Source organism: Shimia sp. MMG029, assembly GCF_027947445.1.
Taxonomy (GTDB): Bacteria; Pseudomonadota; Alphaproteobacteria; order Rhodobacterales; family Rhodobacteraceae; genus Shimia.
This window is the reverse complement of sequence record NZ_JAQJIM010000004.1, coordinates 1-227,622: the sequence shown is the minus strand read 5'-3', so window position 1 is coordinate 227,622 and position 227,622 is coordinate 1. Positions and strand designations below refer to the sequence as shown.

At 55.4% G+C, this 227,622-nt stretch carries 221 protein-coding genes, 2 tRNA genes and 1 pseudogene (1 of these 224 only partly in view); 95 read left to right on the top strand and 129 right to left on the bottom strand.

Features of this window, described 5'->3' with window-relative positions:
• Positions 1-36, bottom strand: partial view of a 3-isopropylmalate dehydratase large subunit gene (gene leuC / locus PJL69_RS12320; protein WP_271309908.1) — the 5' portion only. 1,371 nt of this gene lie to the left of the window's left edge; the window shows 36 of its 1,407 coding nt (coding positions 1-36); its start codon is at positions 34-36; its stop codon lies beyond the left edge, outside the window.
• Between the two features lie 268 nt (positions 37-304).
• Between leuC and PJL69_RS12315 the strand changes: the two genes are divergently transcribed.
• From PJL69_RS12315 to rlmH, 3 genes are all read left to right on the top strand, one after another.
• Positions 305-1,741: a mechanosensitive ion channel family protein gene (locus PJL69_RS12315; protein WP_271309907.1), complete on the top strand. Its 1,437-nt coding sequence runs from the start codon at positions 305-307 to the stop codon at positions 1,739-1,741.
• A 151-nt stretch (positions 1,742-1,892) separates the two neighbouring features.
• Positions 1,893-2,309, top strand: a complete 417-nt coding sequence (gene rsfS, locus PJL69_RS12310) for a ribosome silencing factor (RefSeq protein ID WP_271309906.1) — start codon at positions 1,893-1,895, stop codon at positions 2,307-2,309.
• A gap of 51 nt (positions 2,310-2,360) precedes the next feature.
• On the top strand, positions 2,361-2,837 hold the full coding sequence (rlmH, locus tag PJL69_RS12305; protein ID WP_209097944.1) for a 23S rRNA (pseudouridine(1915)-N(3))-methyltransferase RlmH: 477 nt from the start codon (positions 2,361-2,363) through the stop codon (positions 2,835-2,837).
• Positions 2,838-2,920: 83 nt separating this feature from the next.
• On the opposite strand, the gene PJL69_RS12300 is transcribed toward rlmH, so the two are convergent.
• Positions 2,921-3,619 (bottom strand): DUF599 domain-containing protein, encoded by a 699-nt coding sequence (locus PJL69_RS12300; protein ID WP_441347490.1) that lies wholly within the window; start codon positions 3,617-3,619, stop codon positions 2,921-2,923.
• An 84-nt stretch (positions 3,620-3,703) separates the two neighbouring features.
• Here PJL69_RS12300 and PJL69_RS12295 point away from each other — a divergent pair, with 84 nt between their 5' ends.
• From PJL69_RS12295 to PJL69_RS12270, 7 genes are all read left to right on the top strand, one after another.
• Positions 3,704-5,143 (top strand): FAD-linked oxidase C-terminal domain-containing protein, encoded by a 1,440-nt coding sequence (locus PJL69_RS12295; RefSeq protein WP_271309904.1) that lies wholly within the window; start codon positions 3,704-3,706, stop codon positions 5,141-5,143.
• Positions 5,144-5,234: 91 nt separating this feature from the next.
• The gene (locus PJL69_RS12290) at positions 5,235-6,371 is read left to right on the top strand and encodes an FAD-binding protein (RefSeq protein WP_271310001.1); all 1,137 of its coding nucleotides are present in this window, start codon (positions 5,235-5,237) and stop codon (positions 6,369-6,371) included.
• Complete coding sequence (locus PJL69_RS20365; protein WP_441347489.1) at positions 6,368-6,724, top strand: CPCC family cysteine-rich protein; 357 nt, start codon at positions 6,368-6,370, stop codon at positions 6,722-6,724. Before PJL69_RS12290 ends, PJL69_RS20365 begins: the two co-directional genes overlap by 4 nt.
• Positions 6,725-6,728: 4 nt before the next feature.
• Positions 6,729-8,051: a glycolate oxidase subunit GlcF gene (gene glcF / locus PJL69_RS12285; RefSeq protein ID WP_271309903.1), complete on the top strand. Its 1,323-nt coding sequence runs from the start codon at positions 6,729-6,731 to the stop codon at positions 8,049-8,051.
• A gap of 98 nt (positions 8,052-8,149) precedes the next feature.
• Positions 8,150-8,944 (top strand): trypsin-like serine peptidase, encoded by a 795-nt coding sequence (locus PJL69_RS12280; protein WP_441347488.1) that lies wholly within the window; start codon positions 8,150-8,152, stop codon positions 8,942-8,944.
• Between the two features lie 81 nt (positions 8,945-9,025).
• Positions 9,026-9,772: a sulfite exporter TauE/SafE family protein gene (locus PJL69_RS12275; protein ID WP_271309902.1), complete on the top strand. Its 747-nt coding sequence runs from the start codon at positions 9,026-9,028 to the stop codon at positions 9,770-9,772.
• 155 nt (positions 9,773-9,927) lie between these two features.
• Positions 9,928-11,583: a U32 family peptidase gene (locus tag PJL69_RS12270; RefSeq protein WP_271309901.1), complete on the top strand. Its 1,656-nt coding sequence runs from the start codon at positions 9,928-9,930 to the stop codon at positions 11,581-11,583.
• A 33-nt stretch (positions 11,584-11,616) separates the two neighbouring features.
• On the opposite strand, the gene PJL69_RS12265 is transcribed toward PJL69_RS12270, so the two are convergent.
• From PJL69_RS12265 to PJL69_RS12230, 8 genes are read right to left on the bottom strand one after another with little or no spacing between them, the layout of a single operon-like run.
• Positions 11,617-12,093 carry a class I SAM-dependent methyltransferase gene (locus tag PJL69_RS12265; protein ID WP_271309900.1) on the bottom strand — a complete coding sequence of 159 codons (477 nt, stop codon included), beginning with the start codon at positions 12,091-12,093 and terminating at the stop codon, positions 11,617-11,619.
• Entirely contained in the window at positions 12,090-12,845 is a 756-nt protein-coding gene (locus tag PJL69_RS12260; protein ID WP_271309899.1) for a polysaccharide deacetylase family protein, read from the bottom strand. The genes PJL69_RS12265 and PJL69_RS12260 overlap by 4 nt, the downstream gene beginning before the upstream one ends.
• Positions 12,842-13,984: a glycosyltransferase family protein gene (locus PJL69_RS12255; protein WP_271309898.1), complete on the bottom strand. Its 1,143-nt coding sequence runs from the start codon at positions 13,982-13,984 to the stop codon at positions 12,842-12,844. The genes PJL69_RS12260 and PJL69_RS12255 overlap by 4 nt, the downstream gene beginning before the upstream one ends.
• Positions 13,981-14,568 (bottom strand): histidine phosphatase family protein, encoded by a 588-nt coding sequence (locus tag PJL69_RS12250; protein WP_271309897.1) that lies wholly within the window; start codon positions 14,566-14,568, stop codon positions 13,981-13,983. Before PJL69_RS12250 ends, PJL69_RS12255 begins: the two co-directional genes overlap by 4 nt.
• Complete coding sequence (locus PJL69_RS12245) at positions 14,565-15,647, bottom strand: glycosyltransferase family 4 protein (RefSeq protein ID WP_333781879.1); 1,083 nt, start codon at positions 15,645-15,647, stop codon at positions 14,565-14,567. The genes PJL69_RS12250 and PJL69_RS12245 overlap by 4 nt, the downstream gene beginning before the upstream one ends.
• 1 nt (position 15,648) lies before the next feature.
• Entirely contained in the window at positions 15,649-16,896 is a 1,248-nt protein-coding gene (locus PJL69_RS12240; RefSeq protein ID WP_271309896.1) for a glycosyltransferase family 4 protein, read from the bottom strand.
• The gene (locus PJL69_RS12235; protein WP_271309895.1) at positions 16,893-18,116 is read right to left on the bottom strand and encodes a glycosyltransferase family protein; all 1,224 of its coding nucleotides are present in this window, start codon (positions 18,114-18,116) and stop codon (positions 16,893-16,895) included. Before PJL69_RS12235 ends, PJL69_RS12240 begins: the two co-directional genes overlap by 4 nt.
• 35 nt (positions 18,117-18,151) lie before the next feature.
• The gene (locus PJL69_RS12230) at positions 18,152-19,429 is read right to left on the bottom strand and encodes a nucleotide sugar dehydrogenase (protein ID WP_271309894.1); all 1,278 of its coding nucleotides are present in this window, start codon (positions 19,427-19,429) and stop codon (positions 18,152-18,154) included.
• Positions 19,430-19,657: 228 nt separating this feature from the next.
• On the opposite strand from PJL69_RS12230, the gene PJL69_RS12225 reads away from it, so the two are divergent.
• Positions 19,658-22,102: a mechanosensitive ion channel family protein gene (locus tag PJL69_RS12225; protein WP_271309893.1), complete on the top strand. Its 2,445-nt coding sequence runs from the start codon at positions 19,658-19,660 to the stop codon at positions 22,100-22,102.
• A gap of 234 nt (positions 22,103-22,336) precedes the next feature.
• Positions 22,337-22,801, top strand: coding sequence for a DnaJ domain-containing protein (locus PJL69_RS12220; RefSeq protein WP_271309892.1), 465 nt, complete (start codon positions 22,337-22,339; stop codon positions 22,799-22,801).
• Between the two features lie 58 nt (positions 22,802-22,859).
• On the opposite strand, the gene PJL69_RS12215 is transcribed toward PJL69_RS12220, so the two are convergent.
• The 4 genes from PJL69_RS12215 to PJL69_RS12200 are packed head-to-tail and all read right to left on the bottom strand — an operon-like array spanning position 22,860 to position 28,721.
• Complete coding sequence (locus tag PJL69_RS12215) at positions 22,860-24,011, bottom strand: ABC transporter permease (RefSeq protein WP_271309891.1); 1,152 nt, start codon at positions 24,009-24,011, stop codon at positions 22,860-22,862.
• Positions 24,008-25,036, bottom strand: a complete 1,029-nt coding sequence (locus PJL69_RS12210; RefSeq protein ID WP_271309890.1) for an ABC transporter permease — start codon at positions 25,034-25,036, stop codon at positions 24,008-24,010. The genes PJL69_RS12215 and PJL69_RS12210 overlap by 4 nt, the downstream gene beginning before the upstream one ends.
• A gap of 9 nt (positions 25,037-25,045) precedes the next feature.
• On the bottom strand, positions 25,046-26,950 hold the full coding sequence (locus PJL69_RS12205; RefSeq protein WP_271309889.1) for an ABC transporter substrate-binding protein: 1,905 nt from the start codon (positions 26,948-26,950) through the stop codon (positions 25,046-25,048).
• Positions 26,943-28,721 (bottom strand): ABC transporter ATP-binding protein, encoded by a 1,779-nt coding sequence (locus PJL69_RS12200; RefSeq protein WP_271309888.1) that lies wholly within the window; start codon positions 28,719-28,721, stop codon positions 26,943-26,945. Before PJL69_RS12200 ends, PJL69_RS12205 begins: the two co-directional genes overlap by 8 nt.
• 312 nt (positions 28,722-29,033) lie before the next feature.
• On the opposite strand from PJL69_RS12200, the gene PJL69_RS12195 reads away from it, so the two are divergent.
• The 10 genes from PJL69_RS12195 to PJL69_RS12150 all read left to right on the top strand — a co-directional run bounded on the left by PJL69_RS12195 (position 29,034) and on the right by PJL69_RS12150 (position 39,397).
• The gene (locus tag PJL69_RS12195) at positions 29,034-30,260 is read left to right on the top strand and encodes an aminotransferase class I/II-fold pyridoxal phosphate-dependent enzyme (protein WP_271309887.1); all 1,227 of its coding nucleotides are present in this window, start codon (positions 29,034-29,036) and stop codon (positions 30,258-30,260) included.
• A gap of 163 nt (positions 30,261-30,423) precedes the next feature.
• The gene (locus PJL69_RS12190; RefSeq protein WP_271309886.1) at positions 30,424-30,933 is read left to right on the top strand and encodes a DUF4833 domain-containing protein; all 510 of its coding nucleotides are present in this window, start codon (positions 30,424-30,426) and stop codon (positions 30,931-30,933) included.
• A complete protein-coding gene (locus PJL69_RS12185; RefSeq protein ID WP_271309885.1) occupies positions 30,930-32,039 on the top strand; it encodes an inositol-3-phosphate synthase in 1,110 nt (369 codons plus the stop codon). The genes PJL69_RS12190 and PJL69_RS12185 overlap by 4 nt, the downstream gene beginning before the upstream one ends.
• The gene (locus PJL69_RS12180; protein ID WP_271309884.1) at positions 32,039-32,836 is read left to right on the top strand and encodes an SDR family oxidoreductase; all 798 of its coding nucleotides are present in this window, start codon (positions 32,039-32,041) and stop codon (positions 32,834-32,836) included. The genes PJL69_RS12185 and PJL69_RS12180 overlap by 1 nt, the downstream gene beginning before the upstream one ends.
• A complete protein-coding gene (locus PJL69_RS12175; protein WP_271309883.1) occupies positions 32,833-33,708 on the top strand; it encodes a phosphatidate cytidylyltransferase in 876 nt (291 codons plus the stop codon). Before PJL69_RS12180 ends, PJL69_RS12175 begins: the two co-directional genes overlap by 4 nt.
• 40 nt (positions 33,709-33,748) lie before the next feature.
• The gene (locus tag PJL69_RS12170; RefSeq protein ID WP_271309882.1) at positions 33,749-34,876 is read left to right on the top strand and encodes an LptF/LptG family permease; all 1,128 of its coding nucleotides are present in this window, start codon (positions 33,749-33,751) and stop codon (positions 34,874-34,876) included.
• Positions 34,873-36,021, top strand: a complete 1,149-nt coding sequence (locus PJL69_RS12165) for an LptF/LptG family permease (RefSeq protein WP_271309881.1) — start codon at positions 34,873-34,875, stop codon at positions 36,019-36,021. The genes PJL69_RS12170 and PJL69_RS12165 overlap by 4 nt, the downstream gene beginning before the upstream one ends.
• Complete coding sequence (locus PJL69_RS12160; RefSeq protein ID WP_271309880.1) at positions 36,018-37,142, top strand: glycosyltransferase family 4 protein; 1,125 nt, start codon at positions 36,018-36,020, stop codon at positions 37,140-37,142. The genes PJL69_RS12165 and PJL69_RS12160 overlap by 4 nt, the downstream gene beginning before the upstream one ends.
• A gap of 106 nt (positions 37,143-37,248) precedes the next feature.
• Entirely contained in the window at positions 37,249-38,769 is a 1,521-nt protein-coding gene (locus PJL69_RS12155; RefSeq protein WP_271309879.1) for a xylulokinase, read from the top strand.
• A gap of 10 nt (positions 38,770-38,779) precedes the next feature.
• A complete protein-coding gene (locus PJL69_RS12150) occupies positions 38,780-39,397 on the top strand; it encodes a CDP-alcohol phosphatidyltransferase family protein (RefSeq protein WP_271309878.1) in 618 nt (205 codons plus the stop codon).
• Here the strand turns inward: PJL69_RS12150 and PJL69_RS12145 are convergent.
• Complete coding sequence (locus PJL69_RS12145) at positions 39,394-40,155, bottom strand: hypothetical protein (RefSeq protein WP_271309877.1); 762 nt, start codon at positions 40,153-40,155, stop codon at positions 39,394-39,396. The two genes, PJL69_RS12150 and PJL69_RS12145, sit on opposite strands and share 4 nt — an antisense overlap.
• Before the next feature lie 5 nt (positions 40,156-40,160).
• On the bottom strand, positions 40,161-41,870 hold the full coding sequence (locus tag PJL69_RS12140) for a cyclic peptide export ABC transporter (RefSeq protein ID WP_271309876.1): 1,710 nt from the start codon (positions 41,868-41,870) through the stop codon (positions 40,161-40,163).
• 190 nt (positions 41,871-42,060) lie between these two features.
• Here PJL69_RS12140 and PJL69_RS12135 point away from each other — a divergent pair, with 190 nt between their 5' ends.
• Positions 42,061-43,731 carry a sulfatase-like hydrolase/transferase gene (locus PJL69_RS12135; protein ID WP_271309875.1) on the top strand — a complete coding sequence of 557 codons (1,671 nt, stop codon included), beginning with the start codon at positions 42,061-42,063 and terminating at the stop codon, positions 43,729-43,731.
• A gap of 6 nt (positions 43,732-43,737) precedes the next feature.
• Here the strand turns inward: PJL69_RS12135 and PJL69_RS12130 are convergent, their stop codons facing one another.
• From PJL69_RS12130 to PJL69_RS12080, 11 genes are all read right to left on the bottom strand, one after another.
• On the bottom strand, positions 43,738-45,774 hold the full coding sequence (locus PJL69_RS12130) for a sensor histidine kinase (protein WP_271309874.1): 2,037 nt from the start codon (positions 45,772-45,774) through the stop codon (positions 43,738-43,740).
• Complete coding sequence (locus PJL69_RS12125) at positions 45,767-47,149, bottom strand: sigma-54-dependent transcriptional regulator (RefSeq protein WP_271309873.1); 1,383 nt, start codon at positions 47,147-47,149, stop codon at positions 45,767-45,769. The genes PJL69_RS12130 and PJL69_RS12125 overlap by 8 nt, the downstream gene beginning before the upstream one ends.
• Positions 47,150-47,153: 4 nt before the next feature.
• Complete coding sequence (locus PJL69_RS12120) at positions 47,154-47,279, bottom strand: hypothetical protein (RefSeq protein WP_271309872.1); 126 nt, start codon at positions 47,277-47,279, stop codon at positions 47,154-47,156.
• Positions 47,280-47,283: 4 nt separating this feature from the next.
• Positions 47,284-48,579, bottom strand: coding sequence for a c-type cytochrome (locus tag PJL69_RS12115; RefSeq protein WP_271309871.1), 1,296 nt, complete (start codon positions 48,577-48,579; stop codon positions 47,284-47,286).
• Positions 48,580-48,581: 2 nt separating this feature from the next.
• Positions 48,582-49,778 carry a formate dehydrogenase subunit gamma gene (locus PJL69_RS12110; protein ID WP_271309870.1) on the bottom strand — a complete coding sequence of 399 codons (1,197 nt, stop codon included), beginning with the start codon at positions 49,776-49,778 and terminating at the stop codon, positions 48,582-48,584.
• Between the two features lie 119 nt (positions 49,779-49,897).
• The gene (gene fdh3B / locus PJL69_RS12105; RefSeq protein ID WP_209058542.1) at positions 49,898-50,491 is read right to left on the bottom strand and encodes a formate dehydrogenase FDH3 subunit beta; all 594 of its coding nucleotides are present in this window, start codon (positions 50,489-50,491) and stop codon (positions 49,898-49,900) included.
• A 12-nt stretch (positions 50,492-50,503) separates the two neighbouring features.
• Entirely contained in the window at positions 50,504-53,398 is a 2,895-nt protein-coding gene (locus PJL69_RS12100) for a formate dehydrogenase subunit alpha (RefSeq protein WP_271309869.1), read from the bottom strand.
• Between the two features lie 105 nt (positions 53,399-53,503).
• Positions 53,504-53,695 carry a ubiquinol-cytochrome c reductase iron-sulfur subunit N-terminal domain-containing protein gene (locus tag PJL69_RS12095; RefSeq protein WP_209058538.1) on the bottom strand — a complete coding sequence of 64 codons (192 nt, stop codon included), beginning with the start codon at positions 53,693-53,695 and terminating at the stop codon, positions 53,504-53,506.
• A gap of 49 nt (positions 53,696-53,744) precedes the next feature.
• Positions 53,745-54,353 carry a TorD/DmsD family molecular chaperone gene (locus PJL69_RS12090; RefSeq protein ID WP_271309868.1) on the bottom strand — a complete coding sequence of 203 codons (609 nt, stop codon included), beginning with the start codon at positions 54,351-54,353 and terminating at the stop codon, positions 53,745-53,747.
• On the bottom strand, positions 54,350-55,033 hold the full coding sequence (locus PJL69_RS12085) for a DUF3306 domain-containing protein (protein ID WP_271309867.1): 684 nt from the start codon (positions 55,031-55,033) through the stop codon (positions 54,350-54,352). Before PJL69_RS12085 ends, PJL69_RS12090 begins: the two co-directional genes overlap by 4 nt.
• The gene (locus PJL69_RS12080; RefSeq protein ID WP_271309866.1) at positions 55,030-55,587 is read right to left on the bottom strand and encodes a DUF3305 domain-containing protein; all 558 of its coding nucleotides are present in this window, start codon (positions 55,585-55,587) and stop codon (positions 55,030-55,032) included. The genes PJL69_RS12085 and PJL69_RS12080 overlap by 4 nt, the downstream gene beginning before the upstream one ends.
• Before the next feature lie 321 nt (positions 55,588-55,908).
• Here PJL69_RS12080 and PJL69_RS12075 point away from each other — a divergent pair, with 321 nt between their 5' ends.
• Entirely contained in the window at positions 55,909-57,882 is a 1,974-nt protein-coding gene (locus PJL69_RS12075; protein WP_271309865.1) for a 4Fe-4S binding protein, read from the top strand.
• Here PJL69_RS12075 and PJL69_RS12070 read toward each other — a convergent pair.
• Positions 57,876-58,625: a hypothetical protein gene (locus PJL69_RS12070; protein WP_271309864.1), complete on the bottom strand. Its 750-nt coding sequence runs from the start codon at positions 58,623-58,625 to the stop codon at positions 57,876-57,878. The two genes, PJL69_RS12075 and PJL69_RS12070, sit on opposite strands and share 7 nt — an antisense overlap.
• Positions 58,626-58,717: 92 nt before the next feature.
• On the opposite strand from PJL69_RS12070, the gene PJL69_RS12065 reads away from it, so the two are divergent.
• The 4 genes from PJL69_RS12065 to PJL69_RS12050 are packed head-to-tail and all read left to right on the top strand — an operon-like array spanning position 58,718 to position 61,184.
• Positions 58,718-58,918 (top strand): DUF6494 family protein, encoded by a 201-nt coding sequence (locus PJL69_RS12065; protein ID WP_209097901.1) that lies wholly within the window; start codon positions 58,718-58,720, stop codon positions 58,916-58,918.
• Positions 58,919-59,983, top strand: coding sequence for an iron-sulfur cluster carrier protein ApbC (apbC, locus tag PJL69_RS12060; protein ID WP_271309863.1), 1,065 nt, complete (start codon positions 58,919-58,921; stop codon positions 59,981-59,983).
• Positions 59,980-60,705, top strand: coding sequence for a biotin/lipoate--protein ligase family protein (locus PJL69_RS12055; RefSeq protein ID WP_271309862.1), 726 nt, complete (start codon positions 59,980-59,982; stop codon positions 60,703-60,705). Before apbC ends, PJL69_RS12055 begins: the two co-directional genes overlap by 4 nt.
• Positions 60,705-61,184 carry a DUF6505 family protein gene (locus PJL69_RS12050; protein WP_271309861.1) on the top strand — a complete coding sequence of 160 codons (480 nt, stop codon included), beginning with the start codon at positions 60,705-60,707 and terminating at the stop codon, positions 61,182-61,184. The genes PJL69_RS12055 and PJL69_RS12050 overlap by 1 nt, the downstream gene beginning before the upstream one ends.
• Positions 61,185-61,196: 12 nt before the next feature.
• Here the strand turns inward: PJL69_RS12050 and PJL69_RS12045 are convergent, their stop codons facing one another.
• Genes PJL69_RS12045 through PJL69_RS12035 form a run of 3 tightly spaced genes read right to left on the bottom strand, consistent with a single transcriptional unit; the run spans position 61,197 to position 63,420 of the window.
• Entirely contained in the window at positions 61,197-62,006 is an 810-nt protein-coding gene (locus PJL69_RS12045) for a substrate-binding domain-containing protein (protein ID WP_271309860.1), read from the bottom strand.
• Positions 62,003-62,722, bottom strand: coding sequence for an ATP-binding cassette domain-containing protein (locus PJL69_RS12040; protein WP_271309859.1), 720 nt, complete (start codon positions 62,720-62,722; stop codon positions 62,003-62,005). Before PJL69_RS12040 ends, PJL69_RS12045 begins: the two co-directional genes overlap by 4 nt.
• Positions 62,716-63,420 (bottom strand): ABC transporter permease, encoded by a 705-nt coding sequence (locus PJL69_RS12035; RefSeq protein WP_209097895.1) that lies wholly within the window; start codon positions 63,418-63,420, stop codon positions 62,716-62,718. The genes PJL69_RS12040 and PJL69_RS12035 overlap by 7 nt, the downstream gene beginning before the upstream one ends.
• Positions 63,421-63,828: 408 nt before the next feature.
• Here PJL69_RS12035 and PJL69_RS12030 point away from each other — a divergent pair, with 408 nt between their 5' ends.
• Positions 63,829-64,893 carry a PLP-dependent cysteine synthase family protein gene (locus PJL69_RS12030; protein ID WP_271309858.1) on the top strand — a complete coding sequence of 355 codons (1,065 nt, stop codon included), beginning with the start codon at positions 63,829-63,831 and terminating at the stop codon, positions 64,891-64,893.
• Between the two features lie 72 nt (positions 64,894-64,965).
• Here the strand turns inward: PJL69_RS12030 and PJL69_RS12025 are convergent, their stop codons facing one another.
• From PJL69_RS12025 to ade, 3 genes are all read right to left on the bottom strand, one after another.
• Positions 64,966-65,253 carry an HU family DNA-binding protein gene (locus PJL69_RS12025; RefSeq protein WP_209058508.1) on the bottom strand — a complete coding sequence of 96 codons (288 nt, stop codon included), beginning with the start codon at positions 65,251-65,253 and terminating at the stop codon, positions 64,966-64,968.
• Positions 65,254-65,385: 132 nt separating this feature from the next.
• Positions 65,386-66,864, bottom strand: coding sequence for an AMP nucleosidase (locus tag PJL69_RS12020; protein ID WP_271309857.1), 1,479 nt, complete (start codon positions 66,862-66,864; stop codon positions 65,386-65,388).
• Entirely contained in the window at positions 66,861-68,669 is a 1,809-nt protein-coding gene (ade, locus tag PJL69_RS12015; protein WP_271309856.1) for an adenine deaminase, read from the bottom strand. The genes PJL69_RS12020 and ade overlap by 4 nt, the downstream gene beginning before the upstream one ends.
• 191 nt (positions 68,670-68,860) lie before the next feature.
• Between ade and PJL69_RS12010 the strand changes: the two genes are divergently transcribed.
• Both PJL69_RS12010 and PJL69_RS12005 read left to right on the top strand, forming a co-directional pair.
• Positions 68,861-69,616 (top strand): class II aldolase and adducin N-terminal domain-containing protein, encoded by a 756-nt coding sequence (locus PJL69_RS12010; RefSeq protein ID WP_209097891.1) that lies wholly within the window; start codon positions 68,861-68,863, stop codon positions 69,614-69,616.
• A 30-nt stretch (positions 69,617-69,646) separates the two neighbouring features.
• On the top strand, positions 69,647-70,642 hold the full coding sequence (locus PJL69_RS12005) for a sterol desaturase family protein (RefSeq protein WP_271309855.1): 996 nt from the start codon (positions 69,647-69,649) through the stop codon (positions 70,640-70,642).
• Here PJL69_RS12005 and PJL69_RS12000 read toward each other — a convergent pair whose 3' ends face one another.
• Positions 70,643-71,608: a GlxA family transcriptional regulator gene (locus PJL69_RS12000; RefSeq protein ID WP_271309854.1), complete on the bottom strand. Its 966-nt coding sequence runs from the start codon at positions 71,606-71,608 to the stop codon at positions 70,643-70,645.
• A gap of 57 nt (positions 71,609-71,665) precedes the next feature.
• Here PJL69_RS12000 and PJL69_RS11995 point away from each other — a divergent pair, with 57 nt between their 5' ends.
• The 5 genes from PJL69_RS11995 to PJL69_RS11975 all read left to right on the top strand — a co-directional run bounded on the left by PJL69_RS11995 (position 71,666) and on the right by PJL69_RS11975 (position 77,021).
• Positions 71,666-72,826 carry an acyl-CoA dehydrogenase family protein gene (locus PJL69_RS11995; protein WP_271309853.1) on the top strand — a complete coding sequence of 387 codons (1,161 nt, stop codon included), beginning with the start codon at positions 71,666-71,668 and terminating at the stop codon, positions 72,824-72,826.
• 66 nt (positions 72,827-72,892) lie between these two features.
• Positions 72,893-73,168: a SelT/SelW/SelH family protein gene (locus PJL69_RS11990; protein ID WP_271309852.1), complete on the top strand. Its 276-nt coding sequence runs from the start codon at positions 72,893-72,895 to the stop codon at positions 73,166-73,168.
• Between the two features lie 49 nt (positions 73,169-73,217).
• The gene (locus tag PJL69_RS11985) at positions 73,218-75,239 is read left to right on the top strand and encodes an acetate--CoA ligase family protein (RefSeq protein WP_271309851.1); all 2,022 of its coding nucleotides are present in this window, start codon (positions 73,218-73,220) and stop codon (positions 75,237-75,239) included.
• Entirely contained in the window at positions 75,236-76,021 is a 786-nt protein-coding gene (locus PJL69_RS11980) for a carnitinyl-CoA dehydratase (RefSeq protein ID WP_271309850.1), read from the top strand. The genes PJL69_RS11985 and PJL69_RS11980 overlap by 4 nt, the downstream gene beginning before the upstream one ends.
• 145 nt (positions 76,022-76,166) lie before the next feature.
• Complete coding sequence (locus PJL69_RS11975; protein WP_271309849.1) at positions 76,167-77,021, top strand: SDR family oxidoreductase; 855 nt, start codon at positions 76,167-76,169, stop codon at positions 77,019-77,021.
• An 82-nt stretch (positions 77,022-77,103) separates the two neighbouring features.
• Here the strand turns inward: PJL69_RS11975 and dxs are convergent, their stop codons facing one another.
• The 6 genes from dxs to PJL69_RS11945 form a co-directional block, all read right to left on the bottom strand.
• Complete coding sequence (gene dxs, locus PJL69_RS11970; protein ID WP_271309848.1) at positions 77,104-79,011, bottom strand: 1-deoxy-D-xylulose-5-phosphate synthase; 1,908 nt, start codon at positions 79,009-79,011, stop codon at positions 77,104-77,106.
• A gap of 14 nt (positions 79,012-79,025) precedes the next feature.
• The gene (locus PJL69_RS11965; RefSeq protein ID WP_441347495.1) at positions 79,026-79,898 is read right to left on the bottom strand and encodes a polyprenyl synthetase family protein; all 873 of its coding nucleotides are present in this window, start codon (positions 79,896-79,898) and stop codon (positions 79,026-79,028) included.
• A 32-nt stretch (positions 79,899-79,930) separates the two neighbouring features.
• The gene (locus PJL69_RS11960) at positions 79,931-80,173 is read right to left on the bottom strand and encodes an exodeoxyribonuclease VII small subunit (protein WP_209097883.1); all 243 of its coding nucleotides are present in this window, start codon (positions 80,171-80,173) and stop codon (positions 79,931-79,933) included.
• Entirely contained in the window at positions 80,170-81,105 is a 936-nt protein-coding gene (locus PJL69_RS11955; protein WP_271309847.1) for a histone deacetylase family protein, read from the bottom strand. The genes PJL69_RS11960 and PJL69_RS11955 overlap by 4 nt, the downstream gene beginning before the upstream one ends.
• Before the next feature lie 64 nt (positions 81,106-81,169).
• Positions 81,170-81,871: a response regulator gene (locus PJL69_RS11950; RefSeq protein ID WP_271309846.1), complete on the bottom strand. Its 702-nt coding sequence runs from the start codon at positions 81,869-81,871 to the stop codon at positions 81,170-81,172.
• Between the two features lie 12 nt (positions 81,872-81,883).
• Positions 81,884-82,381, bottom strand: coding sequence for a MarR family winged helix-turn-helix transcriptional regulator (locus tag PJL69_RS11945; protein ID WP_209097880.1), 498 nt, complete (start codon positions 82,379-82,381; stop codon positions 81,884-81,886).
• Between the two features lie 178 nt (positions 82,382-82,559).
• On the opposite strand from PJL69_RS11945, the gene PJL69_RS11940 reads away from it, so the two are divergent.
• Positions 82,560-83,429 (top strand): branched-chain amino acid aminotransferase, encoded by an 870-nt coding sequence (locus PJL69_RS11940; RefSeq protein WP_209097879.1) that lies wholly within the window; start codon positions 82,560-82,562, stop codon positions 83,427-83,429.
• Positions 83,430-83,553: 124 nt separating this feature from the next.
• The gene (locus PJL69_RS11935; protein ID WP_271309845.1) at positions 83,554-84,477 is read left to right on the top strand and encodes a DMT family transporter; all 924 of its coding nucleotides are present in this window, start codon (positions 83,554-83,556) and stop codon (positions 84,475-84,477) included.
• 3 nt (positions 84,478-84,480) lie between these two features.
• On the opposite strand, the gene PJL69_RS11930 is transcribed toward PJL69_RS11935, so the two are convergent.
• From PJL69_RS11930 to PJL69_RS11910, 5 genes are all read right to left on the bottom strand, one after another.
• A complete protein-coding gene (locus PJL69_RS11930) occupies positions 84,481-85,152 on the bottom strand; it encodes an HD domain-containing protein (RefSeq protein ID WP_271309844.1) in 672 nt (223 codons plus the stop codon).
• Positions 85,152-86,258 (bottom strand): chorismate synthase, encoded by a 1,107-nt coding sequence (gene aroC / locus PJL69_RS11925; RefSeq protein ID WP_271309843.1) that lies wholly within the window; start codon positions 86,256-86,258, stop codon positions 85,152-85,154. Before aroC ends, PJL69_RS11930 begins: the two co-directional genes overlap by 1 nt.
• A 93-nt stretch (positions 86,259-86,351) precedes the next feature.
• Entirely contained in the window at positions 86,352-88,391 is a 2,040-nt protein-coding gene (locus tag PJL69_RS11920) for a hypothetical protein (protein WP_271309842.1), read from the bottom strand.
• A gap of 99 nt (positions 88,392-88,490) precedes the next feature.
• Complete coding sequence (locus PJL69_RS11915) at positions 88,491-88,859, bottom strand: VOC family protein (RefSeq protein WP_271309841.1); 369 nt, start codon at positions 88,857-88,859, stop codon at positions 88,491-88,493.
• A complete protein-coding gene (locus tag PJL69_RS11910) occupies positions 88,856-89,515 on the bottom strand; it encodes a potassium channel family protein (protein WP_271309840.1) in 660 nt (219 codons plus the stop codon). The genes PJL69_RS11915 and PJL69_RS11910 overlap by 4 nt, the downstream gene beginning before the upstream one ends.
• Positions 89,516-89,706: 191 nt before the next feature.
• On the opposite strand from PJL69_RS11910, the gene PJL69_RS11905 reads away from it, so the two are divergent.
• The 5 genes from PJL69_RS11905 to msrA (PJL69_RS11885) all read left to right on the top strand — a co-directional run bounded on the left by PJL69_RS11905 (position 89,707) and on the right by msrA (PJL69_RS11885) (position 92,871).
• Positions 89,707-90,591 (top strand): DMT family transporter, encoded by an 885-nt coding sequence (locus PJL69_RS11905; protein ID WP_271309839.1) that lies wholly within the window; start codon positions 89,707-89,709, stop codon positions 90,589-90,591.
• 57 nt (positions 90,592-90,648) lie between these two features.
• Positions 90,649-91,362, top strand: a complete 714-nt coding sequence (locus tag PJL69_RS11900; protein ID WP_271309838.1) for a cytochrome c biogenesis CcdA family protein — start codon at positions 90,649-90,651, stop codon at positions 91,360-91,362.
• A gap of 15 nt (positions 91,363-91,377) precedes the next feature.
• Positions 91,378-91,785 (top strand): thioredoxin family protein, encoded by a 408-nt coding sequence (locus tag PJL69_RS11895; protein ID WP_209097870.1) that lies wholly within the window; start codon positions 91,378-91,380, stop codon positions 91,783-91,785.
• 136 nt (positions 91,786-91,921) lie between these two features.
• Positions 91,922-92,374, top strand: coding sequence for a peptide-methionine (R)-S-oxide reductase MsrB (gene msrB, locus PJL69_RS11890; RefSeq protein WP_271309837.1), 453 nt, complete (start codon positions 91,922-91,924; stop codon positions 92,372-92,374).
• On the top strand, positions 92,371-92,871 hold the full coding sequence (msrA, locus tag PJL69_RS11885; protein WP_271309836.1) for a peptide-methionine (S)-S-oxide reductase MsrA: 501 nt from the start codon (positions 92,371-92,373) through the stop codon (positions 92,869-92,871). The genes msrB and msrA (PJL69_RS11885) overlap by 4 nt, the downstream gene beginning before the upstream one ends.
• 207 nt (positions 92,872-93,078) lie before the next feature.
• Here the strand turns inward: msrA (PJL69_RS11885) and PJL69_RS11880 are convergent, their stop codons facing one another.
• The 3 genes from PJL69_RS11880 to queG all read right to left on the bottom strand — a co-directional run bounded on the left by PJL69_RS11880 (position 93,079) and on the right by queG (position 96,424).
• The gene (locus PJL69_RS11880; RefSeq protein ID WP_271309835.1) at positions 93,079-94,410 is read right to left on the bottom strand and encodes a DUF2793 domain-containing protein; all 1,332 of its coding nucleotides are present in this window, start codon (positions 94,408-94,410) and stop codon (positions 93,079-93,081) included.
• A 148-nt stretch (positions 94,411-94,558) separates the two neighbouring features.
• Entirely contained in the window at positions 94,559-95,266 is a 708-nt protein-coding gene (locus PJL69_RS11875) for a substrate-binding periplasmic protein (protein WP_271309834.1), read from the bottom strand.
• An 87-nt stretch (positions 95,267-95,353) separates the two neighbouring features.
• Positions 95,354-96,424, bottom strand: a complete 1,071-nt coding sequence (queG, locus tag PJL69_RS11870) for a tRNA epoxyqueuosine(34) reductase QueG (RefSeq protein ID WP_271309997.1) — start codon at positions 96,422-96,424, stop codon at positions 95,354-95,356.
• Between the two features lie 197 nt (positions 96,425-96,621).
• Between queG and PJL69_RS11865 the strand changes: the two genes are divergently transcribed.
• A complete protein-coding gene (locus PJL69_RS11865; RefSeq protein ID WP_271309833.1) occupies positions 96,622-97,920 on the top strand; it encodes an FAD-dependent oxidoreductase in 1,299 nt (432 codons plus the stop codon).
• A gap of 46 nt (positions 97,921-97,966) precedes the next feature.
• Here the strand turns inward: PJL69_RS11865 and fzlA are convergent, their stop codons facing one another.
• The 6 genes from fzlA to PJL69_RS11835 form a co-directional block, all read right to left on the bottom strand.
• A complete protein-coding gene (fzlA, locus tag PJL69_RS11860) occupies positions 97,967-98,632 on the bottom strand; it encodes an FtsZ-binding protein FzlA (protein WP_271309832.1) in 666 nt (221 codons plus the stop codon).
• A gap of 69 nt (positions 98,633-98,701) precedes the next feature.
• Positions 98,702-99,418, bottom strand: a complete 717-nt coding sequence (mtgA, locus tag PJL69_RS11855) for a monofunctional biosynthetic peptidoglycan transglycosylase (protein ID WP_271309831.1) — start codon at positions 99,416-99,418, stop codon at positions 98,702-98,704.
• A 76-nt stretch (positions 99,419-99,494) separates the two neighbouring features.
• Entirely contained in the window at positions 99,495-99,860 is a 366-nt protein-coding gene (locus PJL69_RS11850; protein WP_271309830.1) for a DUF4189 domain-containing protein, read from the bottom strand.
• Positions 99,861-99,998: 138 nt separating this feature from the next.
• Positions 99,999-101,747, bottom strand: coding sequence for a GAF domain-containing hybrid sensor histidine kinase/response regulator (locus tag PJL69_RS11845; protein WP_271309829.1), 1,749 nt, complete (start codon positions 101,745-101,747; stop codon positions 99,999-100,001).
• A 245-nt stretch (positions 101,748-101,992) separates the two neighbouring features.
• Positions 101,993-106,531, bottom strand: a complete 4,539-nt coding sequence (gene gltB / locus PJL69_RS11840; protein ID WP_271309828.1) for a glutamate synthase large subunit — start codon at positions 106,529-106,531, stop codon at positions 101,993-101,995.
• A 212-nt stretch (positions 106,532-106,743) separates the two neighbouring features.
• Positions 106,744-108,180: an NAD(P)-dependent oxidoreductase gene (locus PJL69_RS11835; RefSeq protein ID WP_271309827.1), complete on the bottom strand. Its 1,437-nt coding sequence runs from the start codon at positions 108,178-108,180 to the stop codon at positions 106,744-106,746.
• A 218-nt stretch (positions 108,181-108,398) separates the two neighbouring features.
• Between PJL69_RS11835 and PJL69_RS11830 the strand changes: the two genes are divergently transcribed.
• The gene (locus PJL69_RS11830; protein WP_271309826.1) at positions 108,399-109,202 is read left to right on the top strand and encodes an undecaprenyl-diphosphate phosphatase; all 804 of its coding nucleotides are present in this window, start codon (positions 108,399-108,401) and stop codon (positions 109,200-109,202) included.
• A gap of 62 nt (positions 109,203-109,264) precedes the next feature.
• Here the strand turns inward: PJL69_RS11830 and rpsT are convergent, their stop codons facing one another.
• The 7 genes from rpsT to fliF all read right to left on the bottom strand — a co-directional run bounded on the left by rpsT (position 109,265) and on the right by fliF (position 114,184).
• Entirely contained in the window at positions 109,265-109,528 is a 264-nt protein-coding gene (gene rpsT / locus PJL69_RS11825; RefSeq protein WP_271309825.1) for a 30S ribosomal protein S20, read from the bottom strand.
• Positions 109,529-109,751: 223 nt separating this feature from the next.
• Positions 109,752-109,828: transfer RNA gene (locus tag PJL69_RS11820), tRNA-Pro, on the bottom strand.
• 56 nt (positions 109,829-109,884) lie between these two features.
• A complete protein-coding gene (locus PJL69_RS11815) occupies positions 109,885-110,835 on the bottom strand; it encodes a DMT family transporter (RefSeq protein WP_271309824.1) in 951 nt (316 codons plus the stop codon).
• Positions 110,836-110,924: 89 nt separating this feature from the next.
• Complete coding sequence (fliP, locus tag PJL69_RS11810) at positions 110,925-111,614, bottom strand: flagellar type III secretion system pore protein FliP (RefSeq protein ID WP_271309996.1); 690 nt, start codon at positions 111,612-111,614, stop codon at positions 110,925-110,927.
• Positions 111,615-111,661: 47 nt separating this feature from the next.
• Entirely contained in the window at positions 111,662-111,943 is a 282-nt protein-coding gene (locus PJL69_RS11805) for a FliM/FliN family flagellar motor switch protein (protein WP_209097854.1), read from the bottom strand.
• Positions 111,936-112,532: a hypothetical protein gene (locus PJL69_RS11800; RefSeq protein ID WP_209097853.1), complete on the bottom strand. Its 597-nt coding sequence runs from the start codon at positions 112,530-112,532 to the stop codon at positions 111,936-111,938. The genes PJL69_RS11805 and PJL69_RS11800 overlap by 8 nt, the downstream gene beginning before the upstream one ends.
• Positions 112,532-114,184, bottom strand: a complete 1,653-nt coding sequence (fliF, locus tag PJL69_RS11795) for a flagellar basal-body MS-ring/collar protein FliF (RefSeq protein ID WP_271309823.1) — start codon at positions 114,182-114,184, stop codon at positions 112,532-112,534. Before fliF ends, PJL69_RS11800 begins: the two co-directional genes overlap by 1 nt.
• Positions 114,185-114,307: 123 nt before the next feature.
• Between fliF and PJL69_RS11790 the strand changes: the two genes are divergently transcribed.
• From PJL69_RS11790 to PJL69_RS11745, 10 genes are all read left to right on the top strand, one after another.
• Positions 114,308-114,802, top strand: coding sequence for a flagellar basal body-associated FliL family protein (locus PJL69_RS11790; protein WP_271309822.1), 495 nt, complete (start codon positions 114,308-114,310; stop codon positions 114,800-114,802).
• 161 nt (positions 114,803-114,963) lie between these two features.
• Positions 114,964-115,482: a hypothetical protein gene (locus PJL69_RS20360; RefSeq protein ID WP_441347487.1), complete on the top strand. Its 519-nt coding sequence runs from the start codon at positions 114,964-114,966 to the stop codon at positions 115,480-115,482.
• A 14-nt stretch (positions 115,483-115,496) separates the two neighbouring features.
• Positions 115,497-116,150, top strand: coding sequence for a MotE family protein (locus tag PJL69_RS11780; RefSeq protein ID WP_271309821.1), 654 nt, complete (start codon positions 115,497-115,499; stop codon positions 116,148-116,150).
• A 60-nt stretch (positions 116,151-116,210) separates the two neighbouring features.
• The gene (motA, locus tag PJL69_RS11775; RefSeq protein WP_271309820.1) at positions 116,211-117,080 is read left to right on the top strand and encodes a flagellar motor stator protein MotA; all 870 of its coding nucleotides are present in this window, start codon (positions 116,211-116,213) and stop codon (positions 117,078-117,080) included.
• Positions 117,077-119,401: a hypothetical protein gene (locus tag PJL69_RS11770; protein ID WP_271309819.1), complete on the top strand. Its 2,325-nt coding sequence runs from the start codon at positions 117,077-117,079 to the stop codon at positions 119,399-119,401. Before motA ends, PJL69_RS11770 begins: the two co-directional genes overlap by 4 nt.
• 67 nt (positions 119,402-119,468) lie before the next feature.
• Positions 119,469-120,239 (top strand): transglycosylase SLT domain-containing protein, encoded by a 771-nt coding sequence (locus tag PJL69_RS11765; protein ID WP_271309818.1) that lies wholly within the window; start codon positions 119,469-119,471, stop codon positions 120,237-120,239.
• 63 nt (positions 120,240-120,302) lie between these two features.
• Positions 120,303-122,327 carry a flagellar biosynthesis protein FlhA gene (gene flhA, locus PJL69_RS11760; RefSeq protein WP_441347486.1) on the top strand — a complete coding sequence of 675 codons (2,025 nt, stop codon included), beginning with the start codon at positions 120,303-120,305 and terminating at the stop codon, positions 122,325-122,327.
• The gene (locus PJL69_RS11755) at positions 122,324-123,100 is read left to right on the top strand and encodes a flagellar biosynthetic protein FliR (RefSeq protein ID WP_441347485.1); all 777 of its coding nucleotides are present in this window, start codon (positions 122,324-122,326) and stop codon (positions 123,098-123,100) included. Before flhA ends, PJL69_RS11755 begins: the two co-directional genes overlap by 4 nt.
• Positions 123,097-124,188, top strand: a complete 1,092-nt coding sequence (locus PJL69_RS11750) for an EscU/YscU/HrcU family type III secretion system export apparatus switch protein (RefSeq protein ID WP_271309816.1) — start codon at positions 123,097-123,099, stop codon at positions 124,186-124,188. The genes PJL69_RS11755 and PJL69_RS11750 overlap by 4 nt, the downstream gene beginning before the upstream one ends.
• The gene (locus PJL69_RS11745; RefSeq protein WP_271309815.1) at positions 124,185-124,595 is read left to right on the top strand and encodes a hypothetical protein; all 411 of its coding nucleotides are present in this window, start codon (positions 124,185-124,187) and stop codon (positions 124,593-124,595) included. Before PJL69_RS11750 ends, PJL69_RS11745 begins: the two co-directional genes overlap by 4 nt.
• Before the next feature lie 119 nt (positions 124,596-124,714).
• Here PJL69_RS11745 and PJL69_RS11740 read toward each other — a convergent pair whose 3' ends face one another.
• From PJL69_RS11740 to PJL69_RS11700, 9 genes are read right to left on the bottom strand one after another with little or no spacing between them, the layout of a single operon-like run.
• Positions 124,715-125,233, bottom strand: a complete 519-nt coding sequence (locus tag PJL69_RS11740; RefSeq protein ID WP_271309814.1) for a flagellar basal body-associated protein FliL — start codon at positions 125,231-125,233, stop codon at positions 124,715-124,717.
• A 12-nt stretch (positions 125,234-125,245) separates the two neighbouring features.
• Positions 125,246-125,953: a flagellar basal body L-ring protein FlgH gene (gene flgH / locus PJL69_RS11735; protein WP_271309994.1), complete on the bottom strand. Its 708-nt coding sequence runs from the start codon at positions 125,951-125,953 to the stop codon at positions 125,246-125,248.
• 40 nt (positions 125,954-125,993) lie between these two features.
• Positions 125,994-126,413, bottom strand: coding sequence for a flagellar basal body P-ring formation chaperone FlgA (gene flgA, locus PJL69_RS11730; RefSeq protein ID WP_209097843.1), 420 nt, complete (start codon positions 126,411-126,413; stop codon positions 125,994-125,996).
• 1 nt (position 126,414) lies between these two features.
• Positions 126,415-127,200 (bottom strand): flagellar basal-body rod protein FlgG, encoded by a 786-nt coding sequence (flgG, locus tag PJL69_RS11725; protein ID WP_271309813.1) that lies wholly within the window; start codon positions 127,198-127,200, stop codon positions 126,415-126,417.
• Positions 127,201-127,215: 15 nt separating this feature from the next.
• The gene (locus PJL69_RS11720) at positions 127,216-127,929 is read right to left on the bottom strand and encodes a flagellar hook-basal body complex protein (protein ID WP_209097841.1); all 714 of its coding nucleotides are present in this window, start codon (positions 127,927-127,929) and stop codon (positions 127,216-127,218) included.
• A gap of 2 nt (positions 127,930-127,931) precedes the next feature.
• Positions 127,932-128,201, bottom strand: a complete 270-nt coding sequence (locus PJL69_RS11715) for a flagellar biosynthetic protein FliQ (protein ID WP_209097840.1) — start codon at positions 128,199-128,201, stop codon at positions 127,932-127,934.
• Positions 128,201-128,488, bottom strand: coding sequence for a flagellar hook-basal body complex protein FliE (gene fliE / locus PJL69_RS11710; protein ID WP_271309812.1), 288 nt, complete (start codon positions 128,486-128,488; stop codon positions 128,201-128,203). Before fliE ends, PJL69_RS11715 begins: the two co-directional genes overlap by 1 nt.
• Before the next feature lie 22 nt (positions 128,489-128,510).
• Positions 128,511-128,897, bottom strand: a complete 387-nt coding sequence (flgC, locus tag PJL69_RS11705; protein WP_271309811.1) for a flagellar basal body rod protein FlgC — start codon at positions 128,895-128,897, stop codon at positions 128,511-128,513.
• Positions 128,898-128,915: 18 nt separating this feature from the next.
• Entirely contained in the window at positions 128,916-129,299 is a 384-nt protein-coding gene (locus tag PJL69_RS11700; RefSeq protein WP_271309810.1) for a FlgB family protein, read from the bottom strand.
• Between the two features lie 84 nt (positions 129,300-129,383).
• On the opposite strand from PJL69_RS11700, the gene PJL69_RS11695 reads away from it, so the two are divergent.
• The gene (locus PJL69_RS11695; RefSeq protein ID WP_271309809.1) at positions 129,384-130,718 is read left to right on the top strand and encodes a FliI/YscN family ATPase; all 1,335 of its coding nucleotides are present in this window, start codon (positions 129,384-129,386) and stop codon (positions 130,716-130,718) included.
• Between the two features lie 120 nt (positions 130,719-130,838).
• On the opposite strand, the gene PJL69_RS11690 is transcribed toward PJL69_RS11695, so the two are convergent.
• From PJL69_RS11690 to PJL69_RS11665, 6 genes are all read right to left on the bottom strand, one after another.
• Entirely contained in the window at positions 130,839-131,576 is a 738-nt protein-coding gene (locus PJL69_RS11690; protein WP_271309808.1) for a DUF1217 domain-containing protein, read from the bottom strand.
• 47 nt (positions 131,577-131,623) lie between these two features.
• Positions 131,624-132,028: a flagellar biosynthesis repressor FlbT gene (gene flbT / locus PJL69_RS11685; protein WP_271309807.1), complete on the bottom strand. Its 405-nt coding sequence runs from the start codon at positions 132,026-132,028 to the stop codon at positions 131,624-131,626.
• Positions 132,025-132,405 (bottom strand): flagellar biosynthesis regulator FlaF, encoded by a 381-nt coding sequence (gene flaF / locus PJL69_RS11680; RefSeq protein ID WP_271309806.1) that lies wholly within the window; start codon positions 132,403-132,405, stop codon positions 132,025-132,027. The genes flbT and flaF overlap by 4 nt, the downstream gene beginning before the upstream one ends.
• A gap of 82 nt (positions 132,406-132,487) precedes the next feature.
• On the bottom strand, positions 132,488-133,714 hold the full coding sequence (locus PJL69_RS11675) for a flagellin (protein ID WP_271309805.1): 1,227 nt from the start codon (positions 133,712-133,714) through the stop codon (positions 132,488-132,490).
• A gap of 225 nt (positions 133,715-133,939) precedes the next feature.
• Positions 133,940-134,308 (bottom strand): flagellar biosynthesis protein FlgN, encoded by a 369-nt coding sequence (locus tag PJL69_RS11670; protein WP_271309804.1) that lies wholly within the window; start codon positions 134,306-134,308, stop codon positions 133,940-133,942.
• Entirely contained in the window at positions 134,301-134,606 is a 306-nt protein-coding gene (locus tag PJL69_RS11665; RefSeq protein ID WP_271309803.1) for a rod-binding protein, read from the bottom strand. Before PJL69_RS11665 ends, PJL69_RS11670 begins: the two co-directional genes overlap by 8 nt.
• Before the next feature lie 113 nt (positions 134,607-134,719).
• Here PJL69_RS11665 and PJL69_RS11660 point away from each other — a divergent pair, with 113 nt between their 5' ends.
• The 3 genes from PJL69_RS11660 to PJL69_RS11650 are packed head-to-tail and all read left to right on the top strand — an operon-like array spanning position 134,720 to position 137,745.
• Positions 134,720-136,117 carry a flagellar hook-length control protein FliK gene (locus tag PJL69_RS11660; RefSeq protein WP_271309802.1) on the top strand — a complete coding sequence of 466 codons (1,398 nt, stop codon included), beginning with the start codon at positions 134,720-134,722 and terminating at the stop codon, positions 136,115-136,117.
• A 9-nt stretch (positions 136,118-136,126) separates the two neighbouring features.
• A complete protein-coding gene (locus tag PJL69_RS11655) occupies positions 136,127-136,807 on the top strand; it encodes a flagellar hook capping FlgD N-terminal domain-containing protein (protein ID WP_271309801.1) in 681 nt (226 codons plus the stop codon).
• Between the two features lie 56 nt (positions 136,808-136,863).
• Entirely contained in the window at positions 136,864-137,745 is an 882-nt protein-coding gene (locus PJL69_RS11650) for a phosphotransferase (RefSeq protein ID WP_333781877.1), read from the top strand.
• Here the strand turns inward: PJL69_RS11650 and PJL69_RS11645 are convergent.
• The 5 genes from PJL69_RS11645 to PJL69_RS11625 all read right to left on the bottom strand — a co-directional run bounded on the left by PJL69_RS11645 (position 137,724) and on the right by PJL69_RS11625 (position 143,048).
• Complete coding sequence (locus PJL69_RS11645; protein WP_271309799.1) at positions 137,724-139,049, bottom strand: NAD(P)/FAD-dependent oxidoreductase; 1,326 nt, start codon at positions 139,047-139,049, stop codon at positions 137,724-137,726. The genes PJL69_RS11650 and PJL69_RS11645 overlap by 22 nt on opposite strands.
• Positions 139,046-139,864, bottom strand: coding sequence for an ABC transporter permease (locus PJL69_RS11640; protein ID WP_271309798.1), 819 nt, complete (start codon positions 139,862-139,864; stop codon positions 139,046-139,048). Before PJL69_RS11640 ends, PJL69_RS11645 begins: the two co-directional genes overlap by 4 nt.
• Positions 139,861-140,748 carry an ABC transporter permease subunit gene (locus PJL69_RS11635; protein ID WP_271309797.1) on the bottom strand — a complete coding sequence of 296 codons (888 nt, stop codon included), beginning with the start codon at positions 140,746-140,748 and terminating at the stop codon, positions 139,861-139,863. Before PJL69_RS11635 ends, PJL69_RS11640 begins: the two co-directional genes overlap by 4 nt.
• A gap of 3 nt (positions 140,749-140,751) precedes the next feature.
• The gene (locus PJL69_RS11630; protein ID WP_271309796.1) at positions 140,752-141,876 is read right to left on the bottom strand and encodes an ABC transporter ATP-binding protein; all 1,125 of its coding nucleotides are present in this window, start codon (positions 141,874-141,876) and stop codon (positions 140,752-140,754) included.
• A gap of 89 nt (positions 141,877-141,965) precedes the next feature.
• Positions 141,966-143,048 (bottom strand): polyamine ABC transporter substrate-binding protein, encoded by a 1,083-nt coding sequence (locus PJL69_RS11625; RefSeq protein ID WP_271309795.1) that lies wholly within the window; start codon positions 143,046-143,048, stop codon positions 141,966-141,968.
• 165 nt (positions 143,049-143,213) lie between these two features.
• Between PJL69_RS11625 and PJL69_RS11620 the strand changes: the two genes are divergently transcribed.
• The 6 genes and pseudogenes from PJL69_RS11620 to PJL69_RS11595 form a co-directional block, all read left to right on the top strand.
• Positions 143,214-143,912, top strand: coding sequence for a GntR family transcriptional regulator (locus PJL69_RS11620; RefSeq protein WP_271309794.1), 699 nt, complete (start codon positions 143,214-143,216; stop codon positions 143,910-143,912).
• Between the two features lie 87 nt (positions 143,913-143,999).
• A complete protein-coding gene (locus PJL69_RS11615) occupies positions 144,000-145,388 on the top strand; it encodes an aspartate aminotransferase family protein (protein ID WP_271309793.1) in 1,389 nt (462 codons plus the stop codon).
• A 262-nt stretch (positions 145,389-145,650) separates the two neighbouring features.
• On the top strand, positions 145,651-146,799 hold the full coding sequence (locus PJL69_RS11610; RefSeq protein WP_441347484.1) for an ABC transporter ATP-binding protein: 1,149 nt from the start codon (positions 145,651-145,653) through the stop codon (positions 146,797-146,799).
• 85 nt (positions 146,800-146,884) lie between these two features.
• Positions 146,885-147,991, top strand: a complete 1,107-nt coding sequence (locus PJL69_RS11605) for an extracellular solute-binding protein (RefSeq protein WP_209097818.1) — start codon at positions 146,885-146,887, stop codon at positions 147,989-147,991.
• Between the two features lie 139 nt (positions 147,992-148,130).
• Positions 148,131-149,405: an ABC transporter permease gene (locus tag PJL69_RS11600; protein ID WP_271309792.1), complete on the top strand. Its 1,275-nt coding sequence runs from the start codon at positions 148,131-148,133 to the stop codon at positions 149,403-149,405.
• 14 nt (positions 149,406-149,419) lie between these two features.
• Positions 149,420-150,265 (top strand): annotated as a pseudogene (locus tag PJL69_RS11595) (ABC transporter permease); the annotation flags it as partial.
• Positions 150,266-150,338: 73 nt separating this feature from the next.
• Here PJL69_RS11595 and PJL69_RS11590 read toward each other — a convergent pair.
• Together PJL69_RS11590 and PJL69_RS11585 are read right to left on the bottom strand one after the other, a co-directional pair.
• Positions 150,339-151,580, bottom strand: a complete 1,242-nt coding sequence (locus tag PJL69_RS11590) for a lytic murein transglycosylase (protein ID WP_441347494.1) — start codon at positions 151,578-151,580, stop codon at positions 150,339-150,341.
• A 115-nt stretch (positions 151,581-151,695) separates the two neighbouring features.
• Positions 151,696-152,388, bottom strand: coding sequence for a helix-turn-helix transcriptional regulator (locus PJL69_RS11585; protein WP_271309790.1), 693 nt, complete (start codon positions 152,386-152,388; stop codon positions 151,696-151,698).
• Between the two features lie 83 nt (positions 152,389-152,471).
• Between PJL69_RS11585 and PJL69_RS11580 the strand changes: the two genes are divergently transcribed.
• Positions 152,472-153,206: a glutathione S-transferase family protein gene (locus PJL69_RS11580; protein WP_271309789.1), complete on the top strand. Its 735-nt coding sequence runs from the start codon at positions 152,472-152,474 to the stop codon at positions 153,204-153,206.
• Here the strand turns inward: PJL69_RS11580 and rnr are convergent.
• From rnr to dapE, 3 genes are all read right to left on the bottom strand, one after another.
• Complete coding sequence (gene rnr / locus PJL69_RS11575) at positions 153,187-155,448, bottom strand: ribonuclease R (protein WP_271309788.1); 2,262 nt, start codon at positions 155,446-155,448, stop codon at positions 153,187-153,189. The genes PJL69_RS11580 and rnr overlap by 20 nt on opposite strands.
• 112 nt (positions 155,449-155,560) lie before the next feature.
• Positions 155,561-156,118, bottom strand: a complete 558-nt coding sequence (locus tag PJL69_RS11570) for a TIGR04282 family arsenosugar biosynthesis glycosyltransferase (protein WP_271309993.1) — start codon at positions 156,116-156,118, stop codon at positions 155,561-155,563.
• A gap of 34 nt (positions 156,119-156,152) precedes the next feature.
• The gene (dapE, locus tag PJL69_RS11565; RefSeq protein WP_271309787.1) at positions 156,153-157,298 is read right to left on the bottom strand and encodes a succinyl-diaminopimelate desuccinylase; all 1,146 of its coding nucleotides are present in this window, start codon (positions 157,296-157,298) and stop codon (positions 156,153-156,155) included.
• A 289-nt stretch (positions 157,299-157,587) separates the two neighbouring features.
• On the opposite strand from dapE, the gene PJL69_RS11560 reads away from it, so the two are divergent.
• Together PJL69_RS11560 and PJL69_RS11555 are read left to right on the top strand one after the other, a co-directional pair.
• Positions 157,588-159,153 carry a Hint domain-containing protein gene (locus PJL69_RS11560; RefSeq protein ID WP_271309786.1) on the top strand — a complete coding sequence of 522 codons (1,566 nt, stop codon included), beginning with the start codon at positions 157,588-157,590 and terminating at the stop codon, positions 159,151-159,153.
• A gap of 62 nt (positions 159,154-159,215) precedes the next feature.
• Positions 159,216-160,322: a Hint domain-containing protein gene (locus PJL69_RS11555; RefSeq protein ID WP_271309785.1), complete on the top strand. Its 1,107-nt coding sequence runs from the start codon at positions 159,216-159,218 to the stop codon at positions 160,320-160,322.
• Positions 160,323-160,339: 17 nt separating this feature from the next.
• On the opposite strand, the gene PJL69_RS11550 is transcribed toward PJL69_RS11555, so the two are convergent.
• The 3 genes from PJL69_RS11550 to PJL69_RS11540 all read right to left on the bottom strand — a co-directional run bounded on the left by PJL69_RS11550 (position 160,340) and on the right by PJL69_RS11540 (position 162,817).
• Positions 160,340-160,705 carry a hypothetical protein gene (locus tag PJL69_RS11550; RefSeq protein WP_209097810.1) on the bottom strand — a complete coding sequence of 122 codons (366 nt, stop codon included), beginning with the start codon at positions 160,703-160,705 and terminating at the stop codon, positions 160,340-160,342.
• 282 nt (positions 160,706-160,987) lie between these two features.
• Positions 160,988-161,815, bottom strand: a complete 828-nt coding sequence (gene dapD / locus PJL69_RS11545) for a 2,3,4,5-tetrahydropyridine-2,6-dicarboxylate N-succinyltransferase (RefSeq protein WP_271309784.1) — start codon at positions 161,813-161,815, stop codon at positions 160,988-160,990.
• 78 nt (positions 161,816-161,893) lie between these two features.
• Positions 161,894-162,817, bottom strand: a complete 924-nt coding sequence (locus PJL69_RS11540; protein ID WP_271309783.1) for a threonine/serine dehydratase — start codon at positions 162,815-162,817, stop codon at positions 161,894-161,896.
• Between the two features lie 76 nt (positions 162,818-162,893).
• On the opposite strand from PJL69_RS11540, the gene PJL69_RS11535 reads away from it, so the two are divergent.
• A complete protein-coding gene (locus tag PJL69_RS11535) occupies positions 162,894-163,727 on the top strand; it encodes a TIGR00730 family Rossman fold protein (protein WP_271309782.1) in 834 nt (277 codons plus the stop codon).
• A 68-nt stretch (positions 163,728-163,795) separates the two neighbouring features.
• On the opposite strand, the gene PJL69_RS11530 is transcribed toward PJL69_RS11535, so the two are convergent.
• From PJL69_RS11530 to mutS, 3 genes are all read right to left on the bottom strand, one after another.
• Positions 163,796-164,185 carry a phage holin family protein gene (locus PJL69_RS11530; protein ID WP_271309781.1) on the bottom strand — a complete coding sequence of 130 codons (390 nt, stop codon included), beginning with the start codon at positions 164,183-164,185 and terminating at the stop codon, positions 163,796-163,798.
• A 71-nt stretch (positions 164,186-164,256) separates the two neighbouring features.
• Positions 164,257-165,450 carry a 23S rRNA (adenine(2503)-C(2))-methyltransferase RlmN gene (gene rlmN, locus PJL69_RS11525; protein ID WP_209097805.1) on the bottom strand — a complete coding sequence of 398 codons (1,194 nt, stop codon included), beginning with the start codon at positions 165,448-165,450 and terminating at the stop codon, positions 164,257-164,259.
• A 107-nt stretch (positions 165,451-165,557) separates the two neighbouring features.
• The gene (mutS, locus tag PJL69_RS11520; RefSeq protein ID WP_271309992.1) at positions 165,558-168,173 is read right to left on the bottom strand and encodes a DNA mismatch repair protein MutS; all 2,616 of its coding nucleotides are present in this window, start codon (positions 168,171-168,173) and stop codon (positions 165,558-165,560) included.
• A gap of 180 nt (positions 168,174-168,353) precedes the next feature.
• Between mutS and PJL69_RS11515 the strand changes: the two genes are divergently transcribed.
• Positions 168,354-169,223 (top strand): ribokinase, encoded by an 870-nt coding sequence (locus PJL69_RS11515; RefSeq protein WP_271309780.1) that lies wholly within the window; start codon positions 168,354-168,356, stop codon positions 169,221-169,223.
• Between the two features lie 21 nt (positions 169,224-169,244).
• Here PJL69_RS11515 and msrA (PJL69_RS11510) read toward each other — a convergent pair whose 3' ends face one another.
• The 5 genes from msrA (PJL69_RS11510) to PJL69_RS11490 form a co-directional block, all read right to left on the bottom strand.
• On the bottom strand, positions 169,245-169,907 hold the full coding sequence (gene msrA / locus PJL69_RS11510; protein ID WP_271309991.1) for a peptide-methionine (S)-S-oxide reductase MsrA: 663 nt from the start codon (positions 169,905-169,907) through the stop codon (positions 169,245-169,247).
• Between the two features lie 108 nt (positions 169,908-170,015).
• Positions 170,016-170,693, bottom strand: coding sequence for a sugar transferase (locus PJL69_RS11505; protein ID WP_271309779.1), 678 nt, complete (start codon positions 170,691-170,693; stop codon positions 170,016-170,018).
• Positions 170,663-171,415, bottom strand: a complete 753-nt coding sequence (locus PJL69_RS11500; RefSeq protein ID WP_271309778.1) for an NAD-dependent epimerase/dehydratase family protein — start codon at positions 171,413-171,415, stop codon at positions 170,663-170,665. Before PJL69_RS11500 ends, PJL69_RS11505 begins: the two co-directional genes overlap by 31 nt.
• A 355-nt stretch (positions 171,416-171,770) precedes the next feature.
• On the bottom strand, positions 171,771-172,052 hold the full coding sequence (locus PJL69_RS11495) for an SCP2 sterol-binding domain-containing protein (RefSeq protein ID WP_271309777.1): 282 nt from the start codon (positions 172,050-172,052) through the stop codon (positions 171,771-171,773).
• 516 nt (positions 172,053-172,568) lie between these two features.
• Positions 172,569-173,792: an argininosuccinate synthase gene (locus PJL69_RS11490; RefSeq protein WP_209097800.1), complete on the bottom strand. Its 1,224-nt coding sequence runs from the start codon at positions 173,790-173,792 to the stop codon at positions 172,569-172,571.
• A gap of 216 nt (positions 173,793-174,008) precedes the next feature.
• Here PJL69_RS11490 and PJL69_RS11485 point away from each other — a divergent pair.
• Positions 174,009-174,084, top strand: a tRNA-Thr gene (locus PJL69_RS11485).
• A gap of 12 nt (positions 174,085-174,096) precedes the next feature.
• On the opposite strand, the gene PJL69_RS11480 is transcribed toward PJL69_RS11485, so the two are convergent.
• From PJL69_RS11480 to PJL69_RS11470, 3 genes are all read right to left on the bottom strand, one after another.
• Positions 174,097-174,894 carry a metallophosphoesterase family protein gene (locus PJL69_RS11480; protein ID WP_333781876.1) on the bottom strand — a complete coding sequence of 266 codons (798 nt, stop codon included), beginning with the start codon at positions 174,892-174,894 and terminating at the stop codon, positions 174,097-174,099.
• A gap of 165 nt (positions 174,895-175,059) precedes the next feature.
• On the bottom strand, positions 175,060-176,655 hold the full coding sequence (serA, locus tag PJL69_RS11475) for a phosphoglycerate dehydrogenase (protein WP_209097798.1): 1,596 nt from the start codon (positions 176,653-176,655) through the stop codon (positions 175,060-175,062).
• Between the two features lie 86 nt (positions 176,656-176,741).
• Complete coding sequence (locus PJL69_RS11470) at positions 176,742-177,890, bottom strand: phosphoserine transaminase (RefSeq protein ID WP_271309776.1); 1,149 nt, start codon at positions 177,888-177,890, stop codon at positions 176,742-176,744.
• A gap of 294 nt (positions 177,891-178,184) precedes the next feature.
• Between PJL69_RS11470 and serB the strand changes: the two genes are divergently transcribed.
• Together serB and PJL69_RS11460 are read left to right on the top strand one after the other, a co-directional pair.
• Positions 178,185-179,063: a phosphoserine phosphatase SerB gene (gene serB, locus PJL69_RS11465; RefSeq protein WP_271309775.1), complete on the top strand. Its 879-nt coding sequence runs from the start codon at positions 178,185-178,187 to the stop codon at positions 179,061-179,063.
• A gap of 3 nt (positions 179,064-179,066) precedes the next feature.
• Complete coding sequence (locus tag PJL69_RS11460) at positions 179,067-179,825, top strand: TSUP family transporter (protein ID WP_271309774.1); 759 nt, start codon at positions 179,067-179,069, stop codon at positions 179,823-179,825.
• A 64-nt stretch (positions 179,826-179,889) separates the two neighbouring features.
• Here PJL69_RS11460 and PJL69_RS11455 read toward each other — a convergent pair whose 3' ends face one another.
• On the bottom strand, positions 179,890-180,885 hold the full coding sequence (locus PJL69_RS11455) for an asparaginase (protein WP_271309773.1): 996 nt from the start codon (positions 180,883-180,885) through the stop codon (positions 179,890-179,892).
• 169 nt (positions 180,886-181,054) lie between these two features.
• Between PJL69_RS11455 and PJL69_RS11450 the strand changes: the two genes are divergently transcribed.
• Positions 181,055-181,585, top strand: a complete 531-nt coding sequence (locus tag PJL69_RS11450; protein WP_271309772.1) for an invasion associated locus B family protein — start codon at positions 181,055-181,057, stop codon at positions 181,583-181,585.
• 51 nt (positions 181,586-181,636) lie between these two features.
• Positions 181,637-182,326, top strand: coding sequence for a Hint domain-containing protein (locus PJL69_RS11445; RefSeq protein WP_271309771.1), 690 nt, complete (start codon positions 181,637-181,639; stop codon positions 182,324-182,326).
• A gap of 94 nt (positions 182,327-182,420) precedes the next feature.
• On the opposite strand, the gene PJL69_RS11440 is transcribed toward PJL69_RS11445, so the two are convergent.
• Positions 182,421-182,981 carry a nucleotide exchange factor GrpE gene (locus PJL69_RS11440; RefSeq protein ID WP_209058282.1) on the bottom strand — a complete coding sequence of 187 codons (561 nt, stop codon included), beginning with the start codon at positions 182,979-182,981 and terminating at the stop codon, positions 182,421-182,423.
• 9 nt (positions 182,982-182,990) lie between these two features.
• On the bottom strand, positions 182,991-184,055 hold the full coding sequence (gene hrcA, locus PJL69_RS11435; protein ID WP_271309770.1) for a heat-inducible transcriptional repressor HrcA: 1,065 nt from the start codon (positions 184,053-184,055) through the stop codon (positions 182,991-182,993).
• A 115-nt stretch (positions 184,056-184,170) separates the two neighbouring features.
• On the opposite strand from hrcA, the gene rph reads away from it, so the two are divergent.
• Genes rph through PJL69_RS11415 form a run of 4 tightly spaced genes read left to right on the top strand, consistent with a single transcriptional unit; the run spans position 184,171 to position 186,995 of the window.
• Complete coding sequence (gene rph, locus PJL69_RS11430; protein WP_271309769.1) at positions 184,171-184,884, top strand: ribonuclease PH; 714 nt, start codon at positions 184,171-184,173, stop codon at positions 184,882-184,884.
• The gene (rdgB, locus tag PJL69_RS11425) at positions 184,881-185,492 is read left to right on the top strand and encodes an RdgB/HAM1 family non-canonical purine NTP pyrophosphatase (RefSeq protein ID WP_271309768.1); all 612 of its coding nucleotides are present in this window, start codon (positions 184,881-184,883) and stop codon (positions 185,490-185,492) included. The genes rph and rdgB overlap by 4 nt, the downstream gene beginning before the upstream one ends.
• Entirely contained in the window at positions 185,485-186,642 is a 1,158-nt protein-coding gene (hemW, locus tag PJL69_RS11420; RefSeq protein ID WP_271309767.1) for a radical SAM family heme chaperone HemW, read from the top strand. Before rdgB ends, hemW begins: the two co-directional genes overlap by 8 nt.
• Positions 186,642-186,995: a YbaN family protein gene (locus tag PJL69_RS11415; protein WP_271309766.1), complete on the top strand. Its 354-nt coding sequence runs from the start codon at positions 186,642-186,644 to the stop codon at positions 186,993-186,995. The genes hemW and PJL69_RS11415 overlap by 1 nt, the downstream gene beginning before the upstream one ends.
• On the opposite strand, the gene PJL69_RS11410 is transcribed toward PJL69_RS11415, so the two are convergent.
• The 7 genes from PJL69_RS11410 to PJL69_RS11380 all read right to left on the bottom strand — a co-directional run bounded on the left by PJL69_RS11410 (position 186,985) and on the right by PJL69_RS11380 (position 194,348).
• Positions 186,985-187,875, bottom strand: coding sequence for a ParB/RepB/Spo0J family partition protein (locus PJL69_RS11410; protein WP_271309765.1), 891 nt, complete (start codon positions 187,873-187,875; stop codon positions 186,985-186,987). The two genes, PJL69_RS11415 and PJL69_RS11410, sit on opposite strands and share 11 nt — an antisense overlap.
• Before the next feature lie 11 nt (positions 187,876-187,886).
• Entirely contained in the window at positions 187,887-188,696 is an 810-nt protein-coding gene (locus PJL69_RS11405) for a ParA family protein (protein WP_271309764.1), read from the bottom strand.
• Positions 188,674-189,315, bottom strand: coding sequence for a 16S rRNA (guanine(527)-N(7))-methyltransferase RsmG (rsmG, locus tag PJL69_RS11400; RefSeq protein WP_271309763.1), 642 nt, complete (start codon positions 189,313-189,315; stop codon positions 188,674-188,676). The genes PJL69_RS11405 and rsmG overlap by 23 nt, the downstream gene beginning before the upstream one ends.
• Positions 189,312-191,174, bottom strand: a complete 1,863-nt coding sequence (gene mnmG / locus PJL69_RS11395) for a tRNA uridine-5-carboxymethylaminomethyl(34) synthesis enzyme MnmG (RefSeq protein WP_271309762.1) — start codon at positions 191,172-191,174, stop codon at positions 189,312-189,314. Before mnmG ends, rsmG begins: the two co-directional genes overlap by 4 nt.
• A 23-nt stretch (positions 191,175-191,197) precedes the next feature.
• Positions 191,198-192,496 (bottom strand): tRNA uridine-5-carboxymethylaminomethyl(34) synthesis GTPase MnmE, encoded by a 1,299-nt coding sequence (gene mnmE / locus PJL69_RS11390; RefSeq protein ID WP_271309761.1) that lies wholly within the window; start codon positions 192,494-192,496, stop codon positions 191,198-191,200.
• A gap of 10 nt (positions 192,497-192,506) precedes the next feature.
• A complete protein-coding gene (rho, locus tag PJL69_RS11385) occupies positions 192,507-193,778 on the bottom strand; it encodes a transcription termination factor Rho (protein ID WP_209097782.1) in 1,272 nt (423 codons plus the stop codon).
• Positions 193,779-193,898: 120 nt separating this feature from the next.
• Complete coding sequence (locus PJL69_RS11380; RefSeq protein WP_271309760.1) at positions 193,899-194,348, bottom strand: CopD family protein; 450 nt, start codon at positions 194,346-194,348, stop codon at positions 193,899-193,901.
• A 413-nt stretch (positions 194,349-194,761) separates the two neighbouring features.
• Between PJL69_RS11380 and PJL69_RS11375 the strand changes: the two genes are divergently transcribed.
• The 4 genes from PJL69_RS11375 to dnaQ are packed head-to-tail and all read left to right on the top strand — an operon-like array spanning position 194,762 to position 197,520.
• Positions 194,762-195,361, top strand: a complete 600-nt coding sequence (locus tag PJL69_RS11375; RefSeq protein ID WP_271309759.1) for a Maf family protein — start codon at positions 194,762-194,764, stop codon at positions 195,359-195,361.
• Positions 195,358-196,191 carry a shikimate dehydrogenase gene (locus PJL69_RS11370; protein ID WP_271309758.1) on the top strand — a complete coding sequence of 278 codons (834 nt, stop codon included), beginning with the start codon at positions 195,358-195,360 and terminating at the stop codon, positions 196,189-196,191. The genes PJL69_RS11375 and PJL69_RS11370 overlap by 4 nt, the downstream gene beginning before the upstream one ends.
• Positions 196,188-196,790 carry a dephospho-CoA kinase gene (gene coaE, locus PJL69_RS11365; RefSeq protein WP_271309757.1) on the top strand — a complete coding sequence of 201 codons (603 nt, stop codon included), beginning with the start codon at positions 196,188-196,190 and terminating at the stop codon, positions 196,788-196,790. Before PJL69_RS11370 ends, coaE begins: the two co-directional genes overlap by 4 nt.
• A complete protein-coding gene (dnaQ, locus tag PJL69_RS11360) occupies positions 196,783-197,520 on the top strand; it encodes a DNA polymerase III subunit epsilon (protein WP_271309756.1) in 738 nt (245 codons plus the stop codon). The genes coaE and dnaQ overlap by 8 nt, the downstream gene beginning before the upstream one ends.
• Before the next feature lie 39 nt (positions 197,521-197,559).
• Here the strand turns inward: dnaQ and secB are convergent, their stop codons facing one another.
• Both secB and PJL69_RS11350 read right to left on the bottom strand, forming a co-directional pair.
• The gene (gene secB / locus PJL69_RS11355; protein ID WP_209097776.1) at positions 197,560-198,054 is read right to left on the bottom strand and encodes a protein-export chaperone SecB; all 495 of its coding nucleotides are present in this window, start codon (positions 198,052-198,054) and stop codon (positions 197,560-197,562) included.
• Between the two features lie 56 nt (positions 198,055-198,110).
• Positions 198,111-198,653, bottom strand: coding sequence for an FxsA family protein (locus tag PJL69_RS11350; protein WP_271309755.1), 543 nt, complete (start codon positions 198,651-198,653; stop codon positions 198,111-198,113).
• 105 nt (positions 198,654-198,758) lie between these two features.
• Here PJL69_RS11350 and PJL69_RS11345 point away from each other — a divergent pair, with 105 nt between their 5' ends.
• The 3 genes from PJL69_RS11345 to PJL69_RS11335 are packed head-to-tail and all read left to right on the top strand — an operon-like array spanning position 198,759 to position 201,057.
• Positions 198,759-199,418 (top strand): Tim44/TimA family putative adaptor protein, encoded by a 660-nt coding sequence (locus PJL69_RS11345; RefSeq protein ID WP_271309754.1) that lies wholly within the window; start codon positions 198,759-198,761, stop codon positions 199,416-199,418.
• Positions 199,415-200,467: a murein transglycosylase A gene (gene mltA / locus PJL69_RS11340; protein ID WP_441347483.1), complete on the top strand. Its 1,053-nt coding sequence runs from the start codon at positions 199,415-199,417 to the stop codon at positions 200,465-200,467. The genes PJL69_RS11345 and mltA overlap by 4 nt, the downstream gene beginning before the upstream one ends.
• Positions 200,464-201,057 (top strand): Smr/MutS family protein, encoded by a 594-nt coding sequence (locus PJL69_RS11335; protein WP_271309753.1) that lies wholly within the window; start codon positions 200,464-200,466, stop codon positions 201,055-201,057. The genes mltA and PJL69_RS11335 overlap by 4 nt, the downstream gene beginning before the upstream one ends.
• Here the strand turns inward: PJL69_RS11335 and PJL69_RS11330 are convergent.
• The 13 genes from PJL69_RS11330 to regB form a co-directional block, all read right to left on the bottom strand.
• On the bottom strand, positions 201,043-202,266 hold the full coding sequence (locus PJL69_RS11330; RefSeq protein ID WP_271309752.1) for an MFS transporter: 1,224 nt from the start codon (positions 202,264-202,266) through the stop codon (positions 201,043-201,045). The two genes, PJL69_RS11335 and PJL69_RS11330, sit on opposite strands and share 15 nt — an antisense overlap.
• A 108-nt stretch (positions 202,267-202,374) precedes the next feature.
• Positions 202,375-203,685: an ATP-dependent protease ATPase subunit HslU gene (gene hslU, locus PJL69_RS11325; protein WP_271309751.1), complete on the bottom strand. Its 1,311-nt coding sequence runs from the start codon at positions 203,683-203,685 to the stop codon at positions 202,375-202,377.
• Positions 203,686-203,696: 11 nt separating this feature from the next.
• Positions 203,697-204,761 carry a hypothetical protein gene (locus PJL69_RS11320; RefSeq protein WP_271309750.1) on the bottom strand — a complete coding sequence of 355 codons (1,065 nt, stop codon included), beginning with the start codon at positions 204,759-204,761 and terminating at the stop codon, positions 203,697-203,699.
• A 19-nt stretch (positions 204,762-204,780) separates the two neighbouring features.
• Positions 204,781-205,815 carry an aldo/keto reductase gene (locus PJL69_RS11315; RefSeq protein WP_271309749.1) on the bottom strand — a complete coding sequence of 345 codons (1,035 nt, stop codon included), beginning with the start codon at positions 205,813-205,815 and terminating at the stop codon, positions 204,781-204,783.
• Positions 205,812-206,369: an ATP-dependent protease subunit HslV gene (gene hslV / locus PJL69_RS11310; RefSeq protein ID WP_271309748.1), complete on the bottom strand. Its 558-nt coding sequence runs from the start codon at positions 206,367-206,369 to the stop codon at positions 205,812-205,814. Before hslV ends, PJL69_RS11315 begins: the two co-directional genes overlap by 4 nt.
• 149 nt (positions 206,370-206,518) lie before the next feature.
• Positions 206,519-206,839, bottom strand: a complete 321-nt coding sequence (gene trxA, locus PJL69_RS11305) for a thioredoxin (protein WP_271309747.1) — start codon at positions 206,837-206,839, stop codon at positions 206,519-206,521.
• 46 nt (positions 206,840-206,885) lie between these two features.
• Positions 206,886-210,293 (bottom strand): double-strand break repair helicase AddA, encoded by a 3,408-nt coding sequence (gene addA / locus PJL69_RS11300; protein WP_271309746.1) that lies wholly within the window; start codon positions 210,291-210,293, stop codon positions 206,886-206,888.
• Positions 210,290-213,226 (bottom strand): double-strand break repair protein AddB, encoded by a 2,937-nt coding sequence (addB, locus tag PJL69_RS11295; protein WP_271309745.1) that lies wholly within the window; start codon positions 213,224-213,226, stop codon positions 210,290-210,292. Before addB ends, addA begins: the two co-directional genes overlap by 4 nt.
• Positions 213,219-213,911, bottom strand: a complete 693-nt coding sequence (locus tag PJL69_RS11290) for a nucleotidyltransferase family protein (RefSeq protein WP_271309744.1) — start codon at positions 213,909-213,911, stop codon at positions 213,219-213,221. Before PJL69_RS11290 ends, addB begins: the two co-directional genes overlap by 8 nt.
• On the bottom strand, positions 213,887-214,909 hold the full coding sequence (locus tag PJL69_RS11285) for an aminoglycoside phosphotransferase family protein (RefSeq protein WP_271309743.1): 1,023 nt from the start codon (positions 214,907-214,909) through the stop codon (positions 213,887-213,889). The genes PJL69_RS11290 and PJL69_RS11285 overlap by 25 nt, the downstream gene beginning before the upstream one ends.
• Positions 214,906-215,379, bottom strand: coding sequence for a tRNA (adenosine(37)-N6)-threonylcarbamoyltransferase complex ATPase subunit type 1 TsaE (gene tsaE, locus PJL69_RS11280; protein WP_271309742.1), 474 nt, complete (start codon positions 215,377-215,379; stop codon positions 214,906-214,908). Before tsaE ends, PJL69_RS11285 begins: the two co-directional genes overlap by 4 nt.
• 53 nt (positions 215,380-215,432) lie before the next feature.
• Entirely contained in the window at positions 215,433-217,010 is a 1,578-nt protein-coding gene (locus tag PJL69_RS11275) for a PAS-domain containing protein (protein ID WP_271309741.1), read from the bottom strand.
• Positions 217,011-217,041: 31 nt separating this feature from the next.
• The gene (regB, locus tag PJL69_RS11270; protein ID WP_271309740.1) at positions 217,042-218,433 is read right to left on the bottom strand and encodes a sensor histidine kinase RegB; all 1,392 of its coding nucleotides are present in this window, start codon (positions 218,431-218,433) and stop codon (positions 217,042-217,044) included.
• An 84-nt stretch (positions 218,434-218,517) separates the two neighbouring features.
• On the opposite strand from regB, the gene PJL69_RS11265 reads away from it, so the two are divergent.
• Positions 218,518-219,147: an SCO family protein gene (locus PJL69_RS11265; protein WP_441347482.1), complete on the top strand. Its 630-nt coding sequence runs from the start codon at positions 218,518-218,520 to the stop codon at positions 219,145-219,147.
• Positions 219,148-219,216: 69 nt separating this feature from the next.
• On the top strand, positions 219,217-219,771 hold the full coding sequence (locus tag PJL69_RS11260; RefSeq protein WP_209097757.1) for an ActR/PrrA/RegA family redox response regulator transcription factor: 555 nt from the start codon (positions 219,217-219,219) through the stop codon (positions 219,769-219,771).
• 140 nt (positions 219,772-219,911) lie between these two features.
• Here the strand turns inward: PJL69_RS11260 and PJL69_RS11255 are convergent, their stop codons facing one another.
• Positions 219,912-220,799 (bottom strand): LysR family transcriptional regulator, encoded by an 888-nt coding sequence (locus tag PJL69_RS11255; RefSeq protein WP_271309739.1) that lies wholly within the window; start codon positions 220,797-220,799, stop codon positions 219,912-219,914.
• A 136-nt stretch (positions 220,800-220,935) separates the two neighbouring features.
• Here PJL69_RS11255 and PJL69_RS11250 point away from each other — a divergent pair, with 136 nt between their 5' ends.
• Positions 220,936-221,619, top strand: coding sequence for a type 1 glutamine amidotransferase domain-containing protein (locus PJL69_RS11250; protein ID WP_271309738.1), 684 nt, complete (start codon positions 220,936-220,938; stop codon positions 221,617-221,619).
• A gap of 63 nt (positions 221,620-221,682) precedes the next feature.
• On the opposite strand, the gene PJL69_RS11245 is transcribed toward PJL69_RS11250, so the two are convergent.
• Together PJL69_RS11245 and PJL69_RS11240 are read right to left on the bottom strand one after the other, a co-directional pair.
• Entirely contained in the window at positions 221,683-222,177 is a 495-nt protein-coding gene (locus tag PJL69_RS11245; protein ID WP_271309737.1) for a GNAT family N-acetyltransferase, read from the bottom strand.
• Between the two features lie 42 nt (positions 222,178-222,219).
• The gene (locus tag PJL69_RS11240; RefSeq protein WP_209097753.1) at positions 222,220-222,804 is read right to left on the bottom strand and encodes an HD family hydrolase; all 585 of its coding nucleotides are present in this window, start codon (positions 222,802-222,804) and stop codon (positions 222,220-222,222) included.
• Between the two features lie 531 nt (positions 222,805-223,335).
• Here PJL69_RS11240 and PJL69_RS11235 point away from each other — a divergent pair.
• The 6 genes from PJL69_RS11235 to PJL69_RS20345 all read left to right on the top strand — a co-directional run bounded on the left by PJL69_RS11235 (position 223,336) and on the right by PJL69_RS20345 (position 227,184).
• Positions 223,336-223,659, top strand: a complete 324-nt coding sequence (locus PJL69_RS11235; protein ID WP_271309736.1) for a hypothetical protein — start codon at positions 223,336-223,338, stop codon at positions 223,657-223,659.
• Positions 223,660-223,728: 69 nt separating this feature from the next.
• Positions 223,729-225,114, top strand: coding sequence for an adenosylhomocysteinase (gene ahcY / locus PJL69_RS11230; protein ID WP_271309735.1), 1,386 nt, complete (start codon positions 223,729-223,731; stop codon positions 225,112-225,114).
• 803 nt (positions 225,115-225,917) lie between these two features.
• On the top strand, positions 225,918-226,043 hold the full coding sequence (gene tnpB / locus PJL69_RS11225) for an IS66 family insertion sequence element accessory protein TnpB (RefSeq protein ID WP_271309734.1): 126 nt from the start codon (positions 225,918-225,920) through the stop codon (positions 226,041-226,043).
• Positions 226,044-226,341: 298 nt separating this feature from the next.
• A complete protein-coding gene (locus PJL69_RS20355) occupies positions 226,342-226,866 on the top strand; it encodes an IS66 family transposase zinc-finger binding domain-containing protein (protein WP_441347493.1) in 525 nt (174 codons plus the stop codon).
• A gap of 19 nt (positions 226,867-226,885) precedes the next feature.
• Positions 226,886-227,017, top strand: a complete 132-nt coding sequence (locus PJL69_RS20350) for a hypothetical protein (RefSeq protein ID WP_441347481.1) — start codon at positions 226,886-226,888, stop codon at positions 227,015-227,017.
• Positions 227,014-227,184 (top strand): IS66 family transposase, encoded by a 171-nt coding sequence (locus PJL69_RS20345; RefSeq protein ID WP_441347480.1) that lies wholly within the window; start codon positions 227,014-227,016, stop codon positions 227,182-227,184. The genes PJL69_RS20350 and PJL69_RS20345 overlap by 4 nt, the downstream gene beginning before the upstream one ends.
• Positions 227,185-227,622: the final 438 nt, after the last annotated feature.

Here is a 227,622-nt window from a genome sequence, read left to right as displayed (position 1 = left end):
ATCCCAGATTTTATCATAGAGGGTTTTGGGGGACATGGGTCCTCTCCATTCTGATTGTGTAGCTGAAGTTTTGGCTGTCAAACAGGCGCGCAGGCGCACGCCGTACCTTTATAGGCCGGCGATGACGGATTTCGATTGACCAAAAAAGCGCCATGGCAAAAAGGCGCGGTCAGATATCTCATAAATACGAGTCATGCCCCCCACTTATACGCGCAAAGAGATTCCTTCAAGTATTTGACGCGCAACCTGTTGCCGGAAGTCAGCGCGCATTGCTGTAGACGATCTGGCGTGCAAAACTCATCACATGGAAGAAGACATCACGCCAACAGACCCAACTGCAGACGAGCTCTCAGAGCTGGATCGAGTCGCGGGGGTTGACCGTGCCGTGCCGCATCCCGAAGCCACGGCGCAGGATCAAGATGCGCCAGAAACCACAGACATTGCGCTTGGTATCTGGGATCAGGTGGTCACTTTTGCAGAAACCTTATTGCGCCCTTGGGCGGCCTATCAGGTTCTGATTGCTCTGATCTTGATGGTCATCGCCACCGCGCTCGCGTTGATCTTTCAACCCAAGCTGTATGACTGGCTGAAGTCCCGCGAAGGCTGGCCCAAATGGCGGTATCGCTATGCCATGATGGTGCACCGGCGTATGGCGCTCATCTTTTTTACCCTTCTGATCTGGTTCACAGTATGGGTGATGCGCGCCGTCACATGGCCAAGTCGATCTTATCTGCTGGTTGAACTGGGCAACCTTGCCCTTGCCTGGCTGTTCGTTGTGGTCGTTCTGCGGGTTGTGCAAAACACCACCCTGCGCGCAATCCTGCGCTATGGGGCGTGGATCTGGGTCACCCTTGTGCTCACCGGTCTGCGCGATGATGCCGTGCAATTGATGGACAGCATGTCGCTCACCTTTGGCGAAACCCGCATCTCCCTCTGGATGATGGCACAGGCCATCCTGATGCTGGGCGCCACGTTTGTCATTGCCCGCCTTGCCGCGCGACAGGCCGACAGCCGCCTCAGCCGCAGCGAGGACATATCGCCTTCGATGCGCGTGCTCTTTGGAAAGCTGCTGCAGGTGTTCCTTTACACGGCGGCCTTCTTTGTCGGCCTCAGGATTATTGGTTTTGACCTGCGCGGCTTGGCCTTTCTCACCGGTTTTGTTGGCGTTGGCCTTGGCTTTGGCCTGCAAAAAGTGGTCTCAAACCTCGTCTCCGGCCTGATCATCCTGATGGATAAGTCGATCAAACCCGGGGACGTGATTTCGCTGGGCGAAACCTTTGGCTGGATCAATTCCTTGGGCGCACGCTACGTCAGCGTGGTCACCCGCGATGGCCGCGAATTCCTGATCCCCAACGAAGATTTGATCACCAACCAGGTGGTCAACTGGTCCCATTCTGACACCTTCGTGCGGCTCGATATCTACTTTGGCACCGCCTATGATGATGACCCGCATCTGGTGCGCGACGTGGCCGTCACCGCCGCAAAGTCGGTTGGCCGGGTTCTGACTTACCCCAACACACCCGTATGCCATATCGTGGGGTTTGGCGACAGCAGCGTGGACTACATCCTGCGCTTCTGGATCAAAGATCCCACAGGCGGGCTGACCAACATTCGCGGCAATGTCTATCTGGCTCTTTGGGATGCGTTCAAAGAGCACAATATCTCCCTGCCTTTCCCACAACGGGAGGTGCGCATGCTAGAAGACAGCACCCCCAAAGAACCCCCGAACCAAAACGTGTAGGAGACGCACAGAGGCTCATTTCCCTCAAAACGCTGCCTTTCTGCGCCAAATTTTCCAGTCAGAGTGATTCTCGCTTGCCTTTCGTTGAGAATGAGTCCAACCGGTGCTATCTTGAATTCAGGCCCGGCACCGGGGCTTTGCGGTGCGTTGCATGGAGGGCAGACTTCTGTCTTTGAACACTGACGTGGCAAATGCTGCTGATACCGGTCCGATCCTGACATCGGGCGCCTCGGATGCGACAAGCGAGGACTTGCTTGCCCGCATTCTCACCTCTCTCGACGAAGATAAAGCCGAAGACGTTGTGCAGATCGATCTGCGCGGCAAAACGTCGATTGGCGATTATATGGTGATCTGCTCCGGGCGCTCCTCGCGTCAGGTGGTGGCCCTCGCCGAGAAGCTTGTGGAACGGCTCAAACATGAGTTTGGCCGCAGCGCCAAGGTTGAAGGCAAAGAGTCCGGAGACTGGGTGCTTGTGGATACCGGCGATGTGATCGTGCATATCTTCCGTCCGGAAGTGCGCGAGTTCTACCAGCTGGAAAAAATGTGGGTGCCCGGCGGCTCTGCATAACTCTGCGCGGCGCGCGCCTCGCGTAGCGTCGCCACAGCACAAGGCAGCGACATGGCACTCAAAGTGCACATCTGCGCCGTAGGTCGGCTGCGGTCTGGCCCGGAGCGCGACCTTCTTGATGACTATCTGACGCGTTTTGACCGCACCGGGCGGGCCCTGGGCCTTGGCCCGATTGCGGTGCATGAGGTCGAAGACCGCAAAGGCGGCGGCATGTCGGCAGAGGCTGGCCTGCTGGAAGGTGTCATCCCCAAAGGCGCTGTGATCTGCGCATTGGATGAACGCGGCAAACTGATGAGCAGCCCTGATTTCGCGCAGATGCTTGGCGGCTGGCGCGACGACGGGCGCGGAGATCTGGCGTTTGTGATTGGTGGGGCCGACGGGATTGATCCGAGCCTTCGGGCCCGTGCGGATGCCAAACTCAGTTTTGGTAAAATGGTTTGGCCACATATGCTGGCCCGCGTGATGCTCAGCGAACAGCTTTATCGCGCCGCCAGCATTCTGGCAGGCGCACCCTATCATCGGGTGTAAGCCGCGCGGACTCACGATCCGGCGCAGCAACAGTCCACACGCACTGCTGCAATGCACCACAATCTCTGACCCAAAGCTGCGCTTTAGCGCGGCTCTCGCAGCAATGCGGCGCGAGACTGTGATGCAAATTCGCGTCGTCCCAACACAATCACAGTGACTGATATTCCCACCAACAGCATCACTGGACCGAGCAGCCAAGCAGCAGACGCCAAGCCAAAGTAAATCGCCCGTATGCCACGATTAAAACTGCGCGCTGCGGTGATATTCACATCCGCCGCCTTGTCCGCCCGTGACAATGCCGCTGGGTGATCTTTCTCATTGGGAACAGCCCCCATCAGCACGGAGCAATAGCCAAACAGTCTGTGAGACCAGACAAATTTTAGAAACGCATTGCCAATAAAAAACAGGATCAGCATCAGCTTGATTTCAAGCACCGTTGTGGAATCGGCAGTCTGCGTCAGGTCCTGAGTGATGCCCGCGATTTGGTCAGTATTCCCAATCAACGCAACCAAACCCCCCAATGCAATCATCGACGAAGACGCAAAAAAGGCGGTACTTTGACGGAGATTACCCATAATCTGCGCATCAAAAATACGGGCACTTCTCTCCACGTAATGCACCATCCACTCTCGCCGATAAAACGCCATCAAATGCGACACAGAGGGTCTGTTTTTGGGCGGGTTTTCAATGAGATGGGTGGTTACAATCCACGCAATCAAACTCACCGCGACTGCGACGAAATCAAGCGGTGAAAACTGCAGAAAAAGCTGTGTCATGGTCATGGCCCCACACTAACGGTTTCACCTCACGCTTGCCAGCCCGCAATATTGGTTATATAAAATTACCAATTACTTCGGAGGCCAGCCATGGACATGCCAACCCCAAACTCGGAAGTGCTTGCCAAAAAGGGGCGCATTGTCAGCCGCCTTAGACAAGTTTTGCCCGCAGACGCGGTGATTTCCGACGAGGCCGAAACACGCGCTTACGAATGTGACGCGCTGACCGCCTATCGCTGCCCACCCTTGGCGGCAGTGCTGCCTGCATCCACAGAAGAAGTCGCGGCAGTTCTTAAAATCTGCCACGATGAGAATGTTCCTGTTGTGCCGCGCGGCGCGGGCACCTCATTGGCGGGCGGCTCAATGCCAACGGCGGATTCGATCATACTGGGTGTCGCCCGCATGACCGAAGTTCTGGAGACGGACTATGAAAACCGTTTTATCCGCGTTCAGACAGGCCGCACCAATCTGAGTGTGTCCGGCGCAGTAGAAGAAGATGGCTTCTTTTACGCGCCAGACCCCTCAAGCCAGCTTGCCTGTGCGATTGCCGGTAACATCGCCATGAACTCCGGCGGCGCGCATTGCCTGAAATACGGTGTGACCACCAACAACTTGATGGGCGTCACCATGGTCACCATGGACGGCGAAATTATGGAAATCGGCGGCGCGCACCTGGATGCGGGTGGCCTCGATCTGCTCGGCGTGATCTGCGGCAGCGAAGGTCAGCTAGGTGTGGTCACCGAAGCCACTCTGCGCATTTTGCACAAGCCAGAAGGTGCGCGACCCGTGCTGATGGGCTTTGACAGCAACGAAGTGGCCGGGCAATGCGTCAGCGACATCATCAAAGCGGGCATCCTGCCTGTGGCGATTGAGTTCATGGACCGCCCCTGCATCCGCGCAACAGAGGATTTTGCGAAAGCCGGGTATCCAGACTGCGAAGCGCTACTGATCATTGAGGTTGAAGGCTCTGATCAGGAAATCGATGCGCAACTGGAACGCATCCTTGCAATTGCACGCACCCACAATCCCGTGGAACTGCGTGAAAGCTCCAGCACGGAAGAAAGCGCACGGATCTGGCTCGGACGCAAATCAGCCTTCGGTGCAATGGGTCAGATCAACGACTATATGTGCCTCGACGGCACAATCCCCGTCAGCCAGCTGCCCTACGTTTTGCGCCGCATCGGCGAGTTGAGCAAAGACTATGGCTTGGACGTGGGCAACGTGTTCCATGCCGGTGACGGCAACATGCACCCCCTTATCCTGTTTGATGCCAACAAGCCCGGTGATCTGGAGAAATGTGAAGCCTTTGGCGCGGATATATTGCGGCTTTGTGTGGAGGTGGGCGGATGCCTGACCGGTGAGCACGGCGTAGGCATCGAAAAGCGTGACTTGATGGTTGATCAATACGCCGCGGCGGATCTGGATATTCAGATGGCGGTCAAAGATGTGTTTGATCCCAAATGGCTTTTGAACCCGGCAAAAGTGTTTCCCTTGCAATCCAGTGAACCACGGCGAATGGCGGCTGAATAAGCGCGGCCCCAGAAACGCCCAGAAACGCTCTGCGCAGCTTCTGCACGTTCAGACGCAAACCCACCCCAGATTTTGGACACGTAAGACAATGATGACACCTGCAAGCGAAGCCGAAACGGCAGAAATGGTGGCCTCCGCAAAGAGCGCGCTCCGCATACAAGGCGGTGGAACACGTAACATTGGTGCGCAAAACAGCGGCACGCCTTTCTCCACCGCAGCCCTTTCCGGTGTGCGTCTTTATGAACCAGGCGCACTGACCATTGTTGCGGGCGCAGGCACCCCCATGGCCGAGATCGAAGCGACGCTTGCTTCCGAAAATCAGCGATTGGCCTTTGAGCCCGTCGATCATCGCGGCGTTCTTGGCACCAACGGAACGCCGACAATCGGCGGCGCAGTGGCCGCAAATGTAAGTGGCCCAAGACGCATTCAGGCTGGCGCCTGCCGAGACAGCTTGTTGGGCGTGCTCTTTGTAGATGGCGCGGGGCGCATTCTCAAAAACGGTGGCCGGGTTATGAAAAACGTGACCGGCTATGATCTGGTCAAACTGATGGCGGGAAGCTGGGGCACATTGGGCGTACTGACAGAGGTCAGCCTGAAAGTGCAGGCCATACCAGAAGCCGCAGGCACGGTGACTTTGCACGGCTTAGACGCAATCGCTGCCACAAAAGCAATGAGCGCAGCGCTTGGCTCGCCTTATGATGTGAGCGGCGCGGCGCACCTGCCTGTGGGCAAGGATGGCACCGCTGTCACGATGATCCGCGTCGAGGGGCTGGAAACATCGGTGGCCTATCGCACCGAAAAGCTCAAGGCGCTGTTGGCCAGCACAGGTGCCGACATAGCGATCACACATAACGCCGCAACAGCAGCGCAGGAGTGGGCTTGGGTGCGCGACGTGACCCCATTTCACAATGGCGCGGGCGACGTCTGGCGCATTTCCGTGAAACCAACCGATGGCCCACAGGTGGTGGCCGCAATCGAAGCGCGCGCCCCCGGGGCGCAAGTGATTTATGATTGGGGCGGCGGCCTGATTTGGGTGGAAGTCGCGCCAGACACAGATGTGCGTGCGGTTGTATCGCAAGGTCACGCCACACTGCTGCGCGCCTCAGACGCGACCAAAGATCGGCTCCGTGTTTTTCAGCCTGAACCTGCCCCGCTCACGGCACTCAGCGCAGGCCTCAGAACCAAATTCGACCCACGTAGCATTCTGAATCCAGGCTTGATGGAATGAGCACAAACGGCAAACGCAGGCAGGTTCGGCGTTGGAGGGCACGGCAAGCGGCACGTCCTGAGCCACATCTGCCCTGCCACTGCTGTGGCTGTCTCACCATACGGGAACGCGGCGGATACGAAATTTGTGGTGTGTGTTTTTGGGAGGACGATCCCGGTCAAACACCAGAATTTGACGATGGTGGCGCCAATAATCTGAGCTTGGAGGACGGGCGCAGGAACTACCACAAAATCGGTGCCTGCGAGCCGCGCTTACTGCCCCATGTGCGCCCACCCCGCCCAGAGGAGCTTCCAGCAGAGCTCGAAAGCCATCCCACCAACACAACGTGGCACACGCCAGAACGACCGGAATAGGCAAATGCAAACGACATTCACCGAAGACCAGCTGAAAAACCCCGGAACGCAGCGCGCCAATGAAATCCTGCGTGCCTGTGTGCATTGCGGGTTCTGCACCGCCACCTGTCCAACCTATCAAGTGCTGGGCGATGAGCTCGACAGCCCACGCGGCCGGATCTACCAGATCAAAGATATGCTCGAAAACGAGCGCATTCCCGATGCCAAGACCGTAAAGCACATTGATCGCTGCCTCAGCTGTCTGGCCTGCATGACCACCTGCCCAAGTGGCGTCCACTATATGCATCTGGTGGATCACGCCCGCGAATACATCGAAAACACCTACAAGCGCCCCTTCAGTGACCGCGCATTGCGGTGGATCCTGGCACAGATCCTGCCCTATCCGATGCGCTTTCGCCTCGCGCTGTTTGGCGCAAAACTCGGGCGCCCCTTCCGCTTTCTGATGCCTGACGCGCGCCTGCGCGCCATGCTGGACATGGCACCCAGATCCGTTCCACCGGTCAGCCGCAACGATGATCCTCAAAGCTTTGCACCCAAACAAGAGAAGAAGATGCGCGTCGCTCTGATGACCGGATGCGCACAGAAAGCCTTGAACACCGACATCAACGACGCCACCATCCGCCTGTTGACCCGGCTTGGATGTGAAGTTGTGGTCGCAGAGGGCGCAGGCTGTTGCGGCGCACTGACCCATCACATGGGCAAAACCAAAGACAGCCATGTCGCAGCGGCCAAAAACATCAAGGCCTGGTGTGCTGAAATGGATGCAAAGGGGCTAGATGCGATCGTGATCAACACCTCCGGATGTGGCACAACGATCAAGGACTACGGCCATATGTTCCGCAACGATCCACTCGCGGAGGATGCCGCCCGCGTTAGTGCACTTGCGATGGACGTCTCTGAGGTTCTGATGAAGCTGGACCCTCCCGAGGCCCAGCAAACCGATACTGTGGTGGCGTATCATGCGGCCTGCTCTTTGCAGCATGGTCAACAAATCAAAACCTATCCCAAACAACTGCTTAAACAAGCCGGATACACGGTGGTAGAGCCCGCCGACAGTCATCTGTGTTGTGGATCTGCTGGCACGTACAATCTGATGCAGCCAGAAATTTCGGGGCAGCTTAAGGCTCGCAAAGTGCGCACGCTGGAGGTTAAAAACCCAGACATCATTGCAGCAGGCAACATTGGTTGCATGATGCAAATTGGCTCTGCCACAGACATTCCAATCGTGCACACCGTTGAACTTTTGGATTGGGCGACAGGCGGTCCCCAGCCGCGTGCACTGACAGAGCCAGGCAAACGGGTGCCGGAAATTCCCATTTTGCGTTGATGTCGCCATAATGCCGCACCCAGCGTCTTTGTCGGTGCGACACTCTAGTCCCGACGCAGGCTTGCGCTAAAGCTTTGGGTTCAAGCACGGGAGGCATCATGATCATGCGGGTCTTTGTGAGCCTCTTGGCTCTTTGTCTGGCAGGCAGTGCCCTTGCACAAGACGCTGGATTGCGACGCCTGGACACCGGCGAAGACAGCCGACACTGGGGCGCAGTCGGGCGTCTTGAGCTTGATGGGCGGGGGTTTTGCACCGGCGCATTGATTGCACCTGATCTTGTCCTGACCGCAGCCCACTGTCTTTATTCAAAACAGACTGGCGCACGTCACAGGCTCAGCCAGATCGAATTTCGCGCCGGTTGGCGCAATGGGCGCGCCGAGGCTTATCGCAGCGTCAAACGCGCCACCATGCACCCAAAGTACAAATTCGGGGCACAGAGCAACATCACAGACGTACAAAACGATCTTGCCCTGCTGAAGCTGCATCACCCGATCCGCAATACAACAATCGTTCCATTTGCCACCACCGACCGCCTGCGCAAGGGCTCACATATTGGTGTTGTCTCCTACGCGATCGGGCGTGAAGAGGCTCCTTCACTGCAAGAAACCTGCCGGGTGATGGGCCGGCAGAAAGGCGTCTATGTCTTATCCTGTGACATAGATTTCGGCAGCAGTGGCGCACCGGTCTTTGTGTTCGAGGATGACACCGTGCGCATTGCTTCGGTGGTCGCAGCGAAAGCCGAACTGCGGGGACGCAAGGTGGCTCTTGGGGCTGCGCTGGATCGCAGCCTGAAAGAGCTGTTTGCCGCGCGTGCAGACAATACCGTGCAGATCGAAACTCTGACGCCTCTTCAGGACAGAAACAACACCGGGGCAAAATTTGTCCGCCCCTGATCCATCGGCAAAGGCATCGCTTACTGCGCACAGCCGTACCAAGCCACTTGCACCCCCATCAAATCCCGCCAAAGTGGCCACATGATCGAATTACTGCCTCCAGAGCTGGCGCAATCCGCAGCTATCATTTTGCTCGCCACAAGCTTCTTAGGCTCTTTTATCACGGCAGCCTTTGGCATCGGCGGCGGCGTCGCATTTCTGGCCGCCTGTGCGCTGCTGCTTCCGCCCGCGGCGATCATTCCAGTTCATGGGGTCGTGCAGCTTGGCTCAAATGCCATCCGTGCCATCATGTTTCTGCGCCACCTGATATGGACAGCCATTCCGGCTTTTGTCGTCGGCTCCCTCATTGGGGTTGCAATCGGCGGCAGCGTCGTGGTCAGCCTTCCGGGTTGGCTCGTGCAATCGGTTGTCGGCGTGTTCATTTTGTGGGTGGTGTTTGCCAAGCCGCCCAAATGGCTCTCCCGCTGGCCTTTGGTGACCGGCCTGCTGTCCAGCTTCCTAACCATGTTCTTTGGCGCAACAGGCCCATTCGTTGCGGGCTATGTCAAAACTCTTCAGCTGGACCGCCACACCCACGTGGCCACTCAAGCTGCATTGATGACCGTGCAACATGGATTGAAGGTCGCAATGTTTGGTTTGCTTGGATTTGCATTCGCAGATTGGGCAGTCCTGATGGCTGGTCTGATTGCCTGCGGCGCATTGGGCACATGGATCGGCAAACAGGTTCTGGGCCGGATGAGTGACCATGGCTTCCATCGCATCCTGAACATCATTCTCGTTCTGCTCGCCTTGCGACTGATTTGGGGGGGCGTCAGCGCATTTCTGTAGCGCCGGATACCGACAATCGCACCGCCGCAATACCGACACGATACCACCGGGATACAGACGCAATACATATACACATATAAAATACAGCTTTCCTCTGATTTGCTCCGGGCTCCCGAAAGGTGTAGGAGGCCCTCCTGATCAGGAAAGCGCATGCGATGACCCAACACAGATCCGAACTTCTGATGCCAGCTGGCAACCTCCGCAAACTCAAAATGGCCATTCTATATGGGGCAGATGCCGTCTATCTCGGCACGCCTGATATGAGCCTGCGCACCAAATCTGAGTTCTCGCTAGAAGACGTGATCGAAGGCGTGAAATTCTGTCACGCGCACGGAAAGCGCGCCTATCTCACGCTGAATTTGTTCAGCCATAACAAAGACATTCCAAAACTCGACGAATATATCGACACCGTTCGCAAGGTGAACCCGGATGGGCTGATCATCTCTGATCCTGGCGTCTTCCAATACGTCCGTGAACGTGCCCCAGAGATCCCTCTGCATGTCTCGACACAAGCCAATATCGCCAGTTGGCTAACCACCCAGTTCTGGCAGGCGCAGGGCGCTGACCTTGTCGTTCTGGCCCGCGAGGTGAGCTTCCCGGAGCTCGAAGAGATTCGCGAAAAGTGCCCGGACATCAAGCTTGAGGCCTTTGTGCATGGCGCCATGTGCATGACCTACTCCGGCCGCTGCCTGCTGTCCAATTTCATGGCTGAACGCGGCGCCAATCAGGGCAATTGTGCCAACTCCTGCCGCTGGAACTACAAGTTCCACATGCGCTTGAAAGACGGCACCGTGCAGGAACTGATTGTGGACGAAGACAATCTGCACATGTTCGAGTTCCTGCTTGAGGAAGGTGTACGCCCCGGTGAATTCCTCCCGATTCAGGAGGATGAACGGGGCAGTTATATCCTCAATTCCAAAGACTTATGCCTACTGCCCAAACTGGATGACTATCTGCGCATCGGTGTGGACAGTCTGAAGGTCGAGGGGCGTGGAAAATCCGAATACTACGCGGCAATTGTGGCCCGTGCTTACCGCATGGCGATTGATGACTATTATGCTGATCCGGAAAATTGGGACGCATCCAACTACATGGGTGAACTGGAAACCGTCGGCAATCGTGGCTACACGCTCGCCTTCCACAAAGGCCGCCTGACCAACCTCGCGCATGGCTATGAACAGACACAAGCCATTGCACATTGGGAGTATGCGGGTTTTGTGACCGATGTGGTCGACGACGCATTTCATGTGGAGGTGAAAAACAAGCTAGAACCCGGCGATGTGCTTGAAATCGTGTCACCAATTGCCCGCAACACCATCCTGCTGCGCGCCTATGACTATGAACTCGCCGAAACGGGTGAGAAAAAGGACGTGATCCACGGCTCCACCAAAACCGTGATCCGCCTGCCCTTCTCTCTCTTTCCGCACGAAGACCTGACGGATCTTCGCGAGAACTTTCCGGCCATGACGGTGATCCGCAAAGAGCGCGCGCTGACAGATGAGCAATGGAAACGTCTGCAACTCGACAAAACGGCGCTCGCCATGGAGGTCAAAGACACCACCAACGAAACCGCCTACAAGCGTCGCCGCGATGCTTTGGTTGAGGCAATTGAGGCTGACACCAACACCAAGCGCTTCAAAACCAACCGCAAAGGCACAGAAGGGTGCTGCGGCAAGGGGTGCAATGGCTGCCTGATTTTCTGGGAAGACCCGATGTACGCCAAAGCCCGCGCCGTTCTTCAGGAGCGCAAAATGGGCTCTATGCTCAGCCGCGCAGAAGCCACCGAACTGAAGTTGCCCGCCGCAGAGTGAAGTGAAACGCCCGGTTTCAAACCGGTCGTAAGCTTATGTTCTGTAAAAGTAATAGCGTTCTGGTGCCACACTGGTTGGCCCGCGCACCTGCTCAAACCCAACTAGCGGCTGGCCAGACACCAACACGCCACCAGGCAGCATGATCTCCTTGATGAGTGCAGAGAGACGCGCGGCCTCTGCAACATCTTTATCTTTGTCGCCAAAGCCAAAATCATAGTGCGCCAAGGCGATTTTGGTGCCGTCGGAAGCCATTTTTCGCAGCATTTCCTCGGCTTCGCCCTGCAGAAAATCCTCTTCTGGCGGCACACAGGACGCGTGGCAATTCAGGGCACGGTCTATCACCCAGATCCGTCGATCTGGCGCAATCTCACGGATGTGGTCGTAGGTGCGGCCATTGCCGAGCCCCATGTCCAGAAAGTCCCCTGCGAGACTGTCCACCATGGTATTGCCCCACTCAAGCCCATTTGCTTGGGCGGCCAGACGGCGCATCATGCTGTTCAAACGGCTCATAATTCGCCCCTTTGGTCATGGCGATAGAGCTGAACCGGCCCATCGCAAATCTCTTTCAAAAACTCGCGGGAAAACTCCCAGATATCTGCATCGTGCACAAGGTGGTGAGTCAAATATCCCAAAGGTTCGTGATTGTCCGTGACACCCGCACGCCGGTCTTTCAACAAGGCGACCATTTGCGTGATCAAAACCTCCGGCTCAACCAACCCTCTGGTCCCACGCCAGAAAATCGGATCCAGATGTGTGTTGATTTGAGCAACGCTCGCAGCAGCAAACGCCTGCTTACGTGGATTGTACGCAGACACCGCATCATATCCCAGCTCAGCAAGGGTTGGCATAAACGCCGTATCCATACGGTTCCATGGCGGCACAAACATTGGTGCCAAACGCGATCCAAAAAGCCTCTGCATCCGCCCACACGCGTTTCTCAAGTCATCCTCTACAGCTTCAAGCTGTCGGCCAGCGCCAAACTCGGCGTTCTTAGCCCCAGGCAGACTATGGCTGACATGATCCCAACCATGCACGATCGGCACAAAGCGCGCGTCCAGCACATCCGCCAATGCCTGCGTTGCCTGTTTCGGAATAATCGCAAGGTGAACAGGTACTTCGGTCGCCGCGCTGAGCGCCGAAAGTTGGTCAAGTTTAGGCGTCGGCACCACGGCATCGTCATCCCGCCACCAAAACGGCAGCGTCAACCCCTCTGACCGCCAAGTGCGGAACTCTGCTCTCAGCGGTTGCCAGTCAGCCTTCATGCGCGGGCACTCGCCAGCATGTCCTCTGCGATCCGCACTGTCTCTGCCGCGCCGTTCATGCGCAGACCGGACGCACTGCGGCGGCCATGAGCAACGGCACGTTTCACCTCTGCCATCAACGTCTCAGGCGATAAATCGGCTGCGCTCAAAATCTCAATTCCGGGCTGTGCTGACAGTGCGCGCGCACGCAAGGTCTGCTCCACCTCGCCGCCGTCGTCAAAGGGCACAAACACCGCAGGCACACCGGTTTGCAACACGTCTAGCGCGGTGTTGTAGCCACACATACTGACCGATGCGGTCACATTGTTAAGAAGCTGCCGAAAATCTGGCCGCACCGGCTCAATCGTAATCATAGGATCGTTGGCTTGCGCGCGCAGTGCCGCGATACGCTCTTCTTTGTCTGCTCCGCCAACCAAAAGCCGCCAGCGCAACGGGCTGCGCTTGGCCGCCAAAATCGCACATTCGAACAACGCCTGCCCAACTGAGCCACCGCCGGCACTTACCAAAACCTCGCCTGCACCAGGCCCGGCGGTTGTCGGCTCTGGGGCGGCAGGCGCGACATATCCAGTATACCGCAGCTTCTTGCTAACATCGGTTGTGACCGGCCAGCTGACCTCAAGCCGTGTCAAATCGGGATCAGAATGCACCAGAACAGCGTCATAGAATTCTCTCAGCATATCTCGCGCGAGTGCTGCTTTGCGCGCTTTGGAGGGCGGTGCCAGAATATCGCGTACAGACGCCAGAACCACCGGACGCGGGGCCAGATCACGCGCAGCTTCCAACAACGCCCTGAATTCATCCGCCAGACTGCGGCGACCAAATGGAAACAGCTCAGTGATCACCACATCTGGCTGCATCTCTGCCACAGCGTGCACCATTGCGTTGCGACGAGAGGCCAAATAGGCAGCATCTGCTTCAACGCCGAGGTCTGTCATCAGTTTGGAGAAATCCACACCGTCTGACGCCAGTGAGGGTAGCTGCACCACAGGAACATCGTCCCCTGTCAAATGTGGCGCTGGCCGCCCGCCGGATAGCACAACAACCTCATGGCCACCTTTCACAAAAGCCCGCGCCAAAGTCATGGCCCGCGCCAAATGCCCTGTGCCCAACAGATGGGTAACAGCGATCAAAACCTTCATGCGCTGCGCCTCTCCAATCGAATTATCTCCGGGTGCGCCACCTTTAGCATATCATTCTGAAGTTCCACCACAAAAAGCCGGTTTCGCTTCACGGCAAACGGCGCAGGTCCGTCAAAATTCCAGCCGTGCGCTTTGGCCAATATCACCCGCATAATCCCAATATGGCAGATCGCAAGCGTGTCGCGTTCACGCCCAAACAGCCAAGGGGAAATACGGTCCCAGACCTCGCGCGGGCTTTCCCCTTCGGGTGGGCGGTAGTCCCAACCCCAATCTTCAATATCGCGAAAACCGCTGGCGGGATCTGCCTTCAAATCCACACCTTTTTGGCCTTCCCATACCCCCCAATCCATCTCTGTTAATGCGACCGCAGTTTTGGGTGCCCGGCCAGCCACAATCTCTGCTGTTTCACGCGCGCGCATGAGCGGGCTGGCAAAAAGATCCGCCTCCTGCCAGGGAGCGGGCAATGCAAACGCAGACAAATCTGCACGGGCCTGATCATCCAATGGAATGTCGGTGCGCCCCTGAATCTGGTGAGCGCGGTTCCAGGCCGTATGACCATGACGCATCATCGCAAATTTGATCATGTTTTCTCTTTCAATAGTGGTCGTAGCGCACTCCAAAGGGTGTCACGCGCGGCTGGCAGCAGGTGGTGCGCCGCAATCAATGCACGTGCCTTTTCAGATCGTTGCAGATGGTATGACGCATCAAAAAGCGCGCTTATCAAAGCATCAGAGAGACTCTTTGGGGAGCCCTGTGCAACCAGCCCCGATGGGTCAACAACCTCCCGCACACCTGGGCGATCTTCCGCAATGACGGGCACTCCACGCGCCTGGGCTTCCAAATAAACCATGCCAAACGCCTCGTTCACCCCGGGCCAGAAAAACGCCTTCGCTCGGGCATAGGCGGCAGCCATGCCAGCGGCATCCAGCTGTCCAAGAAAACGGACGCGTGCGCCAAATGGCGCCAACAGTGCTGCAACGTCAGCCTGTTTTGGCCCATCGCCAGCAACCTCAAGCTGCCAATCTTGGTCAGGCATCTGCGCAAGGGTGTCGGCAATAATCTGATAGGAGGCAAATTTGTCCCCCGCGCGCATCATACCTGCCACCAATACGATAGGCGCTTCTGGTTTAGCAATTTCCGGCAACCGTTCCAGCGCCACAAAGGGGGGGAATGAGACAAGCTTCTCAGCCCCCAGTTCAGCGCGCAAAGCCATCGCATCTCGTTCGGTAAAGGAAAAGATCACATCTGCCGCTTGGCACGCAGTTTTGGCGCGGCGTTCAAAAGCGTCCCATGGTCCATCCAAACGTTTATTGGCCAACGTGGCTTCAACAAGGAGATACGGAATACCCAGCGCCTGCGTCACCAAGGGCCCAAGAAGATCTGGGGCCTTGTAGTAATTGTGATAAGTCAACCAAGCCTGCCAGCCCTCTGCCTTGCCGCGCGCGATCAGCTTGTCAGCTTCTTGCGTGGCTTGCGCGATGAGCACTTGTTGCTGCGCAGCGTCTCCCTGTTTCTCAAAACTGCGAAACTCAGATGCCAGAACAGGAACGACGTCATCGACCGCCAAAGCCTGCATCAGGTTGCGGGCAATCTCCCGCTCTCCAGACGGAACCGTATGGTTCGGCGATTTCAAGGGCGCATAAAACGCGATCCGCCCCATCATCTTATCCCTTCTGATCCACCGTCACCGCAGCTTGCAACCGCTTATCCAGTTGCGCAATACCCGGCTGCATCAAGAAGGATGTGATCAGGCGCAGATAGGCCGCCTCCGCATATTTCATCCTAAGCGCCGGATCACGCGCCAAGCGCTCCATAGCATCAGCCAGCGCATCAGGAGCATCACTGCTCAGCACACCATGCTCCCCATCTGTGATAAATTCCGGAATGGCCGAAACAGGCGTAGACAAGATACATAGCTTTTGACTGGCTGCCTCCATCAAGACATTGGGCAAGCCATCGCGGTCTCCATCCCCTGCGATGCGACTGGGCAATACAAAAACGTCTGATACACGCAAAGCCTCAATCACCTCTGGCTGATCACATGCACCGCGCCAGACGATCCGATCTACGATGCCCAACCGTTCGGCATCTGCCTTCAACGAAGCGCCAAGATCCCCCCCGCCGATGTGCTCCCAGCGCCACTCCAAATCCTTTGGCAAAAGTGAAAGGGCCGTGATCAGACGATCAAAGCCTTTCTTTTCAACCAGCCGCCCAACTGACAGAAACCGCACCCCCCCATCCGGGGCACGCGGTTTTGGCGGCTCAGGGAAGCGGGACAGATCCAAACCGTGGTACACCAATTCGACGCGGCTTTCTTGATCGGCGAGCCCAGCCAAGTGCCGAGCACCCACCCCAGTGCATGTGGCCAGAAATGCCGCCCCATGTGTGGAGGCCTGCAGCTTCTCCCGTTTCTCCCAATCCGGAGAGGTCCAAATGTCTTTGGCATGTGCTGACACAGACCAAGGCAAACCACGTATGATTGCCGCATATCGCGTCACAGAGGCCGGCGTGTGCATGAAATGCGCATACAGCAGATCAATATCTTTCGGCAATTCATGTGCCAGAACGCAGGCTTGACCAAAACGGCGCACACGATTGCGCGTCCCATCGCGCCGCAGATCTTTCAGCCATAACTTAGCCGCACGCCAAAACCTCGGCTTTAGCACGCCCGCCAAAACCCCACGCAAAACGCGCATGGGTTCTTGGTGCAAATATTCTGGCAGATAGTGCACCGGAGCATTCAGCCGGTCATGCAGAGGGTGGCGCTTTTTATCGGTCGGAAACCGCAGCGACCAGAGCTCCATATCGTAGCCCATCTCCTCCAGAGCCACCAATTCCTGTGCGATAAACGTCTCTGAAAGGCGCGGCCATCCTTTGACAACCACTGCCAGCTTCGGTCTTTCTGGCTTCATGCGACGCCTTGTGCCTTCGACTTCGTTTTAAGCGCAGAAATACCCAGCATCGCCAGTGTGCGTTCTGAAACCACATCCAGACCATCCAACAGCCCAGGTACAAACGCGTTGCTGGGTTTCGGTTGATCTGGCAATCCGCGAATGGCGGCGATCATCGCCTCTGGCGTAAAGCCATCGCGGCGCTCATCCAACATGCGAACCAAACCCAGCGCCTCGGCGCGGCTTGCGCGGATATGCTGTTCCATACGAGGGCGCGTGCGCGGCACAATAACCACCGGTTTATCGAACGAGAGCACCTCACAAAACGTGTTGTAGCCTCCCATTGATACGATGCCTTGCGCCCCGTCCATCAAAGTCTCCATGCGGCTGTCAAAACCAACCGCATGCACTCGCCCATTCAGCTTCGCCACACGCGCTTCAAAATCTGCGCGTACTTCCCCCGATAGGAAAGGCCCATAGACAAGCACCGCACGCGGAGAGAGGTCTGGATCTTGCTCATAGGCACAAAGCACAAGATCGACCATACCTGCACCATCTCCGCCGCCACCGGGCGTGACGAGGATATATGGCTCCTCAGGTGCAGTATCATCGCTGAATGCTTCGCGCTGCAAATAGCCCGTAAAGGTCATGCGTTCGCGAAAACTGTCGGAAAGCTCAAGCCCGGCGGTTGGATCATAAATTGAGCGCAACCCGTAAACCCAAGTTTCGTCATAGTACCGCTCTGCCGCCTCAACAGCCCCTTTACGTGCCCACTCAGCGGCAAGCACTTTGGGCTCGTCCAACACGTCGCGCAGGCCCAAGATCAGATGCGCCTTACGTTTCAGCTTCAACCATTCAAGGGCAGGCAACAATTCGCCACGAAAGCCTGTGGGCTCTTTGTCCACAATCAGGATGTCAGGATCAAAGTGCTCAACGGTCGCCTTGATCAGGCCAGCCCGCAGCGCCGTGGTTTCGTCGATATGTAAACCGAGGCGTTCGCTTTCATAGTTGCCATCCAAAGTCTTTGTGACACCAGGCAAACGGATGTGGTCTACATTGTCTGGGAACGGGAACCGCCCCGCAACCGGCGACCCTGTCAAAATCAGCGCAGAGATGCGGCTGTCCGCCTGAGTTATGGCAGTGGCAAGCGCACGAGAGCGGCGCAAATGGCCAAGGCCATATGTGTCGTGGCTGTAAAGCAGCACTCGCGGGGAAGCATTGACCGCCAGATCACCTGTCATCGAATGCACCTCAGACAAATTTCGCCCCACCTTCATTACAACCGCAGGTCCGACTCGGACTTGGGCAGCACACCTTTGATATCGTAAAGCAATGCCTCGGATTTTCCGAGGTTTCTGATTGCTTTACTTCCCATATCTGTAAACTGGCGATGCGCAACGGCAACGACAACACCGTCATATGCCCTGTTTTCAGGCTTTTGAATAGGTGTGATGCCATATTCAGCATGCACAGCATCTGGATCGACCCACGGATCCCAGACATCCACCGCCACACTGTAGCTCTGTAATTCGTCCACAATGTCTGCGACGCGGGTGTTGCGCGTATCTGCACAGTTTTCTTTAAACGCCAATCCCATCACCAGAACACGCGCGCCCGCAGGATTGGTGCCCTTAGACAACATGCCTTTGATCATTTCCTGCGCCACATGACGGCCCATGTGATCATTGATCCGTCGCCCTGCCAGAATGACCTCAGGATGATAGCCAAGCTGTTCTGCGCGGAATGTCAAGTAATAGGGATCCACCCCGATACAATGCCCGCCGACCAGACCAGGCTTAAATGGCAAAAAGTTCCATTTGGTGCCAGCGGCCTCAAGCACTTCTAACGTATCCAGCCCAATACGCGAAAAGATCAACGAAAACTCATTTACGAGAGCGATATTCAAATCCCGCTGCGTGTTTTCGATCACCTTTGCGGCCTCTGCGGTTTTGATCGAACTGGCTTTATGCAGCCCAGCTTTGATCACTGGTGCGTAGATCGCCTCAACACGCGAGAGCGTCTCCGCATCCTGTGCGGCTACGACCTTGACCACATTTTCCAGCGTATGTTCCGCATCCCCCGGGTTCACGCGCTCCGGTGAGTAAGCCAGCTTTATGTCTGCACCAACGACAAGTCCGCTTGCACGCGCCAACGCGGGGCCGCAAACCTCTTCGGTGACACCCGGGTAAACCGTGCTTTCCAGCACCACCAGCGCACCGGAAGTGAGGTACGGCGCAATGGTGTCACATGCCCCAAGAACCGGCCCAAGATCAGGGGCTTTCGCGTCTGTGATCGGGGTCGGCACGGAAAGGATAAACGCCGTGCAGCCTTTGAGCGTATCGGGCGCATTGCTGAACACCGCAGACGTCTTGGCAAGCGAGTCTGCTGCGACTTCCCCGTTGGGATCACGTCCAGCCGACAACCCTTCAATCAGCTTGGGGTTGGTGTCAAAACCAACAACATTAAATCCCGCACGCGCAAGCCCAAGGGCCAGTGGCAACCCCACATAGCCAAGGCCTAAAACAGCGATTTTCTCTGTTCTTGTATGGGTCACCTGTGCCCAGTCCTTCCGCTCGCTTGCGCTGCTCTCCGTTTGTTTCAGGCGCTACCCTGTTTACCAAAGCTTGTCACGCCCTAACACCTCACATGCGCGGTTTCGACCGCTCGCTTGCGCACACGCACGATGCCATTTGCGCGAAACGCCACTAAAGGCTAGACCAAAATAGAGACTGATTTGAGGGGCAAGTCCGAAATGTTGCGTCACCTGCTTGCAAGCATTTGCATGATCCTACTGTTGCCGATTGTGGCCTCGGCACAAACGGCGGCGCTTTTGCCAAGCACTGGCAGCACTCCGCCTTCGGAAAGCAGTGGCGACGACGCACTCAACAAGCTTATGCAAGAAGCCGCAAACACCGGGGTGCAAGTGATCATCTTGCAACCGGATGGCACCAGCACGCTGGGTGAAACAAACACAGCGAACGACTCTGTCGGCGTCGCCACAGCCACGCAGGAAACAGACGCATTTCTAATGCGCGCTCAATCAGAAATGGATCAAGTCCGCAGTATCTTTCTGAAACGCCTGGACGCCCTTCCAGCAGCCATCAACGAAGTGCAGTTCATTTTGCGCGCCTCAAGCCCGGATGGCACCATAATGGCGTTTGTCAGAACACTGTTGTGGTGCTTGGCTTTCTTCTTGGTCGGTGCCCTTGCAGAGCGCAGGATCTATGGTCCGAAAATTGCGGCGCGCTTTGTCATGCCAATGATCAAAAAGAACCCGCAGGGATATTCAGAAAAACTCCCTTTCTTGGTGGTCCGCTTCGTAGGTGGGCTCATCGGCGTCGCGTTTTCCATGGTTGTAGCCGCCATTATGGGCGTCGTCGTGTCCTCGATAATCGGCGGCGAAGAAGACAGCGCCATCCGCTTCACGTTGATTTCTATTTTTGTCGCTTACGGACTTAGCCGTTTAGTCGCCCTTGTCTGGCGCATGATCCTTTCGCCTTACCTCGACCAGTATCGCATTCCCAGTTTCTCGTCTCGCGATGCAAAACGCTTACATCGCTGGATGTTCACTTTGGGCGCACTTAACATCTGCACCGCCTTTTTTGGGGAATGGCTGAAACAGCTGGGCCTGAACTATGACGTTTTTGCGGTCATGACCCTTGTGCTGTTGACCGTATTTGCCATCGGAAACTTGGCAATGGTTTTGGTGAACCGCAACGCCATCTCCAATGCCATTCGCAATGGCAAAACAATCGCAGAAGCCAGCCTCCCCGTCCGGCTGATCAGCATACTCTGGGCCCCGGTGTTCATGCTCTACGTGGTCTACGGTTTTACAGAGCAAGCCTTCGACATTGTCCTAGGGAACGAACTTTCTATTCCGCCGATTGCCGGCGCATATATGATTTTTGCAGCCACAATTGTGGTCTATGCGACCTTCAACTTTGCAATCGAACGCTATTTCGAGCGCGCGCGCAAAGTGCGCGCCGCCAACGAAGCCGCAGAACGCGCAGAAGCGGAACAAGAAGCCGCAAAACTGCAAGCAGAAGAGGCGCATCCCCCGATAGAAGGCACCGCCCATGAAGTCGCCGCACAACCAGCAGAAGCAGATGATATCATTGAGAGTGAAGGTACAGACGAAGAACTGCGCGCGTTCAAGCAACACATGCAATCCAGCAGCATACATACCTTTGAGGATCTTGCGCGCCGCGTGGCGGGCATCCTAGCACTGGTCTCTGGTCTCTATGCAGCACTAACTATTTTCGGTGCAGAAGAGATGATGGCCCAGACCAGCGTCTTCGACAAAGCTCTGGATGTGGCCATAATTTGCTTCATTGGCTACATCTTGTTTCACGCCTTTCGCATTTGGGTGGACACCAAAATCCAAGACGAAGCAGGTGAAACCGAAAGTGTTGAACCCGGCGACGAAGGTGGCGCCACTGGTGCAAGTCGTCTGGCAACATTGCTCCCGCTGTTTCGCAGTTTTATCCTCGTCATTATCGTCGTCTCGATCCTCCTGATCGCTCTCCTGGAAATGGGCGTGAACGTCAGCCCGCTTTTCGCTGGTGCTGGTGTGATTGGCCTCGCAGTCGGTTTTGGCGCGCAATCCTTGGTGAGGGATATTTTTTCTGGCGCCTTTTTCCTGTTTGACGATGCATTCCGCAAAGGGGAGTACATCGACATTGGCTCTGTAAAAGGGACGGTCGAGAAGATTTCCGTGCGGTCCTTCCAACTGCGCCACCATTTGGGCCCTTTGCACACGATCCCATTTGGAGAGATTCAATATTTGACCAACTATTCTCGCGACTGGGTGATTATGAAGCTAAAGCTGCGCGTCACCTACGACACGGATGTTGAGCGTGTGCGCAAACTGGTAAAAAAGCTTGGTATTGAGCTGCTGGATGATCCGGTCATTGGTCACAACTTTATCCAACCGTTGAAATCACAGGGCGTGATTGAAATGCAGGACAGCGCGATGATCATCCGAGTGAAGTTCATGACAAAACCGGGCGATCAATGGCTTGTGCGTAAGAAAGTCTATCAGGAAATTCGCGAACTCTTTGCGCGTGAAGGGGTCAAATTTGCACACCGCGAAGTGACGGTGCGCATTGCTGATGAAGAGAAAGGCGAAGAGCTAACCCCGAAACAACGCGAAGCGGTGGTGGGCGCAGTCGAAGCCGCCATTGATGAGGATGCGCTGGAAGAGGCCTCTGGCGGCGATGATCGCTGATTAAGCAACCCAAGGATGACGGGAACAAAAAGACCTTAGGTGCAGCGCGAGGTTTGGCTTTTTCCAAATGGGATCACGTCCACAAATAGAGGTCCAAACACGTAAAATTTCGCGATTGGCCTCGCGCCACCGTTAACCATTCGCGCCGTCTCTACTTTTAAACAAAGGGTAAACGCGCTAGCAAAAAGGTGGGATTTGTTGCGGACCATGGGATCGGTCTGCGGAGGGGGTGAAATGTCGCCTGAGATTGAGCGCGCCTATGAACTGCTTGAAGTGACACCAGATGTCTCTGACAAAGAGATGCGTTCCGCGTGGCGCAAACTGGTAAGACGGTATCATCCGGATCTTGCGAAAAACGACCCTGAAGAAGCCAGCCTGCGCATGGCTGACATCAATGCAGCATTTGACGCCTTGGCCTATCACCGCTCCAAGATAGAGGCGGAAGAAGAAGCAAAAGACAGCAGCGCACCTTCAAAAAAGCCGCACCGCTCAAGCAAAACCAAACCCAAAAGCCAGACATACACAAAGCGCGAAACGCCAGAAGAGCCACAGGCGGAGCCAGAGGCGCCACCCAAACCCGAAACAAAATGGGATGCAGAAGAGCAGACTTTGGTAAATGCAGCGTCTTCCCTCTTTGAGGAAACCCGCCGCAAACTGAGCGCGGCCGCTCGGCGACCACTCTTTTCTGTCTGCCATTAAAGCTTTCGAGACTTAGCTCTAAGCACTGAGGCTGGTCCGGTACCACCCTCTTTCAGTTTTAGCTTCGGTTCGGATCCATCGCGTCCCGCAGGCCATCACCAAAGAAATTGAACGCCAAAACCACGACTACAATTGGCAACATCGGGATCGCGGTCCAGGGATAGATTTCAATCGACGCAAGATTTTGCGCGTCATTAAGCATCACCCCCCAGCTCACCGCTGGTGCGCGCAAGCCAAGCCCCAGAAAGCTCAGCGCCGTTTCCCCCAAGATCATTGCAGGAATAGACAATGTCGCGCTTGCGATCAGGTGGCTGAGAAAGTTGGGTAAAAGGTGCTTTTTGATCACCCGACTGGGCTTTGCGCCCATCATCTCCGCCGCTTTGACAAACTCTTCTTCCCGTAAACTCAGGAATTTGGAGCGCACCGCACGGGCCAAGCCCGGCCAGTCGAGAATACCAAGGATGATCGAGATAATGAAAAACACCGCCACGGGTCCCCAGTGGGAGGGAACTGCTGCGGACAAAGCGAGCCACAAGGGCAACTCCGGCAAACTGCGCAGGATTTCAATCACACGGTTGATGATCCAATCCAGAAAGCCACCAAAATACCCTGCGATAGAGCCCAAAATGATGCCAATCACAAAGGAAACCGTGATGCCCACAAGACCCACCGTCAGCGAAAGCTGAGCGCCATAGAGGATCCGAGAGAACACATCCCGTCCCAGACGATCAGCCCCAAACAAAAATAGTGTGGCCCCATCAGGTGCGCAAAATAGGTGCGTGTTGGACGGAATGAAGCCTGCGAGCTTGTAGTCAGCCCCTTCACAGAAAAAATCGAGCATCATTGGTGTGTCGGTATCCGGCACATATTTCCAACTGAAGCTTTCCAGATCCATTTCCGCCGTGGTCGGATAAACATGCGGGCCGATGAAACGCCCGTCATGAATGAAATGCATCCGCTGCGGCGGAGCATAGATGTAGTCCTCCAACCGCTCATTGGGCCCGTAAGGTGCGATAAACCCGGCAAAAGGCAGCGAAAAATACGCCAGTAGTAAAAAGATCCCGGAAACCAGCCCCAGCTTGTGTTGCTTAAACCGGAGCCAAAGCAAGCGCGCATTGGACATATCCAATTCCGCACTGCGCGCTTCCGCGGCGGCTTCCGGATTATACGGCGCCTGATCGACAAACCGCCCGTCTGGCTGAATGCTCATCGCTCCCGCCCTCCAAATCGAATGCGCGGATCAAGCAGCGCGAGCAACAGATCAGACACCAGAGTGCCGATCAGTGTGAGAAGCGCCACAAACATCAACACAAAGGCTGACAGGAACAGATCCTGAGACTTAAGTGCGGACAGCAAGAGCGGTCCAATGGTCTGCAAGCCCAAAACCACCGACACCAGAACTGACCCTGACACCAGAGACGGCAACAGCGTGCCGATATCGGCCACAAAGGGGTTAAACGCCACACGTAGGGGGTATTTGCTGAGCATACGTGGTTCACTCATTCCCTTAGCGCGCGCCGTTTCCACATAGGGTTTTCCAAGCTCATCAAGCAGGTTTGCCCGCAGTCGCTGCATCATGGCCGCCGCGCCAGAGGTGCCGATGACGAATGTTGGAATGATCAGGTGAATGAGCACTGACTTCATCTTCTCAAAACTCATCGGCTCACCTTCAAACTGCGGATCCATCAAGCCGCCAATGGGCAGGTTGAGATAGCGGTTGCCATAGTAAAACAGGATCAATGCCAGCAAAAAGTTCGGTGTGGCGAGGCCAAGATAACCGATGAATGCAGATGTATAGTCAATCCAAGTTTTGGATTTGGCGGCCGCCAAAACCCCGAGCGGCAACGCCACAGCATAGATGAAAAGCACCGCAGCAAGATTGACAAGCACTGTCATCCAAAGCGCGCCGCCCACAAGATCGGCCACCGGCTTGTCAAATTCAAAAGACCAGCCAAATTCGCCTTGAAGTAGCCCGGCAAACCCATGCGGCCCCGGCATGAAACCCGCCCAGATCAGGTATTGCTTCAACAACGGCTGATCGAGGGAATACTCCTGCCGAAGGAACTCTGCCTTGGCGATCCCATTGGATTGCCCGGTCGCACGTAACTCATTGATCTGATTAGACAGGTAGTCTCCCGGCGGCAGATTGATGATCACAAACACCAACACCGACACCACCACGAGCGTGGCGAGCATAGTCAGAAACCGGAAAACCGCGAACCGCAGCAGGGCCATTCCGTGCTCCTATTCCACAAAAAAGAATTCATCAGGGCGATGCACCCCGAAATGCGCGCCTGGGGACCAGGCCCAGATGGCCTTGTCGGGCACATTGCGCAAGCGATTGGACACCACGACGGGTTGGGGTGCACCATTCAAAAGACCAATGCCAAAGACATTCTCGGCATGGATATCCACCATCCGTTGCCAGATCACGGCCCGATCCACGCTGGTGTAGGCTTTGGTCCACTGATGCGCCAAATCATTTAGCTCAATGGCCGCCGGCAAATCGGGTGGCTCACCCACTTCTCCATGAGTCTGGTGATACTGCCCCCACTTCGGCCAAGCCTGAAACGCCTGATCCCACGGTGCAAGATAACCGGGAGAGGTGTAGGTTTGCGGCAATCCATTGTCCCAGCCAAACCAGGTCGAGACCATGGTCTCACCAGCGTAGACACGGTTGCGCAGAATGTCGCGCTCAAGGGGGCGCATGATAAGCTTCACGCCAATTTCGGCCCAATTGTCAGTGATGATCTGCAAGGCATTTTCCACCTCTTGGCGTTCACCTGCCGTTTCAATCACCACCCAAACAGGCCGCCCGTCTGGCAAGGTGCGGTAGCCGTTTTTGTCACGCTTATCGAGACCCATTTCATCCAAGAGTGCATTGGCCTGGTCTACATCCCGGATAGCCCAGGCATCGCGGTTTTTTTCCTTAAAGAACGGGCTCACCGGCAGCACCGTCATGCCGCCTTGTTTGGCCAAACCGAAATAAAGGCCGCGATTGATGATTTTGCGATTTATGGCCAAAGACAACGCACGGCGGAACCGCACGTCGCGCAATGTTTCGCGCCATCCCTCATCATTGTAGTTGAGATTTGGATAAATCGCGATCTGGCTTGCGGTGCCATTGCCCCACAGCTTGGTTGTATATCCGCCCTGTGCCTCACCCTTTTTCAAGATCGCTGTGTCTTTGAAATCCAAGCCACGCGCTTGCAGATCCACTTCACCAGCGTTTGCTTTGGCGGCAACGAGCCCCGGCGCGACCACTTGCATCTCGACAACATCAACATAGGGCAGCTGCACACCGTTGCTGTCGACCCGATGGTAATAGGGGTTGCGCACAAACAGAAAGCGGCTCTTCCCATCTTTTGTCGCCAAAATCCACGGCTGCAACGTTGGCAGATCAGGGTTGTCGAATTTGTACATGTTGTCTTGGCGATTGTGCAGGGCTGCCCAACTGCGCACCCGCGCCTCATACAAACGTTCACTTAGCTCATCTTCATTCGTGTATTTGGCATGAAATGGCTTCATGAAATGCGCAGGCCGGTAAATGAAAGGTGGCCGCGCCTCAGCGAGCATCTGTAAAAACTGCGGATTGGGCTTGGACCACTCATAGATGACAGTGTGCGCATCCGGGAACGTCACTTTAGGCAGTTCGCCCTCAACGCGCAGAAAGTCGACAGGTCCAGAAGGAGACAACAATTCGTTGTTGGCCACATCTTCCCACCAGTATCGGAAATCTTCTGATGTAAACGGATGCCCATCTGACCACTTGTGTCCGGGTCGAAGACGCATCGTAAATTTTTTGTCGCTCTCGTTGTCTATTCCCGCAAGTAGATCCGGCACAAGTTCGTAGCGCTCATTGTAGCCCACGAGCCGCGCATAGCCATACACCACCATCTGGCGCACATCTTTGGAGCGCGTGACCATGGTGCGCAGTGTCCCGCCCTGTTCGCCAAATTCACGGCTTCGCAGCGACATATCGACAATTTCCGGCACCTCTGGAATCCGCTCTGCAACGGGCGGCAACGTCCCAGAGGCAACATCGGATTGCCAGAACATGCTTTCCTGAATCTCCAGAGCATGCGCTTGGCCCACTCCAAACGCGGAACAGACCGCAAAAACGAGAGCTGTCAGAGGTCTTTTAAGCATGGTAACGCACCTTGTGTCCGGGCTCAGTCTCTCTCAATGGCGGTGCATTTACACCGTCAAATCTGAAGTCATCAGGCCAACTCGAGGGCGCCCCCGCCCCCTGTGCCACGATCTTGAGGTTGATGGGGCGTGCAATATCGGGCTCAGGCTGAGCTGCAATCAACGCCTTCGTATAGGGATGCTGCGGATTATAGAATAACTGCTCTGGTGGCCCTTGTTCGACCACCAAGCCAGCGCGCATCACAGCGACCTCATCAGCAATCCGCGCAACAACCGCGAGGTCATGACTGATGAACAAATAGCTCAGATTGAGCCGATCTCGAATGTCTTCTAGCAGGCCCAGAACCTGCTCTTGAACGGATACATCCAACGCTGAGGTGGGCTCATCACAAACGAGGAATGTCGGATCAAGCATCAAGGCCCGCGCAATCGAAAGCCTCTGTCGCTGCCCGCCCGAAAACGCGTGTGGATAGCGGGTCAGCATGTTTTCATTCAGCCCGACCCATCGCAGAATTTCAACGGCACGGTCAATACGCTCAGACGCGCTACCGATGCCATGAATTTCAAGCGGCTCACATAGTGCGTCTTTCACTCTCATGCGAGGATTGAGCGTGCTGTAAGGGTCTTGAAACACCATCTGCGCCTTACGCTGAAAAGCCAGCCGTTCCGCTCGATTCAGGTCCTGCAAATTGACGGGCTCAGCGCCCGGCTCAGCGCGAAATAGGATGGACGCTCCAGAATCAGCACGCTCCGCCCCAAGCGCCATACGCGCACAGGTGGTTTTTCCAGATCCAGACTCCCCTACTACGGCCAGCGTTTTGCCGCGCTCAACGCCAAAATCGACACCGCGCACCGCATTCACAACAGATTTAGCACCCCATGGAGAAGACGCCTTAAGCTCGTAAGTCTTGTTCACATCCCGCATCTCAAGGATGTAATCACGTTCATCCTCTTTGGGCCGATCCGCTGGAGTGGCAGGAATTTCAGGCGCAGCTGCCATCAAGTCTTTGGTGTAGGGATGATGCGGGTCGCGCAAAATCAACGGCGCAGGCCCAGATTCCATCACACGCCCACGGTTCATCACAACCACGTCGTCAGCCATATTTGCTACAACACCCAGATCATGGGTCACCAAAATCACACCCATTCCGGTTTCAGCTTGCAGATCTTTGATCAACCCCAAAACCTGCGCCTGTGTTGTCACATCCAGTGCGGTTGTGGGCTCATCTGCAATCAACAGATCGGGACGCCCCACCATCGCCATCGCAATCATAGCGCGCTGGCGCATCCCCCCGGAAAGTTCAAAGGGATAAGAGTCATACACGCGTTCTGGATTGGGGAACCCAACACGTTCAAATTGCTCCAGAACCAATTTCTTGCGCTGCGCTGCGTCGAAATTATGGTGCAACTTCAAGGCTTCTGAGACCTGATTGCCTATGCGATGCAACGGCGACAGAGAGCGCATCGGCTCCTGAAAAATCATCGAAATGCGATTGCCGCGAATGCTACGCATCTTCCGCTCGCTCAGCGAGGTTATATCGATCGGTGTCGCACTATCGCGCCCCAAAAACTCGATCTGCCCCCCGCGAAGTTGCGCCGCTGGCGGCAAAATCCGCAGCGCAGCGCGACAACTCAGCGTCTTGCCAGATCCACTCTCCCCAACCAGCGCAAGTGTTTTCCCGGGAGCCACCGAAAAGCTGACATCATCCACCACTGGCTTGGCCTTTTCAAAGCCAATAGCCAGATTTTTCACAGTCAATAGTGCCGTCACAGCAGAAGTCCCCAACCACGCTTTTTTGGATCCACCTTGCGGCGGTGCGTTTGTGTCATCTGAACATGATTATTTTGGTTGGAGCAAGCTCCTAGGGACATGAATGGCGCAGGTTCTGCACAAAAGACGTTCACCAAGTCACACAGGCGCAAAAGCCACACCCTGAAAGAAATAGGAGCTTGCATTGTGCTGGACCGAATGCCACGAAGCAGTCATATTGCAATTCCGCAACTGATGCATCGCACACAGCGCGCCCTTGGATCGCTGAAAAATCGAATAAATGACAACGCAGCACAGGCTGCGGAGACTTGTATGAAAACTGAAGACTCTAGCTTCCTGTCCTTTGCAGAACGCCGTTTTCGACTAAGCGGCCGCGCACTGATCGAAAACGGGCATCCATACTTTGTTGCAACCGATGGGCTGGAAGCAAAGTCTGACCAATGGCCAAATGGCTACCTATCGCTGTCTCACTACGATTATCTCGGCCTGATGCATCACCCCGAAACCACGGCCGCCGCAAAAGCTGCAATCGATGCACAGGGCACAGGCGTGGGGGCCTCGAGACTTGTAGGCGGTGAACGGCTTGCCCACCGGGCCCTCGAACGGGACATGGCGGAGTTTTTGGGCGTCGGCGGGGTGCTGTCGATCATTTCCGGCTACCTCACCAATGTATCTGTGATTGGTCTGCTGTTGGGGCCGCGCGATCTGGTAATTGTTGATGAACTCGCCCACAACTCGATTGTGATGGGCGCGCGCGGGGCAAAAGCACGATACGAAACCTACGCGCACAATGATCTAGACGATCTGGAGCGTATTTTGCGCGAACATCGCGCAGACCACGGTCGCGTGCTGATCTGCACCGACGGACTGTTCTCCATGGATGGTGACATCACAGACCTGCCGCGATTGCTGGATTTGAAAGACTCCTACGACGCATGGCTTCTGCTGGACGAAGCGCATTCCTACGGTGTGCTTGGCGAAACAGGCCGCGGTCTTTGCGAACACTTCGGCGAAGATCCGAACCGCGTCGAAATTGCCATCGGTACACTTTCAAAAAGTTTTGCGTCTTCCGGCGGGTTCATCGCCGCTAACGCCGATGTTATTGAATGGATGCGCTTTTGTTTGCCTGGCTTCGTGTATTCCGTTGGATTGCCGCCCGCTACAGTTGCAAGCGCACACACCGCGTTGGATATCCTAAAAAAGGAACCCAGCCGCGTTGCCAAACTGCGCGCCAATTCGCGCCACTTCCTGACCAAAGCTGCAGAAATGGGATTGGACACTGGCACCGCCATTGGCGAAGCGGTTGTCCCCATCCTGTTTGAAACACCAGAAGAATGCGTTTTTGTTGCAGAGGCTCTCATGCAGCAAGGCATATACGCACCGCCAGTCGTGCATGTGGGTGTGCCCAAAGACATGCCGCGTATCCGCTTCTTTATTTCTGCGGCCCACAGCGAAGCTGATCTGGACCGGGTGATTGACGCAGTCGCCAAGGCATCTGAAGCGGCTGCGGCCCTTCGGCAGCGTATGAGCGCGGAATAAGCCAATGCTCCTGACTGCTCAAAAGGGCTTTCAGGGCAATTCCCTGAGTGATCGCAGCAGGTCTCTGTTTGTGGTTTTCTGGTGTTTGGTTCTCGCCTTTAACTTCGGACTTACAGCAACGAACGCAGACGCCAAACCGCACCTAGAGCTTGTTTCTTCTGAGGTGAGCGAAGACTTACCTTTGGCGCATCCAGATTTTCCGCACCCAACCGAACCGGGGCAGCTGTTTTTTTTGCAGCGCAGTATGAATGCCAACACAATCGTCTACACGGCAACTTACGATGATGACGGGAATCTGACGCAGAGCGCACCCGTGTCCGTGTTCTGGCGACGCTACGCGGACGCAGGGCAAATCATGCAACTGCGTTGGTACGAGCGCATCTTTGGATTTGGTGTGCGTACACATACACACGACACTCCGACGTCAAAATCTCTAGCGTTTAACGCACTGAAATCGCACAAGATCGAACTGCGCCAGCTTGCCCCGTTTGAAGCTGCGCTGTTTACCGAACAGGACGGACGCGAATATCAGTTGATCTACGGATACCTCGACGTCGACGAAAGCGGACTTTTGCCGAAAGTCACGCAGCTGCATCTTTATTCAACCGACCCCCAAACAGGGCGTTATGTGACCCATACTATTGCCGTTTCCGGTGGAGCTTTCAAAGAATGACACAAGCAACTTCCTCTCCGATCCGCACCGTGATTGTTGGTGTTGGCAACTGCGCCAGCTCGCTGATTCAAGGTGTTTCCTATTGCCGCGCTCTGGGAGACGACGCCGTGGGCGTAAGCTTCCCAGATTTGGCAGGCTATACGCCTGCAGATGTCGAACTCGTCGCAGGTTTTGATGTGGACAGCCGCAAAGTTGGCAAAACCCTCGCCGAAGCCGCCTTTGCCGCCCCAAACTGCACCGAACAGTTCCACACGGATCTCGCAGACCAGACCGCGCCAGTCCTGCGCGGCCCTGATCTCGATGGTGTGGCCGCCCATATGCTGGCCAACCCAGAAGACCGCAGCTTCCGCCTGTCCTCTGATGAGGCAATGACCAAAGAAGAGATCGTGGCCAAGCTGAAAGAGCTTGAAGCAGAGATCATGATCATCTTCCTGCCGGTTGGCTCGCAAAAAGCGGTCGAATTCTACGTCGAATGCGCGCTCGAAGCGGGTGTGGCCGTGGTAAATGGCATCCCTGTTTTCATCGCGTCCCACCCTGTATGGGCCGACAAATTTCGCACAGCAGGCATTCCGATTCTGGGCGACGATTTCAAAGCACAGATGGGCGCAACCGTCCTGCACCGCACGCTGGCAAATCTCGCTGAAATGCGTGGCGTTGAGATCGACCGCACCTATCAGCTCAACGTGGGCGGTAACACAGACTTCCTGAACATGAGTGAAAACGCCCGTCTTGCCAACAAGCGAGAAAGCAAAACCGAAGCGGTGCAATCCGCGATGGAAGAGCGCCTGCATGAAAATGACATTCGCATCGGCCCATCAGATTATGTGCCATGGCTGAACGACCGCAAGGTTGCTTACGTCCGCCTTGAAGGCCGCCTCTTTGGTGGTGCGCGCACCAACATCGAGGTCCGCCTTGATGTGGAAGACAGCCCAAATGCAGCGGCTGAAGCGCTGGTGGCGATCCGTCTGGCACGTATCGCGCGGGATCGCGGCCTTGCGGGCCCCATCACCGAGGCCAGCGCCTTCCTCTTTAAGCATCCCCCAGAGCAGATCGAAGACACCGACGCACATGATGTTGTGCTGAAGTTTGTCAACGAGGGCAGCTGATGCGCGCCGCCTTTATCACAGGCGGCTCCAGCGGCATTGGGTTTGCCGCTGCGATGCAACTTGCGATAAAGGGGCATGATCTGGCTCTGTTCGCGCGTGATGCCAGCCGTTTGCTGGCCGCGCGCGAGGCAATCTTACAAGAAGCGCCAGCGGTCAAAATCGAGACGTATGCGGTCGATGTGGCCAATGAGCCTGCGCTGACCGACGCGCTGGAAGATGCGCTCGCCAAACTCGGCGCACCGGAAATGGCCATAGCCAGCGCCGGCATTGCCCAACCGGGCCTGTTTCGTGCACAAAGCCCGGATCTGCACCGCCGCCATATGGCGGTGAATTATTTTGGCACCCTCACCTTTGTCCAGATACTCAGCAAACCCATGGCGCAGGCAGGCGGAGGCCATATTGGCCTGATCTCTTCTGGTGCGGCGTTCTTTGGCATCTATGGCTATGGCGCTTATGCACCCTCGAAATTCGCTTTACGGGGCTTGGGCGAGATCTTGCACTTGGAATTGGCGGACGCCAATATCACCACTACGGTGATATATCCCCCCGACACAGACACCCCCCAATTGCTGGAAGAAAAGCGCACCAAACCCGCTGCCACTCAAAAGATCACAGAGGGCGGTGGCCTTTGGCAGCCAGAAGATATTGCCGCACGCCTTATCGCGGGCATGAGGGCAGGTCGCCCCTCAGTGGCGCCTGGCTTTCAGATGGCAGCGCTCAACCGGCTTGGCAGTCTGCTGTCACCGCTTCTGCGCTGGCACCAAAAACGCATTATTTCGCAACACAACACGCAATGACCACGCCCACCGTACAAGACATTTCTATGGTTGCTGCGGTCCTGATCGGGACCGGGTTCCTGCTTCTCCTGCTGCTGACGCTGATCCCCAATATTCGCCGCAAGAGCCTCGATTTGTTGGCCACGTTGTTCAGCGCCACATTGATCCTGCTCTGCCTTCTGGCGCTTTTTCTTTTGGGGCCAAAAGCCCTGATTGCAAGTCTCGCACTCGCCGCTGCCCGCATTGGTTACGAAGTCGCAACCTTGCGCTTGTCAGAGCAGACCCATGTGATCCTCGCCGCAATCTCCGCCGCTGGCCTCACCGTGCTCAGTGCACTCTTTGCCCCGGTGGCCATTGCCTGTGCAGGGCTCTGGTTTCTGCTCTTTGCGCGCCAGATCATGGCACGGTCTGTCAAAGGTGCTGCCACTGACGTGCTTCTCTTTCCAATACTGCCTTTGGCCCTTCTCGCTTATGGGGCAGCACATCCGGCTCTGACGGCACTCATGCTCACAGCATATGTGCTGGTCGAAATCTTTGACAGCTTTGCGCTACTGACCGGCAGTTTGATCGGACGCAACAAAGCCTTCCCTGTCCTCAGCCCCAACAAGACCTATGAAGGCCTCGCAGGGGGCGCACTCGCTCTTGTCATCGCCTTGGTGGCTGCGTCCACCGTCTGGGACTTTTCGCCGCTCATTGCGACCGCAACGGCGCTCTTTGTAGGCGCGCTTGCGGTGGCGGGAGATCTCGCAGCCTCCCGCCACAAACGCATCGCTGGGGTGAAAGATTACCCCCGCGTTCTCGCACGGCAGGGTGGTCTTTTGGACAGTCTCGACAGCTGGATTTCTGCCAGTGCCGGGCTCGTGGTTGTCCATTTCCTGATCCAATTGTGGTGAGCATCTTGCCTACGGCTCCTCAGATGTCAAAACTCCGCGTATGAGCCGATTGGTAACCTTCCTGCGTCTGCCAGTGCTGCGTGTGCTGGGCAAACCGCTTTTCTTGCGGTTGCTTTTGCTGTTGCTGGTGATTGAGGCAATTTTCCTCGCCGAAAGTTTCACCACGCTGCTCGAACATGCTCTGCGCTTGGGCGGTGGCCCTCTGGATGTGGCACATCTTTTGAGCTTCAAAGTGCCGGAAATTTTGGATCTTGTCCTCGCAATGGGCCTCCTGATCGCCACATATTTTGCCACGCAGGACGCCCGCAATCGTGGCGAGCTGATGATCCTCGCCACAGCAGGCGTGCATTGGGGGCGCGTCGTCAGCTTTGTACTGACCTTTGGCCTCATCGGTGGTGCGCTGAGCTTTGCCAATGCCGGCCTGATTTTGCCCAGCGCCAAATTTGGAGAGCGCCTTGCGCTGATCGCTCTGCAAAAAGAGTATGTTCTCACCCGCATTCAAGAAGGCGGCAGTGAGACCACCTTGCAAACCCTGCGCGACACCACCTTCATTGCCACGCCCTCTGAAGCGCACAGTGATCAACGTGGTCACCTCTTTGTGTTTCAACCCGACATCAAAGGAGGCTGGCGCACCGCCAATTCTGAAAACTGGCATGTCGCCAATACGCCTCCCTCCGACACGCATACGATCGAGCTGCAAGCGCTCAATGTCCTTGAAGGCCCTTATCCGACTACAGACACCGCGATCAGACCGCTGAACAGCTTCGCCACAAAATCTGCCGACTTCGCCTTTTCCATGACCGACGCTCTGCCTCAAACCGACACCACACGCGGTGCCGCAGAAAAGCTCCTCAGCCTCTCTGAGGCCGAAGCTGGGCAGATCACCCGGCTTCTGTCCCGCGCATTGATGGTGCCTATGGCTGGCCTTTTGGCATTGGCAGCACTCGTCGCAGGCGGTGGCGGGCCGTTACGCTTTGTGGCGTTGCCACTGGCCGTGCTCATCATGATGAGCAACGATGTCGCCAGTGGGGCGATCCTCTCCGGATTCGCATCAAGCCTGCCCACAGCTCTGATCTGCGCCGCAGCCGCCGGGCTCTACCTTGGCCCGCCGCTCGCCTATCTGATCTGGCGCGGAGAGGCGCTCATGAAGCCAGAGGTGCGCCGATGATTGCGCAGCGCCATACAGGCCTTGCGGTACGTGCCATGGTGCGCGGGGATCTCGCCGCCATTGGGTTTATGATGTTCACGCTGCTTGTTGTGGCGCTTGCCATCGATCTCGCCAAATGGCTGGGCTCCGTTCAAGCGCAGGCACAGGCTACCGATGCTTCGCTGATCTCCGTTCTGCTGCCCTACATTGGCTATCGCAGCGTGGACATTGTCACCCGTCTGCTCACCATGGCCTGCCTCGCAGGGGGATTTGTCGTCACTCTGCTGCGTCACCAGAGGCAAGACGATGTGATCCTCGCCGCCGCGGGCGCTGGCCCCAGCTTCCGTATTGCCGCCCTGTTGATTTCCGGCCTTTTACTGGGTGGCATACAAATGGCGGGCGAAAACTGGCTGCGCCCCGAAGCTGTTGCAAGGCAGGTCGCAGCCAATCTGGGCGACTACGGCAAGCGGTACAACGAAACGGACATGGGCACGCAATGGGTGATCGATGACACCCGCGCCCTGCGCGCAACACTCACGAGAGGCGAAAACCCAAAACTGAATGACGTGATGCTGTTTGACGGGCTGACGGAACCGAAACTCACACACGTGCTACATGCACGCGCCGCGCATCCTAGCTTTCATAACGGTGTCTGGACCTTCGAAGACGTCACAGTCTGGGACGTTGCAAACACCAGCGCCCCAAGCGCAGAGCCGCGCCTCGATATGCCATTCAACTTAGATCCCGAAATCGTGCGCTGGTTCGGCGTGGATGCCTATTACCTTCCGAACGCGGCGCTCCGCACCATCGCCGCAGCACCAGATGCAGCTGTCGCCGCGGACGCGGCAACCGCGCTTGCCGTGCGCAAAGTGGCGATTTTCCTGCCGGCCATCTTCGCCTTCCTCGGCGTGAGTCTGGCAAGCCAAGGCGCGGTTGGTCGCCGCCTCTCGCCCTTCCTGCTACTGGCCCTCGCAGCCATTGGCTATCTCTCCGTGGTCTCCGTCAAAGTGTTCTGGGCGCTTGGCATCCATGGTGTCCTGCCACCTCTGTTGGCCGCCACGCTTCCCGCAGTGTTTGCATTTGGCCTCGCCAGCCTTCTACAGTTGCGGCTTTCGGGGTATCTGCCGCGCCTGCCTCGCAAACACCTGCCAAAGGCCACACCATGAAAATCGTTCAGCTCACCCCCTATGCGATGGACCGCCCCGGCGGCGTGCAATCCCACGTGCGCGACCTATCGGCATGGCTGCGTGATCAGGGTCATGACGTCCGCATCGTCGCTCCTCCCGGCAATCCAGATCACCGCGAAGAGAGCCTCATGACAGTTGGCACCGCGCGGCCCTTCGCGATCCACGGCACCGCCTTTGAGGTCAGCCGCGCCACCCGTGCCCAGCGCGCTAAGGCGGTAGTTGCTTTGAAAAACTGGGGCGCAGACGTCGTACATATGCACACTCCATGGACCCCGCTCTTGCCGTGGCAAATGTGGCGCGCCTTGAAGCTGCCTGCGATCGCCACCTTCCATGCAACCCTACCGGAAAGCGAAAGCTTTGATCCAATGTCTTGGGCGCTGCGCCGCGTTGGACATTACTTTAATCGGCGTATCAGTCGCGTCGTTGTCCCATCTGACGCTCCTTACACGCAGTGGAAGGCTGAAAATGCAAACCCGTTACCGTTGATCCTGCCCCCGGCAATCGACCTTTCTTCCTGGCGCGTAGCAGCAGAGGCAACTCATTCTTCTGACAGCTTCCGTGTCACCTACATGGGTCGCCTAGAGACGCGCAAAGGGGTGGCCGTTCTGCTGGAGGCGTGGCGCAACCTGCAAAACAAACTGCCCAATGCCGAGCTCATCATCGCGGGAAGCGGCGAGGAAGAGGATGCACTGCGCGCCTACGCCAAGCAGCATGCACTGACCAACATTCAATTCCAGCCTCCGCCCAACAACGCGGAAGCACGCGTCTTGATCGCCAGCTCCGATATTTTCGCGGCCCCTGCTGTACATGGAGAGAGCTTCGGACTTGTCCTGATCGAAGCCATGGCCGCTGGTGCACTTCCGGTGGCGGCAAACAATGAGGGGTTTCGCACGGTCATGACAGGCAGTGGCGCAGATCTGCTTGTCCCGCCCGGTGACGCGCAAGCACTTGCTCAAAAGATACACCAGCTGGCATCAGACACTGCGCACCGTACGGACTTGCGCAGTTGGGCGAGCGCGCATGCGCACAGCTTTGACGTGGCGACGGTTGGGCAAGAGTACCTCACGCTTTTTGAAGAGGCCCTGCGCAAGCACCATTGAACCACCACGACCTTGCCAAGCGCCTCATGGCGTGAGAGACCCATACAGGCCCCAACGGCCTACGGTATTACCGAAAACAAAGACTCTGAGGCATTTGAAAACACCCATGGGCGATCTGGTCATTTCAGCGGATTTTGGCACCTCCGGCGTAAAGGTTGGTGTTGTCGACAGCTCCCTCACCATTTTGGCACGTGTGACCGAGACCTATCCGCTCTCTTTGGCGCCTGGCGGTGTGGCCGAACAGACCCCTGAAGACTGGTGGAGCGCTCTGGCACATGCACTGGCGGCACTCCGCCGTGACGTCCCCGACCTCTCCAAACGCGCCTCCGCACTGGTATTTTCCTCACAACTCCTCGGGCTGATTTGCTGTGACGAGGCGGGCACTCCCTTGCGCCCCTGCCTGACATGGCTCGACAAACGCGCAGCACCCCTGGGGCAAAAGCTGATCGGCGGCTTCCCTGAGGTGCTCGGCTACAACATTCCGCGTCTGGCCAAATGGTTGCGCATCGCCAATGGCGCTCCGGCAAAAAACGGCATGGATCCAACCGCCAAAATGCTCTGGATCATGCAGCAAGAGCCAGACATCTACGCCCGCACCCGCTGGATGATGGATGTGAAAGACTGGCTCATTCACCGCGCCACTGGCGAGATCACCACCAGCCCAGAAAGCGCCAACCTAAGCTGGGTGATGGACACGCGACAAGGCCGTGAAGGCTGGTCCGATGCGCTGTGCACGCTCACCGGTATTGACCGCAGCAAACTCGCCCCGATCACACAGGCTGACGCCGTTGTCGGCACCCTCACCCCACAAGCCGCCGCAGAGCTGGGTCTGCCACCAGAGGTGCAAGTGCTGGGCGGCACATCCGATGTGATGGCTTCTGCATTGGGATCTGGTGAAGTGGCAGATGGCGCGCTGCACATCTCTATTGCCACGTCGGCATGGATCGCAGGGTTCTTCCCCAACCGTCGCCTGAGCGTCCCCCATTCCTATGCCACCGTCACCACAGGTCTGAACTTTCGCCCGCTCCTGATCGCCAGTCAGGAAAACGCAGGCTCCGCCCTCGATTGGGTTTGCAACGTCACCGGCGGTGGCGCTGTCGAGACCGGATTTGACGACCTTGGCACACCTCAGGCGGATGATCCATTCTTCCTGCCGTGGCTCGCAGGCGAGCGCGTCCCCGTGGACAATGACAGCCTCCGCGGTACGTTCCATGGCCTCAGCCTACATCACGACAGCGCAGCCATGCGCCGCGCCGCCGTCGAAGGCGTCGCCCTGAACCTGCGGTGGGCCATGTCCAAAGTGGAGCGCGAAAAAGGGGTACAGACTTCCGGCGCATTGTCTATCGTCGGCGGTGCAGCTGCCAATCCGGTCTTTGCGCAAACCCTCGCAGACGCGCTCAATCGGGACATTCGCGTTTGCAGCGCCCGCCATGCTGGCATGCTGGGCACCGCGACATTAGCGGCACCGCTGATGGGATGGGCACCGTCTGTCACAGATGCTGCTGCCACTCTGAAGTTACGGAGCTCTGCCTTCTATTCGCCGAACAAAGATCGTGCCGATGCACTGGCCGCTCGAGCTGAGAAACTCAATAAAATCCGCCGCCGCCTGATCCGCAGCTACACTTAAAGGACACACCATGATCGACGGGCTCATGAAATCGACAATTGACCCTCTGTGGGAGGCCATGGCCACCCCTCTGGTGAAAGCCAAGCTGACCCCAAATCAGGTGACGTTTATCGGCCTTTTGCTCGTGATTGCAGTGTCGCTTGCCTACCTCTGGCATGGTTCGCCCGTGGCTTATGGCCTGACGCTGATCCTAGCCTTTGTCTTTGACGCACTGGATGGCGCAGTGGCGCGGCGGCGCGGCATGTCCACCAAAGCAGGCGGCTATTTTGATGCCATGGTCGACCGCTACCAAGAGTTGGTGGTGCTTGCCACTCTCGCTCATATGCATGAAGCATGGCCGCTGGCGCTTGCCTGTTTCTCAGGCTCCGTCATCACGTCTTACGCCAAAGCGCGCACCGCCATCGAAATGCCCGTGTCCAACACCGATTGGCCCGACTTTTTTGAGCGCATGGAGCGGGTAATCTACCTCTGCGCCATGCTGCTGATCGCTGGCGCTCTCGGTAGCTGGGTTGTCACATGGGGTTTGGCCGGCTTTGCGCTTCTGTCGCATTTCACCGCCCTACAGCGCGCCCAACGCGCCACTCAAATGCTGCGCGCCAAAGACGCCGATAAGTCTTCGGAGAATTAATGCGCAGCGCGGCTCACCCGCCACGTACGCCACATGTCCGGCGCAAAGGTCATGACGTAGAACAAAAACGAAGACAGCAGCAGCAGCTCAAGGCCTGTGTAGATGAAATACACCTCATAGCGCAGGCCTTCCGGCGCATGCCCTTTGCCAAGGAAGAACACCAGATAGCTTACCCCCAGCGCAATCGGCACCCAAACATAAGTCCGACGCCAAAGCGCATAACGGGGTGTCAGAACACGCCCCTCTGCACCAAGCCGCGCATAGCCGCGTGATAGAAATTCACCAGCCACCACAACAAGTGCTTGGCTGAAGAAAAACAAATAGCTGCCGAGCATATGCTCATCGCGAAAATGTGGAAAGCGATATTGGCTCAGGATTACCAATCCGACACAGGCCATCGCCTGCAGCAACAACAGCCCCCAAGTCAGCAAAGTAATCCGGCGCACCGCTTTGTCGTCAGCCCCACTTGTTTGCAAAGCGCGCAACGCCGGCAGACACAGCAACACAACACCAACAAACAAGATCGGCGCACACAAAAGCATCCAGTCGGCAAAGGGTTCACCAATGCGTGGATCACCGATCGACTCACTGATGGTGTAGGGTCTTTCTGACGTTTTATCAGGATAGAACGCCGCGAACTGCCAGCGTGCAGGATAGATTTGCGCATTCACCACAAGGGTCACAAACCCCGTACAAATCAACGAAATCAACATCGCCAACCCCGTGCCGCGGGACGGTGTCCATTGCGTATTCTTCATATGCCTCAAGCCTCTTTGCGCGCACGCATGCGTTCGTCTGAAACGATGCGCCCCGCTTCCATTTTGATCAAGCGATCACATTTCCCAAATTGGTGATCATCATGTGTCACCGCCAGAACCAGCCGGCCAGAAGCCGACAATTCCGGCATCAGAACATCATAAAAGAACGCGCGATTTGCCGGGTCCTGATCCGCCGCAAACTCATCAAGCACAATAATCGGTTTCTGCTCCGCCAGCGCCACAGCCAGAGCAAGACGGCGGCTTTGTCCCGCAGACAGCGATGTGGTGGAGAATTTGTCACCAAGCAGCGAGACCCGTTCTGCCAGCCCAAGCTGGGAAATGCGCGCCTCCAGCTCTCTTAGCTCAGCCTCTGGCATCCCATAAGCGTGATCAAACAAATGAAACTGCGCAAAAACCGCCGAAAACAACTCGCGATACGTGGCGGTCGTCTCATCCGTCAATGGCATGTCATTCAAAAGGATCTCGCCCACTTCGGGGTGGCGCATACCTGTGATCAGAGAGAGCAATGTGGTCTTGCCAGAGCCATTCCCACCGCAGATAAAAACCGTCTCGCCCGGCTGAAAAGTCAGATCAATAGGCCCAAGGTGAAACGGCGCGACATCTGCCCGACCTGTATCACCCACACGCGCCTCGACCCCACGCAAAGCGATGCCTGTAAAGCGTTCCAACGGCTGTGACGCAACGCTCAGCGCATGGCTCTGTGCGGCAGCCAGCTCCGTCTCAACGCCTTTGATTTTGAAATAGCTGGCTTCCGCACGGCTCAACACCGGCAGTGTGTTGAACACCAGCTCGGTAGGCCCATTCACAAGGAAGATGATGGTCAGCACCTGAAACATCACAATCGCATTGCCACCACTCAAAGCAGGCAACACGATCACGACAAAACACATCAGCAGCGCAACCGCCAACTGCCCGCCGCCAGTGCTTGCTGCAAACAACCGCTCTGACCGCATCTTGTTGGCAACTTGTGCTGTAATCACTGCCTTTGTTTCAGCCTCAAGCGCATCACGCCGACTTGCGCGCAGACGCAACTCTTTCCAACCGCTCAACATGTCTGTGACACGGTCACAATAGGCCGCAAAAGCGTCAGAGGCTTTGGTTGCCCAGCGTCGCGCAGGGCCATCCATCATGGCAAAGCCGATGCCACCAAATGCGATGGCAGCCACTGCCGCCACACCTGCGATCCAGCTCACATAGAACAGATAAGGAATAGCGCACATCAGCACGAGCGCGGCGCCAATGGCCTCGACCAAATGGATCACCGCCTGCGCCAGCTGGTTCACCTCAGCGGTCATCGCACCATACACTTTGCCATGCCGCCGGGAGATCAGGAAATCGATGTTTGCCCGAAGCAACAGCTCAGACAACCGATTGCGCATCTGCGCTTCGATACGCGTGATCAAAGTAAAGGCGCGCACCTTTTGAAAGTAGCCGGACACCACCATCGCTGCGGCGCAAAGCAGGAGCAGAGCGACGGGCCATCCCATCCCTTCATCATAGCGCTGCGCCGTCTCATTGATGGCAAATATCATGCCTGCACGGCTGAGCCCGGAGACGAGCGTGAGAAATACAATAGGGTCGCGCATACCCGCGCCCGCATCCAGCAGAAAACGCACAACCTCAACGCGGCGTGCGAAAGCGCCCTCTGGTTGCTTTGTTGGGGCCGCGCAGTTGGTCTTGGTAGCGGTGGTCAATGGGCTCACTTGCACCGGTCAGTCCGGTTTCCTTGACCGCTTTTGACCTAGAAAACGACACCGACGCAATACCGATGCGATACAGCCGCGATACAGAGTGGCATTTTGGGGTCAATTCTTGCCCTTCAGGCAGTTGACCCACTCTCGCAGTCAACCAAGATAGCGCTCAAGAATACTTGGGAGCAGAACCGTGGCCAAAGCCAAAAACATCCTATTCATCATGTTTGACCAACTCCGCTGGGACTATCTGAGCTGCTACGGCCACCCTCATCTGCACACACCGCACATCGACCGCTTGGCCTCTATGGGGATGCGTTTCAGCCGCGCCTATATCCAGTCTCCCATCTGCGGCAGCTCCCGCATGTCGACCTATACCGGCCGCTATGTTCACAGCCACGGCGCCAGTTGGAACGGTATCCCCTTGAAAGTGGGTGAAATCACAATGGGTGATCACCTGCGAAAAGCAGGCATGGGATGCTGGTTGGTTGGAAAAACCCACATGCGTGCAGATGCCGAAGGTATGGCGCGACTGGGACTGGAACCCGACAGCCTGATCGGCGCACGTGTCGCAGAATGCGGTTTTGATGTGTTTGAGCGCGACGATGGCATGAAACCAGAAGGGCCTGAAGGCAGCTATGACCCGGACGGCGCCAAATCCTACAATGCTTATCTACAGGACAAGGGATACGTCAGCGATAACCCCTGGCACGATTTCGCAAACTCTGGTTTGGATTCAGAGGGCAATGTGCTGTCCGGCTGGTTTCTCAAACACTCCAACCAGGCTGCCAACATCGCTGAAGAAGACAGTGAAACCCCTTATCTCACCACCCGTGGCATGGACTTCATCGCACAGGCAACTGACCCATGGTGTTGCCACCTGAGCTACATCAAACCGCATTGGCCCTACATCGTGCCCGAACCCTACGCCTCAATGTATGGTCCACAGCACGTATTGCCCGTTGTGCGTTCCGAAGATGAACGTGACAACGCACATCCCATCCTGAAGGCGTTCATGGAAACCAAGATTGGCGAAACCTTTTCACGCCAAGAAGTCCGAGAGGCCGTGATCCCCGCCTATATGGGCCTGATAAAGCAAGCCGACGACCAGATGGGGCGACTCTTTCAGTGGTTGGAAGAAACCGGACGAATGGACGATACAATGATTGTACTCACCTCCGACCACGGTGATTTTCTCGGCGACCACTGGATGGGCGAGAAAACCTTTTTTCAGGACGCAGCCACCAAAGTTCCGCTGATCATCTACGACCCCAGTCCAGAGGCAGACATAACACGCGGCACAGTCTGTGACGCTTTGGTAGAATCCATTGATCTTGCACCAACTTTTGTGGATGTGACGGGAGAAACACCTGCCTACCATATCCTCGAAGGCGAAAGCCTGCTGCCCATTCTACATGGCAAGAAAACCGAAACAGCGCGCGCGTTTGCAATCTGCGAGTATGACTATTCCGCAAGTCCCATCGCCACACGTCTTAACGCATCCGTACGAGACGCCGTGATTTTCATGGTAGCTACCAAAGAGTGGAAGTTGATCCATTGCGAAGGTGGATACCCTCCAATCCTGTTCGATTTGGCAAATGATCCAGACGAACTCACCGATATTGGCCAAAGCGATCAGCACGCAGATGTCATTGCCATGATGTATGATCACCTCTTCACCTGGACACGTCGTCAATCACAACGCACGACCCGTTCCGAGGAGCAACTCAACGAGATGCGCACAAAATCAGGCGGCAAGGGAGTCATGATCGGGATTTATGATGAAAACGATGCTCCACTTGAACTGACGGTCAAGTACCGCGGGCTTAAAGCAAGACCCTACAAGGACTACCTTGAGAAATAGCCCTCCTTAGCCGGCCGTTGCGGAGGGAAACCAAAGTCGAAAAACCGTGCCTTTGCCCACTGCGCTCTCTGCCTCAATCGTACCATCATATAGCTCCACCAGCTTGCGTGAGATCGACAATCCCAAGCCTGTGCCCTCACCCTGTTTGGTGGTGAAAAACGGATCAAAAATCCGGCTAAGATGGGCCTCCGTCATTCCGATTCCAGTGTCCGCCACCTCAATGCGCACCCCTGCATGCCCCTCGTGCGCGCTGTCTGATGTTTCGACACGCAGGATCCCTCCGGTCGGCATGGCATGAATGGCGTTGACGATCAGATTGATCAGCACTTGCTGCAACTCTGTACGATTGATCGCAATCGCACCTTCGCTCTGAAGCTCCAACTGTAGATCAATGTTTCCGCTGCTCAACAAATGCTGCACCAAGGGCACCGTATCCATCATAACGCCTGACGGGCGATGCATCTCGCTGCCTTGGGCATATTCATCGGGCCGTGTGAATTGCAAAAGCTTGTTCACAATCAGAAAAATGGAATGTGTTTGCTCATCTATCAGCTTCAGCTCAGTACGAATGTCCTCAATCTGATCGCCAAGCTGCACCCGAATGACATCCAAATTACCCTGAATCACTTGGATCGGATTGTTGATTTCATGCGCGATACCCGCCGCAATCTCACCAACCGCTGCAAGCTTTTCAGAAACCACCAACTGCCGCGTCGTGGCTTCCAGTCGGCGGTTCGCCTCCGCCAAATCCTGCGTGCGTGAGGCCACCCGACGATTTAGCTCACGGTCTCTCTCCTGAATTTGGTCAAGTAGCGCATCCATCTGCGCGGCAACGCGTGCGATTTCCTCGTCGCTGTTTTCTACACCCGTGCGAGCACCCAGATCGCCCCCCTCAACCTTTGTGATGGTCCGGAGCATCCTCTCCAAAGGCGCGAAGATCTGACGCGCCCACCGCAGGAAGATAGGCACAGAAATCAGCACGATAACCGCGAAAGCCACCGCGAATGTGAGAATGGTTGAAAACTTCGCATCCCGAAACGGTTGATCGAGAAAGCCGACATACAGCATCCCAACACGATTGCCGAAACTGTCCGTGATCGGCTCATAAGCAGAAATGTACCAATCATTCACCACAAATGCGCGATCCAGCCATGTCTCGCCGCGATCCAGAACCGCCTCACGCACAACTGCAGAGACCCGCGTGCCCAAGGCCCGTTCATCCTGAAACAAACGCACATTGGTGGAAATGCGCACATCATCCAAAAACAGGGTCGCCGTGCCCTGACTGCCTTCGGTCAGGCTTGCTGTTGGATAGACCAAGTCATTGATTGTATCGATGAATGTGAGATTTCGGTTGAGAAGCACCCCTCCTACCAAAGCACCATGACGCCCGCCTTCGGACACCGGTGTCGCTGCATGCACAACCATACCACGCGTCTCTTCCACCCGCTCAGTGGGCACAGCCGCTTCGGTTGGCACCAGCTTGATGCGCCCAAGCTCTGCAAGATCAGAAGAGACTTTGGCCAGATCTTCACCTGAAAAAACATCTATCTGTGCTGACCCAATGCCTGCCAAGGCCTGAGACACCACAGGCCATTGCGCCAAACCATTGTCGTTTGAAAACCGTGGAGAGGATATCACGCCACCGTCTGAGGCAAGGTAGTATAGAAAATCCAGTCCAAGCTGTGTCCGCTGTATCTGCAAAAGCTGCGCAATACCGTCATGATCATCTGCGCGCACATGCGATACAAAATCAGCAGAGGCTGCGAGCGCCTGCATCCGCAAGTCGCTGTTTTCAAGAAGCTGAGAAAGATACTGATCCGCGATGGTCAGCTCTCCATTCACTTTTGCGATCAGCAAATTGTCGAATCTGGAGGACCAATTGACGGCGGTGACAATGAAAAACAGCGGCATGATCACCACTGTCGGCAAAAGGGCAATGGCCAATAGGCGCATGCGCACGGAGGCTGATCGACGCCGTGGAAGCCAGCGCAACATGCGCTTTTCAGACTGGACAGCGCTTTTGAGGTTGGTGTCAGTCATTCCACATCGCGCATTTGCGATCGATGGTCTTTCGGGAAATCCCCAATCGCCGCGCAGCCTCCGCCCGATTGCCATCGCATGCGGCAAGCACGGTCAAAATATGGCGACGCTCCACCGCTGCCAGGCTGTCCACCGCCGCAACTTCTTCTTCAGCACCGTTGGCGGCGAATTCAGCTGGCCATTCCCCCACAATCAACGAGCGCTCAATCAAATTGCGCAACTCACGCACATTCCCAGGCCAGTCATAGCGCGCCATGTTCAGCAACACGCCCTCCGACAAGGTGAGTGGCGGCACGCCGAGGGATTTTGAGATTTGCTGCAAGAACATCAAAGCGAGTTCTTTCAGGTCGCCATCTCTGTTTTGCAGCGGCGGCATCTGAATGTTTAAAACATTGATGCGATGATACAAATCTTCCCGCAACCGGCCATCTTTGACCGCTTCTTCTGGATCGGCATTGGTGGCGAACAAAAAACGCAAATCCAGAGGAACTTCACGGGATGATCCCACAGGGCGAATTTTCTGATGCTCCACCACCCGCAACAATGCCGCTTGAACCGGCAATGGCAGCTCTACAATTTCATCCAAATAAAGCGTGCCACCATTGGCATTCATAAACACCCCATCATGGCGCACTGTCCGCCCCGCCGCATCCTGTCGGATATAGCCAAACAACTCATGTTCGATCATATCGCCCGCAATCGTGGCACAGTTGATGGGCACAAACGGTTTATCAGCTCTCGGCGACATCATGTGCAGCGCACGTGCAGCAACCTCTTTGCCGGTGCCAGTATCCCCAGTCAGCAACACCGGCGTCGGCAATGGAGCGGCACGCGCCATCGTGGTCCGAATGCTCTCGATTTGGGATGAACTGCCCAAAAGGCGCGCGCGCACCTGCTCATTTCCTGCGGCCAGCTCATACTTCAAGAGATAGTTCTCACGGCGCAGGTTCACCCGATCAACGCAACGCGCCACCGCATTCAAAATCTGATTGGATCGGAACGGCTTCAACACAAAGTCCACGGCGCCAGCTCGCATCGCTTCGATCGCGGTGTCCATGTCTGCAAAAGCCGTGATCAGAATGGTGTCGGCAAAAAAACCAAGCTTGCGTTGCTCGCTCAACCACTCAAGCCCGGTTGTGCCCGGCATCACATTGTCCAATATGACAATGTCAAAGTGGTTCTGATCCAGCAGGCGGCTCGCCACATCTGTGTTTGCAGCCTGCTCAATGCGCCCCACAACCGGATCCAAAATCTTCACAATGAAGTTTCGGATTCCCGGCTCATCATCCACCACCAAAACGGACGCAGTCGACAGGCCAATGCCGAATTCCGATGGCCGTTTTGAAGAGGTCGGTGCGCGGTCTATTTGGTTCATCGGATCAATCCAACCTTACCGCTGTTCCACTGGCAACATCGCTGGCAGAAAAACCGATGGCATGCAGACCAAAATAGGCCGCCACGGAAATGGCTGCCACTGCGGCACAAGCCAAGAAAAACACTTTCATATCCTCAGTCCTCAATATCACTGTATAGGCGCAGATAAGCGATCAAATCTGCGCGGTCTTCGGCGCGGGTGATGCGTTGAACCGGCATTTTGGTCCCCGCAATATACACGTCCGGCCCCAAATCAAAAAGCGCATCAATGGTTTGGTCTGTCCAAACCACATCAGACGTCAGCAAAGTCTCTGAATAGCTATAGTCAGAAACTGTCCCCGCTTGCCGCCCAAAAACATCCTTGAGCGTCGGGCCCGCCCGTCTGGCGCTGTCTCCTGTCAACGTATGGCATATAGAACATTTGCGCTGAAACTGGCGCTCGCCATTTGAGGCGCTGTCATTCCCATTCAAGAAGTCTCGTCCTTCGGCGACCATACGTGGCGCATCTTCAGGATCCGAAAGCGGCCAACTGAACATCGCCTCATCCAGCCCCCCTGCATGGATGTTTTCCCCATCAGCCGAGAAGGCAAGCGCCCAAATCGGGCCACGGTGCGTCGCCTTGATGTCATTGGCAATGGTCCAATCTGCGGTATTCAGCATCAAAATATAGCCCTCGCCATCTCCAACCGCGAGATGATCGCCCTCCGGGCTCGCTGCCATCGCAAGGATTGGACGCCGTTCCAATGTAATGTCTTTGATCAGCTCCGCGGTCTTCAAGGAAATCACTTTGGTCACACCATCCACGGCCCCAAAAGCAAGCCAGCCAAGCTCTTCTCTCAAAACCAAAGTGTTCACGCCAAAACCATTGGAGAGAAACAACTGGCGTAGGTCACCGCTTTGAGTGTCATAAAGACGTATCTTGCCATCAGAAGACGCCGTGAAAAGCGCAGTGCCTCCTTCTGCGAAGGCCACATCATTGACGTTGCTGCCAATTTCAAAAAAACGCGGCGCTGCGCCTTGCAACGACCAGAGGCCAACGGTTCCATCCCAGCTCGCACTCGCAAACGCCTTGCCATCCGGGGCAACACGCAACGACATGACCTTGCCTTTGTGATGGCCCAATATCTTAGACCGTCCTGTCTCTAAATTCCAAAGCCGAACAGCAAAGTCATCTCCAGCGGAAACCGCTGTGGTGTTTGTGAGAAAGGCAACCGAATTGACTGCAGCCTCGTGCCCCTCAAGCCATTGCGGCGCTCGCCCCTGCCACAAACCGACAGAGTTGTCAAAGCTCGCGGTCAGGATCGTACCTCCATCCGGAGAAACCGCGATCCCTTTGATCGGACCACCGTGTCCGGTGAGCTGAAAGAACTCCCCAGCCACCGCGCTTACCGCCCAACAAAGCATCCCAAGACACAGCGCAACGCCCCGCATATTCACTCCGCTGGGGTTGCCTGATCAGCTGCGGTTTTTGCCTGCGCTTTGGCAAGCTCTTCCTCATACCAGATGGAGTGGTGCTCTTTGGCCCATTGCTCATCCACTTCGCCTGTCGCCATTGTATCAATGGCACCTTCCATCCCGACAGACCCCAAATAGATGTGGGCAATGATGATGGCGATGAACACAAAGGCAATGACGCCATGCCAGATCTGGCTAAGTTGCATTTCCTCATAGGGAGACAAAACCTCTGGCAAGGGCGCTCCTGTGATCAGCTGGGGCAGGCCGAGTATGTTCAAAACGTTGAACGTCTTGGCAAACATCGGCAGCTCAAACGGGAAGAGCAGTGCAAGACCCGAAGCTGAAATCGAAACTCCCAACACGATCACAGACCAGAAAATGATCTTTTGTCCGGCATTAAATTTCTTAGCAGGTGGGTGCACACCTTTGGCAAAAAGACCGCCCCCTTTGGCAAGCCATTTGAGATCCGTACGGTCCGGGATATTGTGGTGTACCCACATGACAAACACCATGAGCAGGCCAAGCATAAACGCCCATGCAATGTTGTTGTGCACCCACTTCCCGGCCAGAGCGATCGAGGCATAGGCCTCGTGTCCCATCCATGGGATGATAAACTTGCGCCCAATCAGCAATACCAGGCCGGTAATCCCAAGAATGATGAAAGATATCCCCATCAACCAATGCGCAAAGCGTTCGATTGCCAAAAATCGAATGATATTACGGCCTGTCTTTGCGCCTTCGATCAGGATCTTGCCACGGACCAGCCAAAACAAAGCAATCACTGCTGTCATGCCGCCCAGCAGGTAAAACCCATATTGGATCAAAGGCCCTTCCCGGAACGTGAGCCAGGTCATACCGCTGTCTTGAATAAGCAAAGTACTGGTTGGGCCACTGGCTTGTGTCGTTGTGTTTGCACTGCCGTAGCGCAACGCACGAAACACTTCGGAATCTGAGGCAACCCCGCGCGTACCCAGCTGCCCAATCAACGCTTCGACATTGCCTTGGCCAGTCGCATCGCGCCGGAAACTGTCATCAAGCTTTTCACCACGCTGCCGTGCCATAATATCTTCGAGCGTCTGAGCGCCGCCCGTTAAGCTGCGATCAGGTGTCGTGTCTTGAGCCAAAGCTGGCAATGCCAACATGAACGAAAGAGCCATCCAGAGAAGCGCGCGCATCACATCCTCATTTTATCTGAAACCATGGGGTCAGAGCTGTGCCCACAACCGCGCATGAAGAAGTCTTCAAAATATCAATCCGGCGGCAAGAAAACCCGCCGCCGGTGATTTTGGCGGTATCAGCCGCCTTTTTGCTCGTAGGCGGTGCCCCAGCCCCAGGCGCCGGTGCCAAAACCGCGCGCCACAACGCGTTCACGGTAGATCGCGGAGACTACATCCCCGTCACCAGCCAAAAGGGCTTTGGTAGAACACATCTCCGCACAGATAGGCAGCTTGCCCTCTGCGATGCGGTTGCGGCCATATTTGGCGAATTCCGCAGTGGAATGATTCTCTTCCGGACCACCTGCACAGAAGGTGCATTTGTCCATCTTGCCACGGCTGCCAAAGTTGCCTGCCTGCGGATATTGCGGCGCGCCAAACGGACACGCATAAAAGCAATAGCCACAGCCAATGCACAGGTCTTTGGAGTGCAGCACCACACCTTCTTCGTTCTGATAGAAGCAATCCACCGGACAGACCGCCATACAAGGCGCGTCTGAACAGTGCATGCATGCCACAGAAATCGAACGCTCACCCGGTGTGCCGTCGTTGATTGTCACAACGCGACGCCGGTTGATGCCCCAAGGCACCTCGTGCTCGTTCTTACAGGCCGTCACGCAGGCGTTGCATTCGATGCAGCGTTCCGCGTCGCAGAGAAATTTCGCTCGTGCCATTTCTCTTCCTCCTTATGCTGCCCAGATTTTGCAGAGAGTCGCTTTGGTCTCCTGCATCTGAGTCACGCTGTCATAGCCATAGGTCTGCGCCGTGTTGGTGGCTTCGCCCAACACATAAGGGTCGGCCCCTGCCGGATACTTGCTCCGCAGGTCCTCCCCTTCGAAGTGACCCGCAAAGTGGAACGGCATGAAGACCACACCTTCGCCGACGCGTTCGGTCACCATGGCCATCACTTTGACCTTGGCCCCTTCGGCACCTTCAACCCACACCTGCGCCTGATCACGCACACCGAGATTGTTCGCATCACGCGGGTTGATCTCGACAAACATGTCCTGCTGCAGCTCGGCCAGCCATGGGTTGGAACGGGTTTCATCCCCGCCACCTTCGTATTCCACCAGACGCCCGGACGTCAGGATCAGCGGATAGTCCTTGCTGAAGTCCTGTTTCTGGATCGAGGCGTACATGGTTGGCAGACGATAGAATTTCCGATCCTCATAGGTCGGATAATCCGCCACCAGGTCACGACGATTGGTGTAGAGCGGCTCGCGGTGCAGCGGGATAGGATCCGGGAAGGTCCAAACCACGGCACGCGCTTTCGCGTTCCCAAATGGCGCACATTCGTGCTTGATCGCCACCCGCTGGATGCCGCCTGACAGGTCGGTTTTCCAGTTGGTTTTGGGTCCGGCCACCGCATCAATCGCAGCACGCTCTTCATCCGTCAGATCGCCATCCCAACCCAGATCCATCAGCATCTGCAGTGTGAATTCTGGATAACCATCCTGAATCTCGGAATCGAGGCTTGCCACACCTTCGGCCAGAAGGTTGTCACCGTCACGTTCCACACCAAAGCGGGCGCGGAAGGTCAAACCACCCTCAGAGACACGTTTGGACATGTCATAGAGGTTTGGCGTGCCCGGGTGCTTCATCTCTGGCGTGCCCCAGCATGGCCACGGCATACCGTAGTAATCACCATCAGCCGGACCACCGTTCGCTTTCAGCGTCGTGCGGTCAAAGGTGTGCTGGTTTGCCATATGCAGCTTGATGCGCTCAGGCGACTGACCGGTGTATCCAATCGTCCACAGACCTGCGTTGAACTCCCGGGTGATGCTTTCCACATTCGGGGTGTTCTCATCTTCCATCTCGATGTTGCGGAAGAAACGGTCTGCCCAGCCAAACTTGTTAGCAAACAGGCCCATGATCTCATGATCCGGCTTGCTCTCAAACAGCGGATCAATGATCTGGTCACGCCACTGCAAAGAGCGGTTGGACGCGGTCGCGGACCCGCGGGTCTCAAACTGCGTACAGGCCGGCAGAAGATAGACGCCATCGGTGCGGTCTTGCATAACAGCAGAAGCGGTTGGGAACGGGTCGACAACGACCAGCATGTCCAGCTTCTCCATCGCTGTTTTCATTTCTTTACCGCGCGTCTGCGAGTTCGGCGCGTGGCCCCAAAGCACCATGGCCCGCACTTTGTCGGGGTTGTCCATGTTCTCTGGATCTTCCAGCACACCGTCGATCCAGCGCGACACCGGAATACCGGTGAGGTTCTGAAGCGACTTCTCTTTGCCGTCAGCACCTGTGGTGGTCGCAAACTGACCTTTCAGCCAATCGCCATCTTCACCCCAGACACGGCCCCAGTGCGCCCATGCGCCTGCGGACAGGCCATAGTAGCCGGGCAGCGTGTGGGACAGAACGCCAAGGTCCGTTGCGCCTTGCACGTTGTCGTGGCCGCGGAAGATGTTGGTGCCGCCACCCTCGGTGCCCATATTGCCCAGCGCCAACTGCAGCACACAATACGCACGCGTATTGTTATTGCCGTTGGTGTGCTGCGTGCCACCCATGCACCAGATCACCGTGCCAGGACGGTTGTTCACCATCTGACGTGCGACGCGGCGCAGCTGTTCACCCGGCGCGCCTGTGACGCGTTCAACTTCTTCCGGGTTCCACTTGGCCACTTCTTCTTTGATCTGGTCCATCCCCCAAACACGAGTGCGGATGAACTCTTTGTCCTCCCAACCGTTTTCGAAGATGTGCCACAGAATGCCCCAAACCAGCGCCACGTCGGTGCCAGGACGGAACCGCACATATTCATCCGCATGCGCCGCCGTGCGTGTGAAGCGCGGGTCACATACGATCAGCGGTGCGTTGTTGCGCTCTTTCGCGCGCAGCACATGGAGCAGCGAAACCGGGTGGGCTTCGGCTGGGTTGCCGCCAATGATGAAGATGGCTTTAGAGTTGTGGATGTCATTGTAGGAGTTGGTCATGGCGCCGTAGCCCCATGTGTTCGCAACACCTGCAACCGTGGTGGAGTGACAGATACGCGCCTGGTGATCCACGTTGTTTGTGCCCCAATAGGCGGCAAACTTACGGAACAGATAGGCCTGTTCGTTGTTGTGCTTGGCAGAGCCGAGCCAATAAACGCTGTCCGGGCCGCTTTCTTCGCGGATCTTCATCATGCCGTCGCCGATCTCGTTGATCGCCTGTTCCCAGCTGATGCGTTTCCACTCACCACCCTCTTTTTTCATCGGATACTTCAGACGGCGCTCGCCATGGGCGTGCTCGCGTACCGAAGCGCCCTTCGCGCAATGGGCGCCAAGGTTGAACGGGCTGTCCCAACCTGGTTCCTGACCGACCCAAACGCCGCTTTGCACTTCGGCGACAACCGTACAGCCCACAGAGCAGTGGGTGCAGACGGATTTGACTGTTTGAACGGCTGTGTTGGCGGCGTCTTGAGCTTGCGCCTGAGTGACGGTGCCTCCAGTGGCACCTATCGCTGCCAACCCGCCGATGGCGAGGCCGGATCCGCGCAAGAATGTGCGGCGGTCCACAGCTTTCTCAGCTGCGACAGACAGGATACTTGTCCGCTGGGGGCGTCGCGCAACCCCGTTGGTCTTTTTCCTAAGCATAGTTTCCTCCCTTGCTGTCCCTTGTCGGGAACTTGCTAGGTACTTCCTTGATCCCGACCGGTGGGCGTCACGCAACCGGTGGTCGGGGGCGGGGATACCGTCCGATCAGAACCGGGCGCTATCGAGGTATGCGCGGGTGTGCGCGGTGTCCTGCATCTTGTTGCTGGACAGATCAGCCGGTTGGGCTTCCGCCGTATCAGGCGAAAGCGCCACCACTGCGGCTGCAGCTGGGGCTGCCGTCGTGGCGAGCTTCAGAAAATCACGCCGGCTGGCGCCTTTTTCCTCTGGCTGGCTCATGGTCTGCTCCTTCTTCATGTCGGTTGGGGCCCGACGTTTCGGTTTACGCTCACTCCGCCCCCATGCGGAACGCTTGTGTCTCAATCTCAAGGAACGCTTTGGCCACAGTGCCCACAGGGGCATAGAACACAGAGTTCTGTGCCGCTTCCAAATCGCTGAAGAAATGCTCGGCCCAGGGCGCGATGTGGGTGAAGTAGAAATCCTTCTGACGTCCCAACGGCACAGGTGCGCCAAAACGGCCCCGGATCATCCCGGCCATCATTTCCAGCAAGCTCGCAATATTGTCTTCGGGTTCGTACACGTTCGGCGCGCGCGTGATCCGCAAACCGGCCATATCCGAACGCAGCGTGGCCAGCGGTTTTTCGTTAAGGAACCCCGTAAGGTAATAAGAGGCAAAGGGCATCAACTCGCCACGCCCCAAACCGATGAACAGAGCATTGAACTCACGCTCGACAGCCGTCTCTTTCATTGCTTTGGCAATACGCGCAAGCGTACTGATGGCGCGCCCCAGTTCGCTATCATCGCCGCTAAGTCCCGCGGCACGCTGCAGCAAAGCTTTGTCAGGCGGGCTTGCCAGCAACGCAGCAAGAAAATCATAAAGATCCGCGCGCAGCAGATCTTCTTCAGCGATCACAGTATCCTTGACGGCTTCGCTCATTCCTGTGTCATCCCCTCAGTCTGTTCAATTCCTGCAAATTCAAACCGCAGGCGGCGGCGCACGGGGGCTACAGGCTCCGGCTCCGCGGCTTCGGCGACACCGCTTGCAATTTCTGCATCTTCGCCCTCAAACGCCATCGCTACCGGGGCTCCCTCTAAGCCGCCATCCCGCATTTCTTCCATCTCTGCAGGCGACACCTCAGTCACATCTTCGACCGCGTCATCGGCGGCCTCAGCTTCGACGAGAGAACCCGCCTCAGCAGCCTCTTTCTCCGCCGCCTGACGGGCCAATTCTTCGACATGTTTCAACATGCCTTTGCCCACTTGATAGGCGGTCTGCATGCCCTCGATCACCATCGCGCTGTCAGTAAAGTCTTCGCCGTAGTCGACCAGCTCATCCAGGTTGGCCAAAACCGGGTTGGTGAGCCAAAGCTTGCGCAGCGCACGGCGGCGAATGCGTTCTGGCACCGCTTTTGCAAGAAACACGGTAAAATCATCGCCTTGCTTCAGCGCATCAGGGTCCGGCAACTCCAATTCCGCCAAAATCTCAGCGTCTGCCTTTTCCTCAAGAACCGCATGCTCTTGCGCGAGCACCTGCTGTTCCGCAACCAAAGCTGCTTCGGCAGCTTCTTCCGCCACAGCAGCCTTGCGGCGCGCCCAGAAATCTCCACCCCGGCTCAATGTGGCCTCCCAGTGCGTGGCGCCCGAAAAACGTCACTCAACTGCGAAATCCGCGCATCGCCGCGCCCATCTTCCATCAAATCGGTGCGTTTCTTGTCACGACGCCGCTTCACAAAAATCTCTTCTTCATGATGCGCCTGAATAAAGTCGCGCAGGAACGCAACCAACCCCTCTGGCATCGGCACCAGTTCCAATACTTCCTCACCGCTGTCCGCGTAGTCTTGGAATTCGTAAGCCGAAGCCGTCGCAAGCAAGATTTCGTATGGGTGCTCTGCGTCAGGGTCTTCGGTCTCCCGCATCACGACGCCGATCGAGGGCACTCGTGCGGACAACGTGGCAAGATACGCCTCCGTATCTGTGTGCCACAATTCCAGAGGCACGGTGGCGGCATGAAATTCCACTGCCTCACCTTCCTCTCGCAACACCTGCCAATCGGCCTGCGCCGCGCCGGGAAGCACAGCAACAGCCTGCCACGCAAAAGGCACCCAGCGGTTTACCGAGGGTGTCCTGCGAATAACGATGCCCAGTGGCAATGAAACCGGCGCTTTACGCATGCGGCTTTAGTTCTCCTCCCGCGCCCAGAATTTTTTTCGGCGCATCCCTATGATCCCCTGCCGATGTGAAATCACAAAAGGAAAACGTAAATTCCGGCTCATTGTCGGTCGAAACTGGACATTTTGATCCCGCGCGCGCTGCCCCAGGGTAAAGCGTGGTCAGATTGTCCATACGCCCTCAAAGACCTATAGAATCACTTGGTCTTGCAAGCCTCTACCCGACGATTTTTGTCATGTTTGTAAGGCTTTACGGCACCAGAGATTCATGCATTTCTTTGAAGCGTTCGGCGAGACACCCAGCGTCGAATACGGGAGGAAGACATGTCCAAGACTTTGATATTGTGTAATTGTTCGAACAGCTTTGCACTGGAAGGCGCGCCTTTGTCTGCCTCAACCGGAGTGACATGTTCAAAAGTTCACAGCGGCCTTTGCACCACGCAAGCCCCCCAGGCCGCAGAGTTGTTACAAGCAACCGGCGGAGGCGAAAACGCCATCGTCGCTTGCCAGCAAGAGCAAGACTTCTTCGTCGAACTTGCCGACGACCTTGGCCTCGAGCCGCCCCTGTGTGTGGACCTCCGCGACCGGGCAGGATGGTCAGATCAGACCGATCAAACGATGCCCAAAATGGCTGCCTTGCTCGCAGATGCGCTGCGCCCATCCCCGGAGACAAAAACCTACGACATCACATCGGAAGGCCAGTGCCTGATCTTGGGCGCGCCAGATGTCGCCATGGCAGCGGCCCGCCAACTCACAGAGTTTCTCAGCGTCACCGTGCTGGTCCCCAGCGGCAGCGACACGCCTTTGGATCGCAGTTGCGACGTGATCGCAGGCCGCATCAAGCGTGTTTCCGGCGCCCTCGGTCAGTTCGAGGTTCGCATCGACGCACTACAACAACTCGAACCCGGCGGACGCGGCGCATTGAAATTCGGCGAAGCGCGTGACGGCGCACAAACCACCTGCGACATCATCCTTGATCTGCGCGGAGAACCGGCATTGGTGCCTGCCCCGGAAAAACGCGAAGGCTACCTGAGCGCCGATCCAAACAGCCTGCCCGCCGTGCACGCCGCCATCCTCGAAGCCTCCCATCTGGTCGGAACCTTCGAGAAACCGCTCTATCTGGCACTTGAGCCGAACCTGTGTGCGCACTCACGTGCGGAACAAACGGCTTGCACCAAATGTCTGGACGCGTGCCCGACCTCTGCGATCCACCCTGCGGGCGATCATGTGGATATCGATCCGAACATCTGCGCCGGATGCGGTGCCTGCGCGGCGCTCTGCCCCTCTGGCGCGATCACCTATGATGATCCGCCGACCAGCGCGCTCTTTGCCCGCATCAACGCCCTGGCGGAGGCCTACCGCAGTGCGGGCGGCTCCGCGCCGCGCCTTCTGGTACATGACCGCAGCTTTGGCGCAGAGATGATCGCGCTTGCCGCACGATTTGATCGCGGCCTGCCTGCGGATGTTATCCCGATGGACCTTGAACGCGTCAGCGGCTTTGGCCATGCCGAAATGCTCGCCAGCCTCGCCTCTGGCTTTGCAAGCGTGGACATTCTGGCGTCTCCAACAACAGACCGCAGCGCACTCGGTACGGAACTTTCTCTGGCGCAGGCTCTCTGCGGCAAATCTGGTGTCCTCCGCCTGCTGGAGCCACAGGAGCCAACCGCGCTCTGCGATATGCTCTATAGCGCCTCACCAGCTATGGAGGTGGAAACTCCGATACTGCCTCTTGGCAATCGCCGGCAAGTCACTCGATTGGCTGCAAAGGCGCTACAGCCAGCGCTCGACGCCCCGATCACGCTGCCGGAACACGCACCATACGGTGCCGTACTTGTAGACAAGGGCGCCTGTACTTTGTGCCTGTCCTGCGCGTCGCTCTGCCCGGCGGGCGCACTGGGGGACAACCCCGACAAGCCGCAGCTGCGCTTTCAGGAAGACGCCTGCCTGCAATGCGGTCTCTGCGCCAACGTCTGCCCGGAAAACGCGATCTTTCTGGTGCCCCAGTTCGACACCTCAGATGCCGCGCTCACCCAACAAGTTGTGCATGAAGAAGAGCCCTTTGAATGCGTGGAATGCGGCACACCATTTGGGGTGAAATCCACCATCGAACGCATCATGGACAAACTCGCGGGCAAACACGCAATGTTCGCCACCTCAGATGCAGCGCGGATGATCCAGATGTGTGATGATTGCCGTGTGAACGCGCAGTTCCACCAACCCAGCAATCCTTTTGCCGCCTCAGATCGTCCACGCGTGCGCACATCTGAGGATTACTTCAGCAAGCGCCGGGATCACTGATGAGCAATCGGCTTGCCCAGATCTGCCGGAACCACCGTCGCGGCATAAGCCAGGATGTTCTCCAGCTCCTCAAGGCTGAGAGTGACCGGGCTGATGGGCGACGGTCGGGTTTCGTCAAACGGCTCGGTCAAATCCGGGATCACCGTGAATGCCGGATGTGGGTTCAACGCATAGAACGCCGCAAAGCGCTCCTCCCAATCCGCCAGGCTGCGCAGTACAGCGAAACTGGGGGTGGAGCCAATGCCCGACATCCGGTTGGCGTCACCTACGACATGGCAACGACCACAGGCCGTGAGCGCCAGATCCGCCCCGCGCGTGGCGTCTCCGTCAAACACCGTTGCCTCAACCGCAGCTTCTGTGACAACCGGGGGCGCAAAAATCTCTGCGCCATCGCGTTTGTACGTCAGCACCGTGCGCTGACCGACCTTTCCGGTCAGCCATTTGGCAAAGGTGGCCATATGCACGTCATCTGCGTTGGAAACGGTCAACCCATAGGTCACGCCATCTTTGGAAAAAACCGCGCGTTGCCCATCTGCGACCAGCGCCGCAGCGCCCGCGCTGGCCTCCTCCACCAGTGTGACCCGCACCCCATGCTTAAGCATGAACCGTGGCATCATAAATTTGATCACACCAGTTTCGATGAGGTCGGGCGCAACATAAAGCGTGGTGGTTTTCCCCTGCGCCAAAGCGGCACCAGCCATGGCGGCGATGCTGATCGCCATTGCCAAAACCCATCGTGCCATCCGAGATATCACCATGTAGCAAACCTAGGCGCGGCCCACAGCCCACGTCAACACGCGCACCCAAGACGCGCGTTTTAGCAAAGGACACCGCAATGAGCGACGATTTCAACATGAGTATGCGCAAGTTCCTCAAGCAGGTTGGCGTGACAAGCCAGCAGGCCATCGAGGAAGCCATGCGCGCGGCGGGGGCAGAGGCCACCGCAGGAAAGACCTTCAATGCCAAGATGGTGCTCACCATCGATGGTGTGGAGATGGAGCATGTGGTCACCGGCGAAATCAAAGGACGTGAATGAATGCCTAACCGCGACGACATTCTAAATATTCTCAAAGACTTCACTGACCCTGCTTCTGGCAGCGATCTGGTGGCCTCGGGCATGGTGCGCGCGCTTTCTGTGGACAATGGCGAGGTGCGGTTTGTGATGGAAATCGATCCAGCCCGCGCACAGGCGATGCAGCCAATCAAGGCCGATATCGAGAGCCGCCTGAACGCGCTTGAAGGGGTCACCAAAGTGGCCATTGTCATGACCGCGCATGAGGCGAAATCGCCGCCACCCGATCTCAAACCCTCCCGTCCCAGCCAGCCCCAAGGCCCGCAAAAAATTCCTGGCATCGACCGCATTCTGGCCGTCGCCTCAGGCAAAGGTGGCGTTGGCAAATCCACGGTTTCAGCGAATCTCGCCACCGCTTTGGCCGCCGAGGGGCGGCGTGTTGGCCTACTGGATGCCGATGTCTACGGCCCCTCACAGCCCCGCATGCTTGGCGTCTCTGGTCGCCCAGCAAGCCCAGATGGCAAAACCATTCTCCCCATGCGCAACCACGGCGTGACCATGATGTCGATCGGCCTCATGACCCGCGAAGAAGAAGCTGTGGTCTGGCGTGGCCCCATGCTGATGGGCGCCCTGCAACAGATGCTCAATCAGGTGCAATGGGGTGCGCTCGATGTGCTGATCGTCGATCTGCCACCCGGCACCGGCGATGTGCAGATGACACTGGCGCAAAAAGCAGAGCTCACAGGCGCGCTCGTGGTCTCCACCCCGCAGGACATCGCGCTTTTAGATGCCCGCAAAGGCATCAACATGTTTGAAAAACTCGGCACGCCCATCGTGGGCATGATCGAAAACATGAGTACCCATATCTGCTCCAATTGCGGGCACGAGGAACACGTCTTTGGCCATGGTGGCGTCGCGGCGGAGGCTGAAAAGCTGAACGTGCCGCTGCTGGCAGAAATTCCTCTGGCGATGGATATCCGTCTGGCCGCGGATGGCGGGGCACCGATTGTTGTCTCCAAGCCGGACTCAACGCAAGCACAGGTCTTCCGCAAACTGGCGCGTCAACTGATTGCGGATGGCACCGCATGAGGGCAGCACCGCAATTCCCGCCGCTCTTTGAAGGCCTCGCGCTTTCGGGTGCGGCGGATCCCTTTGCCAAGGCGCAGACACAGGCCATCCTGGGCTGTGACGCAGGGTTGGTGGTCTATAATCTCGCCGCCGACCAGCTGCGCGCAGCAATTGTCTTTGCCCCTGAAGTCACCTTGAGCGAAGCCATGCCCGTGCTGATCAGCTGTGCGATAGGCTTTCAAAATGCGCTTGGTGCCCTGGCCCCGCCCGAGGTCGCTGTACATTTGGAATGGCCGGGTGGCATTTTGGTCAATGGTGCACGTTGCGGTCAACTGCGTGTGGCGGCCTCAACAGAAGATACCAATGCCATACCCGACTGGATTGTGGTCGGCCTCGAACTGCCGCTGATCCCGGCCAACGCAGACACGCCGGGGGACACACCTGATCAAACAGCCCTCTACGAGGAAGGCTGTGTCGACATCCCTCCCGAAGATCTGCTCAGCGCCTGGGTCCGTCATTCTCTTGTCTGGATCAACCGTATGGAAGACGATGGCCTCGCAGTCCTCAATGGCGAATGGCGCGGCCTGGCCCACAATCTCGGCGAAGAAGTGCACTGGACGATCGGCGACACCCTGGAAACAGGCACTTTCGTCGGCACCGACGAGCGCTTCGGCGCCATGCTGCGCAGCGATCAAGACACCCGCCTGCTCCCCCTCACAACCCTTTTAGAAGGAAACACTTGATGCTGCTCGCACGTGCCATCCACTTTGATGAAAGCGACCAGAGGGTCTATCACAGCCCAGCGCGCACGGGAGAATGGGCCATCAGCGGTGGCTTTGAGTTCTCTAATTGGTCGGACGCAGATCTCACCGGCAAGGCGCGGCAATCATTCACCAATGGCTGGCTGGGCGTGGAAACCTTCGGGCGCGTGACCTTTGTGGCCGTGACAGCGATCGAACCCGCCGAACTCGAAGCCCTGACAGACGCCCTTGCACAGCATTTTGTCGAAATCTATGGCGCCCCGTCTCTGGAAGCTGCCCGGCCTGTGGCCGCTGAGGAGCTGGCGCACATGGCTGACCTGTGCGCCGATCATGCCCCCAACACGCTGCTCACAGTGGTGCGCGAATTAACAGACGCGGGCGTGCGGGAGCAATTTCGCTCGATTGCCCCAGCCGATGCCGAGCTGGAGCAATTTGCGATTCATTCGGTGCCAGAAGAATAAGCTGCGGCTGTCTCAACGTTTTGCGTTGAACACAAACAGCCGTCCTCCTTCCAGCACATAGCCGTCAATCAAGTCACGGGCGCGATCACTGACCAGCCAGTCTTCCAACTTCATCGCTGTTTTGGCCTTCACATGCGGATGTTTTTCAGGGTTCACTGGAAGATACGCATATTGATTGAACAGCGCAGGATCGCCCGCAAAAAGCATCTCCAGATCGCCCTTGTTGCCAAACTTTAGCCAGCTCGCCCGATCCGACATGATGTAAGCATTCAGGCCCGACGCCGTGTTGAGTGACGCCCCCATGCCCGCGCCGGCTTCTTTATACCAGTCAACAGCGCGCTCTTCGCCAGTGATGCCCGCTTCTGTCCACAAAGACAGCTCTTTCTTGTGGGTGCCACTGTCGTCGCCACGGCTTACAAATGGGAACGCGCCCTCGGCAATGCGGGCAAGCGCGTCAGCCGCAGATCCCGCCTCTGCGATGGCCGCTGGATCTTGAGAAGGCCCGACAAGAACAAAATCATTAAACATGATTTCGCGTCGGTGAACCCCATAGCCATCAAGCACAAATTTCTCTTCAGCGGCTTTGGAATGTACCAAAATGGCATCCACATCCCCCGCTTCGCCAAGCCGCAAAGCCTGACCTGTGCCAACCACCAAGAGCTGCACTTCGATCCCTGTGTCCTTTTTTATTTCCGGCAACAACACCTCAGAGAGGCCGGAATTGTGGAACGATGTCGTGACAGCCACTTTCAGGCTCTCTGCCTGTGCAGCAACGCTGCCCGCGGCCCATAGGGCGATCGCAAAGATTGATCTGAGTTTCATTCGATAATGTCTCCTTGGAGGAATGCGCGCGCTTCCATGGATTCAGGATGTTCAAAAAAGGTTTCTGCAGGGGTCTTTTCCAGGATCTGGCCATGATGAATAAACCAGACATCCTGCGCCAGCCGGCGCGCTTGACCGATGTCATGGGTCGACATCACAATCCGCGTGCCCTCTTGATGGATTTCCAGCAACAACGCCTCAAATTCACGCGTTGCACGCCCATCTAAGTTCGCACAGGGTTCATCCAGAAACAGGATTTGGGGTTGCCGGATCAAGGCTCGGGCAAGGGCAAGTTTCTGGCGCTCGCCTCCGGACAAGACCGTCGCTCGTTTCTCTGCGCTGTCCTGCAATCCAACTCGGGCAAGCCACGCTTTCGCTCGGTCGCGCGCCACAGAGCGCGCCATGCCATGTATGATCAAGGGATACGCCACATTCTCCAGAGCGCTCCGTCGCATCATGATCGGCGCCTGAAAAACAAATCCCTGCTGACCACGGGCTTTGGGTTCCGGCACCTGCCAGTTCAATTCCCCCCCCGGAGCAATGCGCTCCATACCGTGAAGCAGACGCAGCAATGTGGTTTTCCCCGCCCCATTTGGGCCCATCACAATGCTCAACCCTGTCTCAGACACAGTTGTCGTAATCGGCCCGACAAGAACCTTTCCGCGCCGCCGGACCTGTGCATTTTCAACACTCAGCGGCAAAATCGCATCTACCATCGCCCGCTCACCTCCGTTCGAGAGAGGCTATGAATGATCAAATTCACGGCGACCGCCAATCCGATCAGAACAAACCCCAGTGCCAATGCGAGAGAAAAGTTCCCTTTGCCGGTTTCCAGAGAGATCGCGGTGGTCAGGACACGGGTCGCATGATCAATGTTGCCACCCACGATCATGATCGCCCCGACTTCGCCGATCCCACGGCCAAATCCAGCAAGCGATGCCGTCAGCAGGGCGCGCCGCCCATCCCATAGCAGAGTCAGTATGCGCTGCCTGCGTGTGGTGTTCAGGGAAATAAGCAGGTCGTGGTACTCAGCCCACAGATCTCTGATCGCCTGATGAGAAATGGACGCAATCAAAGGTGTCAGAATTACGACCTGCGCAATGATCATCGCGGTCGGTGTAAACAGCAGCCCGAACACGCCAAACGGCCCTGAACGGGACAGCAACAGATAGACAATCAATCCCACCACAACGGGCGGCAACCCCATCAATGCGTTCAGGGTTGCGATCACCAAACGGCGAAACCGAAAACGCTGAACCGCGAGCCAGCATCCCAACGGCAAACCGATGAGAGACGACACCACAACGGCGCTCAGGGTGACACGCAACGACCGAACAGAAATCTCGATCAGATCCGCGTCCAAAGTAAAAATGAGATGGGCTGCATGGATCAACCCCGCCAGAATGTCGTTCATTCGAAGTTTCTGAAACCGCCTCCTTCACACAACACGGCCCTCAGCCTATCCAACTGAAGTCAAAGTGTTGTTTGAAGTACTTTTAGGGATTGGCAAGCAGATACGAAAGCAAAATGCGCCCAGCTCTGCTCGTAGCGGGCAATCCCCCCAAAATGTCGCGACACTACAAAGTGCTTTCGACATTTTGTCCCCCCTCAAACAACAGCGCAGCCAAATCCAATCATTCTCGAAATATCATAAATTCAAAGCGCTGATCCGCTTCAACTGGCCCAGCACAGAACCAGATCTCATGGCCCCGGCACTCTCTCAATCCTCCGTTCTTAATTTCGAAAGACGGCCAGTTGCCGCTACCATACCAATTGGCCAGCACTTACCTTTTTGGCACCACTCAAATTTGAGGAGAGTCTCATGACAAGACAGACAGAAGGCCGCAAACAACGCTACGACAGCATTCTGGACACTGTTGGCGACACCCCCATTGTGCGCCTGAATCGCATCGCACCCAAACACGTGAACATGTTTGTAAAGTTCGAAGCGGCAAACCCTGGTGGCTCTGTAAAAGATCGCCTGGCGCTCAACATCATTGAAGCCGCTGAAAAAGATGGACGCCTGGCGCCGGGACAAACCGTTGTCGAAGCCACATCAGGCAACACCGGCATTGGTTTGGCCATGGTCTGCGCCGCCAAAGGCTACCCGCTTGTGATCACCATGTCCGAAGCTTTCTCTGTCGAGCGCCGTCGTTTGATGCGGTTTCTGGGCGCCAAGGTCGTGCTGACACCCAAGGCGCAAAAGGGCTTTGGCATGTACACCAAAGCCAAAGAGCTGGCAGAGGCAAACAACTGGTTCCTGGCCAGTCAGTTTGAAACGGCAGACAATGCCGACATGCATGAAAACACCACGGCACGCGAAATCCTCAATGATTTTGCAGGTGAGCAGCTCGACTATTGGGTCACGGGCTATGGCACCGGTGGCACAGTTGCAGGTGTTTCACGTGTGCTGCGCCGCGAAAGCCCTAAGACCCAGATCATCTTATCTGAGCCAACCAACGCTGCACTGGTGGACTCAGGCTATGTAAACACCCGCAATGATGCGCATCAGGCCACCGAAAGCCACCCGTCCTTTGAGCCCCATCCCATTCAGGGCTGGACCCCGGACTTCATTCCCTGGGTGCTTCAGGAAGCGTTGGACAACAACGGCTATGACAAGCTGATCAAAGTGGCCGGCCCAGACGGGATCGCATGGTCCAAACGCCTCGCTGCCGAGGAAGGCATCTTCACGGGGATCTCCGGTGGCGCAACACTTGCAACAGCCATCGAAGCCGCCAAGGAGGCCCCCGAAGGCGCAAACATTCTCGTCATGCTGCCAGACACCGGCGAGCGCTATCTCTCAACGCCGCTCTTTGAAGGCATCGGTGAAGAGATGAGCGACGCAGAGATTGCCATCTCTCAATCTACGCCCAGCGCGCAACTTTGACGGCATAGCGCTGCACAAACAAAAAGGGCCGCTCTCAAGAGCGACCCTTTCCGTATTCAATGATCAAAGCGATCAGCCGTTCACGCTGTCTTTCAGCGCTTTGGCGATGGTCATTTTCACAACCTTGTCTGCTTCTTTTTTGATCTGCTCGCCAGTTGCAGGGTTGCGAACCATGCGCTCTGGGCGCTCGCGGCAGTAGATTTTGCCAACACCCGGCAGGGTCACTGCGCCACCGGCGGACACTTCGCGGGTGATCAGCGCGCAAACAGCTTCCAGAGCTGCGCCTGCAGATTTCTTGTCAGAACCCATGTCTTCGGCCAGAGCAGCAACAAGTTGGGTCTTGGTCATCGGTTTTGCCATTTCAGGTCTCCATTAGTCTGCCCGAATGTTGGGCCTCATGGCGGGCATTTAACGGGATATGGTGGGTGAACACAACAAATTGTGATGCCAAAAACCGTGTTTTTTATGGGTTTTCCACAAGTTTCCGTTGGGTCAAAGAAAGGCCGTCTCATCAAAAGACCGCAATTTTCGCGAATGCAGACGCTCAAGCGGCATTTCACGCAATCGCTCCATCGCACGAATTCCGATCAGCAAATGGCGTGCCACTTGCGTCTTATAGAAGTCGCTGGCCATTCCTGGAAGCTTAAGTTCACCGTGCAGCGGTTTGTCGCTGACACAGAGCAATGTCCCATATGGCACGCGGAAACGATACCCGTTCGCAGCAATTGTTGCGCTTTCCATGTCCAGCGCGATCGCACGGCTTTGGCTCAGCCTTTGCACAGGCCCTGTATGTTCTCGCAACTCCCAGTTGCGGTTGTCGATGGTGGCCACCGTTCCAGTCCGCATCACGCGTTTTAGCTCATATCCGGAGAGCTTCGTGACATTTACTACGGCCTCTTCCAACGACGTCTGAACTTCTGCCAGCGCCGGAATGGGCACCCATACCGGCAGGTCGTCATCCAGCACGTGATCTTCGCGCAGATAGGCATGCGCCAGCACAAAATCCCCAAGGCTCTGGGAATTGCGCAGACCCGCACAATGACCCACCATGATCCAGGCATGCGGGCGCAAGACGGCGATGTGGTCGGTGGCGGTCTTCGCATTTGATGGCCCTACCCCAATGTTCACAAGCGTGATGCCAGATCCATCCGCACGCTTCAGGTGGTAGGTTGGCATCTGCGGCTGCTTGTCGACCGGCGCAATTGGGGTCTCCGCATCTGAAATCTCTACATTTCCGGTGCTGACAAAGCTGGTGTAGCCGCTCTTTTCATCTGCGAGCATGCTGCGCGCATAGGCTTCGAACTCGGTCACATAGAACTGGTAGTTGGTGAATAGCACGTGGTTCTGAAAATGCTCAGGGTCCGTTGCCGTATAGTGGCTCAATCGCGCAAGCGAGTAGTCCACGCGCTGCGCCGTAAACGGAGCCAGCGGCCCCACACCGTTTTCGTCAGGCGTTGCCGTGCCATTCACAATGTCATCATTGGTGGTCGACAGATCAGGCACGTCGAAAATATCCCGCAGCGTGAAATCCGCAGCGCCTTCCTGTGGCACGGTCATATCTGTGCGCGCCGCCACCGCGAAATGCACCGGAATGGGAGTGCTCGACACTCCCACCATCACACCCACTTTATGATTGGCCACAAGCAGAGCAATCTGCTGCTCCAGATAATGCCGAAACAGATCCGGTCGAGTGATGGTTGCCGCATGCACGCCGGGCTCCGCCACGTGGCCAAAACTCAAACGGCTGTCTACCTGCGCAAAACTCGTCGTGATAATACGAATTTCCGGATAAAACGCGCGAATGCGATGCCCGTCCGGCCCTTTGCGCAGTGCGCGCCGGAACTGATCACACAGATAGGTGGTCGCAATCGTGTAAAGCTCCTCCAGACGATCTACAGCCGCTTTTGCATCCGTGAACATTTCAGGTGCGGGAACAGCGGGGGAATGTACAGGAATACTCTGTGGGGTCATTGCGCAGCCTTAATCACGTCGGTCATTTCAAATTTGGTCACATCCACCAGCCCGAGATCGGAGATCCTGAGTTCCGGGATCACCACCAGAGCCAACAGCGAATGCTGCATATAAGCGTTGTTGAGCGTGCAGCCGCAAGCCTCCATCGCCTCAACCATGTTCTGCGCCTTGGCAGCCACGTCGATCGCCGGTGCATCTGACATCAGGCCCGCGATGGGCAACTCGACCAAGGCGATCTCTTCACCATCTTTGAAGACGGTCACACCACCGCCAACTTCGCCCAGGCGATTGGCCGCTTTCGCCATCATCTCCCGGTCAGTCCCGACCACGATCATATGATGACTGTCATGCGCCACAGTCGAGGCCATCGCCATTTTGCCCTGATATCCAAAGCCAGACACAAACCCGTTGGTCACGCCCCCGGTGCCACGGTGGCGCTCCACCAAAGCGATCTGGCAAACATCCTGCGCCACATCACCTTCCACCACGCCGTCAACCACGGAAAGCTCCGCAGTCAACGCCTTGGTTGGGGCTTGGTTCTCTATCACGCCAATCACATTGGCCGTGACTTGGGTCGCGCCATCCGGAGCGCCAACTTCAAAGTCCTTCGCCACCCGCGCACGGCCAAGGTTGACCGTCTGGCGCGCATGCACTGGCCAATCATAATGCGGGCAATCCACAAGCACTTCACCTGCCTTGGCCACGGTCACGCCACGCGCGATCACATGTTCAATCGGCAGCGTCTTCAGATCACTTGTAAGGATCACATCCGCCCGTCTTCCGGGCGTAATAGAGCCTAAATCGCGCTCCAAACCAAAGTGCGTGGCAGTGTTGATTGTGGCCATCTGCAAGGCCACAATCGGATCGCATCCACAGTCAACCGCATGGCGCACCACGCGGTTCATGTGCCCATCATTCACCAACGTGCCGGAATGGCAATCATCGGTGCACAGGATGAAGCTGCGTGGATCCAACCCTTTCTCGGTCACCGCAGTGATCTGCGTTTCCACATCATACCATGCACTGCCAAGACGCATCATCATACGCATGCCCTGACGCACCCGCGCAATCGCGTCGGCCTCACATGTGCCCTCGTGATCATCAGCTGGCCCACCCGCTGCATAGGCATGAAAATCTTTTCCCAAATCGGGAGAGGCGTAGTGCCCACCGACGGTCTTGCCCGCTTTTTGCGTCGCTGCTATCTCCGCCAACATTTGCTGACTGCCGTTGATCACACCGGGGAAGTTCATCATCTCCCCAAGCCCAATGATCCCCGGCCAGCTCATTGCCGCCGCCACATCATCGGGGCCAATCTCATAGCCCGTGGTCTCGAGGCCGGGAGCTGAGGGCGCACAGCTTGGCATCTGCGTGAAGATGTTGATGGGCTGCATCAGCGCCTCATCATGCATCATTTTCACACCTTCAAGGCCCAGCACATTGGCAATCTCATGGGGGTCCGTGAACATCGTTGTGGTGCCATGCCCAATCACCGCTCGGGCAAACTCCGCCGGGGTCAGCATGCCGCTTTCAATGTGCATATGCCCGTCACACAGACCCGGGATCATAAAACGCCCTTCCGCTTCAATGATCTCTGTATCTGCACCGATACAATGGCTGGCATCCGGCCCAACATAGGCAATGCGCCCGACAATGACCGCAATGTCATGATCCGGCAGCACTTCACGGGTGTGTACGTTCACCCACTGGCCTTTGCGAATAACGAGATCTGCAGGGGAACGCCCTGCGGCGACGGCGACAAGCTGTGGGGCCACATCAGCCCAGCTTTGAAATTGCATATGTTCCATGGCCCAAGGTGCCACGCGTTTTCGGGAGGTTCAAGCGGCTGTGTTTTGAAGCTTTTGTAAAAGATGTTTTTCGCACATTTTGAAACCCTCACGCGCAATTTACCTGCGCCCAAGGTGCATTTGCGACGTCGCAAATGTCTTAGACCTGCAAATTTGTGCCATGCTCAGGTGATCTTAGGGAGAGAAACATCATGGCCATCACCAACATTCGCCCCAACATGGAACACTGGCAGGCGCGCGTAGATCTCGCCGCCGCCTTCCGCTGGACCGCCCGCCTCAACATGCACGAAGGCGTCGCCAATCATTTCAGCCTCGCCATCAATGAGGACGGCACACGGTTTTTGATGAACCCAAACCAGCGCCACTTTGCACGGATCAACGCCAGTGATCTGATCGAAGTCGACGCCAATAACCCTGACGCATTGACCGGCCCTGATGCGCCAGACCCCACTGCTTGGGGCCTGCACGGCGGCATCCACCGCGCCTGCCCGCACGCGCGCTGCGTGATGCATGTGCATTCAATTTTTGCCACCGTCTTGGCAAGCTTGGCCGACTCCCGCCTCCCCCCGATCGACCAGAACTGCGCCACCTTCTTCAATCGCTATGTGATCGATGACGGCTATGGGGGTTTGGCCTTTGAGGATGAAGGCGCTCGTTGCGCCGCTTTGCTCACTGATCCCAAACAGAAGGTCATGATCATGGGCAACCACGGCGTCTTGGTCATCGGCGACACGGTCGCAGACACCTTTAACAGGCTCTATTATTTTGAACGCGCCGCCGAAACCTACATCCGCGCGCTGCAAACCGGCCAGCCCTTGCGGGTGCTGTCAGACGATATCGCCGAGAAAACCGCACAGGAACTGGAAGCCTACCCGGAGCAGGATGTGCGCCATCTGCAGGAACTCAAAGCCATTCTGGATGCCGAGGGCGATCCCTACGCCACCTGAACCTCGCCAAGATCAAAGGGAGCCAGCGCCATGCCACATGACTACGCCAATGATGATGAAGCCCAGCGCTGGCACTACCGCCCGCCACAACCGGTGCGCCTGAACCCGCTGTTTGAATGGCCCCCCAAGCCGCGCGCCATCCTGCAATGGTATCGCGGCGCATGGCTCATGCTCACCGCGCTGACGGTGCCCTTCCTGATCGCAGTGCTCATCTATGTGTTGGTTCTGCCCCCGCTCGCAGACATGGCACAGTTCCATTGGTCTTGGGTGCTCACCGTCTGGCTCATGAATGTCGTCCCGCAAACCTTGGTCGCGGGCGGGCTGCATTGGTGGCTCTACATGCGCAAAGGCCAGGGCATGCGCAAAAAATTCGACAAGCGCGACCTCACCCACAAAAACGGCACTTTCACCTTCAACAATCAGGTACTCGACAACATCTGGTGGACATTGGGCAGCGCCATGACCGTCGCCACTCTGTATCAGTGTCTGATTTTCTGGGTCATAGCCAATGGATGGGTCCCAACCCTCAGCTTCGCCCAGTCACCCGTGCTCTTTGTGCTCTGGCTCGCGCTCATCCCCATGTGGTCGGGCCTGCACTTTTATTGGGTCCACAGATTGGAGCATCACCCAAAGCTCTACAAACACGTGCATGCGGTGCACCACCGCAATGTCAACGTTGGCCCATGGTCCGGCATTTCCAATCACTGGTATGAAAACAGTCTCTATTTCACCACATATTTCATCCACCTGATCATCCCATCAGGCCCGCTGCACCTGTTGTTTCACAGCTACTTCCAGCAAATCAGCCCGGTGTTTTCCCATTGCGGCTTTGAAAAACTGATTGCCAAAGACGCCGAGGTCGCCAAATCCGGAGACTTCTTCCATCAGCTGCATCACCGCTATTTTGAATGCAACTACGGCACGTCTGAGATCCCGTTTGATAAGTGGTTCGGCACCTTTCATGACGGCTCCGCCGAAGGCACCCGCCGCACGCGTGCCCACAAGAAGCAGATGTACACGCGCTAATCAGCCGCTCTGACGCAACGCACGCGGGGTGGTCCCAAAGGTCTCTTTGAACACCCGCGTCATCGCCGCTGGGCTCTGATAGCCAGACCGAAGCGCGATTTCTGCCACGCTCAAGTCTGTCTCAACCACCAGCTTTCGAGCCAAATTCAGCCGAAAACGCCGATAGACAACCACCGGCGGCGCGCCCAACTCTGCACGCATCCGGCTCTCAAGTGTCTTCTGTGTGGCTCCAGCCCGCGCTGCCACCTGTCCAATGCTGAGCGGCATTTCAAGGTTTTCCTGCATCACCCCCAACGCCCTACTCACCAAACGCCCAGCCGGGCTTGCGCCCCCGCTATGAGAGCGCGCACTATCCCGCGTCATGAAAAGCTGCGCCACCTCCAGTGCCAAGGCTTGCCCATGCGCTTGCCCAATCAAATCCAACACCAGATCAAACGCCGCCATCGCCCCCGAACAGGTGATGCGATTGCCGTCAATCACAAACCGCTCGCGCACCACAACCACATCTGGAAACCGCTCCGCAAAGGGCGTCAGCTCCTCCCAATGGATCGTGGCACGTCGCCCCTCCAGAAGCCCCGCCTCCGCCAACAGCCAACTGCCCGTGTCCATGGCCGTGATGACCGGAAAGCGTTTGGCCGCCGCCCTCAAGGCTGCCTGCGTGGCCCATCCACCAAGATCGCGAAACCCGTAAGAGGGCATCACAATCAACATATCCCCTGCAGCCTCGGCCAAGCGCCCATGCGGCGCAACGGACAAGCCAGAAGAGCTCTCAACCGCCCCCCCTTCCAACGAAAGAAATTGCCACCGAAACAACGCCTTGCCGGAAAGCATATTGGCCGCCCGCATAGGCTCAATCGCATTGGCAAGACAGTGATTTGAAAACCCGTCAAACAGCAGAACCCCAACCTTCTGCGCTGCAGCGTGATGATTTTCCCAATTTCGCATGATCAAGGGATAATTCTGCATATTGTTGCCCGTCAAGCCAAAGGACGATTTCTGCGAAACAGGATTGGAGCGTTGCACATGCAATTTGGCCTGACCGAGGAACAGGAGATGATTGTCTCCACCGTCCGCAGCTTTGTGGAAAACGAGATCTACCCCCATGAGGCAGAGGTCGAACGCACAGGCCAGGTGCCACATGAGCTCGGCGAGGCGATCAAACAGAAGTGCATCGACCTTGGCTTTTACGCCTGCAACTTCCCCGAAGAGGTCGGAGGCGCCGGACTGTCTCATCTGGATTTCACCTTGGTCGAACGCGAATTGGGGCGTGGTTCCATGGCACTCACCCATTTCTTTGGCCGTCCCCAGAATATCCTGATGGCCTGCAACGAAGAGCAGCGCGAACGCTATCTGCTGCCTGCGGTGCGTGGCGAAAAAATGGACGCTTTGGCCATGACAGAGCCTGATGCAGGCTCTGATGTGCGCGGCATGAAATGTCAGGCCCAGCGTGACGGCGGGGATTGGGTCATCAACGGCTCCAAACATTTCATATCCGGTGCGGAACACGCGGATTTCTTCATCGTCTTCATCGCCACCGGTGTCGATGACACGCCCAAAGGCCCAAAAAAGCGCATCACCACCTTCCTTGTGGACCGCGGCACTCCCGGCTTTGATGTGCGCGATGGCTACAACTCCGTTAGCCACAAGGGCTACAAAAACTACATCCTCAGCTTCGATGACTGCCGCTTACCCGATGCGCAGGTGCTTGGCGAGGTCGATGGCGGTTTTGCTGTGATGAACGAATGGCTCTACGCCACCCGCCTCACCGTTGCCGCTTTCTCCGTGGGCCGCGCGCGCCGCTGTTTTGACTACGCCTTAAACTACGCCGCAGAGCGCAAACAATTCGGCCAGCCCATCGGTAAATTCCAAGGCGTCGGCTTTCAAATCGCCGATATGATCACCGAAATTGATGCTGCCGACTGGCTCACCCTCGCGGCCGCCTGGCGCCTGGACAACAACCTGCCCTCCAACCGCGAAATCGCCTCCGCCAAACTCTACGCCTCAGAGGCGCTTGCCCGTGTCACCGACACCACTCTTCAGATCTTTGGCGGCATGGGTCTGATGGACGACTTCCCGATTGAGCGTTTCTGGCGCGACGCACGTGTGGAACGCATCTGGGATGGCACCAGCGAAATCCAGCGCCACATCATCAGCCGGGATCTTCTGCGGCCACTGGGGGCATGATGGAAAGCGTTGTGTTGCGTGCCCAGCTGCGGCACAACCTCGGAAAAGATCCGAGGGGAAAGCCAGATGAAACCGGTTGTAACAATCACCTATTGCGTTGGGTGCAAATGGCTTCTGCGCGCCGGATGGATGGCGCAGGAACTCCTGCAAACCTTTGGCGACACCCTCGGCGGAGTGACAATCGCACCAGCCGAAGTGCCCGGCACCTTCAAGATCACTGTGGACGGCACACTCCTGTGGGATCGCAAACGCGATGGCGGATTTCCCGAAGCCAAAGAGCTGAAACAGCGCCTGCGCGACATAATCGAACCGGACCGCGATCTTGGCCACTCGGATCGTTAGACACAAAGTTTCCTGAAGGCGCCAAATGTCAGTGCGAGAGGGCGGTCTCATGACTCGCGATCTCTCAAGGCTGATCCACCCGAAATCCATTGCCGTGATCGGCGGCGGCACATGGTGTGCTGAAGTCATTCGCCAGTGCGAGAAAATTGGCTTCTCCGGAGACATCTGGCCGATCCACCCCAAAGCCGAGACTGTGTTGGGCCTACCCGCCTACACAGACATAACCGCTCTCCCGGCACCACCTGACGCAACCTTCATTGGCATCAATCGCCACGCCACCATCCAAGCGGTTGCCGCGCTCTCAAAGCTGGGTGCAGGCGGCGCGGTCTGCTTTGCCTCTGGCTTTTCCGAAGCCGCGTCTGAGGACGCCACGGGAGCCAACCTTCAGGATGCGCTGATCACGGCCGCAGGCGATATGCCCATTCTCGGCCCCAACTGCTACGGGCTCATCAATGCATTGGATGGTGCCGCGCTTTGGCCCGACCAACACGGTTGCCGCCCTGTCGACAAGGGCGTGGCAATCCTCACACAAAGCTCAAATATCGCCATCAATCTCACCAACCAGCGCCGTGGGTTGCCAATCGCCTATGTCGCCACCTGCGGAAACATGGCGCAACTCAATCAGGCGGAAATCGCGTCCGCGCTTTTAGATGACCCGCGTGTTACCGCCATTGGCCTTCATATTGAAGGCTTCACAGATCTGCGTGCGTGGGAACGGTTTGCCCACAAAGCCTATGCAAAGGGTGTGCCAGTTGTGGCCCTCAAAGTTGGCGCCAGCGGTGAGGCTCAGGCCGCAACAGTCTCTCATACGGCCTCATTGGCTGGCAGCGACGCAGGCGCAAGCGCATTGATCTCGCGGCTTGGTTTTGCCCGCGTCGCCGAATTACCGTTGTTGCTGGAGACCCTCAAACTGCTTCACATGGTTGGCGTGCCTGAAGGCTGCAACATTGCATCGATCAGTTGCTCAGGCGGCGAGGCCAGCCTTATGGCCGACACTGCGCTTCAGACAGATCTGAAGTTTCCCACTTTAACAGAGCCTCAAACCGCAGAGTTGCGGGAGGTCCTTGGCCCCATGGTCGCACTTGCCAATCCCTTGGATTACCACACCTATATCTGGCGCGACGAAGCGGCGATGGCCCGAGCTTGGTCCGCCATGACGGCCCCCGACATCGCCATGACCTTCACTGTGGTCGACTACCCGCATGAAAACCGCACAGATTGGGACTGCGCGACCGCCGCTGCCATTGGTGCACGCAAATCCACCGGTCGCCCCATAGCCGTGGTGGCGACCCTGCCAGAACTGATGCCTCCTGATGTGGCTGAAGACCTGATTTCAGGTGAAGTTGTCCCTTTCTATGGTCTGCGCGAGGCCTTGTGCGCCAAAGATGCCGCCGCCAGTATCTCCGCCCCGAACGCCACACCGCTGGTTCTGCCAGGCGCACCTCAGAACGCAACAGTCTTAAGTGAAGTCGCCGCGAAACACGCACTAACACAGCATGGAATGGACATTCCAGTAAGCAAGACCGCGTCGCGCAACGACGCACTTGCGCAATGTGCCGCCACACTCACCGCGCCTCTGGTGCTCAAGGGCCAGGGCATCGCACACAAAACAGAGGCGGGAGCAGTGAAGTTGCGCCTGACTTCAGAAGAGTTGGACACAGCTGCCGCAGAGATGCCTACAGATACCTTTCTGATAGAGGAGATGGTTGAAGGCGGCATTGCTGAGCTTCTGCTGGGCATCACCCGAGATCCTGCCCATGGCTTTGTGCTGACACTGGCCGCAGGTGGGGTGTTGACCGAGCTGATGGAAGACAGCATTTCGCTTCTCGTGCCGGCAAACCGCGGCCACCTGTATCAGTCTCTAATGCGTCTGAAAGTGGCCAAATTGCTCACCGGCTATCGTGGCGGTGACGCTGCCAACATAGACGCCATTCTCGATGCTGCAGAGGCTCTTCAAGCCTATGTGCTTGCCAACTCAACCACCTTGGAAGAGGTTGAAATCAATCCATTGATCTGCACGCCAACCCGCGCTGTCGCGGCGGATGCGTTGATTCGAAAGGAGATGTCATGACCGACAGCCCTGTAAAAACCCGGCGCGACGGTGCCATTCTTGAAGTCACCTTGGACCGGCCTAAAGCCAACGCCATTGATCTCGCCACCAGCCGGATCATGGGGGAGGTGTTTCGCGACTTCCGCGATGATCCAGAGCTACGTGTCGCCATCCTCACCGGGGGCGGCGAGAAATTCTTCTGCCCCGGATGGGATCTGAAAGCCGCCGCAGAGGGCGATGCGGTGGATGGCGATTACGGCGAGGGCGGCTTTGGCGGCCTTCAGGAGTTGCGCGATATGAACAAGCCCGTGATCGCCGCCGTCAACGGCATTGCCTGCGGCGGCGGACTGGAACTCGCGCTCTCAGCCGACATCATCATCTCCGCCGATCATGCCTCTTTTGCGCTGCCGGAAATCAGGTCTGGCACAGTGGCTGATGCAGCCTCTGTCAAGCTGCCCAAACGCATCCCGTATCACATCGCCATGGAACTCTTGCTGACCGGTCGCTGGTTTGATGCCGAAGAGGCCCACCGGTGGGGCCTCGTGAATGAAATCGTCCCTGCCGCAACCCTCATGTCACGCGCCTGGGAGCAGGCCCGCTTGCTCGCCTCTGGCCCTCCGCTGGTCTACGCCGCGATCAAAGAGATTGTGCGCGACGCAGAAGATGCCAAGTTTCAGGATGCCATGAACCGCATCACGCAACGCCAGCTGCGCAGCGTCGATGTGCTTTATGACAGCGAAGACCAAATGGAGGGGGCACGCGCATTTGCCGAAAAGCGGGATCCGGTTTGGAAAGGTAAGTGACAGTCAGAGAACGGCGCAGTGCCCGCAGCCATAAAACCACGATAACGTCTCGATTTTGCACAGTTGCGTGAGCTGATCTCCCTCTCTTGTGCAAAATCACCGCCGCCCTCTTGTCCCTCCTCACCGAGAGAGGCAGTGTGTCCACATGAGCAAAACACTCCTCTCCCTAGGTCACGGATATTCCGCCCAGGCACTGGCAAAGCGTTTGCTGCCTCAAGGCTGGACCATCATCGGCACCCATCGCGATCCGGATCAGGCCGAAACCCTGCGCGCGCAAGGGGTCACGCCACTGCAATGGCCCATCAATTTTGACGAAGCGCTTCAGGGCGTCACCCATGTCCTCAGCTCCATCCGCCCGGATGATGCGGGCGATCCGGTGCTGCGCGCCGGCCGCGATACTCTTGTGGCTGCGGCGCCCAATCTTAAATGGGTGGGCTACCTGTCCACCACAGGCGTCTATGGCGATATGGACGGGGGCTGGGTGGATGAGGAAACCCCGCTCGATCCCGGCGGCATGCGCGGCAAAATGAGGGTCAAGGCAGAAGCCGAATGGTCCGCTCTTGCCGACGTGCCCCTGCATATATTCCGTCTTGCTGGGATTTATGGCCCCGGCCGTGGCCCCTTTGCCAAATTGCGCCGCGGCACGGCCCGCCGCATCATCAAGAAAAATCAGGTGTTTTCCCGCGCTCATGTGGATGACATCGCGCGCGTCTTGGAGGCTTCGATGCTGGCGCCGAAACCGGGCGGCATCTACAATGTTTGTGATGACAGCCCAGCGCCTCCGCAAGACATTCTCGCCTATGCCGCTGAACTGCTTGGTATGGAACCGCCTCCGGAAATTCCTTTCGAAGACGCAGATATGAGCCCAATGGCGCGCAGTTTCTATTCTGACAGCAAACGCGTCCGCAACACACGCATCAAAGAAGAGCTGGGCGTCACTCTCAAATATCCCAATTACCGCGATGCGCTCAAAGCCATGTTAGAAGAAGAAACCGCTTAAGCGCTTAAGCGGTTTCTCTTGCACAAAATATCCCGGGGGTGTGGGGGCTGGCCCCCACGTTTTGCTGTCTCCAAAACGCGCCTCAGGCGTGACCCAAAACATCCAGCACTTTCGCCTCTATGTGCTCCGCATTCATTGCGGCCACATCATACATCGCCTTCGGACTTGCCTGATCAATAAACACATCCGGCAACACCATAGAGCGATACTTCAGTCCCGCATCAAACACACCCTCTTCCGCCAGAAGCTGCGCCACATGGCTGCCAAAGCCACCCACAGCTCCCTCTTCGATGGTGATAAGCGCTTCGTGTTTGGCAGCGAGATCTAAGATCAGCGACTTGTCCAACGGTTTGGCAAAACGCGCATCGGCAATTGTCGGTGTGATCCCCTGTACCGCAAGCGCCTCCGCCGCTTTCTTGGTTTCTTCTAGCCGGGTGCCGAAAGACAGCAGCGCCACGCGTGCGCCCGCCTGAACCATGCGGCCTTTGCCGATTTCAAGGATTTCGCCGCGCTCAGGCAGCTCAACCCCCACCGCTTCACCACGTGGATAGCGAAAGGCAATCGGCCCGGCATCATAGGCCGCTGCTGTGGCCACCATATGTTTCAACTCAGCTTCGTCCGCTGCGGCCATCACCACCATGCCCGGCAGGTTGGCGAGATAAGCGATGTCAAAGCTGCCCGCATGGGTCGCACCATCCGCCCCCACAAGCCCAGCACGATCAATGGCAAAGCGCACAGGCAACCGCTGAATGGCCACATCATGCACCACCTGATCATAGCCGCGCTGCAAAAACGTGGAATAGATCGCACAGAAAGGCTTCATGCCGCCTGCGGCCAACGCGGCAGAGAATGTCACACCGTGCTGTTCAGCAATCGCCACATCAAAACAACGGCTTGGATAGCGCTCCGCAAACCGCTTCAAGCCAGTGCCATCCGGCATCGCTGCTGTGACTGCACAAATCCGACTGTCCTCTGCCGCAACCTCCAGCAAAGCATCAGAAAACACCGAGGTGTAGCTCGGCGCGTTGGATTTCGCCTTCTTCTGCTTGCCCGTCGTGACATCAAATTTTGCCGTGGCATGCCCTTTGTCGTAGGCCGCTTCCGCCGGGGCGTAGCCTTTGCCTTTCTTGGTATTCACATGCAACAAAACCGGCCCGGTTGCCCGCTCTCGCAAACTGCGCAACAGCGGCAGAAGCTGGTCCATGTCATGGCCATCAATCGGGCCTACATAGGAAAACCCAAGCTGCTCAAACAACGTGCCACCCATCGCCAGCCCCTTCAGCGCCTCACGGGTGCGCTTGGCACCTGCACGAAACGGCTGCGGCAGAAGGCTGGTGGCCGCTTTCGCAGCTGTCTTAAGCTCCTGAAACGGGGCCCCGGCATACAATCGAGACAGATAGACGCTCAAGGCCCCAACAGGTGGTGCAATCGACATGTCGTTGTCATTGAGGATCACAAACATCCGTTTGCCCAGATGGCCGGCATTGTTCATCGCCTCATAGGCCATGCCTGCCGTGATCGCACCATCGCCGATCACCGCAACCACATCGCCCAGACCACCTTCGCACTCCCCCCCCAGATCGCGCGCCACAGCAAAGCCCAGCGCTGCTGATATCGAGGTCGAAGAATGCGCCGCGCCAAACGGGTCAAACACGCTTTCACTGCGCTTGGTAAATCCAGAGATGCCGCCCTGCTGTCGCAGCGTCCGAATACGGTCGCGCCGCCCAGTCAAGATCTTATGGGGATAGCTCTGGTGCCCCACATCCCAAATCAGCTTGTCCTGCGGCAAATCAAACACCGCATGCAGCGCCACGGTCAGCTCCACAACGCCAAGCCCGGCCCCCAGATGCCCGCCAGTTTCACTCACAACTGAGATTGTTTCGGCACGCAGCTCATCCGCCAACTGGGCCAGCTCACGGTCTGAAAATCGCTTCAGATCCTCAGGCAGCGTTACCTGATCCAACAAGGGGGTCTCGGGTCTGGCAGACATGGTCACGCCTCCGATCAGTTGTCCCGCGAGACAACAAACTGTGCGGCCTGCCGCAGTGTCTCTGCCTCCGCCCCGTATGGAGCGAGCGCCTCACAGGCCGCTTGGATCAGCTGCTCCGCCCGCGCCTTGGCACCCTCAAGTCCCAAAAGGGACACAAAGGTCGCCTTGCCCGCATCCGCGTCTTTGCCAACCGCCTTGCCCACTTTGACCGCATCGCCCTCGACATCCAGAATGTCATCTACGATCTGAAACGCCAGTCCCAGATCCGTGGCATAGCGCTGCAAGGCAGCCGTGTCCGCTTGCGCCATCACCGCGCCTGCTGTGGCCGACCACACGATCAAAGCCCCGGTTTTGCCTGCCTGCAAGCGGGTGATCTCCTCAAGCGTCAAAGACGTGCTGGCGGTCTCTGCGGCAATATCCAGCGCCTGCCCCAAAACCATGCCCTGCGCGCCTGCCGCGCGGGCCAGCGTCACGGTCAACTCTGCGCGCACCAAAGGTGCGGGATGGCACTCAACCCGGCTGACACATTCAAACCCAAGCGTTTGCAGAGCGTCACCGGCCAGAACTGCAGTGCATTCATCCCACTTTACATGCGTCGTCGGCAGCCCCCGTCGCATGTCATCATCATCCATACACGGCAGATCATCATGTACCAATGAATAGGCATGCACCGCCTCAATCGCTGTCGCGGGCCAGATCGCATGCTCTGGCGCAACACCATGCAGACGCGCGCTTTCCAGCACCAGAAACGCCCGCAGGCGCTTGCCTCCCGCACTGGCATAGCGCATCGCATCCACAACAGGCAACACCCCCATGGGCGCCATCACATGCTGCAAATGGGCCTCCACCTGCTGGGCGGCCTCTTTCAATCTGGTGTCAAACACGATCCGGCGAGTCCTTAATCACAGGCGCAATCGCCTCACATGCCCTCAACCGGGGTCAAACCAGCAGGGTTGCCGTTGCCATCCAAGGTGATCGCCGCGACTTTTTCTTCAGCTTCTTTCAGCTTGGCCTCACACCGCGCTTTCAGGGCCGCACCACGCTCATACAGCGCAATGGATTTCTCCAGCTCGACGTCACCGCGCTCCAACTGGCCCACAACCTGCTCCAGCTCCCGCATGGCCGCTTCAAAGCTCATCTCTTGCACAGGGGTGTCACTCATCCGGCTCTCTCCATCAAAACGCTGACATGCGCAGCCACCGAGGCCGCAAGCGCGTTCAGATCATATCCCCCTTCCAAAGTCGAGACCACCCGACCACCTGCAGAGGCATCCGCCGCATCACAAAGCCGCTCGGTCAGCCAAACGAAATCATCCACGCGCCAGTTGAGCTGCGCCAGCGGATCATCCGCATGCGCATCAAACCCTGCGGAGATGATCACCAGCTCCGGCTCAAACCGCTCCAGCGCCGGAAACACCTCAGCCTCATACGTGGCCCGCATCAGGCGCCCATCGCTGTGCGGCGGCAAAGGCAGGTTAATCACGTTGTTATGCCCACCGGTCTCTTCTGGCAGCCCCGTTCCGGGCCACAAAGGGTTCTGGTGACTGCCGATAAACAGGCTACGGGACTCGTTCCACAACAGATCCTGCGTACCATTGCCATGGTGGACATCAAAATCCACCACCGCCACACGGCTGAGCCCATGACGTTCCAGCGCATGTTTCGCCGCGATGGCGGCAGTGCCAAACAGGCAAAACCCCATAGGTGTGGCTTTCTCCGCATGATGCCCCGGCGGACGGCAGGCCACAAAGGCATTGCCCACCTCGCCCGCAAGCACCGCATCCACCGCAGCAATACAGCCCCCGACCGCATGGCGCGCGGCCATAGTGGATCCTGGCGACATATGTGTATCGCCGTCTAGCGCCATCGTGCCACTCTGAGGCTCAGCTGCGGTGATTGCATCCAAATGGGCTTGTGGGTGACAGAGCAAAATATCCGCATCAGAACACTCTGGCGCATCACGCCGATCCAACCCGGCAAATTGCGGTGCCGTGAGCGCCGCCATGATGCGTTCCACACGCGCGACCTGCTCCGGATGCCCGTTCGGTGTCACATGGCGCAACGAACTCTCATGACCAAACAATGCTGTTGTCATCGCTGCCCGCTTCCTCTTGCTCTAAATATCCCCGCCGGAGGCAAAAATCTAATGTGGGAACGCCTCAATCTGGCGCCAGCATATACCCTGCGCCACGCACCGTCTGCAAATAGCGCGGCTGCTTTGGGTCTTCTTCAATCTTACGCCGCAAACGGGTGATCTGCACATCGACCGCGCGCTCCTGCGCCTGTCCTTTGTCGCGCCCCAGCTCTTCGACCAAAGTGCCCCGGCTGATTGGCTCACCCGGCGTTTTGGAAAAGATCCGCATCAGGTGACTTTCGGTCGCGGTCAGGCGCACAAGCTCTTCGCCCTGCCACATTTCCCCGCGATCAATGTCATAACGAATGCCCCCAAGATGCAGCACCTTGGGCACCGTCGCCGCCTCGTCAACCTCAGGCATGCGCCGCAAAATAGCATTGATGCGCAGCAACAGTTCCTTGGGCTCAAACGGTTTGGCCAGATAATCATCTGCCCCCGCTTCCAACCCAGCGATCCGATCCTCTGTTTCTCCCTTCGCCGTCAACAACAGCACCGGGGTCTCAGAGGTTTCGCGAATGCCTTTGGTCAGGCTTACGCCATCTTCGCCCGGCATCATCACGTCAAGCACCAGCAAGTCGAAATCAAGCCCCGACAGGATCCGCCGTGCATGATCTGCATCCCGTGCCGCCGTCACCAGAAACCCATGTCGCATCAGAAACTTACGCAGCAGCGTCCGGATGCGCTCATCGTCATCCACAATCAGCAAGTGCGGGGCAATCTCATTCATGATCTGGTTTCCTTACTGGCCCGTCTCTCGCAAAGACAAATACTGCCGACGCAACTCGCCGTCCATCATTGACTCAAGCACGCGACGAAAGCCCGCAACGGCCTCCGGTCCGGCATCACGAAACGCGCTGCGCATCCGGTTGCGTTGCGAATCTGACAACCGATTTTCCAGCGCGACTCCTGTCTCCGTTAAGTAGAGGTTGCGCTCACGCCGATCTGAAGTGCCCACACGGCTTTCCACCAGCCCATCTTCGATGAGCGTACGCAGAACACGGTTCAGCGATTGCTTCGTCACCCCAAGAATGGCCAGCAGATTGGTCACCGTGGTGCCCGGCGCGCGATTGATAAAATGAATCGCCCGATGATGCGCACGCCCATACGCCATACTTTCGAGGATCCGATCAGGATCCGCAGTAAATCCACGATAGGCGAAGTACATCGCTTCGATACCCTGACGCAGCTGTTCGTCCGTAAGATACAGCAAATTTTCGCTGCGGATGCCCTCGCCCATGATACCTCCTGAGATCACAATTGACCGCTTTCCACGTCACAATACGTCAGCTTTGTTGACACTCCAAGAGCTAACTGGTAGCGAATCTCAGGATTTGCGCAACTTTATGACCATATCGGCCATTTCCTGCGCAACATTTGGAAATTTGAACGTACTTTGAAAGGCGAAAGGAACAACCATGGCAGGTGCATATGACGATCGCGACGGCGTCATCTGGATGGATGGCGAATTTGTGGACTGGCGCGAGGCCAAGGTCCACGTCCTGAGCCACGCCCTCCATTACGCGAGCTCCGTTTTTGAAGGCGAGCGTGCATATAACGGCAAAATCTTCAAAAGCGTTGAGCACAACGAGCGCCTCTTCAAGAGCGCAGAGGCATTGGACATGCCAATGCCGATCTCTCTGGAGGAACTGGAAGCGGCCAAACAGGAAACGCTCAAGAAATCCGGCCTGCAAGACGCCTATGTGCGTGTTGTTGTGTGGCGTGGCTCCGGCGATGACATGGGCGTCGCGTCTGCGGCGAACCCGGTGCGTGTGGCCATCGCCGTTTGGCCATGGGGCGCCTACTATGGCGACGCAAAGATGCAGGGTGCCAAGCTTGATATTGCCGAGTGGAAACGTCCGAGCCCGGAAACCATCCCAGTGCATGCCAAGGCGGCAGGTCTCTACATGATCTGCACCATCTCCAAGCACAAAGCCGAAGCCAAAGGCTGCTCAGACGCGCTGTTCATGGACTATCGCGGGTACGTGGCCGAAGCGACCGGCGCAAACATCTTCTTTGTGAAAGACGGCGAAGTGCACACACCGACACCGGATTGCTTCCTCAACGGCATCACCCGTCAGACCGTGATCGGCATGCTGAAAGACAAAGGCATCAACGTGATTGAGCGTCACATCATGCCTGAAGAGCTGGCCGACTTTGAGCAATGCTGGCTGACCGGCACCGCCGCCGAAGTGACCCCAGTGGGCCAGATTGGCGACTACACTTTTGAGGTGGGCGACATCACCCGCGACATCGCGGAGTCTTACGAAAAGCTTGTGCGCTCTTGAACACACGCACCCATGATTGAGACAGAGGCCCTCGGGCCTCTGTTTTGTTTTCAGGCCACACCTTGCCATCTCTGGCCCTCCAGTCCAGTGTTGCCGCACCCAAAGTCAGCGCAGGACCGCTTGCATGAACCCCCTCAAAGGCATCGCACTGAAAGTCAGCGCCATCGCACTGTTTTCTGTGATGGCAGCGCTGATCAAAGCCACCGCATCTGATGTCCCAGCCGGGCAGGCCGTTTTCTTTCGCTCGTTCTTTGCGCTGTTTGTGATCTTTGGTTGGCTGATTTATCGCCGCGAGTTGCCTCGGGGCCTGCGTGTTCAAAACGGCATGGGGCATGTTTGGCGCGGGGTGATCGGCACCACCGCCATGGCCATGAACTTTGCCGCACTTGGCCTGCTGCCCCTGCCCGAAGTCACCGCCATCGGCTTTGCTGCGCCGCTGCTCACGGTGATCTTTGCCGCAATGTTTCTTGGCGAGGAGGTGCGCGCCTTCCGCCTCTCTGCTGTGGGTCTGGGCCTGATTGGTGTCACCATCGTGCTTTGGCCGCGCATCACCTTCTTTGATGCGGATCAGGCTTCAGCCCTGGCCAGCCTCGGTGTTATGCTTGTGCTTGGCTCCGCTGTCTTTCGGGCGTTGGCGCAAATCCACATCCGCAAACTCGTGCAAACCGATCAGACCTCCGCGATCGTGTTCTATTTCTCGCTTACGGCAACCGGTCTTTCGCTTCTGACACTGCCATTTGGCTGGGTGGTCCCCACATGGGAACAGGCTGCCATGCTCACCATTGCCGGGCTGATTGGGGGTTTCGCACAGATCCTGCTGACGTCTTGCTACAGGTTTGCACCTGCCTCAGTGGTGGCGCCTTTTGATTATGTGGCGATGCTGTTTGCCTTGCTGATTGGCTACGTCTGGTTTGCTGAGATCCCAACCAAGCAAATGCTCATTGGCGCAACAGTTGTGATCCTTGCCGGGGTACTGATTATCTGGCGCGAACGCCAATTGGGCATCAAACGCGGCAGAGCCCGCCCCGGGATCACCCCACAGGGCTAAAACTCACGCCCAACTGTCCGGCAGATCCACGCCCAACTCACCAGCCAGAACCTCGGCAAATCGACGCATGTTCGCCACCCGCTCCCGCGCGATCGCCTTGCCTGCTTCGGTCAACATATCTGCCTGCAGCCGGAACAATTTGACCGGCCAATGATCCAGCGCAAAGGCCGCATCATCCAGATCCCGCGCGGTGGCAAACGGATCATTGGGATCATACAAATCTGTCCCCAACGCACCGCTGACGGCAAAAGTGCGGGCAATCCCAATCATCCCCAGCGCATCCAGCCTGTCCGCATCCCGCAAAATCCGTGCTTCTTTGGATTTGGGCGCAATCCCAGCCGAAAAGCTATGCGCCGCAATCGCATGCTGCGCCGCGGCCACTTGCCGCCTGTCAAACCCCAGCTCACTCAAAACAGGCGCCGCAGCCGCGGCCGCCAAAGTACTCGCCTTGGAGCGGTTCGGCGCATTCTTGGGCAGGTTCACCAAATCATGCAAATACGCCGCGCCAAGCAGAATCTTCAGATCGACCTCCCCCTCAGCCAGCGCGATACGTTGCACAAGGGCCCAGACACGATCCAGATGCGCCAGATCATGCGCACTGTCTTTGGCCATCCGCACAGCGGCAACATCGCGCAATGATCCGCGCAGCGCTTCCAGTTCCGCCAAGTCCAGCATCAGCCAATCTTGCCCTGATTTTCCCCGACCTGGCCCCGATGAAGCAGCAGGTGATCCAGAATGACACAAGCCATCATCGCCTCTCCCACAGGCACCGCGCGAATGCCCACACAAGGGTCATGCCGCCCCTTGGTGATCACCTCGGTTGGGCTCCCATCCAGCCGGATCGACTTGCGCGGCGTAAGGATAGAGCTGGTCGGCTTGACCGCAAAACGCACCACCACATCCTGCCCTGTGGAAATCCCACCCAGAATGCCGCCTGCATGATTGGAGGAGAACACCGGCTGACCATCATTGCCCATGAAGATTTCATCCGCGTTTTCTGAGCCTTTCAGCCCAGCCGCAGCCATGCCTTCGCCAATCTCCACACCTTTCACAGCGTTGATGGACATCATCGCAGCCGCCAGATCCGTATCAAGCTTGCTGTAAATCGGTGCGCCGATCCCGGCGGGCACATTGCGCGCCACAACTTCGATCACACCACCCACGCTGTCATGCTCTTTGCGCAGCGCTTGCAGATAGTCTTCCCACTCCTGCGCAGCCTCTTTGCCCTGCGGGATCCAGAAATCATTGCCGTCAATCGCATCCCAGTCAAAGGCATCACGATCAATTTCCATCGCACCCATCTTGGTCATATAGCCTTTGATCTCAAGGCCCGGCACCAACGCCTTGATGGCTTCGCGCGCTATGCCCCCTGCGGCGACACGCGCCGCCGTTTCGCGCGCAGAGCTGCGCCCGCCACCGCGATAGTCGCGATTGCCGTACTTCAGGTGATAGGTGATATCGGCATGCCCAGGCCGGAAAGTCTGGCTGATCTCACCATAGTCGCGGCTGCGCTGATCGGTGTTTTCGATCATCAACTGGATCGACGTGCCTGTGGTTTTGCCTTCAAACACACCCGAAAGGATTTTCACCGCATCAGGCTCATTGCGCTGTGTGGTGTTTTTGTTCTGGCCGGGACGGCGCTTGTCCAGCCAATGCTGCAACATGGCCTCATCCACCGGAACGCCGGGGGGGCATCCATCCACTGTTGCGCCCAGTGCAGGCCCGTGGCTCTCGCCCCAAGTGGTGACGCGAAAAAGGTGTCCAAAGCTATTCATCGACATGCGCAGGCTCCTGTTTGTGGCACCTTTAAACAGAATGCGCGCCGTGGGGAAGCCAGACAGGAAAGAATGCGGGATCTGTGGCGCAATTCACCGCTATGAAAATGGAGCAGATGCCTCAGAGTTGGCGTTTGCTGCTGCGTCCTCTTTCCAATCTCCAAACAAGGCAAATCGTATCTTAGGACCCGACAACGCTTTCCAGACCTCATAGTCGGTGAAATACCCGGAATGCCCGCCCGGAGAAACAGGGATATTGCAATCCTCAGCAATCAGTCCGCCGTCAATCTTGGTGCCCACAAAATCATCGTGACGGAAGATATTGAACCAACGTGCATTCAATGCCGCCGGGTCCACTGTGAACAACTCAGGGAAATACGTCTGATAGATATGCGTCACCGGCGACCCCATTGTCACCAGCGTAACTGGCTTCCCAGCAATACGTTTCTGCACCCGAGGGTCGGCCAACATGCGGGTGGCCACCACCGTACCCTGAGAATGCGAAATCACCGTGATCTTATCAGGCGTAAACACTTGCGTCGCATAATAGAGGGTGCGAAAAAACCGCTCCTCAATCGCATCACGCGGCGGATAGTTCTTCTTGCGCGCAGCCAAATCCCAATCCAAAGCACAGCGATCGCGAATGGCATAGGTCACGATATCACGCGCCACGCCAAGCCCCGCCGCCACAAAGCCTGAAAACCGATATAGCAGCGCAATCGCACCCACAACAAACAGGCCGATTTGGCCTTCGTGCCGCGCCAGCCATTCCATTCGCCTACCCAGCCAATTGCAACTTGTTGCTTCAGTGACCAAATCCACGCTGCACAAAGGGTCAACCTTCAAAACAACTGTCAGGATCGCCCGCGCGGCCATCGCGGCCAATACAATCGCACTCAACCAGAACACCCGCTGTGCCCATCGATTCAATATGGCACGGCGCAGACCATCGCCCTGTTTGTACAACTCATACGCATGCACCTTGCGCAGAATAAACAGCGCCACGCCGACAACACACAGCAGAACCACAGCAACAAAAACCACGCTCACCGAATTGATGGCTTCAATCAGATGCACATCCAAAAGTGATCTCATCTCAGAGTTTTGAAGTGCGGGTACACTGGAAACGATCTTTTCATAGCTCAGCCATAGCCCTGAAATAAAGAACATCCAAAGCACCATCATACCTGCACAAATCGCAGGATAAAGCCGCCGATGCCCTGCTATCTTGTCCCCAATATCAGGCGCGGTGGTGGACGTGACCAGCATCAAAACGCTCAGCAGGCACTGGACTGCCCAAAACACTCCCAAAACGGCGATCTGTACGCCCACAAACTGCGCCATCGGGTCTTTTTCTGCCTCAGACATGGCCGAAAGCGCTTCTTGGGGCACAAACAAGCCAATGTGCCACAAACCCATGAATTGTGGGCCCGTTACCAAAAGGAACAATAGGGCCCCGCCAACGATAGAAATCCCACGCCAGAAAACACGACGCAGATAGGTTGGCGCCTTATGCCAACGCGCCAGCCCCATCCAAACAAAGCCACCATAAAGCGCGAAAAGCCCCAAGAACTGATACAGCTCTTTGGTGGTACCCCACTTTTCTGCTGGAAACAGCTGGTCCAAAAACGCAAAGGCAGACCCCAAGAGCAGGTAAACGTTCAACGTCGCCAGCCCGCCAAAGAAAAACCACGTAAACAAATGCACAATCCGCGCAGGCACCGTGTCGCGTTCCCCAGCGGCACCTGCCGCAACCCCTTTGCGCCGGTGGGTCTGCTCCACATTGTCCATCGCCAGATAGCCCAGCGCCAGAACAACCCAGATCAAATCGAAAATCGTGTTGATCACCCCTTTGGGCGCAGGTGAGCGATCCGCCCAGAACACCTCTGCAAACAGCGCCACGTCCTCGTCATTGCCCGGCTCTGTCACATGCCGCAGATGCACAGGGAACAACTGTGCATTTCTGCTGCTGCCATTAAAGTGATTTTCCGCCAGCTCAATCATGCTGCGCTTCACAACAACCGCTGGCTTTCTTTTGCCATCCACCCAGGTTGTTGCCGCGCCCACCACCTGATCCACGGTTTCACTGGGCTTCTGTTCGCCCACACCATGCACCGTCAGGACAAGATGCTTCCCCATCGTCCCGCTCCCAATCTCTCAAACCAATGTTGGCAGTTTATCACAAATTCGGAAGAACCTGAAACGCCATGGCGCAACACAACAGGCGCGCGCGCAGTGCTACAAAAAACACTGCACCTCGATCTGGTAGCCATTTGGATCGCTACAGAAAAAACCATAGATGCCGAAACGCGCGATCTCTTCTGGTGGTCCACGCAGATCAGCCTGCGCTGCCATCAGCCGCGCATAAGCCTGATCCACGCCCTCAGGATCCGCGACAACAAGGGTGATCATACTGCCTTCAGGCTGCACCACCCGCCCCTCAAAGGTCTCGCAAACGCCTATCTGCGCACCGGGCCCCGTTTCAAACATCATCGCGCTGCCCGCATCCCGCACGACTTTCAGCCCGAGCGTATCACGATAAAAGCGCACACATGGCGCGAGCGCGTCGGTATACACCCAACTGATCTGAGCCTGCACAGCGCTCATTTCAGCCGCCCGACGATACGACCGATGAAAATCGCTACAAACATCGTGCCCACAATCGCCTGCAACCCCGTCAGCACCCGCGGCAGGCTCGCCGCAGGAGTCATTTCGCCGTACCCAACGGTCGTCATGGTGATCATCGAGAAATACACAAAGGGGGCACGCTCCCCCTGCACATCCGGTGGCAGGTTGAATGCACCAGGATGCGCCGCCTCGATCCGCCAGTAGATCACCCCCCAAAGCATCGCCATCAACAGATAGCCAAACACACCGCTGGACAGCCGCTCATATTCCGAATGCACAGGCCCGATCAGCTGCCAGAAACTGGTGATCATCGCGCCAAACAGCAATATCCCGGCCAAAGCGGCAAGTAAGCCATCCGCTTTCACCCCCCAGAACTCATGCAGCACGATCAGCAGGATCCACGCCACCACAGGCACGCCCATGGCAAAGCGCAACACCGTGTTATGCCCGGTCGCGCCGACGATCCCCACAAACAAAGCGCTCAACCCCCAAAGGCCCGCAGAATCCGCCCAATGGACACGGTCTTCAAACCCATCAAGCAGGATCAACGCCACCAACAGCGCCAGCAATATCGACCACCTGTGGGTCTGAAAAAACGCCCTGGCCTGCGCAGGCAATGGCTTCAAATCACTCACTCTCTCATCCTTAAGCGTCATTCCAATGCCCCTTGTCCAAGGCCCGCCACTCTACCCTACTCACGCGACAGCCTGCACGCAAAGCCGCATCCGCTTTTGATCCATGTGAGCAAAGGTTGATTGCGATCAAACCAAAGTTGCGGTTACATCGGAAAAACCAAAACGAATTACAATAGGTTGAGACGAGCAGGATGGATTATCGCGCAATAGGCATGGGGCTTTTGTTCGCTCTGATCTGGTCATCTGCTTTCACATCTGCGCGTATCATTGTGGCGGATGCCCCTCCTTTGGCGATCTCCTCCCTGCGGTTTGCGCTTGCCGGCGCAATCGGGGTGCTGATCGCCCGCGCGCTTGGTCAGAGCTGGCATCTGAGCGCGGCCCAATGGCGTGCCATCCTGATTTTCGGCCTGTGCCAAAACGCGCTCTATCTGGGCCTGAACTTCACCGCCATGACCACAGTCGAAGCCTCGCTCGCCTCCATCATTGCCTCCACCATGCCGCTGATCGTGGCGCTTCTTGGCTGGTCAGTGATGGGAGAGCGCCTGCCCCCAATGGCCGCGCTTGGTCTCGTGGTTGGATTTGGGGGGGTGATCCTCATCATGGCAGGGCGGCTGCAACAAGGCGTGGATCTCTTTGGCGTGCTGCTTTGTGTCATCGCCGCGCTGGCCCTCGCCATCGCCACGCTCACTGTGCGCAATGCCTCTGGCGGGGGCAACGTGCTGATGATCGTGGGACTACAGATGTTTGTCGGCTCCATCACACTTTTCTTTGCCTCACTCCTGTTTGAAACTTGGGTGTTCAACTGGAACCCTGTCATGATCGCTGCCTTTGCCTATACCGTTTTGGTGCCCGGGCTTCTGGCGACATGGATCTGGTTTTCGCTTGTCGGCCGCATCGGCGCGGTCAAAGCCTCCACCTTTCACTTCCTCAACCCCTTCTTTGGCGTCGCAATCGCCGCTGTTGTGCTTGGAGAAACCCTGCAACTCACCGATCTGATCGGCGTGGCGGTGATCTGCGCAGGCATCTTGGCCGTGCAGATTTCCAAGCAAACGAAACAAATCAACACGACCACGTGATCACCCGTTAGCAGGGTTTGACATGACAGCACGCCAGCACCTTGGCAAAACAACGCCATGGAGTTTGTGTTTGCATATGCCGCTGGTCTGCTGACCTTAATCAACCCCTGCGTGATCCCGGTGCTGCCGATTGTGCTGGCCACCGCACTGCAGGCCTCAAAACATGGCCCTGCGGCCCTGGCCTTGGGCATGAGCATCAGCTTTGTTGTGCTCGGCATGGCTGTCACCACCTTTGGCTACGCCATAGGTCTCACGCCCGAAACCCTTTCGCAAGCAGGCGCGGTACTGATGATTGTATTTGGCGCAATCCTGCTGATCCCGCGCTTTTCCATGGCGTTTTCCACCGCAACAGCTGGCGTCGCTGCCAAGGCCGATAGCGGTATGAACAGCGTGGATCACACCACTCTGCGCGGTCAGTTCCTTGGGGGCTTGCTGCTAGGGGCCGTCTGGTCACCCTGTATCGGTCCCACTTTGGGCGGCGCTATCTCTTTGGCCAGTCAGGGCGAAAATCTCGGCTTTGCTGCGCTGATCATGGTGGCCTTCGCTGCCGGTGTCTCCACCCTGATCCTTGGGCTTGGCTATGGCGCCCGCTCAACCATAGGCCGCCATCAGGCCACCATGCGCGCCATCGCCGCCAAATCACGCCCTATAATGGGGATCATCTTTCTCGCAACAGGTCTCGCTCTCTTCTTCAACCTGCATCACGTGATCGAAGGCTGGCTGCTCAGTGTCATGCCCGCGTGGCTCGTAGACTTGTCTGTATCTGTTTAACCAAAGGAGTATTTCATGCACCGCCGTACATTTCTCACCGCCTCCGCCGCTGCGCTACTGGCCCCTTTTGCCGCCCGCGCCGCCACCGACTACACCCCCGGCCTCGTGAAACAACACCTCGCCAAAGGGGACATCGTGTTCCTTGATTTCTCCGCCACATGGTGCGCCACCTGCGCCACGCAAGAGCGTGTGGTCAACGAACTGATCGACGAAAACCCGGCCTATGGCGAAACCATCACCTTCATCAAGGTCGACTGGGACACCTACCGCAAGGCAGAGCTGACCAAGAGCCTCAAAATCCCGCGCCGCTCTACACTTGTGGTGCTGAAAGGCGATCAAGAGCTTGGCCGCATCGTCGCTGGCACGTCAAAATCTCAGATCAAAGGCTTGCTTGACACAGCGCTCAGCGCCGCCAACGCCTAGCCCCCAAAACGCCACGCCAGCGACCTGTGTAATGACGCTGGCGTGATCCCCCTTTTCATCCCCCCCGTATCTCCCATATTCCAAAGGGACAGAACATGCGCCGTGCCCTGACGCGCAGCAAGGGAAGGAGTGGCCAATGACCACCTATAAACGGGATATGGACGCCATCGCGGCCCTGACAGACGAACAACACTGGGTCACCCAGGAAAACGGCACAGAGCGCCCCGGCTCTGGCAAACTGCTCTACAACAAAGAGCCCGGCCTCTATGTCGATGTGGTCTCTGGCGAGCCACTGTTTGTCAGCTCTGACAAATATGAAAGCGGCTGCGGCTGGCCCAGCTTCACCAAACCGGTGGAAGCGGCTTTTGTCACCGAACACCACGACGCCACCCACGGCATGATCCGCACCGAGGTGCGCTCCAAACACGGCGACAGCCATCTGGGCCATGTCTTCCCTGACGGTCCCAGCGACCGTGGCGGTCTGCGCTACTGCATCAACTCCGCCTCTTTGCGTTTCGTGCATCGCGACGATATGGAGGCAGAAGGCTATGGCGCCTATCTCGACCAAGTAAAGGAGATCGACCAATGAGCGAACGCGCAGTACTGGCAGGCGGCTGCTTCTGGGGTATGGAAGACCTGATCCGCAAGATGGACGGGGTTCTGGCGACCCGCGTGGGCTATACCGGTGGCGATGTCCCCAATGCGACCTACAAAGATCACGGCACCCATGCCGAGGCCATCGAAATCACATTCGATCCGGCCAAGACTTCTTTCCGCAAGCTTCTGGAATTCTTCTTCCAGATCCATGACCCGACCACGGTGAACCGTCAGGGCAATGACATTGGCACCTCCTACCGCTCCGCCATCTTCTATGTGGATGACACGCAAAAAGAGATGGCGATTGACACCATCAAAGACGTCGAAGCCTCCGGCCTCTGGCCCGGCAAAGTCGTCACCGAAGTCACGCCGGTCAGCGATTTCTGGGAAGCCGAAGAGTATCATCAGGATTATCTGGAGAAAAACAAAGGCGGCTACACCTGCCACTTCGCCCGCCCCGATTGGGTCCTGCCCAAACGCGCAGGGTGAAGTTCAGCGTAACATTCCAAGCCCCGGCCATGCGCCGGGGCTTTTTGTTGAGAGCATAGTCGTAAAATTCCAAGTTATACGGGCGGCGAAGCCGACCAGCCCCCGACCCTCCCCACGGGAGGGGGCTTCACCCCCACCCAGGGCCGGGGGCTGGCCTATCTGACCGGATGCACGCCTTGCTGATGTCTGAGCGTATGGACCAAAGCGCTAATACCACCGCCCATGCGCACTCAGATAGACCCGCGCACTGTCTGAAGCCGCGAAATCCGTCAGCCCACTGATCCTGTGCAACGTTGCCCGCGCAGAACTTGCGCTCATCGCTTCCATCCCCACGGCACCGACCTCACTTGCAACCGGTGTCGCATTGCTTGCCAGATCCTCCCCATCCAGCGTCGCAGTCACCACCGGTGCAGTGGCAAAAACCGCAGGATAGCTCCAGTCAGCAGCCAGCCGATGCACCGCATCAAAGCTCAGGTCCAGCGTATGCGAACAGATCATCGTCCCATCCGCCCATTTGGTGAAAGCCCCATTGGCACCGCTGCCCTGCTCGATCACTGCACCGGTTGGCACTCCGCTGCTCTCTGACACCGTGCCCACCAGAGACCCACTGCCCCAAAGCCGCTGCCACGCCCCCCAGACGCCACCATCCAGCCGCCTTAGGTAAAGCGCCCCATCGCTCTTCTGGTCACACAGCATCTGAAACCCGCCATCGGATTCTGATTTCGCCACCCAAACAGCGTGCCGCCCGCTCAACCCTGTCGGCACATTGGCTGCCGCGTCAGCATTAACAGAGACTATTCCGCCTGAATTTGCTGCATCCAGATCCGTTACCTCCGGTGCTGCACCGCTTCCAAGCCCAAAGCCACCCACCGTCAAAAGCCGCCCCGCGGTGGCGTCCAGCGCATCCCCCTGCACCGCGCTCCCGCTCAAATGCCCCGTGGCCGCCTCCACCTTAAGCGCTGTCGTCCAACTGCTCCCATCAGGCGAGACTTTGATCGACCAGTCGTTTTCACCGGCCAGCCCCATCTCCGCATGGCCCGTCCAATTGGATTGGAACAACAGCGAAGCTGTGTCGCCAGCGGATGCCTTATTCAGCTTGAGCTGATGCCCTGCCCCGTCATGCGACAACAGCGTGGCCTCCGCCGCCACCGACAATCGATTCACCGCATCCGGCGTGGCCCCCAGCCCCAGCTGGTCAAACGACAGCCCCGCCCACTGTCCTCCGCGATAAATCCGCAACGCCTGCTCCGCCTCACCAAAGGCGCGCCATCCTTCTTGCGGGGCGAGATACAGCCAGCCGCCATTGGCCCAGACCGCCAGCATCCCGTCCTGCCCGGCCCAATCCCCGCTTGCGCCAACCCCCAGCGCGTAGCGCTCTCCCTCAGCCGCGCCAACAGGCGGATCCACCGCATCAAAGGCTTTCACCGACAAACCCACCAAGGCATCCAGATATTCCAGTGCCTCATTGTGAGTCACATGCTTCTGGGCCTGCGACGGCTGAATAAAGGGCATGTCCAAATTCGGTGATCTCTCAAACATCGCGCGATCCTTTCGGGCAGGTGTGGCCAAAGCTGCCCAAACCCTGCGCAAGAGAGATCAACACTTCCTGACACCACCGCACGCAGGCAAAGAAAAACCCCGCACACCTTCAGATGTACGGGGCTCTTCAGATCAGCTGCAGCGCGCCTTACAGCGCCCCGTTGAACCGATCCCGCGCCGCGCGTCCAGCATCGCTGTTTTCAAAACACACATGCAGGTCGTGCTCCGCCAGAGGCACCGCATGGAACGTCAAAGCGCCGGCGTGGTCCGCCAGGCTGGCCTCTGTCGCCATCAGATGCTCAAACACGTTGCGATCAATCACCACCGCATCAATCCGCCCTGCAGCCACTTTGCTCAAATTGCTCGCATCGGTCGGCCCTGCGTCCACTTTCAGACGGCCATCGGCCACCATCGCGTCAAAGGTTTCTTCATTCAGGTATCCCTGAACCACACCAATTTTGTAAGCGCTCAGATCGCCATGACCGCTCCAGTCAAATGCATTGTCCGAACGGTGGACAAAACCCACAGGACTTTTGCCATACGAAGCGGAATACAGGCAGCGATCCCCAGACGCTTCCGCATCCGCCGTGCTGTCGTAATACTCAGGATAAACGCCAATCCAGGCAGGATCTTTGGCCGCCAGATTCACCGCGCGGTTCCAGGGGAACACTTGCACCGTTGCCGTGTCACCCGCCGCGGCAAACGTGCTGATCACAGCCTCAGAGCTGGCACCACTGCCATCCGCCATGACATAAGGCGGCCACTCCAGAGTGGTCAGCTTAACAGCTTCCGCATAAGCAGCCGGGGCAACAACAGCCGCCACAGCCAACGAAAGTAGACATTTCGAAACGCGCATCCGCGATCCTTCCTCTATGAACGAAACATTGCGCGGAAAGGACCATGATTCCGCTAAAAGAAGGTTACGCAGCAAAGGCCGCGACCATCACAATTTTCCGAAATCTGTCTGGATCTCATCTTTGCGCAAACGCCCCATGGCCCAGCGTGCCGCATCCGCCACGGTTTCATCCGCATCCTGCAACAACGGCGCCACGACGGCACATAAATCCGCATCTTCTGAATTGCCGATTGCATAAAGCACATTGCGCACAAATCGGTTGCGCCCAATCCGTTTGATCGGAGAGCCGGAAAAAAACGCCCGGAATCCCGCATCATCAAATTGCACGAGCTCTGCAAGCTTCGGCGCCTTCAGCTCTTCTCGCGCGTGATACTTCATTTCCCGCGCATCTTGGGCAAACTTGTTCCACGGACAGGCGGCCAGACAATCGTCGCAGCCATAAATCCGATTGCCAAGCAGCGGACGCAACGCCTCATCCACCGGCCCATGCGATTCAATGGTCAGATAGGAAATGCACCGCCGAGCGTCGATCTTATGAGGCGCAGGAAAGGCATTGGTCGGGCACGCATCCAGACACGCCCGGCAAGAGCCACAGTGATCCACTTCCGCTTTGTCGATATCCAACACCGCAGTGGTGAACACCGAGCCAATAAAAAACCAAGAGCCCAGATCCCGGCTCACCAGATTGGTGTGTTTGCCCTGCCAGCCCAGCCCCGCCGCCTGCCCCAAAGGTTTCTCCGGCACGGGCGCGGTGTCCACAAACACCTTCACCTGCACCTCTGGATCTGTCTCCGCAATCAGCCAGCGCGCCAGCCGCTTCAGCCGTTTTTTGACGGTATCGTGATAGTCCTTGTTCTGCGCATAAACCGAAATGGCGGCACGGTCAGGGTGGGCATGCACTTCTGTGGGATCATGTGTGGGCGTATAGCTTTCCCCCAGCATGATCACAGATCGCGCCTCCGGCCACAAAACGCTGGGATCCCCCCGCCAATGGGTGCGCTCTCCCAGCCATTTCATCTGCCCGTGATAGCCTTTGGCCAAAAAACCGGCCAGATCCGCACCCACATGGCGCACCGCATCAGGCCGGCACACCCGTGCCAGATCAAAGCCCATTTCCAAAGCTTCGGCTTTCATGCGTTGAGTCAGATCTGCTGACATGCGCGGCCCTGTGTCCTTTGCCAAAGTAGCTCCCCTCTACCTGCGCTCAGCGCGCAAGCCAATAGAAACAAGGCCGATGCCAGCAAAGGCAAAAACAGATGCAGGCTACTCCTTCTGGGCTTTGCTCTTGACTGCCGACCACCTGAGGGGTCTCTTGCCCCTCTAAGGCAGCCCAGGAAGACCACGGAGCAGACTGAATGGATCAACAAACGGATCACACCGACGTCCTTGTTATCGGCGGGGGCACCGCTGGTTTTGGTGCCGCAATCGCTGCGGCGCGGGCTGGTTTGCAGGTGACCCTTCTGGAAGCGAGTTCCAAAGTGGGCGGTGTGATGGCATTCTGCCCGGGAATGCCTTGGGGCGGAGCCTACCCGATGGATCGCATCGTAGGGGGCCTGATTGAAGAGCTGACAGATCGGCTGGCGTCCATGGAACCACCTGCTGCCGAAAAACGCCCCTGCGCTTTGGAAAATTTCGGTCCTGAAATCATTTACGATCATGACATTGCCACCGTCACCATGTTTGAGATGCTCGAAGAGGCAGGCGTGCGTGTGAGGCTGGGCGCAATCGCCATCACGCCGGAAATGGACGGCGACAGGATTGCCACGGTTGCCTGCTGTGACAGAAACGGGCCTTTCGGGGTCCATCCGAACATTGTGATCGATTGCTCGGGTGACGGTGATATCTCAGCGAAGGCCGGTGTGCCCTACACTTTGGGGGACGCGTCTGGAAACATGATGGCTGTGACGATCTCTTTCTTCATGATGAATGTGGATGCAGCCCGCGCCTTTGCAGACCCCGATCCCTATTTTCAAAAATATGCTGAGAAAGGCATCGCGGAGGGTCGCCTACATGCGGATCTGGCGAAACTCTACCTGATGCCGGGCTTTCATGACGGCACGGTTTTCTGCAACTCCGTCCATGTGCGTGGCGTAGATGGCACCGCCCCCACCGCCGTTGCTGCGGCCACGCAAGAAGGGCGCAGGCGCTGCCACCAGCTGGCGCAGTTTTTGCAAAGCGACGTACCCGGATTTGAAAAGGCACATATGGCAATGTTGTCGCCCACCGTTGGGGTGCGTGAAACGCGCAAACTGCAAGGGGTCTACCGCTTAACGGGCGAAGACCTCGCACGCGCAACCAAATTTGCCGATGGCGTTGTGGCCTGTGACAACCCCGTCGACGATGTGATGCGCGCAGAGGGTGACATGACCCACCACGCAGCAATCGAGGCGGGCCAGTTCTACACGATCCCTTTCCGGTCGCTGCTGCCTGAAAAAATCACCAACCTAATGTTTGCTGGGCGCATTCTCTCCGCAGACCCAGTGGCATTTGCGTCCGTGCGGGGCATGCCCCAATGCATGGTCATGGGACAGGCAACCGGCACCGCCGCCGCACTTGCATTGCACGCCAAGATCGCCGTGCAAGAGGTTTCAACAGACCAGCTTGTTCAGTCGTTGTCACGGCAGGGCGTCAACAGATTGCACGCTGCGGGGTGACTTTGCCTGCGCGCTTATGCGCTGGTTTGCAAACCGATCTTAAGGATCAGAAATCCAAATCAGCGTAATGCGCGGGTGGCGGGAACCCCGGCACCTGATCGGCCAGAATGGCGCGGAAAGCCGGGCGCGACTTGATCGTCGCATACCAGTCTTTCACCACGGCCGAACGGTTCCAATCCACATCCGAAATATAGTCCAGCGCACTCAGATGCGCGGCAGCGGCAAAATCCGCCATCGTCATCATATCGCCCGCCAGCCAGCGGCGATGATCCAGCAGCCAGTGCATATAGTCGAGGTGATATTTGATCGCCTTCGCCCCGGCCTTCACATTGGAACTGTCGGGATAGCCCGTGCCCATCAGCTTGCGGTTGACCCGCTCATACAGCAGCTTTGAGGTGACCTCGTGGTGAAACTTGTCATCAAACCACGCCACCAGACGGCGCACTTCATAGCGCCCATCTGCATCCTTGGGCATCAGCGCGGGCTCTGGGTATTTCTCTTCGAGATACTCACAGATCGCCCCACTGTCGGCCATCATCTTGCCGTCCATCTTCAGCACCGGCACTTTCGCGGCTGGATTGCGGCGCAGAAAATCCGGATCCTGCTCCCAATAGCGCTCTTCCACCAGCTCCACCTCAAGCCGCTTTTCGCCCATGCACAGGCGCACCTTGCGGCAGAAAGGAGAGAGCGGAACATGGAACAGACGATTCATCGGCAAAATCACAGTTTTCTTGAATGCAGTGTGGGGTTTGATCCTCAATGCCCTGAGAGGTCAGATTTTTCAATCCGCAAAACACGCATCGCGCCCATCCGCGCGTATCGTTGCCGCCCCATCCAAGATCGCCGCTGACCGCTTGCGCAGCCTTGCTGTTGGCTTGCTGGCAGACCGCGCCTTGGGATTGGGCAACACCGCCGCCAATCGCGCTGCCTGCACCGCCGTCAACTCCTCAGGCCCCACACCAAAATAGTGTCGCGCCGCCGCCTCAACGCCAAACACCCCCTCATCGAACTCCACCACATTCAGATAGACCTCGAGAATGCGCCGTTTCGACCAGACCATCTCCACCAAAGGCGTCATCAGCGCCTCCAGAGATTTGCGCAACCAATTGCGCCCCTGCCAGAAATAGACATTTTTGACGGTCTGCTGGCTCAGCGTGCTCGCCCCGCGCCCAGCGCCTTCGGCGATCGCACTACGGATCGCGCGCATGTCAAACCCCCAGTGCAGACAGAAATTCGCATCCTCCGCCGCCACCACAGAGCGCTGCATCACAGGCGCCACCTGCCCAATCGGCACCCATTGCCGATCAATCGAGCCAAGCCGCCGCTTTTCTCCCACCATGGTCCAGGTGATCGGCGGGTTCACCACCGCATAAAGCAGCACCGACAACACAACCAGCACCACGCCCCACAGCGCAACCCGCCGCAGCCAAGTCCGCAAACGTGTCCACTGGCGTTGCACCGCCCCAGCTGTTTTCTTTTTGCTCTTTGTCTTGGCCATCGCCCTGCCGCGCTCTTTGCGCATAGGGACTAGAGCTTCGCCGCTGCTCTGGCAAGACGCGCGCGCAAATCACCGCCTAAGGCGAGCACGCCCAGGCCCGCACTTCACAGCTCGCGCCATAGCCCTCACAAAAGGCCAGGGCCACATCCTGTGCTTCAATGCGCGAGTAGCTTTCCCCAAAGCCCCATTGCCCGCTTGGACCCTGGGCCATGGCTCCACACCCATTGTAAAACGTCTGCACCGTGTCGCAATTGTCGTCACAGATCGCCTGCACCTGTCTATGCGCTAGGGCTTCGGAATATTGCCCATGGGCATACCCCCGCGCACCATCAGGGCCAACACCAACAGCGCCCCAACACCGCGCAAATCCGCATTGCTGCGCGTGGCTTTGCCCAGCCACAACAAGCGCAAGCACCGCACAAAGAACAGCCCATCGTTTCAAGACACGTCACCTCCAGATCAAAGGGTGGCGCAACATTCTGTTCACGCGAAAAAGAGAGGCTCAGTCTACCCGGATCAGGTTAAAAAATTGGTGTGAACAGGGAGATGTCTGAACGCACCACCCGCCGCCATCGGGCGATCAGCCGTACTTGTGGATCATCGCCTCCAGCGACTTCACGTCAAATGGCTTTGACAGATAGTCTGTCATGCCCCAGCTGAGACATTTTTCCTGGTCACCATTCATTGCATTCGCTGTCAACGCGATGATTGGCAAAGACCGGGATGCAGGATCACGTCCCTCGCGTTCACGAATGATCTGGGTCGCGGTATAGCCATCCATTTCCGGCATCATGCAATCCATAAAGACCAGATCGTAGGCTTCAGCGCTGATAAGATCCACCCCCTCTTGCCCATTGCTGGCTGTATCAACATCACAGTTCAAAGATTGCAAAAATTTCTGCGCAATCGTCCGGTTCACCGCAGAATCTTCCACCAAAAGAACCCGCCGCTTTGCACGCAAAGTGCCATCTGCCGCACCATAGCTGACACCCTCTGCGCCATGCACGCTTTCTTCGCAGCGGATGGCCGGGATCTCAAACCAGAAAACTGCGCCCTCGCCGAGCGCGCTTTCCACCCCGATTTGCCCCCCCATGGCCTCAACCAAACGCTTGCATATGGCAAGACCCAGCCCGGTTCCGCCAAATCTTCTGGTTGTCGACGCATCCGCCTGTCGAAACAGCTCGAAAATCGCATCGTGGTGTTCGCGTGCAATACCGATTCCGCTGTCTTTGATTTCAAAGCGAAGGACAGGCCGCGCTGCCGGCGAAGACGTCTCAGAAACACGGACCTCAATACTGCCTTCAGAGGTGAATTTGACGGCATTGCCAACCAAATTGAAAATGATCTGCTTCACCCGCATGTAATCCAGAAGGTAGCCGTCAGAAACATCATCAGAGACAGTCAGATTGATCGGAACATCTGCGCCCTTTTCTGAAACCTGGAACAGCTTGCAGGTTTCTTTCAAGTGTTCCTTCAGATTGCCCACCTCTGAATTTGGCTTCAGCTGGCCACTCTCGATAGAGGAGAGATCAAGCAAATCGTTCACCAGTGTCAGCAACAATTGCGCAGAGTTGGAACACATCTCATTCAGCTCACGCTGATCTATGCTCAAACTTGTATTGGAAAGCAGATGCGCCGTGCCAATGATGCCATTCAGCGGTGTCCGAAGTTCATGGCTCATGGCCGCCAGAAAGCGCGTCTTTAGCGTGTTGGCGTCTTCGGCTTTTTCCTTTTGCAACTGCAATTCTGCCGTGCGCATTTCAACTTGTTTGGCCAATGAAGCATTCGCAGACTTCAAATCTTCTTCGAACTTTTTACGCTCCAGAATAAAGCCAACCGTGTTGCCCAATGATTCAATAATATCGGTTTCAAGTTCACTCGGCGCGCGAGGCTCCTTGAAGTAAACGGCAAATGTCCCCAGCAGACTGTTATCTTGGGACAGCATAGGTTGCGACCAACAGGCCATATATCCACAAATGGGCTGCAATTCTCGATACTCTGCCCATAAAGGGTGGGTCAGAAGGTTGTCGACAATGATCTGTTTTTTCAGAAATGCCGCTGTGCCACAGGAGCCGGTATTCGCACCAATCGGCAGGGGATTTATCAGGCTGATATAGTCCGGACTAAGCCGCGATCCCGCGCCAAAAAACAGCTCGTTTCCCTCACCTTTCAACATGATGCTGACAGCATGGTGATCGTGTAGCGCGTCCAAACGATCAGTAAGCGTGCTCAGCAAAACGTCCAGAGATTGGCCAGATTGCGCCTCCTTCAGAAAATGGTTTTGAATTTCAAGGATTTCTTTCCAAGCACTGAACAAACTCGACGACATATGGGGTACTCTTTCAAATTCAGGTAACGGCCAGCGGCTATCCCAACTTCGTTAATTTAAGGGATAAGGCTAAAAAATACTTAACCAGACAAGGGTAAATTCTTCTTAGAGCAGGTTTTACACACACAATTTCGGCACCAGTTTCAAAGTGGAAACTACGGCGCGGCAGGACACGCGCGCCGCATAAAACAAAAACCCCCGCCAGCCAACGCCAGCAGGGGTGTTATTGTGTCGCGGTTCCAAAATTATTCCGCTGGAACTGCGGTGCTTTCCGCGCTCAGAGGATGCGGGATATGCACCAGCATCTCTTTCGGGCAGACCTGCAGGAAGTTGGCTTTTTCAACATCCCAATGTTGCAGGATGTCACGGGCCTTAGAACTTCCGGTCTCGACCACATGGCGTTCAATCAAACCTTTCAGCTGATCTTCCCAGTGCTGCACCGACACCGGGCAGGTCACCAGCGTTTCCATGTTCATGACATCCTCGGCTTTGCCCTCCGGATCATAGAGATAGGCCATGCCGCCGGTCATGCCTGCACCGAAGTTTGCGCCGATCTCGCCAAGGATCACGGCCACACCGCCGGTCATGTATTCACACCCACAAGCGCCACAGCCTTCGACCACCACTTTCGCACCGGAGTTGCGCACCGCAAAGCGCTCGCCTGCGCGGCCCGCGGCAAACAGGTGCCCGTCGGTCGCGCCATAAAGCACGGTGTTGCCAATGATGGTGTTGTCGGCCGCTGTCAGCGGGCTCGCCATTGGCGGGCGCACCACCACGGTGCCACCCGACAGACCTTTGCCCACATAGTCGTTGGCATCGCCGGACACTTCAATCTTCAGCCCCGGCGCTGCAAAGGCACCCAGAGACTGCCCCGCAGAGCCCGTGAGTTTCACCGTCAGGTGGTCTTCCTGCAAGGTGTTGCGCATGCCGAAGTTGCGCACGATGTGGCTAGAGGTGCGTGTGCCCACGGTCCGGTGCGTGTTCTGCACCGCATAGGACAGCTGCATTTTCTCGCCTTCCTCAAGGAAGCGCGCCGCATCCCGCACGATCTCCGCATCCAGCGTGTCAGGCACGTAGTTGCGGTCTTTGTCGCGGTTGTAGACGATGTCATGCGCGCCATCGACGGTGATCAGCAGCGGGTTGAGATCAAGATCGTCAAGGTGTGCAGAGCCACGGCTCACCTGCGCCAGCAGGTCAGCACGGCCAATCACCTCATCCAGACTACGCGCACCGATCGAGGCGAGGATTTCCCGCACTTCAGTGGCGTAGAAGGTGATCAGGTTCACAACTTTGTCTGCGGAACCGGTGTATTTCGCACGCAGGCTTTCATCCTGAGTACAAACCCCAACCGGGCAGGTGTTGGACTGGCACTGACGCACCATGATACAACCCATCGCGATCAGCGCGGCGGTGCCGATGCCGTATTCTTCGGCACCCATCATCGCCGCCATCACGATGTCACGCCCCGTGCGCAGACCACCATCGGTCCGCAGCGTCACCCGCTCACGCAGGTTGTTCATCGCCAGCACCTGATGCGCCTCAGTGAGGCCCATCTCCCACGGCAGACCTGCATGTTTGATCGAGGTCGCAGGGCTCGCACCGGTGCCGCCATTGTGACCCGAGATCAGGATGATGTCGGCCTTCGCCTTCGCCACCCCGGCCGCGATCGTGCCCACACCGGAGGAGGCCACCAGCTTCACCGTCACCTTACAGCGCGGGTTGATCTGCTTGAGGTCATAGATCAGCTGCGCCAGATCCTCGATCGAGTAGATATCGTGGTGCGGCGGTGGTGAAATCAGCGTCACCCCTTTGGTGGAATGGCGCAGACGCGCGATCAGATCGGTGACCTTCATCCCCGGCAGCTGGCCACCTTCACCGGGCTTTGCGCCCTGGGCCACCTTAATCTCCAGCTCTTCACACTGGTTCAGATACTCCGCGGTCACACCAAACCGGCCCGACGCCACCTGCTTGATCTTCGCAGACGGGTTGTCGCCATTTGGCTCTGGCACAAAATGCGCCGGATCTTCGCCGCCTTCACCGGAGTCAGACTTCGCGCCAATCCGGTTCATCGCCACATTCAGCGTCTTATGCGCCTCAGGCGACAGCGCCCCCAGCGACATCCCCGGCGTCACAAAACGCTTGCGGATCGCGGTGATGCTTTCGACCTCTTCAATCGGCACAGGTTTGCCAATCGCCTTGATGTCCAAAAGATCGCGCAGGTGGATCGGCGGATTCGCCTGCATCTTCGCAGAATACTGCTTCCACAGCTGATAAGACGCGCGGTTACAGGCCGCCTGCATCATATGCATGCTCTGCGCGCCCCAGGCATGGGTCTCGCCAGATTTCCGCGCCTTGTAGAAACCACCAATCGGCAGCACATCAACACCGGAGAGGAAGCCCTTGGCGTGCACCTCTTCGACCTTCTTCTGAATGCCGCTCACACCAATGCCGGAAATCCGGCTGGTCATGCCGGGGAAATATTCCGCACACATGGCACGGGACAGACCAACGGCCTCAAAGTTCAGACCACCGCGATAGGAGGAAATCACCGAAATCCCCATCTTCGCCATGATCTTCAGAAGGCCCTGATCAATCGCCTCACGATAGCGCGCGACGTTCTCGGTCAGCGTGCCATCTGCCAGACCACGCTCAATGCGATCCGCCAGCGTGTCTTCTGCCAAGTAGGCGTTCACCACCGTCGCACCTGCACCGATCAGCACCGCAAAGTAATGCGGGTCGATACATTCAGCGGAGCGTACGTTCAGCGAGCAGAAGGTCCGCAGACCTTTGCGGGTCAGATGACTGTGCACCGCGCTGGTGGCGAGGATCATCGGCATGGCAACCTTGTCGGCACCCTGCGCCTCATCAGACAGCACAATGTGGCCCGCACCGGAACGCACGGCGTCTTCCGCCTCTGCACGGATGCGCTCAAGCCCCACCTGCAGCGCACGGGAATCCGCGCCAGCATCAAAGGTACAATCGATGCGCACCACCGTGTCATCAAAGGCCTCAAGCAACCGCGCGAACTGCGCATTGGCCACAAACGGGCTGTCCAGCACAGCGATTTCGGTCTGGCTGCCGTCCTCATCCAACACGTTCTTCAGGTTGCCAAACCGGGTCTTCAGGCTCATCACGCGGTATTCGCGCAGGCTGTCGATCGGCGGGTTGGTCACCTGAGAGAAATTCTGACGGAAGAAATGGCTCAGTGGACGGTACATGTTGGACAGAACCGCAGACGGCGTGTCATCGCCCATAGAGGCCAGCGCCTCTTTGCCATCCTCAGCCATCGGTGCAAGGATCTGCTCAATCTCTTCCATAGAGAAGCCCGCCGCGATCTGGCGCGCACGCAGTTCTTCGCCGGTGAAAGTCGCGGTTTCAGTCACCGCGTTCAGCTCTCCTGACAGATCACGGATCTTGCCAACCCATTCGCCATAGGGGCGTGCATTGGCCAGTTTGTCCTTGATCTCCGTGTCGTGGTAAAGCTTGCCCTCTTTCATATCCACAGCCAGAAGCTGGCCCGGACCAAGCGCACCCTTTTCCACCACGGTGGCTTCATCAATCGGCACCATGCCGGCCTCAGAGCCAGAAATCAGCAGGCCATCACCCGTCACAACATAGCGCATCGGGCGCAGGCCGTTGCGGTCCAGACCCGCACAAACCCAGCGACCATCGGTCATCGCCAGCGCTGCGGGGCCATCCCATGGCTCCATCACAGAGTTGCAGTAGGAATACATGTCGCGCCATGCCTGCGGCAGCTCGACCGCCTGCTTGGACCAGCTTTCCGGGACCAGCATGGTTTTCGCCATGGGCGCAGAACGGCCGGCGCGCACCAGCACCTCAAACACACCGTCCAGCGCCGCAGAGTCAGACGCCCCACCCGGAACAATCGGTTTGATGTCCTCGGCGTAGTCTCCAAAGCTGTCAGAGGCCATGCGGATTTCATGGCTCTTCATCCAGTTCAGGTTGCCTTTCAGCGTGTTGATCTCACCGTTGTGCGCGAGCATGCGGAACGGCTGTGCCAGCCACCACTGAGGGAAGGTGTTGGTGGAATAGCGCTGGTGATAAAGTGCAAAGGCACTCTCAAAACGCTCATCCATCAGGTCGGGGTAAAACACCGCCACCTGTTCCGCCAGCATCATGCCTTTGTAGATGATCGAGCGGCAGGACAGCGACGCGATATACAGCTCACCAATATTGGCCGCCAATGCCGCTTTTTCGATGCGACGACGGATCACGTATAGCTCACGTTCAAAGGTGTCTTCGTCCACACCTTTGGAGTTGGAGATCAAGATCTGTTCAATCTCTGGGCGGGTGGCATTCGCCTTTTCGCCAAGACAGGTCACATCCACCGGCACGTGACGCCAGCCATAGATGCGATAGCCCATTTTCAGAACTTCGGTTTCAACGATGGTCCGGCAGTGCTCCTGCGCACCGAAATCCGTCCGTGGCAGGAAGACCTGACCAACCGCGATCAGTTCGTCTTTATTTGGCTCATGGCCCGTGCGTTCGATCTGGTCGTAAAAGAAAGGCACAGGGATCTGCACGTGAATACCCGCGCCATCACCGGTCTTGCCATCCGCATCAACAGCACCGCGGTGCCAGATCGCTTTCAATGCGGTGATGCCCGCTTCCACAACTTTACGGCTTGGCTTGCCGTCGATGGACACCACAAGCCCCACACCACAGGAGGAGTGCTCCTCCTGCTCAGAGTAGAGGCCATTTTCGGCCATCCACTCGCGCTTGGCTTCCTCGGCTCTGACCCAGTTCTGATCAAATTTGGTCATTGGCTGTCTCCATATTTCGCACCGGTTTTCCTAGTCAGGCGAAAGTCGTAACCTTCTTCCGGCGGTTTGCGCTTCAGGTGCGAGGCACCCAATTAGTCAGCGCGACTGTCTTATTAACTTTTCTCTGCCGTTTTTTGCACTGTCGCGATACCGACGTAGGGCCGACGCGATACCGACATTCGATTTTGGCCGAATGTCGGCGGCATTAACGATTATTCGGCAGCTACGGCCCGCTGGTCGCCAAAGCGTTCGATGATCGCATCTGCGCAATCCCGTCCATCCTTGATCGCCCAGACCACAAGGCTTGCACCGCGCACAATATCGCCCACCGCGTAAACCCCATCCAGATCAGTGGCACCCGTGGTGAACTGTGCTTTCACAGTGCCCCAGCGGGTCACTTCCAGCTCTGGCTGACCCCAGAGGGTCGGCAGGTCTTCCGGCTCAAAGCCCAGCGCCTTGATGACCAGATCGGCCTCTTCCACATAGTCCGCGCCTTCGATCACCTCAGGGCTCTGACGGCCCGAGGCATCCGGCTGACCAAGGCGCATTTTCTGCACCATCACGCCATCAACTTTGTCAGAACCAGTGAAGCCTTTCGGCGCCGACAGCCAGACAAATTCCACGCCCTCTTCTTCGGCGTTCTGAGTCTCACGCTGAGAGCCCGGCATGTTCGCTTTGTCGCGGCGATAGAGACATTTCACGCTCTCGGCACCCTGACGGATCGCCGTGCGCACACAGTCCATCGCGGTGTCGCCACCGCCGATCACCACAACCTTTTTGCCCTCTGCATTCAGCTCACCGCTTTCGATCTCAGGCACGGTGTCGCCAAAGTTCAGACGGTTGGAGGCGGTGAGGTAGTCAATCGCTTTCACGATACCCTCTGCACCGGCACCAGGGCCTTGCAAATCACGGCTTTTGTAGACGCCCGTTGCAATGATCACAGCGTCATGCGCATCACGAATCTCTTGGAAAGAGATGTCATCGCCCACGTTGCAGTTCAGCTTGAAAGTGACACCACCATCTTCCAACAGCTGGTTGCGGCGCATGACCACGTCTTTTTCCAGTTTGAAGCCCGGAATGCCGTAGGTCAGCAGGCCGCCTGCGCGGTCATAGCGATCATAGATGGTCACTTGGAACCCTGCGCGGCGCAGACGATCAGCCGCTGCCAGGCCACCGGGGCCCGCGCCGATGATGCCCACGCTCTCGCCGCGCTCTTCGCTTGGCGCCAGCGCTTCCACCCAGCCGTTTTCCCAAGCCGTATCCGTGATGTATTTTTCAACAGAGCCGATGGTCACGGTGCCATGACCAGACTGCTCAATCACACAATTGCCTTCACACAAACGGTCCTGCGGGCAAATACGGCCACAGATCTCTGGGAAAGTGTTCGTGGCCTGACTAACCGCGTAGGCTTCCTTCAAACGGCCGGTGGCGGTTAAGTTCAGCCAATCGGGGATATTGTTGTGCAGCGGGCAGTGGCTTTGACAGTACGGCACACCACACTGGCTGCACCGACTTGCCTGCTCTTCTGCTTTCGCCTTCGCGAATTCCGCATAAATCTCGTTGAAGTCGTCCTTACGCACAGTCGCGTCACGCTTCTCCGGCATGTCGCGTTCAACAGTTACAAATTTCAACATAGGTTGCTTGGCCATGCCAGCTGCCTCCCAATTTTTGAGTCCCCGCTATGTAAATAATTTCCACACAGCATAAAAGTCACAATGACTGACCTTTATTTCGTTTTTTTGACTTTTTAAACCGCGCGGCGTGTAAAATCTTCAAAAATAAAGTCCGATATGAGACTAAATTCTATGTTCCCCTTGATTCATTGGGCATTTATACCTCCATTGATTAGAGCGAGGTTGTGCAGATTATGGCACTTTTTCACATATTTTTGGTGGCAATCATTCAAGGCATAACTGAATTTCTTCCAGTTAGCTCATCGGGACACCTGATTCTCCTTTCAAAGGTCACACCACTTCCAGACCAAGGACTGGCTATAGACGTGGCTGCGCACGTGGGAACGCTGGGCGCCGTGGTCATTTACTTCTGGAAGGATGTTCGCAGCGCGGTGGTGGGACTTCCACGGCTTGCAACTGGTCAAATCGACACTGAAGGATCGCAGCTTGCATTCTTACTCATTGTCGCAACAGTCCCCGTGATTGTTGCGGGACTTTTGTTGAAGGTCAGTGGACTTGACGAAATGATGCGCTCCATCAGTGTGATCGGATGGACCATGATACTCTTTGGGTTGGTCCTCTGGTGGGCAGATCGTTACAGTGATCAGACCAAAACCGACAAAGACTGGAATTTGACAGACGCTTGGAAACTCGGGATGTGGCAAGCGATTGCCCTGATCCCCGGGACATCCCGCTCAGGCATCACAATCACTGGCGCGAGACGCCTTGGCTATGCCCGTACAGACGCAGCCAAGCTTGCGATGCTGATGTCGATACCCACAATTCTTGCAAGCGGAGCACTACTGTCCATCGACGTTGCAACTCAATCGGACATCACGATCCTGCGCGACGGCGCGATCGCTGCCGTATTCTCATTTTTGGCAGCTCTGGTCGCCTTAATCCTGATGATGCGCCTACTGCGCGCCATCAGTTTCACACCGTATGTTGTCTATCGCATACTGCTGGGTATTGCGTTGCTCAGCTTTGCGTACAGCTGACTATCACACAAAAAAACGCCGCTAAAACAGCGGCGTTTTTTCCTAGTACTATAAACACTGACTTATGCCAGAGCTTTCACGCGAGATGCCAAACGAGACATTTTACGGGAAGCGGTGTTCTTGTGATAAACGCCTTTGCTCACACCACGCATCAATTCTGGCTGAGCGGAGCGAAGAGCTGCGACAGCTGCTTCTTTGTCGCCAGATTCGATTGCTTCTTCTACTTTACGCAAGAAAGTACGAATGCGGGAGCGGCGCGCTTTGTTGACTTCGAGACGACGTTCATTCTGACGAGCGCGCTTCTTGGCTTGGGGTGAATTTGCCATGATCTTTTACCCTTTGTGTATCGGTGCGTTTCTAGTGCGTGCGACGACCGAACGGGCCTATCTCTATCGAGAATCAGATCAAGCCTAAGCGGGCTGCACGCGCATGTATGGCGAGCGCTTATACCGAGATTCTCAAGATGTACAATGGCAAATCGTTCGATGAGACCTCCAGTATTGCCCATCTACTGAAAGAGCGCGCAGCAATCTCAAAGATCTCTCAGTCTGGTCGGAGTGAGAGGATTCGAACCTCCGACCCCTGCCTCCCGAAGACAGTGCTCTACCAGGCTGAGCTACACTCCGACCGTGCGGCGCGGGATAGTGGTTAAGCAAATTTTTGACAAGGCCCCTTAGACTTATCAAGACCGCGGTTTGTCAGACCGCTTCAAAGCGAGACTGACCCGCATGCTGCTGGGTGAAATACCACGCGAGCGTGTACGCAGAACGGGAGTTTGTTCAGAGGTGCCTCCCAGCGCCTCGCGCGCGATAATGAAGAGACCACTTGCGACAATGATCGCAGCACCAAGCATCGTCGGAAGATCAGGTGACTCACCAAAAAACAGCATCCCAAAAATCACCGCCCAAATAATTTGTGAATATTGCATCGGCGCCACCAGCGCCGCTTCACCGATCGTATAGGCATAGACAAGCAAAAGCGTCGCGCAAAACCCAAAGAGAGAGACAAATGCCATACCACCAAGATCAATCAACAGCATAGGTTGGTAAACAAATGTAAGTGCAACAGACATCAAGGCCACACTGCCAAGAAGTGGGTAGAGCATCAGCACCACGCGACGTTCTTCACGGCCGATTTTTCGAACAATCACGGACTGGAACGCAGTACTCAGAGCAGTGATGATTGCTGCGGCATGACCTAAATTGAGTACCGTTGCCCCTGGCCTCACAACAATCAAAACGCCACCAAGACCCACTACAACCGCCAACATTCGCCAAAGGCCGACTTTCTCTTTCAAAATCGGAATCGAGATCAACGTAATCAGCAAAGGAGACGAAAACAGAATTGCATACACCTGCGCCAGCGGTAGGCGCGTGAAGGCGTAAAACCCTGCAACCGGTGCGACAACAACGCAAAGGGATCGCAACGCCACCCACCAGGGATGCACGGGACGTAAATTGCCTTGCGTGGGATCACGCACCAGCATGATTGTGACCAGCGGAAATGAGAACAGCGACGCAAAGAACACGATTTGGAAAGGCGAATAAGTAGCCCCCAAAAGCTTCGCCACCACATCGTGCGTGGAAAACAGCGCAAAGGCCAACAGCGCCAACAAAGTTGCCTTAAAGTTCATGAGGCTCGCTACCGAATTTTCTTTTCACGCCATCTTCCAAATAGCATGCACCGCTTCAAAGACAAAAGCGATACATGCAAGCTTCAGCGTTAGAAATAGCTCCGAACTAGACTGCCTGCGATCAAACTCCACCCATCAGCGATTACAAAAAAGCTCAGCTTGAACGGCAAAGACACGATAGCTGGAGGCACCATCATCATACCCATCGACATCAAAACGGCTGCAACCACCAGATCGATGATCAGGAAAGGCAAAAATATCAGGAACCCAATCTGAAAGGCCCTGGCAATTTCTGAGAGCATGAAGCTCGGCACAAGAACAGAAAGAGGTGCGTCCGGTCCGGGTGCAAGTTCCGCAGTGTCTGGCCGCAAAGCCGCCAAGTGCAGAAACGTGTCAGGATCCAAACGAGAGGACATAAACAGGCGGAAAGGCTCTGTTGTCCGCTGAAACGCAGTTTCTATGTCTATCAACTCGTCAAGCAACGGTTGCACACCCGTCGTCCACGCCTGCATGAAGATTGGCTCCATTACATAATATGTAAGGAACATGGCCAGCGAAACCATCATCATGTTGGGCGGAGACTGCTGCAGACCTATGGCTTGTCGCAAAATCGAGAGCACCGTCACAATGAACGGGAAACACGTCACCATGATCGCGATACCCGGCGCCAGGCTGAGTACCGTAATCAATAGAAATATTTGAATGCTGCGCGCCGTTAGCGATCCATCGCTCCCTATGGAAAGGGCTGCCTCTTGCGCAGACGCAGGATCCACCTGCATCAGGAGAAGGATCAACAGAGCGGCGGCAAAGGAAGCCGCCTTACGCATCATAACCCGCTTTCAAACTCTGCAACTTCGGTCAGGCGCACGGCAAGTTGTCCTTCTTGACCACCTTCCAGCTCTTCCAACTCACCCCGGGCGATGAGTTTGTCGCCAACATAGAGTTCAACAGGGTCGTCCACACGTTTGTCTAGCGGAAGCACCGAGTTGGCGTTCATGTTCAGCAGGTCTCCGATCAACGGGCGTGCTTTGCCCACGGAGATCGTGATTTCCACCGGAACAGAGGTGAATGGGTTTGCGGAATCGGATTTCATCATTGGATCAGCCATTCTGGGCCTCCTTGCGGGTTTCATGTGTGAACGCTTTCAAGGCTTCTGCAACGGTGGCCAAAACCTCGCTCATATCCAGCAAGCGTTCGCGTTCTGCAAATTCGAATCTGATTTGTCCTTCGCCGAGGCTTTCGTCGCGGACGACCTCGACAGGCAACTGTGGTTTTTCAGGCATCACATCAATCACCGGCTGATAGGCATCTGGCGCAGCGGATAGGATCACGGGCGTTTCGCTGCTCTCGCGTACGATCGAATTAAGCTGCTCAACCGCCATTGCACCGATCGCCTGGCGCGCCAGTTCCGGAAGAACTGTCATGATCGCCTTCTCTATTGTTGGAGCCATATCGGCAATGATGGCCTCGCGCGCCTCATGATATGTGAAGGACAGGTCCTGAAGTTTACGTGCAAGTTCCGCTGACATGCTCGCATGCTCTTCAGACTTCGCGCTTATTGCGTCATCCCAGCCAGCTTTGTAACCCTGCTCAAAGCTCTCGAGCATCTCATCTTCATTGCCCTCGACTTCCTCAATCGGCGCAGGTTGCGGTTCAGAAATACCGCCAAAGTCTTCAAATAGGTGGGAAATCGACATTATGCACGCTCCTCTCGATCATCGAGCCAGTGGCGCAGAATTTCCACAGTTTCTTCTTTTCGATCGCTGATCAGAGAGCGTAGACGGTCTGCGGCTTCAGATTGAGACATTCCATCGCCGCCCATCGCCATGTCGCCTCCAAGCGCAGGCAGGCCTCCGACTTCTCCGCCCATATCACCAAGCGCCATTGGCATACCCATCATACCATCTCCTCCCATGTCACCCATCATAGGTGCCATCGCAGGGAAGCCCTCATCTCCATCGAGACCCGGCAGCATCGGGGCGTCTGGCATATCATTCAAATCACCAGCACCTGATCCCCCCGCCAACAATGGGCGAATAACGAAGAGGCCCAAAACAATTGCAACTATTGCAAGAACAGCCGTTTGAATGATGGCCATGAGATCCAGTGTCATCCCCTTAAACATTGAGGACTCCGCCGTTGTGCCCATTGGCAATGCTGGCTGAAAGGTCATGGACTTAAGTGTGATTACATCACCGCGAGCTTCGTCGAATCCGACTGCTGAAGCCACCAACTCTCGCAAAGCGCCCATTTCTTCTTCAGGGCGAGGAACGAATAGTGTTTCGCCTTCCGCTGTCTCAGTGGTGGTGCCATTTACAAGAACCGCGACGGTCATACGGCGGATCGCTCCAGGCTGACGCAGGATTTCTCGCTGTGTTTCGGACACCTCATAGTTGATGCGCTCGCGTGTCTCTCGGTTTTGGTTCGAAGACCCCGCATCACCACCTGCTGCGTCGCCGTCCGGCAGGTTTGATGCAACGGTTACCTGACCGCTGGCATTTGTCGAATCGGTGCTGCGCTCTTCTGTGTCTGTGCTGATGGCAACGCGGCCGCTCGGATCAAAAATGCGCTCCGTAATCGATTCTGTTTCAGTCACCGTTTCTATGCTGACTTCCACAACTGCATTTCCAGGACCAACACGTGCTTCAAGCAGACGCTGCACCGCCAAGCGTGTTTCTTCCTCGCGATTCTCACCAACCTTTGTCGTGGTTTCTTCAGCAACGCCGACCAGCCCACCATTGCCATCAATAATCGCAACGTCTTCTGGCGACAGACCAGAAACGGCTGATGCCACGAGAAATCGTAGGGCTTGGGCATGTTTTGTGGGCAAATCGCCTGCAGCAGTCGTGATTGTCACAGACGCAGACGGTTTGATTTGGCGTTGAAACGGGTTTGAAGAAGCATTTGCAATGTGCACCCGTGCCTGACTGATAAGCGGGCTCACAACAATCGTACGTGCAAGCTCACCTTCTTTGGCACGCCAATAAGCTGCGTCAAACATCTGCGATGTTGTGCCAAAACCTGACAACGAATCGAGAAGCTCATACCCCTGCGTCGTATTCGCTGGCAGCCCCTCGCTTGCTAGTGTCATCCGCAACTCATCGCGCGCGGAAGATGCGACATAAATAGAGCCACCACGAACCTCATAAACCGCGCCACGCTGTTCCAGCGCACGAACCACCTCACCAGCAGATCCACTTTCAAGACCGCTATAAAGCAAAGCCATTCCCGGTTTAGTTGCTACCCGTCCCAAGGAAAGTACTGTTGCAAACACCGCAACGGTGGCCAAGACGACGATCACCTTCCGCCGTGAGTCCAACCCAGTCCAAATATTCAATAATTGTTGCACGTCTTCACTCCGTGATGCCGCACGTTCTGCACGACCTTGAACTACTCTTTCCACGAACAGGCTTAACAATCGGTTAGTTTCTGTGTGGTTGAACATGCAGGGACAAAGAATTTGGAACCTGCGATGACTGACGAAACTGTCGACACAGAGGAGACGCCAAAAAAGGCGTCAAAACTCCCTTTAATTATAGGGCTTGTACTGGCTTTGGCTGGCGGCGGCGGCGGCTTTTATGCCGTCTATTCCGGGATGATTTTGGGCAGTGATTCTGCTCCAACCGAAGAAGAATCGGTTGAGACGCATGAAGCTGAACCCCTTCCTGACATCACTTATGTGGGCCTTGATCCCTTTGTGGTCTCGCTCACATCCGGCGGAAGCTCCGAATATCTAAGATTTCGGGCGCAACTAGAAGTTCCAAGCGCACACAAAGAAGAGGTCGAGCGCGTTCTACCGCGCGTTGTGGACGTCTTAAACGGATACCTACGTGCTCTTAGTCCCGCAGACATCGAATCGCCCGACGCATTGGTAAAACTACGCTCCCAAATGCTGCGCCGCGTCCAAATTGTAACCGGCCAAGAACGCGTCTCTGACCTTTTGGTCATGGAATTTGTACTGAACTAAGGAGTCCCGATATGGATTTGATTGCAGATATCTTACTTGTCGCGGGCGCACTTGGTGCAGGACTCTATTGTTATGTCCTGGCGCGCAGGCTCGCAAAATTCAATGACCTCGAAGCTGGTGTTGGCGGGGCAGTTGCCGTGCTGTCTGCGCAGGTTGACGACATGACCCGCACCCTTAAAGCCGCACAGCAAACCGCAGGCAAATCAACCGAACGCCTAGAAACGTTGACCGAACGCGCAGAAGGCGTTTCCAAACGTCTCGAATTGATGCTGGCATCAATGCACGACCTGCAAGACGCAAGCGCAGTGCAAGACGCCAAAACAGAAGCAGAAGCTGCAGAAGAAGTCCTCAAAAAAGAACTTGAGGCAGCGGCGATGCGAAGAGCGGAAAAAGCGGATGCCGAAACGGAAGCTGAGGAAATCGACGCTGAACCTCAGCCCGAAGAAGATGAAATTACTGACGAAGATCTGCTCGACCAGGCATTCGAAGCAGAAGTAGACGCCGAAGAAGAAGAGCGCCTGCGTCGTCGTGAAAAGAAAAAGGCCAAGCGCAAGGCGAAGCGTAAAGCAGCCAAAGAAAAAGAAGCGGCCACGCAAACCAAAAAGAAAGGCAAATCGGGTAAATCAACACCAAATGAGGGTGCGAAAGCCGCCCCAGTCTTTACCCGCCACGTTGCTTAACCGGAGCGAATACGATGACAAAGGCTCAGAAAAAAGCGCCCGTGAAAGCTGGCGCTGCTGACAAAATCCAAAAGTCTAAGCGCAAAGGAAAGGCGCAGCGCAAACAGGCGAAAGGCAGCCTGTTCATGATCGCGTCTTTCTTGATCGCTTCTGCAACGCTTCGCGTCGGCGTAGGTGCAACGGAAGCATTGGCGCGAGAAGAGCCGCTCATCGATTCGCCTCAAACTGCAATGGCAGAGCCGCAAGCCTGTGAGCACCCTGAAGACATGCGCAAACTGATGTCTGTCTTCGAGGAACGCGAAGCACGCATCGCAAAGCAAGAAGCGGAAATCAAGAATCGCTTGCAAGCGCTGAATATCGCCGATGAAGAAGTTTCACGCAAAATGGCAGCTCTTGAAGACGCCGAAAGTCGTCTACGTGATATGATTTCTATTGCAGAGACAGCCGCAGAAGACGATCTCACACGCCTCACCGAAGTCTATGAGACTATGAAGCCCAAGAGTGTTGCGCTTCTCTTTGAAGAGATGGATCCGCAATTTGCGGCTGGTTTTATCGGGCGCATGAAGCCTGAAGCCGCTGCCGGCATCATGGCGGGCATGAAGCCAGATGCCGCATACACAATCAGCGTGATTTTGGCGGGTCGAAACGCAAATTCGCCTACTGAATGAGACATTGTTAACCCGCCGCCGCGTATGTTTCCCAAAGACGGGTAATAGGAGTTTAGACTCATGATCAGCATTATCGGCATCGCTGTCGTTTTCATCATGGTTTTGGGTGGTTACGTGCTGGCGGGCGGTAACCTTGGCCCCATTTTTAAGGCACTTCCCTTTGAGATGATTATTATTGGCGGCTCAGGCGTTGGCGCATTTTTGCTGTCTAACGATGGCGCCGCAGTAAAACACACTCTGAAAGATCTGGGAAAGGTCTTCAAGGGGCCGAAGTGGCAGCCGCAGGACTATCAGGATCTGCTCTGCCTGCTGTTTGAGCTCATACGATTGGCGCGCAAAAATCCCGTCGCCATCGAAGAGCATATCGAAAGCCCGGAAGAGTCGTCCATTTTTCAGAAATACCCAAAAATCCAGGCCGACAAAGAAGCCGTAAACCTCATTTCTGACACCATGCGTTCGGCATCTATGAACTATGACGATCCACATCAGGTCGAAGAGGTGTTGGAAAAGCGTATCGAGGCGAATCTTCATCATTCCTTGCACTCATCGCACGCGTTGCAATCTCTTGCTGACGCATTGCCAGCGCTGGGAATTGTGGCCGCGGTTTTGGGTGTGATCAAAACCATGGGGTCAATTGATCAGCCACCAGAAGTGCTTGGTAAAATGATCGGCGGCGCGCTTGTAGGGACGTTCTTGGGTGTTTTCTTGGCTTATGGTCTCGTCGGCCCGTTCGCGGCGAAAATCAAAGGTGTCATCGAAGAAGATGCGCATTTCCACCAGCTGATCCGTGAAGTGTTGATCGCAAACCTGCACAACCACTCACCGAATATCTGTATCGAAGTTGGGCGTCAGAATACCCCAGCGCACAACCGCCCGCAGTTCGCAGAACTCGAAGAGGCACTTAAAGAAGTTAAGAAGGAAGCGGCGTGAGACCACTACTCCTGTCCATTCCGTTGGCCCTCCTGGCCACGACCGTTCAGGCTCAAAACGTGCCCTTTAACTCAGGGGAACACGAAGATTTCACTCGTCTGGTCGCCACGCTGCCAACCAGCGACACGGCTTGGACGATCAATCGGACGGGCCAGGGCTATCGCATAAAGATTGAGGGCGATGCTCTCAATCTTGATACGGAAAACGTGTTTGATAAGATCCCGCGGACACGTCTGGCCGACATTCGCGCGAATGACAGAACCGGTGAGGTTGACTTAACGCTCGCCTGTAATTGCCGCGTTGTCACGATCCCTTACAACGAACGCTATGTCATATTCGACATTCGCGAAGATCTCTCTTCAGAACCGGAAGATGTGCCTCAGATCCCACTTTCTTTTGGGGAAGCTGTCGAAAGCGAGTCACCTCAACGGCTCTTTCGCTTCTCAGCACTCGAAGCTGCAAAGCCGGTACCACTCACACCAACAATTGAGCAAAAGCCGGAACAGAAACCCGATTTTTCAGGTCTGTTGGCGCTTGAGACGTTCGTAAATCGCAATGTACAGGTCACAACACTGAGGCAAGACCTCATAAAGCAGGTTGATCGCGCAACATCTCAGAACCTGCTGGATTCGCAAATTCAGATGCCAAAGCCGTCCAATGCTGCTGGATCCGTTGAGATGGCGAACGGATCTCAATTCAAGACGCCAGCGACCCCTGGCAAAAACATGGATCATATCCCGCCTCAAGCCTCGATCGGCTTGGACGGCGAGAACCTAAACATAGCCGCCTACAACGTGATTGATGAAGTTGGACGCGACATTGCCGCACTTCTAAATGGTAAAATGGGCGTCGGAACCTGCATGCCTGATTCAGCGGTCAACATCGCAGAGTGGAGCGGCGACAAAAGCTTTGTGGAAGAGCTTGCAAAAATACGCAGGACCCTCGTTGGCGAATTCGATCGCACAGATGAGAAAGCCATCAAGAAACTTGTGCAGCTGTACGTGCACTACACATTTGGCGCAGAAGCTCTGCAAGCTCTGCAGCTTCTTCCCAATACCGGCGAAACCCGTGTTCTCAGTGCAATGTCACATATCGTGGATGGTGAAGTTCCTGTCGGTGACGACAACGTCTTTGCACAGCAAGGCCACTGCTCTGGGCATGTCGCCCTTTGGGCCGCATTATCCGGCGAACGTTTGACAGGCGAAAGTGCGATAAACGGCGCAATGGATGGGCTAAACACCCTGCCACGTCACCTGAGAGAGTATCTCGGGCCGAAGTTGAGCAATGCACTCGTAAACCAGGGTGAGACCGAGGCAGCCACACTTGTCTTGAACGGTATCGAACGGTCTAACCCGCAGCCAGGGACGAGTTTTGATTTTGCGCAGGCGAACTTAGACGCCGAAATGGGCAACACCGACCAAGCGGATTCCACTTTGGAAGACATCGCCACCCAAAACACGGATCTGGCGACTCATGCGGTGGTAGAACTGATCGATTCTCACGTGAAACAGGACTTGCCGCCGTCTCACGACACCATCTCTCTGGTTGGTGCCCTCGCTGTAGAGCACAAAGTTGGCGCGATGGGGCCCCCACTGCGACGCGCACACGCTTTGGCGCGGATGCTCGTTCGTGAGTTTGAACCTGCGTTTGAAATTATCGGTGAGATCGAAGAAAGAGACGGTGTTTCAGCTGCGGTTGAGGTACGAAGCCGCCTAACCAATGCCATGATCAACCATGCGCAAGACTTTGATATTGTGTCATTCACGCTGTCGGAGAGTCTGGCTGACCCTGGCAAAATCAGCCCAGACACTGCGCTCGCTCTGGCACAGAAGATGTTTGAGTTAGGATTTGTTGGCGAAACAAAACGCCTGCTTCAGACGGCACAAAACACGCATAAGAATGATGCCAAACGCCTGCTTAAAGCGCGTATCGCTCTTGCAGAGTCTTTGCCACGCAGAGCTGAGGCAGAGCTGTTAGGAATGACCTCGCCCGAAGCAGAGCGTGTGCGTGCAGAGGCGCGGTCACTGGTCGGAGACCACGAAATGGCGGCAAAAATGCTGTCAGACCTAGGAGACACTCAAAGCGCAGAAGAGCAAAACTGGCTTGGTGGAAATCTGGATGCGCTCTCTGGCTCCGAAACAGAAGTCTACCGACAAACAAGCGATCTCATTGCAAACTCAGTGGCAGGAAACTCTGAAGAAGATGCAAGCCCCCAAGGGATTCTTGCGCGCAACCGTGGGCTACTTGAAAACAGCGCCGAGAGCAGAAAGCTCCTGGACGAATTGTTGAATTGGCACCGCCTTACAGAGCCTTCTTCTTAACCACGCTTACCAAATGTAAATAAACGACCGATAGCTTGGCCTCAAACTGGGGCAGAAAGCTATCGGTATGAAAAAACAGAATGTTTTCAAAGCACTGTTGCGAAGTTCTCGCGACTCGCTTTTGATTTTTGGCTTAGGTGCGCTTGTCACCTTGTGGAATCCTTTTGTGCAAGGGATTCGGGTCGCGCATGCCAGCACTCAAGAGGCCGAAACCTGCGATCGCGTTGCACGCATTGTTGCCAGCGAAACAGGTGTGCCACTCGATGTTTTGCGTGCCATCACTCGAACAGAAACAGGCCGCGCCAAAAACGGAGTGCTCTCGCCTTGGCCATGGACCGTCAACATGGAAGGCAAAGGGGTCTGGTTTGAGTCCCAGCATGAAGCTCTCGCCTATGTTCAAAAACACTTTGCAGCTGGGGCGCGAAGCTTCGACGTAGGCTGCTTTCAGCTGAACTATCGCTGGCATGGCCAACATTTCACCGATGTGACCCATATGTTCGATCCAGTCGCCAACGCCCGCTACGCAGCTGATTTTCTATCTCGTCTATATGTTGAAATGCAGAATTGGGATGATGCCGCTGCTGCGTATCACTCCCGAACACCTAAATATGCCGAAAAATACAAAGCGCGCTTTAAGCGCATTATGTCCAATTTGCCAGATCCTGACTCGATGCCACTCTCCCCTCAAAAGCAATCCAAGCCACTGATTCAAACGGCCACTGTCGTGAGAGAAAACAATTTTCCTCTGCTCAAAAGAGGGAGCAGCAATGGTGCGATGGGTTCTCTCTTCCCAGGCAGCACAGGCTCCGTCCGTCCATTTCTCGGCTCTGGAGGCTGATCTGTGAACCCGCAAACACTCAAAACACTATTCAGTCCCACCATCCTTTTGGCTCTGGCCCTCATGGCAATTATAGTCATGATGATCCTCCCAATGCCGTCCTGGGTCTTGGATATCGGTCTGGCCGCATCCTTTGCTTTGGCTATTTTGATTTTTACGGTCACGCTCTTTATTGAGCGTCCTCTGGATTTTTCCGCCTTCCCGACGATCTTGCTCGCATCCCTGATGCTGCGCCTTTCGCTCAACGTATCGTCAACCAAGCTCATTATCGGCCAGGGTCACACGGGAACCGGCGCTGCAGGCGACGTGATCGAAGGCTTCGCCAACTTTGTTATGGGCGGCAGTGTCTTCCTTGGTTTGGTCGTGTTCTGCGTTCTTTTGATTGTGAACTTCATGGTGATCAACAAAGGTGCAACCAGAATGGCCGAAGTCGGTGCACGTTTTGCGCTGGATGGGATGCCAGGCAAACAGCTTGCCATCGACAGCGACATGTCCGCAGGCGCCATTGACCACGCCGAAGCCAAGGCACGCCGCGAGCGCGAACAGCAAGAAACAACGTTCTTTGGCTCACTCGACGGTGCCTCAAAGTTCGTAAAAGGCGATGCTGTCGCTGGCCTTTTGATCACACTGCTCAATCTGGTGATGGGCCTGATCATGGGGGTTGCCATTCACGGCATGCCAATTGGTCAGGCCTTCGAAACCTATGCGATCCTGACTGTTGGCGACGGTCTGGTCACCCAGATCCCAGCCGTGATCATTTCGATCGCATCAGCCTTGTTGCTGGCACGCGGAGGGTCCACAGGGTCGACCGACCTCACGCTGGTAAAACAGCTCGGCAACTACCCCCCCGCGCTTGCAACTGTGGCTGTGCTCATGGTGCTCTTTGCTCTGGTTCCGGGCCTGCCCTTCCTGCCCTTCCTATTTGGGGGCGCGGTTCTGGGATCAGCAGCCTACTACCTTTACAAAAACAAAGAACAAGAAGAAGAGGCTACGGTCGAAGAAGAGGCACCCGTGCTACCACGCGACAAGCCGATCGGTGATGTCTTGGATCTGGATGACATCCACGTGGAATTTGCAACAGATCTGGTCAATATGGTGCTCGACCCTGGTGCTGGTCTGGATGCACGGATCACCAATATGCGGACTCACGTTGCTTCGACTTTCGGCCTGATCCTTCCTGAAATTCGTTTGACGGATGAACCCTCTTTGCCCAATGGCACTTACACCATCCGCATTCAGGGTGTGGAGCAGGTGCGTGACAGGCTAGAGCCAGAGAAGGTGCTAGCCCTTGCTGGTGACACGCCAGACGCGCTGCCTCCGGGCGAAGATGTGTCGGAGCCGGTCTATGGCGCACCCGCGCGCTGGATTGACAGTAAAGCGCAGGAAGCCGCAGCGCTGTCTGGCATTACCATTGTGACGCCCGGCGAAGTGCTGGCGACACATCTTCTGGAAACCATCAAGACCAACTTCGGTCGTCTTCTGACGTTCAAGGCGCTGCGGCGGATCTTGGATGAGATGGTGAATCTTTCAGATCCTGTACGTGCAGAAGCCAACCGCCGTATGATGGACGAGTTTGTTCCGGATAAAGTTCCACTTGATCTCTTGCACCGCATCTTGCGTATGCTGCTGGACGAACAGGTTTCCATCAGAAATATGCCTCTCATCCTGGAGGGCATCGCCGAAGCACGACATGTCAGCGTTATGCCAGATGCCATTTGCGAAAACGTGCGCCAACGACTTGGCTTTCAATTGATTTCCGAACTCAAACGCGAAGACGGTACAATCCCACTCGTGCAGCTCGCACCAGAATGGGAAGATACGTTTGCCACCTATCAAGTGGACGGAGAGGCAGGAAATATGGATGTCGCGTTGCCTCCTGATGTGTTCAATTCACTCGCACAATCGATCGCCGATCGCATGAATGAGGCCGGAAACAGTGGTATCTTCGCCGCCCTCGTTACCTCAACACGCCGCAGACGTTTCCTCCGAACCGTTTTGAGCGCCAAAGGTATCTCCAACCCGGTGCTTTCTTTTGAGGAAATCGGATTAGACGCCCGGCCAGCACTTGTGGGGGTTGTGGCCGCATGATGGAGAATGCGCTGGCGGTTCTAAACATAACGGAAGCTATGCTTTGGCATGGCTTCCTTGTGTTTTTGCGCATTGGTGCAGCGGTTTCTGTCTTTCCTGCATTTGGTGAACAGAGCGTACCTCCCCGGATAAAACTTGGCGTCGCCCTTGCTTTCACAGCGATTGTCGCGCCAGCCGTACCCGTTTTTGAATCGGTTCCTCCGAGCATGGGCGCAGTTGCGCGCTACACGGTGACAGAAGTATTGATTGGCCTTTTGATTGGCGTTTCTGTGCGCATGTTTATTTTTGCACTCCAGACCGCGGGCACCATCGCCGGCCAGTCCACATCACTCGCACAATTGCTGGGCGGTGCATCTGGTGAACCACTGCCAGCCATCGGCAACGTTCTGGTTCTTGGCGGCTTCGCGCTTGCCGTAACAATGGGGCTGCATGTCTATCTCGCCCGCTATCTGATCGGGTCCTACATGCTATTCCCAGCCGGAGTTTTCCCAGCGAGAGAAATCATGACAGAGTGGGGTGTACCGCAGGTTTCCTCAGCCTTTGGCATGGCGTTCCGCCTGGCGGCGCCATTTGTGATTATTTCTGCAATCTACAACCTCATGCTAGGCGTCATCAACCGCGCTATGCCGCAGTTGATGGTAGCGTTTGTTGGCGCCCCCCTTATTACAGCTGGCGGTTTGTTCCTCCTGTTCCTCGTGGCCCCCGCTCTTTTGACGCTTTGGTGGGGCGCGTTGCAGGGCTTCATGATCAATCCGATTGAGGGCCTGCGATGAGCGGGGGCGGTCAGGACGATGACAGCGAAAAGTCCTTTGAGCCAACCCAGCAGAAACTGGAGCAGGCACGAAAAAAGGGTGAAATCGCAAAGTCCGCTGATGTTTCAGTTGCCGCGGGTTATCTGGGCATCACATTGGCATTTTTGGTTATAGGCGCCGGCACAATCAAAGCTGCGGGCAATGGACTGATGGTCCTACTGGATCAGGCTGAATCCATTGCTCCCCTCGTTTTCGAAGGCAGCCCTTCCGCCCCGATGGGCGGTATCATGATGGAAACAATTTGGTCTATCGCACCCTGGTTTTTCATCCCGATGATCGCAGTTATTCTGAGTATCATCGCTCAGAACGCCTTTCTGTTTACGCCTTCGAAAATCCAACCAAAGCTCTCAAAAATCAGCCCTATTTCCAACGCAAAGAATAAATTTGGGCGCAACGGCCTGTTTGAGTTTGCAAAGAGCTTTGTCAAACTCACGATTTATTCGATTTGCCTGGGCATTTTCCTAAACATCAGAATGCCAGAAATGGCATCTTCCATTCAACTCGACCCCATTATGGTGCCCGCGCTTTTAGGGCGACTGATGCTTGAGTTTCTCATGATCGTCATTGTTGTCGCCGCCTCTATCGCGGTTGTCGACTATTTCTGGCAACGCGCAGAGCATATTCGCAAGAACATGATGACGCGCAAGGAAATGACAGACGAACAAAAGGAATCCGAGGGCGATCCACATATGAAGCAGCAGCGCCGTCAAAAGGGACAAGAAATCGCAATGAACCAGATGCTGGCGGATGTGCCGGAAGCAGATGTGATCATCGTGAACCCCACGCACTACGCCGTCGCGCTCAAATGGTCCCGTCTACCTGGCGCAGCGCCAATCTGCGTTGCCAAGGGTGTTGACGAAATCGCCGCACGCATCAGAGAAAAAGCTCAAGAAGCTGCAATTCCAATTCACCGTGATCCTCCAACCGCGCGCGCGCTGCATGCGATCGTGGAAATCGGTCAAGAAATTCCAGAAGAACAATACCAAGCCGTCGCAGCAGCCATCCGCTTTGCGGATGCGATGCGTGCACGAGCGAAAGGCCGCGTATGAGCGAAGACCTAAATGATCTGCATGTGATTACTCAAGCGCGCTACCAAAAAGCTCAATCGGCGATGCAAGCGGTACAAGCGGAGGAAAACAAGCTTCGCGGCTTGCTCAATGACCTGACAGAACAGGAAAAAGCCGGCCGCGAAAGCATGCGCAGCGACAGTATGATGAGCATGACGGGTGGCGACTTGGCATGGAATAACTGGATTGGCCGGAACAGGAAAATTCTCAATCACCAGCTTGCAAACGTGTTGGTGCGTAAAGAGATGGCCTACCGAGAGCTGCAAAATCATTTCGGCAAAGCGGACGTAATGCAAAACTTACTGGAAGATGCCGAGTTCAAACGTCGTCAATTGCGCCAACTGGCATTGATCGATTCGGTGATGGAGACGAAGCTGAGCTGCGGATAAAATCCCAACAACGCTGTCTAACTCACCAATCTATCTGAAACGAAAAGAAAAACGCGCTAGGCTTTCGCCCAGCGCGTTTTCTATTTGACCTAACACTCAAATGCGTGCGGCGAGTTCCTTTAGGATACGTCCTGGCGCGTGATTTGAACAATCAGCACATCGGAGATTTCGTCTCCATAAACACTCTGCGCCACATCTACGAATGTCTGACGAAGCGGTTCCAGTTTGCTGGAATTCGTAAAGGCGCCATTGAAGCCTCCGATATTGGCGTGATCAAACATCGCTTGCAGTAGAGCGCCACGAATGCGTGGCTCCGCCTGGAACACACTTTCAGTCGTTCCGGCATCCACTTCTAGGGTCAATGTGATCAGGATGAGAGATGTAACAGAGCTGTCGTTCACAACGGGAATAATGAACTGATCAACCAGCTCAACGTATTCACGTCCGGTTGGGACACCCTCTGCCTTATCTTCTTTCTTAGGCTCTTTCTTCATGGCGTGTTCGTCAGAGTGCTCTGCACCTTCGGCCATTTCAGCGTCCATGACAGGAGGTTCAGGTGCCGGGCGCAGGGCAATGCCTGCTCCGACGCCAGCCCCCACGCCTACTAGCAACATAATGATTGGAAGAAGTTTCTTCATAGTCGTCCCCGATCAGAATGGGAGCACAGCATCCAGAACTTGCTGCCCAATTCTTGGTTGTTGCACGTCGGTGATTTGTCCACGGCCACCATATGAGACCCGAGCTGACGCGATTTTATCAAAGGTAATTTCGTTCTTCCGTGAGATATCTGCCGGTCTTACATAGCCCGATACAAGAAGTTCTCTCAGTTCAAAATTCACACGAAGCTCCTGCGTTCCCTGGATAGCAAGAACGCCGTTAGGAAGCACATCCGTGATCGTGGCAGCCACACGCAATGTCAGCTTTTCGCTACGCTTAACGGAACCGTCACCACTGCTTTTGCTAGAAGATGTCAGATCAACAAGTGGGTCTGTGGTCGCACCTTCGGGAAGACGGCCATTCACACGTTGAGGAATACCGATCAGCTGCGGCACGCTTAGGCTTTCACTACCACTGCGGTTGCGCTCTGTTTCGTTGTCGATTTCCGCTTCTTCATCAACTTCAATCACAACCGTCAAAATGTCGCCACGCTGTGCTGCACGACGGTCACCCAGCAAAGACTGTTTATTTCCGCTCCAGAGCGAGGCACTGTCTGATCTTCGCGACACATTTGTTTGCACCGGCAACGGTGGATTCATCATCGCATAGTGCTCTTGCGTATTGGTGGTGGGCGAAAATGTCGGGGCTTTACCGATATGATCCATGCGGGCACATGCGGAAACAGCCAGCGCTGAAATCATGAGGATTGCTGAAAAAAGACGCACGACTCTCTTCCTTTGATTAGTTAGACACATGGACACTGCCGTCTGGCATCACGATACCGGTCACAGTCGAACGAGATCCGATATTCATTACGCGCAGGGACTCTCCAGCTCCTGCCCGAGCCAGTGAACGGCCTTCCGTAGAAATAGCCAAGCCACCCGCGTTGTAGCGAAGGTTTACAACTTGATTGCGCTCAACAAGAGCTGGCGCACCAATATCTCCAAGCCGAATAGGACGACCTGGATATATTGCTTTGCGCGCTTCTTGGCCGATGACGGCTTCCAGATCAGAATGCACCCCGGCCACATCACCTTTTTTCACGCCAACAACGTCAGCGGTGACGATCGTATTCGCGCGAATGGTTTGGGTCGCCACGACGATCTCCGCCGAAACCGAACCAGCACTCATCAAAAGGACAGCTGTTAGGATGCGTTTCATCTTATCTCACCTGCGATGTGGCAGCCATCATCTGGTCAGCCGCTGTGATAACCTTGGCGTTCATTTCATAGCCGCGCTGCGCTTCGATCAGCTCGGTCACTTCGCGAACAGCGTCAACAGAGCTGTCTTCGAGATACCCTTGACGCAAAGTGCCAAGTCCATCTTGACCAGGATCAGAAACCGCCGGGGCACCGGAAGCTTCGGTTTCTAAAAAGAGGTTGCTGCCAATCGCTTCCAAACCCTTGGCGTTAGAAAAATTCGCCAAGGTAAAGCTGCCCAAAAGCTCCGCTTCAGGGGCATCATTGAAGTACGCATAGACCTCACCATCGGCATTGATCGAGATGCTGCGCGCATCTTCAGGAATGGTAATCTGAGGCGCGACCGGGAAGCCATCAGACGTGACGATGAGACCATCCGCACTGCGCTTCAGTCCACCGTCTCGTGTATATGCAGATTGCCCGGAAGGCAGTTCCACTTCCAGATAGCCTTTGCCTTCGATCGCGATATCAAGGTCACCGCCTGTATTGGACAGCGAACCTTGTTCCAATTGGACAGAAATCGCAGAAGGACGAACGCCCAAACCAACTTGAACACCTGTTGGCAAAACCGATCCGTCAGAAGCACTGATCGCACCCGCACGCGACACTTGCTGATAATGCAAGTCGGCAAATTCAGCGCGCCGCGCGTTGTAACCTGTGGTCGACATGTTTGCGAGGTTATTTGAAATGGTTTCGACACGCAGCTGCTGTGCGCTCATGCCTGTGGCTGCAATCGTAAGGGCTCGCATGGCAAAATCCTTTGGTTACTTGATGAGGTTTTTCACCGCGTCGCGAATGCGGTTGTGTTCGTTGTCAAGGAAGGTCTGACCCATTTCATAGGCCCGCTGCACCTCGATCATGCGCGAAATCTGAGTGATCGGGTTCACGTTGGAATTCTCAAGAAAGCCCTGAAGCATGCGCCCTTCTTCGATCGGCTCATAACCATCAGGTGCATCAAACAGCACACCAGACTCGCGCTTAAGATCCAGCGGATTGATCGGACGATACAGACCAATCTGCCCAAGAGGCTCGCCATCTACGCTGACAGTCCCGTCTGAGGACACCTCAACACCTTTTGCATCTGGTGGGATGAACACGGGCGCGCCGCCGGCGTCCAAGACCAAGTTCCCATCCATAGTCACCAGATCGCCATTTTCATTTGGTGTGAAAGCCCCAGCGCGAGTCAGGCGTTCACCCTCTGGGGTCTGGATGAGAAAAAAACCGGTGCCTTCAATGGCAAAGTCAAAATCCCCACCGGTTCTTTTAAGGGCGCCTTGCTCCAGAGAGGTGGTTTGCACGTTCGCTGCCGCCATCGAGATACTTTCCGTACCCGGTGCAGACTTAATAAACTCGGAGAATGTGACCCCTTCGGCGCGGTACCCGGTGGTCGCAGCATTGGCAATATTGTTGGCGAGCACCGTCATCTCGCGTTTCAAGCCAGATTGACGGGTCAGGGTTGTGTAGCCAGCGTTATCCATAGTCAGCCTCCGACAACAAGCGGGATAATTTGAGATTGAAAAAACGACACCAGCGTCTGAACCATAAAGCCCATGGTCGCCCAGAAGATAATGACGATGCACAAGACCTTGGGCACAAACGTCAGCGTCATTTCCTGAATTGACGTAAGCGCTTGAAACAGGCCAACGACCACACCAGAAACCAACGCCACTGCCAGAATTGGCGTGGAAATCAGAACTGCGACCCAAAGCCCTTGGCGCAGAGTGTCAAAGAAGATGGCCTGCTCCAGCATCAGACAGGCATGCGCAGGATTTCTTGATAGGCTTCAACAACCTTATTTCGAACGGTAACAGCGGTTTCGACCGCAAGTTCCGTCTGAGCCAAAGCCTGCACCAACGTGTGCGGATCTGCTTTGCCAGTCATGGCCTGCATCGACACCTGCTCGCTTTCTTGAAGCGTTGCGGCAAAGTCTTTGGCCATCCCGAATAGGACATTGCCGCCTTGGCCATTTTCAGCCGGTCCAGTTGCAGGCTTTGAAGCGGTGTATTTCTGTGCGGCGAGTACTGTACGGACATCCATTCTGGCTCTCCTTATTCAAGTGTTATTTTCTCAACAGTTCCATCAGCGAGGATGACATTTGTCGGGTTTGGTCAAACATTTTGAGATTGGCCTCGTAGCTGCGCTGCGCTTCGCGCGCGTCAGCAATTTCGATGATCATATCAACGTTAGAACTCAGATAGTTGCCCGACGCATCCGCCATTGGATGGCTTGGATCGTAGATCTGCTGTCCTTCAGTGCGATCGAGTTGCACGGGGCTTACGGTTACGCGCCCGTCTCCAGACGCCGTATCGGCTTCAAAGCTCACGGTCTTACGTTGGTATCCAGGGGTATCAGCGTTTGCGATGTTTTCTGAAACATGCCGCAAACGCGCTGCCTGTGCGCGCAAGCCAGAGGATGTAACGCTGAGTGCGGTGCCAAAATCGCTCATAAATCCAAAACCTTTTCGTTAGCGCGCGGCTGCTGCGCGCAAGACAGTCAATGCTGACTTATAGATGGCAACCGAACGATCGTGCTGTCGCTTGACATCGACCGCCTTCAGCATCTCTTCTTCGACGGAGACGCTATTGCCATTGGGAGAAACTTCAGCAGTTGCGAGACCTGGTGCTACGCCTGATGACTCAAGGCTGCTTCCATGATGACCTGCACGTGTGGCGCGCATGCTACCAACACCCGAGTCATTCTGGTAAAGCTCTTTGAAAGGTTTGATATCACGGGCCTGATACCCAGGCGTATCCGCATTCGCCATGTTTTGCGCAACGACAGCCTGTCGTGCGGCAGCATGTTTACCCATCGCATGGGCGGCTTTAAAAACGTCCAATGATTTGAACATCGGGGCTTCTCCCTCGAACAACTTAAAGCAAGGCTTAACCCTGATTCCTTTAGAAAGTGTTTCGTACGAGCTTTGGAGAATCCAATGGACACAAAAGGGCTAGAAAGCCTGAGCGCAGAACTTAAAAGAGTGCGCCCAATCAAAGATATAGGCCGGGTTTGCGCGGTAGAAGGCAACTTACTAAGGGTACGTGCCCTCAATTCGGTCGCCCGAATCGGTGATCTGCTTGAGGTGACACTTCAAGATGAGCGTAAAATCTCAGGCGAAGTCATCCAGTTGCACAGCAAAGATATCACGATGTTACCTGATGCGGCGCCCGATGGCGTTTCCATCGGAGATCGCGTGTCTCTGAGAGACCAGATCGGAATCGCCCCCTCGGATGCGTGGATTGGCCGTATCATTGACCCTTATGGTAACCCATTGGATGGAAAGCCTTTGTTGCGTGGACCAGAGATGCGCCCACTCAAAAACAGCCCTCCCCCGCCAGCTGCCCGGCGTGCACTCGGAGAGCGGCTTGAGACCGGGATGGCGGTATTCAACACGATGCTGCCGATCGTGAGGGGACAACGCATTGGTTTGTTTGCAGGTTCTGGCGTCGGGAAGTCGAGCCTGATGGGGCAGTTCGCGCGCCACATGACAGGTGACATTGCGGTCATCGCCTTGATTGGTGAACGTGGGCGAGAGCTGCGTGAATTTGTCGAGCACGTTTTGGGCCCTGAGGGGCTAAAACGCTCCATCGTTGTGGCCGCAACATCTGATCAATCGCCGCTCGTACGCAGGCGTTGCGCACTGGCAGCAATGAGCGTTGCAGAACACTTCCGCGATCAGGGTAAACACGTGATTTTTATGGCGGATTCGATCACACGATTCGCCGAAGCACACCGTGAAGTGGCCGTTGCTGCCGGAGAAATGCCAGCGCTGCGAGGCTATCCGCCGTCGACATCTCATATGATCATGTCACTTTGTGAACGTGCGGGGCCAGGGCTGGAAAGCCAAGGAGACATTACCGGGATTTTCAGCGTTCTGGTGGCGGGGTCGGATATGGATGAGCCGATTGCAGACATTTTGCGCGGTGTCTTGGATGGGCATGTGGTGTTGGATCGCAAGATTGCAGAGCGTGGGCGCTACCCGGCTGTCGATCTGTTACGCTCGGTTTCACGCAGCTTACCTCATTGTGCCACTCAGACAGAAAACGCTGTGATTTCAGAGGCTCGCAAGCTTTTGGGCGCCTATGAGCAATCCGCCACAATGATCCGCGCGGGGCTTTATGCCGCTGGATCAGACCCTAATTTGGATGTAGCTATCACGGCCTGGCCAGAGCTTGATACATACCTGGCTGATGGGCAGAGCGCTTCCATAGATAACGCCTTTGCTAAGCTGACTTTGCTGCTGAGACGTGCAGGGGCACGCGGTGTCTAGATATAGAAAAGGCGCGCTGGAAAGCGCGCCTTTTTCTCTTAAAACCAACGTCGGTATTGCATCTGTATTGCGTCGGTAACGCGACTGTATTGCGACAGTGCGAAGTCGGTGTGTGCTTGATCAATAAGAAAGCAATGTCAGCGCGATCTGACCAGAGCTGGCAACTGACACATTGTTGATTTCTGACATGAGCAAAAAGCGCTGTACAAGCTCATCACGTGACGTTGTGGAGACAAACTGAGAAATCTCTCCATCACCTGTCAGGTCCTTCAGCCGCTCACGAAACGTGTTCAGCTGCGTATCCAGATCCTGTGAACCAAATTCTGTTGGAAGGCCAAAGGCTGTTTCGAACACTTTGCGCAGCGGCGGGTTGCCCATCACTGTGAACCAATTGGTGTTGTCGCTGTTGCCAGACAAGGCGATGTCGTCGAGCTCGCGAATGGTGTTCATTGCAAAACGTAGGTTCTCATCTTGCTCACCAACAGCTTTTTCAAACTGTCGTGCGACATAATCTTCACGGATGTTTTCGGCGAACCCCGGTGTTTTGTGCCACGGGCCGCCGAGATCACCAAAGCCGAACGCCTCGGCAAACTCGCGGTAGCGCGTGTCCGCCAATCGGTTTGCAAGCGCGTCGTCTGCCTGTGACCCTTCTTCCAGAATGGTCTTGACGAAAAACTTGCTGTTGATGTCATCCTCGAGGCCAAAGGCGCCCAGCGCGACACTTAAGAGCTGACGATCGTTGACCAGATCTTCGGCGTTCTCAATCTTACCGATGTTTTCGGCAAAATAGTCGAGATCGCGTTTGACCACAAAAGAGTTTTCAAACGCTTCAGTTTGAGTCTCCATGGTCCGTTGCATGAAACCCCATGCAACGAGACCTGTTCCAACGACAATCGGCTGATAGGTCATTGCTGTGCCACCGCCATCAAACGCTCTTCACGTGGCAAAAGGGAGCGCAGCGCTTTGAGGCCCTGATAGTGACGTCCGCCAATCACAGCCTCGGTTGCCATTGCGATTTGGCGACGGCTGTCGTGATCTGTAAACACCTGGCTGAGATCCTCGATATGACGCAACAGGGTGCGTTCCAGATCGTCAGAATCCGCGTCACCGGAGAGCACAAGCTGCAAAGAGTAGCAAGCGCGGCGCACTGGAGTGTTCGCCTCTTCGGGGTGGATGGCATCCCGCAGACGCAGGATGTTGGCATTTGGGGTCATGATGGAGAGACGAGACCGGCGGTCGCCGTTTTCAATCACTGCGCCATTTACCAGAACCCGCTCTTTCGGGCTCAATTTAAGAACAAGGCCGCTCATGCTGCTGCTGCTCCGCTTCGAAGACCGCGCAAAATGGCGGTGTTGACTTCAAGAAGGGGGCGTACGTTGGCGTCGCCCGCCAGCACCTTGGTGCTATGATGATCTGTAAACTCGGCGAGATAGAAAATCTGGGCGCGCAGCTCTTCTGGCAATTCATTGTCTGCATCAGCCACCATGGTGGCGAGCAATGTCCAGAGCTGGCGATTTTCATGAATGGCTTCCACCAATGCCGGAAATCCGCGTTTTTTGCCCTTTTTGGCCGCTTCTTTCAGATTGTGGGTGATGCGTGCAATCACATCGTACTCGAGTTTCCCCGCGGTTCTGGTTGGTGCAGAAGCTTGATTATATGCCTTTTTGGCAAGCGCGTTTGGGGTCACGTCAGAATTCCCTGAAAGATGGTAAGGAAGGGTGATCTAATGGAGGGAATGGGGGCGCGCGCGGCGCCCCCACCCTATTCCATTAACGGAAGAGGGACAGCAGCTGCTGTGGGCCCTGGTTCGCGATAGACAGCGACTGGGTCGCCAGCTGTTGCTGAACCTGAAGCGCCTGCAGACGTGCAGAGGTTTCTTCCATATCCGCATCAACCAGAGCACCGATACCGGATTTCACGGAGTCAGACAGGCCAGACACGAAGTCTTTCTGAATGCTGATACGGTTTTCAACAGTACCAAACGCAGCACCTGCGTTGATGGTGGTGTTGATCAGCGTTTCGATGGTGCCCAAGGCAGTACGTGCATCAGCAGGTGTACCGATAGAAAGTGTTTCCAGTGCAGCAAGACCACCAGAACCTGCGTTCTTGAACTGACCAGAAATGGTAAGGTCTTGACCACCACCAGCTACGTTGAAGGTCAGCTGGTCGCTGGCAGGTGTACCAGAAGCTGCATACTCGACAGTCAGACCTGTGATACCCAGGTTGTCGACAGCCGCTTTAAGGCCCTGAGCGGCAATCTCTGCAACATCGCTGGAACCCGTTACATCACTCGCGGTAACGGTGTAGGACGCTGTGCGATCTCCAATGGTGATGGAAACAGAGTCGCCTTCTACCAGAGTATCAGTACCGTTCAGACCAATAGACGCATTGGAACCCGCATCCACAGTCAGAGAGAATGCGTCAGCCGCCGTAGAAACGGACGCGCCGCCAACCGCAACTGTGGTAGAGAAGGTGTTCTTCGCCGCATAGTCCGCTTGAGAAAGATCCTGCGCAGCAACTGCAATCGTTTCAGCAGAAACGCCGCTGCCTGCACGGTCAAGTGAAGACAGAACACTTGTGCCGCCACCGCCGTTAACGAGGTTCAGGCCGTTAAACTGCGCAGCACCAACAACAGAACCAATCTGCTCTTTCAAGGAGTTGATTTCGTTGGTCAGCTTGGTGCGGTCAACGTTCTCACCAGTCGCCGAAGCGATGCGAGTTTTGATCTCACCCAACAGGTCGGTCACGGTTTCAGACGCCTGACGGGCAACCGCAACAGTGGATTCACCCAGAGACAGGCTTTCCTGAACCGCTTTGAAGCCGTTTACGTCAGATTCCATGGTCTTGGAGATCGCCCAAACAGCTGCGTTCTGCTTGGCGTTGTCCACTTTTTTACCGGTGGAGATTTGACCCTGAGTCTCGGAAAGGCTTGCGTTCACGGATTTCAGGGTTTGCAGCGCAACCATTGCGCCGTTGTTTGTCAGAAGGCTGGTCATGGCTTTCCTATACCTAATATATATGGCGCTTTTGCGCCGGTTTGTATTTTGCGCCCCCTTCGTGGGAACGCTCCTGAACGTCATTCTGACATGTACCGCCGGTTGTCCGGCTCGGTGCCACCCTCTGTGGAGTGCGGGTTCAACATGGCGGGATAAGTGCTAACGCTTTCCTAAACACGAACCCCGCAATCACTGGCATTTTAACTAAACTTGCGAGAGCCGAAATTATGCTCTCTTTTCAACACGTTGACCGGCGCTCATTTGAACAGCCTGACGTTGACCTGTGTTGGTGTAGGTTTCCAAAGAGGTGCGCACGCGCCGCATTGTGCCCATACGCTCCTGAGTTGCGCGCAGGCCGCTCTGAGTCGATTCCAACAAAGCGTGATTGCGGCGGAAAAGATCTTGCAGCGGCGCAAGGGTATCAAGATCAATGGGATCTTCTTCTTGCAGCTCCTCAAGCTCTTCAAAGAGGGCTTCCTTGCGGGCAAGCAGCGCTTCGAGCGCATCAAGCTTTCCCTCAATCAGGATGCTGCGCTCTTCTTCCAAGAGGGTTGTCAGCGATTCGACGAGATCAATCGTGGTCTCTTCAGACATTGGCACGCTCCTTTAAGGCATTGAAAAACGCTTCGGAGAGGCCGATGCCCCCCGAATCGACCATGGCGCGGGCCTGTTCCTGGCGCAGGAAAGAGGAAAACTGGTCTTCGCCTGCCCCTCCGCCAAAGGATTCGCTGGTTTTGCCGAGACCGGCAGATTTTAGCATTTCAGCCAGAAAGGTGACTTCGAGCTCATTGGCAGCGCTGCGCAGCGCTTCCTCCTGAGCAGTGGGTAGCGGACGGACCGGCTGAGCACTGGGCGCAACCGGGACCGCGACTGGGGCCGTATTGTGGAGCATTTCTTGCCTCGCGGGTTACACATGTTTTTCCGTTGTGACCTAGGACGGTAAAGAAGTGGTAAGGAAAGGTGCGCTAGGGAGATCCCGGTGGAAGAATTCCCGGAGGCCCTAGGATGAACATGCCTGTACTTGCGCCGCAGCCCGCCCAACCGGCAGCCGCCGCATCTAAGAAACAGACAAATACAAATCAGGAAAACAGCGGTTTTTCTGATATTTACGAGGATATGGACGGTGCGAAAGATCGCCCGTCTGACGATCTTCCCAACACAGCAGAAACGAAAAGCGACCGCGCAGAAGATGCGCCTGTAGAGAGCGATTCGGCTTCCCAAAAGAGCAAGCCTTCTTCTGAAAAAGAAACTTCGGAAGAGGCCGATTTTGCAGCGACGGAAACGCCAGATCATGCTGATGCGGAAGCTGAAGCGCCTTTGCGGGGCTCTGACAAACGTGCAGCGCTAAATGCAACAGAGACCGCTGCAATGATGCGCATGTCGACGCAGGCGCAGGGTGAAAAGGCGACAACCGAAGTGACTGTTGCCCAACCCCAGAACACCGCGGCACTGGCGAAACAAGCGTCGGGCGAGTCGCAAGCCGCAGCGGCAGCGAAGGTCGCTGAAGCGTCGCAGACTGCAGACGGCAAATCCGCACAATTGGCTGCCGAAGCCCCTGAAGGGCTTGATCCGATGCAGGTGCAGGTGCGCAACAAAAGTGGCCAACAGGCGCAAACAATCGCGCCAACAGCCACTGCCGCACAAAAGGCGATGGTTGATCAGCTGGCGCAGGAAAGCTCCCCGCAAGGAAGCACGCGAATCGAGATCGACGCGGATGCTGATGCGCAAACGCCCAAGTCGGATGCTCCGTCCACACCAACCATTTCGACTACACAGCAAATGCAGGCCCGTGCCATCATGGAGCAGGTGTACGCTGGCTCACCCTCTGCTTTGACAAAGAGCGAAACACCCCCAGTTCAGGCTGCGGAAGCTGTTTTGACTGCTGCATTGGAAGAAAGCAGCATGAGCTCACGCGGAATCATGAACACGCAAGAAGCGGCATCTCAGGCGCGGCTGGCCAACAGCGCACCTAATCCCGCCTATGTGGTGCGCCAGATTGCCGACGCAGTCAAAACCAGCGACAAAAATCTGATCGAACTCACAATGGATCCGCCAGAGCTTGGCAAAGTACGTATGTCTTTGGCTGAGACCGGCGGGGTGATGGCGGTGACCATCAGCGCGGATAGCCAAGCGACAACCGAACTGATGCGTCGTCACATGGATTTGCTGCGCAAAGACTTCATGGAGATGGGCTATCAGGATGTCTCGTTCTCTTTTGAACAAGGCGGCAGCGATGGCTCCAGCCAACAGGCCCAAATGGACAATGAGTTTGGTCAGGGTGACGGTGGGCAAGGCGATTCGTCGCGCGGTGACTCTGCCCAGGCAGACGCCTCCATCTCAATGGCAGCGCAACAAAATTCACAACTTTCCGCCGCAAGCAGCGGCGTTGATATCCGCCTTTAGGAGATCCCGATGGACGCCGTAACCCCTTCAACAACTGCGACCACGTCGCGCTCTGCAACCGCTTCACAGGCCGCGGCAGCAAATCAGAATGAGACCGCGCTCTCATCTGATTTTGAGACCTTTCTGAAAATGTTGTCCGTACAGATGCAGAACCAAGACCCGCTGAACCCGCAGGATTCAACAGAGTTTGCGACTCAGCTGGCGCAATTCTCGACTGTCGAGCAACAAACACTGACAAACACATTGCTGACCAACCTGGGTACGCAGCTGACCACAATGGGACTGAGCAGTTTGACAAACTGGGTTGGCATGGATGCCCGCATTGCTGCCCCCGCGCATTTCTCAGGCACACCAATTGAAGTTGTGCCCAACACCAATACGCAAGCCGACAAAGCGTATCTGATCGTCAAAGACGAAAATGGCACTGAGGTACAAAAGTTCTCAATTGATCCTGAAGCCAAAACCCTGGACTGGGTCGGAGTAAACGATTCGGGCAGCAAATTTGCCAATGGCGTCTATAGTTTCGAAACCGAAAGCTATGCAAAAGATGAGCTGCTGGATCGTGTGCATGCGGATGTCTATGCGCGTGTCACAGAGGCGCGCACTGGCACGGATGGCGTTGTTCTCGTAGCACCCGGCGGCATTGAATTTGGCTCTGACAAGGTGCTTTCACTACGTCAGCCAAGCTGAGGCTTGCCCCTGACGCGAGTGTGAATTAGCGTCGCGGCGCTCTTTGAAGGAACGCCGTGCTGCAAAAATTGCCCCTCTCCCCGCCCCTATCGGTGACTTCGGCGTTTGCCAGCGCTTTGCCGCATATTTCGCCCCCAATATCTTGGGAAGCGCTCTACGGTGGACGCACAAACGTGGCTTGGCGCGGAATCTGTTGCGATCGGCCAGACGTGGTTTTGAAACTCTATCGCGGCGCAGCGCAAAACCCCCTGTTTCCCAATGACCCTCTCGCGGAAGCGCGATTGTTGGACCTTCTGGAAGATTTAAACCTGACACCAAAAGCTTGTGGTTCTTTCGAGACGGAAGATGGCCATTGCAACGTCTATGAACATATTCCCGGAGAAACCTGGCATTCTGATACTGGCGCAGTTGCCCATCTGATGCACACTTTGCATCAGATCGCACCCCCCGCCGGCCTGAGAAAAATAGCGGATGGGTCAGATGAGCTTTGCACACAAATCGAAGAGATCCTGCACCGCTGCTTGCAAACCCCGGAAGCTTTGCGTCGATTGCCGACCCAAAGAATTTCACGATCTGGAAAGACCGTGCTGTTGCACAGTGACATTGTGCCCGGAAATCTCATCAAGAACGATTCAGGTCTGCACCTGATAGACTGGCAATGTCCTGCAGCGGGCGACCCATGCGAGGATATCGCTGTTTTCTTGTCCCCGGCAATGCAGATGTTGTATCGTAAAAAACCGCTGAGTTTAGCTGAAACAGAGACGTTTTTGGCGCGTTACGCGGATAGAGAATCTGCGGAACGGTATAGGGCTCTCGCGCCGTTTTACCACGCACGCATGGCAGCGTATTGCCAGTGGCAATCAGAAAATGGGCAACCTGACTATGCCACGGGCGTTACGCTTGAATGCGAGGCGCTTCAAAGGTCCTTGAGTTTGTAAAAAAGATAGGCCGGATACATCAACAAGCGGCGGGCCCGACCAAGAGGAAAACGACCTGGCGTAGCGCGCATAATGTCGGGATGGCGTAGTGCGCATCCTCCCAATATGTCTTGGGTCAAAAGCGCGCCAGCATAGCTTCCCATTGCCAGACCATTGCCGTGATACGCGAAAGCGGCATACAGACCTTTCGCGCCGGGAACGGCCCCTGCAAATGGGGTGAGCGCACGGCTGTAGCACACAAAACCACTCCAGAAGTGGGGCGTTTCAACAGCAGCCCAGGCAGGGAACAGTCGCGCAAAGTCTTGTTTGATTTGCTGTTTTATGGCGCTGTGAGCGCGGTGGGTTGTTGCCAATCCGCCGCGCATGCCAAAAAGGAAACGACCGTCTGGCAGAAGGCGGAAATAGTGGAGCAAATTGCGACTGTCGTACGCCATCTGAGTGGAGGTCCAGTTTTGCATCTGCTGCTCGGACTTTGTGAGCACGCGCGTGACAATCACACTGGATTGAGCCGGCAAATAACGGCCCGCCAACCAAGCCGGGATATGCTCGCTGGAATAGCCATTGGTTGCGATTACAAGTTTTTTGGCACTGAGGTTTCCTTGCGGGGTGCGCAGCTGCCAACGCCCTGCAACCTGCGTAATCTCTGACACTTTGGTGTCGCAATACACCTCCGCACCAGCAGCTTCTGCCGCGTCTGCCAGTCCTTTTAAGTACTTGCGCGGGTTGAGCGCAAAACCAATTGGCAAAGTAAGCGCGCCGCAAAAAGTGGTGCCCAACCCGTGCCCAGCAAGATCTGACGCGTCAATCACCTGCGACTTAAGGCCATAGGTGCGCTCAAACTCTGCGGCTTCAGCTGGCAATGTGGCCGCGACGCGCGGGTTGTGGGCCAGCAGCGTTTCGCCTTTAGAATGGCGATCCACTTGCCATGCATGCTGCGACAAGAGCTGCTCCACATGGTCTACGGCAGCGCGCTCTGTCTGGAGGTAGTCAGACAGAGCCTCCTGGCCAAATCGCTTTCTCAAACTGGTGTGCGAAGCTTTTGCGCCACCCAAGCAACAAAAGCCGCCATTGCGTCCTGAAGCGCCCCACCCCACCTGTTTTGCATCGACTACAGCAACCGACACGCCCGCTTGCGCCAAACGAAGCGCTGTATTCAGCCCTGTTACCCCAGCACCAACAACGGCAACCTCCCTTTCTGCATGGCCGGAAAGAGGGAGCCTATTTTGAATCGAGACTGTTTCGGCCCAAAAGCAGCTTTCAAGCGGACCTTCGCCATAGGCGAATGGGTCACAAATCCGGGTCATGCGAGCTTGGCAGCGGCGGCTTCTTCGCGTCTTTGGCGCAGTACATTGCGTTTGTTGATGAGCGACGCAGTGACCACACCCACCGCGACCACAAGGATCATGATGGTGGAAAGCGCATTGATTTCCGGGCTGACGCCAAGGCGGACAGACGACCAGATTTTCATCGGCAAGGTGGTTGCGGAAGGACCGGAGGTGAAGGAGGCGATCACCAAATCATCCAGCGAAAGCGTGAACGCCAAAAGCCAACCGGAGACGACAGATGGGGCGATGATGGGAAGCGTCACAAGACGGAAAGCTTCTAGCGGCGTGGATCCCAAATCAAGCGCAGCTTCTTCGAGAGATTGATCAAAGCTCACCAAGCGGGAACTCACGACAACAGAGACATAGCACATAGAAAATGTTGTGTGCGCAAGCACGATGGTGAACACCCCACGATCCATTCCCAGACTGATGAACAGCAATAGCAGAGAAAGGCCGGTGATCACTTCGGGCATAACCATAGGGGCGTAGATCATGCCGGAGAACAGCGTTCGCCCGCGAAAGCGACCTGCGCGCACCATCACGATCGCTGCCATAGTGCCCAGCACCGTCGCCAGAGTGGAGCTGATGAAAGCAACCTTCAAAGTCACCCAAGCGGCATCCAAAAACGCGCGATTGTTGATCAGCTCAACGTACCATTTTGTGCTGAATCCAGCCCAAACAGTGACGAGTTTGCTCTCGTTGAAGCTGAAGATCATGAGGATCAGCATAGGAAGATAGAGAAACGCAAACCCCAGCGTAAGTGAGGTGACGTTGAACCAGGACATCTGCCTCATTTGCCTGCCTCCCTCTGTTTTTGCTCATTGCGTTGGAAAAGCACGATGGGAATGATCAAAATCAGCAGAAGCACGACAGCCACTGCGCTGGCAACCGGCCAGTCGCGGTTGGAGAAGAACTCCTCCCACAGAACCTTCCCGATCATCAGAGTGCGTGAGCCGCCAAGCAAAGAAGGGATCACAAATTCACCGATGGTTGGGATGAAGACAAGGAAACTGCCCGCGATGATCCCCTGCTTGGAGAGCGGCACCGTGATCAACCAAAACGCGGAAAAGCGTGAACACCCGAGATCTTCGGCAGCCTCCAGAAGGCTTATGTCGAGCTTTTCCAACGCTGCGTAAATCGGAAGGATCATGAACGGCAGATAGGTATACACAATGCCGATGTAGACCGCGATGTTGGTGTTTAAGATCACCAAGGGTTCGCTGATGACGCCGATGCTGAGCAAAAACTGGTTGAGATAGCCCTCCTGACTGAGGATCCCCATCCACGAATAGACCCGGATCAGGAAACTTGTCCAAAACGGAAGGATCACCAGCATAAACAGCATAGCGCGCCATTCTTCAGGAGCGCGCGCCATCCCATAGGCAATCGGATAGCCAACAAGCAGCGTCAGAAATGTCGATATCAGCGCGATCTTCAAGCTGGAGAGATAGGCTTTCCAATAAAGATCATCTTCGGTCAGCCAAACATAGTTTTCCCAGTCCAACTCCAAAAAGAAGTCTCTAATCGCGCCAAAACCCGCTGAAACGTCCAGTGTGGGCGTATACGGTGGAATGGCGATTGCGGTGTCTGACAGCGAAATTTTGAAAACGATCAGGAACGGCACAATGAAAAGCGCCAGCAACCAAACATATGGAATGACGATCAGGAGGCGACGCATCTATTAACGCTCCAAGAAGACGCCAGCGGTGGCGGTCCAGCTGAGCCATACGTCGTCTTCCCAAGTGAACGCTCGCCGAGAAATGCGTCGGCTGTTGGCAGCCTGCGCTTTGATGATCTGTCCGCCAGCGAGCTCCACATGATAGGTGGAAATGTTGCCAAGGTATGCAATATCGAGCACCTTACCTTGCACAGCGTTTGCCGCCTCTGTCGGTTTTTCCGCTGAAATAGAGACTTTTTCAGGCCGTATTGCGTAATGCATCTCTTGCCCGGCCTGTGCACCTTCGAGCGGTGCGCCCACGATGGCAGGCTGCGCCTCAGCCCAATGCATATGCAGGGCGTCGCCTTTTGGATCCGCCTTGCCCGTGATCAGATTTACCTCGCCGATGAAGTCGGCAACATATGTGGAGTTTGGCGCTTCGTAGATCACATCAGGTGTTGCAACTTGAATGATCTGTCCATGATCCATTACGGCGACGCGGCTTGCAACTGTCATCGCTTCTTCTTGATCGTGGGTGACGATCACAAAAGTGGTGCCGGTTTTTTCCTGAATGTCCATCAATTCAAACTGCGTTTCCTGGCGCAGTTTTTTGTCGAGCGCGCCAAGAGGTTCATCAAGCAGGAGCAGTTTCGGCGCCTTTGCCAAAGACCGGGCAAGCGCAACGCGCTGGCGCTGACCACCGGAAATTTGGTGCGGTTTGCGACTGGCAAATTTCTCCAGTCGGGTCAAACGCAACATTTCTTCGACACGAGCGGCGATCTGATCTTTGGGCAGACGATCGCGGCGCAAACCAAAGGCGATGTTTTCCCAGATACTCAGGTGCGGGAACAGTGCGTAAGACTGAAACATCATGTTCACCGCACGCTTGTTTGGTGGCACAGGGGCAATATCTTGACCAGCCAGCAAGATACTGCCTTCTGTGGGTGTTTCAAAACCGGCAAGCATACGCATCATCGTGGTTTTGCCACAGCCCGAGGGCCCAAGAAGCGCAAAGAACTCTCGTTCGAAAATGTCGATGTTCAGAGTGTCAATCGCAGTGAAATCGCCAAACCGTTTCGTAACATTCTGAAACTGAATCAGGGGTTTCGCGGTTGGGTCTTCCCAAGGGGCAAAGGCATCAAGCGCCATGGTGGTCTCCGAAGATGGGCGGGAGCAAGCTCACGAGTGCGGCAAGAAGGCCCGCGCTTTGATCGCGCGAGCCTATGGGCGTCACAGCATTAGATGCCGGATTTGATCTTCGTCCAAAGACGCGTCACGACACGCTGCACCTTTGGTGGGTAAGGAGAGACCGTGTAGAGATTTGCGAGCGTCGCTTCGTCTGGATAGATTGCCGGATCGCCAATCACATCCTCAGCGAGCAGCTCCTGAGACGCGAGGTTGCCGTTTGCGTAGTAAACATAGTTAGACGCATCCGCCATGTTCTGGGCTTCCATGATAAAGTTCAGGAATTTATGCGCAGCTTCTGGATTTGGTGCATCCGCCGGGATCGCCATTTGGTCAAACCACATCAACGCGCCTTCGGAAGGTGCATTGTAGGCAATCTCTACCCCGTTCTCTGCTTCCCATGCGCGATCACGCGCCTGAAGAATGTCGCCCGACCAGCCCATCGCCACGCAAATATCACCGTTTGCGAGCCCATTGATGTATTCTGAGCTGTGGAACTTCTGAACGTAGGGCGCAATCGCTGTGAAGATTGGCTCCACCTTGGCAATCACGTCTTTGTCTTGACTGGTGGGGTCTTCGCCGATGTAGGCCAGAGCTGCTGGGATCATCTCATCAGAGGCGTCCAGCATGTGCACACCACATGAGGCGAGCTTTTCCATGTTTTCAGGATTGAAGATCAGATCCAGAGAACCGATGGGGGCGTCTTCCCCCAGCACTTCTTTAACCTTGTTCAGGTTCACACCGATGCCCGTGGTGCCCCACATGTAGTTGATGGAATAGGCATTGCCGGGATCATAGTTGGCGGTGCGCTGCTCCACCACATCCCACATGTTGCCAATATTGCTCAACTTGTCTTTGTCGAGCTTCTGGAACACACCTGCCGCAATCTGGCGCTGTAGAAAAGCACCGGTTGGTACAACGATGTCATAGCCTGAGTTGCCCGCGAGCATTTTCGTTTCCAGCACATCATTGCTGTCAAACACGTCGTAGATCAGCTTGATGCCGGTTTCGGATTCAAATTTCTCCAGCAATGCCTCATCAATATAGTCGGACCAATTGTAGACCCGGACTTCTTCGGCCAGCGCAGCTGTGGTAAGCGCGAGTGTCGCAGTAAGAGTGATAAAGGGTGTCTTCATGAGGATCTCCCGTTGGATGCCGAGTTCAAAGCCCGGTCACTTATGTGAGATTAATTTGATCAAGTTTTTCCGTTATGGCAATATCCTTGTTCAAAGTGCCACTTTGAAGGCGCCGTTCGAACAAAGGTTTTGCAGCGAATTGCACAAATGGAAGGCAAGCAAGTTTTGACCCAAGCCATCGAACAAACAGAAGCGCAAAGCGCACGCGTGCCGGTGCATCAGCAAGTCTATGCGCAGTTGCGAGATGCTGTGCTTTTTGGCGAGCTTGCGCCGGGGCAAGCTGTCACCATTCAGGGATTGATTGAACGCACAGGTGCGGGCATGACGCCAATCCGCGAAGCCATCCGCCGCCTGACCAGTGAGGGCGCACTGGAGTTTCAGGGGAATCGGCGTGTTGTGGTCCCGTTGATGACATTGGATGCGATCGACGATCTGATTTTCTTGAGAGAATCAGTGGAAACGCGCCTTTCTGAACTGGCTGCGGCTCGTATCTCCCCCGCTCAGATCGCGCAGCTGGAGGCCATCGATACGCGTTTGGACGAGGCCATAATCCGCGGCGATGTACCGGCATATCTGCGACGCAACTACGATTTCCATGCATTGCTTTACGACGCCGCCGCTGCCCCGATTCTGCTGGATGTGGCAAATAGTGTTTGGCTGAGGTTTGGGCCATCAATGCGTGTGGTTTGTGGACGGATGGGGACGCAAAACCTGCCTGACAACCACAAAACAGCTCTGGAAGCGCTGCTCAAAAAAGATGCAAAAGCTGTTGGGGAAGCCATCAGACAAGACGTCACTCAGGGGATGGAGCAGATCCGCGAAGCCCTTTTGGAAGGCACCGGTTTTGCCGAGGTGATTGACTAATCAAAATTTGATCATATTTTTGAGTGCAGATGTATGAAGCGGGTTTGTCCGCATTCTTTCTGCTCCAATTTCTCTGCGAGGACTGACATGAATATGATCACAAATCACCTGCCTACGGCAGAGCTTCAGGCGCTGGATGCAGCGCATCACATGCACCCGTTTTCTACGCAGGCGGATTTTGATCAAGCAGGGGCCCGTGTCATCACACAGGCAAAGGGTGTGACACTTACCGATAGTGAAGGTGAGCAAATCCTGGATGCCATGGCCGGCCTCTGGTGCGTAAACATTGGCTATGGGCGCGAAGAACTGGCAGAAGCGGCAGCACGCCAGATGCGCGAACTGCCGTATTACAATACGTTTTTCAAAACCACCCATGTGCCGGTGATTGCCCTTTCCAAAAAATTGGCAGAGCTCGCGCCCGGTGATCTCAACCACGTGTTCTTTGCCGGGTCAGGCTCTGAGGCCAATGACACAAACATGCGGCTTGTGCGCCACTACTGGTCAGCGAAGGGCAAGCCAAGCAAGACCGTGTTTATCAGCCGCAAGAACGCCTATCATGGTTCAACAATGGCTGGTGCGAGCCTTGGCGGTATGGTGCCGATGCACCAGCAAGGCAGCCTGCCTATCCCAGATGTGCATCACATCAACCAGCCAAACTGGTGGGCAGAAGGCGGGGACCTGTCGCCAGAGGAATTTGGCATCCAACGTGCGCAGGAGCTCGAAGACGCCATTCTTGAGCTTGGCGAAGACCGCGTCGCGGCCTTCATCGCAGAGCCGATCCAAGGCGCTGGCGGCGTGATTGTGCCGCCGGAAACCTATTGGCCCGAAATACAGCGGATCTGCGACAAGTACGAAATCCTGCTGATCGCTGATGAGGTGATCTGTGGATTTGGGCGCACGGGAAATTGGTTTGGCAGTCAGACGGTGGGAATCCGCCCACACATCATGTCGATCGCCAAGGGCCTATCCTCTGGTTATGCACCCATTGGGGGATCCATCGTTTGTGACGAGGTGGCAAACGTTGTCGGCGCAACTGAATTCAACCACGGCTACACCTACTCGGGCCATCCTGTGGCCTGTGCCGTGGCTTTGGAGAACCTGCGCATCCTCGAAGAGGAAAACATCCTTGAGCATGTGCGGGAAGACGTTGCCCCCTATCTGAAAGAGAAGTGGGAAGCGCTGGCAGATCACCCGCTGGTTGGGGAAGCCAAAATTGTCGGAATGATGGGGTCCATTGCGCTGACGCCGAACAAAGAAACCCGCGCGCCATTTGCTGCAGAAACAGGTACGGTTGGCTATAAGTGCCGCGAACACTGCTTTGCCAACAATCTGGTTATGCGCCATGTCGGCGATCGCATGATCATTTCGCCCCCCCTCGTCATGAAACGTTCCGACGTAGATGTTCTGATCGAACGCGCCAGGCGCGCGCTTGACCAGACATTTGAACAGATCAAGGCCGAAGGGCTGTTTCAATAACCGCCCAAGTTTTGATCAAACCTGCCTCCCCGGGACATCGTTCCGGGGATTTTTTGCGTCCCATCCGAAAAAAGACGTTCAACCCAAAGCCGAATTATAAAAATTATTTTTGGCTTTATGGGTTTACCTCTGTCGGTTTTTGGCGAAAATCATTCTCAATGCGTCGCAAACCGACCTTGTTGGTCACGATTGACTGGCAGACTTTCCTTAGTGAACTGCGGTGTTGCGCATTGAGACGCAGGTGTGGTTACACTTGAAATAGATGAGCAGAGACAATCTGCCGACTGAAAAACACAGGGAGCCTATTTTGGCTGATAGTGCATCTAACGGCGCGTTTGTCGAATTCGACCGCGTGCAAAAGAGCTATGATGGTGAGACACTCGTCGTCAAAGATCTGAACTTGAGCCTGCCGAGAGGCGAATTTCTCACCATGTTGGGACCATCAGGATCGGGCAAGACAACTTGTCTGATGATGTTGGCAGGCTTTGAAACCGCAACACATGGCGACATTCGCCTCGGTGGTACATCCATCAACAACATTCCACCGCATAAGCGGGGCATTGGCATGGTGTTCCAGAACTATGCCCTGTTCCCGCACATGACGATTGCGGAGAACCTGAGCTTCCCTCTGGAAGTGCGCAAGATGGGCAAGACAGAGCGCGAAGAGAAGATCAAGCGCGCGCTGGACATGGTGGAAATGGGGGCCTTTGGTGGTCGTCGTCCATCGCAACTTTCCGGTGGTCAGCAGCAGCGTGTTGCGCTGGCACGTGCGCTGGTTTTCGAACCAGAACTGGTGCTGATGGATGAGCCGCTGGGCGCGCTGGATAAACAGCTGCGCGAAAAGATGCAGTTTGAAATCACAAACCTTGCACACAACCTGGGCATCACAACGGTTTATGTGACCCACGATCAGACCGAAGCATTGACGATGTCTGATCGCGTGGCCGTATTTGATGATGGCCGCATTCAACAGCTTGATCCACCTGACACCCTGTATGAAGCACCACAAAACAGCTTCGTTGCGCAGTTCATCGGTGAAAACAACACGCTCGAAGGCACCGTCAAAGAAATCAACAACGGTTTGGCGTTGATCCAACTCGACGATGGTGAATTGATTGACGCGATGCCGGTCCACGACAGTGTGAAACCTGGCGCACGCACACGTGTATCGATCCGTCCAGAGCGTGTGGAATATAACAAAGATCGTATCCAAGAAGGCGCGCATACGCTGAAAGCCGAAGTGAAAGAGTTCATCTATATGGGTGACATCTTCCGCACGCGCCTATCGGTGGCTGGCAATGATGAGTTTGTCATCAAAACCCGGAACGCGCCGGATGTGGAACGTTTGCAGCCCGGTCAGCAAATCGAAATTGGCTGGCTGCCACAAGATTGTCGCGCGCTGGACGCCTGACAAATGTGATTTAAACCCCCGGCGCCAAATTGACCGGGGGACAAAAGAACCAAATTAAAGAAAACCAACAAGGAGAGAGTGTTCTATGAAACTCACCAAACTTGCAGCCCTGGCGGCAACGACCGCACTTTGCGCCCCGGCAGCATTTGCCCAGGAAATGGCAAATGAAATGACCCTGGTGTCTTGGGGCGGTGCTTACCAGTCCAGCCAGATCAAAGCCTATGTAGAGCCCTATCTGGAAATGCACCCAGAAGTGAAAGTCACCTGGGATGAAAGCTCTGCCGAAGCGGTGGCCAAACTGCGCGCCATGAACGAAGCAGGCAACGTCACCTGGGATCTGGTCGACGTTGTGGCCTCTGACTCCATGCGTCTTTGCGACGAAGGTCTCGCTGTAGAGATTGACCCGTCGGCCGATCTTGCAGCTGCGCCTGATGGCACCTCTGCTGAAGACGACTTCGGTGATCTGCTCGTGTCTGAGTGTTTTGTCCCTCAGATCGTTTACTCCACCACCTTCGGCTACCGCACTGACCTGGTGGGTGACACAGCGCCAACGTCTGTTTGTGATGTGTTCGATTTGGAGGCGTATCCAGGCAAGCGTTCCCTGCAGAAACGCCCAATCGACAACATGGAATGGGCGCTGTTCTGTGACGGTGTGGCCAAAGAAGACATCTATGACACGCTGGGCACCGACGAAGGTGTGAGCCAGGCGCTGGCGAAGCTCGACACCATCAAGGATCAGGTTGTCTGGTGGACCGCAGGTGCAGAAACCCCACAGCTGCTGGCAGACGGCGAAGTTGTGATGGGCTCCACCTTCAACGGTCGCCTGTTCTCTGCCATCGCGGAGCAGAACCAGCCAATCGGCATGCTCTGGGACATGCAGTCCTTTGACCTCGACGGTTGGATTGTTCCAGAAGGCCTGCCAGCAGACCGCAAAGCGCGTGTGATGGACTTCCTGAAGTTCGCCACCGACACCCAGCGTCTGGCCGATCAGGCGAAATACATCTCCTACGGTCCGGCCCGCGCCTCTTCAGCGCCACTGGTTGGCACTCATGCCGAACTGGGCATCGACATGGCACCTCACATGCCAACCGATCCGGCCAACGCAACCAACGTGCACATCTATGACTACGAATGGTGGGCCGACAACCGCGATGACCTGAACGCGAAATTCGAAGCGTGGCTGGCGAAATAATCCCAGCCTAAGCTGAGAAAATTTAGGAAGGGGCCACAGCTGGCCCCCTCCTCCAGAATAAGAACAACCTAAAAATAGGTGTTCGTCTGCGCCAACGCAGACTTGCAACGCACAAACGGCAATAGCCGACAGGGATACTATGAGCGATATGACCGATACCGCCGGCCCGGTTCTGGCCGCAGACGGGACGCCCCTCAAGCGCAGTCTCGCGCGGGCACTCCGGCGACAGAAACTCCGGGCGCTGCTGCTGATCGCCCCTCTGCTGATCTTCATTCTCGTGAGCTTCATCCTGCCCGTGGTGGATATGCTCTATCGCTCGGTACAGAATGGCATCGTTTCCAACACGCTGCCCCGCACAGTGGTGGCTCTCGCCGATTGGGATGCAAGCACAGGCGAGTTGCCGGATGAGGTGGTCTATGCCGCTTTAGCAGCCGATCTCAAAGAGGCCGCAGAAGCCAAAATCCACACCAAGGTTGGCACGCGACTGAACTATGAAAATCCCGGCATGTCCTCGCTGTTCCGCAAGACCGGCCGGAAAGCCAAGAAATTTGATCTTGAAGCCGGCGGCCCTTGGAAAGAAGAGCTGATCGACATCAACAAGGGCTGGGGCGAGCACGACAATTGGCGCACAATCCAGACCTATTCCCCCACCATCACATCCGGCTACTTCCTCAATGCTGTTGATATGCGGGTCGGCACGGACGGCCCTGAAATGCGGCCGGAAGATGAACAGATCTACATGAAGCTGTTGGGCCGCACCCTCTGGATGTCACTGGCGATCACATCTTGCTGTATCCTCTTGGCCTATCCGGTGGCGTGGCTTTTGGCCAACCTTCCTGCGCGCAAGGCCAACATCTTGATGATCTTGGTGTTGCTGCCGTTCTGGACATCGCTTCTGGTGCGGACCTCCGCCTGGAAAATCCTGCTGCAACAACAGGGGGTTATCAACGACATCCTAGTCTATGTTGGACTTGTGGCCGATGACAGCCGCCTTGTGATCATCAACAACCAGTTCGGCACCATCGTGGCCATGACCCACATCCTGCTGCCGTTCATGATCCTGCCGATGTATTCCGTGATGCAAACCATCAACCCATCCTATCTGCGCGCGGCCAAATCTCTGGGTGCAACTGATTGGACAGCTTTCTGGCGGGTCTATTTCCCGCAGACCGTGCCGGGTATTGGTGCGGGGTCGATCCTCGTGTTCATCCTTGCCATCGGCTACTACATCACGCCAGCCCTTGTGGGCGGCACCAAAGGCACGTTCATCTCCAACCAGATTGCCTTCCATATCTCGACCTCGCTCAACTGGGGCCTTGCCTCAGCCCTTGGGGCCATCCTTCTGGCGGTCGTTCTGGTGCTCTACTGGGCCTATGACAAAATCGTCGGCATCGACAACGTGAAGCTGGGGTAACGGACATGAGCGCACTTCCACCATATGCAACCACCGGCCAGCGTGCCTGGTATTACTCTTTCCGTGTCATTTGTGGCCTGATCTTTTTCTTCCTGATCGCGCCCATCATGGTAGTGATCCCCCTGAGCTTTAACGCACAGGACTTCTTCACCTTCACCAAAGAAATGCTGAGCTTTGATCCAGAAGGCTACTCGCTCAAACACTATCGGGATTTCTTCAGCAACCCCGACTGGCAGGATGCTCTTTGGAACTCGGTGAAAATCGCACCGGCGGCCACGTTGATCTCTGTGTCGCTGGGCACATTGGCCGCCATAGGCCTCAGCCAACCGCATGTGCCTTTCCGCCGCGCCATAATGGCCACGATGATCTCTCCGATGATCGTGCCCCTGATTATTTCTGCGGCCGGTATGTATTTCTTCTACTCTCGGATGGGGCTTGCAGGCACCTACTGGGGTGTGGTTCTGGCGCATGCAGCGCTTGGCATTCCCTTTGTGATCATCACCGTGACCGCAACGCTGGTTGGCTTTGACCATTCTCTTACCCGTGCTGCGGCCAGTATGGGCGCCAACCCTGTCACCACATTCTATCGCATCCAGATGCCTCTGATCCTGCCCGGCGTGATCTCCGGCGCGCTGTTTGCCTTCATCACTTCCTTTGACGAGGTTGTGGTGGTGATCTTTGTGGGCTCGGCCAAACAACAGACCCTGCCGTGGCAGATGTTCACCGGCCTGCGCGAACAAATCAGCCCGACCATTCTGGCCGTGGCGACCATCTTGGTTGCGATCTCCATCGCGCTTTTGACCACGGTAGAGCTTCTGCGCCGGCGTTCAGAGCGCCTGCGGGGCATGTCGCCCACCTAAACGGCAGACAAAACAGATAAAAAAGGCGGCCTCTGGGATCAGAGGCCGCCTTTTTTCTGAGGATTGCCAGAGATCAGCGCAGCGTCTTAAGCAGTGTCAGAGACGCATATCCATCTGGGTCAAGCCCAACCGAATCCTGATACTTACGCACCGCTTCAATGGTCAATGGACCGATCTTTCCGTCTATCTTTTGTGTATCAAATCCCGCCTCAGAAAGACGTTGCTGCAACTCTTTTCGTTCATTGAAGGTCAGGGCGCGATCTTCGCGCGGCCACTTTCCAAGAATGGGGGCCCCGCCCTGAATGCGATCGCTCAGATGCCCGACCCCAATCACATACGCATCAGCGGTATTGTAACGTTCAATCACGGCGAAATTTTCGAAGATAATAAAGGCAGCGCCCTTTCCGCCTGCAGGCAGTAGCAGAGAAGCCTTACCGTGGTTTTGAACAGACTGACCCCGCATATCAACCACACCAAGGCGCGCCCATTCTGAGGGCTGCTTCTGAATCTGACGACTGGCAAGGGCGTAGTCAAAATCACGCGGAATCTTCACCTCTACACCCCAAGGCTGTCCCGACACCCAGCCAGATCTGTTGAGATAAGCAGCCGTAGAGGCAAGAGCATCCGTAGGATCGTCTGACCAAATGTCACGCTTGCCATCGCCAGTGAAATCCACCGCAAATGACTGATAAGAAGTCGGGATAAACTGCGTGTGCCCCATAGCCCCCGCCCAACTTCCAGTCATGTTCTGTGCAGAAACATCGCCGTTTTGCAGAATCGTCAAGGCTGCCGTCAGCTGCTGTTCAAAGAACTCACCTCGGCGACCGTCATAAGCAAGCGTGGCCAAGGCTTCGATGATCGGCGTTTTACCACGATAGGTGCCATAATTGCTTTCCAGCCCCCAGACCGCGACAACCACCTCTTTGTCCACGCCATACCGCGCTTCGATGCGCTGAAGTGTATCGCTGTATTCGCGCAAGGCTGCTTTGCCATTTTTCACGCGCGCATCCGAAACCGCACTGTCGAGATATTCCCAAATAGTTTTGGTGAACTCACTTTGGTTGCGATCTCTTTTGATCACGTCTGCGTTGTACTGAACTCCCGAAAACGCCTGATCAAAAACAGCCGCACTGATCCCGGCACGAACCGCTCGGCTGCGATAGCTGTTCAGCCAACGGGCAAACCCTTTGTCGCTGACCGAAACAGGTACAGTGTTTGATGCAGCAAGGTTGGGCTCAACTGTGCGCAGAACAGGGCGGAGAGAATGCGAGGGTGGATTTGCCCAAGCCCCTGTCGCCATTGCAGCGCAGATCATTCCGATTGCCCATCGTTTTTTTGCCAACATGGCACCGCTCCTCGCCTGTTTTCCAAAGTGTACAGCGCTGCGGCAAAACGACAAAGCACGCAACAGAATAAGCGCGAGGATTTGCCTATCTGGGATTTTCTGTGTGCAAACGCTGCTTAAATTCCCGCAACATCGGGATACGATTTGGCCGAAATGAACGCTCGGTTACCACCAGGCTGGACATGCGATCCAAACGAAACGCACGGAAATCATTCCGCAAATGACAGAAAGCCAACAGACAATGTGCGGTTTTCATGAAGACAATCGAAAGAGGATCGGCGGTGCGGGTTGTGTAGGCACCCTGTGCATCGGCATAGTCAAACCCCACCGTCCGCTCTTCCCAAGCTGCTTGTCGCAACACACTTGCGTCAATGCCCGGTGCGGGCGGTTTTTCAAACCGACGTGCCGATAAAACTGCGTGTTGAAGGCGGTGAGATTGGCCCTCTGGAAGCCGGGACTTCAGTTTATTGAGAGCTGACCTTGCAGCCGCTGCAAGTGCAGGATCACCAACTTCTCTCACTTCATTTAAACCGACCACCAAGGCTTCGATTTCTTCTGGTAAGAACCCGAGAGGGGGCAGCGTGGCATCTTCTACCAGCGTGAAGCCAAACCCAGCCTCGCCATCAATCACAGCCCCCAGCGCACGCAGACTGTCGATATCACGATAGATGGTGCGCTCTGAAACACCCGTTTCCTGCGCAAGGATGTGTGCTGTGGCGGGTGACGGCAAATCCCGTAAGGCTTGCATGAGTTGGAACAGTCGATCGGTACGGCTCATAATTTCTGATACTGCACCCAACTGACAAAAACTGACAAGAGGCCCGGTTACTTCTTGCACAGCATTTGACCAAGGAGAGAGACATGCACCTCGTTATGTTCCCCGGCGATACCGCCATGCCAACCTATTCGCCATTTTGTCTGAAAGCCCTGTGCCTGTTGGAAATGGCTGGAGAGGACTGGCAACCCGAGTACACAACAGACGTAACCGAGGGGCCGCTCGGGAAGCTGCCTTTCTTGCGATATGAGGAGCGTCTGATCCCGGATAGCTCCAACATTGAGGATTTTCTGACAGGGCGCGGCGCTGACTTTTACCCAGGTTTGTCACACACACAGATCTGCCAAGCGCATGCACTGAAGTCGATGGTTGAACATAGCCTTGTTCTGGGCATGGTGCATGATCGCTGGTTGCATCCAGACGTTTGGCCAATCATGCGAGAAGCCTTCTTTGCCGAAGCGCCAAGCGATTTGAGAGACACGCTCGCAGATCAAGCACAAGAAAGCGTGCGGTCGGCGCTTATGGCGCAGGGCATTGCACGCTTCTCTGCCGAAGACAGACAGGCGCGATTTGACAAGGATCTTGCCGCACTGGACGCAACATTGGGGGGACAGCCTTTTCTGTTTGGTGCACATCCCACAGCAGCGGACGCCTCGATTGCGCCGGTTCTGGACATGATCCAACGCCTGCCCGCGGACACGGATTTGCGCCGTGCGGTGGAGGCCAACCCCCGTTTCAAACCCTATGTTGATCGGGTGCGCGCGAGCATCTACCCAGACATATCACGCTACCGTCCGGTGCTCACTTCCGCTGCCGAGTGACCTTGCGTTTGGTCTTGGCCGCCTTGTGCTTTGCCTTGGCGGCCTTGCGCCGTGGTGGACCGCCACGACGGTTTTTTCCGCCACGTCCCGCACGTTTCACCAATTCGCCATCCAGCGAAATCAGTTCCAGTGCGATGCCCCCTGTCACTGGGGCGGCTTCTGTCAAACGTGTGGTTACGCGCTGGCCCAGACCAATCACGATCCCCGTATCAGAGCCAGTCAGCGTATTGGTTTCCGCATCAAAATGGAAATATTCCCGCCCTAGCTCACGCATGGGGATCAGACCATCTGCGCCGGTTTCATCGAGTTTCACAAAGACGCCAAAACGTGCAATTCCGCTGATCCGGCCAGTGAACTCATTGCCGATCCGCTCTGACATATAGGCGGCGAGATAACGATCCGTGGTGTCACGCTCCGCCAGCATGGAACGGCGCTCGGTGTCGGAAATATGGGTTGCCGTGTTTTCAAGCCGCTCGATGGTTTCCGGCGTCAGGCCATCATCCCCCCAGCCATGCGAGGAGATCAGCGCCCGGTGCACGATCAGATCGGCATAACGCCGGATCGGCGAGGTGAAATGGGCATAGGCCCGCAACGCAAGGCCAAAGTGACCAAAGTTCTGTGGGGTATAATAAGCCTGCGTCATCGACCGCAGCGTGGACAGGTTGATCAGCTCAGCCTGTTCCGTACCTGCTGCAGCGTCGAGGAGTTGGTTCAGATGCCGGGTCTGCAGCACTTGCCCTTTTGCCAGAGTAAGTCCGGCCGCTTGCGCCGTGTCGCGCAATGAATTTAGCTTTTCGGGGCTTGGCTCTTCGTGCACGCGGAATAGAAGTGGAGAGGCCTTCGCAATCAACGTTTCGGCGGCGCAGACATTGGCAAGTACCATCAACTCTTCGATCAGCTTATGGGCGTCAAAGCGATCCCGGAAGTTCACCGAAAGCACATCGCCTTTGTCAGAGAGCTCGATCTTGCGCTCTGGCAGATCCAGCGCCAGAGGTTGGCGCGCCTCGCGCGCTTTGGTAAGCGCAGCATAAGCGGCATATAGCGGGGTGATCACGCTTTCCATGAGGGATGCGCAACGCTCATTTGGATGCCCATCTTGGGCCTGCTGCACCTCGCCATAATGCAGCGACGCCACGGAGCGGATCATCGCTCGACAGAAACGATGGCTGATCTTTTTGCCATGCGCATCAATCTGAATACACAGCGCAATAACGGCGCGAGGCACACCTTCGTGTAGAGAGCAAAGATCCCCAGACAGGCGATCGGGCAACATTGGCACCACGCGATCGGGGAAATAGGAGGAGTTGCCACGTTTGCGCGCTTCGCGGTCCAGCGCGGTGTCTGGCGTCACGTATTGCGCCACATCGGCAATCGCCACCCACAGCACATGGCCCCCCACGTTTTTGGGGTCGTCATCCGCATGGGCCCAACAGGCATCATCGTGATCGCGTGCATCCGCAGGATCAATTGTGACAAATGGCATATCGCGCAAATCATCGCGTTTCCCAAGCGGGGCAGGTTTGGCTTTGTCCGCCTCCGCAACGACGTCATCAGGAAAGGTGTCAGGGATCCCATGCTGATGGATGGCGATCAGAGAAACAGATTTGGGCGCGCTTGGATCACCAAGGCGGCTGACGACACGTGCGCGGGGCAAGCCAAGGCGCCCTCGTGGGCCAACTTGTTCCGCCTCTACAAGCTCTCCCTCTTTCGCACCTGCCGCTTGATCACTGGCGACGGACCACTCTTTGCCGTCGCCCTTATCAATTGGGACAATACGCCCGCCTTCGGCGGTCTTACGAAACACGCCCAAGACACGGCGCGGATTGGTGCCAATCCGGCGAATGAGCCGGGCTTCATATTGGAAACTCTCTTCGGATACCTCAGTCAGACGACCCAAGATACGATCCCCCTGCCCCAGAGCAGGGTCGGACCCACGCGGGAGCACCAAGATCAATGGAGCATCCCCATCGCCGTGCCATTCTAATGGCCGGGCAAAGAGATCTCCGTCTTCATTTGGGCCCGTAATCTGCAATACGGAAACCGGGGGCAAGGTATCGGGATCACGATAGGTCTTACGCCGTCTTTGCAAGTGGCCCTCGGCTTCAAGCTCTTTCAGAAGCCGCTTCAGATCAATACGCGCAGCGCCTTTGATGCCAAAGGCTTTGGCGATGTCACGTTTGGAGGTGAGGGTCGGGTTTTCGGAAATCCACTCAAGAACTTCCTCTTTGGAGGGCATAGGCATGAAGCTGGCCTAACACGGCCGGGCGGAGAGGTCTACGCGAAGAAATCAAAGGGTCAGCCCCCTCTTGGGCCTGCGGCTCCGTTCATCGCCGGGATACTTGCAGAATGAACAGCTACACGCGCGCGAGATCTGCGGCCGTGTCCACATCCGCAAGCGTCGCAACCGTGGCAATCTTCGCATCCGGCAGTGTTGCACGGCTGTCGGCCAATGCGTGTTCGGTTGACCAGCGTACATTTTCAAACAGCGACGGAGGCTGCGGCGCATTGCGCTTCAAGCCAACCAGCCAAAAGCCGCCATCCGGCGCTGGCCCGAAAACCGCATCATGATTGCCCAGCGCACGAAACGCCTCATTGATACGCGCTGGCGTGATCCCCGGAATGTCAGCGCCGATGATACAAACAGGTCCGGGAGGCATGGAATAAAACTGGCGTGCCATACGCGCGCCGAGATCGCCTTGACCCTGAGGGATGCGGGGAAGATGGTTCGGCCAAACACGAGAGATCAGCCCAGCGCGATCTGGCGCCACGGCAAGGAGGAGATCCCAGCGTGGATCTTCCAGTCGCTTCAAGAGGGCCGCAGATTGGTGCCGGAACCACCATGCCGAGGCTGTCATACCGATGTCGCGGCCCAAGCGCGTTTTCACGCGGCCAGGCTTTGGCTCTTTGAGCATCACAATGAGGCGCTGGCGACAAGCTGGGCCAGTTTTAGCTGAAGTAGTCACGCAAAATCCGGCTATAGATGTCTTTGAGTTGATGGATCTGTGCAACCGGCACCTGCTCGTCCACCTGATGCATGGTTTTGCCAACAAGACCAAACTCGACCACTGGGCAATGGTGCTGTACGAAACGGGCATCTGATGTGCCCCCGGATGTAGAGAGCTCTGGCTTGCGCCCTGTTTCCGCCTCTACCGCTGCAGCGACCAGATCAGACAAGGCACCCGGAGGTGTGATAAAGCTCTCACCTGATATTTTCACATCCATATCAATGCCAACACCAGTCTGATCCGACAGTTGGTCCGCTGTTTGCCGCATCCATTCCGTCAAAGAAGCGCCAGAGTGCGCATCATTGAAGCGGATATTGAGTGTCGCGCGGCATTCTGCAGGAATCACATTGGTCGCAGGGTTGCCTGTATCCATCGTGACAACGGCGAGCGTGGAGGCATCAAAGTGGTCTGTTCCGTCATCAAGGGTGTGGCTTGCGAATTGATCCATAAGCCGTGCCATCACAGGCACCGGATTGTTGGCGCGATGCGGATAGGCGGAATGACCTTGAACACCAGTGAAAGTGAAATACGCGGTGAGCGAGCCACGTCGACCGATTTTCATCATCTCCCCCATCTCATTGGGGCAGGTGGGTTCACCAACCAAACAAACCGTCATTTGCTCATTTTCTTGGTCCATATACTCCAAGAGCGCGGTGGTGCCATCTAAGGCATCGCCCTCTTCATCTCCCGTGATGGTCAGGACAATCGCACCGTCTGGAGGCGTGTTGGTGACAAAATCGATGGCGGCTGCGGCAAAGGCAGCGATACCTGATTTCATATCTGTGGCGCCGCGACCAAAAAGGATGCCGTCTTTTTCTTCTGCACCAAATGGATCTACAGACCATGCGGCTTCGTCCCCAACCGGCACAACATCGGTGTGCCCGTTAAAGCCGAAGGTTTGAGCATGACCTTTTTCTCCCCATCGGGCGAATAGATTGCTGATCCCGCCGCGATCAACCCGGGTGCAGCTAAACCCGGCATCAGACAACAACGCTTCCAAAAGCACCAATGCGCCCCCTTCCTGCGGCGTTACCGAGGGGCAGCGAATCAGATCGGCGGTCAGTTTGGCAGCGTCTATCGCGGTCATTTGAGCTTCCTTCGTTGTGTTCTCCGACTTGTCGCACAGGCAGCAAGGACCGGAAAGCCACATTTTGGTCACAAATAAGCGGGGAGCACCGTCAAACACTTAACAAACTGTAAATTATGCAGTTACCTGAAAGATAACAAAAAATCGACCGAGGCAGGTCACCAGCAGTTCGGCGCGAAGCCACCCTCATTGAAAATCAACACAAAGTTGAAACATGAGGATTTACAATCACCCGGATAAATCCGGGGGCTGATGTGTGGCATGCCTGTGCGAAGCAGGGATAAGCGACATGCCAAGATTGCCAATAAACACAGGCGCATCTGCACTTGATATGGCTCAGACCATCTTTGGTGATGATGTCACGATTGAATCGGCATCGTACAGTGGACAAGGCTCTTCTTCAGGGATCTACTCTGATGGCGACGCCATTTCGGGCGGTGTTACGCCAAGCGACACCGGAGTGATCCTCTCAACCGGTCGGGCGAGCAACTTTACCAACAGGTTTGGTGCCTTCAACCAGCGCGGCAACCGCTCCAGCGATACAAACGGCGAAGACAACAACCCTGAGTTCAATGCGATTGCAGGCGCTTCGACATTTGATGCCGCCTATCTGGACGTCTCTTTTACCGCAACTGAAGCAAGCCAAATGACCATGCAGTTTGTCTTTGCTTCTGAGGAATATCCTGAGTTCACAAACTCAGTGTATCAAGACTTTGTCGCTGTTTCTGTCAACGGCACCTATGTTCCTTTGGCGATTGGCGATGGGGACGTTGACCCGCGCAACATCAACAGTGGCAGCAATGAAAGTCTGTTTGTCGACAACACCGGCAGCACCTTCAACACGGAGATGGATGGGTTTACCCAGACCATGACCCTAAAGTTCAACATCACGCCCGGTTTGAACACCATTCGCATCGTAATTGCAGATGTATCTGACAGCAGCTATGACAGCTCGCTTTTGATTGCAGCAGACTCGCTTCAGACTTCGTTGATTGCCAATGCTGACACGGTGAATCTGCCGATTGACGGAACGCGCACCGTCGATGTTTTGGCCAATGATGTGAACAACACCGGCAATTCACTCACCATCACGCATATCTCAGGTCAGCCTGTTTCAGCAGGCAGCACCATCACTTTGCCGAGTGGGCAGAAGATACTCGTCAACGCAGATGGAACCCTGACACTTGAAGGCGACGGTGACGAGGAACAGGTCAACTTTTCCTACACAGTGGACGATGGCAACGGCACCACAGATGTTGGGTTTGTAACCGTTAATCAGGCTCCCTGTTTTACAGCTGGCACCTTTATCCGCACACCGCAAGGGGACGTTCCCGTTGAGTGCCTTAAGGTAGGTGACGCCGTTGAAACACTGGACAATGGGGCGCAACCCATTCGTTGGATCGGGCGCCGCGAAGTCCCTGCCGAAGGGAATATGGCGCCCATTCACATTGCGGCAAACACCTTTGGAAAACACCGCAGCCTTAAGCTGTCGCCGCGGCACCGCGTTCTAATGCAGAACGCCTGGGCCGAGCTTCTGTTTGGAGAAGAGCAGGTTTTGGTGGCCGCGCGCGATTTGGTAAACGATCACTCAGTGCGGCGCGTGCCTGGGGGCACCGTGGAATACGTGCATATCCTTTTTGATGAACATCAGATCGTTTTTTCGGAAAACCTTCCGACAGAAAGTTTTTTGCCGGGACCACAAACTGCTTCGAGTTTTGAGGCCGAAATCGTGGATGAGATTTGCACGATTTTTCCGGAAATTGACCGAGAGTCAGGCGAAGGCTACGGCCCAATGGCACGGCGCGGACTGCGCAGCTATGAGGCAGCTGCCATGGCCCATTTGGCAGCGGAGTGAGCCAACATGCGACAAGAGTGGCAAACTTCGGGACACCAGCCGCATTTTGAAAGGGCTGCTAGATGAGTTGGGTCAGCCTGCTTGATCACAGCCGTGCGCTCTATAATCGCGCTGGCCTCGCAAAGTCCCATCAAATGGCCAGCGCCAGCGCAACTTTATCTGCGACAAGTGTTGAACTGGAAATGCCAAGAGGCAGCTTGGTCCTTGAGATGCAGAGCGCGGAGTGTGAGCAACCACAAACCATGTTTGCGCTTCGTACGGGCGAGCCCAACGGCCTTCAATTGTCACTTCAGGCCGTTCCAGGCGGTGGCTTGATCCTAGTGATCAATCGTGGGCAGCACACTTGCCATGCAGCGATCAATCTAGACACACTCGGGCGATCAGACGTTCTGCGCATCACCTACTCCTGGGATCTCAAAGCGAGGCTTGGGCGTCTTTCAGTGGAGCAGCCTGGAACTTTTCGAATGGCCCAGCGCGCGATCAGTACACCTGTTGGTTTGCGACATAGCGATTTTCAGATCTGCACCAAACACCCCGAAACACACGTTTTGGCGGAGGAGGTCTCTTACGTTGCGGTGTCCGACCGCATTGAGCCGATCGGTCCGATGCCGAGCCTGTCCCTTCAAACCCCTATAATGACAGATCGCGGGTACCGCTCTGCTGGCAGTCTCAAGCGCGGCGACGTTGTTAAAACCGCAAATGGTATGCTCGTTCCTGTGCTCGCAAACATCATACGCACTGTCCCGGCGGCAGGTCTTTTCGCGCCCGTCAGACTCCGCGCACCGTTTTTGGGGCTGACCCAGGACATTGTGACCAGTCACACCCAAAATCTCGTGCTTGGAGGAAGCCGCGTAGAATACATGTTTGGCACCGAGCATGTGCTGATCCCGGCAGGGCATCTGCTTCATGGGAACGCAGCAACACACCTGCCTGAAGTTCCATTGGCGACATACTGCCAGCTTCTGTTGCCAAACCATGCTGCAGTTATGGTTGCTGGTACTTTCCTTGAAAGCTTGGATATTGGTCGCATTCGCCGAAAGCCTGACCTTTTGAAAGCCAGCATGCTTTCTGATTACCCAAAAGCGAAGCTGCCAGAACATTCGCAGTCTGCCTACCCTGTGCTGCGAGAGTTTGATGCACTTACTTTAGCAGAACAGCGCGCTGCATAGAAAAAGACGGTTCAGAACTAATGCTCTGTTCCCTCTCCCTCACTTTCTTCACCATGAAAGAACGGAGTCATCTGCGCAACCACAACAGAGTTCTCTTCTAGCGCACGCTGCATCAGTCCGCGCTCATGACCGTCAATTTCATGCCCTTGAGCTTCGCGCTCTTCAACCGTGCCATAGCCTGTAACATCCAGAGGGTTGAGATCGGCTTGTTTCAGAATTGCGACGGTTTCGCGGACTGCCTCAGCCTCGTCGATGCCGCTGGCATAAATCATCAGCGCGCCGCCTGTCGCATCCTCAGGCAAGCCATCCCCGTCCTTGCGACCAACCTGAACCAACAGGGTATAGACTTGTTGCCGCGTTTTCTTTTTCTTGTCCTGGGTCATGACGTCGCCTTCTCTGCTTGATCCGGCCTTAGCCTGACCCTGTGCAGCCGGTCAACCGCTCAGCCAGATTTAGCCAGCTTTAACGCGCATCTATAGCCCTCTGTTACGGGTATTTGAGCGGTCAAAGCGGCTTTAAGCGCTGATGCGCTTGTACGATTTGGCCAAAATCCATTGGCAGCTTTGCTCCGTGACCGAAAGAAACCTACGTAACATCCACAACAAAAAAGGCGCTCGAACCTTCGAGCGCCTTTTGAGTTTTTTAAGATCCGAGCACAGTTCCGCTTAGTCGCGAAGCAACTCATTGATGCCCGTTTTGGAACGCGTTTTTTCATCAACGCGTTTCACGATCACCGCGCAATACAGGCTCACGCCGTTTTTGGAAGGCATAGAACCAGCAACAACCACCGAATAAGGCGGCACTTCGCCATACATCACTTCGCCGGTTTCACGATCCACAATTTTGGTGGATTGGCCAATGAACACGCCCATGCCCAGCACAGAGCCTTCGCGTACAATACAGCCTTCGACCACTTCAGAACGTGCGCCGATGAAGCAGTTGTCTTCGATGATGGTTGGGCCTGCCTGCATGGGCTCCAGTACGCCGCCGATACCAACGCCGCCGGAAAGGTGCACATTTTTGCCGATCTGCGCGCAGGATCCAACAGTGGCCCAGGTATCGACCATAGTGCCTTCGTCAACATAGGCGCCAAGGTTCACAAAAGACGGCATCAACACCACACCTGGCGCGATATAAGCAGATTTGCGCACAACGCAGTTGGGAACAGCACGGAAGCCAGCCGCCTCCCATTGGGTTTCGCCCCAGCCTTTGAACTTGCTGTCGACTTTGTCCCACCAACCGGAACCTTGTGGGCCACCCTCTTGCAGCTCCATGTCTTTGATGCGGAACCCCAGCAGGACAGCTTTCTTGGCCCATTGGTTCACATGCCAGTCACCGCTTTCCAGCTTTTCCGCGACGCGCAGGCTGCCGCTGTCCAGCGCATTCAGCGTGTCTTCGATGGCTTCGCGGGTTTCGCCGGTGGTGGCAGAGGTGATTGTGTCGCGCGCATCCCATGCGGCTTCGATGGCTTGTTCCAGTTGGGCATTAGACATGTCTGTAGGCTCCGGATGTCTTGAGTTCACATTTACTTAACGAGATCGGAGGCAGCCGTCACCTCCTCTTTGCGACCATTATTGCATCGGATCGGGCGCGATATTGGCACCACAGAGCAGCACCGCCACTTTTTCGCCCGGTGCAGGCACGTAGGCGCCTGACATGAGTGCCGCGAGCGCGGTAGCTCCGGCAGGCTCAACAAGCTGGCGGCGCTCCTGCCAGAGCGCTTTCTGCGCGCGTGTGATGGCCTCATCCGTGACCAGAACAGACTCGGTACCGGTTGAAACCGCCAAATCATAGCAGATCTGACCAATGCGTTTGGCGCCCAGTGCATTTGCTGCAACGCCCGACACTTCCACATCAACCGGCGCACCAGAAGAGATTGCAGCATTGAGAGCGCAAGAGGTTTCAGGCTCCACCGCGATCACCCGACGGCGTCCATCAAACCACGCCATGGCACCGGCAATCAGACCGCCCCCTCCGACGGCAATCAGCACTGTGTCAGCCTCAAGCCCCTGCTCTTCCCACTCCAGTGCCACTGTGCCTTGCCCGGCAACAGTGCCAAGCGCATCATAGGCGTGAATTTGCATTGCACCGGTTTCTGCTTCATAGGCAAGCGCCTGCTCCAAAGCGTCCGAATACGCCCCGGGGACGACCTGCAAATCCGCCCCTGCATCCCGAATAAGAGAAACTTTTGAAGGGCCTGCCATCTCTGGAACATAGATCCGCGCCTTATGCCCCAGTTGATGGGCTGCATACGCCACAGCAGCACCATGATTGCCACCGGAAGCGGCAACCAGACCTGCCTCAGGAACCTCTTGAGACAACAACGTGTTAAATGCCCCTCGCGCCTTGAAGGTACCCGTATGCTGGATATGCTCGAGCTTCAATTCAATGCTGTGATCAACGCCAAAGGAGCGGTCCACCTTCATCACAGGTGTGCGCACAACATGCCCTTTGATGCGCCCCGCAGCAGCTTCGATTTCAGCGGTCCAATCCATTTTAGCGTCCCTGTTACTGGCTTTGTTAACGCGAACCCTATAGGTCTGAGATACACGCGCAAGTAAGGACCGACACATGCACGACGATCGCCCCCATCCCCTTTCCGATGCACATTCAGATCGTGAAACGGCCGCACATGTCCCAGACACACCCCAAACCCGTGCCCCCTCTTATCGGTTGGCATTTGCCGATGAAGATTTCCTCTGCCGCGATGAGTTGCGCCCCGTACGCCTGCAGCTTGAATTGCTGAAGCCAGAGCTGGCGCTTGATGCGCATGGCATCGAAAGCACCGTTGTTCTTTTTGGCGGCGCGCGCATTCCGGAGCCTTCCCAAAAAGACACCGCGCGGACGCAAACACTAGCGGATTTGTCCTCCTTTTATGACGAGGCGCGAAAGTTTGCGGAGATTGTGACCAAGGCCAGCGATGGCCGCAAAAACGTGATTGTGACGGGGGGTGGCCCTGGTGTTATGGAAGCGGGCAACCGCGGCGCAATGGATGCCGGCGGACGCTCTATTGGTCTCAATATTGTCTTGCCGCATGAACAGGCGCCAAACGAGTATGTCTCACCGGATCTGTGCTTTAACTTCCATTACTTCGCGATCCGCAAGATGCATTTCCTAATGCGCGCTCGTGCGATCTGCGTCTTCCCGGGTGGATTTGGCACACTGGATGAATTGTTTGAAGCGCTTACGCTTATCCAGACCGGTCGTATGCAACGCGTTCCATTCCTGCTGTTTGGTCGTGCGTTCTGGGAGAAGATCATCAATTGGGACGCGTTGTCAGACGCGGGCACTATTTCTGCTGACGATCTTGAGCTCTTTCAGTTTGTAGAAACCGCAGAAGAAGCTGTGGATGCGCTCAACAACTGGAAAGACTACTCCAGAAGAGATCAAATTCCAGGTCGCTGAAATACAAAGCAAAAGGCGCACCGACATACGCGGTGCGCCTCACCAATGATTTTAGAACGTTGATCCGGCTACGGCTTGGGCTTTGGTTGCGCCAAAGATGGGAAAAGGTATTTCGGCAACAGCACGCCCGCCACCAACGCACCAAGCCAGACAATCAATGTCGCCGCCAAGAGGTTGGCGACGCCTCCGATAGCAAAATCACTCACCAAGAGTTCTGTGATCAACAAGCCTGCGAAAGTCACGACCAGAGAGATCCCGCCAAGCAATTCAGGGATCTTCTTTTCCGAAACTTTCCGAATGATTGGCAGCAGCATAACCGACACAACTGTGAACACCAGAACCACAATAACGCCGCCAAGCAATCCAATCGAAAAGCCTGGCAATAACAGGCTTGCCAACACCAAGCCTATGGCATTGGCAATCAAATGGGCGGCGGAAGACAAAACAAACTTTGGCATAGGATGCCTCTCCAAATAGAAATCATCCCAAGGTTAGCGAATTTCTTTTGTCGATCCAAGCTGTTGCGTGATCAGCCTCTTGCCACGCCCGCTTCTGCCTCAATCTGCTTACGCGACTTGCGCGCGCGCTCGGTGGCAGACTTAAGCTGACCACACGCCGCCATAATGTCTTCCCCGCGTGTTTTGCGGATCGGAGACGCATAGCCCGCTTGATAGATGATGTTGGCAAACGCGCGGATGCGATTATTAGAGCTGCGCTTGTACGGCGCGCCGGGCCATTCATTGAACGGAATCAGATTGATCTTCGCCGGTATGTTGTAGCGCTTGATATGATCGATAAGGCGGTGGGCGTCTTCGTCGGTGTCATTCACGCCATCCAGCATCACATATTCAAACGTGATGCGTTCTGAGTTGGACACTTTGGGATAGTCCGCAAGCGCCTGCAGCAGTTCATCAATTTTCCAGCGTTTGTTGATCGGCACCAGAACATCACGCACATCATCAGTTGTTGCATGGAAAGAGATCGCCAACAGGCATCCGATTTCTTCGGCTGTGCGCGCAATTTCCGGCACCACGCCAGATGTAGACAGGGTGATACGGCGACGGGACAAGGAGATCCCTTCGGGGTCCATGGCGATCTTCATCGCATCGCGCACATTATCGAAGTTATAGAGTGGCTCGCCCATGCCCATGAGCACGATATTGGACAGAAGACGCGTTTCATCCTTTGGCGCACCGGGCACAGGCCATTCGTTCAGATCGTCACGCGCCATCATGAGCTGGCCGATGATTTCAGCGGCAGTGAGATTGCGCACCAATTTCTGGGTGCCGGTGTGACAGAACGAGCAAGTCAGCGTGCAGCCGACCTGTGAGGAGATACAAAGCGTGCCGCGATCGTCCTCGGGGATGTAGACCACCTCAACCTCATGACCCCCGGCGATGCGCACCAGATATTTGCGTGTGCCATCCTCAGACACCTGTTTGGTGATCACCTCTGGAATGGCAATCTCAAACACCTCATCCAATTCAGCGCGATAGGCTTTGGACAGGTTGGTCATCTCATGAAAATCGCGCACGCCCCATTGATAGATCCACTGCCAGATCTGGCCGACGCGCATCTTGGCCTGCTTTTCCTTCGTGCCATTCGCAATCAGCACATCGCGCATCTGATCACGCGTCAATCCAACCAGATTGATTTTGCCACCTTCGGGCAGCTTGCGAGGAATGGTCATCACGTCCTGCGTGATTGGCGCGGAGGTACTCATGGCTCTGGGACTCATCTGGGAATTTAAGCGGTGCAGATACACCATTTAGGGCGTTTTGCAAACATTGCCAGATTTAGGGTAAAGAACCGAGCTTTCGCGCGCTGAAATCACGCTTCTGCCAGATCCTTCAACTCGTAAATCAGATTCAACGCATCGCGCGGGCTCAAACTGTCTGGGTGAACATCCGCCAGTTTTTCCTGAAGAGGTGTTGGACCAACAGGCTCCGCTGCGACGGGTGCGGGGCTTGCAGCAAACAAAGGCAAGTCGTCGATCAAAGCTTTTTGGGCCTGTCCTTCCCTTTCCCCTTTCTCCAGAGCATCCAGCACGACGCGCGCGCGTGCAACCACCGCTGCCGGCAAACCCGCAAGCTGCGCAACCTGCACACCATAAGACCGATCTGCCGCACCCTGAGTAACTTCGTGGAGGAAAATCACTTCTCCTTCCCATTCACGCACCGCAACTGTTGCGTTGTCCACACCAGCCATTTTCCCGGCCAGCTGCGTCATCTCATGGTAGTGCGTCGCAAACAGCGCGCGAGACTTATTCACATCATGCAAATGCTCCAGCGTTGCCCAAGCAATGGAAAGCCCGTCATAAGTTGCGGTCCCCCGCCCAATCTCATCCAGAATGACCAAAGCCCGGTCATCTGCCTGATTGAGGATGGCCGCGGTCTCAACCATTTCCACCATAAATGTAGACCGTCCGCGTGCGAGATCATCGCTTGCGCCAACGCGGCTGAAAAGCTGACTGACCAAACCAATCCGCGCACTGTCTGCTGGGACAAAGCTCCCCATCTGCGCAAGCAATGCAATCAAAGCGTTCTGGCGCAAAAAGGTCGATTTACCTGCCATGTTAGGGCCAGTCAGCAACCAAATGCTTGCGGCCTCGCCGCCCGAAAGATCACAATCATTGGCAACAAACGGATTGCCCGTTTTGCGCAAGGCCGCTTCGACAACTGGGTGCCGCCCCCCTTCGATGAAGAAGTCACGACTTTCATTGACCTCAGGGCGCGTCCAGTTCTCATTTGCAGCAAGTTCAGCCAAAGCCGCAGAAAGATCGAATTCTGCAAGCGCTCTAGAGGTCGCAGAAACCTCGGCAGAACGCTGCAAAATTGCAGACTTTAAGGTGTCATAGAGCCGTTTTTCGATCTCGAGTGCCCGGTTTCCAGCATTCAAAATCTTGGTTTCCATTTCACTCAGCTCTACCGTGGTGAAACGCACCTGATTGGCGGTGGTCTGTCGATGAATAAAGGTTTCAGAAAGCGGTGGCGACATCATCGCATCCGCGTGCTTCGCCGTGGTTTCGATGAAATAGCCCAGCACATTGTTATGCTTGATCTTCAGAGCGGTAATTCCGGTTTGCTCTGAATATTGCGCCTGCATTCCGGCGATCACACCACGACCTTGGTCACGCAGCTCACGGCTCTCATCAAGGTCTTCATCAAAGCCCGGCGCAATGAATCCGCCATCGCGCGCCAACAACGGAGGCTCTGCAATCAGCGCCTCCTCAAGAAGGTCAAGCAACTCATCGTGGCCTTGCAACGCCCGCTGCGCAGCGGCCAAATCGTCCGGCAACTCCTTTTCGAACTCTTTTTCAGCGAGCAAATGCGCTTGGCCCAACCCATTTCGAATGGCTGCGAGATCCCGCGGCCCGCCACGATCCAAAGCCAAACGCGACAATGCCCGATCCAAGTCCGGAACCTTTCGCAGTGCCTCACGCAGATCACCTGCTTCGGCGCGCTGCTCTGCCATAAAAGTCACGGCATCCAAGCGCCCACGTATCGCAGACAGTCGCATCGATGGCGACGACAAACGCTGCTCCAGAAGACGCGCACCACCGGCAGTCACTGTCCGATCTATTGTTGCGAGCAGAGATCCAGCCCGACCGCCGGAGAGGCTGGCTGTCAGCTCCAAATTCCGTCGTGTCGCAGCATCTATTTGCATTACGCCCTGCGTCGCTTCACGGACCGGCGGCTGCAACAGTGGAAGCTTGCCTTTTTGGGTCAGCTCCAAATAGTCGACAATCGCTCCAAGCGCCCCAGCTTCGGGACGAGAGAACATACCGAAAGCTTCCAGAGAATACGCTTTAAACAGTGCTGAAACCCGTTTTTCCGCTGAAACAGAGTCGAAACTTCCACGTGATACCGATGTCAGTGGCACGCCCATATCATCAACAATTGGCCCCAGGTCAGTCTCGGACCCTTCTGCCACCAGAAGTTCGCTAGGCGCCAGACGGGCAAGTTCTGGCCCCAATCGCACCGGCGCCAACGGCATCACATGCAGCGCACCTGTGGAGATATCTGCCCAAGCCAACGCAGCCTCATCACGCACAACAGCGTAAGCTGCCAGAAAGTTGTGCCGCCGCGCATCTAGCAAACTGTCTTCTGTCAAAGTGCCAGGTGTGACCAAGCGCACGACATCGCGCTTAACAACCGCTTTGTAGCCGCGCTTTTTGGCCTCTGCCGGGCTTTCAAGCTGTTCACAGACAGCGACGCGAAATCCCTTACGAATGAGCGTCAGAAAATAGCCTTCTGCCGCATGGTGTGGCACCCCACACATGGGGATCTCATTGCCTTCGTGTTTGCCTCTTTTGGTCAACGCAATATCAAGAGCTTCTGCCGCCGCGACTGCGTCGTCAAAAAACATCTCATAAAAGTCACCCATCCGGTAAAATAAAAGCGCATCCTGATACTGCGCCTTGATATCCAGGTATTGCGCCATCATTGGCGTGACGCTCGGCTTGTCGCCCTTCACTGCTCAGACCCCCTAAGGTTTGGTTCTCCTCAGATAGCAAACCTCGGTCCCTATGGAAAAGCGCAAAACCTCGGGTAAGGTCATTGCGAATGGACAAGCGGACATTTTTTTGGTCGAAACCACACGGAAACAGAACGGCGGCGTATCCTTATGGCGATTTACAACCTCGGCTCAATAAACGCTGATTTTTTTTATCACGTCCCTCACCTGCCTGGTCCGGGGGAAACCCTTGCAGCAACGAAACTCACCCGTGGTCTCGGTGGTAAAGGGGCAAACATGAGTGTCGCAGCAGCACGTGCAGGCGCCCATACGATACATGTGGGCGCAGTGGGGCATGATGGGATTTGGGCTGCTGATCGCATGATGGAATTTGGTGTCGACACGCGCCATATTGCAAAATTGCCCGACACCCCAAATGGGCAAGCCCATATCTATGTCGATGAAGGCGGCGAAAACAGCATCGTTCTGTTTCAAGGCGCCAATCACAACATCCCCAATGAAACCATCTCTGCTGCGCTGTCTGAGGCCAGTACAGGCGACACATTTCTGATCCAGAATGAGACACTAAATCAGCCGGAAGCTGCTAAAATTGCGCGTGAACTTGGACTTTATGTCGCCTATGCGGCCGCTCCTTTTGATGCCGATGCCGTGGCCGCTGTACTGCCTTTTCTTGACTTTTTGATCCTCAATGAAGTCGAGGCAGAACAACTTGAAAGCGCCACAGGACAATCGCCGGCCGATCTTGGCGTTGCCGATGTCGTCATCACGCTTGGCGCTAAGGGCGCGCGCTGGCTGCACAACGGTGTTGGACGCGATTTTCCCTCAATGCCCGTTACTCCGGTGGATACCACGGGCGCCGGTGACACCTTTACTGGCTATGTATTAGCAGCCCGGGACCGTAAACTGCCAATGGAGCAGGCCATTGCGCTCGCCATGCGCGCAGCGGCGCTGATGGTGACCCGCCAAGGCACTGCAGATGTTATCCCTGATCTCAAAGAAGTGGATGAGGCGCGCTTCTAAGCGCGCCCGCCGCTAACGCATCTAGTGCCCAACAAATGGTGCAGCGTCTCCCCACAGGGCTTTCACGCGTGCATCCCGACCACAGGCTTTGCGATAACGTTTGTAGGCTTCACTCTGCTTTTTGGGACCAAAACGGGTGAGAACGATCTTGCTGCCTTTGTAGTAGTCCTGATGGTACGCTTCTGCCTCATAAAAGGGTCCAGCGGACAAAATGGGCGTCACGATCGTCTGCCCCAACTGCGCTTGGGCCTTTACTTTTGCCGCTTCAGCTTTTGTTTGTTCACTTGTGCTGGAAACAAATATGGCGGTGCGATAGCTGTCGCCCCGATCACAAAACTGTCCGCCGGCATCCGTAGGGTCTACAGAGCGGAAAAACAAATCCAGAAGCGTTTCACGTGAAACTTTTGCCGGATCAAAAGTGATTTCCACCGCTTCATAGTGTCCGGTGCCGCCTTTGGTTACCTGCTTGTAGCTTGGATTTGCAGTAGAACCGCCAATAAAGCCTGATCGCGCTTCTTTAACACCCTGAACGCTTTCAAAATCGCTCTCCACGCACCAGAAACACCCACCAGCGACAATCAGCGTTTCGCTATTCATCGCATGGGCGCGATCTCCGTGTGCCAGCGTTCCCAAAACAATAAAAGCTGAAAGGGCTGCTGTTTTCAGATTTTGCAATTTTTTCATCGGACAACTCCTTGCTGTCCCGATCCTGCTGTGACCGGCAAAGAGTCTCAATCCCATGAAACGTGTTGTCACACCAAGGTGAAGCTTGTTGAAAGCCAAAACGCGCGTTCAATCAGCCCTGAGTGCGGTTTCGATAAACAGGCGAGACCCGGCGAAATATGTCGCCACCGTCAATCTCTGATCGCTGCACAGCGTCCGTTGCTTTGCGTACAGCACGTCGAGACGAGCCTTGCGCGGCACGCAGCGGCGTTCGTAAACTGCCTCCGTCTCCTCCGCGGTCTCACACTGCGAGAGTAAACGCTCTTCGGTGCGATGATAGATCAGAGTAGCCAATCCGGTCACGCCTGGTCGGTCCTTCAGCACTTCTGTATAAAGGTCCGGAAACCTCTCAACATAACGACGTAAAGGCGGTCGCGGACCTACAAAGCTAATGTCACCACGCAAAATGTTGAGGAGCTGTGGTAGCTCATCCAACCGGTATTTGCGCAGAAATGCACCAATTTGTGTAATCCGATGGGCTTTGTCCCCACCAGATACGCCGCTGTCTGTATCAACGTTGGTCATTGTGCGGAATTTGAGAAGTTGAAATCCTTGCTCAGGCGTTTTCATGCGTTCAGACACATAAAATACAGGTCGCCCATCTTGGATCAGGATTAGCAATCCAATGAGGAGCATTACCGGCCATAAAAGCACGAGCAGAAACAACACCCAAACCAAATCCATGAGCCGCCGGCCCAACGTCGTTCCGCTGCCTGTCATGCCAAAGCCTTGCGCACTGCGCGCCATTCCTCAATCATCTGCGTTGCTGTCACACGCAGATCTGTTGGGGTCAACCGTTGAAGCTCTGAAACATCCAAAGAGACCTCCGCAATTGCGCTTTCAGGTGCGTCTACCCAGTCAAACGGATGATTGGCGGCCTCAAGTAAATTGTGCATGGCCACAGGTGCAGATGCAGCCACATTGAGCACATTTGGCGTGGACTGTTCGTTCAATACAGCCTCCACCGCAGTCCAGACAATTCTGGGTGTGACATAGCTGCGCTTTGGGCTCTCTCCATCTGCAAAACGATCAAGCGCCAATTGCCCTCCTCGCTCGATAGAGCCAAAAAGGCTATCAGCGCCCACAACATTTGATAGGCGTAGAATACTTGATTTGGGAGAAATTTCATTCGCTCCAAGAGACTGAAGCGCCACTTCTTCCATCGCGACTTTTGCCTCACCATAAGCGTTCGAAGGAAGGAGACTTGACGTTTCAGAGAGCATCTGACCGGGGCCATAAACCGCACTGCTTGAACAGTGGATGAGCTTGTCAGCACCACAAGCGATTGCAACATCTACAGCGCGCTTCGCCAATCGCGCATTCTGTGACAGATCGCCTCCGCCTGGAATTACGCCCCAAAGCGCTAGGACGGCATCTGCCCTTGGAAACTCGGTCGTTGCCTCTGTAAAGGTGAAGTCAACGCCATCGTCAGGTTTGCGTCCCGCCCAAATTGGCAGCCAATTGGGCAACAGAGAATTATCCTGTTGCTTTGTAGCGCGCATCAGGCGAGCGAGTTTCCCGGTTCCACCAAGAATAAGCAGAAATTTTGGATCACTCGAAGTGGCAAGGTCATTGTCATTTGTGCGCGTCACTCGTGGTGCCCCCAATGATTTTTCACCGCAAGTTGCCGACTGTGACAAGGAAACGTCCATCGACGTGTGAACATGTTTCAGGAGTTTACTACGTACGCCACAACAGATCGCTTGTCAGCTTTCCAGTTCTTCGCGTGAACAAAAATCACCTTCTGAAAATGAAAGCCCGCGAGTTACAACGCTTTTTAGTGAAGGCAGGTCCTCCTGCCTCCTCAAAAGACGATGAGAGTGCTTACGCCAGAAGTTGGCCCATTTTCATTGCAACCCCCATATCACCGGAAACTTTGAGCTTACCCAACATCAATGCCGTTGTTGGCTTTAGATCACCCGCCAGAAGCTTGGTCAGATTGTCAGCAGAGATTTTGATTGTGCAATCAGTTTCTCGATCTTCGACAGACGCTGTGCCATCTGCCAACACCAGTACCCCAACGTCACCACAATCAAATTTGAGCGTGCTGTCAAACGCTTTGTCTTTCAGCCCTTCGCGCATCTGCGCGGCAATCTCTTCCAGCATGTGTCCTCCCAAAAACGGTTAAATCCTAGCACTCAATCGCAGTCTCCATGCTATGTCGCAAGAGTTACGTGACACTGGTTACCCCAACGTTAAGTAGTCAAAAGCAAAGGGATAATCGATGACATACAGCGCATTTCAACGCTCTGGCCGAAAGTATCAAACAGATGGCCCATCCCGACATGTTTTGCCTGGCTGACAAGCGTTAGTGCCGCGCAAAGCCAACATGTCAGCTCCTAAGGAGACTCTAATGCGCTCACTGATCCTTTTCACCTGCCTGGCGACCGCCGTTTCCGCGTGTTCTCACTCCGGAACTTACCCCATCACTGGATGCGACAGTAACACAACTTACCCGCTGACTTGTAAGCCGCAGAAATCACAGGATCCGGTACACAAGATGGAATCGGCGCATTTTTATGTCGCTCACCACTGAACGAATACACGCCGAAACTTTTGTGTTGTGCTGGCACAAAAAACCCGCCCAAAGGGCGGGTTTTCAGCGTTTCAAACGTAAGACAGTCAGCTGTTACGTTTGTTGCGCATTGCAATCAGTTTCAGGCGCAACGCTTGCAACTGGATGAAGCCAGCTGCGTCTTTCTGATCGTAGGCACCAGCATCATCTTCAAATGTCACGTGCTCTTCAGAATAGAGCGAATAGTCAGACCAACGGCCTACAGTGGTTGCGCTGCCCTTGTAGAGCTTCACACGCACTGTACCTGTGACATGCTCTTGAGATTTGTCGATCGCCGCCTGCAGCATCTCACGCTCTGGCGAATACCAGAAGCCGTTGTAGATCAGCTCAGCATATTTCGGCATCAATTCATCTTTGAGGTGCATCGCGCCACGGTCCATGGTGATAGACTCGATGCCACGGTGCGCTTCCAGAAGCACGGTACCGCCTGGCGTCTCATAGATGCCGCGAGATTTCATACCAACGAAACGGCCTTCCACCAGATCCAAGCGGCCAATGCCGTGCTTGCCGCCATATTCGTTCAACTTGGTCAGGATGGTCGCAGGGCTCATCGCTTCGCCATTAATGCTGACGGCATCGCCCTTTTCAAAACCGATCTCGATAAATTCTGGCTCGTTTGGCGCGTCTTCAGGATGCACCGTGCGCTGGTACACATAGTCTGGCGCGGCAACGGCAGGATCTTCAAGCACTTTGCCCTCGGAAGACGTGTGCAGAAGGTTTGCATCCACAGAGAACGGGGCTTCGCCGCGTTTGTCTTTTGCGATCGGAATTTGGTGCTGCTCAGCAAAGTCGATCAACTTGGTACGGGAAGACAGATCCCATTCGCGCCAAGGCGCAATCACTTTGATGTCCGGGTTCAATGCATAAGCCGCCAGTTCAAAACGGACCTGATCATTGCCTTTGCCGGTTGCGCCGTGCGCCACCGCATCTGCGCCGGTTTCCTCAGCAATCTCAATCAGACGCTTGGAAATCAGGGGGCGGGCGATGGACGTGCCAAGCAGATAAAGCCCTTCATAGACCGCATTGGCGCGGAACATCGGGAAAACAAAATCGCGCACGAACTCTTCGCGGACATCTTCGATGTAGATGTTTTCGGGTTTGATCCCCAGAAGCTCGGCCTTTTGGCGCGCGGGTTCCAGCTCTTCGCCCTGACCCAGATCCGCGGTAAAGGTCACCACTTCGCAACCATATTCGGTTTGCAGCCATTTCAGGATGATCGAGGTATCCAGGCCACCGGAATAGGCGAGCACAACTTTTTTCGGAGCCGACATGTCTTAATCCTTCGTCCATATATCGCTCGCGCGATAACGGTTTTTGACCGTCTCGGCAAGATAAGCATCTAATTGAGGCCAGTATTGCCTGCCAACTGGCTCAGAATTGTTGAATTCGCACGATAGCACCTCACAAAAACGGGGAGAAAACGCACAAGCGTATCGCTGGATACTCTTGCGCGCCAAAGCACGAGCGTTTAAACGAGCTGCCTGAGTGCCTCAATAGCTCAGCTGGTAGAGCAGGTCCTTCGTAAGGACAAGGTCGGGGGTTCGAGTCCCTCTTGAGGCACCAGCTTTTCCAAAGCTAGATCTGGATTGCTGCGGGTATAAGAAGTTCGCGCCCGTTTGGACCCAAACGCCAAACTTGGTCCCCTTCAAACACCGCTGCTGAAATCGGATTTCCGTAACCAGCACCAGTATCCAAATTCACACGGTTTCCCCTGTGTTCGACAGCAGGCACCACGGTATGACCATGGACGACAAGCCAGGGGTGCTGGCGAGGATCATTCAAAAAGTCATCTCTGATCCAACATAAATCGTCTTCTGACTGTTTCGGCAAAGCAATCCCAGGTCGGATGCCTGCATGGACAAACAGGAGATGGCCAACTTGATGAAAGAAGGGCAGGTTTTCGATAAAGGCCATGTGTGATTGTGATACCTTGGCACGCGCTTCGGCGTGTATATCCCGTTCAGTGCGATCAGGGTGTACATCAACGCCATAGCTTGCGAGCGTTTCCCGGCCACCCAATCGCGGGTGCATCCAAGAAAGCTCTGCCCGCAACCGGGTGTCGTGTCTGGGTGTGTCTTCCATGAAGTACTGGAACATGCGGTCATGATTGCCCTTCACGACTTGCCAGTTTTTCTCCAGTTGACGGGCGTTTATCACCAGTTCGATCACACCTGAACTGTCCGGACCGCGATCTACAAGGTCGCCTAGAAAGACAATATTGGCGGTCGGCCCACCATCGGCTTCGATCCGTGCAATAACCTCAAGGAGTTTTTCGAGTTGGCCATGAACGTCCCCGATGGCGTAGATTGGATCTGTCATCAGTATTCTTCTTCGATTTTGTTGGTCAAAAAAATGCGATGCGTAGCGCTTCAACGCACCAACTCAATTTGGAAGCAAACGCTTCATGTTCACCCCCTCAATTCGCGCAGCCACTATTGATTGAAGATCATTGAACCACAAGCAAAGAAACTGCACCCGCATAAAAACAAAAGAGGCGCTGCCAAATAGCAGCGCCTTTCTATTTTGAATGCTTGGAGCTTAAGCGACATCAAACGCCAATGGTTTGATCTGTCGGAACATATCCGTTTCTGCCAGCTTCGCTCGTGCTTCAGCTGGAACAGGCTCATCAACGTAAAGCAACGCGATCGCCTCTCCGCCGACATCTGCCCGACCAAGAGTAAAGTTCGCAATATTCACGCCCTCGTCTCCCAAAGTCTGCCCCAATGCGCCAATAATGCCAGGCACATCTTCGTTGGTTGTATAAAGCATGTTTGCGCCAATCTCGGCATCAATGTTGATACCTTTGATCTGGATGAAACGCGGTTTGCCATCGGAGAAAACAGTGCCAGCAATCGAACGCTCACGTTTATCGGTCACGACGGTCACCTTGATGTAGCCATCAAATGCACCGGACTTATCCTGATTGGTGGTAGAAATCTGAATGCCGCGCTCTTTGGCGACAACAGGCGCTGAAACCATGTTCACATCTGGGTTGGCCTTTTTCATGATCCCGGCAACAACAGAGCAGTTCAAAGCAGCCAAGTTCATCTCAGCCGCCACACCATCATACAGGATATTGATGGCCTTTATCGGCTCGTCAGTCATCTGACCGGAGAAAGCGCCAAGGTGATCCGCGAGCTTGATCCACGGGCCCATAACTTTTGCTTCTTCTGCAGTCACAGACGGCATGTTGAGGGCATTTTCCACAGCACCAGTCAGCAGATAGTTGGCCATCTGCTCAGCGACTTGCAGCGCAACGTTTTCCTGTGCTTCCGTGGTGGCTGCGCCAAGATGCGGGGTGCAAACAACATTTGGAAGATTGAAAAGCGCGTTTTCTTTGGCTGGCTCCTCGGAGAACACATCGAAAGCTGCTCCAGCGACGTGGCCAGACTTGAGAAGTTCTGCCAGAGCTTCTTCATCGACCAAACCGCCACGCGCGCAGTTGATAATGCGGACACCTTTTTTGGTTTTCTCAAGGTTTTCACGGCTCAGGATATTGGCAGTGGCTTCCGTGAAGGGGACGTGCAGAGTGATAAAGTCGGCACGCGCCAGCAGATCATCCAACTCCACCTTTTCCACGCCCATTTTGTCAGCTTTTTCAGCAGACAAAAACGGGTCATACGCGACCACTTTCATTTTCAGGCCGCGGGCGCGGTCACAAACGATACCGCCAATGTTGCCAGCACCGATCACACCCAGTGTTTTGTTGGTGAGCTCAACACCCATAAACTTGGATTTTTCCCACTTGCCGGCGTGCGTAGATTCAGAGGCTTCAGGAATCTGACGCGCCACAGCAAACATCATTGCGATCGCATGTTCGGCGGTGGTGATCATGTTTCCAAAAGGCGTGTTCATGACGATCACACCTTTTTTGGAGGCCGCCTCTTTGTCGACATTGTCCGTGCCAATCCCTGCGCGACCAACAACCTTCAGGTTGGTTGCAGCTTCCAGAATGGTGGGGGTCACTTTGGTGGCAGAACGGATCGCCAAACCATCATATTGGCCAATCACTTCAGCAAGTTTTTCTTTGTCTTTGCCAAGGTCAGGCATGAAATCCACGTCGATGCCACGGTCGCGAAAAATTTGAACAGCGGTTTCGCTGAGCTTGTCAGATACGAGTACTTTGGGAGCCATTTTGAGCGTCCTTTGGAAAATCTAGGTCAGGGAAGGTGCGCGGAGATTGCGCACCCTACGTAGGGTTTGCCCTTGGGGTGCAGCTCTTAAGTTTGCGCTGCGATTTCTGCTTCAAAAGCCCAGGTGAGCCATGGCAACATCGCCTCCAGATCGGATGTCTCTACGGTGCCACCACACCAGATACGCAAACCCGCAGGGGCGTCGCGATACGCGCCGATGTCGAGCGCGATGTTTTCGGCTTCGAGACGTTTGGCCACTGCTTTGGCAAAGGCTGCACCGTCTTGAATGCGGGCATCGGTGAATTTCAGGCAAACAGATGTGTTCGAGCGTGTGCCTGCGTCTTCTGCAAGATTTTCAATCCAGTCATTTGCCTCACAGAAATCAAACACCGCTTTGGCATTGGCATCAGCGCGCGCGATAAGTCCTTTCAGGCCACCTACAGAACGGGCCCAATCCAGCGCGAAAAGGTAATCTTCGACGGCCAGCATGGAGGGTGTGTTGATGGTGGCGCCAGTGAAGATCCCCTCGATCAGTTTGCCGCCTTTCGTCAGACGGAAAATTTTGGGCAGCGGCCATGCAGGTGTATAGTTTTCCAAACGCTCAACAGCACGCGGGCTCAGAACGATAACGCCATGCGCAGCCTCTCCTCCCAGCACTTTCTGCCAGGAGAAAGTGGTTACATCCAGCTTGTCCCACGGCAGATCCATTGCGAAAGTAGCCGAGGTGGCATCACAGATGGTCAGCCCTTCGCGATCATCCGCAATCCAGTCTGCATTTGGCACACGCACGCCGGAGGTGGTGCCGTTCCATGTGAAAACCACATCGTTGTTCTTAGTATCAACGGCTGCCAGATCCACGATCTCACCGTACTCGGCAGTTTTGACTTCAGCGTCGATTTTAAGCTGCTTCACCACATCAGTGACCCAGCCAGCGCCAAAGCTCTCCCATGCCAGCATTTCAACTTTGCGCGCACCTAGAAGAGACCAGAGCGCCATTTCAACCGCGCCAGTGTCAGACGCAGGCACAATGCCAATACGGTAATCTGCGGGGATGCCCAGAATTTCGCGTGTGCCTTCGATCGCGGACTTCAACTTGTCCTTGCCAATGGCGGCACGGTGGCTGCGGCCGAGAGCGGCATCGGCGAGCTTGGTAACATCAAATGTGGGGGGTTTGGCACAAGGGCCAGAGGAGAAACGCGGATTCGCCGGGCGAACCGCCGGTTGCTGAGTAGCCATAAATGCTATCCTTCCAGATAAATGCCTCTCGTTGGGGAGAGGTGTCCCACGGACCGAATTAGGCGGATTGATCGCAGTCGACAACAGGTAAAAAGACAACAGCGACTTTTTGCACGGTAAAAACGACGCAAAATGACCACTATCGGAAACACCTGTGCCTGAAGCGCTCAGGGAGGTGGTGCGTGCAGATTCTGGTGAAGAAAACCTTATCGGTACCAAAATCTGGTACTGGAATCACCGGCTCTGCCATGCTCTATGACGGTCACCCAAATTCCAAATCTGTTGAGGCCGCCGATGTTCACCGCCACGCTTTTGACCAACCCTGCCGCGCCAAACCTGGATCGCGCGCTTGTGGAGTCTCTGCGAAATGCCTGGGGCGGCGGCGAGGCGCATTGGCTTGCAGAAGGCGAAGCCGCCGAGTTTTCTGTTGCGATCAAACCCGACACGCTTTGGACAGTGTGGGAGGATCTGCAGAAAGCGCATGTGGATCTGGTTCTGCAACCCACCGAGGGACGTCGCAAAAAGATGCTGCTCGCGGATATGGACAGCACCATGATCGAACAGGAATGTATCGACGAGCTGGCCGATGAGGCCGGTGTTGGCGAACGCGTCAAAGACATCACAGCGCGGGCAATGAACGGCGAGCTCGATTTTGAGGGCGCGCTGACCGAGCGGGTCGGCTTGCTTGAAGGTCTGGACGAGAGCGTGATCTCCAAAGTGCTGGCAGAGCGCATCACCTTCATGCCCGGAGGCAAAGCGCTTTTGGCAACGATGAAAGCCAATGGCGCTTATGCCGCGTTGGTATCCGGGGGATTTACAGCGTTCACTGCGAAAGTGGCGTCTGAACTTGGTTTTAACGAGAACCGCGCCAACACCTTATTGGTGGAGTATGAAAAACTGACCGGCGCAGTGGGATATCCCATCTTAGGTCGTAAAGCCAAAGTACAGGCACTGAAAGAGATCACAGCTCGTTTAGGCTTGGCGCATCAAGACGTTATCGCAGTGGGCGACGGCGCCAATGACCTTGGCATGCTTGGGCTCGCCGGCGCTGGCGTGGCGCTCCATGCCAAACCCTCTGTCGCAGCAGAATGCGACATTCGTATCAATCATGGCGATCTGACGGCCCTGCTTTACATCCAAGGCTATGCTAAGTCCGATTTTGTGGGCCCCTGATCTATGCTTGAATTTGGAATTGAAGGGCTGCTGCTCTTGTTGGCAGCCGGGTTCTTTGCGGGCTTTGTAGACGCCATCGCTGGCGGTGGTGGGCTGATCACGGTTCCAGCACTTATGATCGCAGGTGTTCCGCCGGTGCAGGCATTGGCCACCAACAAGATTCAAGGCATGTTTGGCTCGGGTACAGCCGCCTACGCATATGCAAAAAGCGGACTTGTAGATCTTAAATCGCAAGCCGCGCCAGCGCTTTTGGCGTTTTTTGCCTCGCTTATCGGTGCGTTGGCAGTCTCTTTCCTGCCAACAAACTGGATACGGCTTGTCCTGCCAGTATTGCTGATCGGCATCGCACTGTTCTTTGCACTTCGCAAGGATCCCGGAGAGATGGACAGAACAGCGCGGCTCAAACCGGTTGCTTTTTCACTGTCTGCTGTTCCTTTGGTGGCATTCTACGACGGAATTCTCGGACCAGGGGCGGGTAGTTTTTACATGATCGCCTTCGTTGCTTTAGGGGGCTACGGGATTTTGAAGGCCACAGCGCATACAAAGCTCTTGAACTTCGCATCAAATGTCGGTGGGCTGGCTGGGTTTATACTCGTGGCAAACCCACTTTGGGCGATCGGTTTGGCAATGGGGGCCATGCAAATCCTTGGTGCGCGACTCGGCGCAAAGGTTGCGATGGCCAAAGGCGCGAAATTGATCCGTCCTCTCTTGGTTGTGACCTCGGTTGCGCTTGCTCTGAAACTACTTTGGGACGTGCTGTAAGCGCAGACACAATTGCTGGAGCCTGGTTTACAGGCTCCAGCCTGATAGCTATCACGCAAAGACTTTAACGCAGCGCGGGAGACGCCCGCATGATGCCTGTTTGCAAGCCATCCCAGTTTCTGATCGGCGCATCCAAGTACTTTGCGGTTTCAGGGTGAGCAGGATCCAGAACACCAAGCTTAGCGAGAATGGCTGCTATCGCATTCTCAGAAGCGCGGGTGCCCCCGTCGATGATTTTCAACGCCACTCCAAGTTTTTGTTCCGGCAAAATGGCGATAAAATATGCTTCTGCGCCGGTCTTGATGGCAACCTTGTGGCCCATCGCCCGCATTAGGTTGGTACAGGCGCGACCTTCGCCCGCGACATATTCCGGATGTTTCGCCATCGCATCGCGCAAACGCGCCGCGGCTGTTTCTCGCGTGCCCTGCCCTTCCCGCGCTGCAGCAAAGAAAGCCATCGCGCGCGCCATACCTTTGAGTGTGCTTGCATGATTGGGCGCCGAGCAGCCATCAATACCGTATCCTGGGCTGGTTTCGTGGGTAAGGTCTTCATGCGCAGCCAAAACCGCTTTTTGCACTGGGTGATCGATGTCTGTGTAGTTTCGCTCTGCGCCCAGATGTTTTGTGAGTGTCAGAAAGCCGGTGTGCTTTCCAGAACAGTTATTATGCACGCGACACACTGGATCATTACAGCGTATCAACTCGTCGCGAATGCCAATATCACGCGGCTCCTGGGGGCCACAGATCAGATCATCATCCGAAAACCCCTGCGCTGAAAGCCATGCAGTCACCATATCATTGTGGATTTTGGAGGCATTGTGAGAAGCGCAAGACAGCGCCAAATGCTTGTCTGTCAAACCTGCGGCATCCGCCGCACCGCTTTCCACCAAAGGCAGTGCCTGTATCATCTTGGAAGAGCTCCGCGGCAGCACCACTGCGTCTGGATCTCCCCAAGCTTCTACAATATCACCCTCCGCGTTGCAGACCACTGCATGCCCACTGTGGACACTCTCCAGAATATCTCCCCGCCAAATCTCAGTCATGGGCACGGCTTTGGTCATAAATCTCTCGCTTTCATGGGCAAATTTGTGCCAACGGGTCTTTCGTCTCGCGGCAATCATGGGCTAAGCTCACTGTATCGCGTATAATTAGCGTCAGCCCAAGACAAATGGTGCAAAGCCAGCGGGCGGCGACAAGAGGCAACAGACAGCTTGGAGGCTGTAGAAGAGCATGACATCACGTTGGATGACAGCGCTGTGCATAGCGGCAACGCTTTGGGGCGGCAGTGTTTCAGCACAAGCATCAAGCGAAAATCAAGTGAACGCCATCACGGATTGGAGCGTTTTTGAACACAAAGACGGCGACAAACGTGAATGTTGGGCAGTGAGCACTGCAAAAGAGAGCGTAAACACGCGCGGCGGTCAGGTGGTTGCCGTGAGACGCAGCGATATCCTTCTGATGGTATCCTTCCTGCCACACGAAAGCGTTACTGCACAGGTGGGCTTTACTGGTGGTTACCCTTTTGCCGGGGGATCCACAGTTGAAGTGAGCATAGATGGGCAGAGCTTTGTCATGATCACCGAAGGCGAATGGGCCTGGCCCGCCTCCTCTGGTGATGACGCCAAGATCGTAGCAGCGATGAAACGCGGTGCAGATGCAACGATGTCTGCGCGATCCTCGCGCGGGACCAAAACAGCGGACACGTTCTCATTGAGAGGCTTCACCGCCGCTGTTGAGGATGCAGAAAAGCGCTGCAACTGAAGAAACAGCCTCTGCCAGGGCTTTAACCACGAACACACTGCCACCACGGGGATGCTGATCGAAGAAACGGTCAGTCTATTGGTGATGGGAGAGCAGAAAGTGGAACAGAACGTTAGGGCCCTTACAGGCAGTTGTGATCATCAAATCGAAAGTCTTGCTTCCAAAGAAATAAGCTTGGTGACACGCGGCACAGAAATCGCAACCCGGAGAGGAGAAGTGAAGGTCGAAACTCTTCGGGTTGGGGACGAGATCGTCAGCCGCGATCGCGGCCTCAGCCCTGTCCGTTGGATTGGAAAACTTTCTGCGGTCGAATGTCCGATCAAGGTGCCAGCAGGTGCACTGGGTCGCAATGTCCCGATAAGAGATTGCTGGCTCGCCCCGAACACCCGAATTTGGATGCGGAGTTTTGCTTTTGAAGCAGCCTTCACAAGTCGCGAGGTTATGGTTCCAGTCAAGGACCTCATCGGATGGCGCGGCATAATGGAAGACATTTCACACAGCCCAAGTACGGAGTACTTTCTTGTGCTTTGCGATGTGCCGCAAATTATCACAGCGGACGGTATGCAAGTCGAAATGCGCCATGCTGGAGCAGACATGCCCCTTTTTGAAGCTGTCGGCTCCGATGAAATGACTGCGTTTTTGCCGAGTGCGCCAGAATTCAGTTCTGCGACTTCCAATCGACGTCGCCGTTTAAGTCGCTCTGACGCAAGGCTATTGGTAGAAATTCAAAAGCGCGCATAGAAGAAGCTTCTGAATTTCGCAGTTTCAGGCCAAAGAGTTTCGACAAAAAAGCCCCCGAAAAATCGGAGGCTTTAGCAAACTGTTTTTATTTAGTTCAAGCTGGCGTGGAGCTCACACCCACCTGAGCTGGCCGCAAAAGGCGATCGTGTAGCATGAAGCCTTGTGCGGAAACCTGAATAATGTCGCCAGCTTTGGTACCGGGCACTGGGGCCTCAAACATCGCCTCGTGAACATTTGGATCGAATTTGTCGCCCACTTCGGGCGAAATCATTTCGATGCCATGCTTAGAGAATGTTTTCAGCAGCTCACGCATTGTCAGCTCGATACCTTCGATCAATGCAGAGGAAGCTTCTTTTTGCTCTTCGGTGATGGATTCAACGGCACGTTTCATGTTGTCAAATACAGGCAACATGTCGCGAGCCAGTTTGGAACCACCGTATTGCTCCGCGTCACGACGGGCTTTGTCGCCGCGCTTACGTGCGTTTTCGGCGTCGGCCAACGCACGCATCCAGCGATCTTTCAGCTCGTCACGCTCTGCGCGCAACTCATCCAATTCAACCGCTTCATCTGCGAGCTCATCAAGGCTCTGAGCAAATTCTTCGGCTTCGGCTTCTGCGATATCGTCCAGAAACTCATTGTCTTTCGGCTCAGCCATTTTTCACCTCTAACCGCGGTCAGATATCAATTTTCCAACCAGTTGTGCCGTGTAATCCACAATCGGCACAATGCGTCCATAGTTCAGGCGCTTGGGCCCAATGACCCCAACAGCACCCACGATCTTTCGATCAGCGTTCATATAGGGAGACACCACCAAAGAGGAACCCGAAAGTGAAAAAAGTTTGTTCTCTGAGCCAATAAAAATGCGCACGCCATCGCCTTGCTCTGCAAGTTCCAGAAAATCGGCAATATCGCGCTTACGTTCCAGATCATCAAACAACGTCCGGATGCGTTCCAAGTCCTGCTCTTCTGCATCGGTTCCAAGCAGATTCGCACGGCCTCTCACGATTAGGCGCTCCTCTTGCCCCCCGTCGCCGGCCCACAGCGCGATTCCGCTCTCCACAAGATCTGCTGCAAGTGTGTCTATCTCTTGGCGACGGCGGGCAATCTCTTCACGCACCGCTTTCCCAACCTCACTCAATGTGCGCCCTTCGGCCACTGCATTTAGGAAATTGGCTGCCTCACGCATTGAACTTGGCGTTTGCCCCGGCGGTGGCGTAAACAATCGATTTTCGACATGTCCATCGGCAAAAACCAGAACCACAAGTGCGCGGTCATGCGCCAATGATACAAACTCTATGTGTTTGATTGGTGCTTCATGTTTGGGCGCAAGCACCAATGAAGCGCCTTGTGTGACGCCGGAAAGTGCGGTGCTGACACGATCAAGCATATTATTCACATCCGTGTCACTTTCCCCCAAGGTCGCATCAATTTTCTTGCGGTCGCCCTGATCAAGATCGCCGACTTCCAGCAATCCATCCACAAACATGCGTAAACCCTGCTGAGTTGGAACGCGTCCGGCAGAGACATGTGGGCTGTCCAACAGGCCAAGATATTCCAGATCCTGCATCACATTTCGAATTGTAGCCGCGCTGACTTTTTCAGAGAGCGATCTGGTAAGTGTCCGTGATCCGACTGGGTCGCCGGTCTCAAGATAGCCTTCGACCACACGGCGAAACACTTCCCGACTGCGTTCATTCATTTCTTCTAGGATTTTAGTGGTGTCTGTCATCTGCCCGTGCCTTCTGTCTTTCAATAAAATAGGCTCAAGCGCAAAGGTCAATCGGGGTTGCACCCGCCCTGCCCACGCGGCTATGCCCAAATGAAATCAAGAGAAGGAATTTCCTATGCGCCCCTCTGGACGTCCGCTGAATGAAATGCGTGAAGTGTCGATAGAAACAAATGTGACCAAACACGCCGAAGGCTCCTGCCTGATCAAAATGGGCGACACGCATGTGCTTTGCACTGCCTCATTGGAAGCCCGCGTCCCCCCGTTCATCAAGGGCTCTGGCCTGGGGTGGGTAACAGCTGAGTACGGAATGCTTCCACGTTCCACATCCTCACGTATGCGCCGCGAAGCGGCTGCAGGAAAGCAAGGCGGTCGCACCGTAGAAATTCAACGCCTGATCGGCCGTTCCTTGCGCGCTGGCGTGGACCGCGTCGCCCTCGGCGAACGCCAGATCACTATCGATTGTGATGTCATTCAAGCAGACGGCGGCACACGCTGCGCGTCCATCACGGGCGGTTGGGTAGCCCTGCGTTTGGCAGTGAACAAGCTTATGAAAGCAGGTGATATCACCACAGATCCACTGATTGCTCCTGTAGCGGCTGTATCTTGCGGTATCTATGCGGGCCAGCCTGTTCTGGATCTGGACTATCCAGAAGACAGCGAAGCCGGCGTAGACGGTAACTTCATCATGCTCGCAAACGGCCAGATGATCGAAACCCAAATGTCAGCGGAAGGCGCCACCTATTCCCGAGATCAAATGAACCAACTGCTTGATCTTGCAGAAAAAGGCGTGGCAGAACTCGTTGCCGCTCAAGAGGCAGCCGTCGCATGACCCGCAAGTTCGCAGATAGAACTCTGCTGATGGCAACGCACAACAGAGGCAAGCTCGAGGAGATGACACATCTCCTCGAGCCCTTTGGCGTAAAAGTCATAGGTGCTGCAGAAATGGATCTGCCAGAACCAGAAGAGACCGAAGACACTTTTGTCGGCAACGCGCGTATCAAGGCACATGCCGCCGCCAAATCGACCGGTCTGCCCGCCCTCTCCGATGACAGCGGGATCACGATTGATGCGTTGAATGGCGCGCCGGGTGTCTATACTGCAGATTGGGCTGAAACCGAGAATGGCCGAGATTTCATGATGGCTATGACACGCGCGCATGAGGAGCTTGAAGCTATCAATGCTCCGCATCCACGCCTCGCACAGTTCCGCTCCACTTTGGTGCTGGCATGGCCAGACGGACATGACGAAGTCTTTGAGGGCGTGGCGCCCGGTCATCTTGTCTGGCCTATCCGTGGCAAAGACGGGTTTGGCTATGATCCTATGTTTGTTCCTGAAGGTCATGACGTGACCTTTGCGGAAATGGATCGCTGGGAAAAAAACAAAATCAGCCATCGCGGTCACGCCGTGAAAGCCTTTGTGGCGGGCTGTTTTGGCTGAGGATTGGCAAAACGGGGGCTTTGGCCTGTATATTCATTGGCCATTTTGTCAGGCCAAATGCCCCTATTGCGATTTCAACAGCCATGTGAGCCGAGAAATCGATCAATACCGGTGGCTGCGCGCTTATCTCTCAGAATTGGATCGTGTCGCTGCAGAAACACAAGGGCGGGTTCTGAACACTGTATTTTTTGGCGGTGGAACACCTAGCTTGATGGACCCGGAAATAGTTGCATCTATTTTAGATCGTGTGCGCACACTCTGGCCAACATCAAACGACATGGAAATCACGCTAGAAGCGAATCCTGGTTCTGTCGAAGCGGGTAGATTTGTCGCCTATCGGGACGGCGGCGTGAACAGGATCTCTATGGGTATCCAAGCACTTAACGACGACGATCTACGTCGACTTGGACGGATCCATTCTGTTTCAGAGGCTAAGAAAGCGTTTGAGATTGCGAGGAAAACCTTTGATAGGGTCAGTTTTGATCTGATCTACGCGCGTCAAGATCAGACTTTAGATGCCTGGAAAAGTGAACTTTCCGAAGCTCTATCCATGACAATCGATCACTTGTCACTGTATCAGCTTACAATTGAGCAAGGCACCGCGTTTGGTGACCGATACAACCGAGGAAAACTGCGCGGCCTGCCAGAAGATGACCTTGCCGCAGACATGTACGAAGCAACGCAGGAAATTTGCGCCGCGGCAGGGATGCTTCCATACGAAGTCTCCAACTACGCAGCTATAGGTTCTGAGTCTCGGCACAACCAAATCTACTGGCGCTATGGAGACTACGCTGCCATTGGTCCCGGCGCTCATGCTCGCGTGACTGTCCAGGGGACACGATACGCCACAGAAACGTGGCGAAATCCCAACAGATGGCTACAGGAAGCAGAAGCGGGGAATGGCGAAAACCTCAGAGAGGCCATCTCTCAGGCAGATCAGGCAGCGGAGTTTCTATTGATGGGACTTCGACTAAGCGAAGGAATCGATCTCAATAGATATGAGGCGTTGGCAGGTAGACCTCTTGAGGGGAAACGTGTCGATAACCTCATCGACATAGGTATGATCACGCGTGATGTGCGGCATCTGCGCGTCTTGCCAGAGGGACGTATGGTCCTAAATTCAGTCTTATCTGAGCTTTTGGTGGATTGATGCGAGCAATATGGTTGTTGTGTGGATTGGTTTGCGTAGCCTTCGCATTGGTTGGCATCGTTTTGCCTCTATTGCCAACCGTGCCATTCCTGCTTCTTGCGACTTTCTGCTTTGCGCGCTCGTCAGAGAAACTGCACAACTGGTTGCTCAGTCACAAGGTGTTTGGTCCAATGATCCAAGACTGGAATCGCAACGGAGCAATCAAACCATCAGCAAAACGAGCTGCTACACTTTCAATCGCTGCAGTTTTCGGAATTTCTGTCGCCCTTGATGTAAAAACCATCGTCTTGGTCATTCAAGCGATGGTTTTGAGTGCGGTACTTTTTTTCATCTGGACGCGCCCTAACGCGTAGAAGACAAAATCCGGCATAGTTCATCAAGATCATCAAGTGTCTGATAACTAATAGTTATTTTTCCAGATTCTCCGCCAGACAAGTGATCAACGCTGACTTTCATCCCTAAATTGGCAGAAAGATCGCCCTCTAACGCAACTGTGTCGGCGTCCTTATGTATCTTTGCGCGAGGTTTTTTAATTTGCTCGACGAGAGAGCTCGCTTTTTTGGCCAGTTTTTCCGTCTGTCTTACCGACAATCCATCTTTGACCACTTTTTTCGCAAGCTCAGAAGCATTGTCCGTAGTGATCAACGCCCGTGCATGACCGGCTGACAGATGGCCTTCTCTCAGCATCAACTGCACATCATCTGGAAGATTCAACAACCGCATCAAATTCGCGATATGGCTGCGGCTCTTGCCAAGCGCTTCTGACACCTTCTCTTGCGTGTGACCAAACTTCTGCATCAGTTGGCGATAGCCCATCGCCTCTTCAACTGGGTTCAAGTCAGCGCGCTGGATATTCTCAATGATCGCGATCTCAAGAACTTCTGTATCATCATAATCACGTACGATGACAGGCAACTCATGCAATTTCGCCATCTGTGATGCGCGCCAACGGCGTTCGCCAGCTACGATTTCATAATGATCACCAGCTTTTTTTCTAACGATAAGAGGCTGAATGACGCCTTTTTCACGAATAGAATTCGCGAGGTCGTCAAGTTGTTCTGGTGTAAAGTCGCGCCGTGGCTGATCTGGATTTGGTTCAATCCTCTCGATTGGCACCACCATATCCGCGCGTCTCGGTGTGGTTGACGATTGTGCGTTTGTATCTTCAGTGACGTCAGCCATCAAAGCACTGAGGCCACGGCCAAGGCCGCGTGGTTTCTTTTTGTCTGCCATCCTGGCCTCCTTTATGCTGCTACTTTGTAGTTTTTGGCCAACAGCTCTTTTGCCAAAGACCTGTAGGCTTCGGCACCTTTTGAAGTCGGATCATATTTCAGTACCGACTGTGCGTATGATGGCGCCTCAGAAACGCGGACGTTGCGCGGAATCTTCGTCTCAAAAACCAATTCCCCCAAATTGTCGCGCGCATCTTGTTCGACTTGTTGGGACAAATTGTTCCTTGCATCAAACATGGTCAAAACAATGCCCTCAATCCGAAGACCCGAATTCGCTGTTTGACGCACTTCCCTCACGGTGAGCATCAATTGAGAAAGCCCCTCAAGTGCAAAAAACTCACTTTGCAGAGGGATAAGCACAGAGTGTGCTGCAATCATAGCGTTCACAGTTAGTAAGTTCAGAGAGGGCGGGCAATCGACAAGAATGTAGTCGAGCTCATATCCATCCATCGCTGGCTGGCGCAAAGCATCGTGCAGGAGAAAACTACGTTTTTCATTGGTCATAAGCTCAATGTCAGCAGAACTAAGATCAACAGTCGCAGGGACAATCCACATTGTCTCCATTTCAGTGGCTTGAACAACGTCTTCGAGCTCAGCTTCACCTGTCAAAAGATCATATGTGGTGTGCTCTCTATCTTCTGCATCAATACCCAAACCAGTGGAGGCGTTCCCTTGTGGATCCAGATCGACCAGAAGAACCCGGCACTTTTGTTCGGCCAAGGCAGCTGCCAAATTGATTGCTGTTGTGGTCTTCCCCACTCCCCCTTTTTGGTTGGCCACAGCAATGATTTTAGGGCCCTTAGGGCGTGTGGGATCCGACACGTTTGAGTTCTCCGACTTTCAGGATGACTGCTTGAGAGTCTGTAATACTCTTTACCACTTCGTAATCAAATGACCATAATTCCTGGACGGATTTAAGTTCTTTTTCCCAATTCGCGCCTTTTGGGAACACGGCGGTACCGTTTCTATGCAAATGGCGCTCAGAAAACTCAAAAAGTAACCCTAGATCGGCCAATGCGCGCGCAGAAAGGACATCTGCATTTTGTGCAGGAGCCTTTTCAATGCGCTCAGTGAGAATCTGAGCCTCAACACCGGTTTCTCTTAAAACTGTTCGGAGAAAGGCGCATTTTCTTTGATCGCTTTCGATAAGCGTCACACTTTCAGGCGCCTCGCGCTCTGCGTTCATAAGCGCGACAACCAACCCAGGAAATCCACCACCACTACCGATATCAACCCAATGATTGGCACGACTTGGTGCACACCGTAGCACTTGCACAGAGTCCAGAATGTGTCTTTCCCAGAGTGCGTCCAAAGTGCTCTTAGAAACCAGATTGATACGCAGATTCCACTTCACCAAGAGTTCGGCAAGAATTTCTAGACGCTCAAATGTTTCACGTGAAACATCTAGTTTATTTAGTATTGATACCGAACAGTCCGTCATGCTGACTTTGCCTTCTGCGCCTGCCGCAGCTTCGCAAGCAATAGTGTCAGTGCAGCAGGTGTCATACCATCGATACGTCCGGCTTGCCCCAAGTTGGAAGGACGAACCGAATTAAGCTTATATTTCAATTCGTTGCTTAATCCATCAATGACATCGAAATCGAAGCCTGAGGGAATAATCAGCGCTTCATCCCGCTGCATAGCGTCTACATCGCGTTTTTGACGTTCAATGTAGTTTGCATAAAGTGCGTCCCGCTCCAACTGCAACTGGATCTCTTTGTCTACATTTTCATAAGCGCCATTCAACGCGATCAAATCCTCAAATCCTACCTCAGGGAATGCAAGCACCTGAAACGCAGAGCGGCGATTACCATCTTGATTGACAGCGATCCCTGCATCTTTGATCTGTTTTGGTGTAAAGATCTCCTGTTCGAGCAACGTCTTCCCAGCTGAAAGCATCTCCTGCTTATTTGAAAAGACTTCTTTCCTGGTTTCCCCGATGAGCCCAAGCTCCATACCCACCGGGGTAAGTCGTTGATCCGCATTATCGGCACGCAATGACAAACGAAACTCAGCGCGCGACGTGAACATACGATAGGGTTCAGTCACACCACGCGTGATCAAATCATCGATCATCACACCAATATAGCTGTCGGATCGGCTGAAATGGTGCGGCTCTTTGCCCTTCGCATACAAAGAAGCGTTCAAACCGGCCACAAGGCCCTGCGCCGCCGCTTCTTCATATCCTGTGGTGCCATTTATCTGACCCGCTAGATATAGACCTGGAACCCCTTTCACCCCCAATTCAGCGTTCAATGCCCGCGGATCAATATAGTCATATTCAATCGCATAACCGGGCTGCACAATCTCGACATCTTCGAGGCCATACATCGACCGAACATAGGCTTCCTGAACATCAACTGGCAAAGATGTCGAAATCCCATTGGGGTAAACCGTGCTATCATCCAGTCCCTCAGGTTCCAGAAACACCTGATGAGAGTCCTTGTCAGCAAACCGCACAATTTTGTCTTCAATAGACGGACAATATCGCGGTCCCACTCCTTCGATGTGTCCGCCATACATCGCAGATCGATCAAGATTTTCCCGAATGATGTCATGCGTCTTTGTATTTGTATGCGTGATCCCGCAAGAAATTTGGCGCGCAATAGGCCTTCTATTCATAAACGAAAACAAAACGGGATCTTCATCGCCTGGCTGACTGGCCAAAAGATCCCATTTGATCGTTTTCCCATTCAAACGGGGCGGAGTGCCTGTTTTCAAACGACCAAGAGGCAAACCAAAGCTGTCAATCCGCTCCGCCAATTTGATGGAGGCCTCATCTCCCATACGTCCACCGGGCCGGGATACGTCTCCAATATGGATCACGCCACGTAAAAAAGTTCCTGTGGTCAAAACCACGGCCGAAGCTGAAATTTCTGAACCATCTGCAAGCACCACGCCGCGCACGGCCTGACCTTCCATAAGGAAATCTGTCGCTTCTCCCTCAACCACTGTCAGGTTGGCTGTCGCATCGATTTCTGCCAGCATCTCTGTGCGGTAAATTTTCCGATCCGACTGCGCACGAGGCCCCTGCACTGCTGGACCTTTGCGTCGATTGAGAAGACGAAATTGTATACCTGCTTTGTCAGCGACGCGTCCCATGAGGCCGTCAAGTGCGTCCACCTCTCGCACAAGATGGCCTTTACCGAGTCCCCCAATCGCGGGATTACAGGACATGACACCGATACCAGACCTATTCAGCGTAATCAGAGCTGTGGCTGCGCCCATCCGCGCTGAGGCGGCAGCGGCGTCCGCTCCTGCATGGCCACCACCAACAACAATGACGTCAAAATGTTTCACGTGAAACACTCCCTTAACTTTGATTACTTTCCGATACAGAAACTCGAGAAAATTTCATCCAGCAAGTTCTCTACATCGACATGCCCAACGATTGAATCAAGGGATCGAATCGCCGTTCGCAGCTCTTCAGCACCTATATCATAGTGATCTGGTCCCAAAGCGAGAACAGCCCGACCTGCATCAAGGGACTCTGATGCGCGCTTCATAGCGATACGATGACGTTCACGCGTTGCGACACCGGATCGAGATGCCTGTTCTGACAGTTTATCCGTAATTTCAGACACCAACTCGGTGACACCAAAACCAGTCTTTCCAGATATCGCGTTCTCGAGATCATCGAGCGTGTCAGCTTTTGCAATCCGGATCACATCTTCTGGCAGAGGTTCAAAGTCAGGGCTTTCATCCTGAGTTTTTAGGAAAACGCGCAAATCCGCAGCCTCTGCCCGTTCACGGGCGCGTTGGATCCCAATGCCTTCAACATGATCATCCGTTTCGCGCAATCCAGCGGTGTCGAGCAAGGTCACAGGAAGGCCATTCAGCTCCATACGAACCTCAATCACGTCGCGCGTGGTGCCAGCATATTCAGAGGTGATCGCCGCTTCGCGCCCGGCAAGCGCATTGAGCAAAGTGGATTTCCCGACATTGGGCGCGCCAAGAATAGCCACCTCAAATCCAGTGCGAATGCGTTCGGCGGTATCTACTCCTGCAATCTCACGATCCAATTCAGATCGCACACCAGAGAGCAATTCCGTGACCTCAGGGGTCACATCGACAGGAACATCTTCGTCGGCAAAATCAATGGTGGCTTCAATCAGAGCTGCAGCTCGGATCAGATCTCTACGCCATTTGCCCGCGAGATCACCGAGATCGCCAGACAAAACGCGCAAGGCTTGCCGCCGTTGGGCTTCGGTTTCTGCATCAATCAGATCCGCCAAACCCTCTACCTGCGCAAGATCAAGACAGCCATTTTCCAAAGCGCGTCGGGTGAATTCCCCCGCTTCAGCCAGACGCAGACCTTCCATCTCGGACAGCTCTCGCAAGACTGCGTTCACCACGGCGGTAGAGCCATGCAGATGAAGCTCAAGGACTTCTTCGCCGGTGAAGCTGGCTTTCTCTTCGAAATAGAGCACCAAAGCCTGATCCAGACGACGGCCTTCGCTGTCTTTCAAAATCTTCAAAGCAGCAAATCTTGGTTTGGGCAACGTTCCGAAAAGCGCCCTGCCCGCCTCAGCAGCCCGGGAACCGGACACACGAACGACAGCGACCCCCGCTTTACCGGGGGCCGTTGCTAAGGCGAAAACTGTGTCTGGCACATAGGCCATGTCACATTCCTTAAGTGTTCATCGAGTCAAAGAACTCGCCATTGGTTTTGGTTTGCTTCAGCTTACCAAGCAAGAATTCGACAGCATCCGTGGTGCCCATCGGGTTGAGGATACGACGCAGTACGAAAGTCTTGGCCAGATCGCCTTTGTCGACGAGCAGATCCTCTTTCCGCGTACCGGATTTGAGAATGTCGATCGCCGGGAAGACACGTTTGTCTGCAACTTTACGATCCAGCACGATCTCAGAGTTACCGGTGCCTTTGAACTCTTCAAAGATCACCTCGTCCATACGCGAGCCGGTGTCGATCAGCGCAGTTGAAATGATGGTCAGCGATCCACCTTCTTCGATGTTACGGGCAGCACCAAAGAAACGTTTGGGGCGTTGCAACGCGTTGGCGTCTACACCACCGGTCAAAACTTTACCAGAGGAAGGCACCACGGTGTTGAAAGCGCGACCAAGTCTTGTGATTGAGTCCAGAAGGATCACAACATCTCGTTTATGCTCCACAAGGCGCTTTGCCTTTTCAATCACCATTTCAGACACAGCGACGTGGCGGGTGGCCGGTTCGTCAAAGGTAGAGGAAATAACCTCCCCTTTCACGGAGCGCTGCATGTCTGTCACTTCTTCCGGGCGCTCGTCGATCAGCAGAACGATCAAGTAACACTCTGGGTGGTTGGCTTCGATGCTGTGCGCGATATTTTGCAGCAATACGGTTTTACCGGTTCGTGGCGGAGCCACAATCAAAGACCGCTGCCCCTTACCGATTGGCGCCACCAAATCAATAACACGAGCGGAGCGGTCCTTGATGGTGGGATCTTCGATCTCCATCTTCAGGCGCTCATCCGGATAGAGCGGTGTAAGGTTGTCAAACGCAATCTTGTGCTTGGCTTTCTCTGGCGCCTCAAAGTTGATCTGAGACACACCAGTCAGCGCAAAATAGCGCTCATTGTCGCCAGGCGCGGTCATAACGCCATTCACAGTGTCACCCGTACGCAGAGAATGCTGACGGATCATATCTGGGCTGACATAGATGTCATCGGGGCCCGGCAAATAGTTGGCTTCAGGAGAGCGCAAGAAACCAAAACCGTCTTGGAGCACCTCAAGAACACCATCACCAGAGATTTCCCAACCATCATCCGCGCGCTCGCGCAGAATCTGGAACATCATCTCGCCCTTGCGCATCGTCGATGCGTTCTCGATTTCCAGCTCTTCGGCCATTGCCAAGAGTGCTTTTGGGCTTTTGGCTTTCAAATCGCCAAGAGCAAGCTTTTCTTGTGTCATGAAAAAATCCTGTGCTGCCCGAAATGGGGCAGGTCATGTGCTCTATATAAGGGATACACTTAACCCGGACGGGCCAGTTGACGACTCAGATACGGCTTTCGCTGTTCTGAGTCAATAAATTCAGAATTTCACCACCACCGAAACCACGATGATGACCATCAAGATCGTCGGCACTTCGTTCATCAAACGATATTGGCGTCCGGTGAGGGTATTCTCGTTCCGGTCAAACTTCTTTCTCATTTGCATAAGCCAGTGATCAAACCCAGTCATGCAGATTACCCCAAATGCCTTGGTATACGGCCAAACTGACGACCAATCGACAATTCCGGGCGTAAAAACCAGTGTGAGACCTGCAAGCCATGCCGCAACACTCGCAGGCGCCATGATGTAGCGCTGAAGTTTGTATTCCATGATTTTGAGCGTTTCATCGAGCTGATCCCCCTGCTGAGCTCTTTCCGCATGATAGACGAATAGACGAGGGAGATAGAACAAGCCCGCCATCCAGCTGATCACAGCCATGATATGGAAAGCGAGAACATAAGGGTAAATGTCTACCAGAAAGTAGCTCATGCGGTTTTGATCCTTGGGACGAGCCCACCCTCTCTAAATAAATAAATATATTTAGAAAAGGATGATGATTTTGTTGGGACGCCAAAACCTGTGGATTATGGAATTTCCCACGCAGTTTTACACAGGAGGATAGAATTTCTAAGAAGACTCCCACATCTGGGGCTAAAGTGAAAAAAGTCATGTAGAGTCAAAGACTTGAGAAAAACATGATCTGTGGATGGCTGTGGGTAAAGATGAGGATGAAGCGGTATGCGGCTGATTCCTCCCCCAGGTAAAGTTTTCCTCATCCACGGTGCAGGAAAACGGGGGATTTCCCTGAAGTCTGGGTGAGTTTCCCCAGCTTGCAAAATCTCACAGAAGTTTCCAGAAAGGACTCACCAGATGTTCCTTTCCTTCTCCACGGATTTATCCACATGACCTCTTCCCTGATCCTCGCTTCGGGCTCTGAGATACGGGCTCAGTTGCTTCGGAATGCAAACGTAGACTTTGAGACAGTGAAGCCGCGTGTGGATGAAGAGATGATCAAACGTGCGCTACAAGCAGAAGGCGCTTCCCCGCAGGATATTGCTGATGCGCTGGCGGAAGCGAAAGCGCGCAAAGTGAGTTCTAAACGACCAGAAGCCACCGTTATTGGATGCGATCAGGTTTTAGAACTTAACGGCACCATCTTTTCTAAACCAGCGAGTGTCGCTGATGCACGCAATCAGCTCTTAATGTTGCGTGGCACACGGCATAAGTTGCTGTCTGCAGCGGTGATTTACCAAAATGGAGAACCGATCTGGAGGTTCGTCGGTGTCGTAAGGCTCTTTATGAGGAACTTTAGCGACGCGTTTTTGGAAGAGTATGTCGCGCGCAATTTCGACAGTATCTCCCATGCTGTTGGAAGTTATAAACTCGAAGAAGAGGGTGTTCGGCTGTTTGATAAAATCGATGGAGATTATTTCACGGTGCTTGGAATGCCACTTGTGGAAATACTCTCATATTTGACCGTCAGGGGAGACCTAGAACAATGACCCTACCTTCCATTCCCCTTGCCGGTGTGATCGGCAATCCAATCGCGCATTCGAAATCACCTTTGCTACATGGGCACTGGCTGAAGAAGTATGAAATTTCAGGGCATTACATCCCAATGGAGGTGGCCGCCGATGATTTAGAGGATGTCTTAAGAGCAATGCCAAGGATGGGGTTTGTTGGTTGCAATGTGACACTCCCTCATAAAGAGCGCGTTGTTCAGTTTGTGGATCAGATCACCGATCGCGCCACTCTTATCGGTGCTGTGAACACACTGATTTTTCGCTCTGATGGCAGTATTATGGGCGATAATACAGACGGTTATGGTTTCATAGAAAACTTGCGCGATGGCGCACCTGACTGGCGGGCAGAAAATGGGGCTGCTGTGGTGCTTGGCGCCGGGGGGGCGGCCCGTGCTGTAGTGGCGTCTTTGCTAGATGCTGGCGTGCCCGAGATCCTGATCACAAATCGTACACGGGTTCGTGCCGAACGTCTAAGAGAGGATTTTGGCGCGCGCGTTAAAGTCATCGAATGGGTCCAGGCCGGCAATATTCTCGAAGAAGCGGCGACACTGGTGAACACAACTTCATTGGGGATGGCCGGTAAATCTGAGCTTCGGATACCGATGGATGGTTTGCGCAGTGAAACAGTTGTGACGGATCTGGTGTATAACCCTCTGGTCACAAATTTCCTCAAAACAGCCCAAGAGCGCGGATGTGTGACTGTTGATGGCCTTGGAATGTTGCTGCATCAAGCGGTCCCGGGATTTGAGCGTTGGTTTGGTCGCCGTCCTGTTGTGGATGAAGCCACACGGCAGGTCGTTTTGGGATGACCAAACAAGTGTTCAAGCTCGGTTTGACCGGCTCTATCGGCATGGGGAAGTCGACGACAGCGCGCTTTTTTTCAGAGTTAGGCTGCCCGGTTTGGGATGCGGATGCGGCTGTGCACAGGTTTTATGCGAAAGGGGGCGCAGCTGTTGCGCCTGTTTCAGCAGTACTGCCAAATGCGATAGAGAACGGTGCGATTTCGCGAGATCGGTTGAAAGAGCTGATTGCAAAAGATGCGTCTGTGCTGAGCAAAATAGAAAAAATTGTCCATCCTCTGGTCGCTCAAGATCGCGCTGACTTCATCAAAGAAGCAGCCTCCGATATTCTCGTTTTTGACATTCCATTGCTCTTTGAAACAGGTGGCGAGGCAGCGATGGACGCGGTTGTGTGTGTCTCTGTTTCACCTGAAATACAGAAAAAACGTGTGCTGGAACGTGGTACGATGACCGAAGACCAGTTTGAGCATATTCGGTCAAAACAGATGCCAAACGAAAAAAAAGTGGCATTGTCAAACTACGTGGTAGAAACGGATACACTTGACCACGCCCGGTCTCAGGTGGAGAAGATCGTGAAAACCATCAGAGGACAGTTGGATCATGCGTGAAATCGTACTTGATACGGAAACCACAGGCTTTGATCCGTTTTCTGGCGACCGTATCGTCGAAATCGGTGCGTTGGAGCTCTACAATCACCTGCCAACCGGCGAGACATTTCATGTCTACATCAACCCTGAGCGATCTATGCCGGATGAGGCGTTCAAGGTGCATGGAATTGGCCCAGATCTCTTGGATATCCCTCGTGATGCCGCGCCGGGAGAGGTGACACTGCGCGACAAACCTGTGTTTAACGCGTTTGGCCAAAAGTTTCTCGATTTCATCGGCAATGATAGCAAACTTGTCATCCATAATGCCAAGTTCGACATGAAATTCTTAAATGCCGAATTGAGCTGGATGAACCTGCCGCAAATTCCGATGGAACGCGCTGTCGATACGTTGGAAATGGCGCGTAAGAAATTTCCGGGGTCTCCTGCAACGCTGGACGCTCTTTGCCGCAGATTTGGGATCGATAACTCCTCACGGACGTTGCACGGTGCTCTTCTTGACTCCGAAATTCTGGCTGAAGTGTATCTCGAGCTGATTGGCGGACGACAACCAGATCTGGTTTTGGCGTCTAATAATACTTCAGAAAAGAAAAGTGCCACCATTCAGGATGACTGGCGTCCAAGTGCCAGGCCAACGCCTTTGCCGTCTCGGCTTTCAGACGCGGAAGCGGAGGCACATAAAGCTTTTGTGGAGAAAATGGGCGCTGACGCCCTCTGGTCCAAACTCGGCTAGTTTGGGTAAGGCGCTGCCAAAGGGGCAGCGCCAAACTGATCAGTTGGCGACAGGCTGTTCGCTCTGTTCCTGTGCACGACGCGCGAGTTCAGCGCGATAAAGTGCTACAAAATCAATAGTTTCCAAGTTCAATGGTGGGAAACCACCATCGCGTGTCACGTCTGACACAATGCGACGCACGAATGGGAACAACATGCGTGGGCATTCGATCAGAAGGAACGGATGCAGTTGATCTTCTGGCACGCCTTCAACGTGGAAAACGCCAGCATAGTCCATCTCAAGGATGAACATTTCAGCACCGTCATCTTTGTTCTTGGCTGTGATGTTCAGTTTGATAGCAACCTCAAACTGGTTATCTGCGGCGCGCTTCTTGGCATCCAAGTTCACCTGTACCTGGACATCAGGCTGTGGGTTTGCGCTAGAGCCTTTTTGAGCGAGAATATTCTCGAACGACATGTCGCGCACGAACTGGGTCAGAACGTTCATTTTCAGCTGCGGCGCTTGCTGTGCAGCACCGTTTTCAGTTTCTGCCATTTTTGGTCTCCAAAAAAATCGCGTTTGGCCTGCTTTATCAGGTCAAACTATGCGCCTCAATGCTTTGTCCAACCTGAAGGCGAATGTGTGGGTTTTTTCACCTGATTGTCCTGTTTGGCAGCAAATTCAGTGGATGGGTCGACTTCAGTAAACTCTCCGTCAATGACCTCATTTTCTTGCGCTCCAGAGCGGCGCTTTGCACTCTGCGCGTGAAATGAAGCGCCGGTCGAACCTCCCATGGAAAAACTTTGCACCTTTATGCGTTTTCGAGCGTAGTGAAACACAGCAGAGCGAAACGGAGGTGTCAGTAAGGCAAAGCCAACGGCATCTGTAAAAAATCCAGGTGTTAGCAGAAGAACACCAGCAATCAGGATCATTGCGCCATGCGCCAAAGGCTCAGTTGGATCATTCAATTCGTTGAAAGACTGTTGAACATTTCCGATGGCAGCGAGACCCTGAGAGCGCACAAGGTGGGTGCCCAGGATTGCTGTCAACAGAACAATTGCCAATGTCGGCCAAAGGCCAATAGCGCCACCAACACTGATAAACAGTGCGATCTCAATCATTGGGATCGCAATAAAGGCTATAAGAAGCCACATCTTCGTTTAACTCCAATGTCATCCTCTGGCGAGGTGGACTTGACCCCGCCTGTAACTTACATAAGTGCGTGAGACAGTTGTTTCCATGCCCAACAAGAGGTTCAAATGAACTCCACCCTTCTTCAAGTATTGGTTCTTGCCGGTATTGCTGTGTTTTTGATCCTGCGTTTGCGCAATGTACTGGGAACACGTGATGGGTTTGAACCCCCTCGTCAGGAAGCCGCAGCGCCGTCCCGTCGTCGGGGGCCAGAGCTCGAAGTGATTGAGGGAGGTCCGGATCAAGATATCTTGGACCATGCCGAAGAAGGCAGCCCCCAGGCTGAAGCCTTGGCTAAGATGAAATCCGCTGAGCCTCAGTTCGGCGTGAATGATTTCCTTGGGGGAGCCCGCGGCGCTTATGAGATGATCCTCATGGCGTTTGAGAAAGGTGAGCTTTCCGACATCAAAGATTTTCTCGGAGAAGAAGTCTATGAGAGCTTTGCATATGTCGTGCAGATGCGCGAAGAAAAAGGTCTGACTGTCGAAAGTGAATTTGTCGGTGTGCGCGAAATGGTTCTTCAAGACGCCACATTTGATGATACCACCAAAGAAGGCGAAATCACTGTGCGCTTTATTGGGGAACTGACCCATGTTGTGCGTGACAACGGTGGCGACATCGTGGAAGGCAGTGATAGTCAGATCAAGCGGCAAAAAGATGTTTGGACCTTCGCGCGCGTGATGGGAGCGGATGATCCTAACTGGCAGCTTGTTGCCACAGGCGAATGAATAAGACGTTTCGGGCGGCGTTTGCCGCAGCCCATCTGATGGCCGGTCTCTTGGTCGGGAGCGTAGCGATGTCCGAAACGACTATGAAAATTCTTTCGTTTGAAGACCTTGATGGATGGGCAGCAGATGATCATGAGGCGGCCCGTCAGGTATTTCTAAACACCTGCGCCGATCTGGATGCACCAGATTGGCAAACGATCTGCGCGGCGGCGACAGGCATTTCTGATGCCAGGAAGTTCTTTGAGCTGCTCTTTCGGCCGGTACTCATAGAAGAGTCAGGCCGAGGCGCATTGTTCACCGGATATTTTGAACCAGAACTCAATGGTGCGAAACGTCCCGGCGGCCAATATCAATATCCGATATATCGTGTGCCTCCTGAGGTTCGAAAAGGCGGACAATGGCTGACACGACGCGAGATCGAAACAAGTGGCGCAATGGCCGGCCGCGGTTTGGAGATTGCTTGGGTTGACGATCCTGTAGAGCTGTTTTTTCTTCAAATCCAAGGATCCGGCCGCGTGCGCCTCCCAGATGGCGGCTATATCAGAGTGGGATACGGTGGTGCGAATGGCCATCAGTATCGATCTGTCGGTGCAGAACTTGTTCGGCGTGGCATCTACAGCGCGCATCAGGTGAGTGCACAGGTCATCAAGAATTGGGTAAAGCGTAACCCTGTGGATGGTGCGGAACTGCTTCGACACAATGACAGTTTTGTCTTCTTTCGAGAGGTCAGTCGTGTGCCTGCGCACAAAGGTCCGCTAGGCGCAATGAACCGATCGATCACTACGCTTCGTTCCATTGCCGTTGATCCTGCATTTACACCTCTTGGCGCGCCGGTATGGGTGGAAAAAGACGGAGACGGTCCGATACGTCGTTTGATGATCGCGCAAGATACAGGATCCGCCATCAAAGGAGCACAGCGTGCAGATATCTTCTTTGGCACTGGCGATGCTGCTGGTCTTGCCGCGGGGACTTTGAAAGACTCAGGTCGCATGGTTGTTCTTTTGCCGATCCAGCGCGCTTATGCCATGCTGCCGGAGTCGGTTCTGTGACACGGCGAAAACTAAGCGAAGATGAAGTTGCGCTTTGGCGTAAGGTTGCGGAGACGGCAGAGCGTCTTAATCCAGCAGCGAAATCGCATGATTTGCCTCTTCCAAAGCCCAAGCCCCAGAAGAAACCACGCTTGCGGGAGGCATCCCCTGCCCTGCCAGCATTTGAAGTTGGATCGCGCGCTTCGTCTGAATTGCGCGGGCATGACCTGTTGGGATCTGTTTCAGATCGTGTTGCGCGGCAGCCTGTACAAATGGACAAGAAAGCCTTTGGCCGCATGAAACGCGGAAAGCTGGTTCCAGAAGGCAAAATCGACCTGCATGGCATGACTGCCGATCAGGCGCATGGGGCGTTGACCGGGTTTATCATGCGCTCCCATGGGGAAGGAAAACGGCTCGTGTTGGTGATCACCGGCAAAGGCAAATCCAAACGTGATGATGGGCCAATTCCGACGCGGCGCGGCGTTCTCAAACATCAGGTACCACAGTGGTTTGCCCTGCCCCCGATGAAAAGCTGCATTTTGCAGGTAGCTGAAGCGCACATCAAACACGGTGGCACCGGGGCGTACTATGTTTATCTACGGCGTCGGTAGTCTGCGGCGCGCCCGGGCAAAAGGGATGATCATCGCGACGCTTGCGAATGCAAAACAAACGGCAAAGCTCTGGAGCTGGCTTTCATAGGCGACGCCTGAATCAATCAACCACCCCGACAAACCGGGCCCAAGCGCAGATCCTAGGACGCCAAAGGCTGCCACAGTGGCTTTGATCGCGCCAAGATGTGCCGTACCAAAGAATTCAGACCAGACCGATGCGGGCAATGTTGCCATGCCTCCCCCAGCCACCCCCATCAAAATGACGCCTACAGCGACCCAACTTACCGTGGGTGCCCAGGCGTGGATCGTGAACGCGGCCACAAGCGGTAGAAGATAAAACGGCATAAGACGTGCGGCACCAAATCTGTCGATCAACCAGCCGTAGATCAAGGTCGACAGGCCAAACGAAGCGGTCCCAAGCGGGAAGACAGCGACAAGAGAGAGGTGGGACCAGCCCTTTATTTCCGCGAAATAGGCTTGTTGGAAGAAAAACACGGTGGCGAAGGCCGGGAAAGCCATCATCGCAGGAATTGCAGAGAGAAAAACCGGATGGCGAAGAGCCTCCCACCGTGTCCAGTTGCGGTCGTCCATGCCAAGTGTAGAGTTTTCTGAAGTGATACTGCTTGGTGCGCGTTCTTGGCGCAGGAGTATGAAAATGATCGGCGCCATGATAAGGCAAAAGCAGGCGGCGGCGATCCAGATCATGTGCCAATCAATACGGATTTTTAACCACACCACCGCAATTGGCATGACCGCTTCGGCCAGCATGAAGCCTATTGTGGCAAAGGCCAACGCGCGCCCACGAGACGCGGAAAACCAGCGAGCCATGGCCACAGCAGAAATATGAGGGAGCATCCCCTGGGCGGTAAATCGTAGCGCGAGGATAACGACAGGCAGCGCCCAGACCCACGTGAGCTGCGATAGTGCAAAACACGCACATGCCAGAAAAATGAGCATTACAGGGCCAAGCAGGCGCACACGGATGCGATCAGCGAGCGTGCCCGCCCAAAGCATCACCAATGCGGATGTGCCTGTGCCAAGCATGTAAAAGGCGCCCCATTCCCCATGTGACAGATCAAAATCGGCACGAATATCGGCCGCAAAGGTTCCGATAAAGAAGGTCTGTCCAAAACAGGACAGAAACATCAGCGCAGCACCGGGCAAAAGAAAGCGCCCGTTTTGCCGTAAGAATGCACGGGTAGAAATCATGGCAGCGGCTCAAAGGATTGGGCTTTTGGCGCTAGGCGCAAAAAGAAAGCTCCGGAAAGATAACTCTCCGGGACTATGGCCGTCTTTACCCAATGGAACCAGAAGAAATCAGAGCACGTAGCGGCTGACGTCCATAGATTTCGCAAGTTCGCCCAAATTCGTTTCTACGAATGCTGCATCAACGGTGATTTCCTCTCCGGATCGATCTGGTGCGGAGAAGCTGAGTTCCTCAAACACCCGTTCCATCACGGTGTAGAGGCGACGTGCACCGATGTTTTCCACCGATTGGTTTACCTCAGCAGCGATCTTGGCAAGCGCTGCAATGCCATCGTCGGTAAATGTTACAATGACCTCTTCGGTGCCCATCAACGCGGTGTACTGACGTGTCAGCGCATTGTCTGTTTCGGTCAGAATGCGGACGAAGTCTTCTTCGGTCAGGGCGCGCAGTTCGACGCGGATCGGGAGACGCCCCTGAAGCTCCGGCAACAGATCAGATGGTTTTGCGATATGGAACGCACCGGAGGCGATGAACAGGATATGGTCGGTCTTTACCGGGCCATGCTTGGTTGAGACTGTGGTGCCTTCGATCAACGGCAGCAGGTCGCGCTGAACACCTTCACGAGAAACATCCCCACCGCGCGCTTCTTGGCGGGTGCATACTTTGTCGATCTCATCCAGGAAAACGATGCCGTTCTGCTCCACAGCTTTTAGGGCGGCGGTGTTGACGGTTTCATCATCCAGCAGCTTGTCAGCCTCATCTGAAATTAGCACTTCATAGCTTTCAGCAACTGTCATGCGTTTCTTGACGGTGCGACCACCCAGTGCTTTGCCGAAGATATCTCCGAGGTTCATCATGCCCATCTGGCTGCCAGGTTGGCCGGGAATATCGAACATGCCCCCCATCGGGTTGGAGGTGTCCGCCACTTCCAGCTCGATCTCAGTGTCGTCCAGCAAGCCATCTTTGAGCTTTTTGCGAAACATCTCGCGCGTCGCCTCGCGCGCGTCTGTGCCTGCAATGGCTTCGATCACACGGTCTTCTGCCGCGGCATGGGCTTTGACTTTTACGTCTTCGCGCATGTGTTCACGGGTTTGGATGATGGCTGCATCGACCAGATCACGCACGATTTGTTCCACGTCACGGCCCACATAGCCCACTTCAGTGAATTTTGTGGCCTCAACTTTGATGAAGGGGGCACGGGCGAGCTTTGCCAAACGGCGGCTGATTTCGGTTTTACCAACGCCAGTGGGGCCGATCATTAGGATGTTCTTTGGGTAGACCTCATCGCGGATGTCATCGGACAGCTGTTTTCGGCGCCAACGATTGCGCAGCGCAACGGCGACGGCGCGTTTGGCGTCTTTCTGACCGATGATGAAACGGTCAAGTTCAGAAACGATTTCACGAGGAGTTAGATCAGTCATGTGAGGTCCAATCAGTGAGACGGTGGCAAGCGGTGCAGTGGCAGAATGCCAGAGAGCGGCAATAGAAGAGCTGCGCGAATGCGTGCCCAGAAGGCGCCAAGCACCACAAGGAAGATACCAAGGAGGAAAATTGTCATGGCCGCGCCTTCGCCCTCAAATACTGTCCCAGCGAGAGCGACGGTGTAGCCAATGGCTGCGATGAGGAAAGAGCGGCGGTCGATGATGATGGCGATGAAAGCAAAGAGCAACAACACTGCAAAGAGCGTTGTGTTTGCGCCAGCGCTGTCGCGTTCCAAAAGGCTAAGCGCGATCGTGTTCACAAGTGCCGGTGCTGCGACGACATGGAGCCAGAAACCCTGAGCCGCGCGCCGTGTGACGCGGTGTGGATCTGACATATCAAAGATCATGGCGACAGCAAAAACACCTGCCCCCACAGCCAGCGTGATGTAGGCAAATGGTCCGCCTGCAGACAGCAGGAACATATCAGAGAGGCTCGCGGGCGTGCCCGCTTGATTGGCTCCGACCATCATTGCCACCCCAAATACGCCAAGCGCGATCAGGGCCATAGCGAAGGGCACCCGGAACCGCAGCCAATATAGAAACATCACCACTGTGGTGAGTGCGAGCGGGAATGGCAGGCTGGAGAAATCTTCCTGTGCCACCATGAAGGGTTGCGCAAAATAGGCCGTAATGCCGGAGCCGGCATTGATCGCCCAAAGACAAGAAAGTGCAATCGCTGGCGCCACCATGCGGCGACGGCGTATGAAATACTCTGACAAACCCCACAGAACGAGGGCTGAAATGCCTGCAGTGGTCACAAGTTTGCTTTTATAGTCGACGATTTCTACGGCCATCGAAAGACCGTTCACAGCAGCCCACCCACCTGCGAGGATCAGAAGGCCAATGACAATGAAAATCTCATTGAACCCTTTAAACAGTTCAAACGGTTCATCACCGGGCGCAAGGTCTTCGCGCGCGCCACGCCGGCTGTCAGCCAAAGCCGCAAGCGAAGCCGCTTGCGACTCGTTTAACAGGCCAGAGCCGACGGCGGCGCGGAGATCATCTTTGGAAATCATGCGGGTTCAACGTCTCTTGTTACGCGAGCACTTTGGCAAACAACTCGTCTTTCATCATGTCGTCAAACCACTCAGGATAGCGGCGACCCGGCGCAGCAGCAGCATCAAGCGCGGCCATTTCTTCTGCATTCAGGGCGATATTGGCTGCAGAGATCGCGGTTTCAAGCTGGCTAAGCTTTGATGCGCCGACAATCACGGTGTGATCGCGTCGTTTGTTCAAAATCCAAGCTTGTGCAATTTGAGCAGGAGTTACGCTATGCGCACTGGCTGCAGAGTTCAGAGCCACAATCGCAGCCTCTGCCTGATCTCTGGAGACTTGCAAAAAATCCCCTTCCGCCAAACGTCCATCACTGTCTTCTAACTTATCGAGGTCATACTTCCCGCTCAAAAGCCCGCCTGCGAGCGGTGACCATGCCATGAGGCCAACGCCTAGTTCTTCTCCCATGCGCAGCACATCCATTTCGATGTCGCGGCTCACGGTGTTGTAGAGATACTGCCCCGCAACAAACTGGCTCATGCTGTTGTCACGTTGAAACTGCACTGCCTGTGCAACCTTCCAGGCTGGCCAGTTGGACACACCGATATGACGGACTTTGCCTGTGTCTATGACGTTCTGAAGCGTTGAAAGGGTTTCTTCCATTGGTGTGGTAAAGTCTGTCTTGTGTAAGACAAGTAGGTCGATCCAATCGGTATTTAGGCGCTTCAAGCAGCCATCGACTGACGATAGGATATGCCCACGGGACAGCCCGGCGTTGGTGATCCGGTCATTCTGGCGAAAACCCAGTTTGGTACAAATCACCGCTTCGTTGCGTTTGCCCTTCAGCGTTTGGCCGAGGATGTCCTCAGCTTCCCCATTGGAGTACCCATCCGCAGCGTCAAAGAAGTTGATACCGCCATCAAGCGCCACATCCACCATGCGCTGCGCATCCTGAAGACCTACTTTGGCCACGCCGGGAATCCAATCTGACCCATGTGTGAAGGTCATGGTGCCAAGCGCCAGACGAGACACAACAAGTCCGGAGTTTCCCATGCGGGTGTAGGTCATCTCGGTCATTTTGTGATGGTCTCCAAGGTGAGGTTGCCATTGGTGTACACGCAAATGTCACCAGCGATTGCCATGGCCTTGCGAGCCACCTCTTCGGCTGACAGATCCGTATCCATCAACGCGCGTCCAGCTGCGAGCGCGAAGTTACCACCAGAGCCGATTGCGGTGACATTATGCTCCGGCTCAAGCACATCCCCTGCCCCGGTGATGACAAATATATCGACGCCATCCGAAACGATCAGCATCGCCTCAAGTTTTTGGAGATATTTGTCAGTCCGCCAGTCTTTTGCCAGCTCTACAGAAGCGCGCGCCAGTTGGCCCGGCGTGGCTTCCAGCTTGGCCTCCAGGCGTTCAAGCAAGGTAAAAGCATCTGCGGTGGAGCCTGCAAAGCCAGCAACAATCTCATGCCCGCCCGGGGACAAACGGCGCACCTTGCGCGCGGTGCCTTTGATCACTGTCTGGCCAAGTGAAACCTGCCCATCACCGGCAATCACAACTTCGCCACCCTTTTTCACACCGATGATCGTGGTGCCGTGCCAACCGGGAAATTGATCCTCTGACATGAAAAGCTCCTTTTGTCTGGGCTCTTATATGAGCCTGACAGCCATAAGGCACAAGTGTCTGGGGCATCGATAACACCTCATTGGTGATATCCCAAAAGCAAAGGCGCCTCCGAGGAAGCGCCTTTCTAAGTTCTCGATGTGTATTCAGATCACAGAGAATCTTCGATCCAGCTTTGCAGCGCAGCTTTTGGAGCAGCACCTGCACGGTTGGAGATCACCTGACCATCTTTGAAAATGAACAGCGCAGGAATGCCGCGTACACCCAGTGCAGCTGCGGCGTTCGGGTTGCTGTCTACATCAACTTTGGCAATTTTGACTTTTCCGTCGTACTCCGCGGAAAGCTCTTCGAGCGCCGGGCCGATTTGTTTACAAGGGCCGCACCATTCTGCCCAAAAGTCTACGACGACGGGCACGTCGGCATTTTTTACTTCTTCATCGAATGTTGCATCGGTCACAGCGACGGTTGCCATTGGAGGTCTCCTGAAAGGGGATATGGTAAGTCTTGGTTGATGGAACCTAGGTTTGTGATTGCGGGGCGTCAAGATATGCGGTGGCACGCAGCGCTTTTGTCACAAGATCGTGTGGCAGCTCTACAAGCTCAGCCTGTGCTGTCCAAAGGATTGCTGTGTGGACTTTCTTGCCGGGAAAGACCTGTTCTAGAGCATGCGTGTAGGCGCCCATTTGTTTCAAAATACCATCAGGGGTTTCTGTTGCTTTATTAGGAACCACCGCATTGGTTTTTAAATCGATGGCCCAAACACAAGTTTCCTGAATGATCAGACGGTCGATTATGCCATGCAGCCGGTGCGTGCCAAGATCGGCGGTAATTGGCACCTCTGCGAGCGCGTCGGGCGCAAAAATCCATTCTAGCGCAGCTGAAGTTAAGTTTGATTTTGCCTCTTTCAGCAATTGCGCAAAAACACCAGTTTCCATCTCCGCAAGGTCGTCCTGCAAAAGACTCTCCGCAACTTGGTCCCATTGAGGCTGCGGATATGTGGGAAGGTGTTCCAAGAGCAAGTGAAGCCATGTCCCCCGCTGCATGGCAGTTTCCTGATCAAGCCCTTGATCACCTGCGAGCGCCTTGGCCCCACCAAGATCCGAAGGGCTAATTGTGGTAGGCTTCAAGTCGGGTACTTGTGCCGCTGCACGCAGGTAATCTGGGACCTTTGAATCTGGCTCTTCAGCTTTCTCTGCCTCCTTAGAAACCGCTCCAGACCAGTCTCCATGAGAAAGCCTGAGTCCCTCGCCGCCTTGGAATTTGAATTGCGCGGCATTGGATGCGGTCATGGCGCTGCGCACAATATCATACCAACTGTTGCCGTCTTTGCCGAGGTCGCCAGCGGCCGCAACAATCAGCCATTTTTCAGCTCGTGTCATGGCCACGTAGAGCAGGCGCAAACGCTCTGCGGCTTGTGCTTCTGCCATGTCTGCACGCGCGTTTGCAAGGATGTCGGGTGCAGCGTCTGCTGACATATTCCAAAGCGCGGTTTGGTCCACAGGCACAATCGGCGCGTCGGTCTTGATCAGTCTTTTTCCAGTATCTGGCATGATCACGATGGGCGCTTCCAGCCCCTTAGAGCCATGTACCGTCATCACGCGGATCCGGTTGGACGCACTGTCCATCTGTCGTTTGATTTCCAGATCGTCAGTTTCCATCCATTGAAGAAAGCCTGTGAGACTAGGGACAGAGGATTTTTCATAAGCCAGCGCTTGGCTGAGCAACGCGTTGATGCCGTCTTCCGCTTCCGCACCCAATCGCGCAAGCAAGGCATGGCGCCCTTTGTGACGTGTGAGAATACGCTCGATGAGGTCATAGGGCCGCAAGAAATCAGTTTGCCCGCGCATGTCATCCAGCATTGCCATGGTTGCAGGAAATTCTGTTCCGCGGTCTCTCAAAGCTGTCCAAAGAAAAGAGCCCGGCGTCCGTCGATGGGCAAGATCGAACAACTCTTGTTCTGACCACCCCAGCAAGGGAGAGCGCAACACTGTGGCCAGTGACAGGTCGTCCTCTGGCGTCGCAAGGAAAGACAACAACGCGCCCAAATCGCGCACGGCCATTTCGCCGCCAACCTTCAAGCGGTCTGCGCCAGCGATCGGAAGACCTTCCAGTTTGCAGGCGCGGATGATTTCATGGAACAGATCAGATCGGCGCTGCACAAGGATCAAGAAATCACCCGGCTGAATGGCGCGCTGTGTGAACTTGCCATCAGGTCCACGTGAGTCGGCTATAGTGTCCTGCACAATCATCCGTTTGATTTGCGCGGCGACACGTTCCGCAAGGATCACCGTATGATGTGTGTCTCCAAGCCGGTCCACGGGATCAAACCATTCATCTTTTTCCGCTTTGCCCACAGGCTCCACCACCGGCCAAAGATCGACACGTCCCGGCATATCATCGTTGAACGCGATGTGGCGGTTGCCTTGGGGAAAACCTGCAGAGGTATGGTTTTCAAAACAAGTGTCCACAAGATTGAGAACCGCAGGTGAGGAGCGGAATGAATACTCAAGGCTCAGGTTTTGCAATTGGTTGCCGGTTGGTTGCAAACGTGCCGCAAATTCTTCGCGCATGCGGTCAAACTCTGCCGGATCCGCGCCTTGAAAACTGTAGATTGACTGTTTCTGATCGCCCACCACAAAGATGGTCCGGGTTACATCACTGCGCGCGCCTGTGCCCGACGTGAACTCCTGCGCCAGCCGCTCGATAACCTGCCATTGAACAGGGCTCGTGTCTTGTGCCTCATCGACCAAAATATGATCGATGCCACCGTCAAGGCGATAGAGCACCCATTCTGCGACAGCGGGTTCGTTGAGCAGGTTACGCGCGCGCAAGATCAGGTCGTCAAAGTCCAGCCAGCCACGCTGCTGTTTTGCTTTGTCGTATCGTTCAAGAAATTTCGCTGAAAATGCCTGTAGCGCTGCGCTTCGCTCCATGGCGCGCAATGCAATACGCCGCGGACGCACATCTTCAATACGCAGCATCAGTGGTTCAAGTTGATACATCAGATCAACGTGCTTTGTGCGCATACCCTTGGTTGGAAAAGAGTCTAACTTGGCTGAAAAGGGCGATTTTGCCCCTCTTCCGTTTAGGAGAACTGTTTCCAAAATCTCCAGTGCCGACAGGTTGGGGGCAGAAATGGCAGAGAGTTTGTCTGCCGCTCGATTGTCGTTGGTGCCACCAGTTCGCAAGACGCTGATAAGATTGGTCAAGAGCTCCATTTCTCCGCCGAGAAACGCCTCACTCAAGAGCTGTGTTTGATCATAGCCATCAGGCAGACCAAGCATGGCGCCCAGTTCGTTTGTGTCCTTTGTGTGCCTCAGACGGTCCGCATGCCGAGTGATATCTGCTGTAAGATCCTCGAGAGCGGCGCCTGTAAAATGAACCGCCAGATTGCGCAGCAATGGGGCATCTTCGCTTTCAGCCATTGCCTCGACAATATCCTCGCGCAGTAAGGCAGCGGCCCGGTCTTCCATTTCTGAGAAAAGAGGTGACACACCAGCTTCCAAGGGAAAACGGCGCAGGAGAGACGCGCAAAACGAGTGGATCGTCTGAATTTTCAGGCCACCGGGCGTTTCAATAGCGCGGGCAAACAGCGTGCGCGCTTGCCGTAAGTCGTCTGCGTTCGATTTACCAACAACACCAAGCTCTGCAAGCTCTTCGGCAAGCTCTGCATCACTTTTCATGGCCCAGCTACCAAGACGCTTGAAAAGCCGGTTTTGCATCTCGCTTGCGGCGGCTTTGGTGTAGGTCAGGCACAGAATGTGTTGTGGCAGTACGCCTTCGAGCAAAAGCCGCGCCACACGGTCTGTCAGCACACGGGTTTTGCCCGACCCGGCATTGGCTGAAAGCCATGTGCTTGCATCAGGTCGCGCCGCAGTGATCTGGCGCAAGGTTGCATCATTGGGAGGGCTTGCAGGGGCGTTCATGTCAGCTCCTCAGGGGCGGGTTCGTCAGTTGCATCCCACTCACCAAAGCGTGCAAGTTGGTCGTAGAGACCTTCGTCGCGCTCTGATTGCATGGCGCGGCGAGAGGTGAAGCCTTTGCCATCCTCCAGATAGTGACTGATGAGGGTCGAAAACTCCTCCCACACCTTTTCTGTAGGTGTTTCTGCCAAAGGCGCTGGTTGATCTTTTGGCGAGGCACCAAGGCCGATGTAGATTGCGTCTGCAACCTGCGCAGGGTCTATGCCTTTAAACCCGTTTTGTTCGGCCATTGCCGCCTCCAGAAGCAACTGTTTGTCAAAATAGGTTTGCTCGTCTTTTGAAGGCGGCACGCCTGTTTTGTAGTCGTACAGGATCAGATCGCCTGTCTTGGTACGATCAATTCGATCCGCCTTTGCTGTCAGCGTAAAATCCAACTCTTCGATTTGAGCGCTTGTTTCGGCCTCAAACGCGATCGGCGTCGCACGCGTTCTGCGGCGCTCTTCGCCATGCACAATGTGATCAGAGACGCGCGCAAGTCGCGCGAGCCAAAGCGCGCGTGCGGTGGCCCAAGGGACGTTTTGTGCCAAAACAGACTCTGATATATCCATAATACGGGCAAGTGTGACGGGAATATCTTGATCGGCGCTTTCTTTGACCAGTTTTTCCAACACCTCATGCACAACGATGCCGCGCAGCAACGCATCCGGTGTCCGCATTAGGGGATCAAGTGGGCGCAAGCGCAGCACATGTTTGGCGTAAATCGCATAGGGATCGCGGATCAGGCGTTTGATTTCCGTAACTGAAAGTCGGCGTGGGCGTGCCGCGACGGGTGGTGTTGGCGAAGGGCGGCTGGCCGGGGGCACCATCGGAACGGTTTCCAAGGCTCGCACTCGGTTAAGCCAAACCTGCGCGCGTTCATACATGCCCTCCAGCGCCTTCTGCCCGTTCTGGTCTGGCAAACCGCCCAATAGATTTGTCAATCGATTGATCCAGCGCGATGGAACGGTTTCCGCTTCATCAGATCGTATGGCGCGTGTGAGCCAAACCTCTGGTGCTCCCACCGCCTGTTGAAAATCATGCGCCGCAAGGCCGATCCGTCGCTCTGGCAACAGAAGACCCGCGTCATTGCGCATTTTTCGGTTGAGCCACGGGTCTGGGCTTGGCGCCTCTGGCCAACTGCCTTCGTTGAGCCCTCCAAGGATCACGAGGTCTGCGCCCTGTACGCGCGCTTCCAACGTACCCCAGATCAAGATATGCGGGTGCCCTGCATCGCGATCACGCACCTCGCCGCGCGACAGAAGCGCACCAAAGAGATCGGCATAATCAGCAGGTGAAATCTCCCCGACCACTGGCGCATGCTCTCGAACATCCGCCAAAACACGGGTCGCAGCGCGGCCAGCGGCCTCTTGCCAAAGCCCTCCGCTGCCCGTTTTTCCATCTGGGAGGGGGCCATGCGCAATCGCTTCTGCGAGAGAAATATGCGCATCAAACAGCGCTTCCATTGGGGTGTTTGAACGCAATTGCTTGCAAAAATTATGCGTCAACCAGCGCATCCAGCCGGACATGTCGTCCTTTTGTGTTTGGGCCCAGGCCGTCATTGCTTCGGCTTCGGGATAGGTCACTCCCTTTCGACGCAGCCAAAGCTCCAGGTTTCGGGTGTTCAGCAAGTGTCTGCCACGCTCCACACCGCTATGGGTGAGCGGGTGTTTCAGAAGGGTAAGCAGTGCCTCTGAGGTCAGTTTTTGGTGAAACAGAGCCACTATATGGCGCAAGAAACGGCCCGGCGGAGATAGTTGCAAAGGTTGTCCCGCACTGTCGTCCGGTACAATGTTCCAGCGATCAAGCGCAGCGGTGACCTGGCGCGTCAGCATCCGGTCTGGCGTGATCAAGGCACAGGTCTGACCGTCTTCGGCGGCTTTGCGCATACGCGCCGCGATTGTGAGCGCTTCTTCTCGCTGCGTTGTGGCCTCGACCAACGTGATGTTTTCAGTGGCTGGCATCAGATCACCCAGAGTGGGCCCCTCACTGAGCCACTGATCCGTAACCGGGGCAGGGCGCAAAGCAAGAGAGATCAGCCGATTTCGCAGCTCAGAGGGGGCGGGGGTGCTATCCCATGGCAAAACCGCACTTATTGGCAGACCTAGTGTATCCAGCAAGGCATGATAGCGGAACTGCGGGTGATCTTCGCTTTCCAGTGCTGTGCTCAGATGGCCCCATGTGTCCTGAGGCATTTCAAAATCAAAGCCAGGGAGGACTACCGCTCCTTGTGGCAGGCGTGCCACCGCCTGCATCAACAGCTGCATGGTACCACGAGAGCCCGTAGAGCCCGCCAAAATGATTGGGTGTTTGGGGGGCTCTGCATCCCAGCGGGCAATGATCTCCTCGATCGCGCGGCGTTGACGGGCCTCTGCACCTGGGGCACTCTCCAAATCATCCAGAAAGTGCCGCGCAATGGAAAAGAAAGACTGCGCTCGCGCCCAATGACCAGATTGATCTGCGACATCCAGTGTTTCTATTGTCTCAACCGACACACCTTCGCCGGCCATTTCGTCAAAGAGGCTCGCCAGACTGTCCGCCAAATCATAGACTGACGCGCGTGCTGCCAGGTCTGGTTGCTGTTCCAGCAAACGCGTGACCAGCTGTATCAATTCAAACCGCTGTCGAATGGGAGACGTGGCCTTGGGTAGGGAGGCGGACTCGGTGTTTGCGAACTCTCCAAGCAACTGGATACGTGGCATAAGCATCGCGGGACCGTCATGGAAAAGCGACTGAATGCGCCTTGCCATACGTGCAGTGTTTACGATGATTTGAGTGCGTGCAATCTCTTGTGGTGCCATGCCAACAAACCGCTGGTGCAGTCCGGAAACAAGTGCTTTGGGGAAATCGACACCAGGGGCGAGCGCGAAAATGCGCGGGGTCTCTGTCGTCTCAAACATGGGAGTTTTCCAACATTTCTTCCGCGAGCGTGATGCCCTCAGGGGTGCCAACATCGCACCAGGTACCAGGATAGATCAGCCCAAAGAGGCGCGCCTCTTTTTGGATTTGATCCCAGACTACGTTGAGCGAGAACGACTCGTCTTCGATAGTAGAGAGCCTGTCTGTTTTTAAGATCTGCACGCCTGTGTAAACGGTACCAGGCCCGCGGCTCAAACGTCCCTCTTGATCAAGTTGAAAATCTCCGCCTCGTGTGTAGCCAACAGCATTTTTTTGCGGAACACACAGCAACAACGCGTCCATGATGTCAGGATTCCAAGCGGATTTCAGCAGCTCAAACGGGTTTGGCCCTTGCCAGACTGCATCGGTATTGCTGGTGTAAACCGGGCCGTTTCCCAGCAGTGGTAGAGCCTGACGCAGCCCACCGCCGGTATCCAAGATGTCTGGCGCCTCAATGGAAACACGCACCCCAGATCCGCTGAGATGCTGTGTGATTTGCTCATGTTTGTAGTGCGCATTCACCACGCAAGTTTTGGGGGCAATGCCTTGGGCAAGCTCTAACGCATGATCCAATAGCGTTTTATCAGCAACCCTCAAAAGCGGTTTTGGACAGTCTTTGGTGAGAGCGCCCATTCGGGTGCCAAAACCAGCGGCGAACAGCATTACGGCTTGGGGGTCTTGGCGCATTGGTCTCTCAGAGATTGGAGGAAAACGGATGATGGTTCGGGCAGGGCGGGGCGCAAGATTTCAGCGATTTGTGACAATTCTGGATGCGCCAAATTACGCATCACATGCCCATAAACACGCGGTATGAAATCCACATAGTGAGGTTTGCCAGCTAGTTTGCACAGGCGTGCAAAAACGCCGAGGATACGTAAGTTCCTTTGAAGACCAAGCAAGCTGTAGCTGACCTCAAACAGATCGGGATCTGCGCCGGTTCTCTCTAGGTAGTACTTTTTCGTTGCTTGGGTGACATCATTAGGAACATCTCGGCGCGCGTCCTGAAGCAGAGACACAAGATCATAGCAAGGATGCCCCACGAGCGCGTCCTGAAAGTCCAACAAACCCACGCGCGCGGCGCCCACGCGGTTTGGAAGCCAGATCAAATTCTCAGCATGGTAGTCGCGTAGGGCCAGAACGCTTGGTGCGGGCAAAAACTTATCAAGCTTTGGCAGAAACGCCTCTGTAAAAGCGGACAACGCCTTTTCCGCCGGTTCAGAGGCCTCAGATCCATACCAGATAAAGGCGAGGTCGGTCATCTGCGCCAGCGTCTGGTTGTCCATCACGCTGAGTTCTGGCGGTGGCGTATGCTGATGGAGATCAAGCAACACGTCTGTGGCAGCTTGATAGAGCATGGGCTCATCTGCGGAGCGATCAGCAATTGCAGAGACAAACAGCGCGTCTCCAAAATCTTCCATCAAAATAAGCCCAAGCGCTTCTGAGCTGTGCCAAATCTCAGGTGCGGAGAGTTGGTTTTCTGTCAGGAATTGGGCGATGCGGAGAAATGGTCGGATATCTTCGCCAGTTTCCTGCGGTGCATCCATCAAAATCGCAGTATCACCATTGGAATGATGGAGACGCCGATATCGGCGACTTGAGGCATCCCCTGCGAGTGGAGCGTGCCGCGCTGCAGACCAGCGGGTGCTTGAGAGAAACTCTGCGATTTCTTCTTCGCGGGTGGTCATTGCGCGAGACTTTCAAACAAGGGCGCCCATTTTTGATCTTTGGCCGTGATCCTCAGGTGCCTTTGACCTTCGTCTTTACCGAGCGAGAAGGAAAGAAACAGGGCGTTGTCAGGTTGCAGATCAGCGAGCCTGTCTGGCCATTCCACAAGACAGATTGCCTCCTCAAATGCATCTGTGAGACCAAGCTCAACGACCTCATCAGGAGATGTCAGCCGATAGAGGTCTGTATGCCAGATTTCGCTTTCGGCCGTTTCGTACACTTGCACCAAGGTAAACGTCGGCGAGGGCACGTCTTCCGCGACAGGCAAAAGCGATTGTATGAGACTGCGTGCAAAATGTGTTTTCCCAGCTCCGATTGGGCCTTCGAGCAGCAAAACGTCAGTGGGTTGCAACGTGGCCCCAATGCGAATTGCCAGATCTTGGGTCGCATTTGCAGAACTTAGGTCGAGAGAAAGGTGGAAGCTGGTCATGGGGGCACAGTAAAAACCACGCTCCCTGGCTGCAACCCGGATCAGGTGGGGGCTCAGGTATTTTGGTCTATCCAGCTGTTTAGATCCTGTGGCGCCAAAACAGATGAAAACGGATCAAATGCGACCAGTGTCATGCCACCCGTGATGGGCGTTACAGACATACGTAAACCTTCTCCTGACGTTAAAGAAAGTGCAGTTTGCCAAGGTTCCCGCATCGCGTTGGACAGGATGCGGTCTTGTAAATTTGGCCAAACTTCGCTGGGCAAGCAGTCGCCCTGCCAGTGCAAGATGGCGTCTTTTAAAGCGTATTGTGCGAAGCTGCTGTCTGGATCTGTTTTCCAGAGCTTTCGGTAGGCATCATTGCAGAGCTGTACCTGTCCTGTGGAGGAGAACAACACAAGTGCCGTTTCAATTGTGTCCAGTACACTGTGACATTGAGAAAGCTCTGTCCTGAAGCGTCTCGTGACGGTGATTTCGGCGGTTATGTCCTCAAAAAGAAAGACCAGAGCTCCATCAGGATGCGGTCGCCCGGTAACGCGGTATGTTACGCCGGTTGGCAGTGTCCAGGTCTCACTGTAGTGCCCCTCCAATGCGGATAGAAGGATATCGTCAACCTGTTTTGCCCAGCTTCTGTGTGAGGAGACATCGGGCAGAACCTGCATCTCCCGTAGTTGATCGAAGAAAGACTTTGCGTCACAGCGTTTCGACAAAAAGTCTGCACTCAGCCCTGTGAGCTCCAAGAGCGCTGGGTTAAACAAGATAAGCAGCTGGTCTTTGTCAAAAATCACCAGGCCCGTGGATAAATGCGCAAAGGTTTTTGAGAAGATCTGAACAAAACTGCGTTGCGCGTCCAACGCTGAAACCACAGCGTCAGCCTCTGAAGCATAATACATCACATATGCTCCAGTTTGGACCGCTGTGACGTCAAACCAGCGCGTGGTCTCCCCTTGTGCGTCTTTGACTTGCAGTCGCTTTGAAGGGTCCCCAGGACGAAGTGCGCCCACATCGAATACTGGATCTTGTTTCGCTTGATATCCGAGGGACGCAACGAGCTCTTTATAAGCGCTGTTACGCCAGATGACGTGGCCGTTGGCACTCGATTTCCAAACCGGGTTTGGGGCTTGAAACATCGCTTGCATGATGGCTGTGCGACGCGCGGTATCGGGCGCAGAGTCTTGCTCCAAAATAATCCGTGCTACGTCATCCCATTGATCAATCGTCAACACCGAACGATCCTCTGGATCTTCAGCATGAAGGACAATGACATCGCGAACCTGCGATGCGCCTTGGCTAGGCGGAAAGTCAGGAAAATGCGTGACCATTTTCGCATGCATCGTTGACCAGTCAAACACCTCTACTGGGGTTTCTGCACATATTTGGAGTGCGGCGGGATTGGCGTCGATCAGCAGCCCTGCGCGAAACAGAAAGCGGGACTTATTGCTGGGTACCTCATCCTGTGTTGGCGCGAGCGCGCTAAGCGCCAGACGGCGAGATGCAACCCAAACACCGCCCACCAGCAAAATACATCCTGCAAAAATAAACAGGAGATGAGTAGTGGTTACCAACATTGAAGTCTCCAGAGCAACGCTTCCGGGAGATGATTCTTCTTTTAGCTCGCAAGAAGTGTGCAACTATAGCGAGCTTCAATCAAGGTGTAACTCTTTAGGGGGCGGTGCGATGCAACGGGTTCTCTCCGGTTCCAATCAGAGAGAGATTGTGGTTGGCATCGATTTTAGAGCGCGGCCAAATCACTTCGACAATCGCACCACCGCTTGTATTTTGAGTGCCGCGAAGCTCGGCATTCTTGGAGCCATTTGCAAAGCTGATCTCTGCACCGGATCGTTCAAGAAGCGTTTTGGCTATGAAAAGACCCAGCCCCATGCCTTCGTATCCGGGCCGCTTTTTGCGCTCTTTTTCCGGTTTTCGGTGCCTCATAAATGGATCACCGATGCGCCCAATCAAATGCGGAGGGAAACCGGATCCGTCATCGAGAATGCGCACGCTGATTGAAGCTTCATCCCAAGAGGTCTCAACCCAAACGGTCTCACTTGCGAAATCAACAGCGTTTTGAATCAGGTTTCTCAGACCATGAATGATTTCGGGTTTTCGCAAAATTTCCGGGCTGTCGGTGATTTCAAAGTGGTCAAAGACAAGTGCTTTTCCTCGGTCCATATGAGGTTCTGCGGCTTCTTCAATAACCGCTGACAAAGGTGCTTTTCGTAAGTGCAGATCGTCTTTGCCTGCCCGTCCCATGGAGCGCAGGATGTCTCTACAACGGTCGGCTTGTTCTCTGATGAGAGCAGCGTCTTCTCGTAGTTCAGGACGATCATCGAGTTCTTCCAATAATTCGGCGCTTGCGAGTTTGATGGTGGCCAGAGGGGTGCCCAACTCATGCGCTGCGGCGGCCACGACGCCGCCAAGATCGGTGAGTTTTTGTTCGCGTGCCAAAGCCATTTGCGTTGCCGCCAGCGCCTCGCCCATAGAGGACATTTCTGAAACGACCTGTCGCGAATAGAAAGAAGAGAAGAAGATCGCGATGATAATCGCTGTCCAATGGCCAAACAGAAACACGTTTGAGATCTCTAGAACTGAGAAATTCTCTGTGCGCAGGGGCAGATGAAATTCGAGCAAAGCGGTCACAATAACAACCGCCAGAGAAGCCAGCATCATCGCAGATCGGATGGACAAAACAGAGGCCGCAATGGTGACAGGCGCAACCACAAGAAACGAAAATGGGTTGTGCAAACCACCCGTTAGAAACAGCAGAAAACCAAGCTGTAAAACATCAAAGAGCAGCATGTACCGGTTTTCGGACTCAGTGAGCAATTTGTTCTCAGGAAACACAAATATCGCGATCAGATTGCCGATGACTGAAATGCCCACTGCGAGGTAGCAAAGGCCATATTCCAACACCAATCCGAACCCGAATTGCGCAATGAGGAGCGCTGTGACCTGCCCCAGGATTGCGATCCAGCGCAGAGTTATGAATGTGCGCAGTCGTATCCAGTTGCTGCGACGATTTGCGCTAAGCAGTTCGCCTGACAAATCCGTCATTTGGTGGCCTTTCCCCTTGAGTCTCTACAGACACTTGATAGGTCTGTGCGGAGTTTCCCGCAACATGACTAGGTGAGGTGTAAGATGGTTCGTGTGGTGGCAGCTGTGGCTGTTTTTGTCGCAATCTTCGCTTTGGCGGCTATGTGGTTTGTGGGGCGCGGAGGGCAAGGTGGCGATCAGTTTGCGCAATGTCGGCAAACCCAAATTGCCGGTGGGACAAACACGATTGGTGGCCCGTTTGAGCTGGTTCATGAAGACGGTCAAACCGTCACCGATGCAGAGGTTCTCACTGCGCCATCGCTGATCTATTTCGGATACACCTACTGCCCGGATGTCTGCCCGCTGGACGCAACCCGAAATGCAGAAGCCACTGAAATTCTTGAGACGAACGGCGAGCTCGTGACCCCTGTTTTCATCACGATTGATCCTGAGCGTGACACGCCGGAAGTGTTGAAAGAGTTCACAGATTATCTGCATCCGCGCATGGTTGGCCTGTCCGGGTCGCCAGAGCAGGTGAAGTCGGCGAGCCAAGCCTATCGCACCTATTATCGCAAACAGCAGCCTGAAGATGGCGACGATGAGTTTTATCTGGTCGACCACTCTACATTCACATATCTCACCCTGCCGGGGCATGGGTTTGTGGAATACTTCCGTCGCGATGTTTCGGCAGAAGATATGGCCCAACGCGTGGGTTGCTTCGTAAACAACATGTAACATGGGCCGTGGTTTGACCCCACTCGCCTGTGTCGATACAAGTTGGAAAACTGCATAGGAAACAGGCAAATGGCTGATAGCGCGCTGTCGGAGATCGGGCCGGACAAATCCCTCCTCCTTGTTGATGATGACGAACCGTTCCTGAAACGACTGGCAAAAGCCATGGAAAAACGGGGCTTTGAGGTGGAGACCGCTGGTTCTGTTGCTGCTGGCAAGGCCATCGCGACTGTGCGGCCACCTGCATATGCGGTTGTGGATCTGCGACTGGGGGATGGCAACGGGCTCGACGTGGTCGAGGTCATCCGTGAAAAGCGGGAAGACAGCCGGATTGTAGTTCTGACAGGCTATGGGGCGATCGCTACAGCGGTGGCTGCGGTGAAGATCGGGGCGACGGATTACCTGAGCAAGCCAGCGGATGCGCAGGACGTGACCAACGCTTTGCTGAGCACCGGAGATGAGCTGCCGCCGCCGCCTGAAAACCCCATGAGCGCGGATCGGGTGCGGTGGGAACACATCCAGCGAGTCTATGAACTCTGTGATCGGAATGTGAGCGAAACAGCACGTCGCTTGAACATGCACCGTCGGACGTTGCAGCGGATTTTGGCGAAGCGTTCGCCGCGTTAATTTTGCTCTGAGTCGGCCAAAACGGCCTATCTGTATCGCGGCGGTATCCTGTCGGTATTGCGTCGGTGCGAATTTCGCCTAGCAATATTAACCTTTTGCGCAACAGACGGGTTCACTGGATCCTGCGTAAAAAGGACGTTTCAGCTGCGGTCGGTGGCAAAGGACGCCAGTAAGTGATCAATCGCCGCGCGCACATGGCGCGGCATCAGGCGGCGGTCTGCATACACAATCCAATGTGAGCGGCTCTGATCCTCATATCCTTCGAGAATGGGGGTGGCTTCGCCCGCGTCAATCAAGGGTTGCAGATTGCCAATCGGCGAGTAGGCAATCCCAAAGCCACGCCGAACCGCATCTTGCATGAGCGGAATATTGTTGGTGCGCAGCCGGCCCGAAATTTTTACGGGCAGGGGGCTGCCGTCTTTTGGGTTGTGAAACAGCCAGGTGTCATTATTGGCGACAAGGCAGGAATGCTGGCGCAGGTCCTGAGGTGTTTGCGGTGTTCCGTGCCGGGCCAGATAGGCAGGCGCGGCAACACAAGCGAGGCGATGGTTTACCAGTTTCCGGGCTATCAGAGAGCTGCTGGACAGCACACCATAACGCAGGGCGAAGTCATAGCCGTCAGCGACCAAATCCACATTGCGATTGTTGAAGTCAATTTCGAGCGTGATCCGTGGATTTTCAGCGGCGAAATCAAGCAGTCTTGGCGCGACAACCTGTTCCGCGAATGGGCCAGCAGCCGACACGCGAATGAGACCCGAAACCGCCTCAATATTGCCTGCGATGCTTTGGTTGGCCTCTTGTAGACCGGCGATCACATGCTCGATTTGGGCATAGTATTCTGCACCCAGTTCGGTGAGCCGCACGGTGCGGGTTGTCCGCGCCAGAAGCTTGGTTTCAAGACGATCCTCCAGCGCCTGCACGCGACGGGAGATGTGAGATGTTGACACCTTGAGACGGCGCGCGGCTGTGGTGAAGCTGCCGGTCTGCGCCACCATGGCGAACTCTTCGATGCCGTCCCACAATGCCATTCTGCAGCCCCTTATTGTTGCAGTTACGCAAAGATGTATTTCCGATTACCTCACTTGTTCCCATGAGGCAATGATCCCTAGATGCGATCACAGAAGAGGCGGCACGGGTTGCCTCAGCTTATTGCAGGAACACCTGATGACCAAAAAGATCCTTGTTGTGCTGACCTCCCACGACCAGCTTGGGGAAACAGGCGAAAAAACCGGCTTCTGGCTCGAGGAGCTCGCGGCGCCCTACTATGCGTTTGTGGATGCGGGATTTGAGCTGACCCTGGCGTCGCCCAAGGGCGGCCTGCCACCGCTTGATCCAAAGAGCAACGAGCCAGATTTTCAAACGGATGACACCCATCGGTTTGAAGCGGATGCGGCGGCCAATGTTGCGCTGAACAACACAGCCAAACTGGCGAATGTGGCTGCGGCAGATTTTGATGCGATCTTCTATCCTGGTGGCCATGGCCCAATGTGGGATCTGGTTGAGGATGCGGACTCCATCAAGCTGATCGAAGCGTTTTTCGCAGCGGATAAGCCTGTATCCAGTGTCTGTCACGGCCCAATTGTGCTGATCAATGCCAAAGACGCAGACGGAGCCTATATCGTGAAAGACCGCAAAGTGACTGGCTTCTCCAACAGTGAGGAAGAGGCGGTTGGCCTCACCAATGTGGTTCCGAAACTGCTCGAAGATGCGCTGATCGCGCGGGGCGGTATTTACTACAAAGGCGACGACTGGCTTTCCTATGTGCAAAAGGACGGCAATCTGATCACAGGGCAAAACCCGAATTCTTCTGTCGCTGTGGCGCAAGAGGTGATCAGGACGCTGTCCTAAAGCTTGCCCTGACACTGTGTTTCACGTGAAACCGCGCGTCGGGTCTATGATCCGGCGCGTAATTTATATGAGGTCATACCGCTTCTGCACCTTATCCACAGTGCTGCCATCATCCAGCGCGACGGAGGGTTTGCGCGCGTAGGTTTCGAAGTTACGGCTTTGGTAGTAAGCGAGGCCGCCTGTGTTGTCGGCGCGGATTTCGGCGTTGATCCATTCATAGCCCATGTCACGGGCCGCCCGTTTGGTGGCTTCAAACAGCTTTGAGCCAATCCCAAGGCCGGTTTTGCCGGTTTTGACGAATGTGCCAATTTCACAGGCTTCGGGCGGAAGCGCGCCAAAGGGGCCGATCCATTGAAAGCCCAATAGTGTGCCATCTTCTGAGAAGGCCACATGCCAGACAGCATCATCAGGATCGGCCATCAACCATGCGCCAAGCGACTCTTTGGTCATGCATTTGGTGATCGCCGTCGTCCCGCCTGCGGCGATGATTTCGTTGAGCAGTTCTGCGGTTTGGCGCAGGTCAGCCTGTGTGCCGGTTTGGATAGAAATTTGCTTCATAACTTTGGCCTGAAATAGAGACTAAAAATTCTTAGTAGTATTCTAGACTTGTGCCAGTAATGCGGCGTGTCGTGCAGTGTAATCATTGCGCGCCTCGACCGGGGGACGCAAGTTTATTGAGAGCCCGTCGATGATTTTTGGGTCGGGGATGCCAAAGAGTTTGTTGGCCTCCGCAACCGAAAAGCCGGCAATCTGTGTGGCCTCCATCCATGCTGAGATTTTATCGGCCTTCTTGATCTGTGCTTTCAGCCGTTTGGGGGTTTCCGCGGGTAGGCCAAAGCGGATGTGAATGGCGGCCATGAGGCGGTCATCGAGCTTTCCGTAATCGGGGCCTACGGCGGCTTTGACTGGCGAAATCATATCGCCGATCACGTATTCCGGTGCATCGTGCAGCAATGCTGTGAGACGGGTTTTGGCGGTCGCTGATGTATACATGCGGCCATAGATTTCTTCGACCAAGAGGGAATGTTCGGCGACGGAATACGCAAAGTCGCCGCGCGTCTGCCCATTCCAGCGCGCCACAAAGGCGAGTCCGTGGGCGATGTCTTCTATCTCGATGTCCACGGGGGTCGGATCCAGAAGATCTAGTCGGCGCCCCGAAAGCATACGCTGCCAAGCTCGTGCCATATGTTTGCGCTCCCAAGTGTTTGCAAAACTCCTACGCCAGCGGGCAGACGCTGGGCAAGCGCTGTTCAGCTGCCAAACAAAGCAGATGTCAGCCAGGCGGGCCACTGGTGGTCAGCAACATGTTTGTGACCACAATAAGCAACGCCAGAATAAGAACGGTGGGCACCAGTCGCGCGAAACGCAGGCGCCCTTTGGGGTGCGGAGTAAACATAATCAATTCCTAAAATAGGCTTTGTTTATAAATGCCTATACGCTTGTGGAAAAGTCAGGGCTGCCTGACCTAAGTGCTGAAAAATTGCCTAAAAAACAGGCCTTGCCACAAAATCGCCACAATTGAGCCGCAGCTTGAAGATGTGTTGGGATCACGCGCTGCCGCAAAACAACGTGATCAGGCGTGTTTTGAATATGCGCAGTATGACGCCAACATGACTAGCGAGGGGGACACGTAACTATGACGTCCTCCCGCGTGTCCCTCTCTCCACCCCAGCGCCTGTTGCTGATGCAATGGGCCGCGCGTGAAAGGAGAGCGCTATGTTTAAGAGACTTGTCGGATCAGCCCTGTTGTTTGGTATGGCCGCGGCGGCCCCGCCCGCTATTGCTCAGGGATGTGCCGATCGCGAAGAATTGGTTGCGCGGTTGGCATCGAAGTATTCTGAAGTCCGCACCGCCGGAGGGCTGCATGGCGCAGCCTCAAATGCACAACCGTCGGCACTTGTGGAGGTCTGGTCCTCTGAAAAAACTGGAACATTCACCGTGATTTTGACAAATGCGCAGGGGATTTCCTGTGTGGTCGCCGCTGGGACCGATTGGTTTCAGCAAAGCCCAATGCCAGAGCCGCCCGGCGTAAACGGGTAGCGGCGTTGTGAAACACCCATAGGGGTGCTATCTGGTCGCCAAGGAAACCCTGCATAGGAGCTGGGCGCCATGGCGACCGAATACACTGTAAAAGACATTTCGCTGGCCGATTTTGGCCGTAAAGAGCTGGACATCGCGGAAACCGAAATGCCGGGCCTGATGGCGCTGCGCGAGGAGTATGGCGACGCAAAGCCGCTGACCGGTGCCCGTATCGTGGGCTCGCTGCACATGACCATTCAGACCGCTGTTCTGATTGAAACGCTGGTGGCGCTGGGTGCGGATGTGCGCTGGGCAAGCTGCAACATCTTCTCCACTCAGGATCATGCCGCAGCGGCAATTGCCAAAGCGGGCATTCCGGTGTTTGCGATCAAGGGCCAGAGCCTGGAAGAGCACTGGGACTATCTCGACAAGTCGTTCCTGTTTGAAGATGGCCCCAACATGATCCTCGATGATGGCGGCGACGCGACGCTCTACGTGCTGCTGGGCGCAAAAGCCGAAGCGGGCGAAGACCTCGGCGTGCCAACCTCTGAAGAAGAGGAAGTGATCCACAAGCAGATCGCCAAGCGTATGGCGGCAAGCCCGGGCTGGTTCACTAAGACCCGTGACGCGATCCAAGGCGTGTCTGAAGAGACCACCACCGGTGTGCACCGGCTTTATGATCTGGTGAAGCGCGGTGAGCTGCCTTTCCCGGCGATCAACGTGAACGACTCTGTCACCAAATCCAAGTTTGACAACAAATACGGCTGCAAAGAGAGCCTCGTGGACGGCATCCGCCGCGCCACAGACACCATGATGGCCGGCAAAGTGGCGGTTGTCTGTGGCTATGGCGATGTGGGCAAAGGCTCTGCCGCCTCCCTGCGCGGTGCAGGTGCGCGTGTGAAAGTCACCGAAGTCGATCCTATCTGCGCCCTGCAGGCGGCGATGGACGGCTTTGAAGTGACCACGCTGGAAGATGAAGCCGCCACCGCGGATATCTTCATCACCACCACCGGCAACAAAGACGTGATCCGCATCGAGCATATGCGCGAGATGAAGGACATGGCGATTGTTGGCAACATCGGCCACTTCGACAATGAAATTCAGGTGGCCAACCTGAAGAACCACAAGTGGACCAACATTAAAGAACAGGTGGACATGATCGAGATGCCCTCCGGCAACCGTCTGATCCTGCTCTCTGAAGGCCGTCTGCTGAACCTTGGCAACGCCACCGGCCACCCATCGTTTGTGATGTCTGCATCTTTCACCAACCAGGTGCTGGCTCAGATCGAGCTCTTCACCAAGGGCGACGAGTACAAAAACGAAGTGTACATCCTGCCCAAGCATCTGGACGAGAAAGTGGCGGCGCTGCACCTCGCGAAAGTGGGCGCCAAGCTCTCCAAGCTCAGCAAAGAGCAGGCGGACTACATTGGTGTCGGCACCGAAGGCCCGTTCAAGCCAGAGCACTATCGTTACTGATCTTAGCCACATCGGCACAGAAACGGCGGCGTTCCCCTGCGGGAGCGCCGTTTTTTAAGCTCCAGCCCCAGCTTTGCTATCTCAGAGCCTTGAACCTTTGTCTGGGCATGATCTAAACACAGCGGAAAAAGGAGCATGGCAGATGAAATTTGCTGGTAACCGCTCAATTAGCACCGCGTGCAGCGCGGCGTGACTAGATCATATAAGACGTCGCTACTGACGTGGATAACGACGTCGTATGCGGTGAGGACAGATTTTGCGACATGAGGTGATTGTTGGGGTGGAGCGGCGACGGTTTTGGCAGATGAGATGAAACTGTCGACTTTGCGCGCAGTTGGCGTGAAGGGTGCGACCGGGACGGATATAGCTCTCCGTCATGATGTGACCCGTCAGCATATCTATCAGAGGCGTCGGCAAATGAAGGATAAAGGCCTCTGGCTGGAACCTGAGGGTATTTTTTCTGGCTCTTGACACGCCTGAGCAGCCAATGATGCCCGGCCCGAACCTGAAGACGGTTTACCTGCCGAGATCTGCTTTGCAAACGGCCACACTTTGCGCTGTCCCGCTGGTATGGCTGAAGCGGATATCCTGCGGTTAATCCGGTTGGTCGAGACGGCATGGTCGGTCCCGGCGCGGATGTCCGTGTTTATCTTGCCTGCGGGGCGACGACAGACATGCGTAAGGGGATCACTGGCCTGTTGGCCTTGGCGTAGGATGCTCCGCGACACCGGCCTGCGAGCGGTGCGGTGTTTGCGTTTCGGGGGCGCAAGGGAGATCGGATCAAGCTCTTGTATTGAGATGGCTTGGGGTTTTGCCTGTACTACAAGGTGCTGGAGAAAGGGCACTTTCCCTGGCCATCCGCGAAGGATGGGAGTGCGCGCCTGACTTCTGCGCAATTGGCTATGCTGTGGGAGGTGATCGATTGGTAGTGTCCGGATTAGGGCGCGCCGCCCGCACGAGTGGGGTAAATTACTGCGCTGATATTGCTGGTTTATATAGAGCGCTACGGTAAACCATGGTAGTTGTGCACATGCCTGAGATCGCTCCAAAATTACCTGACGATCCCGTCGTTTTGAGGGCGATTGTCGCTTCTTTGGAGGCGGAGAATGCCAAGCTCTCTGCCATATTGTGTTGGTGCAAACTCTGCGCACGTGTATCGCGACGATGCAGAAACAGACCCTCGGCAAAAGTTCTGAGAAGATCGAACGCGAGAGCGAATAGTTGGAAGTGGCGCCCGAAGAACTACGGATTGCCACGGCGGAGGCAGAAGATGTGGCAGGGCGGGATGACGATGCCGAGAATGACACCGCCACGTCAAACGGAGCCGCCTCAGAAGAGAAAGCCCCGCGCTGCCGCCCACGCATCTCGAAGGATGCGCGGCATGAACGCCGAGAACTCGACCTCGGCAACAGCTGTCCGGATTGCGGCGGCGATTTGCGTGTTCTGGGCGAGGATGTCAGAGAGCTGATCGACATGATCGCAGCGCAGTTGAAAGTGATTGAGATCGCCCGGATCAAGAAGTCCTGCCGCTGCTGTGAAAAGATCGTACAGGAGCCTGTGCCAAGCCGCCCGATCCCAAGCTCGATGGCCGGATCTAGCCTCTTGGATTATATCCTGACCTCTAAGTTCGATGACCACGTCCCGCACTATCGCCAGCATGAGATTTTTGAACGCATGGGTGCGGACATTCCAGAGACTACGCTAGGTGGATTGGTGTGGGGCTTCAATCCGGACATTAGCGCCGCTGATTGAACGCATTCAAGTTGACGTGATGGCCAGCGACCTCCTGCACGCTGACGATACTCCGATCCGGGTGCTGGATCGTTCTGCCAAGTCAAAAGGCCCGGGAAAAGGCGTCAACCAGGGCCGCACTTGGACGTATGTGCGTGATCAACGGCCATGAGCCGGGCAAGCACCGTCGGGCGCGGGTATTACTTGTCACCGACCCGGAAAGGTGAACATCCCCGCAAGCATTTGAGGAGTAGCGCTGCTATCCTGCAGGCTGATGCGTACTCCGGCTTCACAGTGTTCTATGTAACACGCGCCGATGGCAGCGCCCAGATCCGTTAAACCGCTTGTTGGGTACTTCTCCGGCGGGACCTCCATGACATCTGGGCGACAACAAAGTCCGAGATTGCTAAGGACACGCTCGACTACATTGGGCAGTTCGACGACATTTAACGTCAGCTCAAAGGTGTGGCCGCAGGCGATTTCTTGTTCGTGCCGCAATAGAAGACCAAGCCAAAGGTGGACGCCTTCCACGCCTTGGTAGAGGTTCAACTGACACTCATCCCGGGCAAAGGCGATCTCGTAAAAACCTTCCGCCACGGCCTCAGTATCCTTCACTCTGTTCCTCGAAGGTGAACGCGTAGCCATCGAAAATAACACGTCTGAACGCGGCATGAGCCCCATTTGGCGTTTGTTGGCTGTTTGCCGGATCAGACACCGGCGGCGAAACTCTCGCCCGCGCAATGACAGTCATCGAAACAAAAAATGAACAATTTGGAC

Excerpts from the sequence above, each read along its gene's own strand:
- PJL69_RS12210 (WP_271309890.1), bottom strand. The coding sequence starts at position 25,036 with ATGGCCCTGCTGCGGTTCGCGGTTTTCCGGTTTCTGACTATGCTCGCC.
- PJL69_RS12080 (WP_271309866.1), bottom strand. The coding sequence starts at position 55,587 with ATGCGTAAAGCGCCGGTTTCATTGCCACTGGGCATCGTTATTCGCAGG.
- PJL69_RS11265 (WP_441347482.1), top strand. The coding sequence starts at position 218,518 with ATGGTTCGTGTGGTGGCAGCTGTGGCTGTTTTTGTCGCAATCTTCGCT.
- PJL69_RS11995 (WP_271309853.1), top strand. The coding sequence starts at position 71,666 with ATGCAATTTGGCCTGACCGAGGAACAGGAGATGATTGTCTCCACCGTC.
- PJL69_RS12025 (WP_209058508.1), bottom strand. The coding sequence starts at position 65,253 with ATGGCAAAACCGATGACCAAGACCCAACTTGTTGCTGCTCTGGCCGAA.
- PJL69_RS12205 (WP_271309889.1), bottom strand. The coding sequence starts at position 26,950 with ATGCTTAAAAGACCTCTGACAGCTCTCGTTTTTGCGGTCTGTTCCGCG.
- tsaE (WP_271309742.1), bottom strand. The coding sequence starts at position 215,379 with ATGACCAGCTTCCACCTTTCTCTCGACCTAAGTTCTGCAAATGCGACC.
- PJL69_RS11550 (WP_209097810.1), bottom strand. The coding sequence starts at position 160,705 with ATGACCCAGGACAAGAAAAAGAAAACGCGGCAACAAGTCTATACCCTG.
- PJL69_RS11600 (WP_271309792.1), top strand. The coding sequence starts at position 148,131 with ATGAGCGATATGACCGATACCGCCGGCCCGGTTCTGGCCGCAGACGGG.
- secB (WP_209097776.1), bottom strand. The coding sequence starts at position 198,054 with ATGGCAGAAACTGAAAACGGTGCTGCACAGCAAGCGCCGCAGCTGAAA.
- PJL69_RS12185 (WP_271309885.1), top strand. The coding sequence starts at position 30,930 with ATGACACAAGCAACTTCCTCTCCGATCCGCACCGTGATTGTTGGTGTT.
- PJL69_RS11750 (WP_271309816.1), top strand. The coding sequence starts at position 123,097 with ATGAGCGGGGGCGGTCAGGACGATGACAGCGAAAAGTCCTTTGAGCCA.
- fliE (WP_271309812.1), bottom strand. The coding sequence starts at position 128,488 with ATGGATGTCCGTACAGTACTCGCCGCACAGAAATACACCGCTTCAAAG.
- apbC (WP_271309863.1), top strand. The coding sequence starts at position 58,919 with ATGCCTAACCGCGACGACATTCTAAATATTCTCAAAGACTTCACTGAC.
- motA (WP_271309820.1), top strand. The coding sequence starts at position 116,211 with ATGATCAGCATTATCGGCATCGCTGTCGTTTTCATCATGGTTTTGGGT.
- PJL69_RS12000 (WP_271309854.1), bottom strand. The coding sequence starts at position 71,608 with ATGCAGAATTATCCCTTGATCATGCGAAATTGGGAAAATCATCACGCT.
- PJL69_RS11640 (WP_271309798.1), bottom strand. The coding sequence starts at position 139,864 with ATGAGGCAGATGTCCTGGTTCAACGTCACCTCACTTACGCTGGGGTTT.
- PJL69_RS11570 (WP_271309993.1), bottom strand. The coding sequence starts at position 156,118 with ATGCTCAAAGAGCCAAAGCCTGGCCGCGTGAAAACGCGCTTGGGCCGC.
- PJL69_RS11415 (WP_271309766.1), top strand. The coding sequence starts at position 186,642 with ATGCGAGCAATATGGTTGTTGTGTGGATTGGTTTGCGTAGCCTTCGCA.
- PJL69_RS12150 (WP_271309878.1), top strand. The coding sequence starts at position 38,780 with ATGATCGACGGGCTCATGAAATCGACAATTGACCCTCTGTGGGAGGCC.
- PJL69_RS11445 (WP_271309771.1), top strand. The coding sequence starts at position 181,637 with ATGCTGATCGAAGAAACGGTCAGTCTATTGGTGATGGGAGAGCAGAAA.
- PJL69_RS11330 (WP_271309752.1), bottom strand. The coding sequence starts at position 202,266 with ATGATTTCTACCCGTGCATTCTTACGGCAAAACGGGCGCTTTCTTTTG.
- PJL69_RS11740 (WP_271309814.1), bottom strand. The coding sequence starts at position 125,233 with ATGAAGAAACTTCTTCCAATCATTATGTTGCTAGTAGGCGTGGGGGCT.
- PJL69_RS11955 (WP_271309847.1), bottom strand. The coding sequence starts at position 81,105 with ATGACAACAGCATTGTTTGGTCATGAGAGTTCGTTGCGCCATGTGACA.
- PJL69_RS11455 (WP_271309773.1), bottom strand. The coding sequence starts at position 180,885 with ATGACCAAAGCCGTGCCCATGACTGAGATTTGGCGGGGAGATATTCTG.
- PJL69_RS11830 (WP_271309826.1), top strand. The coding sequence starts at position 108,399 with ATGGCACTTTTTCACATATTTTTGGTGGCAATCATTCAAGGCATAACT.
- serA (WP_209097798.1), bottom strand. The coding sequence starts at position 176,655 with ATGGCTCCCAAAGTACTCGTATCTGACAAGCTCAGCGAAACCGCTGTT.
- trxA (WP_271309747.1), bottom strand. The coding sequence starts at position 206,839 with ATGGCAACCGTCGCTGTGACCGATGCAACATTCGATGAAGAAGTAAAA.
- PJL69_RS11590 (WP_441347494.1), bottom strand. The coding sequence starts at position 151,580 with ATGATCTGCGCTGCAATGGCGACAGGGGCTTGGGCAAATCCACCCTCG.
- PJL69_RS12250 (WP_271309897.1), bottom strand. The coding sequence starts at position 14,568 with ATGATCAAATTTGCGATGATGCGTCATGGTCATACGGCCTGGAACCGC.
- msrA (WP_271309991.1), bottom strand. The coding sequence starts at position 169,907 with ATGAAAAAATTGCAAAATCTGAAAACAGCAGCCCTTTCAGCTTTTATT.
- PJL69_RS12290 (WP_271310001.1), top strand. The coding sequence starts at position 5,235 with ATGACACCTGCAAGCGAAGCCGAAACGGCAGAAATGGTGGCCTCCGCA.
- PJL69_RS11900 (WP_271309838.1), top strand. The coding sequence starts at position 90,649 with ATGGAGTTTGTGTTTGCATATGCCGCTGGTCTGCTGACCTTAATCAAC.
- mutS (WP_271309992.1), bottom strand. The coding sequence starts at position 168,173 with ATGATGGCGCAATACCTGGATATCAAGGCGCAGTATCAGGATGCGCTT.
- PJL69_RS11780 (WP_271309821.1), top strand. The coding sequence starts at position 115,497 with ATGACAAAGGCTCAGAAAAAAGCGCCCGTGAAAGCTGGCGCTGCTGAC.
- PJL69_RS12295 (WP_271309904.1), top strand. The coding sequence starts at position 3,704 with ATGGACATGCCAACCCCAAACTCGGAAGTGCTTGCCAAAAAGGGGCGC.
- fzlA (WP_271309832.1), bottom strand. The coding sequence starts at position 98,632 with ATGAATCGTCTGTTCCATGTTCCGCTCTCTCCTTTCTGCCGCAAGGTG.
- ahcY (WP_271309735.1), top strand. The coding sequence starts at position 223,729 with ATGGCGACCGAATACACTGTAAAAGACATTTCGCTGGCCGATTTTGGC.
- PJL69_RS11370 (WP_271309758.1), top strand. The coding sequence starts at position 195,358 with ATGACCCTACCTTCCATTCCCCTTGCCGGTGTGATCGGCAATCCAATC.
- PJL69_RS11615 (WP_271309793.1), top strand. The coding sequence starts at position 144,000 with ATGAATATGATCACAAATCACCTGCCTACGGCAGAGCTTCAGGCGCTG.
- hrcA (WP_271309770.1), bottom strand. The coding sequence starts at position 184,055 with ATGACAGACACCACTAAAATCCTAGAAGAAATGAATGAACGCAGTCGG.
- PJL69_RS12245 (WP_333781879.1), bottom strand. The coding sequence starts at position 15,647 with ATGATGGGGCGGATCGCGTTTTATGCGCCCTTGAAATCGCCGAACCAT.
- PJL69_RS11915 (WP_271309841.1), bottom strand. The coding sequence starts at position 88,859 with ATGAGCGCTGTGCAGGCTCAGATCAGTTGGGTGTATACCGACGCGCTC.
- PJL69_RS11960 (WP_209097883.1), bottom strand. The coding sequence starts at position 80,173 with ATGAGTGACACCCCTGTGCAAGAGATGAGCTTTGAAGCGGCCATGCGG.
- mtgA (WP_271309831.1), bottom strand. The coding sequence starts at position 99,418 with ATGGCCAAGACAAAGAGCAAAAAGAAAACAGCTGGGGCGGTGCAACGC.
- aroC (WP_271309843.1), bottom strand. The coding sequence starts at position 86,258 with ATGTCGATGAATAGCTTTGGACACCTTTTTCGCGTCACCACTTGGGGC.
- PJL69_RS11720 (WP_209097841.1), bottom strand. The coding sequence starts at position 127,929 with ATGGATAACGCTGGCTACACAACCCTGACCCGTCAATCTGGCTTGAAA.
- PJL69_RS12045 (WP_271309860.1), bottom strand. The coding sequence starts at position 62,006 with ATGAAACTCAGATCAATCTTTGCGATCGCCCTATGGGCCGCGGGCAGC.
- PJL69_RS11380 (WP_271309760.1), bottom strand. The coding sequence starts at position 194,348 with ATGAGCTACTTTCTGGTAGACATTTACCCTTATGTTCTCGCTTTCCAT.
- mnmE (WP_271309761.1), bottom strand. The coding sequence starts at position 192,496 with ATGGCCTATGTGCCAGACACAGTTTTCGCCTTAGCAACGGCCCCCGGT.
- PJL69_RS20350 (WP_441347481.1), top strand. The coding sequence starts at position 226,886 with ATGGCCAGCGACCTCCTGCACGCTGACGATACTCCGATCCGGGTGCTG.
- PJL69_RS11630 (WP_271309796.1), bottom strand. The coding sequence starts at position 141,876 with ATGGCGCTTGATGCCTTTGCCCCTTGGGAAGACCCAACCGCGAAACCC.
- dapE (WP_271309787.1), bottom strand. The coding sequence starts at position 157,298 with ATGACCGCGATAGACGCTGCCAAACTGACCGCCGATCTGATTCGCTGC.
- PJL69_RS11290 (WP_271309744.1), bottom strand. The coding sequence starts at position 213,911 with ATGCGCCAAGACCCCCAAGCCGTAATGCTGTTCGCCGCTGGTTTTGGC.
- glcF (WP_271309903.1), top strand. The coding sequence starts at position 6,729 with ATGCAAACGACATTCACCGAAGACCAGCTGAAAAACCCCGGAACGCAG.
- PJL69_RS11540 (WP_271309783.1), bottom strand. The coding sequence starts at position 162,817 with ATGGATTGGACCGCTGAAATCGAAGCTGCTGCGGGGCGCATCAAAGGG.
- PJL69_RS11605 (WP_209097818.1), top strand. The coding sequence starts at position 146,885 with ATGAAACTCACCAAACTTGCAGCCCTGGCGGCAACGACCGCACTTTGC.
- PJL69_RS11515 (WP_271309780.1), top strand. The coding sequence starts at position 168,354 with ATGGCGATTTACAACCTCGGCTCAATAAACGCTGATTTTTTTTATCAC.
- flbT (WP_271309807.1), bottom strand. The coding sequence starts at position 132,028 with ATGAGCGGCCTTGTTCTTAAATTGAGCCCGAAAGAGCGGGTTCTGGTA.
- PJL69_RS11975 (WP_271309849.1), top strand. The coding sequence starts at position 76,167 with ATGAGCAAAACACTCCTCTCCCTAGGTCACGGATATTCCGCCCAGGCA.
- PJL69_RS12280 (WP_441347488.1), top strand. The coding sequence starts at position 8,150 with ATGATCATGCGGGTCTTTGTGAGCCTCTTGGCTCTTTGTCTGGCAGGC.
- PJL69_RS11345 (WP_271309754.1), top strand. The coding sequence starts at position 198,759 with ATGAACTCCACCCTTCTTCAAGTATTGGTTCTTGCCGGTATTGCTGTG.
- PJL69_RS12195 (WP_271309887.1), top strand. The coding sequence starts at position 29,034 with ATGAAAACTGAAGACTCTAGCTTCCTGTCCTTTGCAGAACGCCGTTTT.
- PJL69_RS12075 (WP_271309865.1), top strand. The coding sequence starts at position 55,909 with ATGTCCAAGACTTTGATATTGTGTAATTGTTCGAACAGCTTTGCACTG.
- PJL69_RS11645 (WP_271309799.1), bottom strand. The coding sequence starts at position 139,049 with ATGACCCGGATTTGTGACCCATTCGCCTATGGCGAAGGTCCGCTTGAA.
- PJL69_RS11440 (WP_209058282.1), bottom strand. The coding sequence starts at position 182,981 with ATGGCTGAGCCGAAAGACAATGAGTTTCTGGACGATATCGCAGAAGCC.
- PJL69_RS12130 (WP_271309874.1), bottom strand. The coding sequence starts at position 45,774 with ATGACTGACACCAACCTCAAAAGCGCTGTCCAGTCTGAAAAGCGCATG.
- PJL69_RS12175 (WP_271309883.1), top strand. The coding sequence starts at position 32,833 with ATGACCACGCCCACCGTACAAGACATTTCTATGGTTGCTGCGGTCCTG.
- PJL69_RS11250 (WP_271309738.1), top strand. The coding sequence starts at position 220,936 with ATGACCAAAAAGATCCTTGTTGTGCTGACCTCCCACGACCAGCTTGGG.
- PJL69_RS12065 (WP_209097901.1), top strand. The coding sequence starts at position 58,718 with ATGAGCGACGATTTCAACATGAGTATGCGCAAGTTCCTCAAGCAGGTT.
- PJL69_RS12110 (WP_271309870.1), bottom strand. The coding sequence starts at position 49,778 with ATGCGCGCGCTTCTCTGGATGGCTCTTTCGTTCATGTTGGCATTGCCA.
- ade (WP_271309856.1), bottom strand. The coding sequence starts at position 68,669 with ATGGAACATATGCAATTTCAAAGCTGGGCTGATGTGGCCCCACAGCTT.
- PJL69_RS12275 (WP_271309902.1), top strand. The coding sequence starts at position 9,026 with ATGATCGAATTACTGCCTCCAGAGCTGGCGCAATCCGCAGCTATCATT.
- PJL69_RS12215 (WP_271309891.1), bottom strand. The coding sequence starts at position 24,011 with ATGAGCATTCAGCCAGACGGGCGGTTTGTCGATCAGGCGCCGTATAAT.
- PJL69_RS11895 (WP_209097870.1), top strand. The coding sequence starts at position 91,378 with ATGCACCGCCGTACATTTCTCACCGCCTCCGCCGCTGCGCTACTGGCC.
- PJL69_RS12220 (WP_271309892.1), top strand. The coding sequence starts at position 22,337 with ATGTCGCCTGAGATTGAGCGCGCCTATGAACTGCTTGAAGTGACACCA.
- PJL69_RS20345 (WP_441347480.1), top strand. The coding sequence starts at position 227,014 with ATGAGCCGGGCAAGCACCGTCGGGCGCGGGTATTACTTGTCACCGACC.
- dapD (WP_271309784.1), bottom strand. The coding sequence starts at position 161,815 with ATGTCTAATGCCCAACTGGAACAAGCCATCGAAGCCGCATGGGATGCG.
- PJL69_RS11835 (WP_271309827.1), bottom strand. The coding sequence starts at position 108,180 with ATGGCCAAGCAACCTATGTTGAAATTTGTAACTGTTGAACGCGACATG.
- PJL69_RS11585 (WP_271309790.1), bottom strand. The coding sequence starts at position 152,388 with ATGAGCCGTACCGATCGACTGTTCCAACTCATGCAAGCCTTACGGGAT.
- PJL69_RS11625 (WP_271309795.1), bottom strand. The coding sequence starts at position 143,048 with ATGAAGACACCCTTTATCACTCTTACTGCGACACTCGCGCTTACCACA.
- PJL69_RS11505 (WP_271309779.1), bottom strand. The coding sequence starts at position 170,693 with ATGGCGCGCAGTGCGCAAGGCTTTGGCATGACAGGCAGCGGAACGACG.
- PJL69_RS11245 (WP_271309737.1), bottom strand. The coding sequence starts at position 222,177 with ATGAAGCAAATTTCTATCCAAACCGGCACACAGGCTGACCTGCGCCAA.
- PJL69_RS11990 (WP_271309852.1), top strand. The coding sequence starts at position 72,893 with ATGAAACCGGTTGTAACAATCACCTATTGCGTTGGGTGCAAATGGCTT.
- PJL69_RS11920 (WP_271309842.1), bottom strand. The coding sequence starts at position 88,391 with ATGGGGAAGCATCTTGTCCTGACGGTGCATGGTGTGGGCGAACAGAAG.
- flgC (WP_271309811.1), bottom strand. The coding sequence starts at position 128,897 with ATGAGCGATTTTGGCACCGCACTCAGCGTTACATCCTCTGGCTTGCGC.
- PJL69_RS12180 (WP_271309884.1), top strand. The coding sequence starts at position 32,039 with ATGCGCGCCGCCTTTATCACAGGCGGCTCCAGCGGCATTGGGTTTGCC.
- PJL69_RS11880 (WP_271309835.1), bottom strand. The coding sequence starts at position 94,410 with ATGTTTGAGAGATCACCGAATTTGGACATGCCCTTTATTCAGCCGTCG.
- PJL69_RS11260 (WP_209097757.1), top strand. The coding sequence starts at position 219,217 with ATGGCTGATAGCGCGCTGTCGGAGATCGGGCCGGACAAATCCCTCCTC.
- PJL69_RS12035 (WP_209097895.1), bottom strand. The coding sequence starts at position 63,420 with ATGAACGACATTCTGGCGGGGTTGATCCATGCAGCCCATCTCATTTTT.
- PJL69_RS12160 (WP_271309880.1), top strand. The coding sequence starts at position 36,018 with ATGAAAATCGTTCAGCTCACCCCCTATGCGATGGACCGCCCCGGCGGC.
- PJL69_RS11700 (WP_271309810.1), bottom strand. The coding sequence starts at position 129,299 with ATGTTCAAATCATTGGACGTTTTTAAAGCCGCCCATGCGATGGGTAAA.
- PJL69_RS12270 (WP_271309901.1), top strand. The coding sequence starts at position 9,928 with ATGACCCAACACAGATCCGAACTTCTGATGCCAGCTGGCAACCTCCGC.
- flhA (WP_441347486.1), top strand. The coding sequence starts at position 120,303 with ATGGCAATTATAGTCATGATGATCCTCCCAATGCCGTCCTGGGTCTTG.
- PJL69_RS11670 (WP_271309804.1), bottom strand. The coding sequence starts at position 134,308 with ATGTCTGAAGAGACCACGATTGATCTCGTCGAATCGCTGACAACCCTC.
- PJL69_RS11610 (WP_441347484.1), top strand. The coding sequence starts at position 145,651 with ATGAGCAGAGACAATCTGCCGACTGAAAAACACAGGGAGCCTATTTTG.
- PJL69_RS11940 (WP_209097879.1), top strand. The coding sequence starts at position 82,560 with ATGGCAGGTGCATATGACGATCGCGACGGCGTCATCTGGATGGATGGC.
- PJL69_RS20365 (WP_441347489.1), top strand. The coding sequence starts at position 6,368 with ATGAGCACAAACGGCAAACGCAGGCAGGTTCGGCGTTGGAGGGCACGG.
- PJL69_RS11450 (WP_271309772.1), top strand. The coding sequence starts at position 181,055 with ATGACATCACGTTGGATGACAGCGCTGTGCATAGCGGCAACGCTTTGG.
- PJL69_RS11490 (WP_209097800.1), bottom strand. The coding sequence starts at position 173,792 with ATGTCGGCTCCGAAAAAAGTTGTGCTCGCCTATTCCGGTGGCCTGGAT.
- PJL69_RS12315 (WP_271309907.1), top strand. The coding sequence starts at position 305 with ATGGAAGAAGACATCACGCCAACAGACCCAACTGCAGACGAGCTCTCA.
- regB (WP_271309740.1), bottom strand. The coding sequence starts at position 218,433 with ATGACGGATTTGTCAGGCGAACTGCTTAGCGCAAATCGTCGCAGCAAC.
- rsfS (WP_271309906.1), top strand. The coding sequence starts at position 1,893 with ATGGAGGGCAGACTTCTGTCTTTGAACACTGACGTGGCAAATGCTGCT.
- fdh3B (WP_209058542.1), bottom strand. The coding sequence starts at position 50,491 with ATGGCACGAGCGAAATTTCTCTGCGACGCGGAACGCTGCATCGAATGC.
- PJL69_RS11660 (WP_271309802.1), top strand. The coding sequence starts at position 134,720 with ATGAACATGCCTGTACTTGCGCCGCAGCCCGCCCAACCGGCAGCCGCC.
- PJL69_RS11945 (WP_209097880.1), bottom strand. The coding sequence starts at position 82,381 with ATGGGCGAGGGCATCCGCAGCGAAAATTTGCTGTATCTTACGGACGAA.
- PJL69_RS11980 (WP_271309850.1), top strand. The coding sequence starts at position 75,236 with ATGACCGACAGCCCTGTAAAAACCCGGCGCGACGGTGCCATTCTTGAA.
- PJL69_RS11235 (WP_271309736.1), top strand. The coding sequence starts at position 223,336 with ATGTTTAAGAGACTTGTCGGATCAGCCCTGTTGTTTGGTATGGCCGCG.
- PJL69_RS11470 (WP_271309776.1), bottom strand. The coding sequence starts at position 177,890 with ATGGCTACTCAGCAACCGGCGGTTCGCCCGGCGAATCCGCGTTTCTCC.
- coaE (WP_271309757.1), top strand. The coding sequence starts at position 196,188 with ATGACCAAACAAGTGTTCAAGCTCGGTTTGACCGGCTCTATCGGCATG.
- PJL69_RS11935 (WP_271309845.1), top strand. The coding sequence starts at position 83,554 with ATGAACCCCCTCAAAGGCATCGCACTGAAAGTCAGCGCCATCGCACTG.
- PJL69_RS11255 (WP_271309739.1), bottom strand. The coding sequence starts at position 220,799 with ATGGCATTGTGGGACGGCATCGAAGAGTTCGCCATGGTGGCGCAGACC.
- PJL69_RS11875 (WP_271309834.1), bottom strand. The coding sequence starts at position 95,266 with ATGCGCGTTTCGAAATGTCTACTTTCGTTGGCTGTGGCGGCTGTTGTT.
- PJL69_RS11665 (WP_271309803.1), bottom strand. The coding sequence starts at position 134,606 with ATGCTCCACAATACGGCCCCAGTCGCGGTCCCGGTTGCGCCCAGTGCT.
- dnaQ (WP_271309756.1), top strand. The coding sequence starts at position 196,783 with ATGCGTGAAATCGTACTTGATACGGAAACCACAGGCTTTGATCCGTTT.
- PJL69_RS11285 (WP_271309743.1), bottom strand. The coding sequence starts at position 214,909 with ATGACCACCCGCGAAGAAGAAATCGCAGAGTTTCTCTCAAGCACCCGC.
- PJL69_RS12255 (WP_271309898.1), bottom strand. The coding sequence starts at position 13,984 with ATGAAGGTTTTGATCGCTGTTACCCATCTGTTGGGCACAGGGCATTTG.
- PJL69_RS11535 (WP_271309782.1), top strand. The coding sequence starts at position 162,894 with ATGCACGACGATCGCCCCCATCCCCTTTCCGATGCACATTCAGATCGT.
- PJL69_RS12125 (WP_271309873.1), bottom strand. The coding sequence starts at position 47,149 with ATGAACCAAATAGACCGCGCACCGACCTCTTCAAAACGGCCATCGGAA.
- PJL69_RS11905 (WP_271309839.1), top strand. The coding sequence starts at position 89,707 with ATGGATTATCGCGCAATAGGCATGGGGCTTTTGTTCGCTCTGATCTGG.
- addB (WP_271309745.1), bottom strand. The coding sequence starts at position 213,226 with ATGTTTGAGACGACAGAGACCCCGCGCATTTTCGCGCTCGCCCCTGGT.
- PJL69_RS11495 (WP_271309777.1), bottom strand. The coding sequence starts at position 172,052 with ATGCTGGAAGAGATTGCCGCGCAGATGCGCGAAGGGCTGAAAGACAAA.
- PJL69_RS12145 (WP_271309877.1), bottom strand. The coding sequence starts at position 40,155 with ATGAAGAATACGCAATGGACACCGTCCCGCGGCACGGGGTTGGCGATG.
- addA (WP_271309746.1), bottom strand. The coding sequence starts at position 210,293 with ATGAACGCCCCTGCAAGCCCTCCCAATGATGCAACCTTGCGCCAGATC.
- PJL69_RS11790 (WP_271309822.1), top strand. The coding sequence starts at position 114,308 with ATGACTGACGAAACTGTCGACACAGAGGAGACGCCAAAAAAGGCGTCA.
- PJL69_RS12300 (WP_441347490.1), bottom strand. The coding sequence starts at position 3,619 with ATGACCATGACACAGCTTTTTCTGCAGTTTTCACCGCTTGATTTCGTC.
- dxs (WP_271309848.1), bottom strand. The coding sequence starts at position 79,011 with ATGTCTGCCAGACCCGAGACCCCCTTGTTGGATCAGGTAACGCTGCCT.
- PJL69_RS12235 (WP_271309895.1), bottom strand. The coding sequence starts at position 18,116 with ATGACAGGTGATCTGGCGGTCAATGCTTCCCCGCGAGTGCTGCTTTAC.
- flgA (WP_209097843.1), bottom strand. The coding sequence starts at position 126,413 with ATGAAACGCATCCTAACAGCTGTCCTTTTGATGAGTGCTGGTTCGGTT.
- PJL69_RS11410 (WP_271309765.1), bottom strand. The coding sequence starts at position 187,875 with ATGGCAGACAAAAAGAAACCACGCGGCCTTGGCCGTGGCCTCAGTGCT.
- queG (WP_271309997.1), bottom strand. The coding sequence starts at position 96,424 with ATGTCAGCAGATCTGACTCAACGCATGAAAGCCGAAGCTTTGGAAATG.
- flgG (WP_271309813.1), bottom strand. The coding sequence starts at position 127,200 with ATGCGAGCCCTTACGATTGCAGCCACAGGCATGAGCGCACAGCAGCTG.
- PJL69_RS20360 (WP_441347487.1), top strand. The coding sequence starts at position 114,964 with ATGACCCGCACCCTTAAAGCCGCACAGCAAACCGCAGGCAAATCAACC.
- rdgB (WP_271309768.1), top strand. The coding sequence starts at position 184,881 with ATGACCCGCAAGTTCGCAGATAGAACTCTGCTGATGGCAACGCACAAC.
- hslU (WP_271309751.1), bottom strand. The coding sequence starts at position 203,685 with ATGACTGATCTAACTCCTCGTGAAATCGTTTCTGAACTTGACCGTTTC.
- flgH (WP_271309994.1), bottom strand. The coding sequence starts at position 125,953 with ATGATTTCAGCGCTGGCTGTTTCCGCATGTGCCCGCATGGATCATATC.
- rph (WP_271309769.1), top strand. The coding sequence starts at position 184,171 with ATGCGCCCCTCTGGACGTCCGCTGAATGAAATGCGTGAAGTGTCGATA.
- PJL69_RS12095 (WP_209058538.1), bottom strand. The coding sequence starts at position 53,695 with ATGAGCCAGCCAGAGGAAAAAGGCGCCAGCCGGCGTGATTTTCTGAAG.
- PJL69_RS11580 (WP_271309789.1), top strand. The coding sequence starts at position 152,472 with ATGCACCTCGTTATGTTCCCCGGCGATACCGCCATGCCAACCTATTCG.
- PJL69_RS11690 (WP_271309808.1), bottom strand. The coding sequence starts at position 131,576 with ATGCAACGGACCATGGAGACTCAAACTGAAGCGTTTGAAAACTCTTTT.
- PJL69_RS11460 (WP_271309774.1), top strand. The coding sequence starts at position 179,067 with ATGCTTGAATTTGGAATTGAAGGGCTGCTGCTCTTGTTGGCAGCCGGG.
- PJL69_RS12100 (WP_271309869.1), bottom strand. The coding sequence starts at position 53,398 with ATGCTTAGGAAAAAGACCAACGGGGTTGCGCGACGCCCCCAGCGGACA.
- msrA (WP_271309836.1), top strand. The coding sequence starts at position 92,371 with ATGAGCGAACGCGCAGTACTGGCAGGCGGCTGCTTCTGGGGTATGGAA.
- PJL69_RS12155 (WP_271309879.1), top strand. The coding sequence starts at position 37,249 with ATGGGCGATCTGGTCATTTCAGCGGATTTTGGCACCTCCGGCGTAAAG.
- PJL69_RS11865 (WP_271309833.1), top strand. The coding sequence starts at position 96,622 with ATGGATCAACAAACGGATCACACCGACGTCCTTGTTATCGGCGGGGGC.
- PJL69_RS11805 (WP_209097854.1), bottom strand. The coding sequence starts at position 111,943 with ATGGCTGATCCAATGATGAAATCCGATTCCGCAAACCCATTCACCTCT.
- PJL69_RS11315 (WP_271309749.1), bottom strand. The coding sequence starts at position 205,815 with ATGACCGAGATGACCTACACCCGCATGGGAAACTCCGGACTTGTTGTG.
- PJL69_RS11800 (WP_209097853.1), bottom strand. The coding sequence starts at position 112,532 with ATGTCGATTTCCCACCTATTTGAAGACTTTGGCGGTATTTCTGAACCG.
- PJL69_RS12260 (WP_271309899.1), bottom strand. The coding sequence starts at position 12,845 with ATGAAGGCTGACTGGCAACCGCTGAGAGCAGAGTTCCGCACTTGGCGG.
- rpsT (WP_271309825.1), bottom strand. The coding sequence starts at position 109,528 with ATGGCAAATTCACCCCAAGCCAAGAAGCGCGCTCGTCAGAATGAACGT.
- PJL69_RS12265 (WP_271309900.1), bottom strand. The coding sequence starts at position 12,093 with ATGAGCCGTTTGAACAGCATGATGCGCCGTCTGGCCGCCCAAGCAAAT.
- PJL69_RS12040 (WP_271309859.1), bottom strand. The coding sequence starts at position 62,722 with ATGGTAGATGCGATTTTGCCGCTGAGTGTTGAAAATGCACAGGTCCGG.
- PJL69_RS12050 (WP_271309861.1), top strand. The coding sequence starts at position 60,705 with ATGCTGCTCGCACGTGCCATCCACTTTGATGAAAGCGACCAGAGGGTC.
- PJL69_RS11350 (WP_271309755.1), bottom strand. The coding sequence starts at position 198,653 with ATGTGGCTTCTTATAGCCTTTATTGCGATCCCAATGATTGAGATCGCA.
- PJL69_RS12240 (WP_271309896.1), bottom strand. The coding sequence starts at position 16,896 with ATGAAGCCAGAAAGACCGAAGCTGGCAGTGGTTGTCAAAGGATGGCCG.
- serB (WP_271309775.1), top strand. The coding sequence starts at position 178,185 with ATGTTCACCGCCACGCTTTTGACCAACCCTGCCGCGCCAAACCTGGAT.
- PJL69_RS11815 (WP_271309824.1), bottom strand. The coding sequence starts at position 110,835 with ATGAACTTTAAGGCAACTTTGTTGGCGCTGTTGGCCTTTGCGCTGTTT.
- PJL69_RS11675 (WP_271309805.1), bottom strand. The coding sequence starts at position 133,714 with ATGACCAGCCTTCTGACAAACAACGGCGCAATGGTTGCGCTGCAAACC.
- PJL69_RS11240 (WP_209097753.1), bottom strand. The coding sequence starts at position 222,804 with ATGGCACGAGCTTGGCAGCGTATGCTTTCGGGGCGCCGACTAGATCTT.
- PJL69_RS12020 (WP_271309857.1), bottom strand. The coding sequence starts at position 66,864 with ATGACCCCACAGAGTATTCCTGTACATTCCCCCGCTGTTCCCGCACCT.
- PJL69_RS11845 (WP_271309829.1), bottom strand. The coding sequence starts at position 101,747 with ATGTCGTCGAGTTTGTTCAGTGCTTGGAAAGAAATCCTTGAAATTCAA.
- PJL69_RS11375 (WP_271309759.1), top strand. The coding sequence starts at position 194,762 with ATGACCTCTTCCCTGATCCTCGCTTCGGGCTCTGAGATACGGGCTCAG.
- PJL69_RS11560 (WP_271309786.1), top strand. The coding sequence starts at position 157,588 with ATGCCAAGATTGCCAATAAACACAGGCGCATCTGCACTTGATATGGCT.
- msrB (WP_271309837.1), top strand. The coding sequence starts at position 91,922 with ATGACCACCTATAAACGGGATATGGACGCCATCGCGGCCCTGACAGAC.
- rlmH (WP_209097944.1), top strand. The coding sequence starts at position 2,361 with ATGGCACTCAAAGTGCACATCTGCGCCGTAGGTCGGCTGCGGTCTGGC.
- PJL69_RS11530 (WP_271309781.1), bottom strand. The coding sequence starts at position 164,185 with ATGCCAAAGTTTGTTTTGTCTTCCGCCGCCCATTTGATTGCCAATGCC.
- PJL69_RS11950 (WP_271309846.1), bottom strand. The coding sequence starts at position 81,871 with ATGAATGAGATTGCCCCGCACTTGCTGATTGTGGATGACGATGAGCGC.
- PJL69_RS12090 (WP_271309868.1), bottom strand. The coding sequence starts at position 54,353 with ATGAGCGAAGCCGTCAAGGATACTGTGATCGCTGAAGAAGATCTGCTG.
- PJL69_RS12030 (WP_271309858.1), top strand. The coding sequence starts at position 63,829 with ATGACAAGACAGACAGAAGGCCGCAAACAACGCTACGACAGCATTCTG.
- gltB (WP_271309828.1), bottom strand. The coding sequence starts at position 106,531 with ATGACCAAATTTGATCAGAACTGGGTCAGAGCCGAGGAAGCCAAGCGC.
- PJL69_RS11765 (WP_271309818.1), top strand. The coding sequence starts at position 119,469 with ATGAAAAAACAGAATGTTTTCAAAGCACTGTTGCGAAGTTCTCGCGAC.
- PJL69_RS12005 (WP_271309855.1), top strand. The coding sequence starts at position 69,647 with ATGCCACATGACTACGCCAATGATGATGAAGCCCAGCGCTGGCACTAC.
- rsmG (WP_271309763.1), bottom strand. The coding sequence starts at position 189,315 with ATGACGGACTGTTCGGTATCAATACTAAATAAACTAGATGTTTCACGT.
- PJL69_RS11555 (WP_271309785.1), top strand. The coding sequence starts at position 159,216 with ATGAGTTGGGTCAGCCTGCTTGATCACAGCCGTGCGCTCTATAATCGC.
- PJL69_RS12225 (WP_271309893.1), top strand. The coding sequence starts at position 19,658 with ATGATCCTACTGTTGCCGATTGTGGCCTCGGCACAAACGGCGGCGCTT.
- PJL69_RS12070 (WP_271309864.1), bottom strand. The coding sequence starts at position 58,625 with ATGGCACGATGGGTTTTGGCAATGGCGATCAGCATCGCCGCCATGGCT.
- PJL69_RS11695 (WP_271309809.1), top strand. The coding sequence starts at position 129,384 with ATGGACACAAAAGGGCTAGAAAGCCTGAGCGCAGAACTTAAAAGAGTG.
- fliP (WP_271309996.1), bottom strand. The coding sequence starts at position 111,614 with ATGCAGGTGGATCCTGCGTCTGCGCAAGAGGCAGCCCTTTCCATAGGG.
- PJL69_RS12120 (WP_271309872.1), bottom strand. The coding sequence starts at position 47,279 with ATGAAAGTGTTTTTCTTGGCTTGTGCCGCAGTGGCAGCCATTTCCGTG.
- PJL69_RS12115 (WP_271309871.1), bottom strand. The coding sequence starts at position 48,579 with ATGCGGGGCGTTGCGCTGTGTCTTGGGATGCTTTGTTGGGCGGTAAGC.
- PJL69_RS11930 (WP_271309844.1), bottom strand. The coding sequence starts at position 85,152 with ATGCTGGACTTGGCGGAACTGGAAGCGCTGCGCGGATCATTGCGCGAT.
- PJL69_RS12170 (WP_271309882.1), top strand. The coding sequence starts at position 33,749 with ATGAGCCGATTGGTAACCTTCCTGCGTCTGCCAGTGCTGCGTGTGCTG.
- PJL69_RS11745 (WP_271309815.1), top strand. The coding sequence starts at position 124,185 with ATGAGCGAAGACCTAAATGATCTGCATGTGATTACTCAAGCGCGCTAC.
- mltA (WP_441347483.1), top strand. The coding sequence starts at position 199,415 with ATGAATAAGACGTTTCGGGCGGCGTTTGCCGCAGCCCATCTGATGGCC.
- hslV (WP_271309748.1), bottom strand. The coding sequence starts at position 206,369 with ATGTCAGAGGATCAATTTCCCGGTTGGCACGGCACCACGATCATCGGT.
- PJL69_RS12165 (WP_271309881.1), top strand. The coding sequence starts at position 34,873 with ATGATTGCGCAGCGCCATACAGGCCTTGCGGTACGTGCCATGGTGCGC.
- PJL69_RS11655 (WP_271309801.1), top strand. The coding sequence starts at position 136,127 with ATGGACGCCGTAACCCCTTCAACAACTGCGACCACGTCGCGCTCTGCA.
- PJL69_RS11715 (WP_209097840.1), bottom strand. The coding sequence starts at position 128,201 with ATGCTGGAGCAGGCCATCTTCTTTGACACTCTGCGCCAAGGGCTTTGG.
- rho (WP_209097782.1), bottom strand. The coding sequence starts at position 193,778 with ATGACACAAGAAAAGCTTGCTCTTGGCGATTTGAAAGCCAAAAGCCCA.
- PJL69_RS11985 (WP_271309851.1), top strand. The coding sequence starts at position 73,218 with ATGACTCGCGATCTCTCAAGGCTGATCCACCCGAAATCCATTGCCGTG.
- rnr (WP_271309788.1), bottom strand. The coding sequence starts at position 155,448 with ATGCCTATGCCCTCCAAAGAGGAAGTTCTTGAGTGGATTTCCGAAAAC.
- rlmN (WP_209097805.1), bottom strand. The coding sequence starts at position 165,450 with ATGAGTACCTCCGCGCCAATCACGCAGGACGTGATGACCATTCCTCGC.
- PJL69_RS12010 (WP_209097891.1), top strand. The coding sequence starts at position 68,861 with ATGGCCATCACCAACATTCGCCCCAACATGGAACACTGGCAGGCGCGC.
- PJL69_RS12055 (WP_271309862.1), top strand. The coding sequence starts at position 59,980 with ATGAGGGCAGCACCGCAATTCCCGCCGCTCTTTGAAGGCCTCGCGCTT.
- PJL69_RS11755 (WP_441347485.1), top strand. The coding sequence starts at position 122,324 with ATGATGGAGAATGCGCTGGCGGTTCTAAACATAACGGAAGCTATGCTT.
- PJL69_RS11320 (WP_271309750.1), bottom strand. The coding sequence starts at position 204,761 with ATGATTTCCAAAGATGATCTCCGCGCCGCCGTCGGCTCTGGCCTGTTA.
- PJL69_RS11635 (WP_271309797.1), bottom strand. The coding sequence starts at position 140,748 with ATGCGTCGCCTCCTGATCGTCATTCCATATGTTTGGTTGCTGGCGCTT.